Below are 221,591 nucleotides of genomic sequence, written 5' to 3'. Positions count from 1 at the left end.
CCGGCTGCGGCAAGACGACGATCGCCCGGCTGCTGGCCGAGCAGAGCGACCTGGTCTTCGAACCGCTCTCGGCCACGTTCTCCGGCGTCGCCGACCTGCGCAAGGTCTTCGACGCGGCCAGGAAGCGGCGGACGATCGGCCAGGGCACGCTGCTGTTCGTCGACGAGATCCACCGCTTCAACCGCGCCCAGCAGGACAGCTTCCTGCCTTACGTGGAAGACGGCACGGTGATCCTGGTCGGGGCGACGACCGAGAACCCGAGCTTCGAACTGAACGGCGCGCTGCTCTCCCGCTGTCAGGTCTTCGTGCTCAAACGCTTGAATGACGACGCCCTGGAAACGCTCGTGGAGCGGGCCGGCCCGGTGAACCTCACCCCCGACGCCCGGCACGCCCTCGTCGCGCTGGCCGACGGTGACGGCCGCTACCTGCTCAACATGATCGAAGCCCTCCCCCCGGGCCCGCCGCTCGACGTCGCCGGCCTCGCCGCCCAGGTGCAGAAACGCGCGCCGCTCTACGACAAGAAGCAGGAGGGGCACTACAACCTGATCTCGGCGCTGCACAAGTCGATGCGCGGCTCCGACCCCGACGCCACGCTCTACTGGCTGGCCCGGATGCTCGAGGGCGGCGAGGACCCGCTCTACATCGCCCGCCGGCTGGTCCGGTTCGCCACCGAGGACGTCGGGATGGCCGACCCGCGGGCCGTGGAGCAGACGCTGGCCGCCTGGGACGTCTACGAGCGGCTCGGCTCCCCCGAGGGCGAGCTCGCGATCGCCCAGGCGGCCGTGTACCTGGCGACCGCACCCAAGTCCATCGCGGTGTACCGGGGGTTCGGCGAGGCCCGGGTCCGGGCGAAGAAGACCGGCAGCCTGATGCCGCCCGCGCACATCCTCAACGCCCCGACCCGGCTGATGCGGAAAATCGGCTACGGCGAGGGCTACCAGTACGACCCCGACACCGAGGACGGCTTCTCCGGCGCCGACTACTTCCCGGACGGGATGGAACGCGAGCAGTACTACCGGCCCACGACCAACGGCAACGAGGCCGAGGTCAGCGACCGCCTGGCTCGCTGGGAGGCTCTCCGCCGGCGAGGTCGTTCCGCAGGCGGTGCTTGAGGATCTTTCCCGACGCGGTCCGCGGGATCTCGTCGACGATCACCACCCGGCGGGGCGTCTTGTACCCGGCCAGCCGGGCCCGGGCGAACGTCCGGACGCTGTCCAGGTCGGGCGCCTCGCCGGTGGTCGCGATGACCGCGGTGACGGCCTCGCCCCAGTCGGCGTCGGGCAGGCCGATGACCGCGACGTCGTCGATCGCCGGGTGCTCGGCCAGCACGGCCTCGACCTCGGCCGGGTAGACGTTCTCGCCGCCGGTGATGATCATGTGGCTCTTCCGGTCGACCAGGTAGAGGTGACCGTCCTCGTCCAGGCGGCCGAGGTCGCCGAGCGTGAGCCAGTCGACGCCGTCGAGCGTGCGCGTCGCGTCCGCGGTGGCCTGCGGCCGGCCGTGGTACCCGGCCATCATGATCGGGCTGACGTAGATCAGCCCCACCTCGCCCGGCGCCACCGGCTGGTCGGTCTCGTCGAGCAGGACGACGTCGAACCCGGGCACCGCCGTGCCGACGCTCGACCCGAAGGCCCGCCCGGCCCGGTGCTCGATGTTCGTGATGATGCCGATCTCGGTGCCGCCGTAGAACTCGTGCAGCGCCGCGGTCGGGAACGCCCGCAGCGTGCCCTCCCGGGTCTCCGGGTGCAGCGGCGCGCCCGCGGTGACGATGCTGCGCAGCGACGACGTGTCGTGCTCCCGAGCCGCCGGGATCATCCGGTCGAGCATCGTCGGCACCGCGAAGCCGATCGTCGTCGCCCGGTGGGTCCCGATCTCGGTCAGCGCGGTGGCCGCGTCGAACCGGGACAGCAGCAGCACGGTGCCGCCGTAGTACAGCTGGGCCAGGCTGAACAGCGCCGGCGCCTCGTGGAACAGCGGGCCGGGCATCAGCATGACGTCGTCGGCGTCGTGCCGGTAGAGCCCGAACGACCGCCGGAAATGCTCGACGAACGCGCCCAGCGTCTGGACGCAGCCCTTCGGCCGTCCGGTCGTCCCGGACGTGTAGCCCTGGAAGAACACGGCGTCCGGGCCGGGTACCACAGCCTCGAGCGCCGATCCGCCGTCGATCAGCGCCGCGAGGTCGCGGATCACCGGGAGCCCCTCGGGGACGTCCAGCCCGTCCGCCGCGATCACCAGCGCCGCCCCCGAGTCCTCGAGGATGTAGGCGATCTCCGGGCCGGTCAGCGCGGCGTTGATCGGCACCAGCGGAAGGCCGCTGCGGGCCGCGGCCAGGTACAGCTCGAGGTACTCGATGCAGTTGGGCAGCAGGATCGCCACCCGGTCGCCGGGTTTCAGCCCGGTGGCGAGAAGCCCGGCGGCCAGCCGCCCGCTGCGGTCGTACAGCTCGGAGTAGCTGCGCCGGGCGTCCCCGCAGATCACCGCCGACGCATCGGCGCGGTGCCGGGCGTGCCAGCGCACCATTCCGTCCAACGACTCGTCCATCGCGTCAGTCCGGGACCGCGACGCGGAACGTGCCGACGGCGACGACGTCGCCGGTCGAGTCCGTGGCCCGCACGGCGACGACGACCGCGTTGCGGCCCGGCCCCAGCGGGTGCAGCTCGGTGATCGAGCCGGTGGCCCGGGTCGTCTCGCCGACCCGCACCGGCTTCGTGAACTTCGTCTGCATGGTGCGGATCTGCGCGCCCTCGGCGCGCCAGTGCCGGTCGACGACCGACGCCATCATCGACATCGTGAACATGCCGTGGGCCGCGGTGTCGGGCATGTGGAAGACCTGGGCCCGCTCGTTCCAGGGGATGTTCGTGTGCACCGGGTTGAAGTCCAGGTGGGCCACCGCGGCCAGGTCGATGATGTCCTGGGTGACCTGGTGTTCGACGGCCGGGAACTCGTAGCCCAGGGTCAGGTCGGCGAAGTGCATGGCGCTTCCTCTCACAGGCTCGCGTAACGGACCAGCTCGGCGCGGTTCGGCGGGATGATCAGCCGGGTGAACCAGACGGCCTTGAGCACGCCGTCCTGGTTGTGCAGCGCGACCTCGTCTTCGACGTAGGTCTTGTCGCGCCGGATCCACTTGTCCTGGTGGGTGATCGTCGCGGTGATCGTCTCGCCGACGACGAACGGCTCGAACAGCTCGATGTGCTGGCCCGGGTTGCGCGCGCCCGGGGACCGCAGCCAGCTGCCGATGCCGGTGTCGATGCACCAGAAGACGACCTGAACGACGAACAGCGGGTGCTGGCGCAGACCGCCGTGGGCGGCCGCGTACTCCGGGTCGACCAGCATCGGGTCGGTCTCCAGACAGGACCGGTTGAACGACAGGATGTCGTCCTCGGTCACCTCGAAGACGCGCATGCCCGGCCCGCTCGCGCCGATCTCGATCTCGTCCCAGGTCTCGTAGGACTCCACGCCCTTCGTGAAGTCCCACTCGAAGTCCTTCTGCTTGGCCGTCGTCGCGAACGCGGCCAGCCTCTCCACCATCGCCATGAGGCACCCCTAAATTAATAGATCGATCGTTAGGCTAATTCAACGGAGCTGGTCAGGGAAGGGTCTAGGGTGAACGCATGAGCGAAGCCGTGAAGCGCCCGGTGGGCCGGCCGCGACGCGACGACAACAGCGCCCAGGTCGTGCTGGCCGCGGCGGCCGACCTGTTCGCGACCCGCGGGTTCGACGCGACCTCGATGCGCGACATCTCCACCGCGGCCGGCGTGCAGCCCGCGTCGGTCTACTACCACTTCCGCTCGAAGGAGGCGCTGCTGGTCGCGATCGTCGACCGGGCCGCGACCGAGGTGGCCGACCGCGTCCGGCGGGCGGTGACCGCGGACGACCCGTGGGCCCGGCTGGAGCAGGCCTGCGCCGCCCACCTGACCGCGCTCCTGCACGGCGAGGGCGCGATGCGCGTCCTGGCCACCGAGATCCCGAGCCGGCGCAGCGGCGAGGTCCATCAGGCGATGCTGGCGATCCGGGACTCGTACGAGCAGGTGTTCCGCGACCTCGTCGCCGCGCTTCCGCTGCGCCCGAAGGTCGACCGCCGCTACGTGCGGCTGACGCTGCTCGGCGCGGTCAACTGGTCGCTGATCTGGTACCGCCCGGACGGCGACTCCCCGACCGTGATCGCCCGCCGGATCGTCGGTGTCATCCGCGACGGCGCGGCGAATTCAGGCTCGGGACAATAGGAACGGCAAGAACGCCCGCACCTGGGCGACGAGGTTCTCCAGCGCACTCGCGCGGCCGGTCAGGTACCCGAGAAGCGCCTGCTGGAAGACGCCGTCGAGCAGGCCGTACGCGGCCGGCGGGGTCGTCGTGGGCGAGCATCCGCTGAGCGTCGCGTACCGCTCGACGACCCGCCAGATCATGTCTTCGAGCGTCTGGTCGATCATCAGGACCGCTTCGCGCAGCCCCTCCTCGAACATGCTCTGGGTCCGCAGGTCGTACCAGAGGCGGTGCATCGGGGCCTCGTCGACGATCGTCTCGACGAGCTTGGCCGCGAACGCCTCGACCAGCGCGTCGGGCGTCTCGGAGGACGCGATCACCTCGTCGTAGCGCGTCACGCACTGGGCCTTGTAGTACCGGACACAGTAGATGATCAGCTCGAGCTTGTCGGCGAAGTAGTAGTGCACGACGCCGTGGCTGAACTCGGAGTTCGTGGCGATCTCGCGCAGGCTGCTGCGGGCGTAGCCGAGTTCTCCCAGCGTGCGCAGCGCGGACTCGGCCAGCTGCTTCCGCCGCTCCTCGTACTTGTCGGCCGGAGCCGTACGCGCCGTACGCGCCGTACGCATCGCCGCCATGCCACCCCCCTGACCCGAACCCCCGAGACCTGATCCTAAGAGCGGCCCCCACCCGATGTCTTGACAATTGACCAGCCGGATTTGGACGTCTGCCCAAACGAATCTTGACAAGCGTCAAGCGCCGGGCCGTAAGTTGTGATGGCCGCCACAGAGCCGTTCATGACGCAATGGAGCGCCCCATGAGTGTTTTCGACCTGACCGGACGCAAGGCCCTAGTCACCGGAGCAGCCCAGGGTCTCGGCGAGGGCATGGCCCAGGCACTCGCGGCCGCCGGCGCGCAGGTGATCGTCGCCGACGTGCAGGACGAACTCGGCACCAAGGTCGCCGAGTCCCTCGGCACGGGCCACGGATTCGTGCACCTCGACGTCACCGACGACGCCAACTGGGAAGCCGCGATCACCGCGGCCACCGAGCAACTCCACGGCCTCGACGTCGTCGTCAACAACGCCGGCGTCGAGATCACCAGCCTGCTGGTCGACGTCGAACCGGAGCAGATCCGCAGGCAGCTCGACATCAACCTGATGGGCACCACCCTCGGCCTCAAGCACGCGTTCCGGGCGATGCGCCCGGGCGGCGTCGCCGGCAACGGCGGCGCGGTCATCAACGTCGCGTCGGTCGCGGCGACGATCGCGTTCCCGGGCATCGCGGTCTACTCGGCGACGAAGTCCGGAGTGGACCGGCTGACCCGGGTGGCCGCGGCCGAATCCGGACGGCTCGGGTACGGCGTGCGGGTCAACGCGATCTACCCCGGGCTGGTGCCGACCGCGATGGGCGCCGGGCTGGCCAACGACTGCGCCCGGCTCGGCCTGTTCGGCTCGCCCGAGGAGGCCGTCGGCGCGGTCGTCGCGCTCACCCCGTCGGGCCGGCTGGGCGAGGTCTCCGACATGGCCGACGCGGTCGTGTTCCTGGCCTCCGACGCGTCCCGGTTCGTCAACGGGGCCGGTCTGCCGGTCGACGGCGGAATGGGCATGTGACGTGCGCCTGGTCGACTACCTCGACAAGGGGGCGTCGCTGGGCCCGGACGCCCCCTGCCTGACGACCGACGGCCGCACCAGCACCTATGCGGAGGTCGTCGCGCTCAGCGGACGCGTCGCCGCGGCTCTGGCCCGGCGGGGCGTCGAGCCCGGCGACAAGGTCGCGATCCTCTCGGCCAACGACCCGATCGCGTTCACCTGCGTGTTCGGGATCAGCCGGGCCGGTGCGGTGTGGTGCCCGATCAACCCGCGCAACGAGGTCGCCGAGAACCGCGAACTGCTCGACCTGTTCGAGTGCGGCACGCTGATCTTCCAGGAACACTTCGCGCCCCTGGTCGCCCAGCTGCGGTTGGAAAAACTCACGACGCTCGTCTGCCTCGACGGATACGTCGACGGCGCCCTCACCTGGGACGAGTTCCTCACCGAGGGTGACGTCAACCGCCCGGCCGACGACGACCTGGCGATGATCGTCGGCACCGGCGGAACCACCGGACGGCCGAAGGGCGTCATGCTCACCGGGGCGAACCTCGAGGCGATGACCGCGCTGACGCTGATGAGCTACCCGTTCGAGGGACGCCCGACCTACCTCGCGCTGGCGCCGCTCACCCACGCGGCCGGCGTGCTGTGCTTCCCGGTGCTGTCGCTGGGCGGCGAGATCGTCGTGATGCGCGATCCGGATGTCGGCGAGTTCCTGGCGAACATCGAGAAGCACCAGGTCACGCATACCTTCCTGCCACCGACGCTGATCTACATGATCCTGGACCATCCGGCGCTGGTCACCGCGGATCTGAGAAGCCTCCAGTGCTTCTGGTACGGCGCGGCGCCGATGTCGGCCACCCGCCTCGCCGAGGCGCTGGAGCGGATCGGACCCATGGGCCAGCTGTTCGGCCAGACCGAGGCGCCGATGATGATCTCGACGCTGGCTCCCCGCGACCACTTCCGCCCGGACGGATCGGTCGCGACCGAAAGGCTCTCCTCGGCCGGACGGCCGTCACCCTTGGTGACGGTCGGGATCATGGCCGAGGACGGCGCCCTGCTCCGGAGGGGTGAGCGGGGCGAGATCGTGGTGCGCGGCTCGCTGGTGATGCGTGGCTACTACCGGAATCCCCAGGCCACCGCAGCAGCGAGCGCGCACGGCTGGCACCACACCGGTGACATCGGCTACCTCGACGAGGACAACGTCCTGTTCATCGTCGACCGGGCCAAGGACATGGTGATCACCGGTGGCTTCAACGTGTACTCCACCGAGGTCGAGCAGGCCGTTCTCGCGCACCCCGCCGTTCAGGACTGCGCGGTGATCGGCCTGCCCGACGAGAAGTGGGGTGAACGGGTCACCGCGGTGGTCCAGCTCAAGCGCGGCCAGACCCTGGACCCGAGCGAACTGCGGGCCTTCGTCAAGCAGCGCATCGGCAGCGTCAAGACACCGAAGCAGGTCGAGATCTGGCCCGACCTGCCCCGCTCCAAGGTCGGGAAGATCCTGAAGAACGAGATCAAATCAACGTTCGCGACGGGGTAGCCGCGACCCCGCGCACGAAGATGTCCCAGAACTGGAACGCGATCTCGCGCGGCTGCAATGGCCCGCCGGCCCGGTACCACTGGTAGGCCCAGTTGCACATGCCGAACAGCCCGAGCGCGGTCAGCCGCGGCTCGAGGTCACGGAACACCCCGCTGGTGACGCCGGCCTTGATCGTGCGCGTCACGGCTTCCTCGTACCGGTCGCGCTTGGCCCGCATGTCGGGCTGGGCGGCGTCCGGGAGCTCGCGGTGGTGTTCGAAGAACACCCGCAGGTGACCGCGGTGGGTCTCCATCAGCTCGAGGATGTCGACCATCACCTCGAGCAGCATCTGCTCGGGCGGTAGCCCGGCGCGCTGGCGCCGCTCCTCCTTCTCCAGCAGCAGGTCGATGAACTCCTCGTGGATCGAGCTGAGGATCTCTTCCTTGCTGCGGAAGTAGTGGTAGAGCGTCGGCTTGGCGATGCCGATCGTCTTCGCGATGTCGTCCATCGTGGTCTGGCTGTAGCCGCTGCGGTCGAAGAGCTCGGCGGCCGCGGTGATGATCTCCTGCCGCCGGTCGTCGAGGCTCATCTGTCGTCGCGCCGACCGCGCGGTCTTCGGGTTCGCCATCGCGGCTCTCCCCCTCATCGAAGTCGTGACGAGCACAGTAGCACCGGGTAGCCGCTGGCGACCGACCAGTCGTTCGAGTGGGCCCGAGTACTTCCCTCGTCTCGGCATTTAGGCCCGTTCTGGGTGCTCTTCGTGATGACTACACAACTGCCAGGTGCGAAATCGGCCCAGCGGTGACCCTTGACACACCCGTAAACGGGGTACGAGACTCCCCCCAACCGACCCGTCGGTCGGGAGCTCGCTCGGACCCCAGACATCGGTGTTCTGGAGGATTTTCATGACGGAGAAGATGAGGGCCGCCGTCTACGAGGCCCCCGAGAAGATCGTCGTGCACGACCTGCCGGTGCCGAACTGCGGATCGCACGACGTGTTAGTCCGGGTTCGTGCCTGCGGAGTGTGCGGATCGGACGTGCACACCTACAAGAAGGGCATGTACGTCCAGCCCGGCCAGGTGGTCGGGCACGAGTTCATCGGTGAGGCCGTCGTCGTCGGCGACCAGATCGAGGGCATCGCGGTGGGCGACCGGGTCACCGGCTTCACGATGGGCTTCTGCGGGAAGTGCTTCTGGTGCCAGCGCGGCCAGTACGGCCTCTGCCCGGAGATCTTCGCCAACTCGATGGGGTACGGACGCCCCGGCGCGTTCGCCGACTACGTGCTGATCGAGCGGGCCGTGCTCGGCGCCAGCGTCCACCGCGTCCCCGACTCGGTCCCGGTCACCGCGGCTGCCACCGTCGAGCCGGTCTCGGTCGCGGTCGGCACGGTCACGATGGCCGAGGTCCAGCCGGGTGACTCGGTCGTCGTCCTCGGCGGCGGCCTGATCGGCAACGCCTGCCTGCAGGTCGCGAAGGCGTCGGGCGCCGGGAAGGTCGTCCTCGTCGAGGTCAGCCCGAGCCGGCTGGCGGCGGCCGAGGCCGCCGGAGCCGACGCGGTGTTCGACGCGCGGACCGGTGACCCTCTCGAATGGGTCAAGCAGGAGATCGGCGTCGGACGCTATCACTTCGGTGAAGGCGGCATGGCGGACGTCGTGATCGAAGCCGCCGGGGCGCCCCAGACGATCGTCCAGTCGTTCGAGATGGTCCGGTCGGGCGGCACGATCGCGTTCGTCGGACTGCCCGAGAACCCGGCGCCGATCGACACGACGAAGATCGTCCACAAGGCACCGCGCATCGTCGGCTGCCTGGGTGGCGACTTCGGCCGCTCGATCGAGCTGCTCGCCACCGAGCAGGTGAAGACCGAGCCGCTGGTCACCCACACGTTCGACCTCGACGACGTCGACGAGGCGTTCCGCACCCAGCTCCGGGCCGACGACGTGATGAAGGTCGTCGTCACGATGGACGCCTCGTGACCGGGCTCCAGGGTGCCGTCGTCATCGTCACCGGTGGCGCGAGCGGCCAGGGACTGGCCGCCACCCGGCTGTTCGCCGAGCGGGGCAGCACGGTGGTGATCGCGGACTGGAACCGGACCGGCGCCGAGGAGGCCGCGGCCAAGCTGACCGCCGACGGCACGCCGGCCCTCGGGATCCAGGTCGACGTCTCCGACGAGGCCGCGGTCGCGGCCATGGTCGACGCGACGATGGACCGCTTCGGCCGGATCGACGTCCTGTTCAACAACGCCGGGGTCGGCTTCAGCGCCCGCTCCCGCTACGCGATGGCGAGCGTCGTCGACACCCCGGCCGAGGACTGGGACGCGATTCTCGCGATCAACCTCAAGGGCCCGGCCCTCTGCTGCAAGCACGTGCTACCGATCATGGCGACGCAGGGCCGCGGCGCCGTCGTCAACAACGCGTCGATCAACGGCCTGGTCGCGATGCCCGGTGCGGACGCCTACACCGCGGCGAAGGGCGGGCTGGTCGCCCTGACCAGGGTGCTGGCCGCCGACTGGGGCCCCCGTGGCGTCCGCGTGAACTGCATCTGCCCTGGTGGCGTGGACACGCCGATGATCTCGGAGATCCTGCACGCCGACGGGGGCCGGGAGGCCGCCGCGGCCGGAAACCCGCTCGGACGGGTGGCCCGGCCGGACGAGATCGCGTCGGTCGCGGTCTTCCTGGCCTCGGACGCCGCGTCGTACGTCAACGGGGTCATCCTCCCCGTCGACGGAGGCCACACCGCTCTCTGAGCCCCCGACAGGCCGGCGCCGACCGCGCGCCGGTCAGTACCGCTCCTTCCCGCTCGCAACGCCGCCCGCAAACCGGCGCGCCTCGTCGCGCCCGTCAGAGTCGGAGCCCCCCATGTCACTCGCCGCCCCCGTCGCCAGAACGGAGCGCCTCTTCGCTGGTAAGCGAGGCCTCCTGCTCGGCACCGTCCTGTTCGTCAACTTCGTGGTCTGGCTCGACAGCGCGAAGTTCAGCCTGCTCAACCCATACTGGTCGGCCGACCTGCACCTGACGCCGGCGCAGATCTCCAGCGTCGTCGCGTCGTACCTGCTCGGGTACTTCCCGCTGCTGCTGCTGGCCGGCATCCTCTCCGACCGGCTCGGCGCCAAGCTGATGCTGATCATCTGCGTGCTCGGCGTCACGGTGCTCTCGGCGAGCATGGCGTTCGTCCACACGTACACCGAGATGTGGTGGCGGAACTTCGTCTTCGGCATCTTCTTCGGGTTCCTGTGGGCGCCGTCGCAACGATTGCTGGCGCTGTGGTTCCCCGGTGCCCTGGGTGCCCGGGCCACCGCGACCTGGATGAGCTCGACGCTGATCGCCGGTGTGCTCTCCCCCGCGATCGCGCTGCCGCTGGCCAACCACCTGTCGTGGCGGGACGCGTTCTGGATCGTCGCCGCGCTCGGCATCCCGGCACTGCTCGGGCTGATCTTCCTGGTCGCCGACAAGCCGGAGAAGATGCGCGGGATCTCGCGCGAGGAGGTCGACCACATCCAGGCCGGGTTCTCGGCGCAGACCGAGGCCAAGCTGCCGTTCCGCGAGGTGCTGAAGGCGCTGCGCAAGCCGAGCATCGTGACGATGGCCATCGCCACCGCGCTGGCCACGACGCCGACCTGGCTGGCCGGGCCGTGGATGCCGTACGGCCTGCTGACGCTGGAGAAGGTCGACCCCGACCTGATCGCCTGGGTCAGCCCGCTGGTCGCGGTCGTCCCGGTGGCGGTCGGCCTGTTCAGCGGCACGCTCGTCACCAGGTTCTTCGGCGGCCGGCTCAAGCCGTGGCTGATCCTCGGCCCGCTCTGCGGGGCGATCGGCTTCGCGCTGGCCGCGCTGTTCCCGGGCACGCCGTGGCTGCTGTGGGGTCTGGCCATCGGTGCGCTGGCGTTCCTGTGCGACCCGCTGTTCTGGGGCAACGTCAACAGCTACTGGGCCGGGATCGCCCGTCCGGAGGTCACCGGCACGCTGAACGGTCTCGCCGCCTGCCTGCAGGTCGCGGTCGGCTGGTACATCACGAACGAGAGCGGCAAGTGGCTCGACGCGTCGGCGACCGGGCGCGGGCAGCTGTCGCCGATCCTCTGGGTCGGTGCGGCGATCTTCGCGGTCGCGATCATCCCGGTGGCGCTCTCCCGGGAGATCCGGGTGTCGAAGCGGGTGGTCGACCACGGGCCCGGCCCGCGCGAGGTGCTCGCTCAGCAGGCGGTGCCGGAGATGCCGGCCATGCTCACCGAGCCGGCCGAGGTCATCGCCCCCGAGAAGCGGTCCTGAAGGAGTTTCCGATGTCTGACAGTCTCGCGCTCTACGAGATGATGGTCCGCTGCAACGTCTGGGAGCAGAAGCTCCTGTGGATGATCGACGAGGGCCTGGTCTCCGGCTTCTTCCACGCCGGACGCGGCCAGGAGGCGATCCCGGTCGGCGCGTGCTCGGTGCTCCGGGAGGACGACTACCTGCTCTACGCCCACCGGGGCATCGGGTACCTGATCGCCAAGGGCCTGGGCATGGAGAAGCTGTTCGGCGACTTCCTGGCCAACAGCGCGGGCACGACCGGCGGCCTGGGCGCGGGGATCGTCCACATCGCCTGGCCGGAGCTGGGGATCCTCGGGCAGTCGGGGACCCTCGGCGGGTCGTTCCCGATCGCGACCGGCGCCGGCCTCTCGGCCCAGTACCGCGGCACCGACCAGGTCGTGCTGACGTTCTTCGGTGACGGCACGTCGGCCCGGGGGACGCTGCACGAATCGCTGAACGCGTCGAAGCTGTGGAACCTGCCGGTGATCTGGCTCTGCGAGAACAACGGCGTCGGCGCGACCGTCGCGAACGAGCGGATGCTGGCCAACCAGGACGTCGCCGATCTGGCCCTGGGGTACAAGATCCCGGCGGTGACCGTCGACGGGCAGGACGTCGAGGCGGTGCAATCGGCGGTGCAGACGGCCGTCGACCGGGCCCGCAACGGCGGCGGGCCGACGTTCATCGAAGCCAAGACCCACCGCTTCCGCGGTCACTACGAGGGTGACCCGCAGCTCTGGCGGGACCGCGACGAACTGCGTCGCCTCCGCAAGGAGAAGGACCCGATCGTGCTGTTCGCGGACCGTCTCGTTGCCGACGGCCGGGCTTCGGCCGATCAGCTCGCCTCGATCACCACTTCTGTCCGAGCCGAGGTGGACGCGGCGGCAGAGCTGGCTCTGGCCGCACCGCCGCCTGCTGACGACCGTATCTACCAGGGCGTTTACGCGTGATTCGGGGGTTTGCGTCATGACGCGGGAAATTTCGATGGGACAGGCGATCCACGAGGCGTTGTTCGAGGAGATGGAGCGGGACGACACCGTCTTCTTCTTCGGCGAGGACGTCGGCGAGGCCGGCGGTGTGTTCGGCGAGACCCAGGGCATGCAGCAGAAGTTCGGTGCCAAGCGGGTGTTCGACACCCCGATCGCCGAGTCGATGATCGTCGGGGCCGCGGTCGGGGCGGCGATCACCGGGCTGCGGCCGATCGTCGAGCTGCAGTTCGCGGACTTCGTCTCGGTGGCGATGGACGAGATCTACAACAAGGCCGCGAAGTGGCGGTACATGCACGGTGGGCTGTTCACGGTGCCGCTGGTGATCTTCGCGGCCGAGGGTGCGGCCGGTGGGGCCGGACCGGAGCACTCGCAGTGCCCGGAGGCGCTGTTCTACTCGGCGTTCGGGCTGCAGGTGGTGACGCCGTCGACGCCGGCCGACGCGAAGGGGCTGCTGAAGTCGGCGATCCGGAGCGACAACCCGGTGCTGTTCCTGGAGCACAAGGCGCTGGCGAACACGTCGGGTGAGGTGCCGTCCGGGGAGCATCTGGTGCCGCTCGGGGTCGCGGACGTGAAGCGTTCGGGGTCGGACGTCACGATCGTGGCCTGGTCGAACATGGTGCTGCGGGCTCTGGAGGCGGCCTCCGAGCTGGCGGCCGACGGGATCTCGGTCGAGGTCGTGGACCCGCGGGGGATCAACCCGCTCGACATGGACACGATCTTGGCGTCGGTGCGCAAGACCGGGCGGGTCGTGCTGGCGCACGAGGCCGCGGTGACCGGTGGGCCGGCGTCCGAGGTGCTGGCGCGGATCACCGAGCAGGCCTGGGACTGGCTGCAGTCGCCGGTGAAGCGGGTCGGGGCGCCGGACATCCCGATGCCGCAGAGCATCGCGCTGGAGCAGCGGGTCGTGCCCGGGACCAGTGACATCGTCGCCGCGGTGAAGGAAATCATCTGATGCATATTCTGCATTTGCCGCGGTTGGGGCAGACGATGCAGGTCGGTGTGATCACGAACTGGGTCGTCGAGGTCGGGAAGCCGTTCGAGGTCGGGGACGTGCTGTACGAGCTCGAGACCGAGAAGAACCGGGTCGAGATCGAGGCGAAGGTGCCGGGGACGTTGCGGCGGATCCTGGTGGCCGACAATGAGCCGCTGGACATCGGGACGTCGATCGCGGCGGTGGCGGATCCGGGCGAAGAGGTGGACGATCCCGCGATCGACGCCGCCCTCGCCGCGGAGGCGACCGGCGCGCCGGCGCCGACCGACGCCCCGGCGGTCGCGGCCCCGCCCAGCGCGGGCGCGGTCGCGGTCGCGGGTACGGGTGCGAGCGCGCCTGGCGCGGACGCGGGGGCGCCGAGCGCGGGCGCGCCTGGCGCGGGTGCGGGTGCGGGTGCGCAGAGCGCGGGAGCTGGTGTGATCGGCGGGGGGACGCCGGGGGCGGGTGCGGAGGTGCCGGCGGTGCTGGCCGGCGCCTCGCCGACCGCAGTGGGTTCCGGGGCGGCGGCGGCCGGTGCCGGGTCGGTGGGGGTCGACCTGCGGCCGGGTGGAGCATCGGCGAACGGGACTGGATCGGACGGTGGGGGGCCGGGGCGGCGGCGGGTCGTGCCTCGGGCTCGGCGGGTCGCTCGGGATCTCGGGGTGGACCTCGACGGGGTCGCCGGATCCGGCCCGGAGGGCCAGGTCACGATCGCCGATGTCGAAGCCTTCGCCGTGGCCCGCGCCACCGCGGCGCAATCCGCCGCGCCCGCGGCGCTCGCCGACCCAACGGCCGGCAGGACCGCGGCCGCCGGCACCGTGGCCGCCGGCAGCGCGGCCGACAGCGTCCCGGCCGGGGCGCGCGGTGGGTGGTCCGTGGGGGCCGACGGGGGGCGGTTCGAGCAGTTGGCCGGGGTACCCCGGGCGATGGCGGACAGCGTCTCGCGCGCCTGGCGCGACATCCCCCAGTTCGTCCAGCAGATCACGGTCGACGCCACTGGCCTGCTTGCCCGGCGCGAGACCCCGAACGGCCGGGCGACCCTCACCGACCTCGTCATCTCCGCGGTGGCCGCCGCCCTCGGCGAGGTCCCCCAGGTCAACGCCCGCTACCACGACGGCGGCCTCGAGCACTACGACCTCACCAACGTCGGAGTAGCCGTGGCCACCGACCGCGGCCTGATCGTCCCGACGATCGCCGGCGTCAACCCGGTCGACGTGACCGGCATCGGCCGCCGCCTGCGCGAACTGACCGACCGGGCGCAACACGGCACGCTCCGCGCCGACGACCAGGCCCCGGCCGCGGTCACGGTCTCGAACCTCGGCCGCTACGGCGTCGAGACCGGAGTACCCCTGGTCACCGAGGGCCAGACCGCGCTCGTCTTCGTCGGAGCAGTCGTCGAACGCGTGGCGGTCGTGAACGGCGGGATCGTGGTGCAGCCCCAGATGGGCATCGCGATCGCCTACGACCACCGGGTCCTCGACGGTCTCACCGCGGCGAAGTTCACCGGCGCGCTCAAGGCGCGCCTGGAGGCGCGATGATGCGCCAGGTGGTCCAGCGCCGGACCGGGGTCCCGTGGGAGGTCGCCGAGGTCGACCACGTGCCGGTGCCCCAGCCCGGCCCGGGCGAGGTGCTGATCAAGCTGGTCGCGGCCCCGATCAACCCGGCCGAGCTGCTGATGTTCGAGGGTCGCTACGGCTACGGCGAGACCGTGCCGCCGCTCCCCCGCAAGGCCGGCATCGAGGGCGTGGGCGAGGTCGCCGGTGGGGCCACCGACGTGCTGCCGCTCGGGACCCCGGTGGCGCTGCTGGGGGTCGACGGGCTGTGGTCGGACTACTGCGTGCTCCCGGCCGCGGCGGCACTGACCCTGCCCGCGGACGTCGACCGGTACCAGCTCGCGATGGGTCTGGTGAACCCGCAGGCCGTGCTGCTCCTGCTCGAAGACCACGTCCCGCTCGGACCGGGCGACTGGATCGTCCAGAACGCGGCCAACTCCGCGTTCGGCCGGATCCTCGACGCGATCGCTTACCGCCGCGGGCACCGCGTCGTCAACGTCGTCCGTTCGGAAAAGGCAGCGGCCTCGCTGCGCGAGGCGCGCGGTCCGGTGGTCGTGGACGGGCCGGACCTGACCGAGAGGGTTCTGGACGCGACCGGGGGCGCGCGCCCCCGGCTGGCGGTGGACGCGGTGGGCGGGGCCGCCACCGGGCGGCTGGGACACACGCTCGAGCCGGGCGGGGTGATCTCGAACTACGGGCTACTGTCCGGGGAGCCGTGCCAGGTCGACGCCGAGCTGATCGTGTTCCACGGCGTCCGCTTGGAGGGGTACTGGACGCCCCGGTCGATGGCCGCGCGCTCCGACGAGCAGCGGGCCGCGGTGTTCAAGGACGCGTTCGAGCTGCTGGCGACCGGCGCGTTCGACGTTCCGGTCGAGGCGACGTACTCGCTGGACGACGTCGCCGAGGCGCTGCGTCACTCGGCCCGGGGCGGGCGCGCGGGAAAGATCCTGGTGACCCCGTGACCGCGGTCGTGCCGGAGGGGCGCAAGCTCCTCCGGCTGGAGGTCCGGAACGCGGAGACGCCGATCGAGCGGAAGCCGCCCTGGCTGACCGTCCGGGCCCGGACCGGGCCGTCCTACACGGCGATCAGCGCGCTGGTGGAGCGGGAGAACCTGCACACGGTGTGCCAGGAGGCCGGGTGCCCGAACATCTACGAGTGCTGGGAGGACCGGGAGGCGACGTTCCTCATCGGCGGCGACCGCTGCACCCGGCGCTGCGATTTCTGCCAGATCGACACGGGGAAGCCGGTCGCGTTCGACCGGGATGAGCCGCGCCGGGTGGCGGAATCGGTCGCCGCGATGGGGTTGCGGTATGCGACGGTCACCGGCGTCGCCCGGGACGATCTGCCTGACGGCGGAGCATGGCTGTACGCGGAGACGGTCCGGCAGATCCGGGTGGTGAGCCCGGGCACGCGGGTCGAGCTGCTGGTGCCGGACCTGCTCGGCGAGGTGCTGGAGGCCGCGCCGGACGTGCTGGCGCACAACCTGGAGACGGTGCCGAGGATCTTCAAGCGGATCCGTCCGGGGTTCCGGTACTCGCGGTCGCTGGACGTGCTCCGGCAGGCCCGGGCGGCCGGGCTGGTGACGAAGTCGAACCTGATCCTGGGCCTGGGTGAGACGGATTCCGAGGTGCGGTCGGCGTTGGCGGATCTGCGGGAGGCGGGCTGCGACATCGTGACGATCACGCAGTATCTGCGCCCGACACCGCGCCATCATCCGGTGGAGCGGTGGGTGCGGCCGGAGGAGTTCGTTTCGTTGGCCGCCGAGGCTACGGCGATGGGGTTCGCGGGGGTGCTGGCCGGGCCGCTGGTGCGGTCGTCCTACCGGGCCGGGCGGTTGTTCGCCCAGGCGGCCGGCCGTCGTCAGTGAGAAACGGCGGCCCGTCCGCGCGAGGGGCGCAGACGGACCGCCGTGGATCGGGAGGTCTTACTTCGTGCCGTACATCGACTTGAGGCCGCTGTAGTCGCCGAGGCCGAGCGTGCGCTTGCCGATCGTGCAGGCGCTCAGGGCCGGGGTCATGACGGCGCTGGCGTGGGCGGTCTGGTCGACGTGGTTCAGGCCCAGCGAGTGGCCACGCTCGTGCAGGACCACCGACTGCAGGTCGTACGCGCCGCTGCAGTTCGCGGTCGAGGTGAAGAACTTGTACTGGGTGTTGAGCGCGGTGTCGGTGCCGGTCGCGGTCTTCACGCCGTTGACCGTCTTGAAGTACGTGCAGGTCATCCCCAGCCAGCGACCCGAGCCGGCGACCCAGCCGATGACGTTCCGGCCGTCGTTGCCGGTGCAGTTGCCGGCCGCGCCGACCTGCGGGGTGGCGGCGGTCTGGCCGACGTAGGCCGGGGTCAGGCCGAGCGACTTCTGGCCACAGGCCGAGGTCAGCGCAGTGGTGCCGGCGCTGATCGCGGTCGCCGCGGTCGTCGAGATCGCGGCCGGCGCGCCGGCCGGGTTGTAGTACCACTTGAAGTCGTTGAGCTTCCAGCCGGACAGCGAGTAGGCCGCGTCGGTGCAGGTCTTGGCCGAGTCGGTCCGGGTCGTGCTGGGGGCGGCGGCCTGGGCGACGGAACGGTCCGCGGCCGGCTTCGACGCGTGACGGTGCGCGTCGGTCTTGACGACGACCGCACCGTCGGCCGCGCGGGTGACGGTCAGCGAGATCTCGCCCGAGGTGCTCTCGGCGGCGGCCTGGACGCCCTCGCCCGCGGCCGGGATGCGGACTGAGATGCCCTGGTAGGAGACGGTCTGGGCGGTGCGGACGATAGCGTCGTCGTGGGCGTCGGCGGGGCCTTCGGTGACGGGAGCAGCGATGCCTGCGGTGACCGCGACGGCGGCGGCGAGGGCAGCGAGCGCGGCGACCGGGGTGGTCGGGGCGGAGGCGGTCCGGAGGTTCAGCAGGTTACGCATGCCCTCCATGTCGGGAGGGCCGAGTGCGCCGGACGGTGCCGAAAAGTTTCCCCTCGGGAGCCGCGCTCCGGCTCGTCGGCGAGACGATGATGAGCGCGTGGACCTGATCGAGGCGCGCGGGGCGGCCGCGCAGTTGTGCGTGATCCACGACGGCCGGGTCGTGATCGACGAGGCCTACGGCTGCGAGCCGGACGCGCTGTTCTGGCTCTTCTCGGCGAGCAAGCCGTACCTGGCCGTGCTGATCTACCAGCTGGCCGAGGCGGGGGCGCTCGACCTCGACGACCCGGTCGTCCGGCACTGGCCGGGGTTCGGGAAGCCGGAGATCACGATCCGGCACGTGTTACGGCACCGCTCCGGGCTGTACGGCACGCTCACCGGAGCCCTGACGATGACCGACTGGGACCGCTCGGTCCGCGCGATCGCCCGGGCCCGGCCGCGCTGGCCGGCCGGCGAGGTGTCGGCGTACAGCCCGATCGCGTTCGGGTTCATCCTCGGCGAGGTGGTTCAGCGGGTGACCGGCCGGGCCGTGCGTGACGTAATGGCCGAGCGTGTGCCCGGTGCCTACCTCGGTATCCCCGACGATCAGTGGCATCTTCAGGTACCGATCACCGTGCGTCACCCTCTGGGGCTGCTAGTCGAGGGGGTCGTCAACCGCCGGGCCACCCGGCAGGCGGTGATCCCGGCCGCCGGGATCTCCACGACCGCCCGCGGCCTGGCGGGGTTCTACGACGCGCTGCTGCGCGGCGAGTTGCTGAGGCCGGAGTCGCTGGCCGCGGCGGTCACGCCGAGCAACGACGGAGGGATGGACCCGGTCGCGCGGGCGCCGATCCGCTGGGCGCAGGGGTTTCAGTTGGGTGGGGGTGGGGGTGGGCCGCTGGGTGCTTCGAGTACGGCGCGGACTTTCGGTCACAACGGCAGCAATTGCTGCATCGGCTGGGCCGACCCGGAGCGTCGCCTGGCGTACGCGTACGTCACCAACCGGATCGAGGGGCGCCGGCTGGATGTCCGCCACCATGCGGCGGTGGCGGACGGTGTACGGATCCTGGTCCAGCGCGAGGGCGATCGTCTGGCGTAGCCCCGTTGTCAACGCGCCCGCCACAGCGCCGCCGCAGCGGGGGTGCGGACTGCGGGCCGCGCCGCCGGACCACGGCGGAGGGTGCACAGCAGAGGCAACGGCTCGGCGGGGCGGAACAGCGCGGCGCCGCCGGCTCGGAGGTGAGACGGCGGCGCCGGACTGCGGCCGCGAAAAGACGGCGACTAATGCTCGCCCAGCCCCCGCTCACTCCCCTTCTTGAGCTTACGGTCATCCCGGAGCTCCAGGAACGGCTCGTCCGTCGGGTCGTGCCCCGCCGCCGCCGCCCGGCCACGTTCGAGCTCGGCATCCAACTCCGCCCCGAGCAGAATCGCCAGATTCGAGACCCACATCCAGACCAGGAACGCGATCACCCCGCCCAGCGTCCCGTACGTCTTGTTGTAATTCGCAAAATTACCCAGGTAGATCGCGAAAGCGATCGACGCGACGATCCACAGGACCACCGCGAACAGACCGCCCGGGCTGACCCACCGGAACCCGCCGGTCTTCGCATTCGGGGAGGCCCAGTACAAAATCGCGAACATCAAGCTGATCAGCACCAGCAGCACCGGCCACTTCGCGATGCTCCACGTCGTCACCGCGGCCGAGCCGAGCCCGATCTTGTCCCCCACCACCTGCGCCAGATCCCCGGTGAAGATCACGATCGCAGCCGACACGATCAGCATCACGCCGACCACCGCGGTCACACCGACCCGGATCGGCAGCGTCTTCCAGATCGGCCGGCCCTCCGGGACGTCGTACACCGCGTTGGAGGCGCGCATGAACGCGGCGACGTACCCCGACGCCGACCAGAACGCGGCGAGAATACCGACGACCGCGGCCAGGCCGGCCGCGCCCGGGTCCTGGACCTGGTTCAGCACCGTGCCGACGAGGTCGCGCAACTGCTGGTTCGGCGCCAGCTCGTTGACCGCGTCCTGGACGGTCTGCTGACCGTTGTCGCTGAGCATGCCCAGGATCGACACGATCACCAGCAGGCCGGGGAAGATCGACAGCACGCCGTAGTAGGTCAGCGCCGCGGCCCAGTCGGACAGGTTGTCGCTGGAGTACTCCTTGAACGTGCGTCTGAGCGCGGCCCACAGGCCCTTGCCCTTCAGCGCGGTCGGGCTGTCCGGCCCGGCATGGGGCGGGACGGTGGAGAGGTCGTCGGGTACGTCGTCGCCGGTGCGGGTCGTGGCGGCGGCATCGATGTCGTTCTCCTCGTGCTCGTCATGGTCGTGCTTGCGGTTCCCCAGCAGCCTCATCGGCGTCTCCTCCCCAGCAGTAGCGCCTCCGCTGAGGCCGCCAGGGTCGGACATACCCAATGACGAAGACGCAATACGCGCGTCCCTGCTCCTACTTCGGACGCAAGTCCGTCCGGGCCGCGCCGGTCGTGGCGTCGGTCGGCCAGGAGACGTGCTGGTGCACCATCTGCCACGACCCCTCGACGCGTCGGAAGACCCGCGTTCCGCGGGACCACGTCTCCGGGACCGACCCGTCCGGCTGCTCGGCCGTCATCCGGTTGAGTCCCCAAGCGACCGCGAGGTCGTTCCGGACGACAATCCGCAGGTCGGGGACGGTCCAGGTCACGGTCCCGGTGCTCGCGTCGAGGCCTTCCGCGCACACTTTCCGGACGGCGTCCCGCCCGACGTGTTCGAGCGGCGCTTCGTGCTCATAGGAGACGACGTCGGTGGCGATCGCGGCTACGATCGCGTCCAGATCCTTGGCGGCGGTGCCGTCGTACCAGCGCTGGTGGATCGCCCGGATCGGTTCGTCCGACTCGTCCGGAGTGGTGAACGAGTGGTGTTCGTGGGCGATCAGCCAGTGGCCGTCGGCCTTGCGCAGGCCGAGGGTCAGACGGAGACGGCGGTCCGGCTCGGCCGTGAGCTCGGCGGCGCTGCCGCAGCGCAGCAGTGCGAAGGCGAAGGCGACGTCGTCGCCGGCAGTGATCTCGAGCTCGGTGAACTCGAAGACGGCGCCCGATGCCTGCCAGGCGAAGAACGGCGGCCAGGTGTCGCGGTAGGCGTCGAGTCCGCGGACGCCGTTCTCCGGCGGAGGGACGTCGAACATGACGATGTCGGGGGCGTGGTGCGCGAGCACGCCGGCCAGGTCGCCGGTGTGCACGGCCAGCGCCCAGCGCTCGATCAGCTCTCGGATCTGTTCCATACCTCTGTAACCCGGTGGGCCGGCCGGACTCATCGCCGACGCTCCGGAATTTGGTCGGAGGGGTAGGAGAGGATGGGGCCGAGCGAAAGGGGCTGGTGTGGACGACGATCTTCGGGTGGGGCCGCCGTTGGCCGGGGGCGAGCGCGAGACGTTGCGGGCGTACCTGGAGTACCACCGGGCGACGCTCGCGATGAAGTGCGCCGATCTGACCGACGAGCAGTTGCGGGAGCAGTCGATGCCGCCGTCGACGCTGTCGTTGCTGGGGTTGGTGCGGCATCTGGCCGAGGTCGAGCGGACGTGGTTCCGGCGGGTGTTCGAGGAGCCCGACATTCCGTTGGTGTGGTCGGACTCGCTGGATTTTCAGGCCGCTTATGACGCGAGTGGGTCGGGTCGGAGTGAGGCGTTCGCGGCCTGGATCAGTGAGATCGAGCATTCGCGGAGGATCGAGCGGGCGGCGGCGTCGCTGGAGGTGGTGGGGCATCAGCCGCGGTGGGGGGAGGATGTTTCGCTGCGGATGGTGATGGTTCATGTGTTGCTGGAGTACGGGCGCCACAATGGGCACGCGGATTTGATTCGGGAGGGGGTTGACGGGGTGGTTGGCGCTTAGCGATGTGAGGCTCGGGCCGGCGAACCTTGCGACGCCGCGGATTCGACCGCGCCTGTCCATCGCCGGCCGCCGCGGCCTCACAGGCGATGCGCCGAGCCGGTGCGGAATGCTCGCCACCTCTGCCGAGGAGGGCAGTGTCGATGCCCCGACGCGGCAGCTGACCGTATTTGCCGTTGCGCCGGCCCGAGGCAAGAGTTGACGACTCTCGCCACCGCCGCAGAGCACTCCTCGCGGCGACAGAATGCGCACACCATTACGGCCGCTGCCATCGGGGAGCTCTCGCGAGCGTCGCGGAATATGCATCGGCCGGCGAGGTGCGCGGCCGTGGACGAACGTTCATCGCCGCCCTCGCGAAGCCCGGCCATCACGTGAAGCCCGGCCATTGCAGGGAGCGCGGCGACTACGGGGAGCGCGGCGACGCCGCCTCTCGCTGGTGGGGCGGCGGTGCAGGACGCGGCGGTGCGGCGGCGGGCGACTGGCGTTCGGCATTCGTGTAGACCTCAGTTGCTGCGTCTCGAGATGGGCGATCGCCGCGCGGCTCTTGGATGGGCCGGTCGGCGAGTGGCTTACGAGCGGCCGCTAGCCCTGCGTTCGGGTTGGGCCTCCAATTCGGCGCCCGGACTTCCTCCTATCACCACTGCGCGCCGCCATCGCCACTCGCTCGCCGCTGCCCTGGCCGCCGCCGCGAAGGCCGCCGACTGCGATGTCCGCCCACCGCGAGGCCTCGCCCCTTGATCGCGCCGCCACTTCCTCCGCCCGCCTTCTTAAGCGCCGCTACCCATAGCCCGCCCGCCGCTGCCCCGGCCTCCGCCCTGCACTAGCCCAGCCTCCGCACCACGACTGCCCGCGCCCTCCGCCCTGCCACTGCCCCGGCCTCCGCTCTGCCACTGCCCCTGCCACTGCCCCGGCCTCGTGCCGCCACTGCCCCGGCTTCCGCAGCGACCCCGCCCGCGGCCTCCGCCCGCTAATGCCCGCGGCCTTCGCCCGACGCTGGCGCTGCCTCCGCGTCTGACGCTGCCGCTGACCCCCGCCCGCCGCTGGCGCCGCTCCCGACCGCCGCTGCCGCTGCTACTTCCCTCCGTTGCGGCTGCCCGCCGCCCGTGACCGCCGCCGTCGCCGCTGCTCGCGCACCGGCGCTGCCGCTGCCCGCCGCCCGTCCGGCCCACCGCCTCGTGATGCCGACCGGCCACGGTGCCAGCTCCCTCGCCCCATTCGCTGCATGCAGGCTCTCGGCGACGGTCGCCAGGCCTCACCATCGCCTCTTCGGCGACCCACTGCCCCATAAACCCTTCTCGGGCTTGAGCACGATTCCGACTGCAGGCTTCAGGTTGCGTCCGCTAAGCGGTCAAGCCGAACAGCATGGGCGGAGGAACAACGGGCGACCACGGCGCAATCCGATTCAAAATCGGTTACTCGCTGCTTCGGGCGCTCGGCTGGCCTTCTCGGTTGCTCCGCCCACCAATCCCTACAGCCCCGCCGGCAAGCCGAAAATCTCGAAATCCGCCGTCAGGAACGAGACGACCTCGGTGACTTGACCCCCGCGCATCGTCAGTACGTCCAGTCCCCCCGGCCGCCAACCGTCCTCCCACAGATACGTCCCAAAAGCCGGCTGCCCATTCGCCACCGTCGCCCGGAACCGCCACCGATACTCCAGCGGCCCCTCCACCAAGAACCCGCGGATCGCGTCCACCCCCGAGAACACCGCCGGCTCCGGCGGCATCGAATACCGTGCATCGTCGGCGAACAACGCGACGATCGCGTCCACATCCCCCGACTCCCAGGCCGCCGCATAGCGCCGCGCCAACTCCCACACCCCCGGATCGACCGGATCCGCCGCCACCGGCAGCGGAACCGAACGCCGGGCGCGCTGCAGCGCGCTGTTCACGGCCGGAACACTGGTCGACAACAGCTCCGCCACCTCGGCCGCCGAGAACCCCTGAGCCTCCCGCAGCAACAGCACCGCCCGCTGCAGCCCGGGCAGACCCTGGATCGCGGTCACGAACGCCAGCTCCAAATGCTCCCGCCCCACGACCAGCGCCTCCGGCCCCGGCGCCTCCGCCCCCAGCGCCCCCGGCCCCAGCGACTCTGCCCCCAACGACTCCGCCCCCAGCTCCTCCGGCCCCGGATAAGGCTCGACGAACTCCGAAACACCGCGCCCACCAAGCACCGTCAAACACCGGTTCGTCGCGATCCGATAGAGCCACGGCCGAACCCCGCTCCCCCGATCCTCGAACCGCTCGATCGCCTTCCACGCCCGGACCAACGTCTCCTGCACCACATCGTCGGCATCGTGCACGGACCCCAGCATCCGATAGCAGTGCGCGTGCAGTTCGCCGCGCAGCGGCGCGACCAGCTGCGAGAAGTCCTCCGGTGTCAAAGCGAGCGCCGCATCCGCACCCGGGTGAGCGTCTCGCCATCGATCGCCACGCTCTCGACGGCCTCACGCACGTACCCGCACCGGACGAACACCGGCGCCGCCCGCCACGACGCGTGCGTCACCAGCGTGTCGATCCCCGCCTCCGACGCCACCTCGTCGACCGCGGCGAGCAGCCCGGCTCCCACGCCCCGCCCACCGAACGCCGGATCCACGAACAACTGGTCGACCTCACCCCGCTCGAGCGCCCCCCACGGCTCCAACGCCACCGACACGAACCCGGCGAGGCCCCCGCCTGCGGCGGCGAAGCCCCCGCCACCCCCGCAGCCCCCGCCCGCGGCGGCGAATCCCCCGCCTGCGGCGGCGAAGCCCCCGCCACCCCCGCAGCCCCCGCCCGCGGCGGCGAAGCCCCCGCCACCCCCGCAGCCCCCGCCAACCCCCACCAACGTCACCGTGTGCAGAACCAGCAACCGATGCTGAGAAACCGACCTGCGCCCGGCCCAAGCCTCCAGCTCCCCCGCCGAATAGAACCCGGCCGCCGACTCCCGAATAGCCCGCACACTCAGCGCATACAGCGCCTCGGCATCCTCAGGCTCTCCCCGCCGTACGTCCACCCGCCGACCGTACCTGCCGGGCATGCACCGCCCTCACCACCGACGTCACCAGCTCCCCGGGCCGCGGCACCCGCGCGGCCAGCCGGGTCAGCGCGCTGTGCTGCAGCACCCGCCCCGGGTACGTCCCGCGCACCGCGCCGGGCTCGCTCAGCGGACCGTCGAGGTTGTCCACTCCGTTGTCCGGCCGCTCGTACTCCTGCGACGTCCGGGCGAGCCGGCGCACGGCCATGAACCCGTCGGCGAGCGCCGGCGACACCCGCTGGGCGACGTAGAACCCGAGCGCCGAGTCGCCGACCGGAACCTCGCGCCGGGGCCGTTCGCAGGCCGCGACGATCGCGTCGGCCACGATCTCGGGCGCGTACACCGGCGGCGGCGGCTTCGGCCAGGCCCCGAGCTTGCTCCGGCCGTGGTCGTAGAGCGGGGTGTCGATCGCGGCCGGCAGCACGGTCGTCACCGAGATCGGCTCGCCGTCCTGGGCCAACTCGACCCGCAACGCGTCGTAGAACGCCAGCAGCGCGAACTTGCTCGCGCTGTACGGCGCCTGCAGCGGCACCGTGCGGATGCTCTCCACCGACGCGACGCCGATGATCCCGCCGCCACCGGCCCGGCGCAGCGCGGGCAGCGCCGCGTGCACTCCGTGCACCGAGCCCAGGTAGTTCACCCGCATCACGCGGTCGAACTCCTCGCCGGTGATGTCCTCGATCCGCCCCCAGATCGCGACCCCGGCGTTGTTCACCCAGGTGTCGATCCGTCCGAATTCGCGTTCGGCGGTGTCGGCCAGCGCACGCACGGCGTCCGCGTCCGCCACGTCGGTCGGTACGGCGACGGCCCGGCCTCCGGCGCTCCGGATATCGTCCACCAAGGTGGAGAGCCGGTCCGCGCCGCGGGCCGCCACCACCACCCGGGCGCCGCGCGCGGCCAGGGCCGCGGCCGCGGCGCGGCCGATTCCGGTCGACGCGCCGGTCACGACGACGACCTGTTCGTTCAACGGTCTCACCATGCCGACGCTCTACCCGAGACCGACGCAGCTACGCAGGCCTGCGTCGATTCGCGGAGATGCGAAGCTGAACAACTGTGACCGAAGCGCACGTTCCCGCCCCCGAACCGGCCCCGGGCGACCCGCAGACGCCCGGCGGCACCGACCGGAGCGTCACGAAGGCGATCCCACCGAAGTGCCCGACGCGCACCCGCCTGTACCGGGACGGCGAGGTCGTCGCGGAAGGCTTCCCGGCCGAGGAGATCGCCGCGCGCCTGGCGTCGGCCGACGACGGGTTCGTGTGGCTGGACCTGCACGAACCGGACGAGGCCGACCTCGGCATCGTCGTGCGGGAATTCGGCCTGCACCCGCTCGCGGTCGAGGACGCGCTCCAACAGGATCAGCGGCCGAAGCTCGACCGCTACCGCACCCACCTGTTCGCGAACATGTACGCGGTCGCGTTCGACGACGAGTCGGCGGAGCTGACGAGCAGCGAGGTCAGCGCGTTCATCACCCCGCGGGCGCTGATCACCGTGCGGAAGGCCGCGTTCGACGTCGACGCGCTGATGGCGCGCTGGGACGCGACCCCGGAGCTGGCCTCGGCCGGCATCGGCTTCCTCGTGCACGGGCTGCTCGACGCGGTCGTCGACGGGCAGTACGACGCGACCGAGCGGCTCGACAACTCCCTCGACGCGCTGGAGGACCGGCTCTTCGAGCCGCGCCGCGACCCCGGCGTCGACATCCGGCGGCGGGCGTTCGAGCTCCGGCGGGCCGCGCTGCAACTGCGCCGGGTCGTCGCGCCGATGCGCGAGGTCATCGAGCGCATCCTGCGCAACGCCGGCGAGCACCACCTCGCGCACGATTTCCTGACGCCCTACTACGAGGACGTCCACGATCACGTCCTTCGGGCCGCGGAGACCACCGAGAACGCGCGGGACCGGATCGCCAGCATCCTCGAGAGCGAGCAGAACATCCAGGGCCAGCAGCTCAACGAGGTGACGAAGAAGCTGGCCGCGTGGGCCGCGATCATCGCGGTGCCGACCGCGGTGACCGGCTACTACGGCCAGAACGTGCCGTATCCCGGCTTCGAGCACCACGCCGGCTGGATCGTCAGCACGACCGTGATCATCGTGCTGTCCGGCGCCCTGTGGCTGCTGCTCCGCCGCCGAGGCTGGCTATAGAGGCTGGCTCTAAGGCTGATACGGCGGGGCCACACCCCAGCCCCAGTGCGGCATCGGCGCCTCCTGCACCACGTCGGCTCCGGGGGCCGAGTTCGCCAGCGCGATCCGCGTCCCCCACTCGACGTAGCCGACGAACGCGGCGCGGAACTCCGGGTCGGCCGGCAGGCCGGCGTCGTCGGCGGCCAGGCTCATCAGCGAGGCGAACCGGAACCGCTGATCCGTGGTGATCCCCAGGCCGACGTGCTTGTTCACCATGTGGTGGTAGCCGCCGTACCGCTCCGAGTAGGCGGCCGGCCCGCCGAACACCTCGCTCCACCAGGCGATCACGTGGACGCGGTGCTCCTCCGACACCCCGCCCGGGAACAGCGGCGAGAGCAGCGGATCCTGCTCCACCCGGTCGTAGAACGCGTTGATCAGGCGCTCGAACGCAGCGCCGCCGCCGGCCCAGTCGTACAGCGAAGGAGTCACTGCAACACTGTAATCAAATTCTGAAGCGAGAAACCAGCGCCTGCAGATCCGACGACATCCGGGCCAGCTCCTCGGCCGACCGCTGGGTGTCCGCGACCGTCGAGGTCGTCGTCTGGGCCGCCGAGGCCACGCTCGCGATGTTGTCGGCGATGCTGGTCGACCCGGTCGAGGCCTCCATGATCGAGCGGCTCATCTCGTTCGTGGTGGCGGTCTGCTCCTCGACGGCCGAGGCGATCGTCATCTGGTAGTCGTTGATCTGGGCGATGATCCCGGAGATCTCCGAGATAGCCGACACGGCCGACTCGGTGTCGGCCTGGATCGCCTCGACCCGCTTCGAGATGTCCTCGGTCGCCTTCGCGGTCTCCTGGGCCAGGTCCTTGACCTCGTTCGCGACGACCGCGAAGCCCTTGCCCGCCTCGCCGGCCCGGGCGGCCTCGATCGTCGCGTTCAGCGCCAGCAGGTTCGTCTGCTCGGCGATGCTCGTGATCACCTTCACCACGTTGCCGATCTCCACCGACGACTCGCCCAGCTTCGCGACCGTCGCGTTGGTCGCCGCGGCCGCGTCCACGGCCTGCGAGGCGACGCCGGCGGCGTCGTTGGCCGACTGCGAGATCTCCCGGATCGCCGACCCCATCTCCTCGGTACCGGCCGCGACCGTCTGCACGCTCCGGGAGACGTCTTCCGACGCCGACGCGAGCACGCTGGTCTGGGCGGACGTGTCCATCGCGGTCCCGGAGATCGACTCGGCGGACGCGGTGAGCTGGCGCGAGGAGTCCGACAGCGTGCGGGCCGAGCTGGCCAGTGCCGACACGGTCTGCCGGATCGACTCGATCGCCCGGTTCACCGCGGTCGCCATCCGGCCCACCTCGTCGCCCGAGTCGACCGGCGCGTGCTGGGTGAGGTCACCGTCGGCGACCCGGTTGAGCGCGTCCTCGACCCGGCTCAGGCGACGGCTGATGCCCCGCCCGATCGTCACCGCGATCGCGATCGCCGCGATCAGGCCGACGACCAGCACGATCGCGATCAGCGTCCGGGCGCCGGCGGCCGAGGAGTGGGCGCTGCTGGCCGCGGCCGCCGACTCCTCGCTCTCCAGGTTGTTCAGCGCGCTCATCGTCGTCGTGAACGCCTTCTCGGTCCGGGCGAACTCGGCGTTCATCGCCGCCGTGTTGGCCGGCGCGCTGACCCCGGCCGGCATCGGGTCCTTGAACAGGATGTTGTTGGCCAGCGCCACGTAGGTCGTGAACGCCTCGTCGAAGTCCCCGACCTGCTTCTTCCACTCGGCCGAGTCGTTCGGGTGCGACTTGAACTCGGTGAACGCCTTGGTGACCGCGGCCTGGCCGTTCTTCACCTGCTGCTCGGTGGTCGTGTCGGTCGGCGCGACGTAGATGTTCAGGATCCCCCGGTACATCTGGGCGAGGCCGGCCTCGATGTCGACCAGCGCGTTCAGCCGGGTGATGTTGTCGTTCTTGACGCCCTGGATCTTGTTGTCCAGGCTCCCCAGGCGCTGCCAGGCGAGCCCACCGGTCACCAGCGCGACGATCGCGACGACGGCGACCGAGAGCAGGATCTTCTGCCCGACCCCGAGGCCGCCGAGCCGGCCCCCCGCACTTGTGTTCGACTCCACCGAGCTGGTCATGCGTGCTCCGACCTCGCGCCGACCGGCTCGCGCCGATCGTCCGACAGTTGTGAGTTCCGATCGGCCGGAAGGCGACCTCGCTGAGGGTTTTGCACCGCGGGCGCGACTCGGCTGCACCCCGGAGGCATTTGGGAGGATGGAGGCCATGCGCCTGATCCTGATCCGCCACGGCCAGACCTCGTCGAACCTCGCCCACCTCCTCGACACGGGGACCCCGGGCCCAGGTCTGACGGAGCTCGGCTCCGAACAGGCAGCTGCGCTGCCGGGCGAGCTGTCCGGCGAACCCATCGAGGCCATCTACGTCTCCAGCCTCATTCGGACGCATCTGACGGCGGCGCCGCTGGCCGAGGCGTTCGGTCTAGAGCCGCGGATCCGGCCGGGCATCCGCGAGGTGGAGGCGGGCGCGCTGGAGATGGCCAGCGACGACGACTCGGTGCGCACCTACCTGACGACGGTGTTCGGCTGGAGCCGCGGTGCCGTCGAGGAGCGCATGCCCGGCGGCGAGTCCGGCGTCGAGGCGCTCGGCCGCTTCGACGCGGTCGTCGCCGAGGCCGCCGCCGACGGCGCCGAGACCGTGGCGATGGTCAGCCACGGCGCGGCGATCCGCATGTGGGTGGCGGCCCGGGCGACGAACCTGGACGTCGATTTCGCGGCCGAGAACCCGCTGAACAACACCGGGATCGTCGTCCTGGAGGGCTCGCCGTCGGACGGCTGGAAGGCGCTGACCTGGGAGGGCAAGGCGGTCGAGCTCCCCGACGACCTCGGCGACGACGAAGACAGCGGCCCGGCCGGCCGGCCCGTGGACGAATGACCGGCCCGAGGTGAGGCCGGGCCCCTAAGATCGCACAGGTGTCCATCGATTACGCCGCGCCGGGGCCGTTGACGACGCTGACCGACGCTCCGGCGCTGGCGTCGGTGGCGGCCGACCCGGTGGCGGTGTGCGCGCCGGTGCACGGGCTGATCGTGCAGCCGACCGACCCCGGCGCCCCGCCCGATCGGCTCGACGAGAAGCAGCTCCGGCCGGCCTCGGCGATCGTCGCCCGGCTGCTCGACCTCGACCCCGCTCCGCTGTCGTCGGTGCGCCCACCGGCCGCGCGGGTCGTCGGAACCTGCCGGCACTACGCGGTGCTGAGCTGCGCGCTGCTCCGCTATCGCGGGATCCCCGCCCGGGCCCGCTGCGGGTTCGCGACCTACTTCCAGCCCGGCCGCGGCCTCGACCACTGGATCACCGAGTACCACGACGGCTCCCGGTGGGTCCGGATCGACACCGAGGCGATGGGCCTGACCGTGCTGTCGCACCCCGACGACCTGCGCCCGGGCGAGTTCCTCACCGGCGGCGAGGCCTGGGCCGCCCACCGGCGCGGTGAGCTCGACGCGTCGACGTTCGGGGTCTTCGGCACCGAGAACTGGGGGCCGGCCGAGATCAGCGGCAACGCCGTCCGCGACCTGGCCGCGCTGAACAAGGTCGAGATGCTCCCCTGGGACGAGTGGGGCCGGATGACCGACGCCTACGACGGCAAGACCGGCCCCGACTACGACGCGCTGATCGACCGGGTCGCCGAGGCCTGCGCGTCCGAGGATGTCGCCGGGCTCTACCGGCACGACGACCTACGCGTTCCCGGTGCCCTGATCGGTTAGCGGGAGGGGCGCGGCGCCCTCGTGGGCGATCAGGCCGGTGAGGCAGTGCCGGCTGACCGCGACGACCAGACAGTTCGGGTCGCCGGGCAGGACGTCCCGGACCTGCTGGCTACCGGCCGCGTCGTCGAGCACGAACAGCAGGCGGCGGCCGCGGACCGCGTCCCGGAACGCGGCGGCGACGCCGTCGGCGTCCGCCTCGGGAGCGGGAGGCGGCGCGCCGAGCGCGTCGAGGAGACCGCGGAGGACCCGCGTCGGGCTCAGCCCGGCCCGGTCCTCCCCGCGCAGGCCCGCGTAGAACTGACCGTCGGGGAACTGGTCGGCGATCTGGTGCGCCCAGTAGAGCGCGAAGTCGGTCTTGCCGACGCCCGGCTCGCCGGTGACCGCCAGGATGCGATGCCCGGCCGTGGGCGGCCGCGTGAGCGCGGCCTTCGCCGCGGTGAGCTCCCGCTCCCGCCCGATCAGCCGGCCGGGCCCGTCCGGCAACCCCGCCCGCGCGACGACGTCCGCCGGGTGCCTGCCTCCATGCGGACGCTGAGCCGTCTCCCCGACGCGCCGGTGGGCGTCGAGGAGCGCCGGGCTCGGAGCTACGCCCAGATCGGCGGCGAGCCGGTCCCGGATCCCCGCGAACACCGCGAGCGCCTCGGCCCGCTGACCGGCGCCGGCCAACGCCTCGATCAAACGGGCGTGCAACGGTTCGTCCAGCGGATGCCGGGCGGCGATCGCGACCAGGTGCGGCACCACCGGCCGTTCCCGCCCGGCGCGCCGAGCCGCGTCGGCCGCGGCCACGGCCGCGTTCACCCGCTCCCGCTCCAGCGCCTGGAACGGCGCGGCCTGGGCCAGCGGGAACGGCAACCCCGCCCCCGGCTCGCCGGCCGCGAGCTCCAGCGCCCGCAGCCACAGGTCGGCCGCCGTCCCGGCGTCCGTCTGGTCCTGCGCCCGGAGGACGAACTGCCGGAACCGGCGGACGTCGCACGACGTGGCGTCGACCCGCACCAGATAACCGGAGCCCGACCGGACGAGCCACCGCCCGGCGGTCCGGGCCGGAAGGCCGGGCTCGAAGAGCCGGCGGAGCGCGCCCACGTGCCGGTGCAGCAGGTTGACCGCGCTCGCGCTGGGCCGCTCGGCCCAGATCAGGTCGACGAGGTCGGAGACGCTGACCGTCCGGCCGTCGGCGGCCAGCAGGATCGCGAGCAGCGCCCGCCGCTGCGGCGGCCCCAGCTCCAGCCGCTGCTGGGTGCGCCAGGCCCGTACCCCGCCGAACAGGCCGAAGTAGACCTTCGGCCCGGGGAGCAGCTCCTCCTCGGTCACCCCTCGACCGTAACGGTCACTCGATGGTCACCGCACCTTTCTAACCTGCGCGCATGAGCACTCCCGTCCTCTTCGTCCACGGCCTCTGGCTGCACTCGTCCTCGTGGGAGCCCTGGGTCGCCCGGTTCCGGGACGCGGGCTACGCCCCGCTCGCCCCCGGCTGGCCCGGGGAGGCCGCGACGGTCGCCGAGGCCCGCGCGGACGCCGACGCGCTCGCCGCCGACGGCATCGACGAGGTCGTCGCGCACTACGCCAAGCTCATCGACGGGCTGGGCAGCAAGCCGATCCTGGTCGGGCACTCGTTCGGCGGCATGTTCGCTCAGAAGCTGCTCGGGCAGGACCTCGCGCTCGCGGCCGTCGCGATCGACGCGGCCCAGATCAAGGGCGTGCTGCCGCTCCCGCTGTCGGCGCTGCGCTCGACGCTGCCGGTGTTCCGGAACCCGGCCAACCGGCACCGCACCGTGTCGCTGACCGCCGAGCAGTTCCGGTACGCGTTCGGCAACGCGATCCCGCCGTCGGAGTCCGACGAGCTCTTCGACCGGTGGACGATCCCGGCGCCCGGCCGTCCGCTGTTCGAGGCCGCGACCGCGAACTTCGACCCGCACTCGCCGGCCGCGGTCGACACCGCCAACCGGTCGCGCGGGCCGCTCCTGCTGATCACCGGCGGTCAGGACCACACGGTGCCGAACGCGGTGACGCGGGCGACGCTCAAGCAGTACCGCCACTCCGACACGGTCACCGACCTGATCGACTTCCCCGACCGCGGTCACTCGCTGACGATCGACCACGGCTGGGGCGAGATCGCCGACACGGTCCTGAACTGGCTCCGCCAGCAGGAGCTCTGACCCGAGGCCGCCCGCCCGCCCACTCAGTGGTTGAGCTGCGCCTTCCGGTATTCGTGTCGCGGTTGGTGGTGGAGAGCTGACCGATCGGGCGCGGGCGGCGATCGAGCCGTTGTTTCCAACGTCCGGCCGGGGCCAGCAGTGGCGTGATCACCGACAGGTCATCAACGCCATCCGGTGACAGCGGCAAACCGACGCTCGGTGGCGTGACCTGCCCGAACGCTACGGTCCGTTGAAGACCGCACCGCGAGCCACCCCGCCGCCGACGGAGCCGATGCGTATCTGCTCACCGGCGGTCAGGCTGGCGACAACCCCCGACGACATCCGGGTCGCCCGGATCGGCCCGGGCGACCCCGCACCCGACCTGACCGGGTCATTGCGAACGAGGCCGACCCGCGCGAGCGGCGGATCCCGTTCACCTGTCCGGAACGCTCCGACCAGACCGCCCGGCGAGCCGCGAAGGGCCCGGCCGGAGGCGACTCCGCCGACAAGGGCTTCAGTCGCGGCGCTGCCAGGGGCGGCCGGCTATCGGGGTGTCGTTGCGGACGGCGTGGGCGATCGAGGACTCTAGCTTGGTGAGCAGCCGGGCGAGCTCGCGTACGTCGTCGTCGTCCCACTCGGCGGTGAACAGCGCGAAGCGCTGGAGGCCTCGCTCGGTGAGCGCGTCGTACTGGGCCCGGCCGGCCTCGGTGAGCGAGACGAAGAACGACCGGCGGTCGTTCTCGTCGACGGTCAGCTCGACCAGGCCGTCGGCCGAGAGCTCCTGCAGTTGCTTGGTGACCGACGCCCGGGAGAGCGCCAGGTGGGTGGCGAGGTCGGACGGGCGCGGTTCGGACCCCTCGGCGACCGCGCGCAGGATCGCCAGCCGGGCCGCGCCGGTCCGGGCGCGGCTGGCGCGGGCCACGTTGCCGCTCACCCGCACCAGCACGGCCGACATCTCGGCGACGGACTCACGGCTCGGCGGCATGCGTCGACCGTAAGCCAACCGGGCCCGTCACCTCACACCTCCTCGGCCGGCGTCCGCCGGAAGGCGAGCACCACGAGCCGCAGCACGAGCGCGTCGAGCAGCAGGTTGCCGACCAGGAACACCGCACCCTCGAGGCTCAGCCCGACGTGCTGGTACCCCCGCCAGACGTAGACCCCCAGCACCGCGGCGGCCACCGCCAGCACGTGCCGGGCGCTCCACCCGGGCCGACGGCTCCAGACGAGCAGCAAGCCGGTGGCCACCGCCACCACGAGCACCTGCATCGCGACCGTGCCCCACGGGGTCAGTGCGTCCACCACCCACGGCGCGCTGAGGTACACCGAAGCGAGCACGAACACCACGACGCCGACCACCACGTACCCGGGGGCGGCGGCCGCCCCGGCCGGGCCCGGGCGCCCCGGCACCAGCAGCGCGCACGCGACCAGCACCACCACCACGACCAACGCCTCGGCGAACCGGTACCACGGCGCCACGAAGTCCTGCGTGCTCAGCGTGAACACGAAATTGAGCACGCACCCGACCACGAACACCACCGCCGTCACGATCAGACCCCGCCGCCCGAGCCACGGCTCGTACCGCCGCTCCGGAGTCAACGCTTCGACCAGCGCGATCGGCGCCCCGATGCTCCCCAGCACGTGCAGGCTCACCACGAAGAACGCCCACACGAGCCCGGTCCCCAGCCACGCCACGTGCGCCGGCCGCAGCAGATGCTCCCCGACGTAATCGGGGTCGAACAACGACTGCGTGACGACCCCCTCCTCGAAGACGCCGTACGCCAGCGCCAGCAGCAGGATCCCCGGCCAGCGCAGCCCCCGCCGCCGCGCGACCTCGCGGATCAGCAGCGCACCCCCGCCGTACATCGGCGCCAGCAGCACGATCGCCGGCAGCAGCACGATCGGCAGGTCCCCGAGCAGGTACTCGCCCACCAGCGGCGCCAGCACGAACAGCCCCACCACGGGCGTCCGTAAGCGGGCGAACCGGTGCCTCGGCGTGGTCTCGATCATCGAACGCCTCCCCGTCCAGAGATGACCCCGACCGTAAACTAGTTAATTCATTGAATCAACTAGTTGCCGATGGCTACTCTGGCGCCGTGATCGAGATCGGGTCCCGAGCCCGCAGCCAGCCACCCCCGCCCTGGGTGGTCTTCGAAGCGCTCACGCACCCCGACCGCGACCCGGCCCGCCCCTGGCTCGCCCTTCTCGACGACGAGACCCGGCCCCGGATCCTCGACACGGACGAACCGACGCTCGTCGTCTGGTCCTCGCTCTGGGCGAAGCTGCCGAAAGTCCGGATCCGCTTCGATCTGGCTCCACGTGTCGACGGGGGCACGACCCTCCGCTGGACCGCCCTCTCCCCCGCCCTGGTCGACGATCAGGCCCTGGTCGGCCACGTCCGCAAACGGCTGAACCGCCTGATCAACGCCGACCTGCGCTTCACGTTCGGCCAGTGACCCCGACGTACGCCGTCGTCAGCCCGTTGCCCGGCACCACGCTGCGGATCCTCCCGTCAGCCGACTATCTGGCTCGACGCCGGGGCTCTCGCCGTCGGACCGGTGACCGCGCTGCGCGCGGTCGCGTCCCGGCTGCCGTTCCCGCTGCTCTGCGCCGATGCCGACGTCGGCCTGCCCGGCTCCGTACTACTCACTACGGACGCCGGGCCGGTCGGCGTGATCGGGCTGACCCATCCGGCGGTACACCGCTTCGCTCCGGCGACGGAGCCGGCGGCCGATCGGGCCGCGCGGGTGCGGCGGCTCGCGGGCGCGCTCCGCGCCGAGGGCGCCGGTCTCGTCGTCGCTCCTGCACGACGGCGTCGACTGGTGGCCCACCGAGCCCGGGCCGATCGCCTCCCGGTCGGAGCGCCCGGCCCGCAGTACGGCGCCGTGGGCCCGCGACGGCGATCTCGTCCTCGGCGGCCACACGCCCGGCGCCTGGACCGGGACGCTCCCCGGGGTCCCGGCCGGTGACCCGCACATCTTCGCCGCGATCACGCTGGTCGTCGACGTCACGATCGGGCCCGTCGTCCGCGGGCCGTTTCGCGTGCCGGCCGGACGTCCGCAGGAAACGACGCCGGCGGACGAGGCGCTGACCGAAGCGGTCGCGGAGTAGGGGTCAGTCGATCGGCTGGCCGTGGACCCGGCGGGTGAGGAGCGTCCCCCCGGCGATCGCGGCCGGGATCACGACGATGTTCGCGAACGGGATCAGCGACAGCGCGGCGACCGGGATCCCGAACCCGAGCGCCAGCGCCCGGTTCCGGCGCAGCACCCGGCGCCGCTCGGTCAGGAAGATCCCCCGCCGGTTGAACGGGATGCCGGTCAGGTCGGTGGTGAGCAGCCAGCCGCCGATGATCAGCCCCAGGATCGGCGCCAGCACCTGGCCGACGAACGGGATCAGCCCGACCAGCAGCACCGGGATCACCAGCACGACGAGCTGCGTCCCGATCACCCGGATCGAGTCCATCGCGTTCCGCGGCAGCGTGCGATACCAGGGCAGCTCGGGGAAGTCGTACGGCCCGAGGCGCCGCTCGATCTCCTCGGAGATCTTCTCGTAGAACGGGTCCCCGATGATCAGCGTCAGCGCGGTGTAGGTGACGACCGAGAGCCAGAGTGCCCCGATCACGATCGCCGCCTCGATCAGGAACCGCACCGCGCTCCGGGCGTCGTTCGACCACCCGTCGGCGAACCACCCGACGATGCCCTTGCCGATGTCGTCCAGAAACACCAACAGCACGACGAACGCGGCCAGCAGCACGACGAACGCGATCACCGCCGGGATCAGGCCGAGCAGCAGCAGCCCGGGGTACTTCCCGTACATCCCGAACCCGCGCCCGAGCAGGCGCAGCCCCCAGACGAACTCGGACCCGGCGCTCGGCCGAGTGGCGGGTGAGGAGGGTGGCATCCCGGCGGTCACGCGCCGCAGCCTAGTCGGCCGGAGGTTCGGGCTCGTTCAGCGCCCCTGACCGTCCATATTGCCACTACGTATCAGTAGCGTTACATTGAGTCGCCGGGCGGTCGGTTGGCCCCCTCTGCGACGGCTGAGCCGGGCCGGCAGGAGGTGATCGATGTGGTCGCCACGGATCAAGCGGAACACGTGGACTCCTCCGACCGCTCGATCGTCACCGCCGCCGCCCGCTCGCTGCTGATCGCGGTGCCGGAGCTGACCGACCGCCTCGTCAGCGAGTTCGCCCGGCGCGAGGGCGTGATCCTGGCCGCCGAGGTGCGCCGGACGCTCTCCGGGCTCTGCCGCTCCGGCCTCGAGGCCGCGATCGCCACGCTCGAGCGCCCCGACGGCGACCGGCCCGACCTGCGCGTCGCCCGCGACATCGGGTCGCTGTGGGCCGCGCGCGGCCTCCCGCTCGACTCGCTGCTCCGCCTCTACCGGCTCGCCGGCCAGGTCCTCTGGGAGAGCCTCCTGCAGGCGGTCGGCCCGGCCGGCGCGGGCACGCTCGCCTATCAGGTCGGCGGCGTCCTCCGCGGCATCGACCAGGAGTCGACCGCGGCCGCGTCCGCCTACCGGCAGACCGAGGGCCGGTTGCTGCCCCGCGGCCGGGCCCACGTCGCGTCGGCCATCGACGTGCTCCTGAGCGGACGTCCGGCGGACGCCGCCGCGGTCGAGGCGGCGGCCGATCTCCTCGACCTGCCGGGAGCCGGACGGTACGTCGTCGCGGTGCAGCGGCCCGGGGCTCCGCGGGCGCTGGCCGCCGCCTACGGACGCACCACCCACGGCGGGATGCGCTTCTCCTGGCGCCGGGGCCGGGACACCGATCGGGTCCTCGTCCTGCTCGGCGACGCGACCCTCGACGCGTTCGAGACCGTGCTGCGCCCGCTGGCCCAGCACGCGGTCGGGATCGGGCCGTGCGTCGGCCGGCTGACCGAGGTCGGCAAGAGCCTGCGCGGCGCCGAACTGGCCCTCCGCACGTGCACGGACCGGACGACGCCGGAGATCGCGCGGTTCGACCGGCGGTTGCCGCACGCGCTGGTGCTGGCCGAGCCCGATCTGGCCGACGACCTGGTCCGGGAGGTGCTCGGCGCGGTGCTGGCCCTCCCGACCCGTCACCGGGAGCCGCTGCTCGACACGCTCGAGGCCTGGCTGCGCTGCGAGGGCTCCGCGGTCGCGACCGCCCGGGCGCTGTACTGCCACCGCAACACCGTGCTGTACCGGCTGCGCCGTCTCCAGGAACTGACCGCGAGGTCGCTGGGCAGACCCAGCGACCTCGTCGATCTCGCTCTGGCGCTCTATGCGGTCCGGTCGGCTGTGGTCGGCGCGGCTGACGCGGCTCAGCCGATGATCGAGCGGACGAGCGGCGCGTAGCCGTTCGCGTAGCCGGCCCGGGTCGGGTGATAGCTGTCGGTCGCCGGGATCACGACCCAGCCGTTCGTGTACGGCGTCGCCGCGCAGATGTCGTGCCCCGACCAGTACGAGCCGGGGTCACCGTACGTGAAGCCGGCCGCCTGGGCGCGCGTCCGGATGACGCCGTCGAGGTTGTCGACGAGGCCGTTGAGGCCGGTCTCCTCGGCGAGCGTCACGCCGGGCGTGGCCGCGCAGGTGCGACCGGCGAACGGCTTCGGGTAGCCGAGCACGACGACCGTCGCGTTCGGAGCGTGGCTGCGGATCGCCGCGTAGGCGGCGTCGAGTTTCGCCGGCAGCTGGTTGGCGATCTGGGCGTTCGTCGAGGTGATCGTCGAGGCGCAGTTCCCCAGCGTGCAGCCCACGACCAGGTTGACGAACCCGATGTCGTTCCCGCCGATCGTGATCGTGACGTAGGTGGTGGCTGCGCTGAGGCTGTCGACCTGGGAGTTGATGACGTCCGTCGTCACCGCGCCCTGGCAGGCGGCGAACGTCAGAGCGGTATTCGGACGCTGCGCCGCGACCAGATAGGGGTAGGCGTAGGTGTTCCGGCCGCAGCCGAGGTTGAGGTTGCTGCTCGCGGCGCCGTTGCCGGCCGAGTACGAGTCGCCGAGAGCGACGTACCGGTCGGTTGCGGCCTGGGCGGGCGCGGCGCCGACCGCGATCAACGCGAGCACGGCGGCGATCAGTAGAGGAAGACGACGAAGCATGGCGGGACCTCCGATTCGAGAAGGCCGCCACGTCGACGCGATCGCGCGATTCGGTCTCCGAGGGGCGAAATCGACTCTCGGGGGGCGGGCTGGGTGCGTCAACGAGATCGGGGAAACGCTGTATCGAGCGCACGACCTGGATGGGTTCCGTCTCGTACCGGGCGAACAACTCCGGAGCGGCCGCGGCCCGCGCCGTGCGCGCGGGGCCGCCGCCGACCGGCGGTCGGTCAGGTTCGGGCCAGGGGCAACGGAAGGTGACTCAGCCGGCGGGAGTCGGCACCGCGGTGATGGGCGCCCGGCAACGAGCGCGAGCCACGCTGAGCACCTCCGGCGGCGGCGAGCCGTCCCCGGAAACCCTCACAGCCGGGTAGCGGCTCGCACCAGGGCGGCCACGGCCTGGGAGCGGCTGTGCGGCGGCCACGCGATCACGGTCGTGACCGGCGGAGCGTCCACCACCGGCACCGCCGCCAGGCCGTCGCGCAGGTGCAGGCGGGCCGACTCCGGGATCACCGCCGAGGCCCGGCCGAGCTCGATCAGCTGCACCATCTGCAGGTGCTCGTGCACCTCGGGGCCGGGGCCGGCCGGGTAGGTCCCGTCGCGCAGCGGCCAGCGGGCCGACGGCAGGCCGGGCAGCGCGCCGGCCTCGGCCAGGGTCATCGACGGCCGGGTCGCGGCCGGGTGACCCGACGGGACCAGCACGACCTGCCCCTCGGTCCGCAGCTCCTCGTAGTCGAACCCGGCCGTGTTGTCGAACGGACGGTGCAGCAGCGCGACGTCGGCCCGGCCGTCGCGCAGGTACGCCTCCTGCTCGCCGATCCCGCACAACTGCACGTCGACGGTCACCGCGCCGGGCTCGGCGGCGTACGCGTCGAGGAGTTTGGCCAGCAGCTCGCTGGACGCCCCGGCCTTCGACGCGAGCACGACGGCGGGCGAGCCGGGGGCGGCCCGGCGGGTCCGGCGCTCGGCCGCGGCCACCGCGTCGAGGGCGGCCAGCCCCTCGCGCAGCAGCACGGCCCCGGCCTCGGTCAGCGCCACGGCCCGGCTGGTGCGCTCGAACAGCGGCACCCCGAGACGCCGCTCGAGCTGCTGGATCGTCCGCGACAGCGGCGGCTGGGCGATCCCGAGTCGTTCCGCCGCCCGCCCGAAGTGCAGTTCCTCGGCCACCGCGACGAAATACCGCAGCTCGCGCGTCTCCATGCCGACCACGCTACCCGCGCATCGATACTCCAGAGGTATCGATCGCCACCCACACGGTGTTGGCCCCGCGCCGCCGGCCGGGGCCACGATCGGGACATGAACACCACGGCGCTGGTCACCGGCGCGAACAAGGGCATCGGGTACGAGATCGCGGCCGGGCTGGGCGCGCTCGGCTGGAGCGTCGGCGTCGGCGCCCGGGACGACGCGCGTCGCGAGGCCGCGGTCGAGAAGCTGCGGGCAGCCGGCGTCGACGCGTTCGGCGTCCCGCTCGACGTCACCGACGACGCGAGCGTCGCGGCGGCGGCCGCGCTGCTGGAGGAGCGCGGCGGACTGGACGTGCTGGTCAACAACGCGGGGATCACCGGTGGCTTCGGCCAGGAGCCGACGAAGGCCGACCCGGCGGTGATCCGGACCGTCGTGGAGACCAACATCATCGGCGTCGTGCGGGTCACCGACGCGCTGCTGCCGCTGCTGCGCCGCTCGGCGAAGCCGAGGATCGTGAACATGTCGAGCAGCGTCGGGTCGCTGACCCGGCAGACCGCCGACCAGGGCGACACCGGCCCGCTGAGCATGGCCTACGCGCCGTCGAAGACGTTCCTCAACGGGATCACGGTCCAGTACGCGAAGGCGCTGAAGGACACGAACATCCTGATCAATCTCGGCTGCCCGGGCTTCGTCGCGACCGACCTCAACGGTTTCCGCGGTGTCCGGACGCCCGAGCAGGGCGCGGCGATCGCGATCCGGCTCGCGACGCTCCCGGACGACGGCCCGACCGGCGGCTACTTCGAGGACGCCGGCCCGATTCCCTGGTGACCCCGGCCCGCGGACGCGCAGGTGGGCGGCGAGAGCGGCCGGGGGGATCGTTCGGCCCTGGGCGAACCGTCCGCGGGCTAGCGTCGCCGGATGCAGCAGCTTCCGGCCGAGGCCGTGCTCACCTCCCCCACGTTCGCGGTGCCGGGCGTGCCGCCCGGCGACCGCGGGGTGGGGTGGCTGCGGGCCTCGGTGGCCCGGTTCAGCTCCGGCGAGCCCCATCGCCGACGCCGGGCCCTGGTCGTCGACCTCCTGGCGACGGTTCCCCCGGACGCCCTCCGGTCAACCGAGTCCGACGACCATCCGGTCGCCACGCTGGCGCGGGCGCTCGGGCTGGACGTGCCGGTGGCGCTCGTCGCGGACGTAGCCCAGGCCTACCAGCCCGGCACCGGCGACGAGCCCCGAGCCGACGCGGCCGTCGACCGCCTGGTCGACATCCTGGGCGGCGACCACGACGAGGCCACCGCGGCCCGGATCGGCCTCCTGGTCCAGGCCTGCCAGGCCACGACGACGCTCATCGAGCGCGCCCGGACCAGGCCGATCGACGACGTCCTCCGCGACGACCCACCGGCCCCGACCACGAAGCGGGTCGCGCTGACCCCGACCCGGCTCGGCGACCTCACCGTCGACGCCGGCGAGGTCGTCCTCGTGGCCCTGGCCGACGGCCTGGCCTTCGGCGCCGGCGAACACCGCTGCCCCGGCCGAGCCCACGCCCTCGCCCTCGCGCACCGGGCCGCTACCTCAGGGCGACCCGAGTCGTGAAGACCGTGACCGAAGCGGCCGGCCTGGGCAGCCGCAGCGGCTCGCCTTTCTGCTTGTCGACCTGAGCGCGCAGAGCCAAATCCCGCCGCATCACGATCACGACGAGCGCCGCCGCCCGCCGCACCCCGGGAGCGCCCCAGCTCGGATCGACCCGCCCGGCCGTCCACCGCCGGGTGACGCCGTCGGACGCGCAGTCGCCCAGGATCCCGTCGCTGAGCAGCCAGTAGCCCGACCCGTCGGTGGCCCGGTACCCGATCACCGCGCTGTACTCCGGCGGCACCGTGCACGTACCGGTCGCGACGAACCCGTCGGTGTACTCACCGCCCTTCCGCTCCACGAGCGCGAAGGACTGTCCCGGCCGCGGCGTCGTGAACGTCGCCCGGCCGGCCGCCTCCGGCAACTGCCCCACCGCCGCCTCCGGCTCGCTGAGCGCGGCCGGCACCAGCGCGGCCACGATCGAGACGCCCAACACCCCCACCAGCAGCACCGACCGCCGCCGGAACCAGCGCGGCAACAGGTCGTACGTCGTCGCCGCGAGCAACGTCACGACGGCCAGGGCGAAGACGAGCCGGACCGGCCAGGGCCGATCCCAGATCCGCGTCAGCGGGGCCAGCGCGAACAACCCGATCATGACGCTGACCCGCTGGAGCACGGTGTAGACGGACGGTTCTCGCGGTAACGGCGCGGTGGACGGTCTCCGCGGCGACTGCTTACGTCTGAGCAACTGTCGGCCCCCCAGCGACGCGAGTAGTCGCGGATTGTAGTCGGCCGAGCGCTCTCCGCGCTGCCCCTCGAGGGACGAAGGGTCAGACGACCGACGTGGCCAGCCAGGCGGCCACCGCGGCCAAGGCCAGCAGCACCACGTTCAGCCCGATCACCTTCACCTCGCCGCGCAGTAAGTGCGTGACGATCCCCCCGGCCTGCACCAGCACCAGGCCGATCGCCGCCGCCACCGCGAGCCAGGCGGCGATCCCGGTCAGCGGCGGCAGGATCAGCCCGATCGCGCCGAGCACCTCCAGCACACCGATCGTCCGCGTCAGCGGCATCCCGACCTGGTCGACCCACCCCATCATCGGCCGCAGCTGATCCTGGCTCCGGAGCACCTTCTGCCCGCCCGCGTACAGGTAGAAGACCGCGAGCAGGCCGGCGACGATCCAGTAGGCGATTTCCATGGTGACCTCGTTAGTTACGATCAGTAAGTAGGCACATGATGCGTCACCACGAACCGGCCTGTAAAAGGCACACGCGTGTGCGCGAGGAGCACCGATGTCGGAGTACCAGCACACCTGCATGATCCGCGGCGACAACGGCCAGACGCTGCGCGCGATCCTCGACCAGATCTGCAACAAATGGACGCTGCTGATCGTCGTCACGCTCGACCAGGGCGCGGTGCGCTTCACCGACCTGCACCAGCAGATCCCGGGCATCTCCCAGCGCATGCTCACGCTGACGCTCCGGAACCTCGAACGCGACGGGCTGGTCTCGCGCACCGCCTACCCGGAAGCCCCACCCCGGGTCGAATACGCCCTCACTCCCACCGGCCAGAGCCTCATCCCTCCCGCCCTCGCGCTGGCCGGTTGGGCGATCGAGCACGTCCCCGGCATCGAGGCCAGCCGCGAGGCCTACCGGGCCCGAATCCCGAGGTAGACGCAACCCGCGCACTTCACGTGGTGGAATGCCGCCGTTCTACGGGTAGTCCTGCAATGGGGTTACGTTCCGGGCGTAGGTCCCGCGCCACTACCTACTGCGTAAGGGACGGCCGTGTCCACTGCTGTTGACGAAGAATCCGGCACGCCGCAGCGCGGGCCGAAGAGCCTGCTCGAGGGCCGACGACCGATTCCCGCCCACTTCACCGTGTACCTGTTCGTCATCCTGCCGTTCCTGGCCCTGCTGGCCGCCGTCCCGTTCGCCTGGGGCTGGGGCCTGAGCTGGGTCGACGTCGGGCTGGCGGTGTTCTTCTACGTCGTGACCTGTCTGGGGACGACGGTGGGCTACCACCGCTATTTCACCCACGGGTCGTTCAAAGCGAAACGACCGCTGCGGGTGGCGCTCGCGGTGGCCGGAAGCATGGCCGTGCAGGGGCCGGTCCGGCACTGGGTGGCCGACCACCGCAGGCACCACGCCTTTGCCGACAAGGAGGGCGACCCGCACTCGCCCTGGCTGTTCGGCACCTCACCGGTCGCGCTGGCCCGGGGCTTCTGGCACGCCCACCTGGGCTGGATCCTCGACCGGTCGCTGACCAACCAGCGGCGCTTCGCGCCCGACCTGATCGAGGACAAGGACATCCGGATCGTGCACCGGCTGTTCGGCCCGCTGACGATCGTGACGCTGGTGCTGCCGGCCGTGCTGGGCGGGCTGATCACCTGGTCGTGGTTCGGGGCGCTGACCGCGTTCTTCTGGGCCGGGCTGGTCCGGATCACGTTGCTGCACCACGTCACCTGGTCGGTGAACTCGGTCTGCCACATGATCGGCGAGCGGCCGTTCGCGGCCCGCGACAAGGCGACGAACTTCTGGCCACTGGCCATCCTGAGCATGGGTGAGGCCTGGCACAACCTGCACCACGCCGACCCGACCCAGGCCCGGCACGGCGTCCGCCGCGGCGAGATCGACATCTCGGCCCGGACGATCTGGCTCTTCGAGCGCTTCGGCTGGGCTTACGACGTCCGCTGGCCGACCGAGGCCCGGCTCGCGAAGATCCGGGCTTGAGTCTCCACCCACTGGAGGCGGCACGCTGGTCCGCGTGAAAGACCTGTACTCCATCGGTGAGCTGTCCGTGCGGACCGGTCTGCCGGTCCGCACGATCCGCTTCTATGCGGACGTCGGGGTGGTCCCGGAATCGGGCCGCACCCCGGCCGGGTACCGCCGTTACGACGACGGAGCGCTGGCCCGGCTCGAACTGGTCTGCGCGCTGCGTGAGCTGGGCCTCGACCTGGCGACGATCCGGCAGGTCGTGGAGCGACAGGTCGATCTCGCCGGCGTCGCGGCCGCCCACGCGGCCGCGGCGACAGCACAGATCCGGTTACTCCAGGCCCGTCGCGCGGTGCTCTCCCTGATCGCCGCGCGGGGCACCCAGCCCGCGGAGGTGTCCCTCTTGAACCGCCTCGCCCGTCTCTCCGCCGCCGAGCGGGAGCGCCTGCTGACCACGTTCATCGACGAGACGTTCGGCAACGTCGACGCCAACCCCGACTTCGTCGCGCTGATGCGGGCGTCGCTGCCGGAGTTGCCGGCCGAGCCGACCCCGCAGCAGCTCGACGACTGGGTCACGCTCGCCGAGCTGATCAACGACCCGGAGTTCCGGGCCAGCGCCCGGCGGGCCGCCGAGCACCAGGCGGCGAACCGCGAGGAGGGCCTGCACGGCGCGCTCACCGAGACCGTCCGCGCGACGGTCGAACGAGCCCTGGCCGACGGCGTCGACCCGGCCGCGGCCGACGCCGGGCCGATCGTCGACGAGATCGTCGCCGCATACACGGCCGAGTTCGGCGCGGTCGACTCGCCGGCCTACCGGGCCGCGCTGCGCACCCGGGTCGAGATCGGCGGCGACCCGCACGCCGAGCGGTATTTCCAGCTGGTCGCGCGGATCTCCGGGACACCGGAGATGCCGACCCTCCAACCGGTGGTCCGCTGGCTCACCACCGCGCTGGACGCCCACCCGCTCACGGCCTGACGCCCAGGCGGGCCTGCCCCGCCGCTCGAAGGAACGCCGGTCGGCAGGCCAGGCCACCAATGCCCGCCAAGGTGACCCCGACCGAGATCGCGATCGCCGGTCCGACGCGGTCGAGCGGCCCACCGGCGCAGCTCATCGAGCGCACCCAGCTCGTGACCGGCGGCGAGCGCGCGGGATGCCGCTACCGCCTGGCGGCGAGGACGCTGCCCAGCGACCGTCCTATCGGTGACCGATCGCTTGCAGGGCCCAGGAGTTGCCATCGGGATCGCGGAAGTAGACGAAGTTGCCCCAGGGCTGCGGGTCGACGTCGCTCGCCTCCACGCCGGCCGCGATCAACTGGGCCCGCGCCTCCTCGGCGTCGCCGACGACGACCTGGATCTCCTGGCTGCCGGGCGTCTTCTCGGTGATGCCCTCGCCGAGGACGATCGAGCACGCCGACCCCGGCGGGGTGAACTGCACGAACCGCAGCCCGGGACGCACGGCGTGATCGTGATCGGCGTGGAAACCGATCTTCTCGTAGAAGGCCTTGGCCCGGTCGACGTCGGTGACCGGCACGGGGATGAGTTCGATCTTCCAGTCCATGGCGCCGACGCTAGCGGCGAAGGAGGTCAGCTTCGTTCCCTCTTGAACGTATAGCAGAGGGGGGATCTTGCGGCAAGGCCCCGGTCAGCGCGCACACTCACTCATCGTGAGTTCTCCTTTCGCCCTTCCCGCGGCCCTCGCCGCCAAAGCCGACCCGGGCCTGATCGCCGACGACGAGAAGCATTTCGCGGCGATCGCGGAGAGCCTCGAGGCGACGATCGCCGACCTCGAAGCGCGTCTGGACGCCGAACGCCGGGCGCCCGGCGGCATCGGACAGACCGCCCTGGACCGCGACCTGGAGGTGCACCGGCTCACCGCCCGCCTCCGCACGATCCGTCGCTACGGCCTCGACCTGACGCTCGGCCGCATCGTCGACGAGTCCGGGCCGACCTACATCGGGCGCCTCGGCCTGACCGACCCGAACGGCCACCGGCTTCTCGTCGACTGGCGCACGGCCGCCGCCGAACCGTTCTTCGGCGCGACCCACGCCAACCCGATGGGCCTGGTCAGCCGCCGTCGCTACCGCTGGACCCGGGGCCGGATCAGCGACTACTGGGACGAGGTCTTCACGCCCGACGGGCTCGAGGGGCACGCCGCCCTCGACGACCAGTCGGCGTTCATCGCCAGCCTCGGCACGAACCGGTCGGCCCAGATGCGTGACGTGCTCGGCACGATCCAGGCCGACCAGGACGCGATCATCCGGGCCGGCTCCCGCGGCGCGCTGGTCGTCGACGGCGGGCCCGGCACCGGCAAGACCGTCGTCGCGCTGCACCGCACCGCGTACCTGCTCTACTCCGATCCGCGGCTCGGCTCCCGGCGGGGCGGCGTCCTCTTCGTCGGACCGCACCACCCCTACCTCGCCTACGTCGCCGACGTCCTCCCGAGCCTCGGCGAGGAGGACGTCCAGACCTGCACGCTGCGTGACCTCCTGCCCGAGGGCGCGTCCGCCGCACCTGAAGCCGACGCCGGAACGGCGCGCCTCAAGGCGTCCGCCAAATGGGTGAAGGCCGTGGACGCGGCCGTGCGGTTCTACGAGGAACCACCTACGGCGGTGACGCGGATCGCGGGCCTGTCGCTGACCGCCGACGACTGGCGGGAAGCGTTCGACGCGCCGGGACACGGCACTCCGCACAACGAGGCCCGGGAGGCGATCTGGGAGGAACTCGTCGAGATCCTGGTGGCCAAGCTCGACGACGAGGAGAAGGAGGACGACCTCCGGAAGACGCTGGCCCACCACCGGGACCTGCGGTCGACGCTCAACCGGGCCTGGCCGCTGCTGGACGCGGCCGATCTCGTCAGTGATCTGTGGTCGGTGCCCGCGTACCTGCGGCGCTGCGCACCCTGGCTGAGCCCGGACGAGGTCCGCACCCTGCAGCGGACGGACGCGAAAGCCTGGACGGTGGAGGACCTGCCGATCCTGGACGCAGCCCGGCAGCGGCTCGGGGACGCGTCCGCGGGCCGGCGTGACCGGCAGCGGCGGGCCGCGCTGGCCGCCCAGCGCGAGCGCATGGACCAGGTCGTCGACGACCTGGCTCGGTCCGACGACGAGTACGGGATGGGCCTGGTCTCGATGCTGCGGGTCGAGGACTTCGACGACGTGCTGGTCGACGACAGCGGGCTGCCGGTCGCCGATCCGGACGCGCTGGCCGGCCCGTTCGCGCACATCGTCGTCGACGAGGCCCAGGAACTGACCGACGCGGAGTGGCAGATGCTGCTGCTGCGGTGCCCGTCGCGGAGCTTCACGATCGTCGGCGACCGGGCCCAGGCCCGGCACGGGTTCGCCGAGTCGTGGGAGGAGCGGCTGCGCCGGATCGGGCTCGACCGCATCGAGCTGGCGTCGCTGACGATCAACTACCGGACGCCGGCCGAGGTCATGGCCGAGGCCGAGCCGGTGATCCGGGCCGCGCTGCCCGACGCGAACGTGCCGACGTCGATCCGCAGCAACGGGTTGCCGGTGGTGCACGGAATTCTGTCGGACCGGGATGCGATCGTCGAGGCGTGGTTGAGCTCGCATACCGAGGGGGTCGCGTGTGTGATCGGGGATCCGACATTCGAGGAGCGGCCGCGGGTCCGTTCGCTGACGCCGGAGCTGGCCAAGGGGCTGGAGTTCGACCTGGTCGTGCTGGTCGAGCCGGAGAAATTCGAGACCGCGGTCGACCGGTACGTGGCCATGACCCGGGCGACGCAGCAGCTCGTGATCCTTGTCGGGCGTTCGTACGATGTGGAGCATGACCACGGTTGAGACCCCAGTGAAGTCCCGGCGCGGATGGTTCGTCGCGGCTGCGCTCGTCGCGCTGCTGATCGTCGTGCTGGTCGTGCGCTGGGTGTCGTCCAACCTGACGGTCGGGAACTCCGTCGAGGCGCGGTCGTGTCACGGCGGCTACTGCCTCGAGGTCGTGCACCGGCCCGACTCGGGGCTGCTCGTCGCGCGCGACGAGATCCGGATCAACCACGACGGGTCGCCGCGGTACCTGTACGCGGCCAACCCGTTCCCCGGCGACGAGGTCTCGATCCGCTGGGCCGACGGCGGGGTGAGCGTCCGCGTCGCCGACGCCGGCCCGGTGCTCACCTGGGACTCCGCGACGCTGGCGTCGCTGGACGACTGACGATGGCAACCGTCGACGACGTCCACGAGCTCGCGCTCGCGATGCCGCACGTCACGGTCGACGGCGGCTCCGGGGACAACCCGGTCTACCAGGTCGGCGGGAAGTCGTTCGTGTTCTTCCGCAACCCGCGCCCGGACGCGGTCGACCCGGACTTCACCACCAAGCACTTCGACGGCCACCCGTCGGTGCTGGTCCGGGCCTCGCGCCTGGGTGAGCTGAGCCGGGAGGAACTCGTCGAGATCGTGCAGGACGCGTGGCTGTCCCGGGCGTCGGCCCGCCGGGCCGCGGCCTGGTTGAACCGGTAGGCAACCGAATCGCGGGCCGGGCGCCTCTGTCGAAAGGAGGGACGTCCGGCAGCGAAGGGGATGGCGTGGTCGACCCACGGGAACAGGCCTACCGCGAGTTCGCGCAGGGGCACCTGCCGGGCCTGCACCGGCTGGCGTACGTGCTGTGCCAGGACTGGCACCGCGCCGACGACCTGGTGCAGGGCGCGCTGCTCCAGCTCTACGTCCACTGGGACAAGGCGTCCGCCGCGACCGACCGGGCCGCCTACGCGCGGACCGTCCTCGTCCGGGTGTTCCTGAACGAGCGCCGGACCTCGTGGTCGCGAAGGGTCGTGCTCGTCGACTCGCCGCCGGAACTGGCCGGGGCTTCCCCGGAGGTCGAGGACTCGGTCACGCTGCGGACCGCGCTCGCCGCGCTGCCGCCGCGCCAGCGCGCGGTACTCGTCCTGCGGTTCTACACCGACCTGTCTGTCGACCAGACCGCCGACGCGCTGAGCTGCTCCCCCGGCACCGTGAAGAGCCAGACGTCCAAGGCCCTGGCGACCCTGCGCCGGGCCCTCCCGGAGAGCGAACACACGAATGGGCGGTGGAGCTGACCATGGACGAGACCCGCACCCGCGCTCTGCTGGCCGAGATCTCCGCCGATCCGGCGCCTCCGACCGGCGTCGACCTCGACCGCGTCGTCGCGCTCGGCCGCCGCCGGCGGCACCGGCCCCGGCAGTGGGTCGCGGCCGCGGCCGCAGCCGCCGTGGTGATCGTGACGGCGGTCGTGTTCTTCCGCCCGACCCCGGCCGACCGGCCGGCTCCGGTCGTGACCGCCCCGGTCGCTGCTCCCACTACCTTCAATCCCTTGCGGACGCTCATCGAGCCCGGTTGGTTGCCCCACGAGCTGACGCAGCGGATTCGGAACGTCACCCTTCAGCACGAGAACTACCTGGCGACGGGGCAGGGGTCCGAGGAGATCACGATCGACCTCGCCGTTCCCGGGGCGACGTCGCCGCTCTACGGGGGCGCGATCGCGTCGCCGGTCGCGGGGCCCGACGTCAACGGGGCGCCGTCGACCTGGACCGCCGGCTCGTCGCGGGGTGGGCCGGACAGCGGGTGGCTGACCTGGGATTGGGCGCCCGGCGCCACCGCCATCGTCCGGGTCCTGGGTTTCGACGACCCGCGCGCGATCGCCGTGCGGGTGGCGTCGTCGTTGCGGGTAGGCGGCGGGAAGCCGATGGCGATGCCGTTCACGGTGGCCCGTCCGGACGGGTTGGCGCTGATACAGAGCCGGATCGAGCACCTGGTGGGCGCCCCGCACGTGGGGATCGCGTTCAACGGCGAGCGGGGCGTCGCGCACGCGGTGTCGGTCGGCCTGGAGCCGGGCACACCCGCGGGTGACCTGCAGGAGAACGCCACCGTCGCCGGCCGGTCGGCGCGGGTCGACGCCGGCTCACTCGAGGTGAGGATCTCCCAGCACTCCGGATCGGAGGTGCTCACGGTCAGCTGTCAGGTCCGGAAGGGCAGCACGGTCGCGGCCGTGCGCGCGGAGTGTGAACGGGTGATCGGCTCGGTGCAGCGCGTCGGGACTTTCAACACCGAGTCGACGTGGAGCACGTCCCCGGTGCGGTGACGCGGTCGTCATAGGGTGGGCGGGTGTTCCGCGACGACGATCTGGCCCTGCTCACCCGTCCGCTCTACGCGTTCCTGACCGTGGCCCCGAAGGCGGACCGCTGGCCCGCGCCGCGTCCGGTGTGGTTCGAGGTCACCGACGGCGGCGACCTGCAGATGTTCTCGGTCCAGGGCGCGCCGAAGCTCGCCCGCCTCCGAGAGCAGCCCCGGGCGTCGGTCGTCGTCGCGTCGCCGACCGGGGAGCCGGAGCGCTGGGTCGCGGCCGAGGGCCCGGTCACGCTCCACGATGACGGCGGCCTCGAGCTGGCGACGCGCCTGGCCGGGCGCTACTACGGCCCGCTCGACGCCGACCAGCAGAAGCTCCTCGACGACTGGCGCGAGACCGGCGTCGTCCGGATCGTCCTGCGCCCGGAGAAGGTCAGCCGCTTCGCGATCTGAGCGGGTTTTGTCGGGGGTGGGTGGTAGCAAGTCGGCATGGCTATCGCACGCTTTCCGAGCCTGGTGCTCGACTGCGCCGATCCGGGCGCGCTCGCGACGTTCTACGGCACGATGCTCGACTGGAAGGTCGAGACGTCTCCCGGCTGGGCCGAGATTCGCGCCGAGTACGGGCAGGTCATCTCGTTCCAGCAGGTCGAGAACTACCGGCCGCCGCAGTGGCCGGGGCAGGACGTTCCTCAGCAGATGCACCTGGATGTGATCGTCGACGATCTCGACGGGGGCGAGGCGGCGGTAGTGGCGCTGGGTGCGACCAAACACGACCATCAGCCCGGCGAGACGTTCCGCGTCTTCCTCGACCCAGCCGGCCACCCGTTCTGCCTCTGCGTCAGCTGACGCGGGGGCCGGAGTCGCGCCGGGGCCGGGCCGGGGGCCGGGCTGCGGGGCCCGGGGGCCGGGCCGCGGGGGCCGGGGGTGAGGCCGGGGGCCGGGCCGCAGGGCCGGGCCGCGGGGCCGGGGTCGGGCCGCGGGGCCGGCGGTAAGGCCGGGGCCGGGGCGGCCGGCCAAGGATGGAAGCCGGGCCGAGGCCAAGGGCCGGGGCCGGGCGGGGGCCAGGGCCAGGGATGGAAGCCGGCCCAGGCAGAATGCCGAGGGCTGATGGCCGGGCCACGCGGAGGCCAGGGCCATACGGAGGCCGAGGCCGCGTGGAGGCCGAGGCCGCGCGGAGGCCGAGGCCGCGCGGAGGCCGAGGCCGCGCGGAGGCCGAGGCCGCGCGGAGGCCGAGGGCTGGCCGCGATGCTGCCGGACGGTCGGCTCTACGCGCGCAACGCGTCGACCAGTGGCTTCAGCCCGACCGCGTTCTCCGCGACGGCGCCCGAGGTGCTCCCCGCAGCGCTGCGCACCGCGTTGCGGTCGCTGGCCGATGCCCAATGGCCGAGCGGACAACGTGAAGCCGGATGGCCTGCCCGCCGCCCCAGCGGCCCCGCCGACCCGCTGCCCCACCGACCCCGCTGCCCTACGCCCCACCGGCCTCAGCGCCCCCACCCAACCCCACTGTCTCAACAGCCTCGCCGACCCCGATCGCCTCAGCTGTTCCACGAGCTGTCCCGGCCTCAGCAGTCCCGCTGAGCCCTCGGACCCCAGTGGACCGGTCTGTCCCAACGGCTTCAGCCGCCCCCGGCTGCCTCGCTGGCCTCAGCGCCCTCTACCCCGCCGGCCTCAGCGCACTCCTGCCCCGCTGGCCTCGGGCACCCCGGTCCCACCGGCCTCAGACGCCCGCCGACCTCGCTGGTCTCAGGCACCCCCGGCCCTGCCGGCCTCGGGATCCCCTGCCGCCCTGGCCTCAGGGGCCACGCCGACCTCGCTGGCCTCATCCGCCCCCGGCCCCGCCGACCTCAAGCACCTCCTGCCCCGTCGGCCTCGGGCACACCGCCGACCTCGCTGGCCTCAGCGGCCCCACCGGCCCCACCGGCGCCGAGGGCGCTCGCCGGCAAAGCCGGCACCCGCACCCGCACCCGCCCCCGCCCCCGCACCGAACATCCCGCGCCTCAGTCCACCGTCCCAGGCACATCGAACAACGCACTAACCGACTCCCCATCATGAATCCGCCGCATCGCCTCGGCCAGCGCCGGCGCGATCGACAGCACCCTCAACTTCTCGATCCGATCCGACACCGGAATCGGCACCGTATCGGTGCAAACGATCTCCACGACATCAGGCTGATCACCGAGCCGCTTCAGCGCACCGGCCGCGAACAACCCGTGCGTACACGCGAGCCGCACCGAACGCGCACCCAACTCACGCAACCGGTCGAGCAGCTCGAGCACCGTGCTGCCCTTCGCGATCTCGTCGTCCAGCACGATGATGTCCCGCCCGGCGACGTCGCCGATCACCGAGCTGATCGACACCCGATCGTCGGCGAACCGCTGCTTGGCGCCGGCCGCTACCGGGACGCCTAGCCGGCGGGCGAACCGGGCCGCCTCCTTGGCGTTGCCGAGGTCGGGCGACACGACGGTGGTGTTCGAGAGGTCGTACTGGGCGAAATACCCGGCCAGCTCGCGCAGCGCATGGAGGTGATCGACCGGCACGCTGAAGAACCCGTGCACCTGGGGCGAGTGGAGCGTCATCGTGAGGATCCGGCTCGCACCCGCGGCGACCAGCAGGTCCGCGACCAGCCGGCCGCCGATCGAGATCCGCGGGGTGTCCTTCTTGTCGGACCGCGCGTAGGCGTAGTGCGGCAGGACGACCGTGGTGCGGGCCGCCGACGCGCCGCGCGCGGCGTCGATCATCATCAGTAGTTCGACGAGGTGCTCCTGCACCGGCCGCACCAGCGGTTGGACGAGGAACACGTCGCGTTCCCGGCAGTTGCCCTGCAACTGCACTTCGAGACAGTCGTTGGCGAACCGGTCGACGCGGACCGGCAGCAGTGGGGTGTCGAGGTACTCGCAGATGGCGGCCGCGAGGCCGGGGTGGGCACTACCGCTGAAGACAGCGATCTCCCGCACGAAACGCTCCAGGTCAGAGGCAACGTCAGCACCCGAAGACTAGCGGTTGCGCACAGTGAATAGCGTCCGTAGACATGGGACCCCGCCTCCGCGTTCTCGCCGCCGCGGCGGCGCTGCTCGCCGCGGTCACCGCCTGCACCTCCTCGCACTCCACCACCCGCCGCACGGTTCGCCGCCACGCGGAGGCCGAGCACGCCTACCCGGTCCCGTCGGTCACCACTCCGGTCCCGTCGGACTCCCCGTCCGGACCGCCGCCGTCGAAGCTGCCCGACCCCGAGTGCGCGGCCGGAAACGTCGACGTGCAGATGCCCGAACCCGAGGGCGCCAGCGGCAACGCGGTCGCCACGCTCGTGATCACCGCCGAGTCCCACACCTGCACGCTGACCGGCTACCCGACCCTGACCCTGGTCAACGGCAACGACAAGTGGAAGACGACCACGGCGAGGCAGCCCGGCACCGAACCGCCGGCGACCATCCGGCTCGCCCCGCACCAGAAGGCGTTCGCCTACCTGGAGTGGGCCCGGATCGGCGGTAACGGCGACGAATGCGTCGTGCGCCCGACCCGCCTGCTGGTCGGGCTCCCGAACCACGGCGGCGACGTCCCGGTCTGGTGGCCCACCGGCACGACCGGCTCGATCTGCGGGAACCGCGTGTTCACGTCCCCGTTCGAGCGCGGTTGACCTTGACACGCAACCTCCCGGTTCCCTAACTTAGGCAACCGGGAGGTTACCCATGGACGATCCGGTCTTCAAAGCGCTCGCCGACCCGTCCCGCCGGCTGCTCCTCGACCGGCTGAACGAGCGCAACGGCCAGAGCCTGCGCGAGCTCTGCGCCGATCTCGACCTGACCCGTCAGGCGGTCAGCAAGCACCTCGCGGTGCTCGAGGCGGCCGGCCTCATCCGCGTCGCGCGGCACGGCCGCGAAAAACTGCACTATCTGGACGCCGGCCCGATCACCGCGATCGCCGACCGCTGGATCACCCGCTACCACCGCCCGCACGCGCGCGCCCTCGCCGACCTCGAAAACGCATTGGAGAACCCGATGGGCAGCACCGAATTCGTGTACACGACCTACATCCGGACGACGCCCGAGCGGCTGTGGAAAGCGCTGCAGGATCCCGGGTTCACCCGGGCCTACTGGGGCGTGGAGTTCCGCACCGACTGGACGCCGGACGCGCCCATGACCTGGGCAGAGAAGGGCACCGTCACCGAGCACCCCGACCAGCGCGTCCTCGTCGCCGAGCCGTACCGGCGCCTCTCGTACACCTGGCACACGTTCACGCCCGAGTGGGCGCAGGCGATGGGCGTCGACGAGCAGACCCGCGCGACGATCGCCGCCGAACCCCGCTCGACGGTCACGTTCGACCTCGAGCCGGCCGAGGACGGCGTCGTGAAGCTGACCGTGGTCCACGGCGACCTCGACGCCGACGGCCTGCTGCCCGACATGCTCCGCGGTGGCTGGTCCCGTCTGCTCTCCGACCTCAAGACTCTGCTGGAGACCGGCCGGGTACTGGCCGAGGCGAAGTAGGGCCGGCGGCCCCGGTGAGCCGCCGGCCGGGCCGCTCTAGTAGTAGCTCGAGTTACGGAGCCAGGGCCAGGTGTTCTTGCCGACCTTGCCGTCCTCGGTCAGGCCGGCGTGGTGGTCCCGGTTCATCTTCTTCTGGAATGCCAGGGCCGCGGCCCGCGAGTTCGAGCCGAACACCCCGTCGATCGTGCCGGGGTTGAAGCCCTTGTAGCGCAGGATGCACTGGGCCTCGATCCCGGCATCGGACACCCCGGTGCTCGACGGCTGGATCGTGTTGCCGGTGTAGTAACCGGCGTACACGGTGCCGTTCGCCGACTCGACCATGTCGCACTGGTATGCGGCCGACGCCGTGGTCGCCGGGGCCAGGGCCAGGCCGGCACCGAGCGCCAACGCGGACACTGCCAGGGCAATAGGCTTGCGTAACGTCATACGGGCTCCTCTTCTGTTCGGAACGGTCGCGAGCCCGCAACGCCTCCGCTCGGCGGGCGCGCCACCGTTCTCAAGTGGACAATGGAGACCTTAGTGACGCGGGAGACCCGCCGGGCGATCGCCCAGGAAACCGTCGAGATCATCGAGCGAGGCGGATACGGCGACGTACGGCTCACCGAGGCGGTCGAGCGGGCGGTGGCCGGTACGCGTCTCCACCTCCCCGACGATCCGCTGCCCGCGCCGGACGGCGGCGGTGACCCCGAGATCCAGGTGACGAACGAGACCTCGCTCGCCGCCGCCCGCCGGGGCGGCGTCCCCATGGCCTGTCTGAACTTCGCCTCGGCGCGGAGCCCGGGCGGGGGCTTTCTCAACGGCGCGGAAGCGCAGGAGGAGAGCCTGGCGCGCGCGTCCGCGCTCTACCCCTGCCTGCGCGCGGCGGACGCGTACTACGAGTACCACCGCGCGCACCGCGACCCGATGTACACCGACCGCGTGATCTACTCCCCCGCGGTCCCGGTCTTCCGCGACGACGAGGGCAACCTGCTTCCCGAGCCGTACCCGGTGTCGTTCCTGACCGCCGCCGCACCCAACCGGACGGCGCTGGACCCCGACCGGTGGCCCGAGGTCCCCGCCGTGCTGGCCCGCCGCGCGGACCGCGTCCTCGCGGTCGCGGCCGCGCACGGCCATCGCCACCTCGTGCTCGGCGCCTGGGGGTGCGGCGTGTTCGGCAACGACCCCGCCGTCGTGGCGCAGGTCTTCGCGGCCGCGCTGCGCCGCGGTCCGCGCTTCGACCAGGTCGTGTTCGCGGTCCTCGACCGCGCTCCCGGCACCCCTACGTACACGGCTTTCGCGGACGTCTTCCCGCGCGCATAAATCGATGGCCGGACGGACCGACCCGCCCTACATTCCCGGGCATGGGCGAGATCCGAGGCTCCTTCGACCCGCGATTCCGCGCGGTCCACGACGCGCTCGGCGCGCTGCTCGACGGCGGTGACGTCGGCGTGGCCGCGGCCGTGTACGTGGGTGGCGAACCGGTCGCCGACCTCTGGGGGGGACACACCGACGCCGCCCGCACGACGCCCTGGCAGCGCGACACGATCGTCAACACCTGGTCGACGACGAAGACGATGACCGCGCTGTGCGCGCTGGTCCTCGCCGACCGCGGCGAGTTGGACCTGGACGACCCGGTCGCCGCCCACTGGCCCGAGTTCGCGGCCGCGGGCAAGGAGAAGGTGCTGGTCCGGCACCTGCTCGGACACACCGCCGGCCTGCCGACGTTCGCCGAGCCGCTCACCGTCGAGGACCTGTACGACTGGGGCCTCGTCACCGACCGGCTGGCCGCGCAGGCCCCGGCCTGGGAGCCCGGCACGCTGGGCGGGTACCACGCGGTGACGTACGGGTACCTGATCGGCGAGGTCGTCCGCCGGCTGACCGGACGGACCCTCGGGACGTTCTTCGCCGAGGAGATCGCCGGGCCGCTCGGCGCGGACTTCTTCATCGGATCACCGGCGTCGGAGGACGTCCGGGTCGCGCAGGTGATCCCGCCGGACGGGCCGCCGCCGTCTCCGGACGACCCGGACCCGCGCAACCGCCCGGGCAATCCGACGATCGATCCGGCCGTCGCGAACACGACCGCCTGGCGACGGGCCGAGATCCCGGCGGCGAACGGGCAGGGGAACGCCCGCTCGGTGGCCGCGGTGCAGTCGGTGGTGGCCGGGGGCGGGACGGCACGCGGGGTCCGGCTGCTGTCGGCGGCCACCTGCGAGCGGGTGTTCGAGGAGCAGTACCAGGGGCCGGATCAGGTGCTCGGGATCCCGATGCGGTGGGGCATCGGGTACGCGCTCGATTCCGGGATGCTGCCGAACCCGCGGACGTGTTTCTGGGGAGGGTGGGGCGGATCGCTCGTCCTGGCCGACCTGGACGCGGACCTGACCGTGGCCGTCGTGGTGAACCGGATGATGGCGCCGTCGGAGGGGGGCGACACGCGGGCGCTGACCGTCCTGATGGCCGCGTACGAGGGCCTCGCGGCCGGCTGACCGGCCGTTCGGGGCGTGCAGCGCCCGGGACGTCGTCGAGCGGTGGTGCCGCCGCGGTCGCACCAGCGTCCTCTTCGGCCACGCCATCGAGTCGATCGCCGACCGGCCCGCCGCACGACGCGGATCGCGGCGGGCCGATCGTGTCGGGGGCGGCCGCGGGTCGTGGATGAGCGCGCCGGCCGGCGGTGTAGCGACCGCCGGCCGGCGCTGTCAGCGCGGCGACAGCACGGCCCGGATCGATGAGGTCCGGAAGCCCGGCGTCAGCTCAAGCGCTGGTGAGAGACGTTCTGCTCCTCGGTTGTTCTGCCTTCAACGATACGGACGCCACCAACGCATTTTCCGCGCCAACCGCCTGCGTCCATCCAGCGATACTCCCCGGCGATCCGCCGGTCGAAGGTGGACTGCCGGCCTTCGTGCGAGCCGCGGGCGCGGGCCGATCCGGGTGACTCGAATGGCGCCAAGCAGCGGCAGCAGCTGGGGGTTGTCGTCGGCCTGGCCCGGGGTGACCAGGATCCACATCGGCAGCCCCGCCCGTCGGCGGCCAGGTGGAGCTCGGTGCTCGACCCGCCGCGGGACCGACCGAGACCTTCGCCTCCGACCGCGAAAGCTTCGACGTCGATCCCGCGGCCCGAACCTGTTCCGCAGCCGGCTCCGGCCGCGTGCCGATGTGCCGCACCACGCTGGAATCGACGCTGATGACCCACTCGACGTTCGCCCACCGCGTCGTCTTCGACGATCACGTGATCGAGGATCCCCGGCTGGATGGCTTCCACGAGATCGCATCGGTGACCTGTCGGTGATCACGCCGCCGGCGCCCCGGCCGAAGTCGGCAAACACGGCTAGATCGCCGCCCGAGCCCGCAGGAAGACTCGCTCGTCGGGATTGTCGGTAGGCCGGTCCCGAATCGGCCGGACCGGCGCCGGTGGCGGCTGGTCCTCTGAGGTGCCGATCGGCAACGCCGGCGAGGTGGCGGACGGCGCGCGGACAGCGTGCAGCACGCACGCTCCAGCCGACCGGACCGCGTGCGGCGCGTCCGCTCGAGCCGGCCGGCCCGGCGACCACGCGCGGCACGCCCGCTCGAGCCGGCCAGCCCGGAGACCGCGCGCGGCACGCCCGCTCGAGCCGACCAGCCCGGCGACCACGCGCGGCACGCCCGCTCGAGCCGACCAGCCCGGCGACCACGCGCGGCACGCCCACCCCAGCCCACCGACCCAGACACCACCCGCAACACGCCCACCCCAGCCCACCGGCGCCGGGCACCAGATCGGCGCGAGCCGGACCCGCCCCATCGAGGGCGCGCTCCGCGCTCGCGGTGGCCCGCACTCGGGCGCCGGCAGGTACGCCAACCTGGCCCGGCCCCCGGCCCGGCCCCCGGCCCGGCAGCAGGCCCGGCAGCAGGCCCGGCAGCAGGCCCGGCAGCAGGCCCGGCAGCAGGCCCGGCAGCAGGCCCGGCCCCCGGCCCGGCCCCGGGCCCAGCCCCCGGCCCCCGGCGCGGCAGCAGGTCTTCAGCGTGTCTTCAGGTCGACTGCGGTGATCTCCTCCCATGAGACTTTCCCGGGCCGCAGCCGCACGCTGGGCCGCTCGTCTGACGTTCGCCACCGGCGTCGTCATGCTGATCTCGGCGCTGCTGCCCGCGCTCCCCCGGCGCGCGCACCTGCTGGCCGAGTTCCTCCCGGTGGAGCTGACGGCGACCGCCAACGCGGCCGTCGCGGCGGTCGGGGTGCTGATCGTGCTGCTGGCCGGGGGGCTGCGCCGACGTCAGCGGGCGGCCTGGCGGGCGGTGCTGGCGCTGTGCGCGGCGGCGGTCGTGCTCAACGTCGTCAAGGGTCTCGACATCGAGGAGTCGCTGCTGGCCGGCGCGCTGGCCCTCCTGCTGGTCCTGCTGCGCGACCAGTTCCGGGCCGCGCCGCCGCAGACGCGGTGGTGGGTGCCGCTGTTCGCGGCCGGCGCGCCGGTGCTCGGCGTCATCTACGGGGTGGCGTTCCTGACGCTCCGCCGCGACCACCTGGCCGGGCCGACGAACCCGGCCGAGCTGGCCGCGCAGGCGTTCGCCGGGCTGGGCGGCCAGTCCACGCTGCACTTCACCGACACCGCGACCCGCTGGCAGTTCGGGACGATCACCGGCGCGTTCGGCCTGCTCACGATCGTCCTGCTGGGCTGGACCGTGCTCCGGACCGGACGCCGCGAACCGGGGCTGTGCCCGGCCGACGAGACCGCGCTGCGCCACCTGCTCGACCGCTACGGCGGCAACGACTCGCTCGGCTACTTCACGCTCCGCCAGGACAAGTCGGTGATCTTCTCGGCCAGCGGCAAGGCGGCGATCGGCTACCGGGTGCTCGGCGGCGTCAGCCTGGCCGCCGGCGATCCGATCGGCGACCCCGAGGCCTGGCCGGGCGCGATCGACGCCTGGCTGACCGAGGCCCGGGCCCACGGCTGGGCGCCCGCCGTGCTCGGCTGCGGCGAGCGCGCCGGGGAGTGCTACGCGCGGTTCGGCGGCCTCAACGCGCTCGAACTCGGCGACGAAGCGATCCTCGACGTGAACGACTTCACGCTCGACGGGCGGACGATGCGGGTCGTGCGCCAGGCCGTCAACCGGGTCGAGCGCTCCGGCGTCACCGCGACCGTGCACCGGGTCAGCGACCTCGACCCGGCCGAGATCGCCGAGCTCATCACGGCCGCCGACGCGTTCCGCGACGGGCCGGTCGAGCGGGGCTTCTCGATGGCGCTGTCCCGCCTCGGCGACCCCTCCGACCCCGATTGCGTCGTGGTCGTCGCCCGCCAGGACAACCAGATCAAGGGCCTGCTGCACTTCGTCCCCTGGGGCCCGGACGGCCTGTCGCTCGACCTGATGCGACGCGAGCGCGACAGCGTCAACGGGATGGTCGAGTTCCTCGTCGTCGCGGCCGCCCGCGAGGCCGCCGCGCTCGGCGTCGACCGGATCTCGCTGAACTTCGCGGTGTTCCGCTCGGTGTTCGCCCGCGGTGAGCGGATCGGCGCCGGCCCGGTGCTGCGGTTCTGGCGCGCCCTGCTGCTGTTCGCGTCCCGGTTCTGGCAGCTGGAATCCCTGTACCGGGCGAACGCGAAGTTCCGGCCGCGCTGGGAGCCGCGGTTCCTGTGCTTCGCGTCCGCCCGGGACGTCCCCCGGATCGCGATGGCCGCGCTGCGGGCCGAGGCGTTCCTGGTCGCGCCGCAGGTGCTGCTGCGCGGCCGCTCCTAAGATCGACGCCAGGGGGTGCCGACATGCGTGTGCTGCTGGTCGAGGACGAAGCCGGGCTCGCGGCCACGCTGAAGATCGGCCTGACCCGCGAGGGCTGGGCCGTCGACGTCGCCGACAACGGCATCGACGGCGTCTGGGCCGCCACCGAACGCCACTACGACGTGATCGTGCTGGACCTCATGCTGCCCGGCCTCAACGGCTACCAGGTGTGCGAGCAGCTGCGCGCCGACAAGGTGTGGACGCCGATCCTGATCCTCACGGCCAAGGACGGCGAGTACGACCAGGCCGAGGCGTTCGACACCGGAGCCGACGACTACCTGGTGAAGCCGTTCAGCCTGGTCGTGCTCACCGCGCGGCTACGCGCGCTGGTCCGGCGCGGTGCCCCGGAGCGGCCCGCCGTGCTCAAGGCCGGCGACCTCACGCTCGACCCGGCCCGGCGCCAGGTGGCCCGGGCCGGCACCGAGATCACCGTCACTCCGCGTGAGTTCAGCGTGCTCGAACACCTGATGCGTCACGCCGGGAACGTCGTCACCAAGACCGAGGTGCTGGAGAGCGTCTGGGACGAGAACTACGACGGCGACTCCAACATCGTCGAGGTGTACGTCGGCTACCTGCGTCGGAAGATCGACCTGCCGTTCGGGCGCGCAGCGCTACGGACCGTCCGTGGGGCCGGCTACCTCCTGGCGGCCGACGGCGGGTAGCCGGATCCGGAAGCAGGCACCGTCACCGACGGTCACCGTCCCGCCGTGGGCCACCACGATCTCCCACACGATCGCGAGCCCGAGCCCGCTTCCCCCCGACCCCCGCTCCCGGCTGCCGTCCAGCCGCACGAAGCGGTCGAAGATCCGCGCGCGGTCGGCCGGCGCGACCCCCGCGCCGTCGTCGGCCACCTCGATGACGGCCTCCCCGCCGTCGCGGTAGACCGACAGGGAGACCTTGGTGGACGCGTGCCGCGCCGCGTTGTCGGCCAGGTTGCGGATCGCCCGGGCCAGCTGGAACCGGTCTCCGCGCACGCGCACGGCCTCGACCGCCGACGTGACCTTCACCGTGCCCGCGGTGGTCAGCCGCCCCCGCTCGGCGACCACCAGGTCGTCCAGATCGACGTCGTCGTCGCGCCGTCGCAGGGCCTGCTCGTCGGCCCGGGCCAGCAGCAGCAGATCGTCGATGATCAGCCCCAGCCGCTCGGACTCCTGGCGGGCCAGGCGCAGCGTCGGCCGGGAACCGGCCGGCAGCGCGTCGTCGTCGAGCAGGTCGAGCGCGGTGAGCACGGTGGCCAGCGGACTACGGAGCTCGTGGCTCGCGTCGGCGACGAACCGGCGCTGGGCGGTGACCGCGCCCTCCAGGCGGTCGAGCATGCGGTTCATCGTCCCGGCGAGCTGACCGATCTCGTCCCGGGTGCCGGGAACCGGCACCCGGGCCCCGAGGTCCTCGGCGGTGATGCCGGCGACCTTCGCCCGGATCCGCTCGACCGGCTGCAGCGACCGGCCGGTGAACCACCAGGTCGCGGTCGCGACGATGGCCAGCAGCACGGTGTTGACCAGCAGCAGGAGACCGGCCGCGTCGCGGACGCTGTCGCCCACCGGCCCGAGGGGCCGGAAGGCCACCACACGGTAGGTCCCGCGCGCGGTCGAGACGCCGACCGCGACCAGGTGGATCCGCTGGTCCTCGCCCTGCACGACGTTCATGCGGACGAGTTGCCCGGCGCGAACCCGGGTGACCGCCGCCGGCCAGCGCTCGTCGGCTCGGCTCCCCGGCCCCAGCACGACGACGCCGGCCGTCTCCCCGGCGTGCCGGCGGGGTTGGGCCGGCGCGCCGCCCGACTCGCGGACGTCGGCCGCGACGGTCGTGGCCCGCTCGGTCACCGCGTCGTCGACCCGCTGGAGCAGGGCTTCCCGGTAGAGGGCGAGGAACGCACCGGTCGCCACCGTGAGCGCGACCGCGACGACGAGGGCCGCGGCCACGGCCGACTGGGTGCGGATCCCGGTACCGCGCCACCGGGCCAGCAACGGGCTCATGGGGGCAGGCTAACTCGGGCTCTCGACCACAGCCGGGGAGGTGGGGCCGGGGATCCGCTGGCCGAGCCAGTCCAGCGCGGGCGGAAGCGCGGCCTTCCAGACGCCGATGTTGTGGCCGCCCGAGGGGACCGTCACCGTGGTCAGGTCGGCGTTGTGCACCACGGCCCGGAAGGCCCGGGCCGCGCGCATCGCGCTGCGGTCCCCCCCGCTGGCGAACACGTACAGCGCGGGCTGCACCGGGTGGTGCCGCACCCACCACTGCGGCGAGTTGGCCCGCCGGACGGCCGCGTTCCCCCGGTAGAGGTTGCCGGTCGTGGGGTCGGTGATCGCGGTGAAGTAGCCGCTCAGCGACACCGCGGCCCGGTAGCGCCTCGGGTAGTGCAGCGCCATGTTCACCGCGCAGAACCCGCCGGTGGAGAAGCCGAGCGTGGCCCAGGAGCCGGGCGCGGTCGCGGTCCGGAACGCGCCGCTGATGTCGGCCGGGACGTCGACGGCCAGGTAGGTCTCGTTGCGCTGGCCCCGGACCGCGTCCACGCACTCGCCGTCGTGGGTGTCGTAGAGCTTCGGGGCGACGGCGATGACCGGCGGGATGCGCCCGGCCGCGATCTCGGTGTCGAGGAAGCTCGCGATGTGCAGCGCGTGGGCCCAGTTCCCGGGGCTGCCGGAGTAGCCGTGCAGCAGCTCGATGACCGGAAAGCGTTGCTGCGGCCGGGCCCGGTCGAAGTAGGCGGCCGGCAGGTAGACCAGCCCGTTCCGGGTGATGCCGGACTTGGGGCCGGGGATCGTCCACGGCACGATCGACCCGTGCCCACGCGCGGCCAGCTCGGCCGCCCGGTGCAGGTCGGCGGTGGGCAGCTGCTGGTGACGCAGCTGCGCGGCGGCGGCCAGCCGGGCGTCCCCGGGAGAGTTCAACAGGTCGGACCAGGAGCTGTAGAAGCCCAGGCTGCGGTTGACGACGTCGGCGGTCAGGCCGATCGGCAGCACGATGACCAGCGCCAGGCAGGCGATCCGCAACGGCCAGGCCAGGACCGGACCAGGCGGCCGGATCCACAGGGCGACGGTCCCGGCGAGCGCCAGTACCAGGCCGACCACGAAGAGCACGAGGAGGGGAACGCCGGTCAGAGTCACGCTCGCAGTGTGGTCGGCCGAACCTGAAAACTCGCTGTACACAGGTTCGCGGGTTACGGTCCGCCGTGATGGCAACGATCCGGCTGGTGGTGGCGCTGGTCGCCGTGCTGTTCGTGCTGGACTACGCCCCGACGCCGGTCGCGTCGGCGACGCGTCCGGCCGGGCCGTGGACGATCACCGCGCTGGGCGACTCGGTGACGGCCGGGAGCGCGTGCGACTGTGCGCCGTTCGTGGCGCTGTACGCCGGCCTGACCGAGGCCGGCGCCGGCGTGCGGACGACCGCCCGCAACCTCGGCGTCCCCGGCCAGACGAGCGACGAGCTGCTGGCCGCGCTGGCCGGCGGCACGTCCGCGTCGTGGGACGTCGCCGACAGCGACATCGTCGTCGTGACGATCGGGGCGAACGATCTCGCCGGTGACCTGGCCGCGTGGCAGGACGGCGACTGCGACGTCGGGTGCTTCCAGTCCGACATCCCGGCGATCCGGGCGAACGTCGCCGCCACCGTCCGGCGGATCCGCGAGCTGCGCGACGGCCAGCCGACCGAGGTGCTGGTGACCGACTACTGGAACGTCTTCCGCGACGGCGACCAGGCCGCGTCGCTCGGTGCGGCCTACCGCACGGTCAGCCGTCAGGTGACCGCGCTGGCCGACACGGCGATCTGCGCCGGGGCGAGATCGGAGGCCGCGACCTGCGTCGACCTGGCCGGCCCGTTCGGCCCGGATCCGACGGCGCTACTGGCCGACGACGGCGATCACCCGGACGCCGAGGGGCACGCCCAGATCGCGGCGGCGCTGGCCCGCCACGGCTGGGACGAACTGACCACCCGCTAGCTGCCCGTTCTCGGGCGCGGGGCGGGTGGCTGGCCGACCGGCCCGGCCGTCGCCGGGACGATCGCCGGGCTCGGAGCGGGTGGGCTCGGTAGTAGGACGGTCGCGCGGCGGCCGGCCGAGGCGGCGATCTCCGCGCGCTGGGCGTCGAGCAGGTGGCGCTGCGCCGCCCGGCTCGCGTCGAGCGTCGCGTCCACCAACCGGTCCTTGACGCTGGATTCGAGGTCAAACCGCTGCGCGAGCCACTCTGCATGCAACAGATAACAGTGCACCAGCGGCTGGCCGTAGTAATAGCTCATCTGCCGGGTCGCCATCTGGTACGTCCGCAGGAACGTCACGCTCACGAACCCCGACAACATCGACCCGACCGCCGACAGCACCGCCGTACTGATCCCGGTCGCCGCGCTGTCCGACAGCAGCACCCCGGTCGTGCCGCCCAGCAGCACCAATAACGCCGCCGCGCCGGCCACCACGCTCGCGAGGAACGAGAACTGAGCCTGGGTGAGCGCGATCGTGACGAACCGGTCCATCTCTTGGAAGTTGAACGCGACCAACCGGCGGACGGTCTCGTCGACCCCGCCCTCGAACATCGCGAGCAACTGCTTACAGCTCCGCTGTCTCTCCTTGAGCCGCTCGGCCCGGGTACGTTCCCGGACCGTCAGCAGGTTCCAGACCACGACCGCGGCAGCCAGGAAGGCGGCCGCCCCGGCCCAGGCCGGCAGCGCCGGCGCGATCCCGTCCCGCCCGGGCGCGAGAACCACCGCCCCGCCCACCCCCAAGGCCACGCCCACGAGCGCGAGCCCCAGGCCCCAGCTCCGAGCCGAGACCCTCGTCGAGTGCTCGTCGTCGGAGATCCGGTCGTCCAGCTCCCGGTCGGTGAGGAAGCCCGGAATCTCCGTAGTCGCCTCAGCCATGGCATCCCCCGGATCGATCGGTGACGGTGGCGCTGATCTCACCACTACCGAGTGAGCGGGGCATCACTAACGGTGTTTCCCTCCGTAGGATTTTCGGGTCCGCTTCGGTCCGGAGGTGATGCCTGGCATGGACGACGCGGTCACTGCCGTGCACCGAACCCGCATCTCGACCCAGGACGAGGCCGAGACCGAGGAATTCATCCGGCAGATGTACGTGGGCACCCGTCTGCGGTTCATCGGCACCCCCGACGGCGCCCGCTTCACCGCGACGATCGCCGACCTCACCAGCATCGCGGCCGGCGAGGTCCGCTCGGCCGTCGACTACCACGCGGTGACCGACCCGTTCGACCACTACCTGTTCCTGTCGATCCGCTACGGCCGCCTCAGGGTCACGAACGGCCACGACGAGGCGCTCCTGCAGGCCGGCGACAACTACTTCTACCCACTGGGGGCCCCGCTCGGCGTCGATCTGTTCGACATGAAGCTCCGGACGCTGCAGCTGCCCGCGGGCCGGATCGCGGAGACCGCGGAGCAGCTCGCCGGCGTCCGCCCCCAGGACCTGCGCTTCGACTCGACGCAGCCGCTCTCGGCCGCGCTCAGCCGGCAATGGTCGGCGTTGGTCGCGATGGCCGGCTCGATCCTTTTGCCCGACGACGCCCCGGGGCCGGACCAGCTGCTCGCCGAGGAGATCACCCGCACGGCCGCGGTCACCGCACTGCACACCTTCCCGAACAGCGCGCTGACCGTCGCCTACCAGCCCGGCCCGGGCTGGGTCGCGGCGGCCGCGGTCCGCCGGGCGGCCGCGTTCATCCAGGCCCACGCCGACGAGCCGATCACGCTCGACCAGATCGCGACGGCCGCGGGCGTCGGCGGGCGGGCGCTGCAGTACGCGTTCCGGCGGCACATCGACGCCACCCCGATCGGCTACCTGCGCCGGATCCGCCTGGAACGGGCCGACCAGGAGCTGCGCGCCGCCGACCCGGCCGGCCCGCTCACCGTGGCCGAGGTCGCGCGCCGCTGGGGGTGGGCCAGCTCGCGCCAGTTCGCGGTCGCCTACCGGCAGCGCTTCGGGATCCTGCCCAGCCACACGCTGCGGAGGAGCACCGTTTGAGAGAAGCCACCGCGCCGCGGACGACCGATCTCGAGTTCACCACCGCGGACGCGATCGAGCAGTTCCTGGTCGACTCCTACGACACCCCCATCCGCATCCGGAGCACCGGCGACTTCCCGACGTTCCGGCACCGGCGCACCGACGTCGGCACGTTCGCCGTGGAGACCGGCCGGCACTCGGCCGATCTCCAGTTCGACGTGGAGCCGCTCAACGTCTTCGTCGTGTGCCGGACCTCGACCGCGCGGCTGGCCCGCACCACCGACGGCGCCGACGACCGCTACGACGCCGGCGCGCTGTTCCTGATGAACGACCCCGACCGGCCGCATACCAGCCGCTGGTTCCCCGGCGAGCTGCAGACCTGCGTCCTCGATCCGGCCCTGCTGGGCCTGGTCGCGGCGAGCGCGCCGGACCGGCGCGCCGCGCCGATCCGCTTCACCGCCCTGGAGCCGCTCAGCCCCGGCGCCGCCTCCCACTGGCAGGCCACCCGCTCGTACGTCGCCGGTCTGCTCGAGAATCCGGACGCGGCGAGCGCGCCGCTCGTCGTCGGCAGCGCGGCGCGGCTGCTCGCCGCGGCCACGCTGGCCACGTTCCCGAACACCGCGTTCACCGATCCCGACGCGGTCGACCGCCACGACGCCCATCCGGACGCCCTGCGGCGCGCCGTCGCGTTCATCGAGGACCATCCCCAGGACGACGTGGCGATCGCCGACATCGCGGCCGCCGCGCACGTGAGCGTCCGCGCGGTGCAGCTGGCGTTCCGGCGGCACCTGGCCATGACCCCGACCGAGTACCTGCGACGCGTCCGCCTGAGCCGGGCGCACGAGGCGCTGCGCGCGGCCGACCCGACGACGACCACGGTGGCGGCGGTCGCGTGCCGGTGGGGGTTCCCGAGCCCGGGCCGGTTCGCCGCGCTCTACCGCCGGACGTACCGGGTCACGCCGGGTCAGACTCTTCGCGGGGGCTGACCTCACGCACGAGCCGCTGCGCCTCGCGGATGATCCGGCCGGAGCGGGCCCGGGTGCGCTCCGCGGCCGCGACCAGGTGCACCGCCTCCGCGCACGGCCCGGCGCCGACGACCCGCCGCGGGAGCTCGGCGGGTCCCGGCCGCTCGGCCCGCTCGGCCCGCTCGGCCCGCTCCGCCCACGGACGACGACGGGCCCGCTCGTGCCGGGGCGGCGGCAGGGCGTCCGGGCCGCAGAGCAGCGTCCACGCGCCGGTGATGTCGAGGATCGTGGCCGGCAGCCCGGCCGGGTTCAGCAGCCGGAACCCGCACCCGCGGGCGGCCGCGAGCCGGGCGGCCCGCTCGAACTCGTTGACCGTCGAGGCCGCGAGGAACGTGACCGCGCTGATGTCCACCAGCACCTCGGCGTAGCCGCTGTACACCGCGGCCCGTAGCGCCGTGCCAAGCTCCGCGTCGACCGCTGCGTCGAGGGCGCCGCCCACGGACAGCCGCAGCACCCTGTCGTCCGGCATGGCAGACCTTCCCGCTGGTGTACTTATTCTGACAAGCCTGCCTGCCAGGGCCGGGCGCGGACAGCCGTGAAACGAATAAAGGCGACCGATTCTGTGCGATATGCGAACGTCACGGCTCGTAGCAGTTACCGACGTCGCCGCGGTAGAGCTGGTGGTCGGGGGACGCGGTCGCGTCCAGGTGGATGTCGCTGGAGTCCTCCCCGCCGGGCCGGACCACCCGCAGCGACGAAGGCCCGGCCCAGACCACGTGGTCGAGGCCGGCGTGCCCGTCGTCGCTGTCCAGGCAGCCGACCACGTGTTCCCGGCTGTTCAGCCCGTCGTTCGTCCGCACGGTGATCAGCCAGGCCTCGCCCCGCAGCTTCCGCCAGCGCACGACGGTGGCGGTGTACCGCCCGTCCGGCGACGCGTGGTCGACGCTGGTCCGGCCGCCGGTGCGCGGACCGGGCCCGGTCGTGAGCGGCACCGCGAACCCGGCCGTGACCAGCGCGAGCACCACGGCCACCCCCACCGCCCCGAACCGCACGAACCGCGCCCGCACCCCGGCCGCCAGCGCCAGCAGCGCGACGACGAACGCGGCGATCAGCAGCAGCAGCGGGTGCTCGAAGACCCGGTTCGCGACCGCGTAGTCGCCGCCGTTGAGCACGTACCGGCCGTTCCAGAACGCGCCCGGCACGGCCAGCACCGCGACGCCCACCAGAGCGACGCCGAGAACGGACAGCAGCACGGCAACCAGACGCATGGCGGTATCCAATCGCCCCGACGCAATACGCTCGGACCGTGTTCTCGTCCCAGGGCCCGTCGCTGCGTGAGCTCATCGTCCAAGCGCTCTCGTCGGTGGAGCACGGGTACGACCTGCTCGCGCCGAAGTTCGACCGGACGCCGTTCCGCACGCCGGACGTCGTCCTCGACGCGACGATCGCCGCGCTCGCCGGCGAGGGGCCGTTCGACGACGGTCTCGACGTCTGCACCGGCACCGGCGCGGGCGTCGGCGTGCTCGAGGCGCTGTGCCGGGGCCGGATCACCGGGGTCGACTTCAGCGCCGGGATGCTCGCCGAGGCCCGGGCCGCGCACCCGCGGGCGACCTGGGTCCGGGCCGACGCCCGGGCGCTCCCGCTGGCCGACGGGAGCATCGACCTCGCGGTGACGTTCGGAGCCCTCGGGCACTTCCTCCCGGCCGAGCGGCCGGCGGTGTTCGCCGGGGTCCATCGGGCGCTGCGTCCGGGCGGGCTGTTCACGTTCGCGATGGAGGCCCGACCGCCCCGCAACGACGCCTGGTACTGGGCCACGCTCGGGTTCGATTCGGTGATGCGCGTCCGGAACACGGTGTGGCGTCCGCCGTTCGTCATGTACTACCGCGACAGCCGGTTGCCGGCGGTCCGCGCCGATCTGACCGCGGCCGGGTTCGACGTCACCGCGGCCGAACTGACCGGCGCCGGCCACTACCGGGACGGGAGCACCCGCATCCTGCTGGTCCTCGCGCGTAAACCGGGCGCCTCCGGGTCATAGCGCATACGACGCCACGATCTCCCGGAGGACTTCCATGGTCGACCCTCACGTCAGCCTCGACGAGGACACGCTCAGCCCGGCCGCCCAGCGGCTGCGCGGCCCGCTGGAGGACCAGCTGACGTCGGCCCTCAAGGCCGCGGCCGACAAGGTCGGCGAGTCCTACGCCGGCGAGGACGTCGAGCAGGTGATGGACGAGCTGGTCACCGCGGCCAAGAAGGGCTTGCACCCGGACATCGCCGCCGGCTTCGACCCCGACCCCACCCAACTCCGGGCCCTGGCCGAAGCCATCGTCCACGAGCACCGCTGATGCGAACGGCGGGCGAACGGCCGGATATCCGGATGCGCCCGCCGTTCGTCTCGCCGACGCTGGAACGATGCCCCAGCCGACCGCCCGCCTGACCGACCGCCTCCGTCTGGAGCCGATCGACGCCCGGCACACCGACCACCTCCTCGCGCTCTACCAGGACCCGGCGGTCGCACGCTGGTACGGGCCACGCACCCGCGCGGACGTCGAGCGCGAGGTAGCCCGGTTCGCCGAGAAATGGCGGCTGGACGGCGTCCACAAATGGATGGCCTACCACCGGGTGACCGGCGTGCCGGTAGGGCGGGGTGGTCTGTCGGTGAAGGAGGTCGAGGGGCGGAAGCGCCTCGAGCTCGGGTGGGCGCTGCACCGGAGGTACTGGGGCGAGGGGTACGCGACCGAGATCGGCCGGGAGGGCCTGGCGTTCGCGTTCGGCGACCTCGGTGCCGACGAGGTGATCGCGTTCACCGAGGCGCACAACCATCGGTCGCGCGCGGTGATGGGCCGGCTGGGGTTCCGGTTCACCCGCGAGATCGCGATCGAGGGCGAGCCGTTCGTGCTGTACGTCCTCGACCGTGCTACCTACTGCTCCAGAGGTCGGCGCGGGGAGGTCGCGGTGCAGTACGGGTACATCGGCTCGATGAAGACCACGCCGGGTCACCGGGACGAGGTCATCGCGATCCTGCTGAGCGGCCTCGACGGCCTGCGCCGGGCCGGCTGCTCCCGCTACCTGGTGGCGGCCGCGGCCGACGACGACGTCACGATCTGGGTGAGCGAGGTCTGGCGCAGCAAGGAGGCGCACGACGCGTCGCTGCGACTGCCCGAGACCCGGGCCGCGATCGCGGCCGCGATGCCGATGCTCACCGGCGAGTTCACCAGCCAGGAGACGACGGTCGTCGGCGGTCTGGGGGTGTGACCCTCCATTAGGGTGGGTCCGTGCCGGAGATCGTGCAGAGCCCGGAAGTGTCCCGTCTGCTGGACGAGCTGACCCGGATGGAGGGTCGGCAGGACCCGTATCCTCGGTACGCCCGGCTCCGGGAGATCTCGCCGATCGTCCGGGCCGACGACGGCGCGCTGGTCGTGACCGGCTACCCGGAGTGCACCACGGTGGTCCGCGACGGCCGGTTCGTGCACCCGCCGTCGGAGGTGCTGTCGCTGCTCGGCTTCCCCGACTGGGAGGACCATCCCGCGCTGCAGCAGATGTTCACCAGCATGCTGCTGCTCAACCCGCCCGACCACACCCGGCTCCGCCGGTTGGTCAGCTCCGCGTTCACCGCCCGCCGGGTCCAGGCCCTCCGTCCGGCGATCGAGTCCATGGTGGACGATTTGCTGGACGCGATGAGCGGCGACGTGGATTTCGTCGAGTCGTTCGCGTTTCCGCTGCCGGTGGGGGTGATCGGCGAGCTGCTCGGCGTGCCGGAGAACGATCGGGCGCAGTTCCGGACGCTGGTCCGGGACTGGACGCAGGTGCTCGAGGTGATCACGCCGTCGGTGCTGGAGACGGCCGATCCGGCCGCCGAGACGATCCGGGACTACCTGGCCGAGCTGGCCGACGAGCGCCGCCGGTTCCCGGCCGACGACCTGCTGTCGGCGCTCGTCCAGGCCCAGACCGACGACGAGCGCCTCACCGACGACGAGATCCTGGCCAACGCGGCGCTGCTGTTCGCGGCCGGCTTCGAGACGACGACCGGCCTGCTGGCCAACGGTCTGACCGCGTTGCTGACGCATCCCGAGCAGGCCGAGGCGCTGGCGTCGCGGCCCGAGGAGCTGGCCCGGCCGGCGGTCGAGGAGCTGCTGCGGTTCGACAGCCCGGTGCAGATCAGTGCCCGGCTCACGGCCGAGCCGGTGGAGCTGGCCGGGGTTGCGGTCGGGGCGGGTGAGCGGGTGGTCGCGTATCTGGGTGCGGGCAACCACGACCCGCGCCGGTTCGCAGCGCCGTCGGAGCTGCGGCTGGATCGGGCCGACAACGCGCCGCTGTCGTTCGGCGGCGGGATCCACTACTGCCTGGGGGCGCCGCTGGCCCGGCTCGAGGCGCAGGTCGCGTTCCCGGCGCTGCTGCGCAGGTTCCCGGAGCTGCGGCTCACCGGGGAGGCGCAGCGCCGCGACAGCCTGAGCCTGAAGGGCTTCCTCACCCGCCCGGTCCACACCGGCTAGCGCCGTAAGCGCCCGGCTAGCTAGGCCCGGCTGGCGCCGCAGGCGCCCGGCTAGCTCTCGTGGTGAGGGAGGCCCCGCTCCCAGCGGGCCCGGCGCTCCTCGAGGGTCTGCTCCCACCAGGGGGTTCCGCGCTCCCCCAGCGCGACCTTGGCCGCCTGCACCCGCGCCCGGGCCGGCGCCGGGTCTTCCCCCGCCCGCAGCGCCACTCCGACGGCCCGCCGGGCCGCCATCAGCACCTTCCGCAGTTCGGCCGCGACGTCGTCGGGAATGGCCGGGTCGGTGGCCCGCCACCGCCGTCCTTCGATGACGACGAAGTGCCCGTCTTCGGTCCGTTCTGGTTCCCCCACCGCCCGAACGTTACTGTCGACCCTCGTGTCCACCGCGCAGATCGACTACGGCGACGTGCCGACCTGGATCTCCTCCGTCGGTGGGCTGCTCTCGCTGGTGGCGGCCGGCACCGCGGCGTGGATCGCGTGGAAGCTGCTCGTCACCGAGCGGACGCGCGACCGCCAGGCCGCCGACGACGCCCGGCGCGCTCAGGCCGGGCTGATCGCCGCCTGGATACCCGACGCCACTGACCGCGAAGGCCTCGACCAGGCGACGATCCGCGTCCTGGTCCGCAACAACAGCACGCTTCCCGTCTATCGGGTCCTGGTCGCGATCGTGGTTCGCAGCGACGACGGGTTCACCGAGGTCGCCTCGTCCGGCGGTCCGCAGGGACGATTCCGCGAATTCGCGGCGCCCGGCGACAACGAGATCCGGGTGATGGTCCCGGCGACGACCAACCGGCGCCGGGTCGTCCTGACGTTCCGGGACGCAGCCGGCGTCGAGTGGAGACGAGACCACGACGGCGCGCTCACCGAACTACCCGCCTAGCCTGCGCCCCCAGTCCAGCTGCGCCGCGATGTCGGTCTCGACCCCCGGGCCAGGAGCAGAACCGGCGGTCGACCGCGCCGACGCCTCGGTGTTCGCCTCCACCCGCGGTCGCCGCACCCGCTCGTACAGCGCCAACGCCGCGTCCACATCGTCGGAATCGCGCAGCGCCTTGGCCAGGATCACCGCGTCCTCCATCGCCATCGAGGCGCCCTGTCCGGTCGCCGGGGCGGCCGCGTGCGCGGCGTCCCCCAGAAGCAGTAGGCGACCGGCGCGCCACCGCCGGACGCCCGGCAGGTCGTAGGCGTCGGTGACGCGGATGCGGCCGCCGGACGCGGCGGCGAGCCCGGCGGCCGGGGTGGCGTCGGGCCGCAGACGGTCGAGCAGGTAGCCGGGCGACTCGTCGGATCCGAGGGCGTCGGTCACCCGCGCGAACCAGTAGGCGACCCCCGACGGGGAGACCGTGTACCCGAACACCGAGGCCGAGCCGCGAATAATGGTGAACCGGCCCGGCGCGGCCGAGACTCCGGCGACCGACACCGCACCGGGCGTGTAGCCGAAGAACACCCGCTGGCCGGTGTAGCGGGGGCGGGCCGGATCGATCGCCCGGCGCAGCGTCGACCACAGCCCGTCGGCGCCGACCACGACATCGGCCTCCCGGCCGGACACCGACTCCACCCGCCGGTCGTGCAGCACCGGAATACCCCGCTGCCGCACCTCCCGGTGTAACGCGGCCACCAACTCGATCCACAGCAGGCACCGGAACTCCCCCATCGGCCGCACCGCGACCTCGAATCCGGAGGCGTCGAGCAGCGCCAGGGTCGACAGTTCGAACCCGACCGATCGCGCGACCGAGGCGGCGCCCACCTGCTCCAGCGCGAGCAACCCGTTCGGCGCCAGCGTCAGGAACGCGCCGGGGCCGCTTCCGGCCAGCTTCGGGTGCGCCTCGTGCACGGTGACGTCCCAGCCGGCCGCGGACAGCGCCAGCGCGGCCGTCGATCCGCCGATGCCGGCCCCGACGACCAGCGCCCTCATCGGACGCGCAGGCCCGTGATCAACAGCCCGACCAGCTGGCGGGCGTCGTACCGGGGATCCATGCCCTCGCCCGCGCACAGGTTCCCGACCCCGAACATGAACGCGAACGGGTCGACGTCCCCCCGGACCTCCCCGGCCGACACCGCGGCCTCGAACAGTCCCGTCAGCACCGGCACCAGCCGGTCCAGGAAGTACGTGTGCAGCGCCTCGAACTGGGCGTCGTCCGAGCGTAGCGCGGCGGCCAGCCCGTGCTTGGTGACCAGGAAGTCGACGAACAGCCCGACCCAACGTTCGAGCGCCACGAACGGCGACGACTCGCTCGCGAGCAGCGCCGGGCCGGCCGCCACGCACTCCTCGACCTGGTGCCGGTAGACCGCGACGATCAGGTCGGCGCGCGTCGGGAAGTGCCGGTAGAACGTGCCCACTCCGACGCCGGCCCGCGCGGCGATGTCGCGCACCGGCGCCTCGACGCCCGAGCGGACGAACTCGGCCGCGGCCGCGTCGAGCAGCGCCTTCGCGTTGCGCTGGGCGTCGGCCCGCCTCGTCGGTGCTGCCATGCCCGCCATTCTGCCCTACCCCTGGCAACCGGAACAATGTTCCGCTACGTTAGGCGGAACAAGGTTCCACTTAAGGAGTACGGCATGCAGTACCGCACGCTGGGACGGACCGGGACGCAGGTCAGCACGCTCGTGCTGGGCACGATGAACTTCGGCGCGATCGGACGCACCACCCAGGAGGACGCCACCGCGATCGTCGACGCCGCCCTCGACGCCGGCATCAACCTCATCGACACCGCGGACATGTACAGCCAGGGCCAGTCGGAGGAGATGGTCGGCCGGGCCATCAAGGGCCGCCGCGACGACATCGTGCTGGCCACCAAGGCCAACGAGCCGATGGGCGACGAGCGCAACCACCGCGGCAGCTCCCGCCGCTGGCTCTACACCGCCCTCGACGACAGCCTGAAACGGCTCGGCACCGACCACGTCGACCTCTACCAGATCCACCGCTGGGACCCCACGACCAGCGACGAGGAGACCCTCTCGGCGCTCACCGACCTGCAGCGCGCGGGCAAGATCCGCTACTTCGGGTCCTCGACGTTCCCGGCCTACCGCATCGTCCAGGCCCACCACGCGGCCACGGAGAACGGCCTCCGGAAGTACGCCACCGAACAGCCCAGCTACTCGATCCTGCAGCGCGGAATCGAGGCCGACGTACTCCCCGTGACGAGCGAGTACGGAATGGGCGTGCTGGTCTGGAGCCCGCTCGCCTCCGGCTGGCTCTCCGGCGCGATCCGCGCCGGCCAGAACGCCGACACGTACCGCGCCTCCGTGATGCCCCAGCGGTTCGACACGAGCATCCCGGCCAACCAGCGCCGCCTCGACGCCGTCGAGCAGCTCGCCAAGGTCGCCGAGCAGGCCGGCCTCACGATGGTCCAGCTCGCGCTCGGGTTCGTCACCGCGCACCCCGGCGTCACCTCGGCGATCGTCGGCCCGCGCACGCTCGAGCACCTGCGCGGTCAGCTGGAGGCCGCCGACACGGTGCTCGGCCCGGACGTCCTCGACGCGATCGACGCGATCGTCGCCCCCGGCCTCGACCTGGCCCCGGACGAGAAGTTCGCGACCCCGCCCGCGCTCCTCGACCCGGCCCTGCGGCGGCGCCCGTGAACCCCAGCATCGGTCTCATGACCGCACCCATGCAGGTCGGCTACGCCGACATCCTCCGCGTCTGGGAGGAGGCGGACGCGCTGCCGGCGATCGAGCACGCCTGGCTGTTCGACCACTTCATGCCGATCGGCGGCCCTCCGGACGGCCCGATCCTCGAGGGCTGGACGCTGCTCTCGGCGCTCGCCGCCCGCACCGAGCGGCTCCGGCTCGGCCTGCTCGTCACGAGCAACCGGTTCCGGCCCCCGGCGGTGCTGGCCAAGATCGCCACGACCGTCGACGTCGTCTCGAACGGGCGGCTGGACTTCGGGATCGGCGTCGGATCCCGTCCGAGCATGCCGATCGCGCGCCGGGAGTACGACGGCCTCGGCCTGCCGTACGACGACGCGGCCACCGCGACCGCGAACCTCGCGGAGGCGCTGACCGCGATCAAGCGGATCTGGACCTCGGCCGAGCCGTTCGACTCCGGCGACCTGAAGGGTGCGTTCCAGCGGCCGCAGCCGGTCCAGCGTCCCCACCCGCCGATCGTGATCGGCGGCCGGGCGAAGGCGACGCTGCGCGTCGTCGCCGAGCACGCCGACGTGTGGAACATCCCCGGTGGTGACCTCGCCGACGTCGTCGAACGCAGCGCGATGCTCGACGCCTACTGCGCCGAGATCGGCCGCGACCCCGCGTCGATCGTCCGGTCGATCCACCTCGGCGTCTCCTACGACCAGGCGGACGCGACGCGACGCGCGATCGGTGCGGCGCTGGACGCCGGTTTCCGGCACGTGGTGCTGAGCGTGTCCCCGCCCTACCCCGAGGGCGTCGCCCGCTGGGTGGCCGACGAGATCATCACGCCGTCAGCCGGCTGACGCGCCCTCGCCGAACGGGGACGCGTTCGCGAACCGGTGCCAGAGGGCGAACGCGCCCAGCGTGACCGGCCCGTGCTTGGTCACGACGGCCGTCGGGGCGCCGGAGTCGACGACGGGCCCGGGCCGCTCCGGCCGCTCAGCCGCGGCCGTCGGGCGGGGCAGCTGGGCCTCGACCAGGCCGCGCAGCACGTAGGCGAACGGCTTGTCGGCGAGCGACGCCAACGGCGCCGCTACCGCCTGCGGCGCCGCCGCCGTCGTGATGCTGGATACCTGGGTCATGCCCCACTAGTCGGTTGCGCCGGGGTCGTCTGCAGCGACCCCGGCCCCGCGCTCCCGTCCCGCACCGGGCCCGGTTGTCGTCAGCTGGTCAGGACGCTGACCGCGATGCCGATCGTCGCGGTGTTGTAGAGGAACGACAGGATGCTGTGCGACAAGACCTGCAGCCGGATCTCGCTGGTCCGGGTCTCGACGTCCGACACCGAGAACGTCGTGCCGAGCGTGAACGAGAAGTACGCGAACTCGACGTACGTCGGCTTGTCGATGTTCGGGAACGCCAGTGGCGGGTCGTCCGGATCGGCGGCGTAGAAGGTCTTGGCGTAGCGCTCGGCGTAGCCGAAGTGCAGGATCCCCCAGGCCAGCAGCACGCAGGGCAACCCGACGACCTCGGCCAGCAGTTTCGAGTCGGCGTTGGTGCTCAGCACGATCTGGAACCCGGCCCCAATGCCGACGATGCTGGTGAAGATCGTGAAGGCCAGGCCGGTGCGGCCGCCGAGGCCGCGGCTGAGCCAGATCGTGTGGTCGTCGCCGTCTCGATCGTGCGCGAGAGGAAGAACGTCGCCTTGCTGGTCATGGGTCCCTCGGGGTCGGTGACAAACCCCGCAGGAGCATACGGAGGCCCTCGGTGAACTCCTCGTCCGCGGTGACGCCCTGTGCGTAGCGGGCGTTGGCCGTGGTGTGCGGGAACTCGTCCGGCGGCAGACCGGCCAGCTCACGGGTGCCGGCGCCGGCGAGCGGCCCGAGGTGTTCGAGCTGCAGCGCGCCGACCAGGTAGCTGAACAGCGCCCGCAGCGCGATCAGCCGCTCCCGGTCGGTGAATCCGGCGTCGCTCAGGACCGCCAGCAGCGTCTCGGCCCAGCGCAGCGCGCCCGGGGAGCGGTGCCGGTGGACCAGCGTCAGCGCGACCACCGCCGGATGTTCGGCGAACGCGTTCCGCACCCGCCCGACCAGGTCTTCGACCTGGCGCTCCCACGGTCCCTCGGCCGGAGGTCGGACGTCGACCGCGTCGAACACGCGGTCGACGACGAGCCGCTCGAGCTCGTCCCGGTCGGCGACGTACCGGTACAGCCCCATCGTGCTCATCCCGAGCTCGCCCCCGACCGTGCGCATCGACAGCCCCGCCAGCCCGCTCCGATCGACGACCGCGAGCGCGGCGGCAGCGAGCTGGTCGGTGGTGAGCGACAGTTCCGCCGGTTCGCCGGCTGCCCCGTCTGCAATCTCCATTTGCGGACGGTCGTCCAGCGGCACGGCGAGCTGGTCGCCGGAGGCGTCGAAGAAGTCGTGGTCTTCCACTCGCCGGCCGACGAGCTGCGCGAGCACGCCGCGGACCTGCCGTTCGCGGTCGTGGCCGACCCGGGCAAGCGGCTGTACCGGGAGTTCGGGGTCGAATCCGGCCGGGGCGCGCTGCTGAACTCGCGGGTGTGGCCGGTGATCGCGCTCGCGGTGTTCCGCAGCGCGATCGCGGTGGCGCGGGATCGCGAACGCCCGCCGAGCCGCTCACAGCCCGGCGGGCGTCTGGGTCTACCCGCGGATTTCCTCATCGCGCCCGACGGCACGGTCGTCGCCGAGAAGCACGGCGAGCACGCCTACGACCAGTGGAGCGTCGACGAGATCCTGGCCCAGGCTAGGACTGGAGCCACTCCAGCAGGTCCGCGTTGATCGTCTCGGCCTGGGTGGTCGGCATGCCGTGCGGGAAGCCCGCGTAGGTCTTGAGCGTGCCGTTCTGCAGGAGCTCGGCCGAGAGCGGGCCCGAGTCGGCGTACGGCACGACCTGGTCGTCGTCGCCGTGCATGACCAGCGCGGGCACCGTGATCTTCTTCAGGTCCTCGGTGAAGTCGGTCTGCGAGAACGCGACGACGCCGTCGTAGTGGGCCTTCGCGCCGCCCATCATGCCCTGGCGCCACCAGTTCTGGATGACGGCCTCGATCGGCTCCACGCCCTCACGGTTGAAGCCGTAGAACGCGGTCGACGGGAGGTCGCGGTAGAACTGCGAGCGCCGGGTGGCGACCTGGGTCTGGATGTCGTCGAACACGCTCTTGGGCAGGCCGCCCGGGTTCGACTCGGTCTGCACCATGATCGGCGGTACCGCGCTGATCAGCACCGCCCGCGCGACCCGCTCCTCACCGTGCCGGGCGATGTAGTGGACGACCTCGCCGCCGCCGGTCGAGTGCCCGACGTGGATCGCGTCGCGCAGCTCGAGGTGCGCGGTCAGCGCGGCCAGGTCGTCGGCGTAGTGGTCCATGTCGTGGCCGTCGCTGGTCTGCGTCGAGCGTCCGTGGCCGCGCCGGTCGTGGGCGATGACCCGGTAGCCGTGCGACAGGAAGAACATGAGCTGGGCGTCCCAGTCGTCGGACGACAGCGGCCAGCCGTGGCTGAAGACGATCGGCTGCCCGGTGCCCCAGTCCTTGAAGAAGATCTCGGTACCGTCGTCGGTGGTGATTGTGCCCATTGGTGCCTCCTGGATCGTTAAAGCCTCCGTGACCGTAACCTGGGTTTACGGGCGGTGGGCGCCAGGGGGCTGTGAATTTTGGGAGAACCGGGCCAGCTGTTCACAGAGGGACAGCCCGGACAGGTGCGCGGCCAGGGTCGGGCCGAACCGGCCCTCGGTGTCCCGGTGCGCCCAGGTCTGTTCCGCGGAACGTCGCAACAGAGGCAGTTCGCGCGGGGCGAGGTAGCGGGCCAGGATTCCGCGGAACATCGCCCCGTCGCCGTCCCCCTCGTCGGGGAGGATCCCGTCCGGGGCCAGGTGCGTCTCGACCGCGCGGACGGTGGCCGCGGCCCGCTCGGCGTGGTGGGCGTCGCCGGTGAGCGCGAACAGCTCGTCGTGGGCGCCGATCACCACGCCGTGGGTGTAGGTGAACAGCCAGTCGGCGTCGATATGGTCGTCGCCCCGGCGGCCGATGCCGTCGGCGACCAGGCCGGTGCGGTGGTCGACCAGCGTGTCGTCGATCCAGGCGACGATCCGGCGGGCCCAGTCGAGGTCGGCCGGGTCGCCGTCGTGGCGGTACAGCCGGGCGGCCAGGATCGCGCACGGGCCGTTGGCCGGCACGTTCTTGTAGTCCGGCTGCCCGCGTGACCAGCAGATACCGCCGCCGTGGACGTCGCTCCAGCCGGACTGCAGGTGCCGCCACAGCCGACGGGCCGTGCGGGGGTGGCCGGCGCGTAACAGCGCGAGCGCCATCCAGGCCACGTCGTCGTAGTAGTCGTTGACCAGACGGCCGCCGCGCACCGCGTACAGGGCGGCCACGAACGCCCGGATCCGATGCGTCCCGGCCGCGGACGGCGCGCGCTGCTGGGCGTCCACCAGAGCGTCCAGAGCCTGGGCCTGCCACCAGTAGCCGAGGCGCCACCGGTCGCCGGGCAACGGCGGGTCGGAGAGCCGGAAGAGGCCGCCGCGGCGGCCGAAGCGGTGCAGCAGCACCGCGTGCGCGGCGGCCGCGCGCTCGGGCCAGGTCATACCGCGACCGTGGCCAGGTGGGCGAGCGCCTCGGCGGACCGGGAGCGCGCCCGGGCCATCGGGTTGGCCGCGAGCGCGTCGAGGTGGCGCCCGTGGACGTACGCGGGGTGCAGGTGGGTGGTGGTGCTGTTCGCGGCCACGATCTTCGACGATAGCCGGGGCGAGAGTGGCCCTGACCGCCTCACCGCGCTGCGCGCCCAGCAAGGCCTAGCCGCGTCGACCGACTTCTAGCAGCTTCCGGAGTTTGCGCTGGTACTTGGGGTCGGGCTCGCACTCGACGAGGGCCCGGGCGGTGGCCTCGACGTCCGGGTCGGCGGTGGCGTCGAACAGGCGGCGGAGGCTCTCGACGAGGTCGCTGCGGATCAGCGTGCCGTTCTTCTCCCCGGCGCTCTCCCGGAAGCGACCGTCGATCCGCTCGAGGATCAGCCGGCGTTGCCCGGCGCCGCCGAGGCCGATCTTCCAGAGCGACTGCAGGGCGTGCCGGGCGGTGACGAATCTCGGATCCCGGGTGACCGCCATCAGCGCGTCGAGATCGGTTTCGATCCGGCCGCTCGCGTCCTGCGAGGCCAGATTGCACAGCCACTGGGCGGCGAGCGAGCGGTTGTGGTGGTCGGGGTCGTCGAGGTGGGCGACGACCTCGTCCCACGCGTCCGGGTCCCAGGACGTCGGCTCCATCAGCGCCAGGTAGGCGTCGTACCGCGCCGGTCCGGTGAGCGTCCAAATCTCCGCGGTCATGGGGGCCACCCTAGGTGGCGGGCGTAGCGTCGGCCGCGTGGCGGACGCGGTGGTGATCCCGGGGCGGTTGTTCGGGCCCGGCGCGCCGACGTTGATGTACGCGGGCGACGTCGCGGCGCGGCGGGGGGCGACCGTGCACCGGCACTCGTGGGCCGGATCGCCGCCGGTCTCGCTCGGGGCCGAGCGGGTCGAATGGGTGCGCGGCGAGGTCGCCGGGCTGCTGGACTCCGTCGACGGGACGCCGCTGCTGATCGGGAAGTCGCTCGGGTCGCTGGCCGCGCCGCTGGCGGCCGAGCGGGGGCTGCCGGCGGTGTGGCTGACGCCGTTGCTGACCGAGCCCTGGGCGGTGTCGGCCCTGGCCGCCGCGACCGCGCCGTTCCTGCTGATCGGGGGCACCGGCGACCGCGTCTGGGACGGTCCGGCGGCCCGGCGGCTGACGCCGCACGTCCTGGAGATCCCGGACGCCGATCACGGGCTCTACGTCCCGGGCCCGCTGACCGCGTCCGTGGAGGTGCTGGCCCGGATCGTGGTGGCGGTCGAGACCTTTCTGGACGCGATCCGCTGGCCCGGGTGACTCGTCCGAACGGTCCGGCCAGCCCGACGACTTCTTCGAGCTGGCCGGGTTCGACCCGGCCGCGTCGTACGGGTCGTGCCTGGTCCTGACGTCCGATCTCGAAGGGATGCACCGGGCGTTCGCGGACGGGATGCGGGCCGCGTACGGCAAAGTGCTGGTGTCGGGCACTCCGAGGATGACCCGTCCGCGGGCGCGGGCGAACGCCGACGGCGTGAGCGGCTTCAGCGTGATCGACCCCGGCGGCAACTGGATCCGGATCACCCGTAAGCCGCTAGGGAGCCCGCCCGAGCCCGAGCCGCGTGGGCGGCTGTCCACCGCGTTGGCCAACGCGGTCGTGCAGGGCGACTCCCGGGGCGATACCGCGCAGGCCGCGCGGATCCTCGACACGGCACTGCGCCGGCCGACCGCCGAGGACCATCCGGTCGCGCTCGTCGAGGTGCTGGTCTACCGCGCGGAGCTCGCGTTGACGCTCGAGGACCACGCCACCGCCACGGCGGCCCTGGCCCGGGCCCGGGCCGTCCCCCTCGACCCGGACCAGGCCACCCGAGCCGCCGACGCCCTCCAGCACGCGACCGACCTCGCCGCCGCTGCGGAGGCCGCCGCCGTAGCAGCAGACGGGGCAGAGTAGGAGCATGTCGCGCATCTTCATCACCGGATCGTCGGACGGGCTAGGGCTGCTGGCCGGCCGGCTCCTCGTCGACCAGGGCCACCGGGTCACGCTGCACGCCCGCACCGACGACCGGGCCGACGACGCCCGCAAGGCCCTCCCGGACGCCGACGCGGTCGTCGTCGGCGACGTGTCGTCCGTCGCCGCCACCCGATCGGTCGCCGCGCAGGTCAACGCGCTGGGCCGGCACGACGCCGTGATCCACAACGTCGCGGTCGGGTACCAGGAACCCCGCCGGATCGAGACCACCGACGCGCTCGCGCACGTCTTCGCGGTCAACGTCCTGGCGCCGTACCTGCTCACCGCGCTGATCACCCGCCCCGACCGGCTGGTCTACCTCAGCTCGGGGATGCACCGGGGCGGCCGCGCCGACCTCGTCGATCCGCAGTGGACCGACCGGCACTGGAACGGCTCCCGGGCCTACTCCGAGAGCAAGCTCTACGACCTGATGCTGGCCCGCGCGGTCGCGCGCCACTGGCCGGACGTCCCGGCGAACGCCGTCGACCCGGGCTGGGTCCCGACCCGGATGGGCGGCCGCGGCGCGCCGGACGACCTCGCCCAGGGCGCGGAGACCCAGGCCTGGCTGGCGGTGGCCGGGCCGTCGGTCACCGGCCGGTACTTCTACCATCGCGAGCCGCACAGCGCCACGCCCACGGGGCCGACCGACGAGGACGCGCTGCTCGCCTACTGCGCCGACCTCACCGGCACCCCGCTGCCCGCCTGATCCTGGAACACCGAGGCGGCACCCCGGCCCGCCGCCCGCGGGCCGGGCCGGGCCGGCCCTGCGCAGACGCCGGGGTCAGGCTCGACCGCGAATCAACGCGGCGGCTTCCGGCAGGCGGGCGCGTTCGGCCGGAGTGATCCCGCGGTCGTCGTGGCGGCGCGCGAGCGCGTCGTCCAGGCCCGCGAGCAGCGCGCCGGGCGCGCACCGGAGGAACGCGGTGAGCGTGGCCGCCGCCGCTCCGGCCAGCGGGTGCCCGGGCTCGATCGCGACCTGCGCGAGGATGACCGCGGTCAGCGCGGTGTCCAGATCGGGCGGCCCGGTACGGGCGTTCCGCCAGTCGATCAGCACCGGGCCGTCCGCTCCGAGCAGCACGTTCTCCGGATGCAGGTCCAGGTGGACGACGCCGAGCGGGAGCGCGTGCAGGCGCTCGTGCAGGTCGGCGAGAACCTGGGCGGCCGCGTCCGGAGCCAGCGTGCCCTCGGCCGTCGCGCGGAACATCGTCGGGCCGTCGACGCGTCGCAGGATCAGGTCCGGGCCCGCGGCCGCGAAGACCTCGGGCACCGGGAACCCGGCCGCGTGCAGGGACCGCATCAGCGCCGCCTCGGCGGCGACGTCACCACCCCGGCGGTACCGGCGCAGCACCCGCCGATCGTCCAGCGCGTACACGTCGGCGTCCCGGCCGGACGCGAGGATCGGCCGCTCGGTCATGGCTCGCGGCGGGCGGCCCGCACGGCCGGAACCGTCGCGGCGATCACCCACCCGACCAGCCCCGCGGTCCCGACCCAGAACAGCCCCTGAGCAACGGTGCCGGCACCGACGGCCCCCGCGACCACCCCACCGAGGCCGCCCAGGATCGCCGCCGCGGCCCCGATCCGGAGCATCGGCGCGGCGGCGACGTGCGCCGCGGCCCAGGCGTCGTCGGACTTCATCGTCACCGGGAGCCGGATCCCGACGAAGCCCTGCCGGCGAAGTCTCCGGCGAGCCCCGAGCCCGGCGACGATCCAGACCAACGCTCCGGCCGCCGCCAGAACCAACCCCGCCGCCACCGCGCTCGTCGTGCTCATCCCGACCTCCCGGCCGCCCGCCGGCCGCCACGACCAGACTACGACTGAGCTTCGTCCTCCCACGTCCATCGGGGAACTTCCCTCAGCGGGTGCAGCTCGTCGTCGGTGCGGGCGTTCGAGTTCTGCATCGCCACCCGGGACCCGAACTCCACATGCGACTCGAGCGACGCCCGGAACCGGTCGTCGGCGGGGAGCTCGGCGGCGTCGGCCGCGGCCAGGTACAGCTCGACGAACCGCTGCCGCTGCGGCTCGGTGATGTGCAGGTTGCGGTGCGCGTCGATGAGACCGGGGAACCCGCCGAGATCACGGGTGAACCGGTCGGGCCCACCGAAGGTCTCGGCGTCGAACGCGGTCAGCGCGTCGACGTGCTCGGGCTTGCCCCGGCCGAACAGCGGCTGGAGGACCGGGTCGGCCAGCACGCTGCCGTAGAAGATCTCGACGAATCGTCGTAGGGCCGGCTCGCCGCCCGCGTGCTCGAAGAGCGTCGCCATGATTACACCGTTGCAGCGGTCGCCGTAGGCGTCAAGCGAGCTTCCACAGGTGGACCGTGCCGTCGGTGAGGCCGAGGGCCAGCGCGGTGCACCGGCTGTTGAACGCGACCGACTTCACGGCCGCGGCGGTGTGCAGGTCCAGGGTCCGGCCGAGCTGCTTCGCGTCGTCGATACCCCACCAGCGGACGGTGTTCGCGGCGTAGGTCACGAGCGCGGTGGAGTCGGCGTCGAAGCCGAGCGCGAGCGCGTCGCCGTCCGAGCCGGGGTCGATCGTCGCGCCGAGCCGCTTACCGGTCGTCGGGTCGTACAGCCGGACTCCGTGGGCGACCGAACCGGCGGCGAGGCGGGTGCCGTCCGCGCTGAACGCGACGTCGGTGACGAGCTCGCGCCCCTTCCAGTTGGGGATCGACTTCGCCAGCGTGTGGGCCCGGACGTCCCAGATCTGCACCCCGAAGTCGCCGGCGGTGGCGACCAGGTTCCCGTTGGGCGAGATCGCGACCGCCGACGGCGTCGAGTTCTCCGGGGCGCGCATCGACCCGCCGTCGGGGATGCCGGTGACCGAGCTGTAGACCCAGAGCTCGCCGTCGTCGTCCGCGCCGGCCATCGTGGCGCCGTCGCCGGAGAACGCGACCGCGAACACCTCGCCGCTGCCTCGGCTCGCGGTCTCCGACGCCTCGGCCTCGCGGCCGGTCTTCGGATCCCACTGCTCGAGGTCGCCGAAGGATCCGCCGGTCAGCAGCGGATCCGTGTCGCCGTAGAGCGGCTGGTCCGGGTTCGCGACGAAGGCGACGTCGTAGAAGAGCGAATCCGCGCCGCCGAGCGGGCCGACCGGCTTCGCGTCGGGCTTCGTGGAGCGGACGTAGGTCTGGCCGGCGACCTGGATGTACGCGACCTCGGTGGCGGCCGCGTTGACCGCGAGGTGACCGGCGACGTCGCCGGTGCGGAACGTGAGGACGTCGGTGGCGCGCTGGGTTCCCGGAGCGGCTGCGGCGGGTGCGGCCGGGGCGGAGGCGCTCGGGGGTTTCGACGTGGCCACGGCCGGGTCGCCGGAGTTCAGGCGGTGGCTGACCAGTACCGCGACCGCGGTGACGACCAGCACCCCGAGCGCGGCCAGCGCCACGATCAGCGCGGGCCGCCGCCGGCCGCGGGGCGCGTTCCACGACCGCAGCGAGTCGCTGTCCCCGCCGTCGGACCGTCCCGCCGAACCACCCGGCCCACCATGCCCGCTGGGCGCACCGTGCGCGCCGTGCCCGCTGTGCCCGCTATGCCCGCCTTGCCCGCCGGCCGCGCCGTCCGGGCCATGCACGCCTTGCGCGCCGGGGGCGCCTTGGCCACCTTGCGCGCCGGGGGCGCCTTGCGCGCCGAAGGCGGCGGGGGCACCGGGCGGACCGCCGGCGGCGGGGGCGCCGGGCGGGCCTCCTGCCGCGGCCGGCGGGGTCCATCGGGGCGCGGACGGCTCCCGGTGCAGCAGCGCGCCGTCGATCCGGAGCGGCACCCCGGAGCGGGCGATCCAGTCGTGACCGAGATCCCGGTCGGCCGCAGCGACCAGCGCCTCGGCGAACTCGCGCGCACTCTGTGGCCGATCGGCCGGATCCTTCGCCAACAACCCGAGCACCAGCGCGGCCAGCGACGGCGGCACCCCGTCCAGCGGCCTCGGCGCCACCGACAGGTGATGATGCAGCAGCCCGGGCATGTTCAGGTCCGGCGGGAACGGCGGGTGGCCGGCCAGCAGCTCGTAGAACGTCATGCCCAGCGCGTACAGGTCGGTAGGCGGCCCGATCCGGCCGCCCGCGATCTGCTCCGGCGCGATGTACCGCGGGGTTCCGACGATGTCCGCGCTCGCCGACGCGTCCGAGCCCGCGAACAGCTTCGCGATCCCGAAGTCCCCGACCTTCAGCACGCCATCGGTCGTGAACAGCAGGTTCGCCGGTTTGATGTCCCGGTGCACCACCCCCTGCCGGTGCGCCACGGCGAGCGCCTCGGCGACCGCGAGCATCCACGCCGACGCGACCTCCGGCGCCACCGGCCCGCCCATCCGGGCGTTCAGCGTCCCCCCGCCGAGGTGCTCCATCACCAGCAGCAACGTCGATCCGTGCTCGGCGTACTCGTTCACGCGGACGATGTGGGGATGGTCGAGCGCCGTCATCACGCGCGCCTCGGTGAGGAACCGGCGCGACGCCGACGGTGCGTCGGTCTCGGCGATCATCACGGTCTTCACCGCGTGGGAAGACCCGAGCCGCCGGTGCCGAGCCGTGAACACGAACCCGTGGGCACCGCGCCCGAGCGGCTCCCCCACGTCGTACTGCGGTAACGCGGCTACCAGCTGAGTCCGATCGATGATCACGACGAATGCCCGCTCTGTCCGCTGCCAAGTAGGACAGATTCTGCCGAATCATCGCCACTTCATCCACTAGCGACTCAACGACCCCGCCGATTCAGGTCAGGAACTGGCCGGAAGGTCCGGCAGCATGGGCTCCATGGACATCCTGCTTCCTCCCGGCCAGGTCCCCTCCGGAGGCGCCGTCGTCAACCCGTTCGTCATCGTCGACGACGCGGCCGGGTTCGTGCGCTTCGTCGCCGACGTGTTCGGCGTCGAGGAGACGGCCGAAGCCCGCACCCCGATGCCCGACGGGAAACTCATCCACGCCCAGCTGCGCCTCGGCACCGTCGACGTCATGGTCGCCGACCGCCTCGACGGCTGGCCGGCCCGCCCGGCGCTCCTCCAGGTCTGGGTCACCGACGTGGCCGAGGTGCAGCGCCGGGCCGAGGCCCACGGAGCCACCACGATCACCCCGCCCACGCCGTTCTACGGGCAGACCACGCTCGGCCGCCTGCTCGACCCCTGGAACACGCTCTGGTGGCTCTACTCCCCCGCGCCCGGCCGGCCCGACCCCACCCCGGCCTGGGAAGGCGGCGACACCACCGTGTTCTCCACCCTCGACCACGCCCTCCGCGCGCTCTAGAGTGCGGCCATGCCGGAACCCGGCGGCCACCCGCCCCAGCACGCGATCGACTACGCCATGGCGCTCGTCGAGCAGGACCGGCTGTTCGCCGATCAGCTCGCCGGGCACGACTGGTCGGCCCCGGTCCCGACCTGCCCGGGCTGGACGCTCAACCAACTCCTGCGCCACCTCGGCCGCGGCCACCGCTGGGCGGCCCAGATCGTCCGCGAACGGCGCGACGAGGCCCTCGACCCCCGCCAGGTCGAGGGCGGCAAGCCCCCGGCCGACGAGCCCGGCGCCCTCGGCTGGCTCCGCGACAGCGGTAGGGCCCTGCTCGCCGCCGTCGAGGCCACCGGCCCCCGAACCCCGGTCTGGACGTTCCTCGGCCCGAAGCCCGCCGGCTGGTGGATCCGCCGCCGCCTGCACGAGACCACCGTCCACCGCGCCGACGTCGCGATCGCGCTGGACACCCCGTACGAGCTCGCGCCCGGCCTCGCCGCCGACGCCATCTCCGAGTGGATCGACCTCATCGTCGCCGAGACCGGCCCCGGCCAGCGCGGCTCCGACTCGATCGAGCCCGGCGTCAGCCTGCACCTGCACGCCACCGACACCGACGCCGAGTGGACGCTGCGCGGCGGACCGGACGGCGTCACCTGCGTCCCCGAGCACGTCAAGAGCACGACGGCGCTGCGCGGCCCGGCGTCCGAATTGTTGTTGGCGATCACCGGACGACGGCCGGCCACCGAAATTCACGGAGACGAATCCGTCTGGCATCAGTTCCTCGAACGCACCCCGCTGTAACCGCTCTCAATCGATACTTCATCGGTGCAGACCGCGTCGAGCGGTCGCAAACACCGGCGAGAGAGGTCGTCATGGCGGGAACCCCGGTCATCTTCATCCACGGACTCTGGTTGCACGCGACGAGCTGGGCCCCCTGGGTCGAGCTGTTCCGGGAGAACGGCTACGACCCGATCGCCCCCGGCTGGCCCGGCGAGCCCGACACGGTCGCCGAGGCCAACGCGAACCCGGACGCGGTCGCCAACCACGGCATCGAGGACGTCGCCAACCACTACGCGGCGATCGCCGAGGCGCTGCCGGTGCAGCCGGTCCTGGTCGGACACTCCTTCGGCGGCCTGCTCGTCCAGAACCTGCTGGGCCGCAACCTGGCCAACGCCGCCGTCGCGATCGACGCGGCCCCGATCAAGGGCGTCCTCAACCTGCCGTTCTCGGCGCTGCGGGTCGCGTCGGTCGCGCTGAAGAACCCGGCCAACAACCACCGGGCGGTCGCGCTCACCCCGGAGGAGTTCCACTACGGGTTCGGCAACGCGATCCCGGAGGAGGAGTCGGCCGAGCTGTACAAGCAGTGGGCGATCCCGTCGCCGGGCAAGCCGCTGTTCGAGGCCGCGACCGCGAACTTCGTGCCGCACTCGCCGGCCGCCGTCGACACGAAGAACGAGGACCGCGGCCCGCTGCTGCTCATCGCCGGCGGCAAGGACCACACGGTGCCGGAGTCGGTGGTCAAGGCCGAGGCGAAGCTCTACCGGAAGTCCAACGCGGTCACCGACTACATCCAGTTCGACGACCGCGGTCACTCGCTGACCCTCGACCACGGCTGGCGCCAGGTCGCCGAGTCGGCTCTCGCCTGGTTGCGCGCCCAGGGCCTGTAGGCCGGCCTAGGCCGGCTGGAACCTGACCCGTCGCGTCGTCGGCTCCGCTTCGATCAGTCGGACGCGGAGCCGCTCGCCGGCGTGGAGCCCGGGACCGGCGCAGCGGGCCCGCACCGGCGGGTCGTCGAGCGCGACCGTGCCGCCCTTGCCCTCGCCCGCGACGTCCACGACCGCCGCGTCGAACTCCTCGCCGACCCGGTCGGCGAGGAGGACGGCCTCGGTCAGGTCGACGACGGCCCGGTCGAACTCGTTGGCCCGACGGGTGGCCGACGCCATCGTGGCCGGCAACTCGGGCAGCGCGGCGAGCACCCAGGGCGGCACCGGCGCGCCGGTGAACACGGCCAGGCAGACCTCGGTCGCGTACCGGTCGGCCAGCCGGCGCAGCGGGGCCGTGACGTGCGCGTACGGGGCCCCGACCCCGGCGTGGAACGCCTGCGCGGGCGGTCCGTCGGTGAACGCGGTGTAGCCGGCCCCGCGCAGCAGCGTCGCCGCGACGTCGAGGAACGCGGCCGCCCGCGGGTCGGTCGGGTCGAGCGTCGCGACGACCTGCCCCGGCGTCGCCCCGTCGGGCCAGTCGACGCCGAGCCCGGGCGCCACCGCACGGAGCCGGTCGACGTCCTCCGGGGCGGCCGGCGGGAGCGTCCGCAGCAGGCCGACGCCCGCGCCGAGCATCAGCGTGGCCGCGCACTCGCCGGTCAGCAGCGAGACCTGGGCGTTCGCCTTCTCGGCGACGGTCTGGGCCCGGAGCACGAGATTCCAGCCGCCGTCCTCGGTGCGCTCGACCTCCTGCTCGGGGACGTCGAGGTCGATGCCACCGCGCTCGATCTGCTTCGCCCCCCGCACCGCGCCGAACGCGGCCAGCCCGGACAGCGCCTCCGGGCAGGTGCCCGCGTCCACCTCCGGATAGGACAGCTGCGCGATGCTCCGGACGGTGGCGCGCTCGACCCGGACGTCCAGCGGGGTGGCGTCCGCGTCGAGATGGACGGTCCAGACGACGGCGGGCCGGGTCTCGCCCGGCAGGAGGCTGGCCGCACCCTCCGACAGGACGGTCGGGTGCAGGGGGATGCGGCCGTCGGGCAGGTAGAGCGTGACGCCGCGGGCGAGGGTCTCGCGCTCCAGCGCGCCGCCCGGCCGGACGAACGCGGCGACGTCGGCGATCGCGTAGCGCAGCAGGAAGCCGTCGCCGTCGCGGACCAGGTGCAGGGCCTGGTCGAGGTCCTTGGAGCCGGGCGGGTCGACGGTGACGAACGGGACGCTCGTCAGGTCGATCCGGTCGTGGGCCGCCGGCGGGGCGGCCGCCTCGGCCAGTGCCTCGGGCGTGAAGTCGGGTGGGGTGCCGAGCTCGGCCCGGATCGCGCCGAAGTCGATCTGCTGCGCGCGGAGCGGGCGCACCGGCCCGGTGACCGGGCGTCGGGCCGGGCCGCCCGGGGCGAAGGTCGCACTCACGGCCCTGACACTACGGCCCGCCCCCGCTCACGGCGCGCCGACGGTCCCGCCCCCGAACATCGACGCCGCAGCGCGGCCGGCCGCCTGGTTCTGGGCGACGAAGGGCCGTAACTGCCGCTCGTACGCCGTGAACGCGTCCTCGTAGCCGGATCCGGCCAGCGCGCGGGCCAGGGTCCGGGCCCCGATCAGGGCCTGCGAGGTGCCCGAACCGCTGGTCGGGGCGGCGCAGTACCCGGCGTCGCCGACCAGGACGACGCGGCCGCGGTGCCACTGGTCGACCTCGACCTGGCCGGTCGACGCGAAGTAGTAGTCGTCGGCCCGTGACATAGCGTCGAGCAGCCGGGGGATCTCCCAGCCGCGTCCGGCGAACGCGGACCGGACCGCGTCCTCCTGCGCGCGCCGGTCACGCCGGTCGAGCTCGGGCGACTCGGTGGCGAACGAGAGGCTGACCGTGAGCCGGTCGTCCGGGTCACCGCCGAACAGGTAGACCGCCGTGGTCCCGGACGGCTGGAGCAGTCCGGTGTGGTCGAGGCCGAGGAAGTTCGCGGTGCTGAAGCCGGCGCCGGACATGCCGAGGTGGCGGAGGAACCGCTCGTGCGGACCGAACGCCAGCGCCCGGACCGCGGAGTACATCCCGTCGGCGCCGACGACCAGGTCGAACTTGCTCGGCGGGCGGTGCGCGAACTCGACCGCGACGCCCGATTCCTGCTGCCGCAGCGCGGTGATCGTGTCGCCGAAGATGTAGGTGACAGTGTCGGCGGTGAGCCGGTGCAGGATCGCGGTCAGGGCTCGTTTCGGTACCTCGAGGTCGCCGCCGAAGACGTCCGGGCCCCACTGGTCCACCGCGACGCCGTCGTCGTCGACGAGGGTGGTGCCGCGCATCCCGGTCCGGTGCCCGCGGACCTCGTCGAGGATGCCGAGCTCGGCGAGCACGGACACCGCGTCGCCGCGGAAGTCGACCGCGTAGCCGCTGTCGCGCAGCGCGGCCGCGCGCTCGACCACCGTCACGGAGTAACCGGCCCGGGACAAGTAGCAGGCGAGCGCCGGACCGGCGGCCTGATCGAGCGCGGCTGGGCCCGCACGACGGTCCGGGACATCGCGGCGGCGGCCGGAGTCAACCACGCGGCGATCGGTTACCACTTCGGCTCCAAGGACGCACTGCTCACGATCGCGCTCGTGGACGCGGTCGAGGAGCTGTCGGCGGAGCTGGCCGCCCGGACGCCGGACGGCACCGCCGAGGAGCGGTGGCAGGCCCTGATCGCGACGTTCACCACGCACCGGCAGCTGTGGGTCGCGCAGCTCGAGGCCGCGGTGCAGGCCGAGCGATCGGCCGAGGTCCGCGCACACCTGGCCCGCGGTCAGCGGGAGGGCCGCGCCGGCCTGGGGGGCTCGGTGCCGCTCGCGCTGTTGAGCGGGCTCATGCTGCAGTGGCTGGTCGACCCGGAGCAGGCGCCGACCGGCCCCGAGGCCCTGGCCGAGCTCCGGACGTTCGCCGCCGGGATCTGACGCGTCGGATCGGCGATCAGCACGGGAGGCAGAATAGAGCCGAACCGAAGGAGAAGCGCGTGCCAAACCCCACCGAACCGCTCCGTAAGCTCGGCTTTCTGACGATCGGCCTGTTCGACGGGGCGAACCCACGACCCGGGCACGAGTCCACGCTCGAGATCATCCAGCTCGGCGAGGAGCTCGGGTTCGACAGCGCCTGGGTGCGCCACCGGCACCTGCAGTACGGCATCTCGTCGCCGGTCGCGGTGCTGGCCGCCGCGTCCCAGCGCACCAGCCGGATCGCGCTCGGCACCGCGGTGATCCCGCTGGGCTGGGAGAACCCGCTGCGGCTGGCCGAGGACCTGGCGACCGTCGACATCCTGTCCGGCGGCCGGCTCAACCCCGGGCTGAGCGTCGGGCCGCCGATGCGGTGGGAGAACGTCAAGGACGCGCTGTACCCCGACACGGCCGACGTCGAGGACTTCAGCTACACGCGGGTGTCGCGGCTGCTGTCCGCGATCCGCGGCGAGCAGGTCAGCGACTTCGAGGGCACCCAGGGCTTCGAGGTGTTCTCCAAGCGGGTCGAGCCGCACTCCCCCGGGCTGTCCGGCCGGATGTGGTACGGCGGCGGCAGCACCCGCTCGGCCGAATGGGCGGCCGCACACGACATGAACTTCCTGACCAGCAACGTGGTCCGGGCCGAGGATTCCGAAGACTTCGCCGAGGTCCAGGCGTCCCACGTCCGGGCCTACCGGAAGGCCCGGCCCGACGGACGGGTCTCGCAGGGCCTCGTCGTCATCCCCACCGACGGAGCCTCGGCCGAGCAGCGGACGAAGTACGAGGCGTACGTGGCCGCCCGGACCCCGCGCACCTCCACCCCGCAGGGCCCGGCCCGGATGATGTTCGCCCGCGACCTGATCGGGTCCTCCGACGAGATCGCCGCCCAGCTCTACGCCGACCCGGCGTTCCAGCAGGTCGACGAGGTCGCGTTCGCGCTGCCGTTCAGCTTCGAGCACGAGGACTACGTCCAGATCCTCACCGACGTCGCGACGAAGCTCGGCCCGGCCCTCGGCTGGACGCCGACGATCTGACATGTCCGAGTCCCTCGATCTCGCCGCCGAGGCCTTCACCGCGCTGCGGCCGCGTCTGTTCGGCGTCGCCTACCGGATGCTCGGCAGCGTCAGCGAGGCCGAGGACGTCGTGCAGGACGCGTGGGTCCGCTGGCAGCAGTACGACCGGTCGACGGTCGAGAACCCGGAGGCATTCCTGGTCACGGTCGTCACCCGGCTGGCGATCAACGCGCTGCAGTCCGCGCGGGTCAAGCGGGAGAGCTACGTCGGGCCGTGGCTGCCCGAGCCGGTCGACACCAGCGCCGACCCGGCGCTCGGCGCCGAGCGCGCGGAGGCGCTCGAGCTCGCCGTGCTGTTGCTGCTCGAACGCCTGACGCCCACCGAGCGGGCGTCCTACGTGCTGCGCGAGGCGTTCGACCACCCGTACCGGCGGATCGCCGAGGTGCTGGAGATCTCCGAGGTCAGCGCCCGGCAGTTGGTGAGCCGGGCGCGCAAGCACGTCGAGTCGGGGCGGCGCACCACGGTCGCCCCGGACGAGCACCACCGGCTCCTCGACGCCTTCCTGGCCGCCGCCCGGGCCGGGAACATCGGCGGGCTCGAAGCGCTGTTCGCCGACGACGTCGTCCGCTACTCCGACGGCGGTGGCGCGGCCCGGGCCGCCCGTTTCCCGGTGCGTGGCCGGGAGCGCGTGGCGCAGTTCCAGAACGCGCTCCAGCGGTTCTTCGCCGAGGGCAACGTACGCCCGGCCCAGGTCAACGGCCAGGACGCGCTGGTGCTGACCCAGGACGGCGCGCTGTTCGGCGTCGCCTCGATCGTCGGCTCGCCCGAGGGCATCACCGACATCTTCGTCGTGCTCAACCCGGCCAAGCTCAGCGCATTCCGCTGAGGCCCAGCTCCCAGAGCCGCTCCGCGGCCTCGGGGTCGCGGGCGAAGTCCTCCACCGGAGCCTCCTTCTCGTCCTCGAAGTACCGGCCGGTGACGCCTTCCACCGATGGCGACGCGGCGAGCAGCACCGACGTCGCCGCGCCCTCCTCGGGCGTCTTGTAGTAGCTCGGGGTGATCAGGTTCCCGTCCGTGTCCATCGCGCCGAACGCCCGCATCGTGTCGTCGTCCAGGTGGCGCTGCAGCGCGGTGTGGATGTAGCCGGGGCTGAGCGCGTTCACCGCGACGTCGTCCCACTGCCGGGTGGCCTCGGTCACGAACAGCATCTCGGCGGTCTTCGACTGCGCGTACGCGAGCATCGGGTCGTACGGCCGACGCGCGAACTGCGGGTCGTCGAAGTCGAACGGTCCGTTGCGGTACGCCCCGGAGCTCACGACCACGAGTCGGGCCCCGTCGGTCAGGTGCGGACGCAGCCCCAGCGCCAGCGCGAAGTGCCCGAGGTAGTTCGTGGCCAGTTGCAGCTCCCAGCCCTGGGCGCTCAGCTGCCGGGTCGGGATCGCCATCACGCCGGCGTTGGCCACCAGGATGTCGAGCGGCCCTTCCCAGGCGTCCGCGAACGCCCGGACCGAGTCGAGGTCGGCGAGGTCGAGCGGGCGCGCGTTCGGGCTCCGCGGGGTGCGGACCGCGATCGTCACGTCGGCGCCCGCGTCCTCGAGCGCGCGGGCCGTCGCCGCTCCCAGGCCGGAGGCGCCACCGGTGACGATGGCCCGGCGGCCGGTCAGATCGAAGTTGTTCACGACACCACCGTAGGGCGCCGATGTCGGACGTACCATGATCCAGTGCCCGAAGAACATTCGCCATCGTCCAGGGATCCGCTCGAACAGATCCTCGCGCTCCTCGACGCCCGAGGCCACGTGTCGACCGGGCTGATCGCCGGCGGGCACTGGGCGGTCGCCTTTCCCGCGCCCGACGACGTCAAGTTCAACGTCGTCCGGAAAGGTCGTTGTGTGCTGAGGGTGGACGGCGGAGAACCGGTCCCGCTCGCGCCCGGCGACTGCTACCTGTTGACCCACCCGCGGCCGTTCACCCTCTCCAGCGACCTGGAGACCGCCGCCGTTCCGGCGGGCCCGCTGTTCGCGGCGGCGACCGGCGGGATGGCGCACGCCGGCGACGGCGAGGACGTGGCGCTCATCGGTGGCCGGTTCTCCTTCGGAGAACGCGCCCGGACCGTGTTGCTGGACGCCCTGCCGCCGGTGATCCACGTGCCGGCCGAGACGATCGAGGCGGACGCTCTGCGCTGGGCGCTCGACCAGATCGATCTCGAGCTGCGAGCGGGCGGCCTGGGCTCGACGCTGGTCGCCGAACATCTGGCGATCGTGATGCTGGTGCACGTGCTGCGCCGGGTGCCGTCGGCCGGGTCGGGGTTGCTCGCCGGGCTGGCCGATCCGGTGGTCGGTCCGGCGTTGCGCTCTTTGCACGGCGCACCGTCCCACGCCTGGACCGTCGCCGAGCTGGCCGGTGAGGCCGCGGTCTCCCGGTCGACGCTGGCCGCGCGGTTCTCCGACGTCGTCGGGCAGGGGCCGCTGGACTACCTGACCGGGTGGCGGATGGAGCTGGCCTCGGCGCGGCTGCGGTCCTCCGGCGACACGCTGGCCGTGGTCGCGCGAGCGGTCGGCTACGGCTCGGAGAGCGCGTTCAGCACCGCGTTCAAGCGGGTCGTCGGTGTCTCACCCCGGGAGTACCGTCGCCGCGAGCCCGAGGTGGTCGGAAGCCCAGCCGACTGACGGCAGCCGTTCGGCGAACAGCACCTCGGCCGCGGTGGCGTCGCCGCGGGTCAGCACGTAGTCGATGCGGTGGCCGCGCGCGCCGGCCGGCAGGAACTCGGGGTGGTACGTGATCGGGTCCGACTCCGCGAACGGGTCGTGCCAGTCCCCCACCAGCCTCGGGTACAGCGGCGAGTCGGCGGCGATGTTGAAGTCGCCGGTGACGACCGACGCGCCCTGGATCACCGAGTGCAGCCGGTCGAGCTGGTCACAGTGGAATTGGTAGTAGCGGCTCTCGGTGGTCCAGTCCCCGTCGCGGTTGGACGTCAGGTGCGTGTTGACGACGTGCGCGCCGTCCAGCGGGACGCTGAGGATCCCCTGGCGGCGGGCATTGAGGGCGCGCCGGGCCCGGAACAGCGCCGTGCTGGTCCGGGGTGCGGTGCCGCGGAACGAGTGGAACGCCGGGCGGCCCGTCGGCGTGCGGGAGAACGTCACCAGGCCCCCGGACGGCCCGCCGCCGGACGTCGGAACGAACGCGACGTGCGGGAACGACGGCAGGGCCCGTCGGAGCGCGCCCAGCGCCCGCCGTCCCCAGACCTCCTGGACGTTGAAGACGTCCACATCGGAGTCTTCGACGACGCGGCCGAAGGCCGCCGCGCGCCGGTCCAGCGGCGGCAACCGGGACAGCAGCGGCGGCAGGCCGCAGACGTTCAGCGTGGCGACTCGGAGCACGATCCACAGACTGCCGTTCGGGGGTCAGCCACCGCGCACCGGGGGCCGTATCATGCGGCGGGGTGAGGGCAGTGCTACCGGTCCCCGGGCACACCGGACGCGCGGGGCTGGCCGGTCTCGGTGCCGGCGCGCTGACGTTCGTCTGCGGCGCGCCCTATTGGCGCGACCACCTCTACGCGGCCGCGATCTCCGTGCTGGCGATGGCGATCTTCGCCGCCGCCGGCGGTCTGCTGCTCGGCACCGGCGACTCCCGCCAGCGCAGCGGTGTGCTCCTCCTGCTCGGCGGGGTGTTCGGCTCGTTCGCCTGGCTCGCGGCCTGGCACACCGGCGTCTGGCCGCTGGTCGCGTTCTACAGCGAGGGCATCGGGCTGATCCTGGCCGGCGCGGCCGTGCTGTCGTATCCGGCCGGCCGCGTGTCGGGCGTCGACCGCTACTGGGTCTATTTCGCCGTGCTCGTGCTCGTCGTCGGGGAGCTGCTGGCCGAGCTGGTCTCGCGTCCGGAGTGGAACGGGCTGCCGTCGTCGGTCACCTGGCCCGGCGTGGCGCCGCACCGGGGTCTGTTCGACGCCGTCGTGACCGTGGTCGTCGGCGGTCAGCTGGTGCTGGCCGCCTGGTACCTCGCGCTGCTGGTGCGCCGCGGGCTCCGGCTGCCGCCGACCGAGCGTCCGGCGGCGATCCCGGTGCTGATCGCCACCGGGGTCACGGCGATCGCGGTCGCGTCCACCGCGTCCTCGGAGGCCTTCCGGGACGTCGACGCGCTGCTCTCGCTCTACGTCGTGCAGAACACGATCTCGGTCGTGCTGCCGCTGGCCGTGCTCTCCGGCGCGCTGCGCGAGCGCTGGCGCGAGGTCGACGCGCCGCACCGCGTCGTCCGCATGACGTCGGCGACCACGTCGGTCGCGACGGTCCGCGACGCGCTCGCCTCGGCGCTGCGCGACCCGTCGTTGCGGTTGCTGTTCTGGGTCCCCGCCTCCGAGGGCTACGTCGACCGGTCCGGACGCCTGGTCGGCGACCGGCCGTCGGTCCCCGGCCGCTGGTGGACCGAGGCGCGCACCGACGAGCGTCGCCCGCTCGCCCTCGTCGAGCTGGACGACGGTCTGCGGCTGCGCCGCCCGATGGTGGACGCCGTCCTGCGGGCCGGGAGCCAGGCGCTGCTGACGGCCCAGCTGGAGGCGGTGGCGACCGCGCACCTCGACCAGGTGATGGCCGCCCAGGCGCGGGTCGAGGAGCGCGAGACCGCCGAGCGCCGGCGGCTCGAGCGCGACCTGCGGTCGGGCGCGCAGCGGCAGCTGGCCGCGCTGGCCGACCGGCTGGCCCGGATCGAGGGGTTGCCGGAGCCGGTCCGGGGCGTGTGCCACGACGAGGTGCTGGCGACGATGTCGGACCTGGAGGACCTGGCCCGCGGCCTGCACCCGCCGGTGCTGCGTACCGACGGCATCGGCCCGGCCCTGGCCGAGGTCGCCGACCGGCTCGGCCTCGCCGTCGATTTCTCGGTCGACGTCGGACGAGCCCCGCCGCCGGTCGAGGCGACCGCGTACTTCGGGCTCTGCGAGGGCCTGACCAACGTGGCCAAGTACGCGCCGGACGCGCGCGTCCGCGTGCGGGTCACCGAGGCCGCCGGCTGGCTGCACGGCGAGGTGGCCGACGACGGCCCGGGCGGCGCGACGGTCGTGCCGGGCGGTGGGCTGGCCGGAATCGACGACCGGGTGCGCGCGCTGCGCGGGCGGACGGCGCTGGAGAGCGTGCGCGGCGAGGGAACCCGCCTGACCGTCAGCCTCCCCTACCGCTGAGCGGGGTCGAGGCGGGTCTTGAAGTCGGGGCAGGCCACCAGCGGCGCGTGGTCGCACGTCGCCGCGTGGCGGAGGCCGTCTCGCATCCGGGTCAGCCGATCGATCTCGACGTCCAGTTCGCCGGCCTTCACGGCCAGATGCCGGCGCAGCTCCTCGTCGTCCGGGCCGGCGACCAGGAACCGGCCGATCTGGCCCAGCGTGAACCCCGCCGCCTGGGCGCAGGCGATCAGCTGCAGCCGGTCGACGACGTCGGGATCGAACGTGCGGCGCAGACCGTTGCGACCGCTCGACCGGATCAGCCCGCGCCGCTCGTAGAACCGCAGCGCCGACGCGGTCAGGCCGGCCTGCTCGGCCACTTCGGCGATATCCAAGGGAACCCACCTCCTTGACTTGAAGCGTAGTTCAAGTCAGAAAGTCGAATGCATGCCTCTCCACCCGCAAGTCCAGGCCCACCTCGACCGGCTCGCCGCGCTCAACTTCGCCGGCCTGCACACCGTCTCCCCCGAACAGGCCCGGGCCGGGGCGCGGCTGTTGTCGCCCGGAAGCGGCGAGCCGGTCGCCGACGTTCGCGACCTCCGCACCTCGGGCGGCACGCCGGTCCGCGTCTACCGGCCGACGCCCGACCGCAACCTGCCCGTCGTCGTCTTCTTCCACGGCGGCGGGTACGTCCTCGGGGACCTCGACTCACACGACGCGCTGGCTCGCGCGCTGGCCAACCGATCGGGCAGCGTCGTCGTGTCGGTCGACTACCCCCTCGCGCCCGAGCACAGGTTCCCGGCCGCCACCGACGCGGGTTTCGCGGCCACCGAGTGGGTGGCCGCGCACGCCGGGGAGCTCGGCGTCGACCCGGGGCGGCTGGCCGTGGCCGGCGACAGCGCGGGCGGGAACCTCGCCGCCGTGGTCACGCTGGCCGCCCGGGCCGCGGGCGCACCGCCCATCCGGTTCCAGCTGCTGATCTACCCGGACCTGGACTTCCGCCGCACCAACCGCTCGATCACCGAGCTCGCCGGCCGGTACGGCAACGTCACCCGCGAGGCCCAGCACTGGTTCATGGACCACTACCTCGCCGACCCGGCCGACAAGCTCAACCCGCGGGTGTCCCCGCTGCTGGAACCCGACCTCGCCGGGCTTCCGCCCGCGTTCGTCCTCACCGCCGAGTACGACGCCCTGCGCGACGAGGGAGAGCAGTACGCGCAGCGCCTGGCCGACGCCGGCGTGCCGGTCACCCTGCGCCGCTACGACGGGATGATCCACGAGTTCCTGCGCCACCCGTTCGACGACGCCGAACGGGCCGTCGCCGAGGCGGGCGCCGCCCTGGCCGCCGCTCTCTAGGTTTTCCGTCCCGTGAGGTTGGTGACGCGGGTTGCGGGTGGCAGGCCGCCGGGGACCATGGCCGGGTGGGACCCGGGCGAGCGGCGATCCGCGCGGACCCCAGGCGTGTGGTGACCCAGATCGTGACGATCCGCCGCTCGAGAGCGGTCAGCGATTGGCAGGGACGTGTGTGCTCGGCAGCTACACACCTGCCCGGAGGTCCCCCTCACATCAGCTCGTTGTCACCAACGTCCATGGACAGAACGGCCTAGCGGCGCAGGAAGTCCTCGAGCACCTCGGTGAACCGGGCCGGCTGCTCCTCGGCCGGGTAATGGCCGCAGTCGTCGAGGACGACCTCGGTGACGTCGTCGGCGGCCAGCCGCATCGTCTGGGCGGCGGCCGGGCCGCTCCAGAGCGCGCCGCCGACGGCGAGCACCGGCTGCGTCAGCCGGGTTCGGCTGCGCTTCTGGTTCTGGGCGATCGTCGTGTCCAGCGCCCGGTAGTACTCGAAGCTCGCCCACAGGGCGCGCGGGTCGGCGGTGAGCGCGTCGAGGTAGACGTCGACGGCGTACGACGGGATCGCGGTCGGGGTGGCCGCCTTGGTGGCGAACTGCCAGCCGAAGAACACCCGCTCCCGGCCCCGGACCAGCTCCACGTTGAGCCCGTCGAGCCGGTTGAAGCCGAACTGCCAGAGCTTCTGGTTGGCGGCCGCGGACCCGAAGAACGGCGGGGACGGGCTGAGCCCGGGGATCACCGCTTCGAGGACGGCGACCCGGCGCACCCGCTCGGGATGGTCGGCGGCCAGGGCGTAGCTGGTCCAGGTGCCGATGTCGTGGCCGACCACGTCGAACCGGTCGTGCCCGAGGGCGGTCATCAGCGCGACCAGGTCGGCGGCCAGGGTCCCAGCGTCGTAGCCGTCGTCGGGCTTGTCGGACAGCCCGGCGCCGCGGGAGTCGACGGCGACGACCGTGTGCTCGCGGGCCAGCGCGGGCATCACCTCGCGCCAGGCGTACCAGGTCTGCGGCCATCCGCCGACCAGCAGCAGCGCCGGGCCGTGGCCGCCGGTCACGGCGTGCAGCCGTAATCCGTCGAGCTCCACGAAGTGGCTGGTGAAGACATCGGTGAATCCGTCGGGCAGCGGGAGCGTCATGGTGTTCCTTTCTTTGAACGATCGGTCCAACTTCGGCCACCCTAGCGAACTTGGAACGATCAGTACAAGACGAGTACGCTCGGCGCATGGCCGGCCGTAAGCAGTTCGACGTGGACGAGGCGCTCCGGCGCGCGATGCTCGTGTTCTGGCGCTGGGGCTACTCGGAGGCGTCGATCGACCGCCTGACCGAGGGGACCGGCCTCGGCCGGGGCTCCCTCTACGGCACGTTCGGCGACAAGGGCGCGCTGTTCCGGAAGAGCCTCCTGCGCTACGCGCAGATCTATCAACCGCAGTACGAGCGGGCGATGGCCGGCCCGCACGCCGGCCCGAGCGCCGTGGTGGCCGCGTACCTGCAGGTCAGCCTGGCCCGGATCGCCGATCCGGAGGTTCCCGACGGCTGTCTGCTGACGATGTCGGCCGCGCAGCTCCCGGCTCTCGACGTCGAGAGCCAGGCCTTGGTCCGAACCTCGATCGACGGCCTGCGGACGAGGCTGGAGCAGGCGTTCCGGGCCGCCGGGGTCGCCGGGGAAGAGGCGGCCGGGCTGGCGCTGAGCACGCTGGCGACGAACAAGTCGCTGGCGATCCTGAGCCGGGCCGGCTTCTCGAACGACGACCTGGCCACCGTCGCCGCCCGGGCCTCCAGCGCATGAGGGACGCTGAGCTCCCGTTGAACGGTCGCGTCACCCAGGGCGTCGTCCGCGTCGGGAACACCGTGCGCCGACCGGCCGGCCCCTGGACCGACGCCGTCGACGCGCTGCTCCTCCACCTGGAGTCGGTCGGCTTCCGGGGCGCCCCCCGGGCCCTGGGCCGCGACGAGCAGAGCATGGCCGGGCTGCGGCCGGATCGTCCTCCGGTCGTCGCGGCCGAGCGGCTGGCCGCGCTGGTCGACGGCTACGGGCTGGGCACCGCCGACCGCGGGCTGCTCGTCCCGATGCTCGCCCGGCGGACCCGCGCGATGGTCGACCTGCTGCTGGACGGCGCGGAACGCGACATCCGTCCGTGGGCGCAGATCTGGACGGAAGACTCGCCGTACTGGACCGCCACCACCGACTACCTGGACGAGCACACCGACGTCTGGGCCCGCGCCCTACTCTGAGCGGCGGTACTCCGACGGGGACACCCCGTACCGGGCCCGGAACGACGCGGCGAACCGGCTCGGGCTCCGGTAGCCGCACGACGCCGCCACCTGCTGGACGCTCAGCCCGCTGGTCCGCAGCAGCTCGGCCGCGCGCCGCAGCCGGATCTCGACCAGGTACCGGTGCGGGGTGAGCCCGGTCGCCCGGGTGAACGTGCGCAGGAAGTGGTACCTGCTCACGCTGACCAGCCCGGCCAGCGTGTCCAGCCCGACGTCCTCACCCAGGTGCGCGTCCAGGTAGTCGAGCACGCGCTGCAGGCCCCGGCGGCCGAGCACCCCGGGATCCCTCGCGATGTTGCTCCGGCGCGGAGGACCGGCCAACCGGCGGTAGGCCAGATGGACCAGCGCGGCCTCGGCCACCGAGTCCGCGTACAGCCCGGGCGCCCCGGCGTCGAGAGCCTCGCCCAGGGCCGACATCGCCCCCGCGACATACGCGTCGCCGAGCGACAAGACGTCGAGCCCGGCCACGTCGTCGTGGGGCAGGCCGAGCCCGTCGAGCGTCTCGTGCACCAGGGCCGGCGCCACCCGCAGGTGGAGGGACTCCAGCCGGTCCTGCCCGGCCGACCGCCACCGCAGCTCGTTGCGCCGTCCCGGAACGGTGATCCCGACCGAGCCCGGCGCGTACCCGACCCGGCGCAACGCCCCTCCGTCGCGGCTCTCGATCGTGTAGTGCCCGGCGGTCACCAGCACCATCGTCAGCTGCGGCGCGGGCGGACCGACGTACTCGTCGAGCTGCGCCGGGTCCCGGAACCGGCCGACGGCGACGCGTCCCCACCCGAGGGCCGAGCTGTCGGTCAACGGCCGGCCGATCCCCGCGAATGTCACCCCTTCAACGTAGGCGCCTCAGTTGATCGGCGAGATCATCCCTCCGTTCACGAACACCGTCTGCGCGGTGACCCACCGCGTCTCCGGCGCGGCCAGGAACCGCATGACCGGGACGACGTCGACGGGGTCGCCGAGCTCGCCCGAGATCGTCTGGCCGGCGAGCCAGGCGAGCGTCTCGTCGTTCTCGGCGCCGTAGAGGAAGCTCGTCTTCTGCGGTCCGGGCGCGATGCAGTTGACCGTGATGCCGCGGTGGCCGATCTCCTTGGCGAACGCCTTGGTGAAGTGCTCGACCGGGCTCTTGCTGCCCGCGTAGGCCGAGTACGTCGGTGCGGTGACCGCCACCTGGGTGGTGACCAGGTTGATGATGCGCCCGTCGTCGGCCATCCGGCCGGCCGCCTCCTTCATCAGGAAGAACGGGATCTTGGCGTTGATCGCGAACGAGGCGTCGAACTCCTCCTCGGTGGTCTCGGCCAGCGGTTTCCGGACGATGATGCCGGACGTGTTGACCAGGATGTCCCAGCGTCCGAAGCGCTCCAGGGTCGCGTCGACGAGCGCCGTGATCGCGTCCGGGCCGGTCAGGTCGCCCTGCACCGCGACCGCTTCGACGCCGCGGCCCTTGACGTCGTTGACCGCGTCGGCGGCCTCCTGCTCGCGGCCGGGGCTGTTGTAGTGCAGGACCAATCGGGCGCCGTCGTCGGCGAGCGACTGGGCGAACAGCTTGCCGAGGTTGGCGGTGCCGCCGGTGACGATCGCTACCTTGTCGGCGAGTTTGCCGGTCATCGGGGGGTTTCTCCCATCCAGAGGTCGTGGCTGCCACCTCAGGAATTGCCCTCTCGCCGGATCCACCGTGATCGGTTCTTGCGCCCTACGCGCCCTCGATTGCCCAATACCGCCGGCGCGGCCCGGCCGGCCGCCGGAGGTCGGTCAGCTCCGGATCCGGAGGTCGATCACCATCTGGGCGGCCTCCTTCGTGCCGACGCTCGGCGGCTCGGCTCCGGCCGGTTCGATCCGCCGGTGCGTCCGGGCGATGGCCGTGACCTCCTGATCCGTCACCGGCAGAGCCCGGCGCGCCCGGAGCGCCAGCGCGGCCGGCTGCCAGGCCGCGACCCACCGCCCGCGCTCGTCCTCGTCCATCGGCTCCCAGTCCCGGCCGGCCTCGACGGCCGACGCCCGGGCCAGCCGCCCGGCCAGCGCGTTGATCTCCCCGCCACGCCGTCGACTCACCGCACCCGCACCAACTCCCGCGAACAGCTAGCCCAGCGCTACCAGCCCATGATCCCCGTCCCGCCGGACGTGCAGCACCGCGCCCCGGCCGGTCGTCACGTCCACGAAGAACACGTACGGCCGCTCCCCGGCCGCGAGCCGGGCCGCGGCCTCCTCCACGGTGAGCGACGGCGCCGGGGTGCAGTCGATCGACACCGCGGTCTCCGGGCAGACGTACAGCGGCGCCCGCCGGGCCTGCACCAGCCGGTACCCGGTCGGACCGGCCCGGTGCACGAGCGTGTCCTCACCGGTCCCGGCGTCCCGGAACAGCTGGAAGTCCCGGTCGAGCAGCTCGAGCACCCCGATCGCCTGGTCGATCGAACACTCCCCGCTCACCACTCCCGGCGTCCGCAGCCTCCCGGCCGACGGCACGCCGGCCAGGGCCCACGAAGACCCGCTGCGCCAGCGCAGATCCTGCTCCAGCCGATCGAGCGCCGCCCGCAGCACCCGCGCCAGCTCCCGGATCGCCTCGTCGGGCGTCCGTTCGGTCGTGTGGACGCGCACCGGGTTCCCGTTCAGGCTCACGGTCGCGTACGCGGCCACCGGGCGCGTCAGCTCCGGATCGGCGTACCGCACGACCCGGACGTCGGCCCGCAGCACCGGCCCGCGCCGCGTCCCGATCGCCGCCCGGACCGCGTCCCGCGCGGTCATCGTCACCTCGGGCGCGAGCGGCCCGTTCAACTGCACGGAGACCGCGTACCCCCGTTCCCGAACACCCGTGATCGTCATCGGCCCCCCGCATCGTTGCGTCTGGGCCGAATCCTTCCGGTTCACCCGATCTGCCGGAAACCGCCGCGCCGGGTGAACCGCGTGATCAGTCGCTGCGACTTGGCCGGCCCGTGGACGTCCCACAACGTCCGCATGCGCCGACCGTCCTGATCGACGTCGACCAGGCCGTCGTAGGTATCGGCGCCGCACGGGTGCACGACCGGGACCCCGGGCCGCCAGGGGTGGAACGGCCGGCCGTCCTCGAACAGCATCCACCACTCGCCGTCGACCGACCGCAGACGGGACACCCGGCTGACCGGCAGCCGGTGACCCTCCCAGAGCAGCACCCCGCTCTCGGCGAACACCAGACCCTCGGTCTCGGCGCTCACCCGCAGGTCGCCGGAGACCCGCCCATGGACGCCGGTCGCCTGATCGACCACCCGGCGGGCCAACTCCCACTCACCCACGAGGTCATAGGGGTTCACCCGGCCACCGTACTGTCGGCAAGCGCTGACCTGCGAAACTCGACGGTAGACGTACATCGGACGAGGGGACAGTCGATGCGAGCGGTGGCGGCGATGGTCGCGCATTCGGCCCACGTGAAGGCCGGACTGCTGTACGTGGAGGGCGCGGGCTGGGAGTGGGCCAAACTGCCGTCCCTACCGGCGACCGCCGACGTCACGTTCGCGATCATCCTCGGCGTCGAGCCGGACGAGGTCGACCGCACCGCGGTCCTGCGGGTCGAGATCGAGGGCCCGGCGAAGTCGCTCGGACACGTCGACCACGACTTCGTCGTGAACACCATTCACCAGATCCCCGGCACACCCATCCACGAGCCGCGGGTGATCGAGCTGGAGGACCTCACGTTCGTCGAGTGGGGCCTGCACCGGCTCACCGCGGTCCTCCTCGAGGGCGACGCCCGGCAGGAACTCGCCGTCGTGGAGTTCTCCGTCGTAGAGGGCTGAGCTGGGGAGTTATGGTGCGCCGGTGGATCCCTTCGCCGCCGCCGGAACGCTGGCCGACGCCTACCGGCGCGTCGACTGGGCCACGACCCCGCTCGGCCCGGTCGACGCCTGGAGCCCGACGCTGCGCAGCACGCTCGACCTGGCGCTGAACAGCCGCTTCCCGGTCACGCTGATCTGGGGCCCGGAGTACGTGCTGGTCTACAACGAGGCCTACGTCCAGATGATCGGCGACAAGCACCCGGCCGCGCTCGGGGAGCGGGCCGAGGTCGTGTTCGCCGAGATCTGGGACACGATCGGCGCGATGCTCCGGCGGGTGTCGTCCGGCGCGGGCACCGAGTGGGTGGAGAACCTCGAGCTGCCGATGAACCGCCACGGCTTCCTCGAGGAGACCTACTTCACGTTCTCCTATTCCGCGGTCACCGGCCCGTCCGGGGAGATCGAGGGCGTCATCGACATCGCGTCGGAGACCACCGCCGAGATCCTCGGCCGCCGCCGGCTCGAGCTGCTCAGCCGGCTCAACGACCGGCTGAGCGACCTGGACCACCCGCGTGAGCTGATCGACCGCGTCCTGCCGGTCCTGCGGACCGTTCCGAACGACCTGGCGGACGTGACGATCGAGCTGCCCGGCGGGTTGGCGCCGGGCCAGGACTTCGCGCTGGCGGATCGCCAAGACGGCCCGGTGGTGTCGATCCGGCTCGCGCCCGACGCCACGTTCGTCGCCCAGCTCAGCCCGCGGCTGGCGCCCGACGATCGCTATCTGGGATTCGTCCGCCTGATCGGGACGGCGCTGTCGCAGGCGCTGAGCCGGTCCCGGCAGCGGGAGGCCGAACGGCGGGCGGCCGAGCTCGAGCGGCAGATGTCGGAGAGCCTGCAGCGCAGCCTGCTGACGCCGCCGCCGAAGCCCGACGGGCTGGACTTCGCGGTCCGGTACCGGTCCGCGGTCGAGCAGGCCCAGGTCGGCGGGGACTGGTACGACGCGTTCGAGCTCCCCGACGGCCGGCTGACGATGGTGGTCGGGGACGTCACCGGGCACGACCGGGAGGCGGCCGCGGCGATGGCCCAGCTGCGCAACCTGCTGCGCGGGATCTCGTACACGCTGCGTCACCAGCCGTCCCGGGTGCTGGCCGGTCTGGACGACGCGCTGCACGGGCTGGGCGTCGCCGCGTTCGCGACCGTGCTGCTCGCGCACGTCGGCCGGGAGGGCCGGGACGGCAGCCGGTCACTGCAGTGGTCGAACGCCGGGCACCTGCCGCCGGCGCTGATCGAGCCGGACGGGACCGTCCGGCTGCTCTCCACCCGGCCCGAGCTGCTGATCGGGGTGCACGCCAACCCTCCGCGGACCGACCACACGACAATGCTCGCGCCCGGATCCAGCCTGGTGTTCTACAGCGACGGCCTGGTCGAACGGCGGGGGCAGCCGCTCGACGAGGGTCTGCAGGCGCTGGTGGACGCGCTCGCCGGGACGGAGCACCGGTCCGCGGACGCGCTCTGTGACCACCTTCTGGGGGCCTTCGGACCCACCTCTGAGGACGATGTCGTCCTCGCCGTGCTCCGGGTGAATACCCTCGACGAGTGGACGAATTCGCGTCTCTGACCGAGGTCGCCGATGAGCTCGGTCTTCCGCACGATCGAATACCGGTGCTCCGGCGCCGGCCGGTGGAGGTCTCACCCGGCTGGATGGTCAGCGTCGTCACCTGGGGCACCGACCCGCCCGAGCTGGTGTTCCTGCACGGTGGCGGCCAGAACGCCCGGACCTGGGATCTGGTCGCGCTGTGCCTCGGCCGCCCGGCGATCGCGATCGACCTGCCCGGGCACGGGCACTCGTACTGGCGGGCCGACCACGACTACGGCCCGGTGCGTAACGCCCAGGCCGTCGCGACGGTCGTCGAGCGGCTCGCGCCGGACGCGGCCGCGGTGGTCGGGATGTCCCTCGGCGGGATGACCACGATCCACCTGGCGGCCACCCGGCCCGACCTCGTCCGCCGCGCGGTGCTGGTCGACGTCACCCCGGGCTCGCCCGGGGTCGCGGCCCGGCTGACCGAGCGTCAGCAGGGAGCGGTGGCCCTGACCCGCGGTCCGCGCACGTTCTCCGATCTGGACGCCATGGTGGCGGCCGCGGTGGCGGCGTCTCCCCGGCGCCCGGCCGCGGCGGTCCGCCGGGGCGTCGTCCACAACACGAAGCAACTGCCGGACGGGCGCTGGACCTGGCGCTACGACGCGCCGAGGCGGGGCGTCAGCGACTCCGGGACGTTGCTGTGGGACGACCTCGGGTCGCTGACCGCGCGGGTGCTGCTGGTGACCGGGGCGGAGTCGGAATTCGTGTCGCCGTCGGACCTGGCCGAGGCCCGGCGGCGCTTACCGTCGATGCGGGTGGAGACCGTCGAGGGCGCGGGGCACGCGGTGCAGAGTGATCGGCCGGTGGAGCTGGCGTCGTTGATCCGTTCGTTCGTGGGTCTCTAGCTGGGTACCGTGCGCGTATGGCGACGAAATGGACGTTGGGGTGTGACGCGGCGGATCCGCAGCGGCTGGCCGCGTTCTGGGCCGAGGCGCTGGGGTACGTGCCCGAGCCCGGGTACGAGGAGCCCGACGGGGCCTCGATCGTCGATCCCGACGGCGTGGGCCCGGCGATCGGCTTCCTCCGGGTTCCGGAGGGGAAGACCGCCAAGAACCGCATGCACATCGACGTCCGCCCGGCCGCGGATCCGGCCGGGCGCGAGGACGCGATCCGGGCGACGGTGGCTCGGCTGACGTCGGCGGGCGCGACCGTCGTCCGGGAGCAGACGTACGGGGATCAGCTCGGAAACGTCGTACTGCTCGACCCGGAGGGCAACGAGTTCTGCGTCGCCTAGCTTGCCTCGGGTGCAGCCGATCCCAGGCTTGTGCGTGAGCGGGTCCGTAAAGACGTGTCGGGGTGTGGGTGCGCACGTCCGGATCGCCCCAGGTGGCGGGGTCACCGAAGACGAACTCACCGCCGTGGCGGCGGGGACGGCCCCAGGTTCCGGGTGGCCGCTCGGGTGTCGGGCGGCGCAGGACCCGGTCTGAGCGCATCCGGGCAGCGATCAGCCGGCAGACCACGCCGCGCAGCTGTCCAGCGGTGACCACGGCGAGGTCGTCGCCGGCATCGAGACGGACCGCGTCCAGCACCGCCGTCCACGAACTGGGGCGTTCTGTCCCGTGAGGCTGGTGGCGTGGGTTGCGGGTGGTTGGCCGCCGAGGGCGGTGCGGGCCGGGGATCGGTGCGGGCGGCCGGACCTGTCGGACAGACGGGCTGCGGTAACGGGACGCCCAGCGCGCGGTGGTGTGCGAGACCTAGACCGCAGACGTGGCGAAGCCGAACAGATCGTCGACTCCCTCGGCGGTACCGATCGCCGGGCGCAGCCGCGGGTTGCTCCGGTACGTGCGCAGGCTGCGGGCCAAGAACTCCGGATCGACGAGAACCGCGCGCAACCGCAGCCGGAACCAGGCCTGACCGGGCGCGGGCGGCCGCCCGCGGACATCGGTCGCCCACTCCCGCCCCAGCCCCCGGGTACCGGCCCGGGCCTGGAGCCAGATCGCGTCCCGCCCCATCTCCGGGCCGGCCGGTCCGCACGGAGCGAACGCGTCCCACGGGATCAGCCGGTTCGGGCGCCCGGTGACGACCAGCCCCTCGGCGGTGAGCCGCAGCAGCGGCGGGGTCCGCAGCACGGCCACGGCCGCGGCCACCAGCAGCACGGCCACGGCTGAGGCCACCAGCAGCGCGGCCACCGGCAGCGCGGCCGCCGCGCCGGGCAGGATCAGGCCGCCGCCTCCGGCCGGCACCAGGAGCCCGGCCGCCTCCAGCAGCACGATCACCAGCGCCCCGCCGATCGACGGGGTCAACGGGGCGGCGAACGCGGGTTGCCCGTCGTAGTGCCCGAACGCGAACCCCGGCCGCCGGCGACGGCGGAAGATCACCGCGTACCCGACCGGGAGAACGATGAGCAGGGCCAGGAAGAGAGCCGGTCGGCCGGACAGCAGCGGTACGAGCACGGCGTACAGGAAACCGACCGCACCCAGGACCGCGGCGACCACGCGGCTGCGCCGGGAGAGACGGGCCAGCACCTCCGGCGCGACGTCGGTCATGGTGTGAACGGTAGAGCCGTTCCGCAACGCTAGGGTGTCGCTCAGTCGTCCTCGGGAGGCCCTGGTGTCTGTTCTGTCCGATTTAGTGGCCGCGCTCGGTTCGGCCGACGTCGAGGTCGTCGACCTGACCGCTCCGCTCGGTCCGTCGACGCCGGTGTTGCAGTTGCCGCCGCCGTTCGCCAACACGATCCCGCTGAGCCTGGAGGCCGTGAGCGCGTTCGACGACGCCGGCCCGGCCTGGAAGTGGAACAACATCCACACCGGCGAGCACACCGGCACGCACCTCGACGCCCCGGCGCACTGGATCTCGGCGAAGGACGGCGAGACCGTCGACGTGATCCCTCCGTCGAAGCTGGTCGGGCCGGTCGTCGTGGTCGACGTCCGGGCGCAGGTCGCCGACGACCCCGATTTCCTGCTCGAGCCCGCGCACCTGGAGGCCTGGGAGGCCGAGCACGGCCGGATCCCGGACGGCGCCTGGCTGCTGGTCCGCACCGGCTGGAGCGCCCGCCAGGAGGACGCGGCCGCGTTCCTCAACGCCGACGAGAACGGCCCGCACACCCCGGGGCCGTCGGCGCAGGCCGCCCGGTGGCTGGCGTCCGAGCGGACGATCGCCGGGTTCGGCGTCGAGACCGTCGGCATCGACGCCGGGGCGGCCGGGGGCTTCGAGCCGCCGTTCCCGGCCCACTACTTCCTGCTCGAGGCCGGCACCTACGGGCTGACCCAGCTGCGCAACCTCGACCGGCTGCCCGCGACCGGCGCGGTGCTCGTCGTCAGCCCGCTGCCGATCGTCGGTGGCACCGGGAGCCCGGCGCGGGTGTTCGCGCTGGTCGAGCGGTGACCACGGTCGCCGACGCGGTCGGGTCGCTGGTGGCCCGGCTGGGTGCGACCTACGCCTTCGGCGTCGTCGGCAGCGGCAACTTCCACGTGACGAACGCGCTGCGGGCGGCCGGCGTCGAGTTCGTCGCGACCCGCCACGAGGGCGGCGCGGCCACGATGGCGGACGCCTACGCGCGCACCAGCGGCGGCGTCGGCGTGCTGTCGCTGCACCAGGGCTGCGGGCTGACGAACGCGATGACCGGGCTCACCGAGGCCGCGAAGTCGCGCACGCCGCTGCTCGTGCTCACCGCCGACACCGCGGCCTCGGCGGTCCGGTCGAACTTCCGCATCGACCAGGACGCGCTGGTGGCGAGCGTCGGCGCGGTTCCGGAGCGGGTGTACGGGGCTTCGACCGTCGCCGACGACGTCGTCCGGGCCTGGCGAACGGCCCGCGACGGCCGGCGGACCGTCGTCCTCAACCTGCCGTTGGACGTGCAGGCGCAGGAGGCCGCACCCGGCGACGTGCGGATCCCGGCAGCGCCGGAGCCGGTGCGGCCGGGGGTGGCCGCGGTGGAGGCGTTGGCCGAGGCGCTCGCCGCCGCGGACCGGCCGGTGTTCCTCGGCGGGCGCGGGGCCCGGGGACGGTCCGCGGTCCTGCGTGCGCTGGCCGACCGGACCGGAGCGCTGCTCGCGACGTCCGCGGTGGCCAAGGGTCTGTTCGCGGGTGACCCGTTCGACCTGGGGATCTCCGGCGGGTTCTCGAACCCGGTCACCGCGGACCTGATCCGCGGCGCGGACCTGCTGGTCGGCTGGGGCTGCTCGTTCACCATGTGGACGCTGCGCCACGGCCGGCTCATCGGGAACGGCACGCGGTTGGTGCAGGTCGATTCCGATCCGGACGCGCTGGGAGCGAACCGTCCGATCGACCTCGGGGTGCACGGGGACGTGGGAGCGACGGCGGCCGACCTGCTAGCGGCCGTGGGCCGGCGGGAGGGGTACCGCACGGCGGCGGTCGCGGCGCGGATCGCGGACGGGCCCGGGTGGGGGCCGTTCGACCTGTCGACGGCCGACCGGATCGACCCGCGCGAGCTGTCGGTCGCGCTCGACCGGATGCTGCCGGTGGAGCGGACCGTGGCTGTGGACTCGGGCAACTTCATGGGTTACCCGGCCGCGTTCCTGTCGGTGCCGGACGAGGCCGGGTTCTGCTTCACCCAGGCGTTCCAGTCGATCGGGCTCGGTCTGGCGACGGCCGTGGGGGCCGCGCTGGCCCGGCCGGACCGGCTGACCGTGCTGGGTACCGGCGACGGTGGGCTGCTGATGGCGGCGGCCGAGCTGGACACGGTGGCCCGGCTCGGGTTGCCGCTGCTGATGGTGGTCTACGACGACGCGGCCTACGGGGCCGAGGTCCACCACTTCGGGGAGTCGGCGGACCTGGGCGCGGTGACGTTCCCGGACACCGACATCGCGGCGATCGCCCGGGGGTACGGGCTGGCCGGCGCGACCGTCCGGACGGTCGCCGACCTGGCCGTGCTGGACTCCTGGGACCGTCGTTCGCCGTTGCTGCTGGACGCGAAGATCGCGAACGACGGTGGGTCGTGGTGGCTGGCCGAGGCGTTCCGGGGACACTGAGCCTCAGCCGAAGTCGGCGCCCGGACGGATGGCCAGCAGGAACCGGGCCAGGCGCGGTGCGGAGAGCCCGAGCTTGGTGTCGGCGGACAGCGCGATCCTCCGGTCCGGGCCGAACGTCGTGGTCAGGACCGTGCGTCCCGGATAGCCCTTGGAGTAGGTGCGGACCTCGTGGCCGTCGACCTGGAGCGTGGTGAACGTGGCCGGGTCCGCGAGCAGGGTCGGCACGACGGATCCGTCGGCGCCGGCCAGCACGACGACGGGCGCGCGCTCGAGATCCCACTGGGCTCCGCCGTAGGGCTCGTTGGTGGAGGCGAGCGGGTCGGACGGGTACCCCAGCTGCAGCGTCGCGGTCCGGTTGGCGGGGGTACCGGGCGAGCCCCGGTCGAGGCTGGCGATCGTCAGCCCGGCCGGGAGCGCCGGGAAGCGGAGCAGGTCGGCCACCGGGGTCGGGCCGTCGGTCAGCCCGGCCGCGATCGCCTGCAGATCGGCCTCGCTGACCTCCGGGTCGACGGTGGTCTCGTCGGCGTTGTAGGCCTCGATCCGCACCCACTGCCCGTTCGTGCGGGCGAATGTCAGCTCGGAGTAGGGGCCCCAGTAGCTCTGGTGGGACAGGTCCGGCCAGCCGGGGTGGCTCGGGACGACGCTCAGCGTGGCCTTGGTGCCCTGGACCTCGACCGTCTCGGTCTTGGCGTACTTCAGCCGGCCGCTGTCGCGCTCGCCCAGTTCCTTCATGCTGACCTGTATCTCGACGACCGCGCTGGGAGCGTCGCGGACGGTGGTGATCGTCCAGCTGTGGACGGAGTCGATCGTGACCGTCGGCCGGTCGAATCCCTTCGGCAGGTAGCCGACGCGCAGCGGCGCGGCCGGCGCGGTGACCGGCGGCAATCCGGAGGGGCTCGCGGTCGGGGACGTGCTCGACGGGCCGGCCGGGACGAGGTGGTCGTCGGGGCGCTGGGCGCCCCAGGCGACCGAGCCGGCCGCGATCAGGACGATCGCCAGGGCCGCGCCGACGACGGCCCGGCGACGGTTGCGGTTCCGCCGGACGATCCGATGGACGCCGTCGACCAGGCCGGGCTGCTCGGGGACGGTGACCGCCCGTTCGGTGAGCATCGTGCGGACGGTGTGCTCGAACTCGTTCATCGGGCCTCCCCTCGGGCGAACTGGACGGAGTTGCGGAGTGCGGCCAGGCCGCGGCTGGCGTGGCTGCGGACGGTGACGACCGAGCAGCCGACGAGGCGCGCTATCTCGTCGTCGTCCAGGTCTTCGTAGAAGCGGAGGACGAGCACGGCGCGCTGCTGCCGCGGGAGCGCGGACAGCGCGTGCCAGAGCTGGGTGCGTTCGGCGAACAGCTCGGCGTGGTCGATCGTCGGGTGCTCGGGCGGCTCGGCGATCGGCGTCTCGGTCGAGGAGCGGCGGCGGCGCCACGACAGGTACTGGTGCAGGATGGCTTTCTGCACGTAGGCGGTGGGGCGCTCGGCGTCGGCCAGGTGCGACCAGCGCCGGTGCACCTTGGCCAGAGCTTCCTGCAGGAGGTCCTCGGCGAGGTGGTAGTCGCCGGTGAGCAGGTACGTGAAGCGCAGCAGCGCCAGGCCGCGCGCTGCGACGTACTCGTCGAAGCCCGCCGCGGTCGGTGTGGTCGGCACGGAATGTAGACGCGCGGTGGACCGTCCCTGTGGAGTCGTCGGCGGACCAGATCCTAGATCGTGCCGACGCGACCGCGACTCCGGCGACCTCCCGCGCACTCAGCGCGTCAGTGCGAGCCCCTCCACCGGGCCCGACAGCGCCGCCTTGAAGACCCGGCTCACCTCGTCCGCCAGTACCTCGGTCTCGCCGGCGGCGACCGCCGCGATGGTGTCCCGCGCCACCTGGCGCGGGTCGTTCTTGGGGACGTCGAGCGCGCGAGTCATGTCGGTGTCGGTGTAGCCCAGGTGGACGCCGACGACCTGGGTGTTCTGCCCGGCGAGCTCGACGCGCAGCGTGTTCGTCACCGACCAGAGCGCGGCCTTGGACGCGCCGTAGACGCCGGCGCCGGCCACCCACGACAGCACCGAGGCGACGTTCACCAGCGCACCACCACCGTTGCCGGCCAGGATCGGCGCGACGGCCTGCGAGACCCCGACGACCCCGAACACGTTGGTCGCGAACACCTCGTCGAGGTCGTCCCGGGAGGCGTCGATCAGCCGTCCGCGGATCGTCGTCCCGGCGTTGTTGAAGACGAGCGTGACGTCGCCGATCCGCTCGGCGAGCGCGGCGATCGAGGCCGGGTCGGTGACGTCGAGGGGGAGTGCGACGACCCGGGGGTCGGTGGGGTCGACCGGCGTGCGGGCGGTCGCGTAGACCTTGGCCGCGCCGGCCGCGAGCAGCTCCTCGACGAACGCCTTGCCCAGTCCTCGCTGCCCGCCGGTGACCAGCGCGACGGCACCTTCGATCGTGGCCATGTCAGTCCTCTTCCCGTTGGTTGGTGACATAACCTTAAGCACTTAGCTTCTGTCAGGCGAGCGTGAGTTGGATCATCCAACCGACCGGGAATAACCCCGAAAGTCGCCAGGCCGTCCTCAGTGGAGTGTGACCGGGGCGGTAGGCTCCGACCGTGACCAACAGCGAGTCCGCTGGAGCGCAGGCCAGCAGCAAGATCGATACGAGCGTGCCGCACTCGGCCCGGGTCTGGAACTACTGGCTGGGCGGCAAGGACAACTACGCGATCGACCGCGCGGTCGGCGACGACTTCGCGCACCTCTACCCGGACATCACGATCGTGGCCCGGACCTCGCGCGCGTTCCTCAAGCGGGCGGTCACGTTCCTGGCCGCCGACGCCGGCGTCCGCCAGTTCCTCGACATCGGCACGGGCATCCCGACCGCCGAGAACACCCACCAGGTCGCCCAGGCCGCGGCGCCCGACGCGCACGTCGTCTACGTCGACAACGACCCGATGGTGCTCGTCCACGCCCGGGCGCTGCTCACCGGCACGCCGGCCGGCTCGACCGAGTACATCGACGCCGACCTGCGGAAACCGGAGTCGATCATCGCGGCCGCGTCCGAGACCACGCTCGACCTGTCCCGGCCGGTCGGGCTGATCCTGATGAACATCCTCGGGCACGTCCCCGACCTCGACGAGGCCGTGTCGATCGTCCGCCGCCTGATGGACGCGCTGCCCTCGGGCAGCTACCTGGTCACGGCCGACGGTACGAACGTCCTCGACGGGCCGGCGTTCGAGGAGGCGATCGGCGTCTGGAACGCGAACGCGCCGCTCTCGTACCACCTGCGCCACCCCGACCAGCTCGCGCTGTTCCTCGAGGGCCTGACCGTGCTCGAGCCCGGCCTGGTGCCGTGCGGCAGCTGGCGTCCGTCGGCCGACGAGGACCCGGCGCTGCAGCGCGAGGTCGACGAGTTCGGCGCGGTCGCGGTCAAGCCGTAGCCCCCGGTGGCTCCCGCCGTGCGGTCACCGGCTTCAATCGGTCGCATGGCGGGACCTGTGCTGGACGTGGTGGTCCAGGGACTGACGGCTCCGGCGACGGCGGCCGAGCGCGAGGCCATGGCCTCGCCTCCGTATCCGGTGCCCGCGGCCTGGGCCGCGCCGCGCGACCGCCTGCTCCGCGAGCTCGGCGACCGCCTGCCGGCCACCGGTGACGGTCCGCCGACCGTCACCCGGACCCTGGGGGCCCCGCGTCCCTTCCGGGACGTGGTGCGGTCGCTGGGCCGGCCCGGACCCTTCCGGTTCGCCGACGCCGCCTGCGCGCTGCTCGCGGCCGGCGCTCTGGACGATTCGGACGTCGACGAGCTGGTCGCGCTGCTGCCCGGGACGTGCGGGATCCGGCGTCAGCAGGTGCTGAATCGTCTCACCGCCGACGACCTGGAAGGGGCGCTGGCCGCCGCCGACCGGATCCCGGGCGACACCGGGTGGGCCGGTCACCGGGACGTCGCCGCCGTCCTCGCCGACCGGGGCGACGCGGCCGGGTTCTTCGCCGGCTGGAAGCGCTACGCCGCCGGGCAGCACCGGGACGGGATGGCTGCTTTGAAGGGGCGGCTAGTCACGGGGGTGGCCCGCGCTCAGGGCTGGCCGGAGGCGCTGGCGGTGACCCAGGACAAGCGGATCGGCCCGGGGTTCGCCTCGGACGCGTTCAGCGCGTTCGGCGCCGACGTCGAGGGGCTGTCGCAGGTCCTGGCCGGTGAGGCCGCCGGCGTTCTCCCGGAGATCGACGAGCTGAGCGTGCTCGTCCCGGCGCTGGTGGCCGCCAGCGGCCGGGATCCCGAGCGTGACCATCCGCTGCTGGCCCCGATCCTCGACCGGATCGTCGCCGTCGACCCGACGACCGACAAGGCGACGATGCGCGCCCGGGATCACCTGCTGTTCTCGCTGTGGCCGGCGATCGGCGAACACCCGACCCTCGACCGGGTCCGTAAAGCCGTGCGCACGCCGTCCCTCCGGCGTGAGCTCACGAGGCTGCCCCGAGAGCCATGCTGACGACGGAGCGCCTGCTGCTCAGGCCGTGGCGGGTGGACGAAGCGGCCATCCAGCGGGAGCTGTGGACCGAACGGGATCCGCGCGTCCCGCCCCACCGCCGGATCGACGCCGCCGGCCACCCCACCGTCGCCGACCTCGAGGACGCGATCCGCCGGAGCCGGCCGTCGTCGACCGGCCTGCTGGCCATCGAGCGGACGGCCACCCACGACGTCGTCGGGTACTGCGGGCTGGTCCGGACCGAACGCTTTCCGGCCGACGAGCCGGAGCTGGCCTACGAGTTGCTGCGCCGCGCCTGGGGCCACGGATACGCCACCGAGGCCTCGTGGGCGGTGCTGGGCTGGGCGCGAGCGTCCGGATACGAACGTCTGTGGGCGACGGTTCGCGACTGGAACACCGCGAGCCGTCGCGTGCTGGCCAAGGTCGGCTTCACCGAGACCGGCCGGACCGAACCCGACCCGGTCCACGGAACCACGCTCTTCTTCGACCGGCCACTGCAGAGTATCCGCAGGTGAAGACCCGATTTGAGGGGTACGAACGCGTCTGTGTGGATGGTCACTATGCTTCCTACAGGCACGACGGTCTCAGCCGAGAGGGGCATGCACATGACCACTGGCCCCAACTCCGACCTGCAGGCCCGCCTCCGTACCGACCAACCGGCCGGCGCCCGCATGTGGGACTACCTGCTCGGCGGGAAAGACAACTTCGCCGCGGACCGGGCCGCCGCCGAGGCGATCACCGCGCAGCTTCCCGAGATGGTGGAGTTCGCCCGGGCCGGCCGCCAGTTCCTGGCCCGCGCCGTCGGGTTCCTGGCCGGTGAGGCCGGCATCCGCCAGTTCCTCGACATCGGCCCGGGCCTGCCGACCGCGAACAACACGCACGAGCTGGCCCAGCGCCTCGCCCCCGAGTCCCGGGTCGTCTACGTCGACAACGACCCGCTGGTGCTCGTACACGCCCGCGCGCTGCTCACCAGCAGCCCGGAGGGCGCCACCGACTACGTGGACGCCGACGCCCGGGACGTGAAGGGCATCCTCCGGGCCGCCGCGGCGACGCTCGACTTCTCCCAGCCGGTCGCGGTGATCCTGGTCGGCATCCTGGGCCACATCCCCGACGAGCACGATCCCGCCGGTGTCGTCCGCGAGATCGTCGACGCGCTGGCGCCGGGCAGCTACCTCGCGATCAACGACAGCATCACGACGCCGCAGAACGACACCGCCGCCCGGACCGCCCACGTCGAGGGCGCGCCCGACTACACGCTGCGTACCGTCGAGCAGATCACCGCGTTCTTCGACGGCCTGGAGCTGGTCGAGCCGGGCGTCGTCTCGAACCCACTGTGGCGCCCCGAACCCGGCACCCACCCGAAGGAACTCGCCGTCTACAGCGGAGTAGCCCGCAAGCTCTAAGGCCTGACTCGTAAGCACGGGCTGTGCTCGTCGTTGGGTGCTGCGCGGTGGTGTTGTCGGCGTCGCGGACCGACGACCCGGACGGCCGTGGTGCCTGCCGCTGGCCGACCGGGTCCTGCTGGTCGCGGTCTACTACCGCACGAATCTGACGATGCGCCAAGTCGCGCCGCTGTTCGGGATCAAACAGGCCGCCGTGCACCGCATCATCGACCGGCTCGCGCCGCTCTCACCGGTGGTCCGCCGGCACTCACCCGAGACGGTCTCATCGTCGACGGCACCCTGATCCCGGTCCGCGACCAGGCCATCACCGCACGGTCGAAGAACTACCGGTACTCAGTGAACGTGCAGGCCGTCATCGACGCCGACACCCAACTCGTCGTCTCCTGCGGTGACCCGGAAGCGGGCAGCCGCAACGACTGCACCGTCTACGAGGACTCCGGCGCCGCCTGGACGACCCGCGACGCGACCGTCATCGCCTACCGCGGACCCCGCTGCACCGGCGTCGTCATCCCGCACCGCCGCAACCGCGACAAGACCCCGATGCCGGACTGAAAAGAAAGACCACAACCGCGCTCACCGCGGCGTCCGTGCCCGCGTCGAACACGTTATGGCCCGGATGAAGAACTGGAAAATCCTCCGCGACTGCCGTCGCTGCGGCACCGGCGCAGCCCACGCCGCCCGCGGAATCGCCTACATGCACAACCTCACCGCGACCGTCTGAGCCCGGACCGAGGCCGGTCACGGCCGCCCGGACCGAATTACGAGGCAGCCCTCAGGTGCGGCGCGCGGTTTGACGGCTTTCCGGGCTTGTAGAGCTCGGCAGAAGGCCGATTTCTCGGCAAATCGTGGAGAGCTAGCGGGCAGGTAGCGGGAATCGGCGCCGATCCGCGCCGGGGGCCAGGCGGCGACGCGGAGGCTTGCCCGGCTGTCGGCAGCTGTCGGCGGCTTTCGGCAGCTTGTTGTAGCCGCACAGGCCACCAACGGTTCTGGCCGATCCGTGGCGTTCTGCGGATTGGTCAACTTTCCTGACTACTTGGTCAGGTAAGTTGACCAATCCCGGAAAGCAGCAGACGAATTTGCGAGCGCGCACCAGCCAGAAAGCGCCGTCGCCGCAGGCCGGGATCCGGGAAGGCCGCCCGTTCGAAGCCGCCCCCAGCCCGCCCGTTCGAAGCCGCCCACAGCAAGGCGTCGCGCATCTGTTCTGCATCGCGGCCGGATTACCGACCACCTGGCGCCGCCGGCGCCACTACCGCCTTCTGCAAGACTCATCTAGCCGACGATCTGGTTCTCCCAGGCCCAGGCCGCGATCTGGACGCGGTTCCCCACGCCGAGTTTGGCCTGGATACCGGCGACATGGCCCTTGACCGTGCTGAGCGAGATGAACAGGTCGGCGGCGATCTCGCGGTTGGTCCGCCCGCGGGCGATCTCGCGGACGACGTCGAGTTCGCGATCGGATAGCGGCCGCTCCGGGCTTGTTATTTTGCGACGCTCGAGCGGGCCGCGGAGCGTCCGGAGCAGACGGACGGTGATCGAGGGCGACACCAGCGCATCGCCGGCGTGAGCGGCTCGGACCGCCTCGACGAGCAGCGCCGGGCCGGCGTCCTTGAGCAGGAACCCGGTGGCGCCGGCGCGCAGGGCGCCGTACACGTACTCGTCCGTGTCGAACGTGGTCACGACGACGACCCGCAGCGGGTCGGTCACGTGCGGCCCGGCTAGCGCACGGGTGACCTCGATCCCGTCGAGCCGGGGCATCCGGATGTCGACGAGGCACACGTCCGGGCGGTGCTGCCGGGCCAGCGCGACGGCCGCGGCCCCGTCGGCCGCCTCGGCGACCACCTCGAAGTCCGGCTGATCCTCGAGGATCAGCCGGAGTCCACTGCGCACCATGGCCTGATCGTCCGCGACGAGCAGCCGGATCCTCACAGCTCACCCCCCGGAGGCCCGCCCACGGGCGACCCGCCCGCGGACGGCCCGGCCCCGGACGGCCCGGCCCCGGACGGCCCGGCCCCGGACGGCCCGGCCCCGGACGGCCCGGCCCCGGACGGCCCGCCCACGGGCGACCCGCCCACGGGCGGCCCACCCGCGGGCGGCCCACCCGCGGATGACCCGGCCGCGGGCGACCCGGACGCCGTTGATCCCGCCACCGACAGTTCGGCGCGGACCGACCATCCGCCTCCCTCGCGGGGGCCCGCTTGCAGCACTCCGCCCAGCGACTCGACCCGCTCGCGCATCCCGATCAGCCCGTAACCGCTGCGTGCGCCCCGCGACGACGCTGGCGGTCCGTCGTCGATCACCTCGACCGTGAGCCGGTCGCCGTCCTCGACGACCGCGACCGACACCGTCGACGCCTGCGTCGCGTGGCGCGACACGTTGGTCAGCGCCTCCTGCACCACCCGGTAGACGGTGGACGTCAGCTCGGGCGGGCGGCCGGCCCCGTCGGGCAGCTGCCGGTGCAGCACCGGACCGCCGCGGGCGGCGAAGGAGTCCAGGAGGTCCGGCAGGTCCTCGGCGGTGCGCGGAGCGGCGTCGGCCGAGTCGCGCAGCACGCCGACGACCCGACGCATCGCGGCCAGCGCCTCCGTACCGGCGGTCTCGATGCCCTCGAGCGGCCCGCTCAGCGGCGCGAGCGACGCGTCGCGCCGGGTGGCGAGCCGGGCCGCCTGGGCCTGGACGACGATCCCGGTGACGTGGTGCGCGACGACGTCGTGCAGGTCGCGCGCGAGCTCGAGCCGCTCCTCCCGCCGGACCGCGTCCCGGGCCGCCCGCCGCCGCTCGTCGACCGCCCGCAGCCCCAGCCCGACCGCCACCCCACCCACCACCAGCACGAGGTCCACGACCGGCACCGGCCCAACCCCACCGCCGCCGGCCAACCCGCCCACCAGGCTCCCGCTCACGACCACGATCCCCCCACCAGCCACCGCCGCCCCGAGACCGCGCCCGGGCCACCCCGCCCCGCCACCCCGGAAAGCCCGCCCCGCCCCGCCACCCCGGAAAGCCCGCCCCGCCCCGCCACCCCGAGAGGCCCGCGCGGCCGAACCGTCCCCGTCCGCCCCGCGCAGACCCGTCGCGACCAGCACGGCGAGGCCGAACGCGGCGACCGGGCTCGGCTCGTCGGGCCACCCGAACACCCCGGCCACCACAGCCGCCACCCCCGCGACCACCACCCCAACGACCGCCGCCCCCACCACCCACCGATGCCGCACCAGCGCACACCCGGTCAGCGCGACCCCACTCACCACCCCCGGCACCCAGTAAGCCCCACCCCAGCTCACCCGGATCGCCACCGCGGTCACCACCACACCGGCCGCACACCCGACGCCCAACACCGCGTTACCGAGAAGTCGCGTCCACACCCGAGCACCCTACGAAAACTGCCCCGCCGCCCGAACCGGTCGAAAGTACTGCCGTAACCCGTCCGACGACCGGCGCGCCCGGGCCGCCCACCGCCCAGGCTCAGCCCCATGGAATCCCTCCACGCCACTCACCTGGGCAAACGTTACGGCCGCCGAGCCGCCCTCACCGACGTCACGCTGACCGTCCCGGCCGGCCGCATCGTCGGGCTCGTCGGACCGAACGGCGCAGGCAAGTCCACGTTCCTCCAACTCGTCTGTGGGCTTCTCTCCCCCACGACCGGCGCGCTGCGCGTGCTCGGCGCCCCGCCCGCGGCCGACGCGAAGCACCTGGCCAGGGTCGGCTTCGTCGCCCAGGACGCGCCGGTCTACCCGACGCTCTCGGTCGCCGACCACCTCCGCCTCGGCGCGCGCCTCAACCCGCGCTGGGACCCGGACCTGGCCGAACGCCGGATCGCCGCGATCGGCGTCGAGCCCGGCCGGAAGGCCGGCCGGCTCTCCGGCGGTCAGCGCGCCCAGCTCGCGCTCGCGCTCGCCGTCGCGAAGCGTCCCGAGCTGCTGATCCTCGACGAGCCCGCGGCCGCCCTCGACCCGCTCGCGCGCGTCGAGTTCCTCGACCACCTCCGCGACTCGGTCACCGAGCTGGCGGCCAGCGCCGTGCTCTCCTCCCACCTGTTGTCCGACGTCGAGCGAGTCTGCGACCACCTGATCGTGCTGGCCGACGGACGCGTACGCCTGGCCGGCGACGTCCGCGACCTGTTGCGCGACGGGCCGCACGCGTCGCTGGAGGAGCTCGTGCTGGGGAGCCTGCGATGATCTGGCTGAGCTGGCGCCAGTTCCGCGCCTCGGCGATCGTCGGCGGCCTCGCGCTGGGCCTGGCCGCCGTCGGTCTGATCGTGCTGGGCCTCACGATCCGTCAGGACCCGTACGTGGACTGCACGGCGAACTGCGCCCCATTGGCCGCCGAGTTCGCCGACAAGTACGTCAACCTGCTGTACTTCGTCGACGCCGGCCTGCTCCTGCTCCCGCCGATCCTGGGCATCTTCTGGGGCGCTCCGCTGATCGCCCGCGAGCTGGAGACCGGCACGCATCGGCTGGTCTGGAACCAGAGCGTCACCCGGTACCGCTGGCTCGCGGTGAAGCTGCTGGTCGTCGGGCTCGCCGCCGTCGTCGCCGCCGGGGTCGTCAGCGGGCTGCTGACCTGGGCCGCGTCCCCGTACGACGCGGTCGCCGGCGACCGGTTCACCGGGCTGATCTTCGGCCTGCGCAACCTCGCTCCGCTCGGCTACGCGCTCTTCGCGTTCCTGCTGGGGACGACGCTGGGCCTCCTGCTGAGGCGGACGCTCCCCGCGATGGCGCTGACCGGCCTGCTGGTGATCGTCGTCCAGATCCTGGTGCCGACGACGATCCGCCCGCACTTCCGGACGCCGGTGGCGAGCGAGGTGCCGATGACCGCCGGGGTCGTCGCGAACCTGAGTTTCCTCGGCGCGGACGCCGACATCAGTGGCCTGAAGATTCCGGGCGCGTTGGTCGTCTCCACCAGCCGGTTGCTCGGCCGGGACGGCCGGGTCGTCGACCTCGACCGGTACCACGAGTGCGTGTCCCGGTCGCCGGAGACCGCCCCGGCCTGTATCGAGAAGCTCGACCTGCACGTGCGGGTCACGTACCAGCCGCCCGGTCGATACTGGACGTTCCAAGTCATCGAGGTGACGCTGTACTGCGCACTCGCCGCGCTCCTGGCCGGACTGGCCTTCCGGCGAATTCGTCCGAGGCGCTAGCGCCGCAACTCCGAGTCTCTATCCTCGGCCCCATGACGCCGGAAGAGATCTCCCAACTCGTCCGGCGCAGCCGCGCAGTCGCACTGTTACTCGGTGCGCTCACCTTCGCACTGATGGTGACGATCCGGTCGAGCGGGGTCGGGTGGCTGACCGCCGGCCCGTGGTATGTCGGGTTGGGACTGTTCACCGGCGCGATCGTGGTCGTGTTCGGTGCGGTCCCGCTCGTCCATCTCGCGGTGTTCTGGCGGCGGTGCCGTCCGCCGCGCCCGGGGTTCGCGCTCGGCCGCTGGCGTGCCGAGCCGGCCTTCGCCGCGCCGGTGACCCCGCTGTTGTCCGGCTGGCTGTTCGCCTCGCAGGCCGGGGTGATCGGGCTGATCCTGCCGGTCGGGACGTCCTGGTCGGGGGCCGGCAGCGATCCGGCGCTGCAGGCGATGCGGCTGGTGCTGGTCGTCCTGGCCGTGCTCGCGCTCGGGGCCCACGTCTGGGCGCTGTTCCGGCCGCCGCACCTGCGCCTCACCGCGTCCGGGCTGGTCGTGAACGCGCCGTTACCGTGGGGCCGGCTGATCCCCTGGGACGCGTTCGCGCCCGGCGGACCCACCGGCCACGAAGCCCGGCGCGGGGTGCTCTGGCTGCAGGCCCGCCCGGGCACGCCGGGCCTCGGCGCTCCCCACCCGACCGACCTCTACGGGCGCCCGCCCCAGCCCGGCTACTTCTGGTACCGGCTGAAACTGAGCGGCACGCTGGTCGACCCGGAGTTCCTGGCCCGCGCGTTACGCACCTACCGGAAGGACCCGTCCCGCCGCGCGGCCATCGGCACCCGGGCCGAACTCCTCCTCCTGGCCGGTCCCTCCGAGCTAGGCGTGGGCGCTGTCGTGGATCTCGCCCACTAGCTCCTCCAACATGTCCTCCAGCGCGACCAGCGACACCCCGTCGTCGAGCAGCGCCAGGTGGGCCCCGCTCGCGCGGAGCGTCGCGATGCCCTCACGGATCGTCGCGTCCGGGGAGACCGTCGGGAGCGGCCGGACGAGGTCCGGCGGGATCGTCGCGTCGTACGGGACCCCCTCGGTCTCGGTGTCGATGACGACGTCCTTGAGGTGCAGGTAGCCGGCCGGCGCCCCGCCCGCGTCGACCACCGGGAACCGGGAGAAGCCGGTGCGGGCGGCGGTGTCCTCGACGAACTCCAGCGTCGCCGAGGCCGGCACGGTCACCAGCGACGACAGCGGCAGCGCGACCCGCCGGACCGTCCGCTCGTCCAGCGACAGCGCGCTGGTCAGCAGCGTGTGCTCGGCCGGCTCGAGCAGCCCGGCCTTGCGCGACTCGGTCACCGCGTCGGCGAACTCGTCGCGGGTGAACGCGCTGGTCACCTCGTCCTTCGGTTCGACCCGCAGCAGCCGCAGGATGCCGTTGGCCAGCGCGTTGAGCGCGACGATCACCGGCTTGAGCGCGACGACGACCATCGCCAGCGGCGGCGCCAGCAGCAGCGCGGCCCGGTCCGGTCCGGCCAGCGCGATGTTCTTCGGCACCATCTCGCCGATCACCACGTGCAGGGCGACGACCAGGAACAGCGCGATCGCGAACGCGACCGGGTGGAGCAGGTCGTCGGGCATGCCCAGCGCCGAGAACGGACGCTCGATCAGGTGCGCGACGGCCGGCTCGCCGACCGCACCGAGCGCCAGCGAGCAGATCGTGATGCCCAGCTGGGCTCCGGCCATCATCAGCGAGACGTTCTCCATCGCCCGCAGCGTCGTGCGCGCGGCCCGTGACCCCGCGGCCGCCCGGGGCTCGATCGACGTCCGCCGGGCCGAGATCAGCGCGAACTCGGCCGCGACGAAGAACGCGTTGGCGAGCAGCAGCCCCACGGTGAGTGCCACACCGGCCCAGTCGCTCATCGGGCACTCCCCGCGGTCGTGGTGACGACCACCCGGTCGACGCGTCGGCCGTCCATCCGGTCGACTTCGAGCCGGAACCGCTCGGGCTCCCCGTCGGCGTCCGGGGACTCGTCCGGAGTGGGAACGGCGAGCTCGACGACGTCGCCCTGGTGGGGAAGGCGGCCGAGGCGGACGGTCAGGTAACCGCCGAGCGTGTCGTACTCCGGTCCCTCCGGGACCGGCAGGCCGGCGCCCTGACGGATCTCGTCCGGGCGCAGCAGGCCGGAGAGCACCCAGGAGCCGTCGGGCCGGCGACGGAGGCCGGCCGGCTGCGACCGGTCGTGCTCGTCGGCGACCTCGCCGACGATCTCCTCGATCAGGTCCTCGAGCGTGACGATGCCCTCGGTGCCGCCGAACTCGTCGACGACGACCGCCACCTGCAGTCCCTCCCGACGGAGCTGGGGCAGCAGGTCGTCGGCCGGGACCGTCGACGGGATGAACACCGGGGTCTGCATCACGACCCGCACCGCGACGTCGGAGCGCCGGTCGCGGGCGACCGCGACCGCGTGCTTCGCGTGGACGACGCCGACGATGTCGTCGATGTCGTCGCCGACCACCGGGAACCGCGAGTGCCCGGTCCGGCCGGTCGCGGTCAGCACCGCGCGCACCGGATCGGAGGCGCCGACGACCGTGAGCCGGCTCCGGGGGGTCATGACGTCGGCGGCGGTCAGGCGGCCGAGGCCGAGCGTGCGGTCGAGCAGCACGGCGGTCTCGCCCGGCAGCGTGCCGAGCTGGGCCGAGCGGCGGACCAGCGAGATCAGCTCCTCCGGGGCCCGGGCCGAGGAGAGCTCCTCCTGCGGCTCGATGCCGAACCGGCGCAGCAGCGCGTTCGCGGCCCCGTTGAGCAGCCGGATCAGCGGCGAGAAGGCCCGGGTGAACGCGCGCTGGAACGGCGCGACCGCGATCGCGGTGCCGAGCGGCTTGGAGATCGCGATGTTCTTCGGCACCAGCTCGCCGAACAGCATCGTGATCAGCGTCGAGAGGATGAGAGCGACCGCGACCGAGATGCCGGTCACCGCGCCCCCGTCCAGACCGGCAGCGCCGAGCGGGCCTTCCAGCAGCCGCGCGATCGACGGCTCGGCCAGGAAGCCGATCGCGAGGTTCGTGACCGTGATGCCGACCTGGGCCCCGGACAGCTGGGTGGAGAGCGTCCGGAGCGCGGACTGGACGCCGGTGGCGCCGGCCCGGTCGACGGCTCCCCGGTCGACGGTGACGAACGCGAACTCGGCCGCGACGAAAATTCCGCATGCCGCAACCAGGAGTAGCGCTGCGAACACCAACAGCCACTCGATCATGCTCGGTATATCTCCATAACGTCGGCGGGTGACACAGAGACCGGTCACCTCGGTGACCGGCCTCTGCTTCTCTCAACGCCGTACGCAGGTCATTCGTCCCCGGAAAGACCCCTCGTCACCAGCTCGACGGTGGTGGCGATCGCCACATCGGCGCCGATCGGCTCGAGCATCCCCCGCGCCAGCATCGCGGCCACGCCGTGCACCTGGGCCGACACGACGATCGCCAGCGTGTAGGGATCGCCGGCCCGGATGTCGCCGTTCGCCTGGCCGTCCTCGACCAGCGCGATCGCCACCCGGAATCCGCGGTCGGCGGCCGCGGCCAGGTCGGCACTGGCCGACGGGTGATGCTTCGAGCCGAGCATCAGCGTCAGCAGTTCCTCGTGGGCGAGCGCGAACCCGACGTAGGCCCGGACCAGCGCGTCGACCCGGTCGCGGAGCGTCCCGGCGCCCGACGCGGCGGCCGACGTCGCGTCGGCGAGGCGGGTGATCCCCTCGACCGCGAGCGCGTCGAGCAGCGCCTGCTTGTCGCGGAAGTGGTGGCTCGGGGCGGCGTGCGACACGCCGAGGTCGCGGGCCAGCCCGCGCAGCGAGATGCCGTCGGCGCCGACGGTCTCCAGCGCCTTCTCGGCCGCCGCCAGCAGGTCGGCCCGCAGGTTGCCGTGGTGGTAAGCGCCCTCCTTCACGGTTCGGATCCTAGCCCTATCTTGTCATTGACAAGAATCCTGGCGCTGCCTAGATTTGCCGCCATGCAGACGTACAGCGGTTCGACCGCACTGATCACCGGGGCCTCGGCCGGCATCGGGGCCGAGTTCGCGCGTCAATTGGCGGCCCGCGGCGCCGACCTCGTCCTCGTCGCCCGCCGGAAGGACCGGCTCGACGAGCTGGCCGACGAGATCCGCGCCGAGCACGGCGTCGCCGTGGACGTCGTCCCGTTCGACCTGGGCCGGCCGGACGCCGGCCGCGCGCTGCGGGAGGCCGTGCCGCAGCACGTCCACCTGCTGGTGAACAACGCCGGGTTCGGGTCGTACGGCCCGTTCCTGGCCGAGGAGCCGGCCCGCATCGACGCGATGATCCAGCTCAACGTGGGGGCACTGACCGAGCTCAGCCGCGCGTTCGTCCCGGCGATGGTCGAGGCCGGTGGCGGGGCGCTGCTCAACGTCGCCAGCGTGGCCGCCTACGGCCCGACCCCGACGATGCCGGTCTACGGCGCGACGAAGGCGTACGTCCTGAACTTCACCGAGGCACTCGCCTACCAGCTGAGGAACACCGGCGTGCGAGTCCTGGCCTTCTCCCCCGGCGCGACCGAGACCGAGTTCTTCGACGTCGTGGGAACGAGGGAGGCCGGTGGTGGGCGCTGGCAGACGCCGGCGCAGGTGGTTTCGGAGGCGCTGAAGGCGCTCGACGGGGGCGCGCCGAGTGCGGTGGCGGGGGTGGGCAACCGGGTACTGACGTCGGTGGCGCGGTTGTTTCCCCGGCGGGTCGCGCTGTCGCTGGCCGGCCGACTCACGAACGCGTAGGCGTTCTGGTGGGGGTGATCCCCCACGGAAAGACGGAGGTCTTCCGCGTTCCGCGCTCCGGGCGGCGTGAATAGCGTCGAGTTCATGATCCGAACAAGCGGACTGACCAAACGCTACGGTGCGACGACGGCCATGGACGGGCTCGGCTTCGACGTCCGGCCGGGCGCGGTCACCGGGTTCCTCGGCCCCAACGGATCCGGAAAGTCCACCACCATGCGCATGGTCATGGGCCTGGACCACCCGGACCACGGCACCGCGACCATCAACGGCAAGCCCTACCGCGAACTGCGCTGGCCGCTGCGGGAGGTGGGCGCGCTGCTCGAAGCGCGCACCTACCATCCCGGCCGGAGCGCGTGGAACCACCTCGCCGCGCTGGCCGCCGCGAGCGACATCCCCCGATCACGCGTCGGTGAGGTGCTGACCACCGTCGGCCTCGGCGCCGTGGCACGCAAGCGGGCCGGCGGATTCTCGCTCGGCATGTCCCAGCGGCTCGGTATCGCCGCGGCCCTGCTCGGTGACCCCGCGGTGCTGCTCTTCGACGAACCGGTGAACGGGCTCGATCCGGAGGGCGTGCGGTGGATCCGCGACCTGATGAGGTCGCTCGCCGCCGAGGGGCGCACCGTGCTGCTCTCCAGCCACCTCATCAGCGAGATGGCGCTCACCGCCGACCACCTGATCGTGATCGGACGGGGCCGGCTGCTCGCCGACAGCACCGTCTCCGAGCTGACCGCCGGGGGGCGGTCGCTGGAGGAAGCGTTCTTCGCCCTGACCAGTGGCAGCGCCGAGTACCGAGGGACCACGCCGTCGTGATGACCCGTCGAACCGCCGGACGTCACGGATTCCGGCAGGCTGTGCGGATGGAGTGGATCAAACTGCGCAGCCTGCGTTCCACCCCGTGGATGCTGCTGGCCACTACGGTCGGCATGATCGTCGTCGGAGTGGCCGCGATGGCCAACACCAAAGCGCCCAGCCCGGCGGCCGCGGCGTCCTTCGACCCGGTGAACAACGCGCTGGCCGGGGTAGTGATCGGTCAGCTCGTCATCGGGCTGATGGGGGTTCTGGCCGTCACCGGCGAGTACTCCTCCGGCTCGATCAGGTCCACGCTCGCGGCAGTGCCGGGCCGGTGGACGATGCTCGGCGCCAAGTCGGCCGTCGTCGGACTGGTCTCGCTCGTGGTCGGTGAGTCCGTCACCTTCGTGACCTTCTTCGCCGGCACGGCGGCCATGGCCCCCGGGGTTCCGCAACCGTCCCTCGGCGACGCCGGGGTGCTGCGCGCGGTCGTGCTGTCCGGTGCGTACCTGGCGCTGGTGGCCCTGATCGGCATCGGCCTGGGTGCGGCGATCCGGCACTCCTCCGCGGCGATCGGCGCGTTCGTCGGCCTGTTCTTCGTGCTGCCGCTGCTGCTCGCCGGGCTGACCGGGCCGACGGTGTCGAAGTTCCTGCCGACGTTGATCTTCAGCAGCTCGCTCGGCGTCTCCCGCGAGGTGTCGGAGGTGCTCACACCGTGGGTCGGCTTTGCCGTGCTCTGGCTGTACGTGGTGGCGGCACTCGGGGTCGGCGGCCGGCTGTTGGCGCGGCGAGACGCGTGAGCCGGCCAGGGGTCGTGCACGCCGTCCTCACGGCACCCTTCACCCGACGCGCCTGGGCTGAGGCCGGGTACTGCCTGCTCAGCTTCCCGGTCGGGCTGGTCGGCTTCGGTTCCGCGCTGATCCTCCTCGCCCTCGGCGTGGCGCTCACCGCGTCGGTGGTCGGCGCCGGTCCGGGGCTGGTCCTGGCGGTCCTGGCCCTCGGCCTCTCCGGCGCCCTGGCGGCACTCCAGCGCGCCCTGGCGGCACGCCTGTTGGCCGATCGGGTCGCCGCCCCGGCGCGGCCTCGCCCCGCCGACGGCTTCTTCGCCCGGCTCGACGCCCGGCTGCGGGACGAGGCGGCCTGGCGCGCGACCGCGTACGGACTGGTGAAGGTGCCGGTCGCGGTCTTCCAGCTGTATGCGGCCGCCTGGTGGCTGATCGGCGTATTCGATTTCCTCACGCCGTTGCGCTGGCTGATCGTCGATCCCGCGGACGGCGAACTCATGCGGACGATCTCGCCGTTTCCGGGCGGCGCCGGGGCTCCGCACTCCGCCGGCTTCGCCGCCACCTTCATCACCGCCGGCATCGGCGTCGTGACGTTGCTGGCCGCCCCCTGGTTCACCCGGGCGGTGGTCGCGGTGGACCGCTGGCTGGTGCGTGTGCTGCTCGGTCCGGGCGAGCTCGCCCAGCGGGTGCGCAATCTGGAGGAGACCCGGGCGCTGGCCGTGGAGGACTCGGCGGCACGGCTGCGTCGGCTGGAGCGCGACCTCCACGACGGGGCCCAGGTCCGGCTGGTCGCGCTGGCGATGAGTCTGAGCATGGCCGCCGAGAGGCTGGGCCCCGCGGGCGGTCCGGTGATCGATCCGGACCGGGCGCGAGAGTTGGTCAGAACCGCTCACCGCAGTGCCGGCGAGGTCCTGTCCGACCTCCGCAACCTCTCGCGTGGCATCCACCCCCCAGTGCTGGACGAAGGACTTGCGGACGCGTTGGCCACCCTCTGCGCGGGCACCCTGGTGCCGGTCGAGCTGTCGGTGGACCTGCCGAGGCGGCCGAGTCCCGCGATCGAGTCCATCGCCTACTTCTGTGTGGCCGAGCTGCTGGCCAACGTGATCAAGCACAGCGGGGCCGGGCACGCGGTGCTGCGTGCCGAACAGCGAAACGACAGGCTGCAACTGCTGGTGTCCGACGACGGCCACGGCGGTGCTGAGATCCGTACCGGCACGGGTCTTCCGGGCCTGGCCCAACGCGTCCGCACCGTAGACGGCAGCCTGCGGATCAGCAGCCCGCCGGGCGGCCCGACCGCGGTGGAGATCGAACTTCCCCTGCACGCCTGAGATGCAGTGAGACGATGCCGGCCATGCGCATCGTGATCGCCGAGGATGCGGCCATCCTGCGCGAGTTGATGGCCCAGATGCTGACCGAACGCGGGCACGAGGTCTGCGCGGCCGTCGGGGACGCCGAAGCGCTGCGATCCGCCGTCGCCGAGCACCGGCCCGACGTCGCTGTCGTCGACATCCGGATGCCACCCACCCACAGCACCGAAGGCCTGCAGGCAGCGATCGACCTCCGCCGAGAACATCCCGGTACCGGCGTGCTGCTGTTCTCCCAATACATCGAGACGAAGTTCGCGACCCGGCTGCTCGCCGCCGGCTCCGCGGGGGTCGGCTATCTGCTCAAGGACCGGGTCGCCGACGTCGCCGAGTTCACCGAGGCGCTGACCCGCGTCGCGACCGGAGGCACCGCCCTCGACCCCGAGGTGGTCACTCAGCTCGCGGGCGGCGGCACACGGGCCGCGGAAATCGAGTCGCTCACCGCACGCGAGCGTGAGGTACTGGCGCTGATGGCGGAGGGCCGGTCCAACTCGGCCATCGCGCGAACCCTGGTGGTGTCGGCGGGCACGGTGGAGAAGCACGTTGCGGCGGTCTTCGGCAAGCTCGGCCTGCCCTCCTCCGAGGACGCCAACCGGCGGGTGCTTGCTGTACTGCGCTATTTGGGTTCGTGACCAGAGCGTCTGCTGACTGCCGCTCAGTCGTGGGCGAGCCAGGAGTCGATCCCGGCGACCGCACGGCGACGGACGGCGTCCGGGGCGCCGCTCGCGTCGACGGACGTGCGGGCGCAGGCCGCCAACTTCTCGTCGTCCAGGCCCAGGGCCTCCCGGCCGACCGTGTACTCGTCCAGCAGGCCGGCGCCGAACAGCGCCGGGTCGTCGGCGTTGATGCTGCACCTGACCCCGGCCGCCAGCAGCGCGGCCAGCGGGTGTTCGCCCAGGCTGGGGACGACCCGCAACAGCTGATTCGACGTCGGGCACACGTCCAGGCACACACCGCGGTCGGCGAGTTCGGCCACCAGGGAGGCGTCCTCGAAGGCGCGGACACCGTGCTGGATCCGGTCGGCCTTCAGGTAGTCGAGGGCCTGCCTGACGGAGATCGGGCCGACCAGCTCGCCGGCGTGCGGGACGGCGAGCAGACCCGCCTCCTTGGCCGCGGCGAACTCGGCGGCGAACCCCGACGCCGGGAACCCGCGCTCCTCGGAGTGGAGCCCCAGGCCGGTCACTCCGCGTCCGGCGTGCTTCACGGCCAGCGCGGCCGTCTCCCGCGCGTGCTCCGGTCCCGCGGTGCGGTCGATCGCGACGATCAGCCCGGCCCAGATCCCGTGCCGCTCGGCGGCTGCCCCGACCGACGCGAGCATCGCGTCCAGCGCGGCCTCGGCGCTGCCGTAGATGCCGGTGTGGTGCTGCACGGTCGACGCCAGCTCGATCGCGACCGCGCCGTCGGCGGCGGCGTCCTCGACCGCCTCGTCGATCAGCCGGTCGACCGCGGCCGGGGTACGCAGCAGCGCGACCAGGCCCTGGTACTCGGCGATGAACTGGGTGAAGTCGTGGAACTGTCCGGCCGGTGGAACCGGTACGCCCAGCTCGGCGGCCAGGTCCGCGGTGGTCTGCGGCCGCATCGTCGCTTCGAGGTGGAGGTGGAGGTGGGCTTTGGGCAGGGCGCGGAGGTCTCGCACCCTTCGGACGCTACGCGCCCAACGTTTCCGCTTCGGCCCCCACACTCCCTCAGCTCACGGGCCGGCACGACGAACTGGGCGGCCCGGGCCGCCGCCGGGCCGGACCGCCTACGCTTCACCCGTCGTTCATCGCGACCGAGGATGCTGCGTACGACCACGTCGACGCTTCTGGAGGTAGCAAATGACGGCCGCTGCGACCCGGCGCCTGCCGTTGCCCGGCACGTACAACGTCCGCGACGCGGGCGGGTACGCGACCGCGGACGGCGGGACCGTGCGAACCGGCCTGCTCATCCGCGCCGACGGCCTGGCCGGCCTGGACGACGAGGGCCGGGCCACGCTCGCCGACCTCGGCGTCCGGACCGTCATCGACCTGCGCGAAGGCGCGGAGGTCGAGATCGCCGCGGACGCGCTCGGCGACCTGCCGGTCACCTACCGGCACCTTCCGGCGTTCGCCGGTCTGGACGCCCGGGAGCGCCCGAAGAGCCTGGCCGACGCCTACAACCTGATGGTCGACCAGTGCGGGGACGCGCTGGCCGGCATCGTCGGCGCGCTGGCCGAGCCGGGCGCCCTGCCCGCGGTCGTGCACTGCACGGCGGGCAAGGACCGCACCGGCACGGTGATCGCGATCGTGCACGCGCTGCTCGGGGTGAGCCCCACCGACATCGAGACCGACTACGCGATGACCGCCGAGAACCTCTCGACCGGGTTCGCCGACAAGATCCGGGCGACGATGCCGGCCGGTGAGCACACCGACGCGATGCTCAAGGACATGCTCGACTGCCCGCCCGAGCTGATCCGGGCGACGCTGGCCCGCATCGGAAACGTCGAGGAGTACCTGGTCGCCCACGGGCTCGACCGGGCCGCCGTCGCCCGGCTCCGCGAAGAGCTGGTGGCGCGTTAGCCCCGCAGGTGGTCGTCCCGGTACTCCGGGACGTCCGCCGCCGCGGTGTCGAAGCGCTTCTGCTCCAGCTCGCGCAGCTCCACCCGGCGGATCTTCCCGGAGATCGTCTTCGGGAGGTCCGCGAACTCGATCCGGCGCACCCGCTGGAACGGCGCCAGGTTCTCCCGGGCGTAGACGAGGATCGCCTCCGCCGTCCCGGCCGACGCCTCCCAGCCCTCGGCCAGCACGACGAACGCCTTCGGCACCGCGAGCCGGATCGGGTCCGGCGCCGGCACGATCGCCGCCTCCACGACCGCCGGGTGCTCGATCAGGACGCTCTCCAGCTCGAACGGGCTGATCTTGTAGTCGCTGGCCTTGAACACGTCGTCGGTACGTCCGATGTACGTGATGTAGCCATTTTTGTCGCGGCTGGCGACGTCGCCGGTGTGGTAGTAACCGCCGGCCATCGCGTCGGCGTTCCGGGAGGGATCGTCGGTGTAACCGACCATGAGGTTGACCGGCCTCTCCCCCAGGTCCAGGCAGATCTCGCCTTCCGAATCGGCCAACGACCCGGTCAGCGGGTCGACCAGCACGACCGGCACCCCGGGCAGCGGCCGGCCCATCGACCCGGGCCGGACCTCCTGGCCCGGCGTGTTCGCGACCTGCACCGACGTCTCGGTCTGGCCGAAACCGTCGCGGATCGTGAGCCCCCAGCGCCGCTGCACCTGCTCGATGACCTCGGGGTTCAGCGGCTCGCCGGCCGCGACCACCTCGCGCAGCGACCCCGGTCCGCCGGACAGGTCGGCCTGGATCAGCATCCGCCAGACGGTCGGGGGCGCGCAGAACGTCGTCACCCCGGCCCGGCGGATCTGTTCCTGCAGCGCCACCGCGTCGAAGCGCGTGTAGTTGTAGAGGAAGATCGTCGCCTCGGCGATCCACGGCGCGAAGACGTTGCTCCAGGCGTGCTTGGCCCAGCCCGGCGAGCTGATGTTGAGGTGGACGTCGCCCGGCTGCAGCCCGATCCAGTACATCGTCGAGAGGTGCCCGACCGGGTAGCTGACCTGGTTGTGCTCGACGAGCTTCGGCCGGCTGGTGGTGCCGGAGGTGAAGTACACGAGCAGGGTGTCGTCCGAGGTGGTGATCGTCTCGCGTCGGGTGCCGGGCATCCCGGCCGCGTCGGAGTGGGCCCGCCAGCCGGGTGCCCCACCGACGGCCAGCCTCCCGTAGGTACCCGGCACCGACTCGAACTTCCCCGCGTCGGCCGCGTTCGCGATCACGTACGACGCCCGGCCCCGGTCGATGCGGTCGATCAGGTCGGCCGGCCCGAGCGCGGTCGTCGTCGGCATGATGACGGCGCCGAGCTTGGTGATCGCCAGCACCGACTCCCACAGCTCGACCTGGTTGCCGAGCATCAGCAGCACCCGGTCGCCCTTCCCGACGCCGTCGGCGGCCAGCAGGTCGGCCAGCCGGTCGGAGCGCGCGACCATCTCGTCGAACGTGTACTTCGCCTCCGAGCCGTCCTCCTCGACGATCCACAGCGCGATCCGGTCGTTGCCCCGCGCGTAGGCGTCGAACCAGTCGATCGCCCAGTTGAACCCGTCCGGGAACGTCGGCCAGGTGAACTCGGCGACGGCGCGGTCGTAGTCGGTGCGGTGCCGCAGGAGCAGGTCGCGGGCCTCGCGGTAGATCTCGGTCGCAGACATCGTCGTCCTCCCTAGTCGAGGGCAGGCTAAAGACCCCCGACAGACGCCACCACCCCCGTTCGGGGGTGGCACCCTGGGGGGATGACCAGCGAACACGCCGCCGTGCGCGGCGCGCTGCTGCGCTTACGCCGGTCGACCGGCCTGCCGGTCGCCTTCGGCGGCCTCCTCGTCCCCGGCGGTCTGCGCCTGACCGAGTTCACCGGGACGACGACCGCCGGCCTGCAGAACCTCCTGGTGACGGACGGCAACGGGCTCGGCGGCCGGGTGCTGGCGACGTCCCGGCCCTCGAGCGTCGCCGATTACGCCGCCGACACCCGGATCACCCACGACTACGACCGCCCAGTCGTCGGCGAGGGCCTGCGGGCGATCGCCGCGGTGCCCGCCGTCGTCGGCGGGAAGGCGCTCGCGGTGCTGTACGGGGGCATCCGCGAGCCGTTCGCGCTCGGGCCACGGGTGGTGGACGCGATGGCCGCCGTCGCGGCCGAGGCCGCGGTCGAGCTCGCCGTGCAGCGGGAGGTCGAGCGTCGGCTGGAGACGCTGGAGACCGCCGCGCTCACGCGCGCCGCCCGGGAGCGCCCGTCCGCGCCGGAATGGGACGACGTCCGCGAGGCGGACGCCGAACTGCGCGCGATCTCCCGCGAGGTCGACGATCCCGAGCTCCGCCGTCGCCTGCTCGACGTCTCCCGACGACTGACGGTCGGCCGGGCGCGGTCCGGGGTGACGCTGTCGGGGCGGGAGGTGGACGTGCTGGCGCTAGTGGCGGTGGGGTGCACGAACGCGGAGGCGGCGCGGCGGCTGGGGCTGGGGGCGGAGACCGTGAAGAGCTATCTGCGCAGCGCGGGACGGAAGCTCGGCACGCACACCCGGACGGCGACGGTCGCCGCCGCCCGTCGCGGTGGTCTGCTTTTGTAGTCACTGTTCGGATCGCCCTCAATGCCTATAGGGTTGATAGGTATGACGATCACTCCCCTCGGCGTGCTCGACCTCATTCCCCGGAGCAGCGGCGAGAGCGTCGGCGCGGCCGTCCGCAACGCGATCGACCTGGCCCGGCAGACCGAGCGCTTCGGCTATACCCGCTACTGGTTCGCCGAGCATCACCTCAACCCGGGCGTGCTCGGGTCGTCGCCGGCCGTGTCGATCGCGCTGGCCGCGGCGGCGACCAGCACGATCCGGATCGGGTCGGCCGGGGTCCAGTTCGGACACCGGCAGCCGCTGGCGACCGTGGAGGAGTTCGGCCTGCTGGACGCGGCCTATCCGGGGCGCATAGACCTCGGCATCGGCCGCTCGTTCGGCCGCCAGAAGCCGCCCGTTCCCGAACCGGCCGCCGCTGAGCCGGCGGAGCCGGCGGAACCGGTGCTGGCGGCGGCGGGGGCCGGGGCGGCGGCGCAGCCGGTGCTGGCGGCGGCGGCCACCGCGTACCTCGCCGACCGGGGTCGCGCGGCCCACACGGCCGAGGAACGCGCCGAGAACGGCCTGCTGCTGCCCAAGCACTTCGATGTGAGCCGCCTCCTGCAGACGGCCGGCCCGAAGATCGCCGCCCAACTCGACCTGTTGCAACAGCCCGGCGCCTACACCCCGAGCTACGACGAGCAGATCGGCGACGTCCTCGCGCTCCTGGCCGGCACCCACCCGGCCGGACACGCGAACCCGGGCGAGGGCGCCGACGTCCAGGTCTGGATCCTCGGCGCGTCCGGCGGCTCCAGCGCGACGGTGGCCGGCCGGAACGGCCTGCGTTTCGTCGCCAGCTACCACCACAGCCCGAGCACCGTCCTCGACGCCGTCCGCGCCTACCGGGCCGCGTTCACGCCCTCGGCCGACCTCGACCGTCCCCACGTCTCGGTCTCGGCCGACGTCGTGGTCGGCGAGACGGACGAGCAGGCCGCCGTACTCGCCTCCGGCTACGCGCCCTGGGTGCACAGCATCCGCTCCGGCGCGGGCGCGATCGCCTACCCGACCCCGGACGAAGCCGCCGCCTACCCGTGGGACCCGGACCTGGTGAAGGACCGCGTGGACACCCAGTTCGTCGGCGCGCCCGGCACCGTCGCCGACCGGCTCGAACAGCTCCGCGACGCGACCGGCGCCGACGAACTGGTGATCACGACGATCACGCACGACCACGCCGACCGGGTCCGCTCCTACCAGCTGCTGGCCGAGGAGTGGAGCCGCCGCTGACCCGTCCGCGGCCCGGGCGGTGACGCCTCCGCGAAATCGAGGTGCAACCGGACGCCCGCGTCAGCGTGTACTCCAGTGAGTGCACTTGACCGGACGGAGCCGCTGGTGGAATCCCAGAGCGAGGCGGAGTTCGCGGCCTTCTACGCCGCCCACTTCCCGTCGCTGTGCAAGCAGCTCTACGCCTACGTCGGCGACCGGGGCGCGGCCCAGGATCTCGTCCAGGAGGCGTTCGCCCGCGGGTGGGCGCGCTGGTCGACCCTCCACGCCTACGACGAGCCGGCGGCCTGGGTGCGCACCGTCGCGTTGCGGCTGGCGGTCAGTCGATGGCGCCGGGCCCGTCGATCCCTCGCGTTCCTGGCCGGGCAGCGGGAGCAACCGGTGGTGCCGCCGCCGGATCCGACGCACGTGGCGCTGGTGGCCGCACTCGCGCTGCTCCCGTCCAAGCAACGGAAGGCGATCGTCCTGCACTACCTGGCCGACGTCCCGATCGCCGAGATCGCCGCCGGCGAGCGGGTGGCCGAGGGAACGGTCAAGTCCTGGCTGCACCGGGGTCGCACGGCGCTGGCCTCCGAATTGGGCGAGCCGACCGTCGACGGGAGGATCCGATGAACCCGGAGGAGGACGTGACGCGGCTGCTCCGCGGGCTGATGACCGCCGCGGACGAGCCCTACCGGGGTCCCGGACCGACGCACGCCCGGCGCATCGCGGCCGCTCGCCGCCGCCGGCACGGCCTGGCCGCCGCGGCGACGGCCCTGGTCCTGATTGCCGCGATCGGCGTGGTGTTCGGCTTCGCCGGCCGCCACGACACCGACCGGCTGCGGCCGGTCACCCCGAAGCCGACCGCTGTCCCGGCCCCGACGCCCGGCTACCCCACCCCCTCCGGCCGGTCGTCGGAGCCGGACGGGTCGAGTTCCGCGCCGCCCTCGGCCACGGCGGCCAGGACGGCACTGCGCCCGATCGACTGGCGCAACTCGGTCATGAACCTGCCGTCGAACGACGTGTGCCCGCTCACTCGCGTCCAGTTCTCCGACGGAGTCGCCTCGCTGCCGCCCTGGCACTACTCGATCGTCCCCAGCGCGCCGCCGGTCTACGGCGACGTCGACCGGGACGGGCTCACCGATGCGGTCGTGGTGATCACCTGCTACGGCAACGCCACCGTCGGCGGTCCGGAGACCAGGTTCATGATCGTCGCGTTCACGGGTAATGCGAAAGGCGGCCCGACGCCGATCGGGTTCGTCGACGGCATGCAGGCCTACGTCGATCCACTGCCGAGTCTGCGCGAGAACGGCCGCACCATCGTCGTCGACTGGCGTCCGGACTCAGGTGGCACCCTGGTCCGTACCTACCGCTGGAACGGCACCAGGTTCGTCTCGGGCGGCTGACCGATCACCGTGGTCCGGCTACGTCGTCATCTGATCGAGGACGCCGCTGACGTAGACCACGTCGCCCATCCGCAGGTCGTCGTCGAGGAACGGCGGAAGGCCGTTGGCGGCGAGCAGGTCTCGGACGGTGATCGCGCTCAGCGTCCAGCCGCAGTCGGCGAGGTACCGAGCAGCTTCGTTGCGCTCCCCGAAATAGCGCAGGCGCGCGTGATCGAGATCGAACCCGTGCGCGCGCCAGCGCTCGGAAATGCGGCGCAGTCCCGCCTTCGTGGTGGCCTCTTCGTCCGGTAGCGGAGCGGGCCGGCTTTCGGTGGCCACCCGGCTGCCCGGCGCACTGAGCTCGGTGACCAGGTCCAGCAGACGATCCTGCGCTGGGGGCGGCAGGTAGCTGAGCAGCCCTTCGGCGCTCCACGCGGTCGGCCGGGCCGGGTCGAATCCGGCGGCACGCAGCGCGGCCGGCCAGTCGTCTCGCAGATCGGCCGCGACGGCCCGCCGGTCGGCGGTCGGTGCGGCGCCCAGTTCGCTCAGGACCCGGGTCTTGAAGTCGATGACCTGCGGCTGGTCGACCTCGAACACGACGGCGTCCGCCGGCCAGGCCAGCCGGTAGGCGCGGGAGTCGAGTCCGGACGCCAGGATGACGGCCTGATCGATGCCCGCCGTCGTCGCGTCGAGGAAGAACTCGTCGTAGAACCGGGTGCGGATCTGGGCTCCGTCGATCGCCGCCGACCCGACCAGCTCGTCGGGGGGAAGTTCGCCGGTCGCCAGCCGCGTGAGCAGATCGATGCCGACCGACCGGACGAGCGGTTCGGCGAACGGATCGTCGATGAGCGAACGATCCGCGCGCGTCGCGATCGCCCGGGCCGCGGCGGCCATCGTCGCGGTCGCTCCGACGCTGGTCGCGAGGTCCCAGGTGTCCGAGTCAGGCCTGGTAGAAGTCATACACCGGACCGTAGCCAGCGTCCCGGGCCGCTTCACTAATGTGAGAGCGGTGACCGCTCGTTTGTCCCGCAGCCCGCGCGACGACGCCCGGGAGAACCACGAGCGCATCATTCATGCGGCCCGCTCGGCACTGGGCGCACAGGGCCTGGACGTACCGATCCGGGAGATCGCTCGACGCGCGGGAACCGGAACGTCGACCGTCTACCGTCATTTCCCGACCAAACAGCTCCTGGTCGCGGAGGTGTTCGCCGACGATTTGCGGGCCTGGCGATCTGCCCTGGACGACGGGCTCGCCGACCCCGATCCCTGGCGCGGCTTCTGCCGGACGGTCGCGCGACTCTGCGACCTGCAAGCACGCGACAACGGCTTCGCCGCGGCGGTCAAGGCCCGGTTCCCGCGCGCACTGGACCTCACGGCGAACCGAGCCTCCTCGCTGGCCTCCGCGGCCGAACTCGTACGCCGGGCGAAGGCGACCGGCCGCCTCCGCACCGACGTCACGGTGAACGACGTGACCCTCATGCTCATGGCCGGCGGCGGCATCCGCGCGAACACCCCAGCAGCCCGCGTCGCCGCATCCCGACGCTTCGCAGCACTCACGATCCGCGCGTTCCGAGCCCCGTCGGCGCCCTAGCGAGTTCCTCAGGCGTGTGCGGCCTCGTACAGCTTCTTCCACTCCGCCCTCGGCCGGATCGTCACGTCCACATCGGTAGCCGTCGCCCGCAGCGCGCCCACCGTCGCGTCCGACGCCGAGATGTGCTTGAACGGGTCCCAGCCGAAGAAGCGGGCACTGTTCTGCCAGGTGATCATGTTGATCTCGTCGTCATTGACGCCCGCGTTGTTCATCTCGTTGAGGACGAACTCCGGAGCGTTCGGGAAGATCGAGTCCGAGTGCGGGTAGTCGCACTCCCAGGCGATCGTCTCGATGCCGATCTCGTGCCGGTTCTTGAGCGCCGCCGGGTCGGTGACGTAGCAGGCCAGCGAGTGGGCCTTGAACACCTCGCTGGGCAGCGACCCACCGAAGTCACGCCGCAGCCAGCGCTGGTTCGTGTAATGCCGGTCGGACCGGTCGAGGTAGAACGGGATCCACCCGATGCCCGCCTCCGACCAGGCGATCTTCAGGTCGGGGTAGGTGCGCATGGCCGGGCCCCAGAGCAGGTCCTGGGCCGCCAGCACCGACACCTGCGTCGCCAGGATGATCATGTTGTCGATCGGCGCGCCCGGGGTGAGGCGTAGCGCGCCGAGACCGGCGCCGATGTGCAGGCACATCACCGTGCCGGTGTCGCTGCACGCCTGGAAGACCGGTCCCCAGTAGTCCAGGTCGTGATAGGACGGCACACCCTGCAGGTGCGGCAGCTCGGGCATCGTCACCGCGCGCACACCCTTGGCCGAGAGCCGATGGATCTCCGAGATCATCTGCTCCGGGTTCCACACCGGCGAGATGCCGATCGGGATCATCCGGCCCGGATAGGCGGCACACCACTCGTCGACGTGCCAGTCGTTGTAGGCCTGGAGCATCGCGAACGCGAGGTCCTTGTCCGGGGCCTTCTGGAAGAAGCCGGCCGAGAACCCGGCGAACGTCGGGAAGCACATCGACGCGAGGACGCCGTTGCGGTCCATGTCACGGACGCGGGCGTGGATGTCGTAGGCGCCCGGACGCATCTCGGCGTAGCCGGCCGGGTCCATGCCCCACTCCTCGGCCGGCCAGCTGACCACCGCGTTCAGGCCCATCGTGCCCATCGACGCGCCCTGGAAGACCCAGTTGTCGTTGCCCTGCTCGTTCTTCTCGACCTTCGGGGCCAGCCCCTTGTACTTCTCCGGGACGTGGCCTTCGAACATGTCGGGCGGCTCGACGACGTGGTCGTCGATGCTGATCAGGGTCATGTCCTCGATGCGCATGATTCGATCTCACCTTCCAGTAAGCCTTTCCGGACGGTAGCAAGAGTGTGGCAGACTCTGCCAGTAGTCGGCAGGAACTGACTCTGAGGAGCGGCGTGGACTTCCGTACGCAGACCGCTCTCGCCCGGCGCGAGGCCGGGCGGGACGTGATCACCGCCCGCGCCGTCGAGCTGTTCGAGAGCCGCGACTACGACGGCATCACGGTGTCGGACCTGGCTGCCGCGGCCGAGATCTCGGAGCGGACGTTCTACCGCTACTTCGCCTCGCGCGACGACGTGCTGATCGAGTTCGGGGTCCGCGGCGGGTCGCGGATCCCCGATCAGCTCGCGGCGCGGCCCGCGGACGAACCGCCGCTACAAGCCCTGATCCAGGCGATCGCCCACCGCAACGCGGCCGCTCAGGAGCACTCCCGGGCCTGGAACGCGATCGTCGCCCGGCTGCCCGCGAAGTACGCGTTCATCGGCGAGGCCGTCGGCCGGAACATCAAGGACAGGATCGTGCCGGTCCTGCGTCAGCGGCTGTCGGCCGAGCAGATCGAGCGCGGCGACGACGTCCTGCTGGTCGGGCTGGCCTGGACGATCGTCGCCAGCGTGGCCAAGGCGAACCACAGCACGACGTACACCGAACCGCTCGTCCTCGAAGCCGCCGCCCGCGCCCGGGCGGCGTTCGTGGCGATGGACGCGAACCTGCCTGGAGGCCCCCGTGACTGACCAGTCCTACAGCCCCGACGACGCCCAGGTCCGCGCGGTCGGCCGGTACGTGCTGGCCTACGCGACGCTGATCGACGCGCTCCGCTGGCGGATCCAGGTCATGGCCTCGCGCCAGGACGTGCCGGTGCCGGACGGCGACCTGCTGAAGGCGTTCAGCACGCTCACCCGGCAGTACAAGGACGACCTGCGCATCGACGCGCTGCTGGAGTCACTGGAGACCGAGCTCACCGCGGCCTTCGCGACCCGGGAGGCCCAGGCGCCCGGCGACTGGTTCACCGGCTACGCCCGAATCGACCCGGATCTCGGCCTCGAGGCCCGGCAGCAGCCCACGCTGAAACACCTGGGCGTGGACGAGCTGAACGCGGCGGCGGACCGGTTCGAGGCGCTGGAGCGCGTGTTCCGGATGTGGATGCACGCGATCAGCCCACTCACCGGCGACCTCGGCGCCTCCCCCTACTTCAAGATCGTCGACGGCCAGGTCCGCTGCTGACTCAGTAACTCAGCGACACGTCCACCCGCCGGTCAGCGGTGCACGCGGTACCAGAGGCTCGTCGCGTGTGGGGTCGTGTGCACGTTCGTGCACTCCAGGCGGGTGGTCGCGCCGCCCAGGTGCCGGTAGAGCGGCACCCCGTCGCCGAGCAGGACCGGGGCGACGAACACCAGCACCTCGTCGACCTCGCCGGCGTCGAGGCACTGGCGGCCGACGTCGGCGCCGATGATGCAGACGTACTGGTCGCCGGCCGCGGCCCTGGCTTGGTGGAGTGCGGTGTTCAGAGTGCTCACGAACGTCACGCCGGGCAGGTCCGGGGCCGGCGTACGGGTCAGGACGATCTGCTCGCCGTGCCAGGCGCCGCCGAACGGGCCCTCCTTCTCGGTGCCCACGTTCGGGTCGTCACCGCGGTACGACCGGCCGCCGACGAGCACCGAGCCGACGTGCGCGACCAGGTCGTCGGCCACCGGGTCCGGGCCGAGGTGGTCCTTCAGCCAGGACATGTCACCGTCCGGGCCGGCGATGAAGCCGTCGAGCGACATCGTGGCACCGTAGAGCACTTTCGCCATGGTTCGTCTCCTCCAGGTGAGTACGTACCCCGGTTGAGACGGGAGACCGGCGCGAAACTCATCGGTCGCGCATCCCGAATATTTCGAACAGCGCCGGATCGTGGAACGCGGTGATCTCGGCGATGAGCCCGTCCTCGATCCGGTAGGCGCCGATCGCGAACGGGCGGAACCGGTCGTCGCCGGGCGCGCGTGCCCAGGTCGCGACCCCGATCCCGCCGTTGACCCCGCGCGGTTCCGAGACGAGCTCGCCCACGTAGCCGGGGAGGTCCGGGTCCCAGCTCGACGCGAGCGCCCGCCGGACGTGGTCGCGCCCTTCGAACCACATCGGCCAGGGCGGCATCGTCGTCCGGACGTCTTCGGCCAGCAGCGCGGCGACCGCGGCCGGATCGGCGCGCCGGACGGCGTCCAGATAGGGGTTGAGCAGTTGCTGTTCGGCCGGGCCCGGCCGGGTGGCGCGCCACTCCGACCGGCGTTCCGGTAGATGCTGCCGGAGGGTGGCGCGGGCGCGCTGCAGCGCGCTGTTGACCGCGGGGACGCTCAGGTCGAGCGCCTCGGCGGTGGCGGACGCGGGCCAGCCGTGGACGTCGCGGAGGACGAGCGCGGCGCGCTGCCGGGCCGGCAGGAACTGGAGTGCGGCCAGGAACGCGAGCGTGATCGTCTCGCGGTCGACGGCGGCGGTCTCCGGGAGCTCCTCGTCGGGGTACGGCTGCAGCCACGGGAGGTCGGTGCGCGGCGGGAGGCCGACCGACGGGTCGGTGGCCCCGGCCAGGTGGTGCGGCAGGACCCGGGACGGACGCGTGGGCAGCGCGTCGAGGCAGGCGTTGGTGGCGATCCGGTAGAGCCAGGCGCGGACCGACGAGCGGCCCTCGAACGTGGCCAGGCCCTTCCAGGCCCGGAGGAACGTCTCCTGGACGAGGTCCTCGGCGTCGGCGTAGGAGCCGAGGAGTCGGTAGCAGTGCAGCCGCAGCTCGCGCCGATGAGTCTCGAAAGCCGCCCCGAACGAGTCTTCGTCGATCACTGGCTGGTCATCGTGAGGAGCTGGTGGGCGTAGGCGTGGCGCAGGTCGGGAAGGATCGCGGTCTGCCAGCCGCGGGCGATCAGGCCCAGCGCCTCGGCCTCGGCCGCTGTGAGCGTCGCTCCGGTGTAGACGATCCCGGTCGCGCGTTTGACGCCGACGAGCTCGCGCAGGATCAGGTACAGGCCGTCGCCGGGCGCGGAGCCGGCGGTGAAGTTGCCGTCGCCGATCCGGACGTCCGGGGTGGCGAGCGTGAGGTCGCAGAGGAGCGGCAGCTCGAGCCGGAAGCCGGGGCCGTTGATCGCGCCGATCGTCGGCACGTCGATGTCGACGATCATCCGCTCCAGCAGCTTCACGCCGTTGGAGTACTGCTCGTCGACCTCGTCGCTGGTCCAGGCGCTCGGTGGGGTGGCGAACGAGGCCGCGTCGACGCCGCCGAGCCAGGCGTCGCCGGTGCCGGTCACGATCAGCACCTCGGTGGTCCGGTCGGCGGCGATCTCGCCGAGCAGGCGCACCCAGGCGGCGAGCAGGTCGCGGGACCAGCGGGCCGGGCCGCCGTCGGTGTGGGTGCGGACGGTGAGGATGCCGTCCTGCCGATCGAGGTCGAAGTGGTCGGTCACCGGGTCACCGCGGCCGCCACGAGCCGCTCCAGCGTGGCCGGATCGAGTACATCGAGACGTTTGACGTAGACGCAGCCCTTGCCGGTCGTGTGCGGGCCGAGGCCGGTGAGCAGGTCGTGCTTGCCCGGGAAGTCCTCGCCGAGATACAGCGTCGTGGACGTCTTGCGGGGCGAGAAGCCGACGACGAACCACTCGACCTCGCGGCCGGTCGCGTAGCGCAGCGTTGCTTCGCCGAACCCGACGATGCTCTCGCCCCACATCGCGCCGGGGTCGCCGGTGACCTTGCGCATCACCTCGCGGACGGCGATCGCGTCGGCGCGGCGGCTTTCGTCGGGCACCGACGCGAGGAAGTCGTCGACGCTGACGTCGGTCCGGGTCGTCTTCATGCCTGAGTATTTCCGGGATCACCCCGACCGGACAAGGCGGTGGCGGCGGTGGGCGGTCATCCGGACCGGGGCGTCGGCCCAGCCGTAGCCGTCGTAGCCGTCGACCCGCTGGGCCAGCGCCAGGAACAGCCTGCCCCCCAGCAGCGGGGTGCTGACGTGCAGATACGCGCCGGTGCCGGTGTCTTCGGTGTGCAGGATGCCGAGGTCGCGGTAGGCGGCCAGCCGGTCCGGCGGGATGTCGAGGCGGGCGTCGAGGTCGTCGTAGTAGTTGTCGGGGATCGCGAGGAGCGGCGCGCCCGCGGCGCGGGCCCGGCGGGCGCTCTCGATGACGTCGTCGACCGCGAACGCGACGTACTGCGGCTCGGCGACGGCCGGGGCCCAGTCGCCGCGCCTCAGGCGCGAGACCGTGAGCGCGATGCGGACGCTGCGGGCCGGGTCGGTGAGGGCGCGGCCCCGGATCAGCCCGAACGGGGCGGCGAACTCGCCGGTGGAGAGTGGGGTGAGGCCGAGGACGGCGCGGTGGAAGAGGGCCGCTTCGTCGAAGCGGTCGAACGGCTCGGAGAGCCCGACGTGGTCGATGCCCGTGACGCCGATCCCGCCCGGCCCGGCGGCCGGCGCGGCCGGGGCGGCCGCCGGGGTGGCCGGGGTGGCCGGCGCGGCCGACGTGGCGGCCGGGGCTGCGGGGGCGCTGGCCGTCGGTTCGAGGGGGTCGAAGTCGACCGACCAGGCTCCGGGGCCGGTCGCGCCGGTGCGGCAGAAGAAGAGGGGCGTGCCGTCTGGGGCGGCTACCGCGGCGAGGTCGGCTTCGGACGGTCCCCGGTCTCGGGGGAGTAGCGGCGCGAGCAGGCGCTGGGCCCGCCGGGCCGCGGCCGGCGGGTCCGCCGACTCGACCGCGAGCGCCCCGACGACCGCTCCCCCGCCGTCGGCTTCGCGGCCGGCGGCTTCACGGCCGACGGCTTCACGGCCGGCGGCAGGGCCGGCGGCTTCGCGGCCGGCGGCTGGGCCGGCAGCCGAGTCGGCCGCGTTCAGCAGGACCCGGGCGCGGCCCTGCTCCCATCGCTCGACCGGCTTCGACCGGTGCCGCCCGGTCCGGGAGAACCCCAGCGCCCCCAGCACCCGCCCGAGTTCCTCCGCCTCCGACGAGGACGACGCCAGCAGCTCCACGAACGCGTGCCCGGCCAACGCCGGCGCCGGGTCGACCGGCCCTGCCGCCGCCGGCCCCGGCCCGGTCGGCGCGGCCGAGACCGCGGCCCGCGAAACCGCGGCCCGCGAAACCGCGGCCGGCGCCGCGGCCGGCGAAACCGCGGCCGGCGAGACCGCGTCCTCCAGCGCGAGCAGCGACCGACGCGCGTCGACCGCCGTCCGGGCCGGGTCGGCCTGCCGGAAGACGTCGTTGAAGACCTCCAGCGACAACGGCCCGGCGTACCCCGCGGCCAGCACCGCCCGCAGGAACCCGGGCAGGTCGAACGCGCCCTGGCCCGGGAACAGCCGGTGGTGCCGGCTCCACTGCAGCACGTCCATCGACAGCACCGGCGCATCCGCGAGCTGCAGGAAGAACAGCTTCTCGGCCGGTATCCGGGCGATCGGCGCCGGGTCCGAACCCCGCGACAGGATGTGGAAACTGTCCAGGCACAGCCCGAGCGCCGGATGATCGGCCCGCCGGACGACGTCCCAGGAGTGCTCGTAGGTATTGACGTACGTGCCCCAGGCGAGCGCCTCGAAGGCGATCCGCAGACCGCGGGCGGCCGCGCGGGAAGCGAGCGCGGCGAGCTGCGCGGCCAGCTCGTCGGGGTCGGTCACCGCGTCCGGGGACACCGACGAGCAGACCAGCACGGTGCCGACCCCGAGCGACTCCATCACGTCGAACTTGCGCTCGGCCCGCCGGAGGTTGGCCGCGAACCGGTCCGGATCGGTGGAGTCGAGATCGCGGAACGGCTGGTAGAGGTCGATCGAGAGGCCGAGGTCGCGGCAGAGGACCCGGAGGTCGCCGGGGCGCAGCGAGGACGCGACCAGGTCCGGCTCGAAGATCTCGACCCCGTCGAAGCCGGCCTCGGCTGCGGCGACGAGCTTGTCTTCGAGCGTCCCGGACAGACACACGGTCGCGAGGTCAGCGCGCACGGCCGGCCTCCGCCGAGATCAGCTCGCGGAGGTGGCGCACCATCCGGTCGGCGTCCGGCTCGACGCCCGCGAACAGGCGCATCGCCGCCGCGGCCTGGTGCACGGCCATTCCGCCGCCGTCCAGCGCCGCGCAGCCGGCGGCCCGGGCGGCCCGCAGTAACTCGGTCTCCAGCGGGCGGTACACGATCTCGGCGACCCACAACCCCGGCCGCAGCAGCTCCGCGGCCAGCGGCAGGCCCGGATGCTCGGCCATCCCGACCGGGGTCGCGTGCACCAGCCCGTCGGCCCCGGCCAGCACGTCCGCGAGCTCGCCGACCGGATGGGCCACGGTGTGCAGCCGGTCGGCCAGCGACCGCGCACGCTCGAGATCGACGTCCACCACGTGCACGGTCCCCACGCCCAACGCACGCAGCGCGTGGGCCGCGGCCGCGCCCGCGCCTCCCGCCCCCAGCAGCACCACCACCCCCATTCGGACGTCCGGCAGCCCGCGAACCAGCCCGTCTCGGAACCCCGACCAGTCCGTGTTGTGCCCCACCGAGCGCCCGTCGGCGGTGAACACCACCGTGTTGACCGCCCCGATCTTGCCCGCCGCCTCCGACAATTCGTCGAGGAACGGAATCACCAGCTGCTTGCAGGGGTGCGTGATGTTCAGCCCCTGGAACCCCGCGCGTCGGGCCTCCGCCACCAGTCCCCCGACGTCCGACGGCGCCCGGCCCAGCTCGTCCAGGTCGAGCCGCCGGTACGTGTAGTCGAGCCCCAGCAGCGACGCCTCCCGCTCGTGCAGCGCGGGCGAGAGCGACGGGCCGATCCCCGACCCGATCAGGCCGACGCGCACCGGCCGGCGCGAGGTGAGCGAGCGGACCGCCACGGGAACCCTCCGAGATAATGAACCGGATAGTTACTTGTACCGCAGGAAAACGCCCAGAGGAAGAGCCAACGCTATGGTCGGATGCGTGACCGCCGCTGATGCGCCCCCGGAACGTCAGCGCGACGCCGAACGCACGCGCGGCGAGATCCTGGAGGCTGCGACCGAGGAGTTCGCCGACCGCGGTTACGCCGGCGGCCGGGTCGACGAGATCGCTGCCCGAACCCGCACCACCAAGCGGATGATCTATTACTACTTCGGTTCCAAGCAGGGCCTCTACGTCGCCGTGCTCGAACGGGCCTACGCCGGCATCCGCCGCCTGGAGCAGGATCTCGACGTCGACCATCTCGACCCGGCCCGGGCCATGCGCGCGCTCGCCGAGCTGACGTTCGACCACCACCAGTCCCACCCGGCGTTCATCCGGCTGGTGAGCATCGAGAACGTCCACCACGCCGAGCACCTGCGCACGTCACCGGTGCTGGCCGGGCTGGCCGCCCCGGCCGTCGACGTGCTGTCCGGCATCCTCGACCGGGGCCGCGCCGCCGGCCTGTTCCGCGCCGACGTCGACGCGCTCGACGTCCACATGGTCATCAGCGCGTTCTGCGTGTTCCGGACCGCGAACCGGTACACGTTCGAGGCGATCTTCGGCCGCGACATGCTCGACCCCGCCCTCACCGAGCACCACCGCCGCATGATCGGCGACCTGGTCCTCGAGTACCTGACGGCCCACGTCGGCCGGGCTTAGGCGTGCTGTTCGGGGAGGTTCGTCGACCGGGTGGGTGGTCGGGCTCCGCCGGCGGAGCGGGGGTCGGGGGTTTGCCTGATGTGGCTTCGCGGTTGCGTTCGGCCTGGGCCCGGCCCCGATAGCGGTGACCGCTGCGGTCAGGGACGGCGGTGTTCGGGTCTGGCCTGCGGGGGGCGCGAGGGCCGATCTCGTGTCCCGGCCGCGCCTAGCGCTTCGCCGACGACCGCATAGGGGTCGGCCCAACGTCGGCCGTGTGCCATGCCACGTGGAAGTAGTCGGAAACCCGCGCGACCGGCCTCCACCAACCGACCGAGGTCAGGCGTGCGCGCAGGGCTAGCACCGCATCAGCGGGGACACGAAGGCCTCTCGGCTTCGCTAGACCGGCTCTAGCTGCTCCATCACCGGTGATCAGGTTGGTCCCGCACTCGACTGCGTGGCGCTGGCGGCGGGCCGCCGTTGCGGGCGCGGCGTTGCGGTGGCCGATCCGGTCGGCCGGCTTGCCGACGCGACCGGCGGCGCTGACGGCGTCCGGCGCGGGCTGGAAACGGGGGTGCGCCCCTTGACACGACGCCGCCGCTAACTCACCCTCTGGTACGTAACCGTACGGTTCATTAGCGCGACCCGCTGCTCAGTGTCTGCACCGCCGCATACACCCAGGGAGCCCCTCGTGACCGCACCTCCCGTTCCGACCGCTCAGCCCCGCAAGGCCGCCCTCGCCGCCTGGATCGGCAGCGCGCTCGAGTACTACGACTTCTTCATCTACGGCACGGCCGCGGCCCTGGTCTTCAACAAGGTGTTCTTCGCCGACTCCGACCCGGCGACCGGCACGCTCCTCGCGCTCGCCACGTTCGGCGTCGGTTACGCCGCCCGCCCGATCGGCGCGTTCGTCCTCGGCCACGTCGGCGACAAGTTCGGCCGCAAACGCGTCCTCGTCCTGACGCTGATCCTGATGGGCGTCTCGACGTTCCTGGTCGGCTGCCTGCCGACGTACGGCCAGGTCGGCGTCCTCGCGCCGATCCTGCTGGTCACGCTGCGGCTGGCCCAGGGCTTCTCAGCAGCCGGCGAACAGGCCAGCGCGAACTCGATGACGCTCGAACACGCCCCCGAGCACCGCCGCGGCTTCTTCACCAGCTTCACGCTCAACGGCACCCAGATGGGCCAGATCCTCGCCACGGCCGTGTTCCTCCCGGTCGCCGCGTTACCCGACGACAGCCTGCTCACCTGGGGCTGGCGCATCCCGTTCCTGCTCAGCGTCGTCGTCATGGCGGTCGGGTACCTGATACGGCGACGGATGGAGGAGACGCCGGAATTCGTCCAGGAAGCGGCCAAGGACCAGGTCCCGAAGGCCCCGCTGGCCGTGCTGTTCCGCGACCACTGGGCCTCGGTGATCCGGGTCGTGCTCGTCGCGATGGTGGCCAGCGTCAGCACGATCTTCGGCGTCTACGCGCTCTCGTTCGGCGCCGACACGGTCGGGCTGGAGAAGTCGACGCTGCTCTGGGTCGGCGTGCTGGCCAACGTCGTCGCGCTGGGCGCGATCCCCCTCTGGGCCACGCTGGCCGACCGGATCGGCCGCAAACCGGTCATGATCGGCGGCACGCTCGGCTCGGCCGCGCTGATGTTCGCGTACCTCTCGGCGATCGGACACGGCAACTGGCCGCTGATCTTCGCGGTCGGCATCCTGCTCTCGGGCGTCGTCTACAGCGCGCCGAACTCGACCTGGCCGGCGTTCTACGGCGAGATGTTCACGACCCGGGTCCGGCTGTCCGGCATGGCGATCGGGACCCAGCTCGGGTTCGCGATCGGCGGGTTCGCCCCGACCGTCGGGGCCGCGCTGGCCGGCGACGGACGCGGCGGCTGGCTGCCGGTCGCGATCTTCCTGGCCGTCCTCTGTGTGGTCTCGGCCGTGGCCGCCGCGTCCGGCCGCGAGACCGCCCACGTCCCGACCGCCGACCTGGGCCGCAAACCCCGGGAGAACAGTGCGCCGCGTCACGTGCCCGCCCCCGCCTGACCAGGTGTAGTGCGTCGATTTCCGGGGGATCACGCCCTACCTGCGAAGGAGGGCACCCAGTGGCGACCACGACGATCCCGTCCGCGGTGGCGGCACCCCCACGCCAGTGGGTGCGCGTCATCGCGACCGAACTCGCCCTGATCGCCCTGGGGATCGGCGCCTACCTGGCGGTCGGCCTCGGCTCGGCCGACCGCACCGAGGCCGCCTACGCGCACGCCAAGACGATCCGATCCCTCGAGTACTTCGGCCTCGAACGCCTGCTCAGCACCTGGTGGGCCGAGGACCCCCTCCGCACCGCGATCGCCAATGCCTACTACGTCACCGGCCACTTCGCGGTCCCGTTCGTCGTCTTCGGGCTGCTCGTGCTGTTCGACCCGGCCGCCTACTACCGCTTCCGCTCCGCGTTCGTCGCGGCCAGCCTGATCGGCGTCGCGATCTCCTGGGCCTGGCCGTCCGCGCCGCCCCGGCTGCTCGAGGGCCTGACGAACGCCCCGGTCATCTCCGGGGCCGAGAACCCGTACGCCGCGTTCCCGAGCATGCACGTCGGCTGGGCGGTCTGGTGCGCGCTGGCGGTCAGCGCGCTCACCGCCCGCTGGTGGGCGCGCGCTCTGGGCTGGCTGCACGCCGCCGTGACCGGCGTCGTCGTGCTGGTGACCGGCCACCACTGGGTCCTCGATGTCGTCGGTGGCGTTCTCGTCGCGTTCGCCGGCCTGGCGATCGCCCGTCTCTGGGAGGTCCGCGCGCGTTTCGCCGTTTCCTGAACACTGGCGGGCGTGCGGCGGCTACTGATCATCACCGGCGTCTCGGCCGCCCTGCTGGCCGGCTTCGGTCTCCTGCTGCAGCCGAGCCCCCGGGCCGACGACGAGGCACACGTCCCCGATCCCACCCCGGCCTCGGCCGCCGCCACCGCCGCCCCGGAGAGCTTCGACCCGCTGCGGTCGCGGCTGACCGTCGGCTGGCTGCCGGAAACGCTCACCGCCCGCGGCTCCTCGACGACGCCGGTACTCGAGGAGCTCTACGCGAGCCACGCGACCAGCGACGTCCTCGTCTCGATCGTCCCGCCGGGCGCGCCGCCGCCGGCGTATTTCACCGACGCCACCGTCCAGCCCGGACCACCGATCGGTGCGAAATCCTCCCGCTGGTACACCGACCGCGCGGTGCACTTCCTGCGCTGGGAGTGGGCTCCCGGCGCCGTGGCCCAGGTCGAGATCTCCGGCCTGTCCGACCCGCTCGGCACCGCCACCCGGATCGCCCGCTCGGTCCGGGTCGGCGACGGCACCCCGGTCGCGCTCCCCCTGACGACGAGCCGCCCGCGCGACCTGGTGACGCTCCGCACCGACGTCGTCCGGGACCGGTTCGGCGACCTCACCGCGGGCGTCACGTTCTCCTCGCCGACCGACCCGGACGCGCAGATCGAGGTCTCGGCGATTCCGGAGCGCGCGGACCCACCCACGACCACGCTGGGTGGCCGCCCGGCCCGCGAGATCCTGATCGGCGACGAACGCACGGTCACGTTCGCGCTCGACCCGAAGACCCAGCTCCGGATCCGCTGCCGGGCCGCCGACGATCGGTCGTCCACGGTCGGCGCGCTGCGGGCCGAGTGCCTCCGGATCGCCGCGAGCGCCCACCCGGCCGGGATGCTCAGCGATCCGCGTAGTTGGACCGCGCACCCAATCAGGTGAGCTGCACCACAGAGTCCACTGCGAAGTCCGCGCCCCGGATACAAGGTTTGGGAGGCATCGCGTGATTTGAGAGGCGGAGAGACTTCGTATGGCGACACCGAGTGACCGGTCCTCGGCCCGACTGATCACCAAGGAGTTCGCCCTCCTCCTCGTCGCCGCGCTCGGCGCGTTTCTCTCCCTCGGCATGACGCTGCCGGTGCTGCCGTACTTCGTGCAGTCGCTGGGAGGCGGCGACCTGGCGATCGGCGTCGTCGTCGGGATCATGGCGGTGTCGGCGGTGATGGTCCGCCCGTTCACCGCCCGGGCCATCCAGAACCTGGGCTTCCAGCCGCTGGTCCTGATCGGCGGCGTCGCCGGTGCGGTCTCGACCGCGGCCTACGCGCTGGCCGGGAACCTGCCGGTCCTGCTGCTCTTCCGGCTGCTGTCGGGAGCGGCGCTGGCGCTGATGTTCGTCGCCTGCATCGCCCGGGTGATGGCGACCGCCCCGCCGGAGCAGCGCTCGAAGGCGTCCAGCTACTTCTCGGTCGCGCCGTACCTCGGCATCGGGCTGGGGCCGGTGATCGGCCAGCCCTGCTACGACACGTTCGGCGTCGGGCCGACGTTCGTCGTCGCCGGCCTGCTGCAACTGCTCGGCACGCTGCCGATGCTGCTGGTCGCCAACCACCGGGCCCGCGGCGAACGCGCTCCGCGCTTCCACTCCGCGGCCCTCTGGCCCGGCGCGGTGCTGGCCCTCGGCATCATCGGCGTCGTCGCGTTCAACGCCTACATCCCGCTCTACGTCGACGAGTTGCGAGGCAGCAATCCGTCGTGGATGTTCCTCGCCTATTCGGTCGTCGTGCTGGCGGCCCGGATCTTCGCCGGCGGGCTGCCCGACCGGATCGGCGCCGTCCGGGCCGGCACGCTGGCCACGATCGGGGTCGTGCTGGGGCTGGTGATCATCGCCGCGGCACCGTCCGAGGTCTGGATCTACGTCGGCATCGTGCCGCTCGGCGCCGGGATCGCGTTCCAGTACCCCGGCCTGATGGCGCTGACGATCAGCCGGGTCAAGGAGTCCGAGCAGGCCGCCGCCGTGTCCACGTTCACGATGTTCTTCGACGTCGCCACCGGCCTCGGTGGGCTGGTCGTCGGTCAGGCCGCCGCCCTCGGCGGCTACCGGGCCGCGTTCGCGGCCGCCGCGTGCTGCTCCGTGCTCGGCCTCGTGCTCCTGCGGACGATCGTCGCGCGCGGTTCGGCACCGATCGCGACGACGCCGACGACGACGCCCGCCCCGGCCCGGTTCGGCGAGACGGCCTGCGACTCGAGCAGCGCCGCCTGAGGACCTACCAGCCGGTACGTTGAGGGCGTGGCGGTACCGGAGCGGCGCATCATCGCCGTGCTGGTCGCGCTCGTGATCGTCGTCGTCGTGGGCTTCGGCGTCGTGCGCCGGACGCCGGAGGGGGCCGAGACCGTCCGCGACGCGGTGCCGCCGATCCCGTCCGTGCACGCGGCCGACCTCGGCCCGCTCACCCAGAACGGGCGGGTCGTCGCCCGGGACGACGGCCAGAGCACCCGCTACGGCGACCGGTCGGCCTGGGTCTTCGCCGACACCGTGCTGCGCGACCCGGAGGGCTTCCTGTCGAACTCGGCCGCGTCCACCCGCGACCTGCGGGCCGCCGACGGGATCACGCTGACCAGCTCCGACGTCTTCGGCACGAGCGGACGCGACCCGGCCGCGCTGTTCGGCCACACCCCGGCCGAAGCGGCGTTCCAGCAGCGGCACGCGACCGGCTGCACGCCCGCCGGCGACGTCTACTGCGGGGCCTCGTTCGCGTTCTGGCCCGGACCGGTGATCGCCGACCCGCACCGGGCCCGGCTGCTCGTCTTCTACACGAAGCTCTGCCGGAGCGGCGCGGAGGGAACGCCGTGCTCGGGCCCGTTCGGGCGCGCGCTCGGCACCGGCATCCTCGCCGTCGACCTGCGGACGCGCGAGATCCGCCGGTTGCCCGCCGAACGCGGCCAGGACGTCCGGAGCATCGAGGGCCCCGACCCGACGATGTTCTTCCCGCCGTCGGCCGCCTACGCCGCCGCCGCGGTCGTCGTCGGGGACGACGTCTACGTGTACGGCGACTGCGACTCCGTCTGCCGGCTGGCCCGGGCCCCGCTCGACCGGATCACCGACCGGCTGCGCTGGCGCTTCTGGACCGGCACCGGCTGGTCGTCCAACCCGGACCGGGCCGTCGGCACGATCCGGGCCGGCTCGGCCGGCAACACCGTGTTCTACGACCCGGCCCTCGAGGGCTGGCTCAACGTCTACCTGCCGGGCGTCGACGACACGATCCGGGCCCAGATCGGCGGCTCCCCCACCGGCCCGTGGTCGGCCGCGTTCCCGATCCTGACGACGAGCGGCCGCCGACCGAACTACGCCGCGTTCGCCCACCCCGAGTACGCCGAACACGACGGCCTCACCCAGTACCTGACCTACTTCCACGCCGACAGCGGTGAACTCCGCCTGACGAAAGTTACGTTCGAGCCATGAGCACACACGCCGTCTGGTTCACCGCCCCGCGCGAGGTGGAGGTCCGTCCGGTTCCGGATCCGGAGCCCGCGGACCTCCTCGTCCGGACGCGCTTCTCCGGCATCAGCGCGGGCACCGAACTGCTCGCCTACCGCGGGGAGCTGAACCCCGACACCGAGCGCGACGAGACGCTGTCCGCGCTGGCCGACGGCGGGTTCAGCTACCCGTTCCAGTACGGCTACAGCTGCGTCGGCGTCGTCGAACAGGGCCCGCTGGCCGGGAAGACCGTCTTCGCGTTCCACCCGCACCAGGACCGGTTCAGCGCCGCGGCCGACGACGTCGTCGTCCTCCCCGATCACCTCGATCCGCGCCTCGGGACGATGTTCCCGCTGGTCGAGACCGCGCTCCAGCTCAGCCTGGACGCCGGCCCGGTCCTCGAGGAACCGGTCGTCGTGCTGGGCCTGGGCGCCATCGGGCTGCTCACGTCGCTGCTGCTCGCCCGGGCCGGCGCGCAGGTCGTCGCGGCCGAGCCGCGCGAGGCCCGCCGGGCGCTCGCCGAGTCGCTCGGCCTGCGCACCGCGCACCCCGACGAGCTTCCGGCGCGGGTCGGGACCGGCGTCTCGCTGCTGGTCGAGACGTCCGGCGCCCCGGCCGCGCTGGCCGGTGGCCTCTCGCTCCTCGCGCACGAGGGCACCGCGCTCGTCGGGTCCTGGTACGGCACGAAGCCGGTTGCGCTCCCCCTCGGTGAGCACTTCCACCGGCGCCGTCTGACGATCCGCAGCAGCCAGGTCTCGACGATCCCCTACGCGGCCCAGGGCCGCTGGACCAACGCCCGCCGCCGGGAGGCCGCCCGCGACCTTCTCGACGTGCTCCCGCTGAAGGCCCTGGCCACCACCGAGTTCGCTTTTCCGGACGCGGCTGAGGCATATGCCACCCTCGATCGCGGCGACGCCGGAGTGCTGCACGCCGCCCTCCGGTATGAATGAACGCATGTACCAAACCGGCACCGAGCGCGAGGTCCGCGCATTCCACACCATGCCCGACATGCCTCCGCCGGAAGGCGAACGGCACTCCCACGACTACCGGCTGACGCTGGTGGTGTCCCGCGAGGAACTCGACGACAAGGGCATGGTCGTCGACCTGGACGTCCTGGTCGGAGCGCTCGAAGAACTCACCGGGCGGCTCCAGGACGCGGATCTGGACGAGATCGTCGCCCCGGAGCTGGGCACCGAGGCGGTCACCGTCGAGTCGTTCGCGTTCTGGGTGCACGGGAAGATCGGCGCCGCGATCAAGACCCCCGGCGCCGACCTCGCGGTCCGCGTCTACGAGAACGCGAGCGAGTTCGGCGGCTACTCGGGCGTGCTCGCCTGAGCCCGCTACAGGTATCGCTGCTGACCCTCGGCGACCCGGCGACGATGACCGGTGGGTACCTCTACCACCGGCGCGTCGCCGACCGGGCGGCCGCGAACGACGCCCGCCTCGACTTCGTCTCGGTCCCGGAGCGGTCGTTCCCGGCGTCGGTCGCCGCCGGCCGCGGTCTGCTCGGCCGGCTGCGCGACGCCGACGCGATCCTGCTCGACAGCATCGCGGCGGCGTTCGTCGGCCCGTGGCTCCCGGCGAAGGGGCTCCCCCCGATCGTCGGCATGCTCCACCAGCCTCCGGGCGGCATCGACCACGCGGGCGTCCGGCAATACGTCCAAAAAGTCCTTGATCGGCGCGCGTACCGCTACGCGTCCAAATTGTTGATCGCCAGCGAGGACCTGGCGGACACCCTCCGCGCGTCGGGAATGCCCGCGGACCGGCTGACGGTCGTGGCACCCGGCCGCGACCCGGCCGACGCGCCGGTCGCGCCGCAGGGCGACCTGCGGCAGGGACGGCGGATCGCGGTGCTCTCGGTCGGCAACTGGGTCGAGCGGAAGGGGTTGCTCGACCTGCTGGAGGCGGTCGCGAAGCTGCCGCCGGAGGCGGTGACCCTGCACCTGGTGGGCGATCCGAACGTCGATCCGGAGTACGCGGCCAAGGTCAGCGCCCGGCTGACCCGGCCGGACCTCGACGGCCGGGTGAAGACGCACGGGCTCGTCAGCCCGGCCGAGGTCGTCGGGTACTACCGGTCGGCCGACGTGTTCGCGCTGGCCAGCCTTCGCGAACCGTACGGGACCGTGTACAGCGAGGCGATGGCCGAGGGGCTGCCGGTCGTCGGCTGGGACGCGGGGAACCTGCCCCACCTGGCCCGGGACGGCGTCGAGGGGTTCGCGGTGCCGCCCGGCGACGTCCGGGGGCTCACCTCCGCACTGCGGACGCTGGCCGAGAACGAGCCGCGTCGCCGGGAGATGGCCGCGGCGGCGAAGACCCGATCGGAATCCTTTCCGAACTGGGACGACACCGCTCGCGTGCTATTCACTGAGATCCGGGCCGTAGTGGAGGAGACGCGGACGTGAGCCAGTTCGAGGCAGTCCTGTTCGACGCGGGTGACACGCTGATCCGGCTGTCCGGCAGCGGCGAGACGCTGCTGCACCGCGCAGCCGACGACCTGGGCGCGGCCCCGCTGGACCCGGGCGAAGTGGCCGACGTGTGGAAGCGGGTCCTCGACCGCAGCAGCACGGCCGAGGAGATGGCCAAGGGCCGGGACCTGTCCACCGAGAAACACCACGACGTGTGGACCGCGCTCTACACCGCGGCCGGGTGCGAGACGCTCGCGCCCGGCCTGAGCGAACGGCTCTACGCGCTGACGATCGACGCCGCCTCCTGGGAGGCGTTCGAGGACACGGTCCCGACGCTGCGCGCGCTGGCCGAACGCGGGACGAAGATCGGGATCGTCAGCGATACCGGCTTCGACCTGCGTCCGGCCCTGGACGCGCTCGGCGTGATGGCCTACGTGGACGGCGTCGTCATGTCGTTCCAGCACGGGATGTGCAAGCCGGCGGTGCCGGTGTTCCTGGCCGCGTCGGAGCAGCTCGACGTGGATCCGGCGCGCTGTCTGATGGTCGGTGACAACCCGCTCACCGACTCCGGGGCGATCGCCGCCGGCATGCACGTGTTCCTGCTGCCCCGGCCGGCGGCGACGGGTCCGCGCGGGCTTTCTCAAGTTCTGTCGCTTGTTTGACGCGAAACCCTGAACCTTCCTGAGCGCAGCCCCGTGTTTCCCGGCGCGCGACACAACGTCGCGCCTGGGCGAAACGGGTGGATCAGTGACGGTCGACGTTCGAGTCAGCACGACGGGTCCGGTTCTCGGGCCCGTCCTCGGAGTGGTCGCGCAGTTCGGCGTTCTCGGCGTTCTGGCCGGCACCGTCGGGCTCGCCCCCACCGGGTGGCTGGCCGGCGTCGCGTTCTCGATCGCCACCTGGGTGTTCCTCACCGGCGCGCTGCACCGGTCGGGCGCGGAGTCGTTCGGTCCGGCCAACGCGGTGACGCTGGCCCGCTGCACGCTGGTCGGCGGGGTCACCGCGCTGGTGGCCGACTCGTTCACGACCTCGGTGCACGTCGGCGCGCTGGTGGGCGTCGCGTTCGTGGCCTGGCTCATGGACGGGATCGACGGCCAGGTGGCCCGCCGGACCGGCACCACGACGGCGCTGGGCGCGCGTTTCGACGGTGAGGTCGACTCGATCCTGGCCCTGGTGCTGACGGTCTACCTGGCGCAGTCGCTGGGCGGCTGGGTGATCGCGATCGGCGCGCTCCGGTACGCGTACGTGGTGGCCGGGTGGGCGCTGCCGTGGCTGCGGGGCGACCTGCCCCGGCGGCAGTCGCGCAGCGCGATCGCCGCGGCGCTGGGGTTCGTGCTGGTGGTGGCCGCGTCCGGGCTGCTGCCGGTGGCGGCCGCGGGGGTGCTGGTGGGGTTGTCGCTGGGGGTCGTCAGCTGGTCGTTCGGCCGGGACATCCGGTTCCTGTACCGGCGGCGCGCGGTTTCGATTCGAACCGCTTCCGCGTCGCGGCCGTTCATCGGGGTAGGCCAGCACTCATGAGCACCGGAGACCCGTTGACCCTCACCGACGCACCGCGCTACGCCTCGTCGTGGCTCGGGCTCCGTGAGCCTGCCGACGCGGCGGCCCGCTCGCAGTCGCTGCTCTCACTGCTGCGGCCCCGGCTGAGCGGCGACCTGTTGATCCGGGACCTCGGGACCGGGACCGGCTCGATGCAGCGGTGGCTGGCGCCGCAGCTGCCCGGCCCGCAGCGCTGGATCCTCCAGGACCACGACGCCGACCTGCTCGCGTTCGCGGCCTCCCAGGCGGCCACGACCGCGTCCGACGGGTCCGCGGTGACGGTCATGACCCGGCACGCCGACCTGACCGAGCTCACCTCCGGCGACCTGCTCTCGACGTCGCTGGTCACCGCCTCGGCTCTGCTCGACCTGCTCAGCCGCGACGAGGTCGACCGCCTGGCGGCGGCCTGCTCGTCGGCCGGCTGCCCGGCGTTGCTCACGCTCTCGGTGACCGGCGCCGTCGAGTTCACTCCGTCCGACGAGTCGGACGCCGAGTTCGCGGACGGATTCGCCGCGCACCTGCGGTCCCACGTCCCGGGCCGGGAACTGCTCGGGCCGGACGCCGGCGAGTACGCGGCCCAGGCCTTCGCGTCCCGCGGAGCCACCGTGCACGTCGCCTCCACACCGTGGCGGCTCGACTCCTCGCACGCGGCGCTGATCGACGAGTGGCTCCGCGGCTGGGTCGCGGCGGCCGCGGCCCAGCGCCCGTCGCTCGACGCGACCGACTACCTGACCCGGCGACTGGACGCCCTCGCCACGGGCGAACTCCGGGTCATCCTCCACCACACCGACCTCCTCGCCCTGCCACGCCGGGCGAACGATTCCACTTCCGGGGCGCAACGATGAAGCAGCGGGTTTTCGGCTGGGCCAAGACGCTCGGCGGAGTCGGCATCCTCGCGGTGCTGCTCTGGCGTCTGGGGTCCAGCGCGTTCCTCGACGGCCTGCGGGTCATCAACGGGTGGACGCTGCTCGCCGCGTTCGGCATCGGCCTGCTCGCCACCGTGGCCAGCGCCTGGCGCTGGTGCCTGGCCGCCCGCGGGCTCGGCATCAAGCTGCCGCTGCGCACCGCGGTCGCCGACTACTACCAGTCGCTGTTCCTCAACGCGACGCTGCCCGGCGGCATGCTCGGCGACGTCCACCGGGCCGTGAGCAACGGCCGCGAGAACGGCGACGTCGGACGCGGTGTGCGGGCGGTCGTGCTGGAGCGGTTCGCGGGCCAGGTCGCGATGTTCGCGATCGGTGGGGCCGTGCTGCTGCTGAACCCGGCACTGTTGCTGTTCGTCTGGCGGCACGTGCCGTCCGGGTTCGTCCCGGTGGCCGGTGGGGTCGTCGTCGTGCTGGCTCTGGTGGTCGTGTCCCGGCCCGGGCTGCGCCGGAAGGCGTCCGCGGTGGGACGGGACGTCCGGCGGGGGCTGCTGGGGCGGCGGAACTGGCTCTGGGTCGGGTTCTCGTCGGCTGTGATCGTGGCCGCGCACCTGGGGACGTTCGTGCTGGCCGCGCGGGCGGCCGGGTCGTCGGCGCCGATCGGGTCGCTGCTGCCGTTGATGGTGCTGGCGCTGGTCGTGATGGCGTTGCCGTTGAGTGTCGGGGGGTGGGGGCCTCGGGAGGGGTTCTGTGCCTGGGCGTTCGGGGCGATGGGGCTCGGTAGTCAGGAGGGTCTGACGATCGCGGTGGTTTATGGGTTGTTCGCGCTGGTGGCGGCGCTTCCCGGCGTGTTCGTGATCGCAACCCGCCTGATCCGGAACCGCCGCCGAGCCGCGGCGGAAGCGGCGGCCGCTCCGGCGGCTGCGGCCGCTCCGGCCGCGGTTGCTGTGGCAGCGCCCGCTGCGATGGCGCCCGCTGCCATGGCTTCGGAATCGGCGGCTTCAGCTGCGCCCGACACGGTGGCGGCCAACGTGGGCGCGGGCGGCGCGGGCGGCACGGGCGCGGCCGGCACGGTGGCGGCCGGCGCGGGCGCGGGCGGCGCGCGTGCGGTGGTGACCAGCGCGGCTGAAGCGAACGTGGCCCGCGTCGGGGCGGGTGCGGCCGGGGCGGTCGCGCCCGGCGAGGGATCGCTCTGGGGCCCGGAGCGGCCGACCGGTTCCGCGCCCGGACTTCGGACCCGTCGCGACCCGCTCGACGAGATCGCCGAGCACCTCGGCTCGCTCGAGCCCGCGACCGCGGCCGCCTAAGTCCGGGTCCCCGCAAGGCCGCGGATCCCCCGCCCCCACCGGCGGCGGCCGGAGAACTCGCCGCGAACACCGCCCCACCCTCGGTGGGTGCCACCGCACCCGGGTGCGTACCCGCTCCGACCGTCCACCGGCCGAACCCCCGGCGACCGGCCACCGGCGACCGGCCGCGCCCCGGCGGCTCGCCCCCGACGGCTCGCCCCCGGCGGCCCGCCCCCGGCGGCTGCGGCCCCGGCGGCTGCGGCCCGCCCCCGGCGGCTGCGGCCCGCCCCCGGCGGCGTATGGCTCGCGCTCCAACGGGATGCCCTCCGCGAAGGCAGCCTCGGCCACCAGCGGAACCACGATCGCCGACGTCACCTACGTCCCGCCCACCGAAGCGGTACGCACCGCGTCTGAGCCGGCCACCGGCCGAGCCCCCCGGGCCCCGGATACTCGCGCACCGCCGAGGTCACGCCGTGCGGTAGCGCCCGCCGGCGCAGCGGGTCCGGCACCCGATCCCCAGCCCCCGAGTTCGTACGCCGCCTCCGCCACTGCAACGCCTACCTCCCCGCGCCGCCTCCGCCCGCTCACCGCTCGCCACCGCGCCGCGCCACACCCGCGCCGCCCGCGCCACGAAAGACACTGCTGGCCGCGCCGCGCCACGCCACATCCGCGCGCTGATTGCCGACTTCCCGGGGTTCTGGGCGGGCTCAGAACCCCGGGAAGCCGTCAAACCGCGAAACCGGATACTTACTCACAAAAGCAGCAACCGTCGCGCAACCGATCTGCACCCGTCCCGCTCCTGGGGCCGGGAACGCTGGGAAGGTCCGCGTCTAGAACGCAGGTCCCGGAGGTTGGATGAGCGCTGAGCTACGGACCGCCCGCCGCCCCCGGCGTCGCCTGCGCCCGTCGGTCATCGCCACCGGCCCGGCCATGGCGTCGACCGCCGCCGCCTGCTACCTGGTCGGTGGCCTCGTCGGGCTGCTCATGCCGCTGCTCGCCGTGCCGTACGAGACCGAGCCCGCGTCAATGGCGCTGGGCGGCGGCTCGATGGCGGCCGGCGTGCTGGTCGGCCTGTTCGGCCGCCGGTTCGGCCAGCGCGTGTTCTACGGGCTCAACCTCGGGACGGTGTTCTTCGTCGGCCTGGGCGTCTGGATGCACCGGGGCGAGTTCGAGGCGACGCTGGCCGGCTGCCTGTACCTCGTCGTCTCGATGTACGTGTTCTTCTTCTTCGACTGGACCGCGGGCTGCGTCATCGAAGGCCTGGTCATCGCCTCGATACTGACGTCCAAATTGGCGTTCGACGCGTACCCCTGGGGAGCCGTCACGACGCTGATCGGCCTCAACCTGCTGATCGCCGGCGTCACCGGATGGCTGGTCCGGGCGGCGGCGGAAGCCGACGTCGACGGGCTGACCGGACTGCCGAACCGCCGCGGGTTCGACCGGACCCTGCACGAGGCCCTGGTGGACGTCGAACGCAGCGGCGGGCCGCTGACCGTCGCGATGATCGACCTCGACGGGTTCGCCGCGGTCAACGAGCAACGCGGACGCGCGGAGGGCGACCGGTGGCTGCAGTCGTTCGCCCGGGACTGGCTCGACCACGCCGGCCCGGACGCGGCGATGGCCCGGCACGGCGCCGACGAGTTCGCGGTGATCGCGTCCGGCCACACGTCGGGCCAGCTCACCAAGGCCCTGGACGCGTTCCGGACGATCCAGCCCGACTTCTCGGCCGGCCTGGCGTCCTGGCAGTCCGGCGACACGCCCTCGATCCTGGCCGGACGGGCCGAGCTCGCGCTCTACGAGGCCAAGAGCAGCGGCGGTGGCCGGACGTTCAGCCGGGACGCCGGAGGCGAGGGCTGGGTGCTGCTCAGTTCGGCGCTGGCCAACAACGAGTTCACGGTCGTCTACCAGCCGATCGTCAATGCGACGACCGGGCTGGTCGCCGGGGCCGAGGCGCTGCTGCGCTGGACCCGCCCGGGCAAGGGGCCGGTCTCCCCGGCCGAGTTCATCCCGATCGCCGAGAGCACCGGGTTCATCACCAAGCTCGACCACTGGGTGCTGGAGACCGCGTGCCGGGAGGCGGCGGCCTGGCCCCGGGCGGTCGCGGCCAAGGTCACGGTCAACGTCTCCGGCCGGGAGCTGCACCAGCCGGACTACTACCAGCAGGTCGTCGACGTGCTGATCCGCACCGGGCTGCCGGCGAACCGGCTGGTCCTGGAGGTCACCGAGAGCACGATGGAGGCCGACTCGCAGGTCGCGCTGGACGTGCTGCGCCGGCTGCGGGCCGACGGCGTCCGGATCGCGATCGACGACTTCGGCACCGGGTACTCGTCGCTGTCCCGGCTGCACCACCTGCCGGCCGACATCCTCAAGATCGACCGCTCGTTCGTGATGACGATCCAGCCGCAGGACACCGGCGCCCCGCTGATCGCCGCGATCACCGGCCTGGCGCACGCCCTCGGACTCACCACCGTGGCCGAAGGCGTCGAGCACGAGTATCAGGCCAGAGTCCTGGCCCACCACGGCTGCGACGAGAACCAGGGCTGGCTGCACGGCCGCCCGGACGCTCCGGAGCTGATCCACGCGGCCCTGGCCCAGCAGGCTCTGAGCCCCGGTGAACCCTTTGTGAAGACCTACGTTGGCAATAGCGCAGGTAAGTCTTCGCCGAGCGGGCACGACTAACGTTGGCCTGAAACGAGCAGATCACTGGGAGGGCACGACCATGTCCCCGAAGACGGTCGATATCGACGCGACGCCCGAGTGGGCGGCCGTCCGCGAGCACGCCGATCGGCTGCGCGACACGCACCTGCGCGACCTGTTCGCCAGCGACGCCGACCGGGCGGACGCGATGACCGTCGAGGCCGCCGGCCTGGTGGCCGACTATTCGAAGCACCGCGTCGACGACCCCGCGCTCTCGGCGCTGTTCGCGCTGGCCCGGGCGGCCGACGTCGAGGGCCACCGGGACGCGATGTTCCGCGGCGAGAAGATCAACACGACCGAGAACCGGGCCGTGCTGCACGTCGCCCTGCGCGCCCCGCGGGACGCGGAGATCGTCGTCGACGGGGAGAACGTCGTCGCCCAGGTGCACGAGGTGCTCGACCGGATGGCCGCGTTCTCCGACCGTGTCCGCAGCGGCGAGTGGGTCGGGTCCACCGGGAAGCGGATCCGCACGGTCGTGAACATCGGCATCGGCGGGTCCGACCTCGGCCCGCGGATGGCCTACGAGGCCCTCAAGCCCTACGCCGACCCGCAGATCACCTGCCGGTTCGTCTCCAACGTCGACGGCGACGACCTCGCGTCCAACGTCGAGGGCCTGGACCCGGCCGAGACGCTGTTCATCGTCGCGTCGAAGACCTTCACGACCCTGGAGACGATGACCAACGCGCGCGCCGCGCGCGACTGGCTGACCTCCAACCTCGACGGCGCCGACGTCGCCAAGCACTTCGTCGCGGTCTCCACGAACCTGGGCGAGGTCGAGAAGTTCGGCATCGACCCGGCGAACACGTTCGGGTTCTGGGACTGGGTCGGCGGCCGCTACTCGTTCGACTCGGCGATCGGCCTGTCGCTGATGGTGGCGATCGGCCCCTCCCGGTTCCGTGAGCTTCTCGACGGCATGCATGAGGTCGACGAGCACTTCCGCACCGCGCCGCTGGAGTCCAACCTGCCGGCGATCATGGGCCTGCTCGGGCTCTGGTACCGGGAGTTCTTCAACGCGCAGAGCCACGCGGTGCTCCCCTACGCGCACTACCTCTCCCGCTTCACCGACTACCTGCAGCAGCTCGACATGGAGTCGAACGGCAAGCGGGTCCGCCGTGACGGCACGCCGGTCGACTACCAGACCGGCCCGATCGTCTGGGGCACCCCGGGCACCAACGGTCAGCACGCGTACTACCAGCTGATCCACCAGGGCACGACGCTGATCCCGGCCGACTTCCTGGCGTTCCTGCACCCCGCGCACGAGCTCGGCAACCAGCACGACCTGCTGATCGCCAACGTGCTCGCCCAGGCCGAGGCGCTGGCCTTCGGCAAGACCGCGGAGCAGGTGGCGGCCGAGGGGGTCGCGCCGGAGCTGGTGCCGCACCGGACCTTCCCTGGCAACCACCCCTCGACCACGCTCGTCGTCGAGAAGCTCACCCCGCGGACGCTCGGTGCGCTGGTCGCGCTGTACGAGCACAAGGTGTTCGTCCAGGGGGCGATCTGGCAGATCAACTCGTTCGACCAGTGGGGTGTGGAGCTCGGCAAGGCGCTCGCGCAGCGGATCGTGCCCGAGCTCTCGTCGGACGACGAGCTCACCCACGACTCGTCGACGAACGCACTGATCCGCCGATACCGGGCGGCCCGCCGAGGCGCCTAGCCTGACGTCGTGGCCGACGTCTGGACCAGCGGGAACGCCTACGACGCCTACGTCGGACGGTGGAGCCGTCGCGTCGCGGAGTCCTTCGTGGCGTGGCTGGCTCTGCCGCCCGGCCGTCGCTGGCTGGACGTCGGCTGTGGCACCGGCGCGCTGACCGCGGCCGTTCTCGAGGCCGCCGCGCCGGCCTCGGTCGTCGGGGTCGACCCCTCGCTGGGGTTTCTCGCGACCGCGCGGGCCCGTCTGGGCCGGGCCACGTTCCGTCAGGGCGACGCCCGTGCCCTGCCGCTTCCTTCGCACTCGGTGGACGTGGTGGTCAGCGGCCTGACGCTGAACTTCGTCCCGGTACCGGCGGTCGCCGCGGCCGAGTGGAGGCGGGTCGTCACGCCGGGCGGCACCGTCGCCGCGTACGTGTGGGACTACGCCGAGGGCATGCAGATGATGCGGGTCTTCTGGGATGCGGCGGCGGCGCTCGACCCGGCCGCGGCCGCCGCCGACGAGGGTCCGCGGTTCGCGATCTGTCACCCGGACGCGCTCTCCGACCTCTGGGTCGCCACCGGCTTCAGCGACGTGCGGACCCGGGCGATCGAGGTCGCGACCGACTTCGCGGACTTCGACGACTTCTGGGGGCCGTTCCTGGGTGGTCAGGGGCCGGCGCCGGCGTACGTGGCGTCGCTGGACGAGCCGGACCGGGCCGCGCTGCGCGACGCGGTCCGGGCCCGGTTACCGCGGGGCCCGATCCACCTGACCGCCCGGGCCTGGGCGGTCAAGGGCGTCCGCTAGGCAGCCACGGCACGCGTCGTCGCGCGGGCCCGGCGTCTGCGGTGGCGCGGCCTCCAGGGTCGCCTTCACCCGACCGATCGCGCGTCCGGGCCGGAGCCGGGCGCGTCGACCGCCCGAGACCGGCCGGGAACCACCCGACGCTGATCGGCGCGGCCGGCGGTGTCTCCCCCGTGCTCTCGGTGACCCGTAGCGTCCGGTCGTCGTCCGATCGCAGCACGGTGGCCGCGGCGACTGCGCCTTCCGTACGTAGGCGCTGGGCTGGTGGTGGTCGCCGGTCAGGACGTACGCGAAGCGCAGCAGCGCAGCGCCGTCGGCGGCCACGTACGAGCCGAACTCGTGTTGCATCAAGAACGCCTCTCCTCCTGTGTGCTCGGTAAGACGCGGGAGGAGAGGCGTTCTGCAGGCCGACTACTCGAAGAGTTTGGCCGCGGTGATCAGCGTCTGGATGACGCCGTAGCCGAGCAGCACGGTGACCAGCAGCCAGGAGATCACCAGCCGGACGGTCTGGGCATTGTCGTTCACGCCGTGGCCTCCTTCGACGCGGTCGTTTCCGCAACCGGCGCGGGCTCCGCGTCCGGCTCCGCTGCCGCGTCCGCGGTCGGCTCGGTCGGAGCCGCCGGCTCGTGGTACTTCTCCGCCACCGGACGGATCAGCAGGTTGGCGACGAAGCCCACCGCCAGTACCCCCACCATCGTGAACAGCGCCGGCCGGTACGCCGACGCGGTCAGCGAACCGGGCTCTCCCTGAGCGTCCAGGAAGCCGTTGATGATCAGCGGCCCGGCGACGCCGGCCGCGGACCACGCGGTCAGCAACCGGCCGTGGATGGCCCCGACCTGGAACGTGCCGAACAGGTCACGCAGGTAGGCCGGAGCGGTGGCGAAGCCGCCGCCGTAGAACGAGATGATGAACCCGGCGAAGATCACGAACAGCCAGGTCGCCGAGCTCCCGGCCGTGGCCAGCAGCACGTAGAGCACGATCCCCACACCGAGGTACAGCATGTAGATCCGCTTCCGCCCGACCAGGTCGGACGTCGACGACCAGACGAACCGGCCGGCCATGTTGAACAGCGACAGCACGCCGACGAACCCGGCCGCCGCCGAGACCGCGACCGACGACGTGTCACCGTCCCGGAAGAAGTCCTGGATCATCGGGCTGGCCTGCTCGAGGATCCCGATGCCCGCGGTGACGTTGCAGAACAGCACCACCCAGAGCAGCCAGAACGACGGCGTCTTGATCGCGTTCGCGGCCGACACGCTGCTGGTCGTGACCAGCGGCTTGGCCGCCACCGACGACGGGTCGAAGCCGTCCGGGCGCCAGCCGTCCCGCGGCACCCGGATGTTGAACACGCCGAACATCATGATCAGGAAGTAGACGATGCCCAGCGTCACGAACAGCAGCACCAGCGCGTGCCCGTCGGCGATCGACTTCGCGTTCGACGAGTCGTAGCCCGAGTCGTAGAGCCCCATCAGCTGACGCGACGCCGGGCTGGCGATCAGCGCGCCACCGCCGAAGCCCATGATCGCGAGGCCGGTGGCCAGGCCGGGCCGGTCGGGGAACCACTTGATCAGCGTCGAGACCGGCGAGATGTACCCGATGCCGAGCCCGATGCCCCCGAGAACGCCGTACCCGAGATACACCAGCCACAGTTGCGACGTGCCGATACCGAGCGCGCCGACCAGGAAGCCCGCGGCCCAGAACGAGGCCGAGACGAACATGGCCTTACGCGGGCCGTTCGTCTCCACCCAGGTCCCGGCGACCGCGGCCGAGAGGCCGAGCATGACGATCGCGATGCTGAAGATGATCCCGATCGCGGTCTGGCTGACGTCGAAGTGCGCGACCAGCGAGTTCTTGTAGACGCTGGTCGCGTAGGCCTGCCCGATGCAGAGGTGGACGGCCAGCGCGGCCGGTGGGATGAGCCAGCGGTTGAACCCGGCGGGCGCGACCGTGCGCTCCCGGTCCAGGAAGGATAAAGCAGACAATGCGCCCTCCCCAGCGAGGCTGAGCGTCTATGAGGTGCCGATGGTATGCCCGATGTGGCCGGGGCCACACCAGATGGTTTCGCTGTGCGACATTCCCTCATTGACGTGTCACCCACCCCGTTCCGTCCGGGTTCGGGCGGCGAAAGGTCGGTTCGAGGCGGTGAACGGTTACCGGCGTTTGCCGCGGAGCGCGGCCCGGAGCCGGTCGCCGAGGTCCGCCGGCGGCCCGGAGCCACTGATCAGCATCGCGTGCACCTCGGTCTGCAACACCTCGCTGAACAGCGCGTAGTGCGGCGAGCGGGGTCGCAGGCGGGCCAGTTCGATGGCCTTGAGCAGTTCGTCGGCGTACGGGTAGACCTGTTTGATCCGGGTGTCCTCGTAGACGACCCGGCGGGTGGCGGCCAGCCCGCCCCGCTCGAACAGCAGCTGCTGGCTCCGGTCGTTGGTGAGGAACTCGATCAGCGCCTCGGCCGCCCGGGGATGGGAGCTCCGCTTCGCCACCGCGAGGTTCTGCCCGCCGAGGACGCTGGGCCAGGGCAGCGGCGAGACCGCGAACTCGACCGGGCGGGTGCCGGGCTCGGCCGGGACGTCGAGCGTCCGGTACGCCAGCGGCCAGTTGCGCATGAACAGCGCCCGGCCGGCCCGGAACGCGCTCGTGCTGGGCTGTTCGCTGAAGTCGAGCGAGGCGGGGAGGATCTGCCGCGGATCGGAATGGACCCCGTCGACGAGCTGACGCAACCCGTCGCGCGCCTGCCGCGAGTCGACGTGCACGTCGCCGTCGTCGTCGACGATCTCGCCGCCGGCGCTCCACACGGCCTCCAGCGCGTTGACGGTCAGCCCCTCGTAGCCCTGGAGCTGGGTGACGAACCCGGCCTCCGGCACCGTGCCCGGCTTCGGACGGCCTTCGAGCACGTTCGCGATCGCGGCCAGCATCGACGTCCACGACGACGGGACCCGCGGCGCCAGGTCGCTGCGCCGGTAGAGCAGCGCGGCGTCGGTGTTGAACGGGAGCGCCCACAGCTTGCCGTCGTACTCGCAGGTCTCGAGCGGACCGTCGAGGAACGCGCCCCGGTCGGCCCGGCTCTCCGGGTACTCCCGCAGCAGGTCGCCCTCGGCGAACTCCGGGATCCAGGCGACGTCCAGGTTGAGGACGTCGACCGGGTCGCCGTCACCGCCGGCGCGCGCGAGCATCTCGCTGTGCTGGGCGTCGGCGATGTTCGTGACCTCCTCGATCCGGGCCGGGTGGTCGGGGTGCAGGTGGTTCCACTCCTCGATCAGCTCCTGGCGCTGGCCGCCGGCGCTCTCGTCCTTGCCGCTGAGCAGCACGAGTTCGCCGTCCTCCCAGGAGGAGTCGCTGAGGAGCGGGCGGAGGAACCCGACGAGGACCACGACGAGCACACCGACGAGCACACCGGCCAGGAAGCTGGTCCATCGCTGGTGGTTGCCGGGGAAGGCCTTCATCGCCCGCCACCAGGCGACGGTCCCCGAGGGCCCGTCGGGCATCGGCCGCCCCGTGTGCTCCGTCCCCATCGCTCCGGCCTCCTCCTAGGTTTCCAGCAGATCGACGAGCGCGCCGCCGAGCGTCCGCGAGTCCGCGTTCTCGCAGTCCCCGCCGGACCCGCCGGTCAGCACCGACAGCGCGGGCCCGGCGCAGCTCGCGTCGCCCAGCGCGACGACCGAGATCCGCACGCCCACCGCGGACGCCCGGTCGGCGAGCACCCGCGGGTCCGGTGGCGTCCCCTGGTCGCTGTCCTCGCCGTCGGTGATCACGATCAGCGTCGTCACCTGTCCCTCGGCCGGGCGCCCGAGCGCGTCCAGGCCGGCCTCGATCGACCGGTAGAGCGGCGTGCCGTCGGCGGGGCGGATCTTCTTCAGCGCCCGGTCGGCGGCCGGCCCGGCGGTGCCGGCTCGCCAGGCCCGGATGCCGAGCAGCGGCCGGGTCGTCCCCGGGTCGGCCGGGAACGTCCAGAGTCCGACCTGGTCACGCGGCCCGACCGTGCCGAACGCGCTCCGCACCCCGGAGCGGGCCGCGTCGAAGCGCGTACCCGGCCCTGCCCGGGTGGCCATCGAGCCGGACGAGTCGAGCAGGACGAGGGTCCGCGCCGGACGGCTCGCGGCCGTGTACGCGTCCAGCGCGGCGTCGACGTCCGCCGAGGGCGGGCTGGCCCGGTCGAACACCGCGTCCGGCCGGACGCCCCAGCGCGGGGTGAGCGGCTCGGTGAGCGGCGTCGTTCCGGCCCCGCCGACCGGCGGCCGTAAGCCGATCGAGACCAGCGCCCGGCGGCCGGCCTCCGAGCCGAGCCAGTCGCTCCAGGCCTGGGTGGCGCCGCGCTGCCGCTCGGTGGTCCGGGGCCAGCGCAGCCGGACCAGCGGATGGTCGAGGCCCGCGGTGTCGCGGGGATAGACCGCCACCAGCTGCCGGTCGGCCTGGACCGGGTCCTCCGACGGGCAGTTCTCCCCGTGCGGGCGGCCCTGGTTGTACCGGACCAGCTGCTGCTCGGTCAGGACGACGGCCGTTCCGGCCTGGCTCGCGTCCCGATGACGGCAGAGCACCGCGTCCGCGTTCCCGAGCGTGTACCGGCCCCGGTCGAGCGCGTCCCCGATCTGCCGCTCGACCGCCCGGGTCGCGGTCGCGTCGTACTCCTCCGCGTCCTCGGAGAGGCTGCGGTAGATCAGCTCGGTGGCCACCTCGCCCGTCGTCGATCTCGTCGGTTGGGGACGGACGACGGGCAGCCGGGCGTCGTCGGCGTCCCGGAGGAGTTGCGCCCAGGTGCGTGGTTCGTCGGCCTGCGGAGCGGCCTGGGCCGGGGCTGCCAGGACGATCGGCGTGGACGCGATCGAGCGGGCGCTCTCGACCGGGGACGCTCCGGCGGTCCTCCCCAGCTCAGCCACCCGGCCGGCGTCCACCGTGGAATCGGGCATCCAGACCTCGGGGCGGGGACCGACCTCCTGCAGGCTCTCGGTGGTCCAGCCGTTGATCAGCGCGTCGCGGGCCGCGGCCGGGTCGGCCGCGTACACGTAGACGTCCGCGCTCGCGCACCCGTGGTGCGCCGCGGCGGACTCGCGCTCGTACTCGGTGGCCAGCGCCGACGTGGTGGCCAGGCTCTCCGGTGTGGTGAGCACCCGGAGCGTCGGCGGCGGCTGGCAGCCCCGGATGAGGTAGTAGCCCCCCTCGCGAGCTTTCGGCACCGCGAGGACGCCGATGACCAGCGCCAGCACGAGGACGACGGCCGGGAGGCCGATCGCCCGCACCGGCCTGGGCAGCCGGAGCCACCAGGGCGGACGGGGGCGCGGGTCGGGGTTGCGGGACATGATCGCGCGGACCAGGCGCACGAGCCGGCGCACCGCCCGGTCCATCGCGTCGGTCGCGGCCAGCGCACCGAGCAGCGACGCGACGACCAGCAGCGTCCACAGCAGACGGGTGTTCGGCGGGTCGGTCGCGGCCGCCGGCCCGCCGATCGCGAACGCGGCCAGGAGGTAGGCCACCATCCACCGCCAAGGCGGCGGACCCCCCGGGCGCCCCGTCGTCACGATCATCCTCCCTGATCACCGTGGGTGGCCAGGATAGGACGACCGGTCAACCGCGGCGGGGGTGGACGAGCCACCCCCACCGCCGGGAGGCTCAGGCCTTCTTCGCCGAGCGGGTGAAGTCGGCCGGGATGATCAGGTCTTCCGGCGTGAGCTGGTGGATCGACGACTTGCCGAGACCATAGAGCGTCTCCGAGATGCCGTCGCGGATGATCACCAGGACGTTGTTGACGCCCTTCTCGCCGTTCGCGCCCATGCCCCACAGGTACGCCCGGCCGATCATCACGGCCCGGGCCCCGAGCGCCAGCGCCTTGACGACGTCGGAACCGCGCCGGATACCGCCGTCGAGCAGCACCTCGATCTGGTCCCCGACCGCGTCGGCGATCGCCGGGAGCAGCCGGATCGTGGCCGGCGTCGAGTCGAGGTTGTTGCCGCCGTGGTTCGAGACCGAGAGTGCGGTGGCGCCGATGTCGACGGCCCGGCGGGCGTCGTCCGGGTGGGTGATGCCCTTGATCATGAACGGACCGCCCCACTGCTCGCGCAGCCAGGCCAGGTCTTCCCAGGTCGGCGCCGGGGTCTGGATCCACTGGCCGTAGGCGCCGAAGAACGTCGGCACCTCCTGGCCGGGCAGCACGAGGTTCGGCACGCCCAGGTCGGGCAGCGACCCGGACTTGACCCACCGGTACAGGTACCCCGGCTTGGACGCGACCGGGAACGCGTACTTCCGGACCGCCTCGAAGTTGATCCGCTCCGGAATGAACGGGCTGCCCCAGTCGCGCCGGGAGTCGAACACCCAGTCCAGCGTCACGATCAGGCCCTTGGCCCCGGCCGCACGGGCGCGCTCGGCCCGGGCCAGCATCGCGTCCCGGTCGCCGACCCAGTACGACTGGAAGAACAGCTTCGGGTTCTCCTTGATGACCTCTTCGATCGGCTTCGAGGCGAACGAGGACAACCCCATCGCGGTACCTAATTGGGCCGCTGCCTTGGCCACACCGACCTCGCCCTGCGGGTCGACGGCCTGGACGCCGGTCGGCGAGATCACGACCGGAAACGGGATCTCCTGACCCATGACCGTGGTCGAGAGCTCACGGGCGGCCGGGAGGTCGGCGATGCGCGGCCGGAAGCCCAGCTCGCGGAACGCGCCGACGTTGTCGTCCATCGTCGCGCCGGCCTCGGCGCCGCCTAACAGCGCGAGGTAGACGGCCTTGGGCAGCCGTTTCTTCGCCCGCCGCTGCGCTTCCGCGACGGTCTCGAACCAATCCCTGGTGCTCGCCATGTCTCTTCGGCTCTCGGTCGTGGACGAGGCATCGCTGACCTCGCCGGGGGTTATGGAGTAACCGTACGACCATTACGGCACTCAGTGCCATAAGTTGAGCCAACAGTTGCCCAAATCTCTTTCGGGAGTGACCCGGGCTCAGGTCGTCTTGAGCTCGGACACCTCCGACGAGAGCGTCTTCGCCACCTCCGACTCTCCCCCGAGCTCGGCCGCCAGCTCGTGGCTGAGCGCCTCGAGCTCCGCCCCGCCGGCCATCATCCCGGTCAGCTCGTCGAGCGACAGCTCGCTCTTCGGGAAGTCGCCCATGCTGCGGCCCCGCCGCAGGATCATGAACCGGTCCCCGACCGGGTACGCGTGGTGCGGGTTGTGGGTGATGAAGACGACGCCCAGCCCCCGGTCGCGGGCCCGCGCGATGTACTTCAGCACGACGCCGGACTGCTTGACGCCGAGCGCGGCCGTCGGCTCGTCGAGAATCAGCACCCTGGCCCCGAAGTACACCGCCCGCGCGATCGCCACGCACTGGCGCTCACCGCCGGACAGCGTGCCGATCGGCTGGTCGACGTCGCGCAGGTCGATGCCCATCGCCGACAGCTCGGACTTCGTCGTCGCCTTCATGAACTTCGCGTCCAGGCGCCCGAACCGCCGGGTCGGCTCGGACCCGAGGAAGAAGTTGCGCCAGACCGGCATCAGCGGCACGACGGCCAGGTCCTGGTACACGGTGGCGATCCCGAGGCTCAACGCTTCCCTCGGTGACGCGAAATGACGCTCCTCGCCGTCGACGACCAGCCGCCCGGAGGAGTGCGGGTGCGCCCCGGCCAGGATCTTGATGAACGTCGACTTGCCGGCGCCGTTGTCGCCGAGCACGCACGTCACCTCGCCGGGAGACACCGACGTGCTGACGTCGGCCAGCGCGACGATGTTGCCGTACCGCTTGCCGATCTCCTCGACCTCGATCAACGAAGTCATGACCGCTCCGCTCGCCGACGTACCGCTTCGTTCAACAAAACCGCACCCAACAGCATCACGCCGAGGAACGCCTTGAGCCAGTTGTTGTCCCAGCCGGCGTAGACGATCCCCTGGTTGGTCATGCCGTAGATCAGCGCGCCCAGCGCCGCCCCGACCGCCGACCCGTACCCGCCGGTGAGCAGACACCCGCCGACGACCGCGCAGATGATGTAGATGAACTCCTGCCCGACGCCGGTGTTCGACTGCACGGTCGACGTCGTGAACAGCAGCAGCATGCCGACCAGCCAGCCGGCCCCGGCGCTGGTCATGAACAGCCCGATCTTCGTGCGGGCGACCGGCACGCCGACCTGCCGGGCCGACGTCTGCGCCCCGCCGACCGCGAAGATCCAGTTCCCGACCCGGGTCTTCAGCAGCACCCAGGTGGCGACGACCGTCACCAGGATCCACCAGAACACCGAGGCGTAGACCAGGCCACCGGCAACATCCAGGGAAGATCCGAACACCCCGTGCGGCTGCGAGTAGAACGGCACGTTGGCCATGCCCTGGATCGCGACCTGGCCGATGATCGCCTTCACCGCGGCCAGGTCGATGCCCTGCAGGACGAAGAACGTCCCCAGCGTCACGATGAAGCTGGGCAGCCCGGTGCGCATGACCAGGAGCCCGTTCAGGAACCCGACCGCCAGGGCCAGGATCAGCGACACGAGCATCGCGGCCCAGATGTTCAGGCCCCACTCCGTCGTCATGACGCCGACGGCCAGGCCGGTGAAACCGGTCATCGCCCCGGCCGAGAGGTCGAACTCCCCGCCGATCATCAGCAGCGCGACGGCGACCGCCATGATGCCGATCGTCGACGCCGACCGCAGCCAGGTCGACGCGCCCGACGCGGTCGCGAACGTGTCGGTGACCAGCGCGAAGAACACGAACACGGCGATCGCGGCGACGAGCGCGCCGACCTCCGGGCGGCGCAGAATCCGGGCGAACGCCCCGCCGGAGGCGAGGCGTTCGTCCGCGACAGCAGTAGTCATCGCGTTCCCTTGGCCGCGAACTTCCCGACCTCGTCGGCGTTCTCCTTGGTGACGAACGCCGGGCCGGAGTAGACCGGCTGGCCGCCGCCCAGGTCGTTGCCGTTGATGCTCTTCAGGTACAGCGCGGTGACCGCGGCGTAGCCCTGGACGAACGGCTGCTGGTCGACCGCGAAGTCGATAGTGCCCGCCTTGATGTCGTTGATGACGTCGGCGGAGAGGTCGAACGTGGCGACCTTGGCCGAGCTGCCCGACTCCTTGACCGCGCTGACCGCGTCGATCGCGTACTGGCCGCCGAGCGTCAGCACGCCGTCGATCGTCTTGTCGGCCTGCAGCTTGGACGTGATCGTGGCCTGCACGGCGTTGTCGTCGGTGCCGTCGACCTGCAGGTTGGTGACCTTGCCGCCCATCGTCGCGGTGACCGCCTTGCAGCGCTCCTCGAGCCCGACGTTGCCCGCCTCCTGGATCACGCAGAGCGCGTTCTTCCAGCCCGCGGTCTTGAGCCGGGCACCGACCGCGTTACCGGCGATCTCCTCGCTCTGCCCGATGTGGGTCATCGCGCCGAACTCTTTCCACTTGTCGATGCCGGAGTTGATCGTGACGACCGGGATGCCGGCGGCGACCGCGTTCTTGACCGACGTCTCCAGGCCGTCCGGGTTCGCCATCGAGACGATGATGCCCTCGACCTTGTCGGCGACTGCCCCGTCGATGAGCTGCGACTGCTTGGCCGGGTCGGGGTCGGAGGAGTAGTTGACCTTGACGCCGTAGTCCTTGCCCGCGCGCTCGGCCCCGGACTTCACCCGGTCCCAGAACGCGTCGCCGGGCGCACCGTGGGTGATGATCGCGTATGTCAGGTCCAAGTCGCCCGCGTCGGACGGCCCTTCCTCCTTGCCGGTGCCGCTGCAGCCCGTCATCGCGAGGAACAACGCGACGATCACTCCGGCTAGGGCGAACTTCTTCATTGAGTTCTCCTGGTGGGGCAGTGCTCTGGGGGTGTCGATCGTGGGGAGGAGTGTGGTAGACACCACTGGCGCTGTCAAGATTTTGTCCGGACATACTGACAACCGGTCGCGAAGGAGCGCCTGATGCAGCCCCCCATCACGCTCGACCGTAGTAGCCCGGTCCCGCTGTACTTCCAGGTGGCCGAGCAACTCGAACAGGCGATCCTGTCGGGCACGCTCGGCGCCGGTGACCGCATCGGCAACGAGGTCGCGATGGCCGCCGACCTGGGGCTGTCCCGGCCGACGATGCGCCAGGCGATCCAGGTGCTCGTCGACAAGGGACTGCTGGTCCGCAAGCGGGGCGTCGGCACCCAGGTGGTGCAGGGCCGGGTGCACCGCCCGCTGGAGCTGACCAGCCTGTTCGACGACCTGACCAAGGCCGGTCAGCAGCCTCGCACGGTCGTGCTCAAGCTCGAACTGGTCGAGCCGGACGACCACGTGCGCGCCGAGCTGCGCCTGTCCGACCACGAACAGGCCTGGTACCTGGAGCGGCTCCGGTCGGTCGGCTCCGACCCGCTCGCCCACATGACGAACTACCTGCCCACCGACGTCGTCGATCTGGCCGCTGTCGACCTCGGGGAGGTCGGCCTCTACCAGGCGATGCGCCGGGCCGGCGTGGTCATGCGGGTCGCCCGGCAGCGGATCAGCGCCCGGCGCGCCGACGCGGCCGAGGCCCGGCTGCTCGGCGAGGTCGAGGGCGCGCCGGTGCTGACCATGGACCGCACGACCTACGACGACGCCGGCCGCGCGGTCGAGTACGGCACGCACGCCTACCGGCCCGACCGCTACGCGTTCGAGTCCACGCTGGTCGACCGATGACGGAGACATGATGAGCGACTGGTTCCGGCCCGCGGGCTCGGCCGCCGCCGACGGGTTCGACGCGGTGATCACCCCGGAGTCCGCCGGCTGGGCTTACTCCTCGCTGAGGATCCTCACCGTGGGCGAGACCCGGGAGATCGCTACCGGCCCTGAGGAGATGCTGGTGGTCCCGCTCTCCGGCGGCCTCTCCGTCTCGGTCGGGAAGACCACGTTCGCCCTGTCCGGGCGCGCGAACGTGTTCGCCGGGCCGAGCGACTTCGCCTATCTCCCGGTCGGCGTCACGGCTGTCCTCCAGGCGGACGCGACGGGGGCGCGCGTCGCGCTCTGCGGGGCGCGGACGGACCGGGAGTTGCCGTTCCGGTACGGCCCGGCGGACGACGTGCCGGTCGAGCAGCGTGGTGCGGGCTCGGCCAGCCGGCTGGTGCGCAACTTCGGCACGATCGGCGCGTTCGAGACCGGCGCGCTGATCGCCTGCGAGGTCGTGACGCCGTCCGGCAACTGGTCGAGCTATCCCGCGCACAAGCACGACGAGGCCGGCCCGGACGAGTCCGAACTGGAGGAGATCTACTACTTCGAGATCGCGCCCGGGCCGTCCGGCGAGCCCGGGTTCGGCTACCACCGCACGAGCTCCTCGGCCCGCGGCCCGATAGACGTGCTGGCCGAGGTGCGCGACCGGGACATCGCACTGGTGCCGTACGGGTGGCACGGCCCGTGCATGGCCCCGCCCGGTTTCGACATGTACTACCTGAACGTCATGGCCGGTCCGGGCGCCGAGCGCGCCTGGCTGATCTCCGACCATCCGGACCACGCCTGGGTGCGTGCCACCTGGGCGTCCCAGCCCCTCGACCCGCGGCTAGAGGAGATGCGATGAGGCTCACCGTTGCCCAGGCCACCGTCAAGTTCCTGGCCGCCCAGTACTCCGAGCGCGACGGCGTCCAGCAGCGCCTGATCGCGGGCTGTCTCGGGATCTTCGGGCACGGCAACGTGGCCGGCCTGGGCCAGGCCCTGCTGCAGGCCGAGCTCGAGGACCCGGCGCAGATCCCCTACGTCCTCGGGCGCAACGAGCAGGCGATGGTGCACACCGCGGTCGCCTACGCCCGGATGAAGGACCGGCTGCAGACGTACGCGGTCTCGACGAGCATCGGCCCGGGCGCGACGAACATGATCACCGGGGCCGCGCTGGCGACCGTCAACCGGCTGCCGGTGCTGCTGCTGCCGGCCGACACGTTCGCCGACCGGTCGGCCGCGCCGCTGCTGCAGGAGCTCGAGGTGCCGTGGTCGGGCGACGTCACGGTCAACGACGCGTTCCGGCCCGTGTCGCGGTACTTCGACCGGGTCCAGCGCCCGGAGCAGCTGCCCTCGGCGCTGCTGGCCGCCATGCGGGTGCTCACCGACCCGGCCGAGACCGGCGCGGTGACGATCTGCCTGCCCCAGGACGTCCAGGCGGCCGCGCACGACTGGCCGGACGAGCTGTTCGAGCGGAGGGTCTGGCGGGTCGCGCGCCCGCTGCCCGAGCGATCCGTGCTGGAGGAGGCGGCCGCGCTGATCCGGAACGCCCAGCGGCCGCTGATCGTCGCCGGGGGCGGTGTCGGCTACTCGGCGGCGTCCGAGGAGCTGGCGCGGTTCGTGGAGGCGACCGGCATCCCGGTCGGCCTGACCCAGGCCGGCAAGGGTGCGCTCCCGTTCGACCACCCCCAGTGCCTGGGCGCGATCGGCTCCACCGGCACCACCGCCGCCAACGCGATCGCCCGCGACGCCGACCTGGTGATCGGCGTCGGGACGCGGTACTCAGACTTCACGACGGCCAGCCGCACGGCGTTCGCCGCCGACGGCGTCCGCTTCGTGAACGTCAACGTGGCCGCGATCGACGCGGTGAAGCACGCGGGCCTGGCCGTCCGCGCGGACGCGCGGGAGACGTTGGCGGCGCTGGCGCCGCTGCTCTCCTCCCACTCGGTGGCCGACGCCTACCGGGAGGAGTACGCGGACCTGGACGCGGCCTGGGCCGCGACCGTGGACCGGGCCTACCACTCCGGGGACGAATTGACCCAGAGCGCGGTGATCGGCGCGGTGAACGACCTCTCCGACCCCCGGGACGTCGTGGTCTGCGCGGCCGGTTCGATGCCCGGTGACCTGCACAAGCTCTGGCAGACCCGGGACCCGAAGGGCTACCACGTCGAGTACGGCTACTCGTGCATGGGCTACGAGATCGCCGGCGGGCTCGGCGTGGCCCTGGCCTGCCCCGACCGGGACGTGTTCGTGCTGGTCGGCGACGGCTCCTACCTGATGATGGCGACCGAGCTGGTCACCGCCCTGCAGGAGGGGCTGAAGGTCATCGTCGTGCTGGTGCAGAACTACGGGTTCGCGTCGATCGGGGCGCTGTCGGAGTCGCTGGGCTCGCAGCGGTTCGGCACCCGCTACCGCTACCGGACGACGTCCGGGCGGCTGGACGGGGACCTGCTCCCGGTGGACCTGGCGGCCAATGCGGCCAGCCTCGGGGTGCCGGTGATCCGGGCCGCCTCCCGCGACGAGCTGGCCGAGGCGATCGGCGTCGCCCGGAAGTCCCCGACCAGCACCGTCATCCACGTCGAGACCGATCCGTTCTCCGGCGGGGCGCCGGACTCGGAGTCGTGGTGGGACGTGCCGGTGAGCGAGGTGTCCGACCTGGAGTCGACCCGGGCGGCCTACGCGACCTACGCGGCGCACAAGGCCGCGCAGCGGCCGTACCTGTGACCGACCTGCGGGTGGCCGTGGTCGGCGTCGGGATCATGGGCGCGTACCACGCGACCGCGCTGGCGTTCCGGACCGCGGGCGCCCGGGTGACGGTGGTAGCCGACCCCTCGGCCGAGCGGGCCGCGGCGGTGGCCGCGACCGTCGGCGCCCGGGTGGCCACCGACGCTCGGGAGGCGATCGCGGCCGACGACGTGGACGCGGTCGTGCTGGCCTCCCCCGGGCCGGCCCACGAGGAACAGGTGTTGGCGTGTCTGGCCCGGGGCGTGCCGGTGCTCTGCGAGAAGCCGCTGACGACCGAGAGCGCGTCGGCGTACCGGCTGGTCCGGGCCCCTCGCTCGGAGCTGGTCCAGGTCGGCTTCATGCGCCGGTTCGACACCGAGTACCGGGCGCTCCGGGAGCTGGCGGTGTCCGGGGAGATCGGCGCGCCGCTGCTGCTGCACTGCGTCCACCGGAACCCGGCCCAGCGGCCGGCGTTCGACTCGACGATGATGCTGCGCGACTCGCTGGTCCACGAGGCCGACGTCACCCGGTTCCTGCTCGGTGAGGAGATCGTCGCGGTGACCGTGGTGCGGCCGCGGGCGTCGTCGGCGGCTCCGGCGGGCGTCAGCGACCCGATGCTCGTGCTGTTCGAGACGGCGTCGGGCCGGCTGGTGGACGTCGAGCTGTTCATGCGGACGGGCGTCGCCTACGAGGTGCGGACCGAGCTGGTCGCCGAACGCGGCAGCGCGGTGATCGGCCTCGACCAGGGTCTGCTGACCCGTCGGGCCGGTGGGGCCTGGGGCGGTGCGCTCTCGGCCGACTTCCTCGAGCGCTTCGGGCCCGCCTACGACGCCGAGCTGCAGGCCTGGGTGGCGGGCGCCGGCGGTCCCGGCGTCTGGGACGGGTACGCGGCGGTGGCGGTGTGCGAGGCGGCGGTGGAGTCAGAGCGCACCGGGGAGCGGACTCTGGTCCGGCTGGAACCGCGCTAGGTCGTCGGCGACCACGACCCGGTTGCGGCCGTCGTTCTTGGCCCGGTAGAGGCACTGGTCGGCCCGGACCGTGAGCTCGTCCGGCGTCCGCGCGTGGGCGGGCAGCAGCGCGACGCCGATCGATGCGGTGACCGGCACCGCGACCCCGTCGCCGACCGGGAACGCGGTGCCGGCGACGGCACGCCGGAGCCGCTCGGCCAGCGCGGACGCCATACCTCGGTCGGTGTTCGGCACCAGCACCGCGAACTCCTCCCCGCCGTACCGGGCCACGACGTCCCCCGACCGGGTGCAGGCGGCCAGACGCGCGGCGACCTCGCGGAGCACGAGGTCACCGGCCTTGTGCCCGTACCGGTCGTTGACGTCCTTGAAGTGGTCGACGTCGGCCAGCAGCACGCCGATCGTGCTGTCGTTCCGGACCGCCCGTCCGTACTCCAGGGCCAGCGCGGCCTCGAAGAACCGCCGGGTGCGCAGTCCGGTCAGCGCGTCGGTGATGGCCAACCGGCGCTGCGCGGTGAGCAGGACGTTCATCCGCAGCGTCACGAGCACGAACAGCGTCGCGCAGACCCCGGTGACCAGCGGCACGTGCAGCGGCTCACCCCGCACGTACTGGGCGAACTCGGCCGCCGGAGCCAGCAGCGAGACTCCGCCGAGCAGCAGCAGCCGCCGCGCCGAGCCCTCCTGCAGCCGGTCCGGCGAGGGCGTGCCGACCGTCCGCATCGACGGGTGCAGCGCCGCGGCGGAGACCAGGATCGCCGCCCCGACCCAGACCAGTTCGAGCAGCCGCAGCGGCCGGTAGGTGCCGTTGAGCGTCGTCAGGTCGAACAGCGTGTCGGCGAACAGCCAGAGCCCGAGGTAGCCGCCGAGCAGCCCCAGCGCCGGGCTCGCCTGCCCGCCGCCGAAGTACATCCGCACCCCGACCGCGACCAGCACCAGGTCGCCGACCGGGTAGGCGGTCACCACGATCAGCGCGTCGAGGCCGGTGGTCCCGCCGGTCAGCGGGGAGATCACGAAGATCCACGACAGCATCGCCGCCGCGACGACCACGATCCCCACGTCGATCACCGCGACGTCGGCCCCGCGGCCGAGCGAGGCCCGGCCCGCGGACGCGCGGCGCGCCCAGAGCAGCACCGCGACGAACATCAGCGGGTAGCGGCCGAGGTAGAACAGGTCCGGCGGGCCGGGGAACGGCCAGGGCGAGCCGTAGCCGCTGGCCAGGTAGTTGACCGCGTCGGCCACCGCCCCGCAGATCTGCGCGGCCGCGATCAGCAGCCAGGGGGCCGGACGCTCCGGCCGGAACCGCCGCACGCCGGCCACGATCGCCACCGCGCCCAGCGCGTCAGCCCCGACGACCAGCCCGAGCCGCACCGGGTAGCCGCCGGCGAGATACGCTCCCGCGGCCACGACCAGGACCGCGAGCAGCACGGCACTGCTCCGCTCGACCGGCAGGCGCCCGGGCCGGGTGCCGGCGGGCGAATCGCGCACACACACCTCCCCACCCGCCGGTTCCATCGGGTCGAGACGTCCTGACCTGAGCAGTTGGTCGGTAGGTTGGAGGGGTGCCGGGCGCGACGGTGTACTCCCTGGAGAGCATCCTCGTCGACCTCGCGATCACGGTGCCCGCGCTCCCCGAGCGCGGCGGCGACGTCCTGGCCACCGCGGCCCGCACGAACCCGGGCGGTGGCTTCAACCTCGCGTCGGCCGTGGTGCGGCAGGGGGTCCGGTGCGTCTACGCGGCGCCGCACGGCACCGGCCGCTACGGCGACGTCATCCGGGCCGCGCTGGCCGAGGAGGGCGTCGCCTGGACGATCGCCCCGCGGCCGGTCGGCGACTCGGGCTACTGCGTCGTGCTGGTCGAGCCGGGCGGCGAGCGCACGTTCGTCACGGTGGCCGGGGTCGAGGCCGGGCTCACGACGGACGACCTCAGCGGCGTCGCGCCCCGGGCCGGTGACGCGGTCGTCGTCTCGGGCTACGACCTGGCCTACCCGGGCAGCGGTCCGGTGCTCGCCGACTGGCTGCCCGGCCTGCCGGACGGCGTCCTCATCGCGTTCGACCCCGGGCCGATGGTGCTCGAGGTTCCTCCGGACCGCCTGGCGCGCACGCTGACCAGCGTCGATCTGCTGACGCTCAACCAGCGTGAGGCCCGGATGCTGACCGGCGCGCCGTCGGTCGTCAGCTCCGACGAGCTGGATGTCGGCCTGCTGGACGCCGTCCGGCGGGCCGGGGTGGCCGACGGGGCGATGATCGTGCTCCGGGCCGGGCGGCACGGGTGCGCGGCGACCGGCGGGTCGCTCGGCCGGCGGGTGCTCGCGGTGCCGGCGCCGGTCGTGCGCGCGGTGGACACGACCGGGGCCGGCGACGTGCACACGGCGGTGCTGCTGGCCCGGCTGGTCACCGGGGTGCCGGTGGAGGACGCGCTGGTCGACGCGGTTCGGGCGGGCGCGTTGGCGGTGCAGCACGCCGGCTCGGCGACCGGACCGACGCTCGCCGAGTTACGGTCTTACGCTGAGGTCGAGGGTCATCCGGACGGATAGCGCGTGGAGAGCCAGCGGGCGACGTCCGGCGCGGCCGCGACCTCCTCGGGCTCGTGGACGAGGTGGAAGCGGTCGTCGCCCTCCGGTGCGTCCCGCCGGACGTCGGCGACCATGACGTCGAGGCGCGCGGTGTAGTGCTGCATCACGAGCGTGTCCCGGCGTGGGCGGCCGACCACGACCGCGTCGTCGATGCTGGTCGTCTCGACGTTGGACGGCGGGCCGATGCCGATGATCATCGGTTTGACGGTAATTGTCCCCATTCACTCAGGTGAACACCGGTCGGGTGCAACGGGGGGCGACACGCCGGGGTCGCTCGTGACTCAGTACACAGCGCAATGATTTGACGCTCGGCAGTCACCGACCGCACTCTTGATCGAGTCAGAAGCCGGACGTGGGGGTCCGGTTCTTCGCTCCGCCACTGGCGTCGAGCTTCTCTTCCGGAAGGGCCGATTCACCGTGACCGCTGTCGTGGGGGCAGCGCGGTCCCGCATGTCCGCGCAGGTGTTGTTCTTTCTCAACGGGGCCGTGTTCGGTACCTGGGCCGCCCGGATTCCCGACGTCTCGGCGCGGGTCGGGGCGTCGCACTCGGCGCTCGGCACCGCGCTGTTCTGCGTGTCGCTGGGGGCGCTGGTCAGCATGGTGCTGGCCGGCCGGTGGTGTGCGCGGTTCGGCGCCGGACGGGTCGCCGCGCTGGCGTCGGCGGGGGCGGCGGGTTCGCTGATCGCGCCGGGGCTGTGCACGTCGGTGACGGGGTTGTGCGTGGCGCTGGTCTTGTTCGGGGCCGCGACCGGGGCGGCCAACGTGGCCGCGAACAGCCTGGGGGTCCACCTCGGACGCCTCCGGTCGAGGCCGGTGATGTCGGCGTTGCACGCGGGCTTCAGTTTCGGGGGCCTGACCGGAGCCGCGATCGGCGGCCTGGCCGGCGCGGTGCCGGTTCCGCTGCACTTCGCCGCGGTCGCCGCGATCGGAGCCGCCGCCCTGGCGACGATCACCCCCGCCCTACGAGCCACCGACCGATCCGCCGCCCCCACGGACGCGCCGGGCCGCGCGGACGGGGGCCGGGTCAGGGGTGCAGAGGGCGGGGGGCGGGGGGCGGTGGCGTTGATCGTGGTGCTCGGGGCGGTGGCCGGGTGTACGGCGTTCGCGGAAGGCGCGCTGTCGGACTGGGGTGCGCTGCACCTGCGGGAGACGCTCGGCGCCGACCCGGCGACGGCCGCCACGGGCTACGCGGCGTTCTGCCTCGCGATGGGGTGCGGTCGCGCGCTCGGCGCCCGCTGGATCGTCCGCTACGGCGACGCCCGCATCCTGATCCTCGGTACGCTCGCCGCCGCGATCGGCGCGACCGCCGCCGCCTACACGCTCTCGGTGCCGATCGCGATCGGCGGCTTCGTCCTCGTCGGACTCGGTCTGGCGAACGTCTTCCCGCTCGTGATCGGACGAGCCGGCCTCCTCGGCGGCCCGCGCGGCGTCGCGCTGGCCTCGACCGTGGGCTACAGCGGTCTGCTCGGCGGCCCGCCCGCGATCGGGTTCCTCGCCGCCCACGCCGGCCTCCCGGCCGCGCTCTCGACGATCACCGCGCTGGCGCTCGTCGCGACCGTGCTGTCCGCGGTCGTCGCGGTCGAGCTCCCGGACTCGACGACGGTCGCCGCCGCCCTCCGCGCCCGGGCCCGCCGCGCCACGACGACCGCCGTCGCCGACCTGGCCCTCCTGACCGACCCCACCGACCACGCCACCACCGACCGCGCGTCCACCGACCACGCGTCCGCAGAGCGCGCGTCCGCAGACGGCGCTCGAGTCGGCCGACCGCTCGCCCGGCCCGTCCCGGCCGGCGCCGCCGCCGCGGCCGCCCTCCGCGGGCCGGCCGACGCGTCGGCGAGCGGCCGCGGCGGCGCGATCCGGCCGCACCCCGGACTCGAATTCCTCGTCCCCGATCCCTACGGAGGGACCGCGTGACCATCCTCGACACACCCGCCCCCACCGAGACCCGCCCTCCGATCCGACGGGCCCTCCTGGTCGGCGTGAGCTACATGATCCCGTTCGTCGCGACCGGCGGCTTCCTCCAGGCCCTGGGCCTGCTGCTCGCCGGCGACGCGGTCACCGGGCCGGCCGACGATCCGGCCGGCAGCCCGGTGCAGCACCTCGGCGTTCTCGCGTTCCACCTCGGAACGCTCGCGTTCGGCCTGCTCGCCCCGGTCCTCGCGGCCGCGGTCGCGTACGCGCTCGCCGGACGCCCCGGCCTGGTGCCCGGCCTCACCACCGGCCTCGCCGCCGCCACCCTCGGCACCGGCTTCCTCGGCGGACTCCTCGGCGGCGTCCTCGCGGGCCTGGCCGCCCGCCTGGTCACCGCGGCCGTCGAGCGGGTCCGCTCCCCCGGGTGGACGCGCGGCCCGCTGGCGATCGTCGGCACCCCGCTGCTCACGACCCTGCTCGCGGGCGGCCTGATGCTCGGCGCGGTCGGTCCGCCGCTGGCCGTGGTCACCACCGCGCTCGGACGCGGGCTCGGCAGCCTCGGCCAGACGTCGGCGATCGGGCTCGGGGCGGTCCTCGGCGCGATGATCGCGAGCGACCTCGGCGGCCCGATCAACAAGATCGCCTACACCTACGCCGCCGGCGCGCTCCTCGGCCCGGCCGCCCTCACGACCCCGATGACGACCGCCGCGCTCAGCACCCCGGCCGCCGCCGCCGGCCCGCACCTCGCCGTAACCACCGGCGCCCTCACTGCCCCGACCACTGCCGCGACCGGCGGCCCCGCCGCAATCGCCGCCGGAGGCACGGCCGGCGGCGCCATGGCCGCGGTCATGGCGGCCGGAATGTGCGCCCCGCTCGCGCTCGCGCTGGCCACCCGCCTCCGCCCGTCCCTGTTCACCCCGGCCGAACGCCGGCACGCCCCGGCCGCCTCGGCGCTCGGCGCGCTGTTCGTCACCGAGGGCGCGATCCCCTACGCGGTCGCCGACCCGGCCCGGGTCCTCCCGGCCGCCGTTCTCGGCTCGGCCACGGCCGGCGCGGTCGCGCTCGGCGGCCACGCGACGCTCGGCGTCACCCACGGCGGCGTGCTCGCGCTCTTCGCCGCCGGCCACCTGCTGGTCTTCGTCACCGCGGTCACGGTCGGCACGCTCGTCACGGCCGCCGCCGTCCTCGTCGCCAAGGGCTCGAAAACTGTGACGCGCGCCAAACGCGTGGCCAATCACACCGGGGCCGCACCCCAGACCCCGGTCTGACCAGCGCACCCTGGTAAAGGATCGATTCAGCTCGAAAGGAACTCCCGTGTCTTACCCGGCGACGGTGCGCAGCGCCTGGATCGTCTGGACCGTCGGACTCGCCACCTACTTCGTCGCCATCTTCCACCGCTCCTCGCTCGCCGTGGCCGGCCTCGTCGCCACCGAGCGCTTCGACATCAGCGCCGCCCAGCTCGCCACGTTCACGATGCTGCAGCTCGCGGTCTACGCGGCCATGCAGATCCCGGTGGGGCTGCTCGTCGACCGGTTCGGCTCCCGGTCGATCCTGCTGACCGGCGCGGCGATCCTGACGCTGGCCCAGGCCGGCTTCGCGGTCGCCGACTCGTACAGCGCCGCGCTCGTCGCCCGGCTGTTCGTCGGCATCGGCGACGCGATGACGTTCATCTGCGTGCTGCGCCTGGTCAACGCCTGGTTCGCGCCCGGACGCGTCCCGCTGATCACCCAGCTCACCGGCGTCGTCGGGCAGCTCGGGTCGATCGTCGCCGCGGTGCCGATGACCTGGGCCCTCGGTCACCTGGGGTGGACCGCGGCCTACGGGATCGCGGCCTCGTTCGGCCTGGTCGCGGCCCTGGTCGCGCTGATCGTCCTGCACGACCAGCCCGGCACCCGGACGCTCCGCGGCCCGCGTCTCTCGCTCACCGCGATCAAGCGGAGCCTCACCACGTCCTGGCAGCAGCCCGGCACCCGGCTCGGCTTCTGGGTGCACTTCACGACGCAGTTCGCGCAGAACGCGTTCGCGCTGCTCTGGGGCTATCCGTTCCTGGTCAAGGGCGAGGGCCTGTCCCCGACCGTCGCGTCGGTGCTGCTGACGCTGATGGTCGTGTCGCTGATCGCGGCCGGCCCGGCGATGGGCTGGTTCACCGGACGCCACCCCTGGCAGCGCTCGACGCTGGCGCTGGCGATCGTCGGCGTGATCGCGACCGCCTGGACGGTCGTCCTCGCCTGGCCGGGCCGGGCGCCGCTCGGCGTGCTGATCGTGCTCGTGATGATCATCGGGCTCGGCGGCCCGGGGTCGATGATCGGCTTCGACCTCGGCCGGACGTCGAACCCGATCGAGCGGCTGGCCAGCGCCACCGGCATCATCAACCAGGCCGGTTTCGTCGCGAGCCTCACCGTGGTCGTCGCGATCGGCGCGATCCTCGACTGGCGCACCCCGGCCGGGGGCACCGACTACACCCCGGACGCGTTCCGCTGGGCGATGTCGTTCCAGTACGTGCTCTGGGCGCTGGGCGCCGTGCAGATCTGGCGCTACCGGGTGCGAGGACGCGCCCACGCCTTGCGACTCGACCCGCTGGCCCGTACCCGCACCGCTCTACAGCCCACTTGACAAGAAATCGGGGTCATCCCGGCTGGAATGACCCCGATTTCTCGTCTCTTTGCGGGTGGCCTCATGCCGCGAGCGCCAGCGTCGCGTAGCGGCCCTCGGCCGCCACCAGGTCCTCGTGCGACCCGGACTCCACGATCCGCCCGTGGTCCACCACCGCGATCCGGTCCGCGTTGCGCACGGTCGAGAGCCGGTGCGCGATCGTCACCGTGGTCCGTCCGACCGACAGCGCGTCGAACGCCTGCTGCACGGCCCGCTCGGTCGTGTTGTCGAGCGCGCTCGTGGCCTCGTCCAGCACCAGGATCCGCGGGTTCCGCAGCAGGGTCCGGGCGATCGCGATCCGCTGCTTCTCACCGCCGGAGAACCGGTAGCCCCGGGACCCCACCATCGTGTCGTACCCGTCCGGCAGCCCGACGATCAGGTCGTGGATCTGCGCCGCCCGGGCCGCGTCCTCGATCTCCGCGTCGGTCGCGTCGGGCTTGGCGTAGCGGAGGTTCTCCCGCACGGTCGTGTGCAGCAGGTAGGTCTCCTGCGAGACGACGCCGACGATCGACGAGAGGTCGGTCAGCCGAAGATCCCGCAGGTCGACGCCGTCGATCGTGATGCGCCCGGCCGACGGGTCGTAGAGCCGGGCGATCAGCGAGGCCAGCGTGCTCTTGCCCGATCCGGTGGCTCCGACCAGCGCCAGCGTCGAGCCGGCGGGCACGTCCAGCGACACCCCGGCCACCGCGGCGACGTCGTTCCCCGGGTAGGTGAACGTCACGTCCTCGAACCGCAGATGCCCGGCAACGTCGGACAGCACCACCGGCGCCTCCGGGTCGGCCACCTCCACCGGCAGATCCAGGTACTCGAAGATCCGGGCGAACAGCGCCAGCGACGCCGCGATCGACACCCCGGTGTTCAGCAGCGCGGTCAGCGGCCGGAACAGCGCGCCCTGCAGGGTCGTGAACGCCACGATCGTTCCGATCGTCATCGACGGAGCCAGCCCGGCGCTCAGGTAGATCACCGCGGGGATCGCGGCGAAGATGATGCTCATCGTGGCCATCCGCCAGCGACCGGCCAGCTCCGACCGGAGCTCCAGGTCGATCAGCCGGGACGACGACTCCGAGAAGCGCCGCACCAGCATCGACCCGGTGCCCATCGTCTTGGCGAGCTGAGCGCCCGAGACCGAGAGGCCCTCCTCGATCGTCACGTTCAGGTCGGCGAGCTCGCGCTGGCGCTGGGCGGTGATCGCCTGACGCATCCGCGCGACCCGCCGGGTCAGGTAGATCGCCGGCGGCAGCACGACGAGCGAGACCAGCGAGAGCCGCCACGACAGCGCGACCATCGCGACGACGGTCGCGACCACGGTCGTCAGGTTCGACGCGATCGAGGTCGCGGTCGACGTGACGACGGTCTGCATACCGCCGATGTCGTTGGTGATCCGGGACTGCACCTCGCCGGTGCGCGTCCGGGTGAAGAAGCCGATCGACTGCCGCTGCAGGTGCGAGAACACGTCGGTGCGCAGCCGGTGCATGACCTGCTGCCCGACCGTCGTCGAGATCCAGGTCTGGACGACGCCGAACGCGGACGTCACGGCGGCGACGGCGACCATGCCGACCACGAGCCAGGACAGCAGGCGGAGGTCCCGCGAGGGAAGCGCGACGTCGATGACCTCGCGCAGCAGGAACGGGGAGGCCAGCGAGACCACCGACGACGCCACGATGATCGCGGTGACGACGGCGAGCTGGCCGCGGTGGGCGGTGAACAGGGAGACGATGCGGCGCAACGAGACGTTGCGGGCCTGGGCCTTCTCGGCCTCGGACAGTTTGCGGAGGCCGCTCCGGCGGCCAGTAGGCGTATCCAAGTGGGTTCCCTTCGGTTCGATTAATGCTGAGGTTACCTCAACATGAGGGAACAACAGAACCCCCTGGTACGGTATTCCCCGTGATCGACGACGCCGCCGAGAGCCTGTCCGAGGCCTTCTGGTCGGTCGCCCGCCAGCTCCGGCACTTCACCAAAGAGGCGCTCGAGCCCTGGGACATCACGCCCGGCCAGTTCCGCGCGCTCGGCGTGCTCGTGCGTCACGGCGCGATCCGGCTGTCCGCGCTCTCCGAGCACCTGCGCATCGCGCCCCGCTCCACCACCGAGGTCGTCGACGGCCTCGAGCAGCGCGGGCTGGTCGAACGGCAGCCCGATCCGAGCGACCGGCGTGCCACGCTGGTCGCGGTCACCGACTCGGGGCGCGAGGTCGCGGCCGCGATCATGCGGGCCCGCCGGGCCGAGGGCGACCGGATGTTCGGCGCGCTCTCCCCCGTCGACCAGGCCGAACTGGCCCGGATCCTCTCGCTCCTGCGCACATGACGCTGCTGTCGAACGTCCGCCTGGTGCCCGTACGCGGACCCGCGCCGGACGGACCGGTGGACGTCCGGATGACCAACGGACGCGTGGCCGAGGTCGGGTCCCTGTCGCCGGACGGCGACGAACTCGTGGTGGAGGCCGGCGGGCGGTGGCTGATCCCCGGCCTCTGGGATCAGCACGTGCACCTGCGCCAGTGGGCGCAGGCGAGGCTGCGCCTCGACCTCAGCGGGGCCACGAACGTCGAGGAGGCCGTCCGCCTCGTGACGGACGCGCCCGGGAGCGCCGTCGTGGTCGGCGCCGGATTCCGGTCCGCGACCTGGCCGGCCCAGCCCACCACGGCCGATCTGGACGTCGTGGGGACGCCGGTGGTGCTGATCAGCGGCGACGTGCACACGGGTTGGCTGAACAGCGCGGCCTGGCAATGGCTGGGGCTGGCCCCGCGCCCCGGGGTGATCGACGAGAGCGAGTGGTTCGCGCTCGTGCCGCGGCTGGAAGCACTGCTCGCGGCCGACCTCGACGCGGCCTACCGGTCGGCCCTGGACGCGGCGGCGGCGCTGGGCGTGGTCGGCATCGGCGACATGGAGTTCGAGCCGGGGTTCCGGGAGTGGCCGCGCCGGGTCGCGGCCGGGCTCGGCGGGACGCGGGTGCGGGTCGCGACCTACGCCGACGGTCTCGAGGACGTGATCGCCGCGGGCCTGCGGACCGGGTCGCCACTCGGCGGCCTCGTGACGATGGGGCCCCTCAAGATCATTTCGGACGGTTCGTTGAACTCGCTGACCGCGCGGTGCTGCGAGCCGTACGCGGACGGCCGGCTCGGGATCCAGAACTTCTCGTACGCCGAGCTGGTGGAGTTGCTCGGGCGCGCGGCCGCGACCGGGCTGGACGTGGCGCTGCACGCGATCGGCGACGCGGCGCTGACGACCGCGCTCGACGCGTTCGAGGCGACCGGGGCGTCCGGTGGGATCGAGCACGTGCAGCTCGCCCGGTTCGACGAGTTCGCCCGGATGGCCCGGCTCGGGCTGCGGGCGTCGGTGCAGCCCGCGCACCTGCTCGACGACCGGGACGTGGCGCTGCGGATCTGGCCGGATCGCGCCGACCGGTGCTACGCGTTCGGGTCGATGCTGGCCGCCGGGGTGCCGCTCGCGCTGGGGTCGGACGCGCCGGTCTCGCCGCTCGACCCGTGGCTGGCGATGGCGGCCGCGGTCCACCGCTCGGCCGACGACCGCGAGCCGTGGCTCCCGTCGGAGGCGTTGACCGTCGCGCAGGCCCTGGCCGCGAGCGTCGACGGCGCACCGACCGTGCAGGTGGGCAGCCGGGCCGACGTCGTCCTGCTGGACGAGAACCCCCTCGCGCCGGTAGCGGGCGGCACCGCGGCCGCCGCCACGCACCTGCGGGCCCTGCGGGTGGCCGCGACCTTTGTGGACGGCCACCCGACGCACCTCGCGCTCTGAAATCCGCCGAACTCCGGGCGCCGCCGGGGCGAAAGTGGTGAGGTGCAGTGAGCGGCGAGGCCAACCCAGGAGTGTCGAAGATGACCACCGAAGCGGAGCGCCCTACAGAACTGCGGCCGGGGCCGATCGTGTCCCGGCCCTGGCCGGTGCGCGAGTCGATCAAGGGCAGCCGGCTGGCCTGGCTCATCCGCCAGACCGACGCCAAGACGATCGGCCTGATGTACCTGGTCACGTCGTTCTTCTTCTTCGCCGCGGCCGGCATCATGGCGCTGCTCATGCGGGCCGAGCTGGCCCGCCCCGGTCTGCAGTTCCTGAGCAACGAGCAGTACAACCAGCTCTTCACCATGCACGGCTCGATCATGCTGCTGCTGTTCGGGACCCCGCTCGGCTTCGCGTTCGCGAACTTCCTGGTGCCGCTCCAGATCGGCGCGCCCGACGTGTCGTTCCCCCGGCTGAACGCGTTCGCCTACTGGGCGTTCGCGCTGGGCGGCCTGATGGTCCTCAGCGGGTTCCTCACGCCGGGCGGCGCGGCCGACTTCGGCTGGTTCGCCTACGCACCCCTGAACTCGGAGATCAACTCCCCTGGCGCCGGCACCGACCTGTGGATCGTCGGCTTTGTCCTCTCCGGACTCGGTACGATCCTCGGCGCGGTCAACATCGTGACGACGATCCTCACGATGCGCGCGCCCGGCATGACGATGTTCCGGATGCCGATCTTCACCTGGAACATGCTGGTCACGAGCCTGCTCGTGCTGATGGTGTTCCCGATCCTGGCCGCCGCGTTCCTCGCGCTGCTGGCCGACCGACATCTCGGCGCCCACGTCTACGACGCGTCCACCGGCGGCCCGATCCTCTGGCAGCATTTGTTCTGGTTCTTCGGCCATCCCGAGGTCTACATCCTCGCGTTACCGTTCTTCGGCATCATCACCGAGATCATTCCGACGTTCAGCCGCAAACCGCTGTTCGGCTACAAGGGCATGGTCGGCGCGACCCTGGGGATCGCGGCGCTGTCGATGACCGTGTGGGCGCACCACATGTTCGTCACCGGTGCGGTGCTGCTGCCGTTCTTCAGTTTCCTGTCGTACCTGATCGCGGTGCCGACCGGGATCAAGTTCTTCAACTGGATCGGCACGATGTGGCGCGGCCAGCTCACGTTCGAGACGCCGATGCTGTGGTCGGTCGGCTTCCTGGTGACGTTCCTGTTCGGCGGTCTCACCGGTGTTCTGCTCGCGAGCCCGCCGGTGGACTTCCACGTCTCCGACACGTACTTCGTCGTCGCGCACTTCCACTACGTGCTGTTCGGCACGATCGTGTTCGCCGCGTTCGGCGGCATCTACTACTGGTTCCCGAAGATGACCGGCCGGATGCTCGACGAGCGCCTCGGCAAGCTGCACTTCTGGCTGACGTTCATCGGCTTCCACACGACGTTCCTGGTGCAGCACTGGCTGGGCAACGAGGGCATGCCCCGGCGGTACGCCGACTACCTGGCCTCCGACGGGTGGACGACGCTGAACACGATCTCCACGATCGGCGCGTTCATCCTCGGCCTCTCGACGCTGCCGATGCTCTGGAACCTGTGGAAGTCGTACAAGCTCGGCGAGGTCGTGACCGTGGACGACCCCTGGGGGTTCGGTGGCTCGCTGGAGTGGGCGACGTCCTGCCCGCCGCCCCGGCACAACTTCGTCAAGCTGCCCCGGATCCGCTCCGAGCGCCCGGCCTTCGACGCCGCCTACCCCCACCTCGCCCCCTGGGGCCACGAAGTGGACCAGCAACAACAACCGACGATCAGCTCCTAGGCGTTGCGGGTGGCCGCCTCGGACTGCAGGCCCAGTTCCTCGACGGCGGTCTCCCGCATCTCCACCTTGCGGATCTTCCCGGTCACGGTCATCGGGAAGCCCTCGACGATCTTCACGTACCGCGGGATCTTGTAGTGGGCCAGCTTGCCCGTGCAGAACGCGCGTAGCGTCTCGGCGGTGAGCGGCGACGCTCCCTCACGCAGGCGCACCCAGGCCATCAGCTCCTCGCCGTACTTGGCGTCCGGCACGCCGATCACCTGGGCGTCGACGATGTCGGGGTGGGTGTAGAGGAACTCCTCGACCTCGCGCGGGTACACGTTCTCGCCACCCCGGATCACCATGTCCTTGATCCGCCCGACGATGTTGAGGTAGCCCTCCTCGTCCATCGTCGCCAGGTCACCCGTGTGCATCCACCGGGCCTCGTCGAGCACCTCGGCGGTCTTCTCCGGCTCGTTCCAGTACCCGCGCATCACCGAGTACCCCCGGGTGCAGAACTCGCCGGTCTCCCCGCGCGGGACGACCCGCCCGGTCGACGGGTCGACGATCTTCACCTCGAGATGCGGGTGCACCCGCCCGACCGTCGACGTCCGGCGGTCCAGCGAGTCGTCGGCGCCGGTCTGCGTCGAGACCGGTGACGTCTCGGTCATGCCGTAGCAGATCGTGACCTCGGCCATCCCCATCTCGGCGACGACCCGCTTCATCACCTCGACCGGGCACGGCGACCCGGCCATGATGCCGGTCCGCAGCGACGACAGGTCGTAGTCGGCGAAGTTCGGCAGCGCGAGCTCGGCGATGAACATCGTCGGCACCCCGTACAGCGACGTGCACCGCTCGGCCTCGACCGCGGCCAGCGTCAGGGCCGGATCGAACCCGGGCGCCGGGATCACCATCGTCGCGCCGTGCGACGTCGCCCCGAGGTTGCCCATGCCCATGCCGAAGCAGTGGTAGTACGGCACCGGGATGCAGACCCGGTCCTCCTCGGTGTAGCCGCAGCCCTCGCCGACGAAGAACCCGTTGTTGAGCAGGTTGTGGTGGGTGAGCGTCGCGCCCTTCGGGAAGCCGGTCGTCCCCGACGTGTACTGGATGTTGATCGGGTCGTCCGGGTCGAGGTCGTCGGGGAACCGCGACCGGTCGGCGGTCCGGCCGGCCGCCATCAGCGCGTCCCACTCCGGGTCGCCCAGGAAGATCGTCCTGGTCAGCGACGGGCACGAGTCCTCGACCTCGGCGACCATCGCCCGGTAGTCGCTGGTCTTGAACGCCGGGGCGGCGATCAGCACCGAGATGCCGGCCTGTTTCAGCACGTACGCGAGCTCGTGCGTCCGGTAGGCCGGGTTGATGTTGACCATGATCGCGCCGATCTTGGCCGTGCCGTACTGCACGAACACCCACTCGGCGCAGTTCGGCGCCCAGATCCCGACGCGGTCCCCACGCGAGACGCCCAGCGCGTCCAGGCCGAGCGCGCAGGCGTCCACCGACTCGACCAGCTCGCGATAGGTGAAACGACGGCCGGTGGCGCACTCGACGAGCGCCTCGCGGTCGCCGACACGCGCGGCCGTGCGGTCGAGGTTCGCGCCGATCGTGTCGCCGAGCAGCGGCACCGTCGACGGGCCGTTGGCGTAGGACGGTAAAACCGGCATCGTTGCCTCCCGCGGTGACCGCCGTCACAGATCTCGGTAGCGACTCTGTCACTGCCGGCGCGCCCGCGCCACCAGATCCGGACTTCTGGGCACGCCCGTGATGGTTCCGGCAATAATAGGTGCTAGCAGAATGGGAATTGCATTCCCATCAATTAATTGCGGTCGTTCAACGACCGAAAAGAATGGTCGGGAAATGCTGCCCCCGAACGGGGGTCAACCACCTTTCGGCACCGGGTGAAATAAACCGTGGCGCGGTAGTGGGGGACACCGCGCCACGGCCGTCGAATACAGTCAGCGACCGAAGAAGACCGTGCGGCCGGGCCGGACCTGGTCGGCCTTGTACGTGACCTGGTCCACGATCGTGCCCTTGGCCGCCATCAGCGTGATCGTGTCGCCGGAGTTGCCCAGTTGCAGCGCACCGCTGAGCGTCACCCGGATCGCGTCGCCGGCGCCGAGCGAACCGGCCAGCTCGTACCGGCCGCCGGCCGCGTCGACCAGCCCCCAGCCGTCGAGCCCCATCGCCGCCGACGAGACGTTCAGCAGCGTCACGGTCTCGTTGCCCCGGTCGGCGCCGAGCGGATCGGGCAGCGCGGCGATGATCACCACGTCGCCGGGCACGCTCTGCTGCGGTCCGGTCGGGACGCCCGGCGGCGCCGGGTCGGGGCTGATCACGAAGTCTTCCGGCCAGACCGTCAGCTGGATCTGCGTCCCCGACGCCTTGATGACGTCGTGCATGTTGCTGCGCTCGGCCGTCGCGAGCAGCAGCAGCTCGTCGTCGCGGTTGACCGGGTCGGCGCGCAGCCAGGCGTCCAGGCCGTCGAAGTCGGTGAAGCCCGCCGCGAAGTACGGCACCAGACGCCGGAACACCTTCGGCCAGATCGCCAGCGTCTCGAGGGTGGCCAGGTCAGGGATGGTGGCCGAGCCGTCCGGGTCGGCGGTGGACTCGGCCCAGATCGGCTTGTTCGCCGCCCGCGCGGCCCGCGACGTCTCGGCCAGGTGCAGCCGCAGCGACGCCGGCAGCGAGGCGTAGAAGGCCGGGTAGACCAGCCCGTCCGCGAGCAGCCGGGCGTTCGCCGACTGGTCGACCTGGGTGTCGTCGAGGAAGATCGCCGCGCCGTCGACCGAGCCGGTGTCACCGGGGAAGACGAACCCGATCAGGCGGCCGTTGGCGTCGATGCCGTTGGAGAGCACGTGCCCGCGGATCGAGTCCTGGTCGGCCGACTGCACCTTGTTCGGCTGGTCGGCGAAGAACGTGACGCCGGTGAAGCCCAGCAGCGCGAGCAGCGCGTCCCGGGCCGACTCGGCGAGGCCCAGCTCCTGGTGCGTGGACGCGAAGTGCGTCTCCAGCGCGTCGATGGCCTCGAGCCGGACCGAGATGCCGCGCGCGTTCAGGTCGGGGCCCTGGCCCGACGTGCGGGGCAGCGTCTCCACCAGAGCGGGCGTGTCGGGGAGGAACTTCACCGTGTCGCCGTCGGGTTCCGGACCCTGGCGGGGCAGGTCCGAATAGCGAATGACAAATGAACCCTTGAGCAGCGTGTAGCTCATCGGGCGACTCCGTTCACGTCGAGTTTCCGTCAGCGACTAGTGCTTTTTACGAAAGAACCGATCGGGTAAGGTGACGACTGGTCGTTCGGCGACCGCTCGCCCCTATGCTGCGCCTCGCGCTGCCCCCGACAAAGGGAATCGACGACAATTCAGTGCTGACACGGAGAGCCCCCGCCCGGAAATCAGTGGTCGATCTCGGGCACTCCCCTCTACTGTCAGCCGTTGTCCCTGGTAACGGCGGTCATCATCGTGGCCGCCCCGACGAATTGAAGGTACGATCTCCACATGGAGACAGCACCTCCGGTTTCCCCCGCCCCCTACGCTCTGCAGCCGATCGCTCTCGTCCCCGCGACGTCCGCGCGTCAGACGCGACGTGAGGCGGACCGCGACCGGTCCCGCATCCTGGAGACGGCCCGCGAGGTCTTCGCGGTCTACGGGCTCGACGTGACGCTGGCCGACATCGCGAGCTTCGCCGGCCTCAGCGTCCAGACCGTGCAGCGGGCGTTCCCGAGCCGGGACGGGCTGATCGAGTCGCTGTTCGACGAGGCCCTCACCGAACTGGCCGACGCGGCCGACACCGCCACCGAGCACCCCGACCCGCTCCTCGGCTTCCTCGACTTCCTGAGCGAGTCGGGCCGCGTGCAGTCGCGCAACTCCGGGCTGCGGATGCTGCTCCAGGGCGAGTCCACCAGCGAGCGCGCCGCCGCCACCGCCGAGGCCCGGCTGCTCCCGGCGCTCAACCGGCTGGTCGAGCGGGCCCGGGCGTCCGAGGTCGTACCGAGCCAGATGAGCCCGGCCGACCTGCCCGCGCTGCAGTTCGTCATGAGCAACCTGAACGAGTACGCCGAGAACGTCGAGCCCGAGCTCTGGCAGCGCTACCTGGCGATCCTGCTCGACGGGCTGCAGTCCGAGCCGCTCGACTGTGATCTCGCTCTCCCCGGCAGTGGTCCCCGCGCGCTCAACTGAGCGTGCGGACGCCTACGACTGTCGCAGTATGGCCACATACGACTGTCGGACCACGCGGATGTGTGGCTCACCCACGTAACGTCTGAGCTGTCACCGGACGACCCGGTAACAGAGACGACGGGGAGCAGCGTGAGCACGGTACTGATCGGCATCGCGCTCGCGCTGCTGTCGTCCGTGGCGTACGCCGCCGCGGCGGTGCTGCAGGAACGGCTGGCCACGCTCCCGGTGCGGCGGCTCGGGGGCAACGTCCTGTGGTGGGCCGCGACCGCGCTCAACGGCGTCGCTGCCGTGCTGCACCTGGCCGCGCTGCGCGCCGGCCCGCTCTCACTGATCCAGGCCCTCGGCATCCTGACGCTGCCGATGGCCGTGCCGCTCGCCGCGGCCACCGCGCGACGCCGGGTGTCGGCGACCGAGTGGAACGGCATCGCGTTCACGCTGGCCGGCCTGCTCGGCTTAGTGTTCCTGATCGGCTCGGCCGGCACCGGCGTCCCGCTCACGCTGTCCCAGTTGATCTTCGTCCTCGTCGCGGTCGCGGCCGTCCTCGTCGCGCTGGAGGGCGTCAGCCGGGTGCTGCACGGGTCGGTCCTCTGGACCGCGGCCGCGGCCGGGATCGCGTTCGGGATCTCCTCCGCGGTCAGTCAGACGGTCACCGTCCGGCTGACCGACGACGGTCTCGCGGCGATCTGGACGCCGCTGGTGCTGATCGCCGGGCTGGCGGTCGTGGTGCTGACGATCGCCGGGCTGCTGCTGACCCAGTACTCGTACCGGAACGGGCTCGGTGCGCCGCTCGCGGTGAGCACGATCGCCAACCCGGTCGTGGCCGCGGTGGTCGGGATCGTGCTGCTCGGCGACCGGGTCACCGGCGGGTATTCGGGCGCGGCCCTCGCGCTGGCCTGTGCGGTCGGGGCCGCGGTCGGCGTCGCGCTGCTGGCCAGCGCCAGCCGCGGCGGCCGCACCCGCCCGGTGCCCGCGGAGGAGTCGGTGGCGGATCAGGTGGCGGCCGAGCCCGACCGCGTCTGACCCCCGACCCGCACGATCGAGCGGTTCTAATCCACCGCCGGGCGGGCGGCCGCGATCACCCGGGTGAGCGACGCGTGCAGTTGCTCCAATTCGGAGATTTCCAGGCCCAGCCGCGAGACGACCGCGGGCGGAATCTTCAGCGCCTCGTCGCGCAGGGCGAGCCCGGCCTCGGTGAGCGTGACCGCGAGCATCCGCTCGTCCCGGATGTCGCGTTCGCGGCGCACGAAGCCGGCCGCCTCCAGCCGCTTGAGCAGCGGCGACAGGGTTCCGGGATCGAGCTGGAGCACGTCCGAGAGTTCGCGGCCGGAGCGCGGCGACTGCTGCCAGAGCGCGAGCAGCACCAGGTACTGGGGGTGCGTGAGGCCCAGCGGCTCGAGCAGCGGCCGGTAGACCGCGATCACGCTGCGGGACGCGACGGCCAGCGCGAAGCACACCTGACGCTCGAGCGCGAGGGGGTCCTCCGTTTCCATGACCGGCATTCTGTCACCTCGGTCGTCTTTGCCACACCAACCCTTGGTGGGCCAACCATTGGCCTACACTCTACTCATGGCGAACGAACGCACGGCCCCGCGCAGCCGCTTCGGCGAGTGGCTCTTCCAGATCTTCGGTCCTCCGACCGTCTCGGGCGCGATCCAGGGCCACAGCCCCGAAGCCCGAGCGGCCTGGAAGCGCCGGGTGGAGCAGGAACGAGCCGCCCGCCGAGCGAAGAACGCCTAGCTAGGCCACGGCCAACACCCGCGAGCGGGCGGCCAGCGGCGCCAGCGCCACGGCCGCCACCAGGCAGAGCACGATGCCGACGGTCAGCGCCTCACCCGGGCTGGCCGGCGCCAGCGACGCGGTCACCGCCACCCCGAGCGACGACCCGACGTACCGGGCCGTGTTGTTCGCCCCCGACCCCATCGCGCTGCGCTCCGGGGGCACCGTCCCCACGGCCAGCCGGGGCAGCGTCGCGTTGATCAGGCCGCCGCCGAGCCCGGCCACGACGAACCCGGGGAACAGCAGGCCCCAGGAGTCCCCGACGAACGCCAGCGACAGCGCGCCGCCCACCGCCGAGAGCACGAACCCGATCCCGATCTCCCAGCCGCCGTGGACGCTGGCCCGCATCCGCCGGGCGGCCAGCCCGACGACGAACATCGTGCCGGCCCAGGCGAACGCCAGCAGCGCGGTCTCCGCGGCCGACCAACCGCTCCCCCGCTGCAGCGCGGTCGGCAGGAACGTCATCGGGCCGATCACCGCGAGCCCGGCCGCCAGCGCGCCCAACGTCGCCAGCAGGAACGGCGCCCGGCGGAAGAGCGTCACGTCGATCATCGGCTCGGCCGCGCGGGCCTCCCGCAGCGCGAACCCGACGAACAGCACCACCGCGACGACGATCGGCAGCACGGTCGGCAGCCGCAGCCACCCGGTCCGGCCGTTCGTGGCCCCGACCAGCAACGACACGAGCCCGGCGCCGAGCAGCACGACTCCGGCGAAGTCCACCTGCCGGGCGCGCGCGGCCCGCGACTCCTCCAGCAGCCGCCATCCGGCCACCGCCAGCCCTACCCCGACCGCCCCGGCGACCCAGTAGAACGACCGCCACCCGGCCGTGTGCTCGGCCGCGATCTGCAGCAACGGGCCGGTCGCGATGCCCAGCCCGATCATCGAGCCCCAGGTCGCGGCGGCCCGGATCCGGTGCGGCCCGGCCGGGAACGCGTTCGCCACCAGCCCGAGGCCGGCGGCCAGGATCGCCGCCCCGGCGATGCCCTGGACGACCCGGGCCCCGACGAACACCCAGGCCGACGGGGCCAGCGCGCCGATGACCATCGCGACCGCGAGCCCGGCCACACCCCCGACGAACACCCGGCGGCGGCCGAAGTCGTCGGCCAGGCTGCCCGCGGTGAGCAGCAGCACGGCCAGCCCGAACGTGATGCCGTTGAGGATCCAGACCTGCGCGGTGGCCGTCGCGTGCAGGTCGGCGGCGAGCGTCGGCACCACGACGGCCGGCGCGGTGTAGTCGGCCAGCGTGAGCAGCGTCGCCGCGCACACCACGGCCAGGATCAGCTGCTCCCGGCGGCCGACGGCCGGCGCGGACGCCTCCAGAGTTGTCGTCATGCCCGGCACGGTACCGCACTCGGTTCAATGATTGAACCGTAGTGAGCAGCACAGTTCAGTGAACGAACCAACCCGCTAGGATGAACGACGTGGCACTCGGAAAGGACTACGCGGGCCAGAACTGCGCGTTCGCCCGCACGCTGGAGATCCTCGGCGAACGCTGGACGCTGCTCGTCGTGCGCGACGCGTTCTACGGCGTCCGCCGGTTCGGCGACTTCCTCGTCCATCTCGACGTCCCCCGGGCCGTGCTCTCCGACCGCCTGGAGACGCTCGTCGCCGCCGGCATCCTGGAGAAGCGCCGGTACCAGGACTCGCCACCCCGCGACGAGTACGTGCTCACCGACGCGGGCGCCGAGCTCTGGCCGCCGCTGTTCCAGCTCACCGCCTGGGGCACCCGCCACCTCGACGTCGGGCCGTCGAACCGGCTGTACCGGCACGTCGGGTGCGGCGGGACGATCTCCGGGCCGACCGTCTGCGAGGCCTGCGAGCGGGTGATCCCCCCGGGCGAGACCCAGATGGAGCCGGGCCCGGGGCTGGAGTACCTCCGCGACGACCGGGTGAGCGTCGCGCTGCGCGAGCCGCACCGGATACTGGAGCCGCTGAGCCCGTCCTGAGCGTGGAGGCACACCGCATGTGGGTTCCACCCGGCCCCGCCTGGCTGTTCTGCCCGGCCGACCGCCCGGACCGTTACGCGAAAGCCGCCGCGGCCGCCGACGTCGTGATCCTCGACCTGGAGGACGCGGTCGCCCCGGCCGACAAGGACGCGGCCCGGCGCGCGCTCCGGGACACGACGCTCGACCCGGAGCGCACGGTGGTCCGGATCAACTCGGGCGATCCGGCCGACGACCTCCGCGCCCTGCACGCCACCCCGTACCGGCGGGTCATGCTGCCCAAGGCGGAGACCACCGCCGAGGTGCTGGCCCTGCGTCCGTACGACGTGATCGTGCTGCTGGAGTCGGCCCGCGGGGTGCTCGCGGCGGACGACCTGGCCGCGGCCGAGAACACGGTCGGCGTGATGTGGGGCCCGGAAGACCTGGTCGCGTCGCTCGGCGGCAACGCGTCCCGGCGCCCGGACGGCACGTTCCGGGACGTCGCCCGGCACGCCCGGGTCACGTCGCTGCTGGTCGCGAAGGCCCACGGCCGGTTCGCGCTCGACACGGTCCACCTCGACATCGCCGACGTCGACGGCCTCCGGGCCGAGGCCGAGGACGCGGTCGCGAGCGGCTTCGACGGAACGGTCGCGATCCACCCGTCGCAGGTGGCGGTGATCCGGGCCGCGTACACGCCGCCGGCCGAGGAGGTCGACTGGGCCCGCCGCGTCCTGGACGCCGCCCGGGGCGAGCGGGGCGTGTTCCGCTTCGAAGGCCGGATGGTCGACTCGCCGGTCCTCCGACACGCCGAAGCCCTGCTCCGCCGAGCAGGAAAGCCTTAGTTACCACCGTTCCCTACCGATTACCCCGTCGGACCTCTCCTTCGGCGGCGGGACGGCGGATGCGTGCACTCCAGACGGGCCGGGCCCAGCAGGCGCTCGGCCGGGAGCAGGCGGTCGCCGCCGGTGCGGCCCGGCTCGCCGCGAGCAGCGACCCCGTCGTCGTCCACCGGGCCGCGATCGAGACCACGCTCGCGCTGATCGGCGGCCCGGGCACGGTGACGCTGGCGCTCGGCCACGATCTCCGGCACCACGTCGTCGCCGGCGGACCTCCCGGCCGGGTCCTCGACTTCGAGCCGCTGCCGGCCGCGCTGACCACGGCGCTCCGGGGCGGCGAACCGGTCTACCTCGAGGGCCTCGACTGCGAGCGGCTCCGGAACATCCTGCCGCTCCCGCCGCGTCGGGGCAGCGCGCTGATCGTCCGGCTGCGGGCCGGCGGCCGGGACGTCGGGGCGCTGGTCGTCACCGCCCACCGTCCGCTCGGTCCCGACGTCCGAGCCGCGGTCACCGCCTGGAGCACGCAGGTCGCCACCGCGCTGGCCGGCCTCGCGCTCACCGAGGAACTCCTGCACCGGGCCCACCACGACCCGGTGACCGGCCTGGCCAACCGGGCGCTGATGCACCAGCGCCTGGCCGCCGTGCTGCCGACCACGCCGACCGCGCTGATCCTGGTCACGGTGGACGGCGACCACCCGGACGCCGACGTGCTGTGCGCGGTCGCCGACCGGCTCACCGCGGCGGCCCGCCCCGGTGACTCGGTGGCCCGGCTGGGCGACGACGAGTTCGGCGTCGTCCTGCCCGGCATCGACGACGCCGACGAGGCGACCGAGATCGCCACCCGCTTGATCGAAGCGCTCCGCGCCCCGATCGAGACCGACGACGACCCGCTCACGATCGGCGGCTCCATCGGCGTCGCACTCCACGCCCCCGGCTCCGGCACCCCCGAGACGTCGATCGCCGCGCTCGTCCGCGAGGCGGAGGCCGCGCTGCGCCGCGCCCGGGCCGCCACGACACCGGCGACGCCGGATCCGGCGTCCCCCCGGCGCCTCTACGCCGTTTCCTAGTCGGACGGCGCACGCGCCGCTAGCCTGCGGCAATGGCGAATCTGGACTTCACCGGGGCGACCGTGCTGGTCACCGGCGGCACCAAGGGCGTCGGCAAGGTCATCGCCGAGACGTTCACCCGTGCCGGCGCCGACGTCGTCGTGTGCGCCCGGAACGAGCCGGCCACCCCGCCGCCGGGCCACTTCGTCCGGACCGACGTCCGCGACCCGGACGCCTGCCGGGCCCTGGTGGACGCCACCGTCGACCGCTTCGGCCGCCTCGACGTGCTGATCAACAACGCCGGCGGCTCCCCCGACGCCGACGCCGCCACGGTCTCGCCCCGCTTCGTCGAGAAGATCGTCGCGCTCAACCTGCTGGCCCCGTTCTATCTCGCCCAGGCCGCCAACGCCGCGATGACCACCGGCTCCATCGTCAACATAGGAAGCGTCTCGGCCTCGGACCCGCAGCCGGGGACGGCGGCGTACGCGGCCGCGAAGGCCGGCCTGCTGACGCTGACGAAGGCCCTCGCGCTCGAGTGGGGACCGTCGGTGCGGGTCAACCACATCACCGCCGGACTCATCCGGACCGAGGCCGACCTCTACACGCAGCAGACGACGAGCCTGATCCCGGCCGGGCGCCTGGCCGACCCGGAGGACATCGCGAACGCCTGCCTGTACCTGAGCTCGGACCTGGCGAACTACGTCAACGGCGCCGACCTGGCCGTGCACGGCGGCGGTGAAATTCCGGCCCGGTTCCTCTTGAATCCCTAGGGCTATGCAAGCGTATAGTCGGCTACACGGATGTATAGCCGACTGGAGACGCTCATGCCCGACCCCGACGACCTGACCGCTCGCGCCCGCATCCGCGACGCGGCGCTGGCCCAGTTCGCCGACGTCGGGTTCCAGAAGGCCACGATCCGCAGCATCGCCGCCGAGGCCGGCGTCTCCCCCGGGCTGCTCCGCCACCACTTCGGCTCCAAAGAGGAACTGCGCGACGCCGTCGACGCGCACGTGCTGGACCAGATCCGCGAGGCGAACGCGAAGGTCGCCGAGGCGGCCGGGCAGCACACGTTCAGCCCGGCGGTGAGCCGGGAGTCCATGCAGCCGTTCCAGCGCTACTTTTCGCGGGCGCTGCTCGACGGCTCTCCCACGATCGCCGCCCTCTTCGACCAGGTCGCCAAGCTCACCGAGGCCTGGATCGAGGAGTCCGACAAGCTCCGCGACGACGAACCGATGATCGACGTCGGCACCCGGGCGGCCGCGTGGACCGCGATGGTGTTCGGCGTCTCGCTGCTGCAGAACCACGTCGGCCGGCTCCTCGGCGTCGACGACATCTACGCGGACCCCGAGCACCGGCTCGAACTCGCGATGCTCGACATCTACTCGCACGCGCTGATCACCCCCGAGCTGGCCCGGCAGGCCCGCGAATCCCTCGATCGCAAGGAGTAGTGCGATGACCGACGCCATCGCCGTGTCCGGTCTCCTCAAGAACTTCGGCACCACCCGGGCGCTCAACGGCCTCGACCTGGCCGTCCGCACCGGCGAGGTGCACGGCTTCCTCGGCCCGAACGGCGCCGGGAAGACCACGACGATCCGCATCCTGCTCGGCCTGGCCCGCGCCGACGGCGGCACCGCGACGCTGCTCGGCGGCGACCCCTGGTCGCAGGCCACCGACCTGCACCGCCGGCTGGCCTACGTCCCCGGCGACGTCACACTGTGGCCGAACCTCTCCGGCGGCGAGATCATCGACCTGCTCGGGCGGCTGCGCGGCGGCATCAACCCCAAGCGCCGCACCGAGCTGCTCGAACGCTTCCAGCTCGACCCGCGCAAGAAGGGCCGCGCCTACTCGAAGGGCAACCGGCAGAAGGTCGCGCTGGTCGCCGCGTTCGCGTCCGACGCCGAGCTGCTGTTGCTCGACGAGCCGACGTCCGGCCTCGACCCGCTGATGGAGGAGGTCTTCCGTTCGGTCGTCGAAGAGTTCGTGGCCGAGGACGGGCGGACCGTGCTGCTCTCCAGCCACATCCTGTCCGAAGTGGAGGCCCTCTGCGACCGCGTGACGATCGTCCGCGAGGGCCGGGCCGTCGAGACCGGCACGCTGACCGAGCTGCGCCACCTGACCCGTACGTCGATCCGGGCCGAGCTCGCCGGTCCGCCGACCGGCCTCGACGGCCTGACCGGCGTCCACGACCTGCAGGTCCGCGACAACCGCGTCACGTTCACGGTCGACGTCGCCCAGCTGGACGAAGCACTCGTGCACCTGACGACGATCGGCGTCCGCTCGCTGGAGTCGCGTCCGCCCACGCTGGAGGAGCTGTTCCTCTCGCACTACACCGCGGCCGCGTGATGTTCGCCGGAACGGGTGCGCTGCTGCGGCTGGCGCTGCGGCTCGACCGGGTGCGTCTGCCGATCTGGGTGCTGGTGCTGGCGGTGCTCCCGGCGAGCACCGCGGCCCAGTACATGCAGCTCTACCCGACCGACGCCGACATCAGGGACGTCAGCGGGATCCTCGCCAACCCGGCGCTGGAGGCGATCAACGGCTCGCTGTTCAGCGTGACGCTGGGCGGGCTGACCGCGTGGAAGATCGGCGCGACCGAATTCGTCCTCGTGGCGTTGATGAGCCTGTTGACCGTCGTCCGCCACACCCGGACGGAGGAGGAGACCGGCCGGCTGGAGCTGGTCGGGTCGGCCGCGACCGGGCGGTACGCGCCGCTGACGGCGGCCGTCCTGACCGCGGCCGTCGCGAACGCGGCCGCGACCCTGCTGGTGTTCGCGTTCCTGGCCGCGACCGGCCTGCCGGTCGCCGGATCGCTCGCGTTCGGTCTGGCGACCGGGTCGGCCGGGCTGGTCTTCGCCGCGGTCGCGGCGGTCGCCGCGCAACTCGTCGGGGCCGGTCGCTCCGCGACCGGGATCGCCTCGGCGGTGCTCGGCGCCGCCTACCTGCTGCGGGCGCTGGGTGACACGGGTCCGACCTGGCTGAGCTGGCTGTCCCCGATCGGTTGGGCGATGCGGACGCGTTCCTACGCGGGCGAACGGTGGTGGGTGCTGGGTCTGTCGCTCGTGGTGGCCGTGTTGTTCGGAGCGGGCGCGTACGCGCTGGTGGCGCGGCGGGATCTGGGCGCCTCGCTGCTGCCGGAGCGGGCGGCCCCGGCGGACGGCGCACTCGGCAGTGTGTTCGGGCTGGCCTGGCGGCTGCAGCGCGGTGTGCTGCTGGGCTGGGTCGTCGCGATGGTGTTCGCCGGTGGGGTGCTCGGCGGGGCCGCCAACGGGCTGTCCGAGTCGCTGGACTCGAATTCGAACATCAGCGACGTGCTGTCGCGGTTGGGCGGCCACCAGGGCGTCACCGACGCGTACCTGGCCGCGGTGTTCGGGATCGTCGGGCTGACGATCGCCGCGTACACGGTGCAGGCCGTGCTGCGGCTGCACACCGAGGAGGCCGCGCAACGGGTCGAGCCGCTGCTGGCGACGCCGGTCGGGCGGCTGCGGTGGGCGCTCGGCCACCTGGCGTTCGCCGTGCTCGGGACGCCGTTGCTGCTGCTGGTGGCCGGGGTCAGCGGCGGGCTGGTCTACGGTCTGGAGACCTCGGACGTCAGCGGGCAGGTGCCCCGGCTGACCGAGGCCGCGCTGGTGCAGACGCCGGCCGCGTGGGTGCTGGCCGGGTTCGGCGCGCTGCTGTTCGGGCTGGCGCCGCGGGCCAGCGCGCTGACCTGGGCCGGGCTGATCGCCTGCTTCGTGCTGCTGGAGCTCGGCGCCCTGCTCGGGCTGAGCCAGTGGCTGATCGACGCGTCGCCGTTCGCGCACGTCCCGAAGCTGCCGGGCGACGCGGTGCGGGCGGCGCCGCTGGTCTGGCTGACCGTGATCGCCGCCGCGCTGGCGGGGGCCGGCCTGGCCGGTTTCCGCCGCCGGGACGTGGGCTGAGATCGGGGCGGCGCGCGTCGTGCGCGCCGCCCCGGCTCTACTTCACGTACAGGTTGTTCAGGCCCGAGTTGCCGTACGGGGCACTGAGATAGATGCCGCCGATCTTCGAGCCGTACATCGTCGTCTGCTTGTCGTAGATGGCCGGGACGATCGGGACGACCCGGGTCATGATGTCCTTGTCCAGGGCTGCCCACTGCTTGTCGGCCTGGGTCTGGTCGGTCAGCGCGAGGATCTCGTCCATCTTCTGGTTGGCCGTGTCGTCGTTCATGTACGTGATGTTCTGGTTGCCGGTCGGCGTGATCGCCCGGCCGTCGAACAGCGGCGGGATCGTCGTGCTGCCGCCCGGCCAGTCCGAGCCCCAGCCCTGCAGATACAGGTCGAACGGGTTGTCCCGACGCCCGAGCACCGTGTAGTACTGGTCTTCGTCGACCGGCTGGATCGTCAGGTCGAACCCGGCGTTCTTCAGGCTGCTGCGCAGGAACGCGGCGATGGCCTGGTTCCGCTCGGTGTTGCGGTAGGCGTAGGTCAGCGGCACCCGCTTGCCGCCGAGCAGCTCCTTGGCCTTCTCGACGTTGCCGTTCTTCCCGCCGTCGTAGAGGTTGAAGTCCTCGTACCCGGACGTCGTCGGCGACAGGATCGTCGTGGCCGGCAGGCCGGAGAACGAGCCCCAGACCTTGAGCATGCCCTCGCGGTCGAGCGCGTAGTTGAGCGCCTTGCGGACGTTGATGTCCTTGACCCGCTGCAGGTTGATGTCGATCATCCAGACGAACTGCGTCGGGCCGGTGAGGATCCGCTTCTTGGCGTCCGGGTTCGCGATCACCTTCGGGTAGACGCTGGCCGGGACCTGCTCGTCCTGGAACGACAGACCCGACTGGGCCTCGCCGGCGTCGGCCAGCAGCGCCTCACTGGCCTGCTCGGCGGTGCGCGTGAACTCGAAGACGTACGAGTCCGGGAAGTTGTGCCGGATCGGGTCCGTGTTCGGGTCCCAGTTCTCGTTACGGACCAGCGTCATCTTCTGGCTGCGGTTGTAGGTCTGGATCTTGTACGGCCCGGACGAGACCGGGTGGTTCTCGTACTGCGCCTTGGTGTCCTTGGCCGCCGGCACCGGGGACGTCGTCGGCATGGTCGCGGCGAACGGGACGTCGGCGTGCGGGGTCTTGAAGTTGAAGATGATCGTCTTGTCGTCCGGCACCTCGACGCCCGGTGGGACCTTCGCGCCGCCGTCGTACGGGCCCTTGTACACCTTGTTGTACTCGGCGCTGCCGGCCAGCCACTGCTGGAACCACTTCGGACCCTCGGTGAGGTCGGGGCTGAACGAGCGGGCCACGCCGTAGGCGACGTCCTTGGACGTGATCGGCGTGCCGTCCTCGAACTTCAGCCCGTCCTTGAGCGTGAATTTCCAGGTCTTGCCGCCGTTGGACTCCTCGCCGGTGTTCGTGGCCAGGTCACCGACGACTTCCAACTTGCCGTCGCCGTTCTCGCGGAACTGGGTGAGCGTCCGCCACATCAGGTTCGTGCCGGCGGTCAGGGCCGGGATCACGTACGCCTGCTGCGGGTCGAGGTGCTCGAAGTCGCCGCTGGTGTAGACCGTGACCGTCCCGCCCTTCTTGGCCCCGGGCACGCCGGGGGCGGGTCCGTCAGAGTTCTCCGCCAGCACCGCGGTCTGGGTCGAGGCCTCCTGCTGGTCACCCTCGTCCTTGTCGCCGGTGTTCTTCGTACACCCGGCGGCGGCGAGCGCGACCGCCAGAACAGCGACCGTCGTGAATCTGATGGGTCGTCGCATGTGCGTGCGTCTCCTCTCCCGCGGCGCCCGGAGGCACCCCCGTGATCGCTACCGAACAGGATCAACCGGATACGGGGAGCGAGCGAGGTTGCGGCAGAGATGATGGCAAATCGCGACCTACCGAACAGGACGGACAGGTCCTAAGAGGCCGGAACGGCGCAGCTCCGGTGCGGGGTGGCGGTGCAGGCGCAGCCCGGGACCGAGTACCGCGTCCGGACGATCTCCTCCCCGGCCAGGCTCACCGCGGCCTCGAACACGTGGAACCCGCAGAACTCGTCGGTGGTGAGGTAGCGCGTGGAGAGTTCGGCCGGCGCCGGCGGGCGGCCGTCGGCGGTGCGGACCTCCACGTCGCTGACCCCGCTCTGGTGCATCGCGGCGAGGGCGGCCGGTAGCTGGTCGTCCTCGACGACCCAGCGCAGGCGGTCCTGCTGGTACAGCGAGTAGACGACGTCTGACATGGCTACCTTCTTCGGCTCGTGCGGCGCCTCTTCTCCGTACACGCAGAGCGACGCTCCGCTGTTCAGCGGAGCGTCGCGTCCATCTGTTCACTCTGGCCCCAGAAGGTGACTCACACCTGCTTGGGGGACTTCAGGACCACGCCCTTGTTGGAGTCGAGGTGGCAGGCGCCGTACGAGCTGTCGTAGCCGCGAGTGAAGGCGGCCAGCCGCTTCTCCATCGTCCCGTGGGCCAGCGGGCCGAACCAGGCACCGTACGCGTTGTCGGTCGGCGCGTCGCCGACCTCCATCAGCGACTTCTTCAGCGAGACGACGTCGGCGTCGGTGAGCCGGATCGAGCCGGCCCGGACCGAGTCGCCCAGGTACGCGCCCGACAGGCAATCGGCCTGCAGTTCGAGCGTGATGCTGAGCAGCATGTTCGCGCCGACCTGGCCCTGCACCGAGTGGCCGTATTCGTGGGAGAAGAGGAAGTAAAGGAATCCGTCGCCGATCTTGTCGCGGTACTGCTGGACCCATTTGGCGTCGTAGATGATCGTGTTGTCGCCGAAGCAGTAGAACGCATTGCCGGCTTCGAGTGGAGTGCCGCTGCAGCTCGCCTCGCCGGCCTTGGTGTACGTGATCACCTTGTCGGCTGGCTTGAACGTGTAGCCGCTGGACTGGAATTGTTCGGTCCAATAGGCGACAACCGAGTCGAGGATGTTCTGCACGACCGCGTCGGAGTCGCCGGCCGGGCTCGCGGACGGGTCGCCGGCGACCGCGGCCGGCTTGCTGGCCTGCGCGGACGTGGGTTTGGAGGCGGTGGAGTCGAGCGGGCCGCAACCGGTCAGGGCGACCAGCGCGGCGACGCCGACCGACGCCACCAGAACGCGGATCGACCTCGATAAAACGTGCATTGTTCCTTCCCCCGTGATGAGAGTGAGTGGGGCGCGCGGTTGCGGCCAGGGATTACTGAACCACGGGAGTGAGATCACGAATGTAATCGCGCCTACAGACCGGCCGGTGATCGGAGGTCTCCGTGAGTACGAAATATCGCATCGGGCTGGTATTGGCGGGAATTCTCGGTGTGCCGGACGTCGTCTCGTCGTTCGTCCCGGCCGATCCCCGACGAGGCCGGGCCGCCGTTCGCCATCGTCGTGCCGGCCGGGCTGTGCGGTGTGGTCACGCTTGGCGCGGTGGTCTGGGGCCGGCGCACGGTGAGACCGGCCGCGACCTGGACGATCGTCGGCAGCCGGGCGGTGTCCGGCTGCTGCCGACCGAGCGGACCGAACCGGCGGTCGCGACGTCGTGATCGGTTCGAGATCGTCGGGGCGGGAGAGAAGCCGAGGTCACGTACGTTAGACGGTCAATGGACGAGAACAGAGCACGGCGAGTCGTCGACGCCCTCCGCGACCGGGGCGTCGACGCATTTCCGGCCAAGGTCGGCGTTTACCAGTTCGGTGTGGGCGTGATGCTGTCGCAGGGACGCCAGGCGATCTGGGACTCGGACGGCACCGCCGGCATCGAGGCCCAGGTGATGCGCAACGGCGTCCTGGTGGGGTTCGTGCCGGTCATCGAGGGTTCCGAGAACTTCGACGAGGAGCAGGTCATCGAGGCGATCGTGCACACCGACTACGACCAGCCGATCGCCCGCCGGATGGCCACGTCGCCACCGCAGGCCGCACCGCTGCCCCGGCCCGGGGGCGTGTTCCGGCGCTTCTTCGACGGGTTCCGTTACCGCTGAGGCTGTTTCGACTCGATCTGTAGCGCTGTTTCACGGAGGCGGGTGGCGGTGGCGGGTGGCGGTGGCGAGTGGCGTTGGCGCGGTGGCGTTGGCGCGCGGGCGGGTGGCGTCGGCGCGGAGGCGGGTGGCGTCGGCGCGGTGGCGGGCGGCGTCGGCCGGGCGGTTCAGGGCGTCGGCGAGAAGGGCCAGGTAGTCGGCGACCGGGCCGAGCGTGAGCAGGCCGCTGCCGGCGCCGGCGAGCTCGCCGGCGGCCGGGAGGAGGTCGGTGTAGAGGCGCTCGATGGTGGGGTGGTCGTTCGCGTCGAGGGCGGCCAGGGCGTGGAGGCAGGTGCGAGCCTCGTAGAGCAGGTCGGGCGGGGACGGGGGAATCTCGCCGGCCGGGGCGCACCACGGCGCAAACGCGCCGAAGTCCGTGCCGCCCGGGACGCCGGCCCGGGGGCCCGGGCCGCTGGGCTCGGTGGGCGCGGACTCGTGGCCGACGGCCGCGAGCTCAGGGCCGGCCGGCGCGGGGCCGACGGACGCGAACTCGCTGTCGGCGGTCGCAGGCTCGGAGCCAGCGGGCTCGGGGCCGACCGACACGAGCCCGGAGCCGGCGGGCGCGGGCTCGGAACCGGCAGGCGCGGGCTCGGAGCCTGCGGGCGCGGGCGCAGGGCCGGCGAGCGCAGGGCCGGCGGACGCGAGCGCGGGGCCGGCGGGCTCGGGGCCGGTGAGCTCGGGGCCGGCGGGCTCGCGGCCGGTGAGCTCGGGGCCGGTGAGCTCGGGGCCGGTGAGCGCGGGGGTGGGGGGCGGGCCGGCCTGGAGGCGTAGGGCTAGTAGGGCGAACGGGAGCAGGCCTCGGTCTAGGCCGGTCATGTCGGTGGCGGCCAGGCGGGCCGCGGCGGCGCGGTAGGCGGCCTCGGCGTCCGAGGGCCGACCGGTCACCGCGGTCCGAAGCGCCCGGTACCAGTCCGTGAACACCGCGACGAGCGGCGAGTCGTAGCGTTCGCCGAGCCGGTCGGCGGCGGCGGCGTGCTCGTCGGCGGCCACGAAATCGGCCAGCGCGGAGCGGGCCTGCATCAGGATCAGGTGGCCGAGGATCTCGAACGTCGGCAGGTCCGCGGTCTGCGCGATCGCGACGATCTCGGTTCCGAGGGCCGCGCGTTCGGGCGCCAGGCCAGCGCGGCCGAACGACTGCATGAATCGGGCATTGAGGGCGAACGCGAGGACGCTCGGGTCGCCGAGATCGCGGGCGATCCGTTCGGCCTCCCGGGCGGCCGCGGCGGCCCGGTCGCCACCGGTGTTCCGGAGCTCGAGCGCGAGCGTCGCGAGCAGCCGGGCCCGCGTGGCCGGGCGGTCGGGCGGGAGCGCGGCCAGCGTCCGTTCGGTGACGTCGGCGATGTGCCGGGCCAGGGCCGGGTCGTCGCTGTCGGTCCAGATCGCCGGGACGTCGAACGCGCCGATGACCTCGGCGGTGAGGACGGGGTCGCCGAGGCTCTCGGCGAGCGCGATCGCGTCGGCTCGCAGGCCCCGGGCCCGCCCGAGCGAGCCACTGACCGCGAGCGCCCGCACCTCCCCCATGATCAGATCCAACCGATCCCGCTGCCCCCCGCCGCCAGCACGATCGCCATCGGCCACGCCCCCACCCCCAGCGCGACCGCCATTGACCACACCCCCGCCGCCCGCGCGACCGCCGTTGGCCGCACCCCCGCCGCCGACGCCATCGCCATTGACCACACCCCCGCCGCCAGCGCAATCGCCGTTGGCCACACCCCCGCCGCCGACGCGATCGCCGTTGGCCACACCCCCGCCCGCAGCGCGATCGCCATCGGCCACACCCCCGCCGCCCGCGCGATCGATGCCGGCGGCGCGGCCGGCGGCGACCCCGTCAAAGCCGGTGACCCCGTCCGAAGCGGCGCCCCCCTCGAACGCGGCGGCTCGGTCGAAGGCGGTGAGGGCGGCTCGCCAGAGGCGGGCGGCCTCGAGCGGGGCGGACCGGCGCTCGGCGCGCTCGGCGGCGGCCCGGGCGTACCGGGCGGCGCGGGCCGCAGTCTCCGGAGTGTCCGCGAGCAGGTAGTGCCGGGCCAGCGCGTCGACGTCGCCCGGCCGGAGCCGTTCGAGCAGCTCGGCCGCTGCCGTGTGCCACCGGGCCCGGCGCGAGCGAGACACATCGGCATCCAGGGCATCCCGCACCAGCGCGTGGGCGAACGCGAACCGGCCCGGGCCCCGCTCGACCAGGAACCCCCGGGCGGTGGCCACCTCGAGCGCGGTCAGGTCGGCGTCCTCGAGCAGGTCCGGGTCGATCTCCGGACCGAGCACCGCGGCCCGCCGCAGTACGTCACGCACCGGCGACGCCAGCCCGGCGATCCGGTACCGGACGACGTCCCGGACGCCCGGCGGCACCGCGTCCAGCTCGCCGCTCTCGACGAGCCGGGCCAGCTCCCGGACGAAGAACGGGTTACCCCCGGTGCGCCGGTGGATGGTCGCGGCGGTCGACGCGTCCACGTCGTGGCCGATCACCCCCCGGACGACGGCCGGGATCGCGTCGGCGGGGAGCCCACCGAGGTAGACGCGGGCCGGCTCGGCCCGGGCGACCCGACCCAGGACGTCGGCCAGCGCCCGCGGCGGGTCGGTGCTGCGGTAGGTCGCGACCAGCAGGATCGGCGCGGCGATCGGCTCGGCGGCCAGGGCCGCGAACAGGGCCAGGGTCTCCGGACCGGCCCAGTGCAGATCGTCGACGACGAGCAGCAGCGGCGCCCGCGTCGCCACGTCGGTGAGGTAGGCCGCCACCGCCCGGTGCCACTGAAAGCGCGAGGCGCCGGGCTCGGGCGGGCTCGGCACGACCCGGGCGAGGCTCCCGAGGATCTGCGTCCACGGCCAGGCCGCCGGGAGCCCCTCGTCGTCGGGGTTGGTGCCGGTCGCGGACGTCCAGCCGTAGCCGTCGACCCGGGCCGCGAGCTCTTCGGCCAGCGCGGTCTTTCCGGCCCCGGCCTCCCCGGCGATCAGCCCGACCCGCAGGCGTCCGCGCGCGATCGCGTCCTCGGCCGCGTCGGCCAGCTGCCGTAGCTCCCGCTCGCGTCCGACCAGCCGATCGACGTCCGAATGCGGCCGTTCGTGGCCGGGAGGCCGGACGTCGTTCGACGGCGGAGTTCCTACGGTCAGCGGACCGGCGGGGGCCGGGTCCAGGGACGGGGACTGGGCGAGGATGTCGGCCTCCAGGCGGCGGAGGTCGGGGCTGGGGTCGAGGCCGTCGGCCTCGGCGAGGGCCCGGCGGGCCCGGCGCAGCGACGCGAGCGCGTCGGCCGGCCGGCCGGTGCGGTAGAGGGCCAGCGCCAGCAGCCGGCGGCCGCTCTCGCGGGCCGGGTGCGTGTCGGTGAACGCCTCGAGGTCCGCGACCGCCTCGGCCGCCCGGCCGGCCGCGAGCAGCGCCTCCGCGCGCCGCTCGATCGCCAGCAACCGCAGCTCGTCCAGCCGGGCGACCTCGGCCCGCGCCCACGGCCGCTCCGCGAACTCCGCGTACGCCGGCCCCCGCCACAACCCGAGCACCGCGCTCAACCGCCCCGCGGCCGCGGCCGCGTCCGCGGCCCCGCCGCCCGACCACCCGGCCGCCGTGACCTCGGCCTCGAACTCCCAGGCATCCACGTCCGACGCGCGCAACGCGTACCCCGGCCCGGCGGTCACCAGCAGCCGAGCCGGTGCTCGCGGCGCCCGATCCGGCTCCAGCGACTTGCGCAGCGCGGCGACGAACGTCTGCACCGCCCCGACCGCGCCCTCCGGCGACGTTCCGTCCCACAGATCGTCGACCAGCACCGACACCGGCACGACCCGCCCTCGCGCCACCAGCAACCGCGCGATCACCGACCGGTGCGCGGGCCCTTTCAGGTCCACCGCGCCCGCCGGTCCGGACGCCGTCAGCGGGCCCAGCACGCCGAATCGCACCGCCGAAGCCTACTCAGTCGCTGCTGATCCACTGCTGATCCGGAACGGCGACGCTGGACCCCATGAAGATCAACGGCTTCGACTACCAGCGCGTCCCGGTCGCCGACGGCGTGTCCCTGCAGACCGCGGTCGCCGGCACCGGCTCGCCGATCGTGCTGCTCCACGGCTTCCCCGAGACCCACCTGATGTGGCGCCACGTCGCCGCCGACCTGGCCGCCGACCACACGGTCCTGGTCCCCGACCTGCGCGGCTACGGCGACTCCGACAAGCCCGCCGAAGCGTCGGCCGACACCTACTCCAAGCGCACGATGGCCGCCGACGTCGTCGCGCTCGCGAAGGCGTTCGGCCACGACCGCTTCGCGCTCGCCGGCCACGACCGCGGTGCGCTGGTCGCGATCCGGGCCGGCCTCGACCATCCCGACACCGTCACCCACCTGGCCTCTCTCGACGTCCTCCCGACGCTGGAGAGCTGGGACGTGCTCCGGGGCGTGCACGGTGCGGTCGGCTGGCACCTGTACCTGATGGCGCAGCCCGCAGGCCTGCCGGAGAAGATGATCGCCGCGGTCGCCGACGAGTTCTACGGCTCGTTCCTCGACCAGTGGGCCGGCAATTCCGACGCGATCCCGGAAGACGTCCGGGCCGAGTACCTGCGGGCGTCGGCCGCAGCCACGCCGTCGATCGTCGCCGACTACCGCGCCACCGCCGGCATCGACGTCGCCCACGACACCGTCGATCGCGACGCCGGCCACCGCCTGGCGATGCCGGTCACCGTCCTCCAACAGGACTGGGGCGCCGCGCTCGGCTTCGACGCGGAGGGGATCTGGAGCCGGTGGGCCGCCGACCTCGACCACCGGACCACCAGCGCCGGCCATTTCATGGCCGAGGAGGCCCCGGCCGAGGTGGTGAAGGCGATCAGGGAGCTGCTAGCCCGTTAGTGACCAGCGCGGCGAGCTCGGCGTAGGCCTCCGCGTCCGACAGTCCGGTCGCGGCGGCCACCTGGCGCTGCTGGATCCGCACCATCGTCGACGCGACGACGTCGGCGACGAAGCCGGTGTGCGTCGCGCGGAACGCGCCCGCGGCCACGCCCTCGTCGATGAACTCGCGGATCCGGCGGGCGGCGGCCCGGGTGTTCCGCTCGTAGATCTCGGCGGCCGGCGGGAACGACGCGACGTCGTCGAGGATCGCCGCCGACGCCGGCCGCAGCGCGACCGCGACCGCCTGGAGGTAGACGGTGATCCGGGCGGCCGGGTCGGGCTCGCGCGCGACCGCGTCCTCCACGGCCGCGGTCGCACCCCGGAAGAAGTGCACGACCGCGGTGCGGACCAGCTGTTCCTTGCTCCCGGCGATCGAGTACAGCGTGCGTTTCGAGCAGTGCAGCCGGGCGGCCAGGTCGTCGAGCGTGAACGACGCGAACCCCTCCGCGAGCAGCAGCGCGACGAGCGCGTCGAGCAGCTCGGTGCGGCGGGCCACGCCACGCCGGACGGGTGCTGAGGTCATGGGGCGCCATTCTGCCACCGCGTCGCATCGGCTATTCATCGTGGTTCTGTAGTACCGTTAGCGGTACCTATAGAAGGAGCCACATGGCCGTCGACCGCCTACTCCCCTCGTCCGAGGCCGCGGATCTGCTCGACCTGACCCGCGCCATCGCCGACAAGGAGCTGGCCCCGAGAGTCGACGCCCACGAGAAGGCCGAGACCTACCCCGAGGGCCTGTTCGACATGCTCGGCGCGGCCGGGCTGCTCGGCCTGCCCTACCCGGAGGAGTTCGGCGGCGGTGGGCAGCCGTACGAGGTGTACCTGCAGGTTCTGGAGGAGCTGGCGGCCCGCTGGGCGGCGGTCGCGGTGGCGACCAGCGTGCACGGCCTGTCGTGCTATCCGGTCGCCATGTTCGGCACGCGTGCGCAGCAGGAGCGCTGGCTGCCGGACATGCTGGCCGGCGAGCTGATCGGCGGCTACAGCCTGTCGGAGCCCCAGGCCGGCTCGGACGCGGCCGCGCTCACCTGCCGCGCCGACCGCGACGGGGACGGCTACCGCATCACCGGCACCAAGGCCTGGATCACCCACGGCGGCAAGGCCTCGTACTACGCGCTGTTCGTGCGCGCGGCCGGCGGCATCTCGTGCTTCCTCGCCCCGGGTTCGGTCGACGGCCTCACGTTCGGGCCGCCCGAGCAGAAGATGGGCCTGAACGCGGTGCCGACCACTGCTGCCTACTGGGACGGAGCCTTCCTCGACGGCGACCGGCTGATCGGCCGCGAGGGCCAGGGTCTGCAGATCGCGTTCAGCGCGCTGGACTCCGGGCGCCTCGGCATCGCCGCGTGCGCGACCGGCCTGGCCCAGGCCGCGCTCGACGCCGCCGTCGGCTACGCCAACGAGCGCACGGCCTTCGGCCGCAAGATCGTCGATCACCAGGGCCTGGGGTTCCTGCTCGCCGACATGGCCGCCGCCGTCGATTCGGCTCGGGCCACCTATGTGGACGCTGCCCGCCGGCGCGATGCGGGCCGGCCGTACAGTCGCCAGGCCAGCGTCGCGAAGTTGATCGCCACGGACGCCGCGATGAAGGTCACGACGGACGCGGTTCAGGTGCTCGGGGGGTACGGGTATACGCGTGATTTTCCGGTCGAGCGGTATATGCGGGAGGCGAAGATCATGCAGATCTTCGAGGGCACGAACCAGATCCAGCGCCTGGTGATCAGCCGCACTTTCGCGACCACGCCGGCCTGAGGCCCGCCTCGTAACTCGGTTGGGGCGGCGGTGGCGAGGCCCGGTCCGAGGTCAAACGGCCGCGGCGAGGTTGTACTGCCCGCTGAGCGCGGGTGGTTGCCGGGCGCGGTGGCCGCCCAGTACGGGCGGCCACCGGGCGTGGGTCGCCAGCCTGGGCGGTGACCCCAGCATCGGCGGTGACCCCAGCCTGGGCGGTGGCCGGTCCGGCGCGGTCGCCTTCTAGGCGTAGCGCACTCGGGCCACACGTGGGCCGCCCCGCGCGGGACCCAGCTCACGCGGAACGATCGCGCCCGGGGCCCGCCGTGCGTGGGGCCTGCCATGTGCCCCACCCATGCGTGGCGACCCGCCGAGCGCAGGGGTGGAGGCCTGAGACGCACTGGTTACCGCAGGTCGGCAGCATCCGCGACCCGCGGAGGAGGTCGAAACGGCGTCTAGGCGCCGCCGAGAGACCCGGGGGCCGGCAACCTCCGCACACGCGGCCCACAGTCCAGCGACCACGGCCCAGCGGCCACGGATCCGATCATGCCGGGCGCCACTTCACGCAGCCTCAGGCCCCAGCGAGTTACCCGCGCGCATCGCGAAGGGCTCACGGCGTGGCCGACGACACGACCGGCCAACGAACAGGGTCAGCCCTCGAACGGGGCCAGGCCCAGGCGAGCCCGCACCTGCGGGCGGCGCAGCGGCGGCACCGTCGTCGGCTCGCCGCGCCGCTCGGGTAGCTCGCCCAGCAGGTCGCGCATGATGTGCGCGATCTGGTGCACGGCGTCGTCGATCTTCGGCGCCACCGACGGGTTCGGCTTCCCGATCCCGGTGACCTTCCGGACGAACTGGGCCGCGGCCGCGGTGATCTCGTCGTCGGTCGCGGGCGGCTGGAGGCCCCGCAGCTCGGTGATGTTTCGGCACATGCTTTCCGAAGCTACAGGCCCCCGCCCGCCCGGCCGAGCCTCCCGCCCACCCGAGCCTCCGCCCACCCGAGCCTCCGCCCGCCCGAGCCTCCGCCCACCCCAAGAAACCGTCAGGCGGCCTCGCCCTCGGCGTCGGCCGACTCCAGGCCGGCCAGCTCCTCCCAGAGCGCCCGCTGCCTACCGGTCAGACGCTGCGGAACGACGATCTTCACCTCGGCGTACAGGTCACCGGCGGCACCCCGCGAATTAGGCAGCCCCCGGCCACGCAGCCGCAGCCGACGTCCCGACGACGAACCGGCCGGTACCTTCACGTCCACATTCCCGGCGAGCGTCTCCACGGTGGCCTTCGCGCCGAGGGTCGCGTCCCAGGGCGTCACCGGGAGTTCGACCGTGAGGTCGCGGCCGTCGACGCGGTAGCGGCGGTGCGGGGCGAGCCGCACGCGGAGGTACAGGTCACCGCGGGGCGCGCCCTCGCCGTAGCCCTCGCCACCCTGACCGGCCAGCCGGATCCGCTGGCCGTCCAGCACACCGGCCGGGATGTTGACGTCGATCGTGCGGAGGCCCTCAGCGGACTGCATCGTCAGGCTGCGACGCCCGCCGGAGTACGCGTCCTCGATCGGGAGCTCGATCTCGGCCTCGATGTCGGAGCCGGGCATCGGACCCCGGCTGAAGAAGCCGGACCCGCCCCCGAACAGCCCGCCGAGCAGGTCCTCGAAGCTCGCCCCGTCCCCCGAAAACCCGTGAGCGCGCGCACCAGCAGAAGGGTCGTAGTCCGACGGCACCTTGCGCCAGTCGTCACCGAACTGCGGCGAGAACTTGTCGTAGCGCTCGCGAGCCTCCGGGTCGCTCAGGACCTCGTTGGCCTCGTTCACGCGCTTGAACGTGTCCTCGGCGTCCGGATCGGAGTTCACATCCGGGTGATACTTCCGGGCCAGCTTGCGGTAGGCGCGCTGGATGTCCTCCTGGCTCGCCGTCCGCTCGACGCCCAGCACGTCGTAGTAGTCGCTGCTCGTAGTGGTGGCCACCTTCCGCTCCCTGCCACAGTGCCGATTGGTCCACCCGCTTCGACGCCGCAGCGCCCCGATTCATTCCCCGGACTTGAGCCCAGGCCACTCAACTTCGAGCGGCGTGTCGACGACCGAGCGGCCGACGTGCAGGGTGAAGCTGCCCTCTTCCCGCGCCCAGCCTCCGGCGTCCCAGTGTTCGAAGGCCCGGGCCGGCAGCGACACCTCGACCGTCACCGTCTCGCCCGGACCGGCGGACGCGACGGCGAAGCCGGCCAGCCAGCGCACCGGCCGGTCCACCGCGCTGCCGGGGCGGGACGCGTACACCTGGACGACCTCCCGGCCGGCCCGCGGGCCGGTGTTCCGGACCTGCACCGACACGCCGTCACCAGCTACCGAGACGGTCTCGTACGACCACGTGGTGTACCCGAGCCCGTGCCCGAACCACCAGGCCGGCGAGGCGCCCGACCGGAGCCACCCGCGGTGCCCGACGTGGATCGACTCCGCGTAGGTCAGCCCGCCGTCGACCGGCCGGGTCGAGTACACCGGCACGTCGGTCTCGGCCGCCGGCCAGGTCGTGGGCAGCCGGCCCCCGGGCTCGGCCACGCCGAGCAGGACGTCGGCCAGCGCGTGGCCGGCCTCCATCCCGGGGAACCAGGTCAGCAGCACAGCCGGCGCCGAAGGCAGCACGACCGGCGCCCCCGAGTTGACCACCACGACCGTCCGCGGGTTGGCCGCCAGCACCCGGCGCACCAGCTCGTCCTGCCGCCCGGGCAACGCCAGGTTCGCGCGGTCGTAGCCCTCGCTCTCGACCTCCTCGTTCGTCCCGACCGCGACGACGACCGCATCAGCGGAGGCCGCCAGCGACTCGGCGTACGACAGCTCGTCGTCTTCGGTCCGGCGGGGCGCGGCGGCGACCAGCCTCAGCATCGCGCCCGGGAACGTGTTGCCCGGCGGCAGCGAGTGGGTGAGCACCACGTCGACGGTCTGGCCGGCGGCCAGTCGCACGGCCGTCACCGCCTGGCCCGGGTTCATCATCGCCTCGACCAGGTCCGGCCCCGGCGGGTCGATGACCTGGTCGAGCACGTCGTGCCCGTCGACGGTCAGCCGGAACGGCCCGACGCCGGCCGCCCCGAGCGCGTGCTCTCCGGCCACCGCCGCGGTGAACCGGGCCGAGAGCTCGATCGCGGTCACCTGGGCCGCGTCGGCCCCCGCGAAGCTGCCCAGGTAGGTCAGGCGGCCGCTCTCCCGGTGCTCCTCGGCCAGCACGGCCCCGGACGCGGACAGGAACCGAACCCGCAGGCCCGGCGTGCCGTCGGCCGGGTCGACGATCTGCTCCAGCGGCACCGGGTCGAGCTTCTCGGACGGGAAGCATCCCTCGGCCGACACGATCTCCACGGAATCGCCGAGCGCGGCCGCCAGCCCGGCCAGCGGCGTCACCGTATACGTCGGACTGACCGAGGCGGAGCCACCGCCCATCGTCCGCGCGTGCAGGGCGTTCGGACCGATGACGGCGAGCCGGCGGACCGGCGGCAGCGGCAGCAGGCCGTCGTTGCGGACCAGCACCATCCCGCGGGCCGCGGCCTCGCGGGAGAGCGCCGCGATCTCGACGGCCGGGGCCGGCGGGATCGCCGAGCCAGCGGACCCGGCGAGCGCTCCGACCCGCGAGGCCAGCCGCAGCAGCCGCTCCACCTTGTCGTCGATGACGGCCTCCGGCACCTCGCCCGCCCGCACGGCCGCGACCAGGGCCGCGCCCCACGGGCTGTCGGGCCCGGGCATGGCCAGGTCGAGGGCCGCGTTCGCGGCCGCCACGGTCGAGCGGGTCGCGAACCAGTCCGACATGACGACGCCGTCGAAGCCCCACTCCTCCTGCAGGATCGACCGCAGCAGCGGGCTCTCGGTCATCGTGACGCCCGCGACCTGGTTGTACGCGGCCATCACGGCCCAGACGCCCTCGCGCACGATCCGCTCGAACGGCGCCAGGTACACCTCGCGCAGCGCGCGGTCGTCGACGGTCACGTCGACCGACATCCGATCGGTCTCGCTGTCGTTCGCGACGAAGTGCTTCACGGTCGCGCCGACGCCACCCGACTGCACGCCACGCACGTAGGCCGCGCCGAGCTCGGCCGAGAGCAGCGGGTCCTCGGAGAACGCC

227 protein-coding genes and 5 pseudogenes (2 of these 232 running past the window's edge) are annotated in these 221,591 nt (G+C 72.5%); 134 read left to right on the top strand and 98 right to left on the bottom strand.

The genetic code is table 11. The annotated features are described in order from the left end of the window. A protein-coding gene (locus FL583_RS06625; protein ID WP_142703556.1) for a replication-associated recombination protein A crosses the window boundary here: on the top strand, positions 1-1,112 show its 3' portion. The gene continues 172 nt to the left of window position 1, outside the view; only the last 1,112 of its 1,284 coding nucleotides appear in the window; its start codon lies beyond the left edge, outside the window; the stop codon is at positions 1,110-1,112. On the opposite strand, the gene FL583_RS06620 is transcribed toward FL583_RS06625, so the two are convergent. The 3 genes from FL583_RS06620 to FL583_RS06610 are packed head-to-tail and all read right to left on the bottom strand — an operon-like array spanning position 1,048 to position 3,534. Beyond that, positions 1,048-2,541: a class I adenylate-forming enzyme family protein gene (locus FL583_RS06620; protein WP_142703555.1), complete on the bottom strand. Its 1,494-nt coding sequence runs from the start codon at positions 2,539-2,541 to the stop codon at positions 1,048-1,050. The two genes, FL583_RS06625 and FL583_RS06620, sit on opposite strands and share 65 nt — an antisense overlap. 4 nt (positions 2,542-2,545) lie before the next feature. After that, positions 2,546-2,974 carry a MaoC family dehydratase gene (locus tag FL583_RS06615; protein ID WP_142703554.1) on the bottom strand — a complete coding sequence of 143 codons (429 nt, stop codon included), beginning with the start codon at positions 2,972-2,974 and terminating at the stop codon, positions 2,546-2,548. An 11-nt stretch (positions 2,975-2,985) separates the two neighbouring features. After that, positions 2,986-3,534: a hypothetical protein gene (locus FL583_RS06610; RefSeq protein ID WP_142703553.1), complete on the bottom strand. Its 549-nt coding sequence runs from the start codon at positions 3,532-3,534 to the stop codon at positions 2,986-2,988. A gap of 77 nt (positions 3,535-3,611) precedes the next feature. On the opposite strand from FL583_RS06610, the gene FL583_RS06605 reads away from it, so the two are divergent. Continuing rightward, a complete protein-coding gene (locus tag FL583_RS06605; protein ID WP_142703552.1) occupies positions 3,612-4,223 on the top strand; it encodes a TetR/AcrR family transcriptional regulator in 612 nt (203 codons plus the stop codon). Here FL583_RS06605 and FL583_RS06600 read toward each other — a convergent pair. After that, positions 4,206-4,835 carry a TetR/AcrR family transcriptional regulator gene (locus tag FL583_RS06600; protein ID WP_142703551.1) on the bottom strand — a complete coding sequence of 210 codons (630 nt, stop codon included), beginning with the start codon at positions 4,833-4,835 and terminating at the stop codon, positions 4,206-4,208. The two genes, FL583_RS06605 and FL583_RS06600, sit on opposite strands and share 18 nt — an antisense overlap. 179 nt (positions 4,836-5,014) lie before the next feature. Here FL583_RS06600 and FL583_RS06595 point away from each other — a divergent pair, with 179 nt between their 5' ends. After that, on the top strand, positions 5,015-5,809 hold the full coding sequence (locus tag FL583_RS06595) for an SDR family NAD(P)-dependent oxidoreductase (protein ID WP_142703550.1): 795 nt from the start codon (positions 5,015-5,017) through the stop codon (positions 5,807-5,809). 1 nt (position 5,810) lies between these two features. After that, positions 5,811-7,325, top strand: a complete 1,515-nt coding sequence (locus FL583_RS06590) for an acyl-CoA synthetase (RefSeq protein ID WP_142703549.1) — start codon at positions 5,811-5,813, stop codon at positions 7,323-7,325. Here FL583_RS06590 and FL583_RS06585 read toward each other — a convergent pair. Further along, positions 7,300-7,932: a TetR/AcrR family transcriptional regulator gene (locus FL583_RS06585; RefSeq protein WP_205751888.1), complete on the bottom strand. Its 633-nt coding sequence runs from the start codon at positions 7,930-7,932 to the stop codon at positions 7,300-7,302. The two genes, FL583_RS06590 and FL583_RS06585, sit on opposite strands and share 26 nt — an antisense overlap. A 277-nt stretch (positions 7,933-8,209) precedes the next feature. On the opposite strand from FL583_RS06585, the gene FL583_RS06580 reads away from it, so the two are divergent. From FL583_RS06580 to lipA, 8 genes are all read left to right on the top strand, one after another. Then, positions 8,210-9,277, top strand: coding sequence for a zinc-dependent alcohol dehydrogenase (locus tag FL583_RS06580; protein WP_142703548.1), 1,068 nt, complete (start codon positions 8,210-8,212; stop codon positions 9,275-9,277). Beyond that, a complete protein-coding gene (locus tag FL583_RS06575; protein ID WP_142703547.1) occupies positions 9,274-10,047 on the top strand; it encodes an SDR family NAD(P)-dependent oxidoreductase in 774 nt (257 codons plus the stop codon). The genes FL583_RS06580 and FL583_RS06575 overlap by 4 nt, the downstream gene beginning before the upstream one ends. Before the next feature lie 112 nt (positions 10,048-10,159). Further along, positions 10,160-11,566 carry an MFS transporter gene (locus FL583_RS06570; protein WP_142703546.1) on the top strand — a complete coding sequence of 469 codons (1,407 nt, stop codon included), beginning with the start codon at positions 10,160-10,162 and terminating at the stop codon, positions 11,564-11,566. Positions 11,567-11,577: 11 nt separating this feature from the next. Next, positions 11,578-12,531, top strand: a complete 954-nt coding sequence (locus FL583_RS06565; protein WP_142703545.1) for a thiamine pyrophosphate-dependent dehydrogenase E1 component subunit alpha — start codon at positions 11,578-11,580, stop codon at positions 12,529-12,531. A gap of 16 nt (positions 12,532-12,547) precedes the next feature. Continuing rightward, positions 12,548-13,522 (top strand): alpha-ketoacid dehydrogenase subunit beta, encoded by a 975-nt coding sequence (locus tag FL583_RS06560; protein WP_142703544.1) that lies wholly within the window; start codon positions 12,548-12,550, stop codon positions 13,520-13,522. Then, a complete protein-coding gene (locus FL583_RS42375) occupies positions 13,522-15,078 on the top strand; it encodes a 2-oxo acid dehydrogenase subunit E2 (protein WP_142703543.1) in 1,557 nt (518 codons plus the stop codon). The genes FL583_RS06560 and FL583_RS42375 overlap by 1 nt, the downstream gene beginning before the upstream one ends. After that, positions 15,075-16,055: a zinc-dependent alcohol dehydrogenase family protein gene (locus tag FL583_RS06550; protein WP_142703542.1), complete on the top strand. Its 981-nt coding sequence runs from the start codon at positions 15,075-15,077 to the stop codon at positions 16,053-16,055. Before FL583_RS42375 ends, FL583_RS06550 begins: the two co-directional genes overlap by 4 nt. Further along, the gene (gene lipA / locus FL583_RS06545; RefSeq protein ID WP_142703541.1) at positions 16,052-16,960 is read left to right on the top strand and encodes a lipoyl synthase; all 909 of its coding nucleotides are present in this window, start codon (positions 16,052-16,054) and stop codon (positions 16,958-16,960) included. Before FL583_RS06550 ends, lipA begins: the two co-directional genes overlap by 4 nt. Positions 16,961-17,017: 57 nt before the next feature. On the opposite strand, the gene FL583_RS06540 is transcribed toward lipA, so the two are convergent. Further along, the gene (locus FL583_RS06540) at positions 17,018-17,986 is read right to left on the bottom strand and encodes a matrixin family metalloprotease (RefSeq protein WP_142703540.1); all 969 of its coding nucleotides are present in this window, start codon (positions 17,984-17,986) and stop codon (positions 17,018-17,020) included. A gap of 97 nt (positions 17,987-18,083) precedes the next feature. Here FL583_RS06540 and FL583_RS06535 point away from each other — a divergent pair, with 97 nt between their 5' ends. Then, positions 18,084-19,061 carry a serine hydrolase domain-containing protein gene (locus FL583_RS06535; RefSeq protein ID WP_170323516.1) on the top strand — a complete coding sequence of 326 codons (978 nt, stop codon included), beginning with the start codon at positions 18,084-18,086 and terminating at the stop codon, positions 19,059-19,061. Between the two features lie 182 nt (positions 19,062-19,243). On the opposite strand, the gene FL583_RS06530 is transcribed toward FL583_RS06535, so the two are convergent. Continuing rightward, on the bottom strand, positions 19,244-20,320 hold the full coding sequence (locus tag FL583_RS06530; protein ID WP_142703538.1) for a YihY/virulence factor BrkB family protein: 1,077 nt from the start codon (positions 20,318-20,320) through the stop codon (positions 19,244-19,246). A gap of 91 nt (positions 20,321-20,411) precedes the next feature. After that, positions 20,412-21,221 (bottom strand): YybH family protein, encoded by an 810-nt coding sequence (locus FL583_RS06525; protein WP_142703537.1) that lies wholly within the window; start codon positions 21,219-21,221, stop codon positions 20,412-20,414. 97 nt (positions 21,222-21,318) lie between these two features. Between FL583_RS06525 and FL583_RS06520 the strand changes: the two genes are divergently transcribed. Further along, positions 21,319-21,828, top strand: a complete 510-nt coding sequence (locus FL583_RS06520; RefSeq protein WP_142703536.1) for a DinB family protein — start codon at positions 21,319-21,321, stop codon at positions 21,826-21,828. Positions 21,829-23,293: 1,465 nt separating this feature from the next. Here FL583_RS06520 and FL583_RS06515 read toward each other — a convergent pair. The 3 genes from FL583_RS06515 to FL583_RS06505 form a co-directional block, all read right to left on the bottom strand. Then, a complete protein-coding gene (locus tag FL583_RS06515; protein WP_142703535.1) occupies positions 23,294-24,205 on the bottom strand; it encodes an RNA polymerase subunit sigma-70 in 912 nt (303 codons plus the stop codon). Then, entirely contained in the window at positions 24,202-24,645 is a 444-nt protein-coding gene (locus tag FL583_RS42370) for a GNAT family N-acetyltransferase (protein WP_170323515.1), read from the bottom strand. Before FL583_RS42370 ends, FL583_RS06515 begins: the two co-directional genes overlap by 4 nt. A 145-nt stretch (positions 24,646-24,790) precedes the next feature. Next, positions 24,791-25,816, bottom strand: coding sequence for an SDR family oxidoreductase (locus tag FL583_RS06505; protein WP_142703533.1), 1,026 nt, complete (start codon positions 25,814-25,816; stop codon positions 24,791-24,793). Between the two features lie 74 nt (positions 25,817-25,890). On the opposite strand from FL583_RS06505, the gene FL583_RS06500 reads away from it, so the two are divergent. Further along, on the top strand, positions 25,891-26,973 hold the full coding sequence (locus FL583_RS06500) for a magnesium transporter CorA family protein (RefSeq protein ID WP_240746595.1): 1,083 nt from the start codon (positions 25,891-25,893) through the stop codon (positions 26,971-26,973). Positions 26,974-26,982: 9 nt separating this feature from the next. On the opposite strand, the gene FL583_RS06495 is transcribed toward FL583_RS06500, so the two are convergent. Further along, positions 26,983-27,441 (bottom strand): group II truncated hemoglobin, encoded by a 459-nt coding sequence (locus tag FL583_RS06495; RefSeq protein ID WP_142703532.1) that lies wholly within the window; start codon positions 27,439-27,441, stop codon positions 26,983-26,985. A 13-nt stretch (positions 27,442-27,454) separates the two neighbouring features. Continuing rightward, complete coding sequence (locus FL583_RS06490; protein WP_142703531.1) at positions 27,455-29,077, bottom strand: methyl-accepting chemotaxis protein; 1,623 nt, start codon at positions 29,075-29,077, stop codon at positions 27,455-27,457. A 145-nt stretch (positions 29,078-29,222) separates the two neighbouring features. Between FL583_RS06490 and FL583_RS06485 the strand changes: the two genes are divergently transcribed. Beyond that, positions 29,223-29,888 carry a histidine phosphatase family protein gene (locus FL583_RS06485; RefSeq protein WP_142703530.1) on the top strand — a complete coding sequence of 222 codons (666 nt, stop codon included), beginning with the start codon at positions 29,223-29,225 and terminating at the stop codon, positions 29,886-29,888. Positions 29,889-29,926: 38 nt separating this feature from the next. Next, positions 29,927-30,715: a transglutaminase-like domain-containing protein gene (locus tag FL583_RS06480; protein WP_142703529.1), complete on the top strand. Its 789-nt coding sequence runs from the start codon at positions 29,927-29,929 to the stop codon at positions 30,713-30,715. Here FL583_RS06480 and FL583_RS06475 read toward each other — a convergent pair. Next, the gene (locus FL583_RS06475; protein ID WP_142703528.1) at positions 30,686-32,023 is read right to left on the bottom strand and encodes an AfsR/SARP family transcriptional regulator; all 1,338 of its coding nucleotides are present in this window, start codon (positions 32,021-32,023) and stop codon (positions 30,686-30,688) included. The two genes, FL583_RS06480 and FL583_RS06475, sit on opposite strands and share 30 nt — an antisense overlap. Before the next feature lie 53 nt (positions 32,024-32,076). Here FL583_RS06475 and FL583_RS06470 point away from each other — a divergent pair, with 53 nt between their 5' ends. Continuing rightward, on the top strand, positions 32,077-32,868 hold the full coding sequence (locus FL583_RS06470) for an alpha/beta hydrolase (protein ID WP_142703527.1): 792 nt from the start codon (positions 32,077-32,079) through the stop codon (positions 32,866-32,868). 49 nt (positions 32,869-32,917) lie between these two features. Beyond that, positions 32,918-33,109, top strand: a pseudogene (locus FL583_RS42820) (transposase); the annotation flags it as partial. A 252-nt stretch (positions 33,110-33,361) separates the two neighbouring features. Here the strand turns inward: FL583_RS42820 and FL583_RS06465 are convergent. Together FL583_RS06465 and FL583_RS39970 are read right to left on the bottom strand one after the other, a co-directional pair. Further along, positions 33,362-33,832, bottom strand: coding sequence for a MarR family winged helix-turn-helix transcriptional regulator (locus tag FL583_RS06465; protein ID WP_142703526.1), 471 nt, complete (start codon positions 33,830-33,832; stop codon positions 33,362-33,364). 32 nt (positions 33,833-33,864) lie between these two features. Beyond that, positions 33,865-34,854 (bottom strand): hypothetical protein, encoded by a 990-nt coding sequence (locus FL583_RS39970; RefSeq protein ID WP_170323514.1) that lies wholly within the window; start codon positions 34,852-34,854, stop codon positions 33,865-33,867. Between the two features lie 86 nt (positions 34,855-34,940). Between FL583_RS39970 and FL583_RS06455 the strand changes: the two genes are divergently transcribed. Next, positions 34,941-35,300, top strand: a complete 360-nt coding sequence (locus FL583_RS06455) for a hypothetical protein (RefSeq protein ID WP_142703525.1) — start codon at positions 34,941-34,943, stop codon at positions 35,298-35,300. Positions 35,301-35,486: 186 nt separating this feature from the next. Here the strand turns inward: FL583_RS06455 and FL583_RS06450 are convergent, their stop codons facing one another. Together FL583_RS06450 and FL583_RS06445 are read right to left on the bottom strand one after the other, a co-directional pair. Then, entirely contained in the window at positions 35,487-35,855 is a 369-nt protein-coding gene (locus tag FL583_RS06450) for a hypothetical protein (RefSeq protein ID WP_142703524.1), read from the bottom strand. Positions 35,856-35,958: 103 nt separating this feature from the next. Next, a complete protein-coding gene (locus FL583_RS06445) occupies positions 35,959-36,756 on the bottom strand; it encodes an EI24 domain-containing protein (protein ID WP_142703523.1) in 798 nt (265 codons plus the stop codon). 153 nt (positions 36,757-36,909) lie between these two features. On the opposite strand from FL583_RS06445, the gene FL583_RS06440 reads away from it, so the two are divergent. Further along, the gene (locus FL583_RS06440) at positions 36,910-38,157 is read left to right on the top strand and encodes a PucR family transcriptional regulator (RefSeq protein ID WP_142703522.1); all 1,248 of its coding nucleotides are present in this window, start codon (positions 36,910-36,912) and stop codon (positions 38,155-38,157) included. Here the strand turns inward: FL583_RS06440 and FL583_RS06435 are convergent. Continuing rightward, positions 38,124-38,903, bottom strand: coding sequence for an SGNH/GDSL hydrolase family protein (locus FL583_RS06435; protein ID WP_142703521.1), 780 nt, complete (start codon positions 38,901-38,903; stop codon positions 38,124-38,126). The genes FL583_RS06440 and FL583_RS06435 overlap by 34 nt on opposite strands. Positions 38,904-39,260: 357 nt before the next feature. Further along, the gene (locus FL583_RS06430; protein ID WP_142703520.1) at positions 39,261-40,100 is read right to left on the bottom strand and encodes a LysR family transcriptional regulator; all 840 of its coding nucleotides are present in this window, start codon (positions 40,098-40,100) and stop codon (positions 39,261-39,263) included. A 96-nt stretch (positions 40,101-40,196) separates the two neighbouring features. Here FL583_RS06430 and FL583_RS06425 point away from each other — a divergent pair, with 96 nt between their 5' ends. Both FL583_RS06425 and FL583_RS06420 read left to right on the top strand, forming a co-directional pair. Beyond that, positions 40,197-40,913, top strand: a complete 717-nt coding sequence (locus FL583_RS06425; protein ID WP_142703519.1) for an SDR family oxidoreductase — start codon at positions 40,197-40,199, stop codon at positions 40,911-40,913. Positions 40,914-41,003: 90 nt separating this feature from the next. Beyond that, positions 41,004-41,672, top strand: coding sequence for a cytochrome P450 family protein (locus tag FL583_RS06420; RefSeq protein WP_205751887.1), 669 nt, complete (start codon positions 41,004-41,006; stop codon positions 41,670-41,672). Here FL583_RS06420 and FL583_RS06415 read toward each other — a convergent pair. Both FL583_RS06415 and FL583_RS06410 read right to left on the bottom strand, forming a co-directional pair. After that, positions 41,647-42,324 (bottom strand): hypothetical protein, encoded by a 678-nt coding sequence (locus tag FL583_RS06415; RefSeq protein ID WP_142703518.1) that lies wholly within the window; start codon positions 42,322-42,324, stop codon positions 41,647-41,649. The two genes, FL583_RS06420 and FL583_RS06415, sit on opposite strands and share 26 nt — an antisense overlap. 154 nt (positions 42,325-42,478) lie before the next feature. Further along, entirely contained in the window at positions 42,479-42,844 is a 366-nt protein-coding gene (locus FL583_RS06410) for a DoxX family protein (RefSeq protein WP_142703517.1), read from the bottom strand. A gap of 94 nt (positions 42,845-42,938) precedes the next feature. On the opposite strand from FL583_RS06410, the gene FL583_RS06405 reads away from it, so the two are divergent. From FL583_RS06405 to FL583_RS06395, 3 genes are all read left to right on the top strand, one after another. After that, positions 42,939-43,319 (top strand): winged helix-turn-helix transcriptional regulator, encoded by a 381-nt coding sequence (locus tag FL583_RS06405; RefSeq protein WP_142703516.1) that lies wholly within the window; start codon positions 42,939-42,941, stop codon positions 43,317-43,319. Positions 43,320-43,433: 114 nt separating this feature from the next. Continuing rightward, positions 43,434-44,378, top strand: coding sequence for an acyl-CoA desaturase (locus FL583_RS06400; protein ID WP_142703515.1), 945 nt, complete (start codon positions 43,434-43,436; stop codon positions 44,376-44,378). A gap of 34 nt (positions 44,379-44,412) precedes the next feature. Continuing rightward, complete coding sequence (locus FL583_RS06395) at positions 44,413-45,336, top strand: MerR family transcriptional regulator (RefSeq protein ID WP_205751886.1); 924 nt, start codon at positions 44,413-44,415, stop codon at positions 45,334-45,336. Positions 45,337-45,555: 219 nt separating this feature from the next. On the opposite strand, the gene FL583_RS06390 is transcribed toward FL583_RS06395, so the two are convergent. Then, positions 45,556-45,918 carry a VOC family protein gene (locus FL583_RS06390; RefSeq protein WP_142703514.1) on the bottom strand — a complete coding sequence of 121 codons (363 nt, stop codon included), beginning with the start codon at positions 45,916-45,918 and terminating at the stop codon, positions 45,556-45,558. Between the two features lie 103 nt (positions 45,919-46,021). Here FL583_RS06390 and helR point away from each other — a divergent pair, with 103 nt between their 5' ends. The 7 genes from helR (at position 46,022) to FL583_RS06355 (ending at position 51,256) form a co-directional block, all read left to right on the top strand. Beyond that, positions 46,022-48,160 (top strand): RNA polymerase recycling motor ATPase HelR, encoded by a 2,139-nt coding sequence (gene helR, locus FL583_RS06385; RefSeq protein WP_420843120.1) that lies wholly within the window; start codon positions 46,022-46,024, stop codon positions 48,158-48,160. Further along, on the top strand, positions 48,147-48,524 hold the full coding sequence (locus FL583_RS06380; RefSeq protein WP_142703512.1) for a hypothetical protein: 378 nt from the start codon (positions 48,147-48,149) through the stop codon (positions 48,522-48,524). The genes helR and FL583_RS06380 overlap by 14 nt, the downstream gene beginning before the upstream one ends. A 2-nt stretch (positions 48,525-48,526) precedes the next feature. Then, positions 48,527-48,829, top strand: a complete 303-nt coding sequence (locus FL583_RS06375) for a hypothetical protein (RefSeq protein ID WP_142703511.1) — start codon at positions 48,527-48,529, stop codon at positions 48,827-48,829. Between the two features lie 65 nt (positions 48,830-48,894). Beyond that, positions 48,895-49,404: a SigE family RNA polymerase sigma factor gene (locus FL583_RS06370; protein ID WP_142703510.1), complete on the top strand. Its 510-nt coding sequence runs from the start codon at positions 48,895-48,897 to the stop codon at positions 49,402-49,404. Positions 49,405-49,406: 2 nt separating this feature from the next. After that, the gene (locus FL583_RS06365) at positions 49,407-50,426 is read left to right on the top strand and encodes a hypothetical protein (protein WP_142703509.1); all 1,020 of its coding nucleotides are present in this window, start codon (positions 49,407-49,409) and stop codon (positions 50,424-50,426) included. A 23-nt stretch (positions 50,427-50,449) separates the two neighbouring features. Continuing rightward, the gene (locus tag FL583_RS06360) at positions 50,450-50,863 is read left to right on the top strand and encodes a pyridoxamine 5'-phosphate oxidase family protein (RefSeq protein WP_142703508.1); all 414 of its coding nucleotides are present in this window, start codon (positions 50,450-50,452) and stop codon (positions 50,861-50,863) included. Between the two features lie 36 nt (positions 50,864-50,899). After that, on the top strand, positions 50,900-51,256 hold the full coding sequence (locus tag FL583_RS06355; RefSeq protein ID WP_142703507.1) for a VOC family protein: 357 nt from the start codon (positions 50,900-50,902) through the stop codon (positions 51,254-51,256). A gap of 1,151 nt (positions 51,257-52,407) precedes the next feature. Here FL583_RS06355 and FL583_RS06350 read toward each other — a convergent pair. Next, positions 52,408-53,364 carry a ribose-phosphate diphosphokinase gene (locus FL583_RS06350; protein ID WP_142703506.1) on the bottom strand — a complete coding sequence of 319 codons (957 nt, stop codon included), beginning with the start codon at positions 53,362-53,364 and terminating at the stop codon, positions 52,408-52,410. A 74-nt stretch (positions 53,365-53,438) separates the two neighbouring features. Between FL583_RS06350 and FL583_RS06345 the strand changes: the two genes are divergently transcribed. Both FL583_RS06345 and FL583_RS06340 read left to right on the top strand, forming a co-directional pair. Beyond that, positions 53,439-54,044: a DUF4232 domain-containing protein gene (locus FL583_RS06345; protein WP_142703505.1), complete on the top strand. Its 606-nt coding sequence runs from the start codon at positions 53,439-53,441 to the stop codon at positions 54,042-54,044. Positions 54,045-54,096: 52 nt separating this feature from the next. Continuing rightward, entirely contained in the window at positions 54,097-54,891 is a 795-nt protein-coding gene (locus tag FL583_RS06340; RefSeq protein WP_142703504.1) for an ArsR/SmtB family transcription factor, read from the top strand. 36 nt (positions 54,892-54,927) lie between these two features. On the opposite strand, the gene FL583_RS06335 is transcribed toward FL583_RS06340, so the two are convergent. Then, entirely contained in the window at positions 54,928-55,317 is a 390-nt protein-coding gene (locus tag FL583_RS06335) for a peptidoglycan-binding domain-containing protein (protein WP_142703503.1), read from the bottom strand. A 93-nt stretch (positions 55,318-55,410) separates the two neighbouring features. On the opposite strand from FL583_RS06335, the gene FL583_RS06330 reads away from it, so the two are divergent. The 5 genes from FL583_RS06330 to FL583_RS06305 all read left to right on the top strand — a co-directional run bounded on the left by FL583_RS06330 (position 55,411) and on the right by FL583_RS06305 (position 61,271). Further along, the gene (locus tag FL583_RS06330) at positions 55,411-56,190 is read left to right on the top strand and encodes a TIGR02452 family protein (protein WP_240746594.1); all 780 of its coding nucleotides are present in this window, start codon (positions 55,411-55,413) and stop codon (positions 56,188-56,190) included. A gap of 41 nt (positions 56,191-56,231) precedes the next feature. Beyond that, entirely contained in the window at positions 56,232-57,353 is a 1,122-nt protein-coding gene (locus tag FL583_RS06325; RefSeq protein WP_142703501.1) for a serine hydrolase domain-containing protein, read from the top strand. 545 nt (positions 57,354-57,898) lie between these two features. Continuing rightward, positions 57,899-58,153, top strand: a complete 255-nt coding sequence (locus FL583_RS06320) for a hypothetical protein (protein WP_142703500.1) — start codon at positions 57,899-57,901, stop codon at positions 58,151-58,153. Between the two features lie 743 nt (positions 58,154-58,896). After that, entirely contained in the window at positions 58,897-60,570 is a 1,674-nt protein-coding gene (locus tag FL583_RS06310) for a phosphatidylglycerol lysyltransferase domain-containing protein (protein ID WP_142703498.1), read from the top strand. A 23-nt stretch (positions 60,571-60,593) separates the two neighbouring features. Beyond that, on the top strand, positions 60,594-61,271 hold the full coding sequence (locus FL583_RS06305; RefSeq protein ID WP_142703497.1) for a response regulator transcription factor: 678 nt from the start codon (positions 60,594-60,596) through the stop codon (positions 61,269-61,271). Here FL583_RS06305 and FL583_RS06300 read toward each other — a convergent pair. Further along, positions 61,221-62,585 (bottom strand): sensor histidine kinase, encoded by a 1,365-nt coding sequence (locus tag FL583_RS06300; RefSeq protein WP_142703496.1) that lies wholly within the window; start codon positions 62,583-62,585, stop codon positions 61,221-61,223. The genes FL583_RS06305 and FL583_RS06300 overlap by 51 nt on opposite strands. A gap of 9 nt (positions 62,586-62,594) precedes the next feature. Further along, positions 62,595-63,713 (bottom strand): alpha/beta hydrolase, encoded by a 1,119-nt coding sequence (locus FL583_RS06295; protein WP_142703495.1) that lies wholly within the window; start codon positions 63,711-63,713, stop codon positions 62,595-62,597. Positions 63,714-63,781: 68 nt separating this feature from the next. Here FL583_RS06295 and FL583_RS06290 point away from each other — a divergent pair, with 68 nt between their 5' ends. After that, complete coding sequence (locus FL583_RS06290) at positions 63,782-64,543, top strand: SGNH/GDSL hydrolase family protein (protein ID WP_142703494.1); 762 nt, start codon at positions 63,782-63,784, stop codon at positions 64,541-64,543. On the opposite strand, the gene FL583_RS06285 is transcribed toward FL583_RS06290, so the two are convergent. After that, the gene (locus tag FL583_RS06285) at positions 64,540-65,454 is read right to left on the bottom strand and encodes a TRADD-N-associated membrane domain-containing protein (RefSeq protein WP_142703493.1); all 915 of its coding nucleotides are present in this window, start codon (positions 65,452-65,454) and stop codon (positions 64,540-64,542) included. The genes FL583_RS06290 and FL583_RS06285 overlap by 4 nt on opposite strands. Positions 65,455-65,581: 127 nt before the next feature. On the opposite strand from FL583_RS06285, the gene FL583_RS06280 reads away from it, so the two are divergent. Then, a complete protein-coding gene (locus FL583_RS06280) occupies positions 65,582-66,565 on the top strand; it encodes an AraC family transcriptional regulator (protein ID WP_170323512.1) in 984 nt (327 codons plus the stop codon). After that, positions 66,562-67,530, top strand: coding sequence for a helix-turn-helix transcriptional regulator (locus FL583_RS06275; protein ID WP_142703491.1), 969 nt, complete (start codon positions 66,562-66,564; stop codon positions 67,528-67,530). The genes FL583_RS06280 and FL583_RS06275 overlap by 4 nt, the downstream gene beginning before the upstream one ends. Here FL583_RS06275 and FL583_RS06270 read toward each other — a convergent pair. Continuing rightward, positions 67,499-68,038, bottom strand: coding sequence for an STAS domain-containing protein (locus FL583_RS06270; protein ID WP_142703490.1), 540 nt, complete (start codon positions 68,036-68,038; stop codon positions 67,499-67,501). The genes FL583_RS06275 and FL583_RS06270 overlap by 32 nt on opposite strands. Positions 68,039-68,147: 109 nt before the next feature. Then, complete coding sequence (locus FL583_RS06265) at positions 68,148-68,777, bottom strand: hypothetical protein (RefSeq protein WP_142703489.1); 630 nt, start codon at positions 68,775-68,777, stop codon at positions 68,148-68,150. A gap of 38 nt (positions 68,778-68,815) precedes the next feature. Here FL583_RS06265 and FL583_RS06260 point away from each other — a divergent pair, with 38 nt between their 5' ends. From FL583_RS06260 to FL583_RS06240, 4 genes are all read left to right on the top strand, one after another. Beyond that, the gene (locus tag FL583_RS06260; protein ID WP_142703488.1) at positions 68,816-69,544 is read left to right on the top strand and encodes a class I SAM-dependent methyltransferase; all 729 of its coding nucleotides are present in this window, start codon (positions 68,816-68,818) and stop codon (positions 69,542-69,544) included. A gap of 34 nt (positions 69,545-69,578) precedes the next feature. Beyond that, entirely contained in the window at positions 69,579-69,851 is a 273-nt protein-coding gene (locus FL583_RS06255) for a hypothetical protein (RefSeq protein WP_142703487.1), read from the top strand. A gap of 67 nt (positions 69,852-69,918) precedes the next feature. After that, complete coding sequence (locus FL583_RS40770) at positions 69,919-70,761, top strand: GNAT family N-acetyltransferase (protein WP_205751884.1); 843 nt, start codon at positions 69,919-69,921, stop codon at positions 70,759-70,761. 77 nt (positions 70,762-70,838) lie between these two features. After that, on the top strand, positions 70,839-71,999 hold the full coding sequence (locus FL583_RS06240; protein WP_420843119.1) for a cytochrome P450: 1,161 nt from the start codon (positions 70,839-70,841) through the stop codon (positions 71,997-71,999). A 50-nt stretch (positions 72,000-72,049) separates the two neighbouring features. On the opposite strand, the gene FL583_RS06235 is transcribed toward FL583_RS06240, so the two are convergent. After that, on the bottom strand, positions 72,050-72,346 hold the full coding sequence (locus FL583_RS06235; protein WP_142703485.1) for a hypothetical protein: 297 nt from the start codon (positions 72,344-72,346) through the stop codon (positions 72,050-72,052). Between the two features lie 25 nt (positions 72,347-72,371). On the opposite strand from FL583_RS06235, the gene FL583_RS06230 reads away from it, so the two are divergent. Next, positions 72,372-72,875: a DUF1416 domain-containing protein gene (locus FL583_RS06230; RefSeq protein WP_170323511.1), complete on the top strand. Its 504-nt coding sequence runs from the start codon at positions 72,372-72,374 to the stop codon at positions 72,873-72,875. Here the strand turns inward: FL583_RS06230 and FL583_RS06225 are convergent. Next, entirely contained in the window at positions 72,864-73,907 is a 1,044-nt protein-coding gene (locus FL583_RS06225; protein WP_142703483.1) for an FAD-dependent oxidoreductase, read from the bottom strand. The genes FL583_RS06230 and FL583_RS06225 overlap by 12 nt on opposite strands. After that, the gene (locus FL583_RS06220) at positions 73,904-74,464 is read right to left on the bottom strand and encodes a TetR/AcrR family transcriptional regulator (protein WP_142703482.1); all 561 of its coding nucleotides are present in this window, start codon (positions 74,462-74,464) and stop codon (positions 73,904-73,906) included. Before FL583_RS06220 ends, FL583_RS06225 begins: the two co-directional genes overlap by 4 nt. 84 nt (positions 74,465-74,548) lie before the next feature. Here FL583_RS06220 and FL583_RS06215 point away from each other — a divergent pair, with 84 nt between their 5' ends. Then, a complete protein-coding gene (locus tag FL583_RS06215) occupies positions 74,549-75,571 on the top strand; it encodes an aldo/keto reductase (protein ID WP_142703481.1) in 1,023 nt (340 codons plus the stop codon). Positions 75,572-75,588: 17 nt separating this feature from the next. Next, the gene (locus FL583_RS06210; RefSeq protein WP_142703480.1) at positions 75,589-76,422 is read left to right on the top strand and encodes an LLM class flavin-dependent oxidoreductase; all 834 of its coding nucleotides are present in this window, start codon (positions 75,589-75,591) and stop codon (positions 76,420-76,422) included. Here the strand turns inward: FL583_RS06210 and FL583_RS06205 are convergent. The 3 genes from FL583_RS06205 to FL583_RS06195 form a co-directional block, all read right to left on the bottom strand. Further along, positions 76,411-76,701: a hypothetical protein gene (locus FL583_RS06205; RefSeq protein WP_142703479.1), complete on the bottom strand. Its 291-nt coding sequence runs from the start codon at positions 76,699-76,701 to the stop codon at positions 76,411-76,413. The two genes, FL583_RS06210 and FL583_RS06205, sit on opposite strands and share 12 nt — an antisense overlap. 80 nt (positions 76,702-76,781) lie before the next feature. Beyond that, positions 76,782-77,165 (bottom strand): DUF1345 domain-containing protein, encoded by a 384-nt coding sequence (locus FL583_RS06200; protein WP_276611570.1) that lies wholly within the window; start codon positions 77,163-77,165, stop codon positions 76,782-76,784. 103 nt (positions 77,166-77,268) lie between these two features. After that, entirely contained in the window at positions 77,269-77,922 is a 654-nt protein-coding gene (locus FL583_RS06195) for a TetR/AcrR family transcriptional regulator (RefSeq protein WP_142703645.1), read from the bottom strand. Between FL583_RS06195 and FL583_RS06190 the strand changes: the two genes are divergently transcribed. Beyond that, positions 77,833-78,357, top strand: coding sequence for an AhpC/TSA family protein (locus tag FL583_RS06190; protein WP_142703644.1), 525 nt, complete (start codon positions 77,833-77,835; stop codon positions 78,355-78,357). The genes FL583_RS06195 and FL583_RS06190 overlap by 90 nt on opposite strands. Here FL583_RS06190 and FL583_RS06185 read toward each other — a convergent pair. From FL583_RS06185 to FL583_RS06175, 4 genes are all read right to left on the bottom strand, one after another. After that, complete coding sequence (locus FL583_RS06185; protein ID WP_142703478.1) at positions 78,323-79,147, bottom strand: alpha/beta fold hydrolase; 825 nt, start codon at positions 79,145-79,147, stop codon at positions 78,323-78,325. The genes FL583_RS06190 and FL583_RS06185 overlap by 35 nt on opposite strands. 45 nt (positions 79,148-79,192) lie before the next feature. After that, a complete protein-coding gene (locus FL583_RS06180; protein ID WP_142703477.1) occupies positions 79,193-80,155 on the bottom strand; it encodes a glycoside hydrolase family 76 protein in 963 nt (320 codons plus the stop codon). Beyond that, complete coding sequence (locus tag FL583_RS39965) at positions 80,152-80,295, bottom strand: hypothetical protein (protein ID WP_170323510.1); 144 nt, start codon at positions 80,293-80,295, stop codon at positions 80,152-80,154. Before FL583_RS39965 ends, FL583_RS06180 begins: the two co-directional genes overlap by 4 nt. A 67-nt stretch (positions 80,296-80,362) precedes the next feature. Next, complete coding sequence (locus FL583_RS06175; protein ID WP_142703476.1) at positions 80,363-80,890, bottom strand: hypothetical protein; 528 nt, start codon at positions 80,888-80,890, stop codon at positions 80,363-80,365. Between the two features lie 37 nt (positions 80,891-80,927). Between FL583_RS06175 and FL583_RS06170 the strand changes: the two genes are divergently transcribed. The 3 genes from FL583_RS06170 (at position 80,928) to FL583_RS06160 (ending at position 82,855) form a co-directional block, all read left to right on the top strand. Further along, positions 80,928-81,464 carry an alpha/beta hydrolase gene (locus tag FL583_RS06170; protein ID WP_142703475.1) on the top strand — a complete coding sequence of 179 codons (537 nt, stop codon included), beginning with the start codon at positions 80,928-80,930 and terminating at the stop codon, positions 81,462-81,464. A 106-nt stretch (positions 81,465-81,570) separates the two neighbouring features. Further along, positions 81,571-82,092, top strand: a complete 522-nt coding sequence (locus FL583_RS06165) for a hypothetical protein (RefSeq protein WP_142703474.1) — start codon at positions 81,571-81,573, stop codon at positions 82,090-82,092. A 4-nt stretch (positions 82,093-82,096) separates the two neighbouring features. Continuing rightward, complete coding sequence (locus FL583_RS06160) at positions 82,097-82,855, top strand: SDR family NAD(P)-dependent oxidoreductase (protein ID WP_142703473.1); 759 nt, start codon at positions 82,097-82,099, stop codon at positions 82,853-82,855. 75 nt (positions 82,856-82,930) lie between these two features. Here FL583_RS06160 and FL583_RS06155 read toward each other — a convergent pair whose 3' ends face one another. From FL583_RS06155 to FL583_RS42365, 4 genes are read right to left on the bottom strand one after another with little or no spacing between them, the layout of a single operon-like run. After that, entirely contained in the window at positions 82,931-83,563 is a 633-nt protein-coding gene (locus tag FL583_RS06155) for a phosphotransferase (RefSeq protein WP_142703472.1), read from the bottom strand. Beyond that, the gene (locus tag FL583_RS06150; protein ID WP_170323509.1) at positions 83,560-83,919 is read right to left on the bottom strand and encodes an SdpI family protein; all 360 of its coding nucleotides are present in this window, start codon (positions 83,917-83,919) and stop codon (positions 83,560-83,562) included. Before FL583_RS06150 ends, FL583_RS06155 begins: the two co-directional genes overlap by 4 nt. Before the next feature lie 38 nt (positions 83,920-83,957). Beyond that, positions 83,958-84,410, bottom strand: a complete 453-nt coding sequence (locus FL583_RS06145) for a group II truncated hemoglobin (RefSeq protein ID WP_142703470.1) — start codon at positions 84,408-84,410, stop codon at positions 83,958-83,960. A 31-nt stretch (positions 84,411-84,441) separates the two neighbouring features. Further along, a complete protein-coding gene (locus FL583_RS42365) occupies positions 84,442-86,754 on the bottom strand; it encodes a WD40 repeat domain-containing serine/threonine protein kinase (RefSeq protein ID WP_142703469.1) in 2,313 nt (770 codons plus the stop codon). Between the two features lie 133 nt (positions 86,755-86,887). Here FL583_RS42365 and FL583_RS06135 point away from each other — a divergent pair, with 133 nt between their 5' ends. The 3 genes from FL583_RS06135 to FL583_RS06125 all read left to right on the top strand — a co-directional run bounded on the left by FL583_RS06135 (position 86,888) and on the right by FL583_RS06125 (position 89,019). Continuing rightward, positions 86,888-87,373 (top strand): VOC family protein, encoded by a 486-nt coding sequence (locus FL583_RS06135; RefSeq protein ID WP_170323508.1) that lies wholly within the window; start codon positions 86,888-86,890, stop codon positions 87,371-87,373. Positions 87,374-87,418: 45 nt separating this feature from the next. Further along, positions 87,419-88,153, top strand: a complete 735-nt coding sequence (locus FL583_RS06130) for a maleylpyruvate isomerase family mycothiol-dependent enzyme (RefSeq protein ID WP_142703643.1) — start codon at positions 87,419-87,421, stop codon at positions 88,151-88,153. Between the two features lie 71 nt (positions 88,154-88,224). After that, entirely contained in the window at positions 88,225-89,019 is a 795-nt protein-coding gene (locus FL583_RS06125) for an alpha/beta hydrolase (protein WP_142703467.1), read from the top strand. Positions 89,020-89,025: 6 nt separating this feature from the next. On the opposite strand, the gene FL583_RS06120 is transcribed toward FL583_RS06125, so the two are convergent. Together FL583_RS06120 and FL583_RS06115 are read right to left on the bottom strand one after the other, a co-directional pair. Then, on the bottom strand, positions 89,026-90,465 hold the full coding sequence (locus tag FL583_RS06120; protein ID WP_205751880.1) for an RNB domain-containing ribonuclease: 1,440 nt from the start codon (positions 90,463-90,465) through the stop codon (positions 89,026-89,028). A 27-nt stretch (positions 90,466-90,492) separates the two neighbouring features. Further along, entirely contained in the window at positions 90,493-91,473 is a 981-nt protein-coding gene (locus FL583_RS06115) for an FAD-dependent monooxygenase (RefSeq protein WP_240746592.1), read from the bottom strand. Between FL583_RS06115 and FL583_RS42705 the strand changes: the two are divergent. The 4 genes and pseudogenes from FL583_RS42705 to FL583_RS06100 all read left to right on the top strand — a co-directional run. Continuing rightward, positions 91,357-91,617, top strand: a pseudogene (locus FL583_RS42705) (TetR family transcriptional regulator); the annotation flags it as partial. The gene FL583_RS06115 and the pseudogene FL583_RS42705 overlap by 117 nt on opposite strands. A 24-nt stretch (positions 91,618-91,641) precedes the next feature. Beyond that, the gene (locus FL583_RS06110; protein ID WP_240746591.1) at positions 91,642-91,971 is read left to right on the top strand and encodes a hypothetical protein; all 330 of its coding nucleotides are present in this window, start codon (positions 91,642-91,644) and stop codon (positions 91,969-91,971) included. A 59-nt stretch (positions 91,972-92,030) separates the two neighbouring features. Then, positions 92,031-93,041 carry an LLM class flavin-dependent oxidoreductase gene (locus tag FL583_RS06105; RefSeq protein WP_142703465.1) on the top strand — a complete coding sequence of 337 codons (1,011 nt, stop codon included), beginning with the start codon at positions 92,031-92,033 and terminating at the stop codon, positions 93,039-93,041. 1 nt (position 93,042) lies between these two features. After that, positions 93,043-93,906: an RNA polymerase sigma-70 factor gene (locus tag FL583_RS06100; protein ID WP_142703464.1), complete on the top strand. Its 864-nt coding sequence runs from the start codon at positions 93,043-93,045 to the stop codon at positions 93,904-93,906. Here FL583_RS06100 and FL583_RS06095 read toward each other — a convergent pair. Beyond that, positions 93,890-94,735 carry an SDR family NAD(P)-dependent oxidoreductase gene (locus FL583_RS06095; RefSeq protein ID WP_170323507.1) on the bottom strand — a complete coding sequence of 282 codons (846 nt, stop codon included), beginning with the start codon at positions 94,733-94,735 and terminating at the stop codon, positions 93,890-93,892. The genes FL583_RS06100 and FL583_RS06095 overlap by 17 nt on opposite strands. Before the next feature lie 6 nt (positions 94,736-94,741). Between FL583_RS06095 and FL583_RS06090 the strand changes: the two genes are divergently transcribed. Then, positions 94,742-95,686, top strand: a complete 945-nt coding sequence (locus tag FL583_RS06090) for an AraC family transcriptional regulator (protein WP_142703462.1) — start codon at positions 94,742-94,744, stop codon at positions 95,684-95,686. Here the strand turns inward: FL583_RS06090 and FL583_RS06085 are convergent. Continuing rightward, positions 95,630-96,397, bottom strand: coding sequence for an endonuclease/exonuclease/phosphatase family protein (locus FL583_RS06085; RefSeq protein ID WP_170323506.1), 768 nt, complete (start codon positions 96,395-96,397; stop codon positions 95,630-95,632). The two genes, FL583_RS06090 and FL583_RS06085, sit on opposite strands and share 57 nt — an antisense overlap. Before the next feature lie 62 nt (positions 96,398-96,459). Here FL583_RS06085 and FL583_RS06080 point away from each other — a divergent pair, with 62 nt between their 5' ends. Then, a complete protein-coding gene (locus FL583_RS06080) occupies positions 96,460-98,187 on the top strand; it encodes a sensor histidine kinase (RefSeq protein ID WP_142703460.1) in 1,728 nt (575 codons plus the stop codon). On the opposite strand, the gene FL583_RS06075 is transcribed toward FL583_RS06080, so the two are convergent. Continuing rightward, a complete protein-coding gene (locus FL583_RS06075; RefSeq protein WP_142703459.1) occupies positions 98,178-98,558 on the bottom strand; it encodes a MerR family transcriptional regulator in 381 nt (126 codons plus the stop codon). The two genes, FL583_RS06080 and FL583_RS06075, sit on opposite strands and share 10 nt — an antisense overlap. Positions 98,559-98,610: 52 nt before the next feature. On the opposite strand from FL583_RS06075, the gene FL583_RS06070 reads away from it, so the two are divergent. After that, complete coding sequence (locus tag FL583_RS06070) at positions 98,611-99,519, top strand: alpha/beta hydrolase (protein WP_142703458.1); 909 nt, start codon at positions 98,611-98,613, stop codon at positions 99,517-99,519. A gap of 247 nt (positions 99,520-99,766) precedes the next feature. Here the strand turns inward: FL583_RS06070 and FL583_RS06065 are convergent, their stop codons facing one another. Next, positions 99,767-100,648 (bottom strand): alpha/beta fold hydrolase, encoded by an 882-nt coding sequence (locus tag FL583_RS06065; protein ID WP_142703457.1) that lies wholly within the window; start codon positions 100,646-100,648, stop codon positions 99,767-99,769. A gap of 86 nt (positions 100,649-100,734) precedes the next feature. Here FL583_RS06065 and FL583_RS06060 point away from each other — a divergent pair, with 86 nt between their 5' ends. Both FL583_RS06060 and FL583_RS43330 read left to right on the top strand, forming a co-directional pair. Continuing rightward, positions 100,735-101,298, top strand: a complete 564-nt coding sequence (locus tag FL583_RS06060; RefSeq protein WP_170323505.1) for a TetR/AcrR family transcriptional regulator — start codon at positions 100,735-100,737, stop codon at positions 101,296-101,298. After that, positions 101,295-101,471 (top strand): annotated as a pseudogene (locus FL583_RS43330) (kinase); the annotation flags it as partial. The gene FL583_RS06060 and the pseudogene FL583_RS43330, both read left to right, overlap by 4 nt. Positions 101,472-101,735: 264 nt before the next feature. Here the strand turns inward: FL583_RS43330 and FL583_RS06050 are convergent. The 5 genes from FL583_RS06050 to FL583_RS06030 all read right to left on the bottom strand — a co-directional run bounded on the left by FL583_RS06050 (position 101,736) and on the right by FL583_RS06030 (position 105,064). Continuing rightward, the gene (locus FL583_RS06050) at positions 101,736-102,608 is read right to left on the bottom strand and encodes a helix-turn-helix domain-containing protein (protein ID WP_142703455.1); all 873 of its coding nucleotides are present in this window, start codon (positions 102,606-102,608) and stop codon (positions 101,736-101,738) included. 18 nt (positions 102,609-102,626) lie between these two features. Beyond that, positions 102,627-103,388: an SDR family oxidoreductase gene (locus FL583_RS06045; protein ID WP_142703454.1), complete on the bottom strand. Its 762-nt coding sequence runs from the start codon at positions 103,386-103,388 to the stop codon at positions 102,627-102,629. Positions 103,389-103,532: 144 nt separating this feature from the next. Further along, a complete protein-coding gene (locus tag FL583_RS06040; RefSeq protein WP_142703453.1) occupies positions 103,533-103,832 on the bottom strand; it encodes a hypothetical protein in 300 nt (99 codons plus the stop codon). 27 nt (positions 103,833-103,859) lie between these two features. Continuing rightward, a complete protein-coding gene (locus FL583_RS06035; protein ID WP_142703452.1) occupies positions 103,860-104,600 on the bottom strand; it encodes a sigma 54 modulation/S30EA ribosomal C-terminal domain-containing protein in 741 nt (246 codons plus the stop codon). Positions 104,601-104,641: 41 nt separating this feature from the next. Further along, positions 104,642-105,064, bottom strand: a complete 423-nt coding sequence (locus tag FL583_RS06030) for a DUF6314 family protein (RefSeq protein WP_142703451.1) — start codon at positions 105,062-105,064, stop codon at positions 104,642-104,644. A 75-nt stretch (positions 105,065-105,139) separates the two neighbouring features. Between FL583_RS06030 and FL583_RS06025 the strand changes: the two genes are divergently transcribed. The 4 genes from FL583_RS06025 to FL583_RS06010 are packed head-to-tail and all read left to right on the top strand — an operon-like array spanning position 105,140 to position 108,393. After that, the gene (locus FL583_RS06025) at positions 105,140-105,544 is read left to right on the top strand and encodes a hypothetical protein (protein ID WP_142703450.1); all 405 of its coding nucleotides are present in this window, start codon (positions 105,140-105,142) and stop codon (positions 105,542-105,544) included. Positions 105,545-105,566: 22 nt separating this feature from the next. After that, the gene (locus FL583_RS06020; RefSeq protein ID WP_142703449.1) at positions 105,567-107,138 is read left to right on the top strand and encodes a PP2C family protein-serine/threonine phosphatase; all 1,572 of its coding nucleotides are present in this window, start codon (positions 105,567-105,569) and stop codon (positions 107,136-107,138) included. Then, positions 107,117-108,004 carry an alpha/beta fold hydrolase gene (locus FL583_RS06015; RefSeq protein ID WP_142703448.1) on the top strand — a complete coding sequence of 296 codons (888 nt, stop codon included), beginning with the start codon at positions 107,117-107,119 and terminating at the stop codon, positions 108,002-108,004. Before FL583_RS06020 ends, FL583_RS06015 begins: the two co-directional genes overlap by 22 nt. 17 nt (positions 108,005-108,021) lie before the next feature. After that, positions 108,022-108,393, top strand: coding sequence for a VOC family protein (locus FL583_RS06010; protein ID WP_142703447.1), 372 nt, complete (start codon positions 108,022-108,024; stop codon positions 108,391-108,393). Here the strand turns inward: FL583_RS06010 and FL583_RS42815 are convergent. Then, positions 108,386-108,703, bottom strand: a pseudogene (locus FL583_RS42815) (transposase); the annotation flags it as partial. The gene FL583_RS06010 and the pseudogene FL583_RS42815 overlap by 8 nt on opposite strands. A gap of 150 nt (positions 108,704-108,853) precedes the next feature. Next, a complete protein-coding gene (locus FL583_RS06000) occupies positions 108,854-109,645 on the bottom strand; it encodes a hypothetical protein (RefSeq protein ID WP_142703446.1) in 792 nt (263 codons plus the stop codon). A 64-nt stretch (positions 109,646-109,709) separates the two neighbouring features. On the opposite strand from FL583_RS06000, the gene FL583_RS05995 reads away from it, so the two are divergent. Then, positions 109,710-110,483, top strand: a complete 774-nt coding sequence (locus tag FL583_RS05995) for a cyclase family protein (protein WP_142703445.1) — start codon at positions 109,710-109,712, stop codon at positions 110,481-110,483. Then, positions 110,480-112,090 (top strand): thiamine pyrophosphate-binding protein, encoded by a 1,611-nt coding sequence (locus tag FL583_RS05990; RefSeq protein WP_142703444.1) that lies wholly within the window; start codon positions 110,480-110,482, stop codon positions 112,088-112,090. Before FL583_RS05995 ends, FL583_RS05990 begins: the two co-directional genes overlap by 4 nt. 3 nt (positions 112,091-112,093) lie before the next feature. Here the strand turns inward: FL583_RS05990 and FL583_RS05985 are convergent, their stop codons facing one another. From FL583_RS05985 to FL583_RS05975, 3 genes are all read right to left on the bottom strand, one after another. Further along, on the bottom strand, positions 112,094-113,230 hold the full coding sequence (locus FL583_RS05985; protein WP_142703443.1) for a hypothetical protein: 1,137 nt from the start codon (positions 113,228-113,230) through the stop codon (positions 112,094-112,096). Then, a complete protein-coding gene (locus FL583_RS05980) occupies positions 113,227-113,733 on the bottom strand; it encodes a SigE family RNA polymerase sigma factor (protein ID WP_142703442.1) in 507 nt (168 codons plus the stop codon). Before FL583_RS05980 ends, FL583_RS05985 begins: the two co-directional genes overlap by 4 nt. Positions 113,734-113,832: 99 nt before the next feature. Further along, positions 113,833-114,528, bottom strand: a complete 696-nt coding sequence (locus FL583_RS05975; protein WP_142703441.1) for an SDR family oxidoreductase — start codon at positions 114,526-114,528, stop codon at positions 113,833-113,835. A gap of 152 nt (positions 114,529-114,680) precedes the next feature. Here FL583_RS05975 and FL583_RS05970 point away from each other — a divergent pair, with 152 nt between their 5' ends. The 5 genes and pseudogenes from FL583_RS05970 to FL583_RS05950 form a co-directional block, all read left to right on the top strand. Beyond that, on the top strand, positions 114,681-115,505 hold the full coding sequence (locus tag FL583_RS05970; RefSeq protein WP_142703440.1) for an SAM-dependent methyltransferase: 825 nt from the start codon (positions 114,681-114,683) through the stop codon (positions 115,503-115,505). 45 nt (positions 115,506-115,550) lie between these two features. Next, entirely contained in the window at positions 115,551-116,552 is a 1,002-nt protein-coding gene (locus tag FL583_RS05965) for a hypothetical protein (protein ID WP_142703439.1), read from the top strand. Then, on the top strand, positions 116,546-117,064 hold the full coding sequence (locus FL583_RS05960) for a GNAT family N-acetyltransferase (RefSeq protein WP_142703438.1): 519 nt from the start codon (positions 116,546-116,548) through the stop codon (positions 117,062-117,064). The genes FL583_RS05965 and FL583_RS05960 overlap by 7 nt, the downstream gene beginning before the upstream one ends. Before the next feature lie 90 nt (positions 117,065-117,154). Further along, complete coding sequence (locus FL583_RS05955) at positions 117,155-117,952, top strand: SAM-dependent methyltransferase (protein WP_205751877.1); 798 nt, start codon at positions 117,155-117,157, stop codon at positions 117,950-117,952. Between the two features lie 73 nt (positions 117,953-118,025). Continuing rightward, a pseudogene (locus FL583_RS05950) lies at positions 118,026-118,673 on the top strand (transposase family protein); the annotation flags it as partial. 548 nt (positions 118,674-119,221) lie between these two features. Here FL583_RS05950 and FL583_RS05945 read toward each other — a convergent pair. Next, positions 119,222-119,875, bottom strand: coding sequence for a response regulator (locus FL583_RS05945; protein ID WP_142703435.1), 654 nt, complete (start codon positions 119,873-119,875; stop codon positions 119,222-119,224). Next, positions 119,872-121,305: a sensor histidine kinase gene (locus FL583_RS42360; protein ID WP_205751876.1), complete on the bottom strand. Its 1,434-nt coding sequence runs from the start codon at positions 121,303-121,305 to the stop codon at positions 119,872-119,874. The genes FL583_RS05945 and FL583_RS42360 overlap by 4 nt, the downstream gene beginning before the upstream one ends. Before the next feature lie 108 nt (positions 121,306-121,413). Between FL583_RS42360 and FL583_RS05930 the strand changes: the two genes are divergently transcribed. From FL583_RS05930 to FL583_RS05920, 3 genes are read left to right on the top strand one after another with little or no spacing between them, the layout of a single operon-like run. Further along, positions 121,414-122,118 carry an ABC transporter ATP-binding protein gene (locus tag FL583_RS05930; RefSeq protein WP_142703434.1) on the top strand — a complete coding sequence of 235 codons (705 nt, stop codon included), beginning with the start codon at positions 121,414-121,416 and terminating at the stop codon, positions 122,116-122,118. Further along, positions 122,115-123,080: an ABC transporter permease subunit gene (locus FL583_RS05925; protein WP_142703433.1), complete on the top strand. Its 966-nt coding sequence runs from the start codon at positions 122,115-122,117 to the stop codon at positions 123,078-123,080. The genes FL583_RS05930 and FL583_RS05925 overlap by 4 nt, the downstream gene beginning before the upstream one ends. Positions 123,081-123,112: 32 nt before the next feature. Continuing rightward, on the top strand, positions 123,113-123,970 hold the full coding sequence (locus FL583_RS05920; RefSeq protein WP_142703432.1) for a hypothetical protein: 858 nt from the start codon (positions 123,113-123,115) through the stop codon (positions 123,968-123,970). Here the strand turns inward: FL583_RS05920 and FL583_RS05915 are convergent. From FL583_RS05915 to FL583_RS05905, 3 genes are all read right to left on the bottom strand, one after another. Then, complete coding sequence (locus FL583_RS05915; protein WP_142703431.1) at positions 123,935-124,969, bottom strand: hemolysin family protein; 1,035 nt, start codon at positions 124,967-124,969, stop codon at positions 123,935-123,937. The genes FL583_RS05920 and FL583_RS05915 overlap by 36 nt on opposite strands. Continuing rightward, a complete protein-coding gene (locus FL583_RS05910) occupies positions 124,966-126,303 on the bottom strand; it encodes a hemolysin family protein (RefSeq protein ID WP_142703430.1) in 1,338 nt (445 codons plus the stop codon). Before FL583_RS05910 ends, FL583_RS05915 begins: the two co-directional genes overlap by 4 nt. Positions 126,304-126,392: 89 nt before the next feature. Further along, the gene (locus FL583_RS05905) at positions 126,393-126,986 is read right to left on the bottom strand and encodes a TetR/AcrR family transcriptional regulator (RefSeq protein ID WP_142703429.1); all 594 of its coding nucleotides are present in this window, start codon (positions 126,984-126,986) and stop codon (positions 126,393-126,395) included. A 63-nt stretch (positions 126,987-127,049) separates the two neighbouring features. On the opposite strand from FL583_RS05905, the gene FL583_RS05900 reads away from it, so the two are divergent. The 5 genes from FL583_RS05900 to FL583_RS05880 all read left to right on the top strand — a co-directional run bounded on the left by FL583_RS05900 (position 127,050) and on the right by FL583_RS05880 (position 131,390). Beyond that, positions 127,050-127,820: an SDR family NAD(P)-dependent oxidoreductase gene (locus FL583_RS05900; RefSeq protein WP_142703428.1), complete on the top strand. Its 771-nt coding sequence runs from the start codon at positions 127,050-127,052 to the stop codon at positions 127,818-127,820. An 84-nt stretch (positions 127,821-127,904) separates the two neighbouring features. Then, the gene (locus FL583_RS05895) at positions 127,905-128,630 is read left to right on the top strand and encodes an ABC transporter ATP-binding protein (protein WP_142703427.1); all 726 of its coding nucleotides are present in this window, start codon (positions 127,905-127,907) and stop codon (positions 128,628-128,630) included. Positions 128,631-128,677: 47 nt separating this feature from the next. Next, positions 128,678-129,409 (top strand): ABC-2 transporter permease, encoded by a 732-nt coding sequence (locus FL583_RS05890; protein WP_205751875.1) that lies wholly within the window; start codon positions 128,678-128,680, stop codon positions 129,407-129,409. Next, entirely contained in the window at positions 129,406-130,722 is a 1,317-nt protein-coding gene (locus FL583_RS05885) for a sensor histidine kinase (RefSeq protein ID WP_205751874.1), read from the top strand. Before FL583_RS05890 ends, FL583_RS05885 begins: the two co-directional genes overlap by 4 nt. 23 nt (positions 130,723-130,745) lie before the next feature. Then, positions 130,746-131,390: a response regulator transcription factor gene (locus FL583_RS05880; protein WP_142703425.1), complete on the top strand. Its 645-nt coding sequence runs from the start codon at positions 130,746-130,748 to the stop codon at positions 131,388-131,390. A 23-nt stretch (positions 131,391-131,413) separates the two neighbouring features. Here the strand turns inward: FL583_RS05880 and add are convergent, their stop codons facing one another. Beyond that, positions 131,414-132,394 (bottom strand): adenosine deaminase, encoded by a 981-nt coding sequence (gene add, locus FL583_RS05875; protein ID WP_142703424.1) that lies wholly within the window; start codon positions 132,392-132,394, stop codon positions 131,414-131,416. Positions 132,395-132,575: 181 nt separating this feature from the next. Between add and FL583_RS05870 the strand changes: the two genes are divergently transcribed. Further along, entirely contained in the window at positions 132,576-133,295 is a 720-nt protein-coding gene (locus tag FL583_RS05870; protein WP_142703423.1) for a tyrosine-protein phosphatase, read from the top strand. On the opposite strand, the gene FL583_RS05865 is transcribed toward FL583_RS05870, so the two are convergent. Beyond that, the gene (locus FL583_RS05865; RefSeq protein ID WP_142703422.1) at positions 133,292-134,977 is read right to left on the bottom strand and encodes an AMP-binding protein; all 1,686 of its coding nucleotides are present in this window, start codon (positions 134,975-134,977) and stop codon (positions 133,292-133,294) included. The two genes, FL583_RS05870 and FL583_RS05865, sit on opposite strands and share 4 nt — an antisense overlap. Positions 134,978-135,058: 81 nt before the next feature. On the opposite strand from FL583_RS05865, the gene FL583_RS05860 reads away from it, so the two are divergent. The 4 genes from FL583_RS05860 (at position 135,059) to FL583_RS05845 (ending at position 138,531) form a co-directional block, all read left to right on the top strand. Next, positions 135,059-135,889 (top strand): helix-turn-helix transcriptional regulator, encoded by an 831-nt coding sequence (locus FL583_RS05860; protein WP_142703421.1) that lies wholly within the window; start codon positions 135,059-135,061, stop codon positions 135,887-135,889. 42 nt (positions 135,890-135,931) lie between these two features. Further along, positions 135,932-137,149, top strand: a complete 1,218-nt coding sequence (locus FL583_RS05855) for an LLM class flavin-dependent oxidoreductase (RefSeq protein WP_142703420.1) — start codon at positions 135,932-135,934, stop codon at positions 137,147-137,149. A gap of 105 nt (positions 137,150-137,254) precedes the next feature. Further along, positions 137,255-137,758 carry a SigE family RNA polymerase sigma factor gene (locus FL583_RS05850; RefSeq protein ID WP_205751873.1) on the top strand — a complete coding sequence of 168 codons (504 nt, stop codon included), beginning with the start codon at positions 137,255-137,257 and terminating at the stop codon, positions 137,756-137,758. After that, the gene (locus FL583_RS05845) at positions 137,755-138,531 is read left to right on the top strand and encodes a hypothetical protein (protein ID WP_142703418.1); all 777 of its coding nucleotides are present in this window, start codon (positions 137,755-137,757) and stop codon (positions 138,529-138,531) included. Before FL583_RS05850 ends, FL583_RS05845 begins: the two co-directional genes overlap by 4 nt. Positions 138,532-138,549: 18 nt before the next feature. Here the strand turns inward: FL583_RS05845 and FL583_RS05840 are convergent, their stop codons facing one another. Further along, positions 138,550-139,470: an SAM-dependent methyltransferase gene (locus FL583_RS05840; protein ID WP_142703417.1), complete on the bottom strand. Its 921-nt coding sequence runs from the start codon at positions 139,468-139,470 to the stop codon at positions 138,550-138,552. Positions 139,471-139,519: 49 nt separating this feature from the next. Between FL583_RS05840 and FL583_RS05835 the strand changes: the two genes are divergently transcribed. Further along, on the top strand, positions 139,520-140,101 hold the full coding sequence (locus FL583_RS05835) for a TetR/AcrR family transcriptional regulator (protein WP_205751872.1): 582 nt from the start codon (positions 139,520-139,522) through the stop codon (positions 140,099-140,101). A gap of 8 nt (positions 140,102-140,109) precedes the next feature. Here the strand turns inward: FL583_RS05835 and FL583_RS05830 are convergent, their stop codons facing one another. Next, positions 140,110-141,366: an amidohydrolase family protein gene (locus tag FL583_RS05830; RefSeq protein WP_142703415.1), complete on the bottom strand. Its 1,257-nt coding sequence runs from the start codon at positions 141,364-141,366 to the stop codon at positions 140,110-140,112. Between the two features lie 95 nt (positions 141,367-141,461). On the opposite strand from FL583_RS05830, the gene FL583_RS05825 reads away from it, so the two are divergent. Both FL583_RS05825 and FL583_RS05820 read left to right on the top strand, forming a co-directional pair. Continuing rightward, positions 141,462-142,076 (top strand): TetR/AcrR family transcriptional regulator, encoded by a 615-nt coding sequence (locus FL583_RS05825; protein ID WP_170323503.1) that lies wholly within the window; start codon positions 141,462-141,464, stop codon positions 142,074-142,076. After that, entirely contained in the window at positions 142,069-142,566 is a 498-nt protein-coding gene (locus tag FL583_RS05820) for a hypothetical protein (protein WP_142703413.1), read from the top strand. The genes FL583_RS05825 and FL583_RS05820 overlap by 8 nt, the downstream gene beginning before the upstream one ends. Before the next feature lie 32 nt (positions 142,567-142,598). Here FL583_RS05820 and FL583_RS05815 read toward each other — a convergent pair whose 3' ends face one another. The 6 genes from FL583_RS05815 to FL583_RS05790 are packed head-to-tail and all read right to left on the bottom strand — an operon-like array spanning position 142,599 to position 148,142. Beyond that, positions 142,599-143,135, bottom strand: coding sequence for a dihydrofolate reductase family protein (locus tag FL583_RS05815; protein ID WP_142703412.1), 537 nt, complete (start codon positions 143,133-143,135; stop codon positions 142,599-142,601). Between the two features lie 58 nt (positions 143,136-143,193). Beyond that, positions 143,194-144,153 (bottom strand): RNA polymerase subunit sigma-70, encoded by a 960-nt coding sequence (locus FL583_RS05810; protein ID WP_205751871.1) that lies wholly within the window; start codon positions 144,151-144,153, stop codon positions 143,194-143,196. After that, positions 144,150-144,770, bottom strand: a complete 621-nt coding sequence (locus FL583_RS05805) for an enoyl-CoA hydratase/isomerase family protein (protein WP_170323502.1) — start codon at positions 144,768-144,770, stop codon at positions 144,150-144,152. Before FL583_RS05805 ends, FL583_RS05810 begins: the two co-directional genes overlap by 4 nt. Next, a complete protein-coding gene (locus tag FL583_RS05800; RefSeq protein ID WP_142703410.1) occupies positions 144,767-145,156 on the bottom strand; it encodes a DUF1801 domain-containing protein in 390 nt (129 codons plus the stop codon). The genes FL583_RS05805 and FL583_RS05800 overlap by 4 nt, the downstream gene beginning before the upstream one ends. Positions 145,157-145,174: 18 nt before the next feature. After that, positions 145,175-147,274: a sugar phosphate isomerase/epimerase and 4-hydroxyphenylpyruvate domain-containing protein gene (locus tag FL583_RS05795; RefSeq protein ID WP_142703409.1), complete on the bottom strand. Its 2,100-nt coding sequence runs from the start codon at positions 147,272-147,274 to the stop codon at positions 145,175-145,177. Further along, positions 147,264-148,142, bottom strand: a complete 879-nt coding sequence (locus tag FL583_RS05790; protein ID WP_240746589.1) for a shikimate dehydrogenase — start codon at positions 148,140-148,142, stop codon at positions 147,264-147,266. The genes FL583_RS05795 and FL583_RS05790 overlap by 11 nt, the downstream gene beginning before the upstream one ends. A gap of 73 nt (positions 148,143-148,215) precedes the next feature. Between FL583_RS05790 and FL583_RS05785 the strand changes: the two genes are divergently transcribed. From FL583_RS05785 to FL583_RS05710, 16 genes are all read left to right on the top strand, one after another. Further along, complete coding sequence (locus tag FL583_RS05785) at positions 148,216-148,884, top strand: TetR/AcrR family transcriptional regulator (RefSeq protein ID WP_142703408.1); 669 nt, start codon at positions 148,216-148,218, stop codon at positions 148,882-148,884. Positions 148,885-149,551: 667 nt separating this feature from the next. Then, the gene (locus FL583_RS05780; RefSeq protein ID WP_142703407.1) at positions 149,552-150,892 is read left to right on the top strand and encodes an MFS transporter; all 1,341 of its coding nucleotides are present in this window, start codon (positions 149,552-149,554) and stop codon (positions 150,890-150,892) included. Positions 150,893-150,951: 59 nt separating this feature from the next. Continuing rightward, complete coding sequence (locus FL583_RS05775; protein ID WP_170323501.1) at positions 150,952-151,653, top strand: phosphatase PAP2 family protein; 702 nt, start codon at positions 150,952-150,954, stop codon at positions 151,651-151,653. A gap of 12 nt (positions 151,654-151,665) precedes the next feature. Continuing rightward, positions 151,666-152,574, top strand: a complete 909-nt coding sequence (locus FL583_RS05770; RefSeq protein ID WP_142703405.1) for a hypothetical protein — start codon at positions 151,666-151,668, stop codon at positions 152,572-152,574. A gap of 88 nt (positions 152,575-152,662) precedes the next feature. Beyond that, the gene (locus tag FL583_RS05765; RefSeq protein WP_142703404.1) at positions 152,663-153,889 is read left to right on the top strand and encodes an MFS transporter; all 1,227 of its coding nucleotides are present in this window, start codon (positions 152,663-152,665) and stop codon (positions 153,887-153,889) included. Positions 153,890-153,916: 27 nt separating this feature from the next. Beyond that, complete coding sequence (locus tag FL583_RS05760) at positions 153,917-155,089, top strand: DUF4185 domain-containing protein (RefSeq protein ID WP_142703403.1); 1,173 nt, start codon at positions 153,917-153,919, stop codon at positions 155,087-155,089. After that, on the top strand, positions 155,086-156,054 hold the full coding sequence (locus tag FL583_RS05755; RefSeq protein WP_142703402.1) for a zinc-dependent alcohol dehydrogenase: 969 nt from the start codon (positions 155,086-155,088) through the stop codon (positions 156,052-156,054). The genes FL583_RS05760 and FL583_RS05755 overlap by 4 nt, the downstream gene beginning before the upstream one ends. After that, positions 155,996-156,439, top strand: coding sequence for a 6-pyruvoyl trahydropterin synthase family protein (locus tag FL583_RS05750; protein WP_142703401.1), 444 nt, complete (start codon positions 155,996-155,998; stop codon positions 156,437-156,439). The genes FL583_RS05755 and FL583_RS05750 overlap by 59 nt, the downstream gene beginning before the upstream one ends. After that, positions 156,328-157,506 carry a glycosyltransferase gene (locus FL583_RS05745; RefSeq protein WP_338081116.1) on the top strand — a complete coding sequence of 393 codons (1,179 nt, stop codon included), beginning with the start codon at positions 156,328-156,330 and terminating at the stop codon, positions 157,504-157,506. The genes FL583_RS05750 and FL583_RS05745 overlap by 112 nt, the downstream gene beginning before the upstream one ends. After that, positions 157,503-158,171, top strand: coding sequence for an HAD family hydrolase (locus tag FL583_RS05740; RefSeq protein ID WP_142703399.1), 669 nt, complete (start codon positions 157,503-157,505; stop codon positions 158,169-158,171). Before FL583_RS05745 ends, FL583_RS05740 begins: the two co-directional genes overlap by 4 nt. Positions 158,172-158,256: 85 nt before the next feature. Next, on the top strand, positions 158,257-159,027 hold the full coding sequence (locus FL583_RS05735) for a CDP-alcohol phosphatidyltransferase family protein (RefSeq protein ID WP_170323499.1): 771 nt from the start codon (positions 158,257-158,259) through the stop codon (positions 159,025-159,027). Beyond that, the gene (locus FL583_RS05730; protein WP_142703398.1) at positions 159,024-159,890 is read left to right on the top strand and encodes an SAM-dependent methyltransferase; all 867 of its coding nucleotides are present in this window, start codon (positions 159,024-159,026) and stop codon (positions 159,888-159,890) included. The genes FL583_RS05735 and FL583_RS05730 overlap by 4 nt, the downstream gene beginning before the upstream one ends. Next, positions 159,887-161,215 (top strand): lysylphosphatidylglycerol synthase transmembrane domain-containing protein, encoded by a 1,329-nt coding sequence (locus FL583_RS05725; protein WP_205751870.1) that lies wholly within the window; start codon positions 159,887-159,889, stop codon positions 161,213-161,215. The genes FL583_RS05730 and FL583_RS05725 overlap by 4 nt, the downstream gene beginning before the upstream one ends. A gap of 834 nt (positions 161,216-162,049) precedes the next feature. Beyond that, positions 162,050-163,873: a putative bifunctional diguanylate cyclase/phosphodiesterase gene (locus FL583_RS05720; RefSeq protein ID WP_142703397.1), complete on the top strand. Its 1,824-nt coding sequence runs from the start codon at positions 162,050-162,052 to the stop codon at positions 163,871-163,873. A gap of 40 nt (positions 163,874-163,913) precedes the next feature. Beyond that, a complete protein-coding gene (pgi, locus tag FL583_RS05715) occupies positions 163,914-165,545 on the top strand; it encodes a glucose-6-phosphate isomerase (protein WP_142703396.1) in 1,632 nt (543 codons plus the stop codon). A gap of 9 nt (positions 165,546-165,554) precedes the next feature. Then, positions 165,555-166,325, top strand: a complete 771-nt coding sequence (locus FL583_RS05710; RefSeq protein WP_142703395.1) for a class I SAM-dependent methyltransferase — start codon at positions 165,555-165,557, stop codon at positions 166,323-166,325. A gap of 408 nt (positions 166,326-166,733) precedes the next feature. On the opposite strand, the gene FL583_RS42810 is transcribed toward FL583_RS05710, so the two are convergent. The 8 genes from FL583_RS42810 to FL583_RS05675 form a co-directional block, all read right to left on the bottom strand. Continuing rightward, a complete protein-coding gene (locus FL583_RS42810; RefSeq protein WP_420843117.1) occupies positions 166,734-166,847 on the bottom strand; it encodes an MFS transporter small subunit in 114 nt (37 codons plus the stop codon). Further along, positions 166,844-168,304, bottom strand: coding sequence for an OFA family MFS transporter (locus FL583_RS05705; RefSeq protein ID WP_170323498.1), 1,461 nt, complete (start codon positions 168,302-168,304; stop codon positions 166,844-166,846). Before FL583_RS05705 ends, FL583_RS42810 begins: the two co-directional genes overlap by 4 nt. A gap of 168 nt (positions 168,305-168,472) precedes the next feature. Then, complete coding sequence (locus FL583_RS05700; RefSeq protein ID WP_170323497.1) at positions 168,473-169,807, bottom strand: extracellular solute-binding protein; 1,335 nt, start codon at positions 169,805-169,807, stop codon at positions 168,473-168,475. Positions 169,808-169,849: 42 nt separating this feature from the next. Beyond that, positions 169,850-171,835, bottom strand: a complete 1,986-nt coding sequence (locus FL583_RS42355) for a vWA domain-containing protein (protein ID WP_142703393.1) — start codon at positions 171,833-171,835, stop codon at positions 169,850-169,852. Positions 171,836-171,926: 91 nt separating this feature from the next. Beyond that, positions 171,927-173,108: a pre-mycofactocin synthase MftD gene (gene mftD / locus FL583_RS05690; RefSeq protein WP_142703392.1), complete on the bottom strand. Its 1,182-nt coding sequence runs from the start codon at positions 173,106-173,108 to the stop codon at positions 171,927-171,929. Positions 173,109-173,246: 138 nt separating this feature from the next. Beyond that, on the bottom strand, positions 173,247-174,074 hold the full coding sequence (locus tag FL583_RS05685; protein WP_142703391.1) for an ATP-binding cassette domain-containing protein: 828 nt from the start codon (positions 174,072-174,074) through the stop codon (positions 173,247-173,249). Beyond that, a complete protein-coding gene (locus FL583_RS05680; RefSeq protein ID WP_142703390.1) occupies positions 174,071-175,099 on the bottom strand; it encodes an ABC transporter permease in 1,029 nt (342 codons plus the stop codon). The genes FL583_RS05685 and FL583_RS05680 overlap by 4 nt, the downstream gene beginning before the upstream one ends. Then, complete coding sequence (locus FL583_RS05675; RefSeq protein WP_142703389.1) at positions 175,096-176,058, bottom strand: sugar ABC transporter substrate-binding protein; 963 nt, start codon at positions 176,056-176,058, stop codon at positions 175,096-175,098. The genes FL583_RS05680 and FL583_RS05675 overlap by 4 nt, the downstream gene beginning before the upstream one ends. A gap of 123 nt (positions 176,059-176,181) precedes the next feature. On the opposite strand from FL583_RS05675, the gene FL583_RS05670 reads away from it, so the two are divergent. The 4 genes from FL583_RS05670 to FL583_RS05655 are packed head-to-tail and all read left to right on the top strand — an operon-like array spanning position 176,182 to position 180,614. Next, positions 176,182-176,916 (top strand): GntR family transcriptional regulator, encoded by a 735-nt coding sequence (locus tag FL583_RS05670; RefSeq protein ID WP_142703388.1) that lies wholly within the window; start codon positions 176,182-176,184, stop codon positions 176,914-176,916. Positions 176,917-176,923: 7 nt separating this feature from the next. Further along, positions 176,924-177,787, top strand: a complete 864-nt coding sequence (iolB, locus tag FL583_RS05665) for a 5-deoxy-glucuronate isomerase (RefSeq protein WP_142703387.1) — start codon at positions 176,924-176,926, stop codon at positions 177,785-177,787. After that, positions 177,784-179,646 (top strand): 3D-(3,5/4)-trihydroxycyclohexane-1,2-dione acylhydrolase (decyclizing), encoded by a 1,863-nt coding sequence (gene iolD / locus FL583_RS05660; protein WP_142703386.1) that lies wholly within the window; start codon positions 177,784-177,786, stop codon positions 179,644-179,646. Before iolB ends, iolD begins: the two co-directional genes overlap by 4 nt. Next, entirely contained in the window at positions 179,643-180,614 is a 972-nt protein-coding gene (locus FL583_RS05655; RefSeq protein ID WP_142703385.1) for a Gfo/Idh/MocA family protein, read from the top strand. The genes iolD and FL583_RS05655 overlap by 4 nt, the downstream gene beginning before the upstream one ends. Here the strand turns inward: FL583_RS05655 and FL583_RS05650 are convergent. Then, on the bottom strand, positions 180,567-182,096 hold the full coding sequence (locus FL583_RS05650; protein ID WP_142703384.1) for a GGDEF domain-containing protein: 1,530 nt from the start codon (positions 182,094-182,096) through the stop codon (positions 180,567-180,569). The genes FL583_RS05655 and FL583_RS05650 overlap by 48 nt on opposite strands. Before the next feature lie 74 nt (positions 182,097-182,170). Here FL583_RS05650 and FL583_RS05645 point away from each other — a divergent pair, with 74 nt between their 5' ends. Next, the gene (locus FL583_RS05645; protein WP_142703383.1) at positions 182,171-183,145 is read left to right on the top strand and encodes a PfkB family carbohydrate kinase; all 975 of its coding nucleotides are present in this window, start codon (positions 182,171-182,173) and stop codon (positions 183,143-183,145) included. On the opposite strand, the gene FL583_RS05640 is transcribed toward FL583_RS05645, so the two are convergent. Continuing rightward, positions 183,130-183,381, bottom strand: a complete 252-nt coding sequence (locus FL583_RS05640; protein WP_142703382.1) for a hypothetical protein — start codon at positions 183,379-183,381, stop codon at positions 183,130-183,132. The two genes, FL583_RS05645 and FL583_RS05640, sit on opposite strands and share 16 nt — an antisense overlap. A gap of 253 nt (positions 183,382-183,634) precedes the next feature. Here FL583_RS05640 and FL583_RS05635 point away from each other — a divergent pair, with 253 nt between their 5' ends. From FL583_RS05635 to FL583_RS05625, 3 genes are read left to right on the top strand one after another with little or no spacing between them, the layout of a single operon-like run. Then, complete coding sequence (locus FL583_RS05635) at positions 183,635-185,098, top strand: MFS transporter (RefSeq protein WP_142703381.1); 1,464 nt, start codon at positions 183,635-183,637, stop codon at positions 185,096-185,098. Next, positions 185,095-186,363, top strand: coding sequence for a hypothetical protein (locus tag FL583_RS05630; RefSeq protein WP_142703380.1), 1,269 nt, complete (start codon positions 185,095-185,097; stop codon positions 186,361-186,363). Before FL583_RS05635 ends, FL583_RS05630 begins: the two co-directional genes overlap by 4 nt. 46 nt (positions 186,364-186,409) lie before the next feature. Beyond that, positions 186,410-187,708 carry an MFS transporter gene (locus FL583_RS05625; protein WP_142703379.1) on the top strand — a complete coding sequence of 433 codons (1,299 nt, stop codon included), beginning with the start codon at positions 186,410-186,412 and terminating at the stop codon, positions 187,706-187,708. Between the two features lie 61 nt (positions 187,709-187,769). On the opposite strand, the gene FL583_RS05620 is transcribed toward FL583_RS05625, so the two are convergent. After that, complete coding sequence (locus FL583_RS05620; RefSeq protein WP_142703378.1) at positions 187,770-189,551, bottom strand: ABC transporter ATP-binding protein; 1,782 nt, start codon at positions 189,549-189,551, stop codon at positions 187,770-187,772. A gap of 80 nt (positions 189,552-189,631) precedes the next feature. Between FL583_RS05620 and FL583_RS05615 the strand changes: the two genes are divergently transcribed. The 3 genes from FL583_RS05615 to ctaD all read left to right on the top strand — a co-directional run bounded on the left by FL583_RS05615 (position 189,632) and on the right by ctaD (position 193,292). Continuing rightward, positions 189,632-190,048 (top strand): MarR family winged helix-turn-helix transcriptional regulator, encoded by a 417-nt coding sequence (locus FL583_RS05615; RefSeq protein WP_276611563.1) that lies wholly within the window; start codon positions 189,632-189,634, stop codon positions 190,046-190,048. After that, complete coding sequence (locus tag FL583_RS05610) at positions 190,045-191,496, top strand: amidohydrolase (protein ID WP_142703377.1); 1,452 nt, start codon at positions 190,045-190,047, stop codon at positions 191,494-191,496. Before FL583_RS05615 ends, FL583_RS05610 begins: the two co-directional genes overlap by 4 nt. An 80-nt stretch (positions 191,497-191,576) precedes the next feature. Continuing rightward, entirely contained in the window at positions 191,577-193,292 is a 1,716-nt protein-coding gene (gene ctaD, locus FL583_RS05605) for an aa3-type cytochrome oxidase subunit I (protein WP_142703376.1), read from the top strand. Here ctaD and FL583_RS05600 read toward each other — a convergent pair. Both FL583_RS05600 and FL583_RS05595 read right to left on the bottom strand, forming a co-directional pair. Next, positions 193,289-194,929: an AMP-binding protein gene (locus FL583_RS05600; protein ID WP_142703375.1), complete on the bottom strand. Its 1,641-nt coding sequence runs from the start codon at positions 194,927-194,929 to the stop codon at positions 193,289-193,291. The two genes, ctaD and FL583_RS05600, sit on opposite strands and share 4 nt — an antisense overlap. Before the next feature lie 291 nt (positions 194,930-195,220). Further along, positions 195,221-196,474 carry a lamin tail domain-containing protein gene (locus tag FL583_RS05595; RefSeq protein WP_142703374.1) on the bottom strand — a complete coding sequence of 418 codons (1,254 nt, stop codon included), beginning with the start codon at positions 196,472-196,474 and terminating at the stop codon, positions 195,221-195,223. Between the two features lie 285 nt (positions 196,475-196,759). On the opposite strand from FL583_RS05595, the gene FL583_RS05590 reads away from it, so the two are divergent. Both FL583_RS05590 and FL583_RS05585 read left to right on the top strand, forming a co-directional pair. Next, a complete protein-coding gene (locus FL583_RS05590) occupies positions 196,760-197,440 on the top strand; it encodes a TetR/AcrR family transcriptional regulator (RefSeq protein ID WP_142703373.1) in 681 nt (226 codons plus the stop codon). Between the two features lie 129 nt (positions 197,441-197,569). Further along, positions 197,570-198,460, top strand: coding sequence for a DMT family transporter (locus tag FL583_RS05585; RefSeq protein WP_142703372.1), 891 nt, complete (start codon positions 197,570-197,572; stop codon positions 198,458-198,460). Between the two features lie 26 nt (positions 198,461-198,486). Here the strand turns inward: FL583_RS05585 and FL583_RS05580 are convergent, their stop codons facing one another. Continuing rightward, a complete protein-coding gene (locus FL583_RS05580; protein WP_240746586.1) occupies positions 198,487-198,930 on the bottom strand; it encodes a MarR family winged helix-turn-helix transcriptional regulator in 444 nt (147 codons plus the stop codon). 76 nt (positions 198,931-199,006) lie between these two features. On the opposite strand from FL583_RS05580, the gene FL583_RS39960 reads away from it, so the two are divergent. Beyond that, on the top strand, positions 199,007-199,177 hold the full coding sequence (locus FL583_RS39960; protein ID WP_170323495.1) for a hypothetical protein: 171 nt from the start codon (positions 199,007-199,009) through the stop codon (positions 199,175-199,177). Here FL583_RS39960 and FL583_RS05575 read toward each other — a convergent pair whose 3' ends face one another. Next, positions 199,178-200,548 carry an MFS transporter gene (locus FL583_RS05575; protein WP_142703370.1) on the bottom strand — a complete coding sequence of 457 codons (1,371 nt, stop codon included), beginning with the start codon at positions 200,546-200,548 and terminating at the stop codon, positions 199,178-199,180. Between the two features lie 80 nt (positions 200,549-200,628). Between FL583_RS05575 and FL583_RS05570 the strand changes: the two genes are divergently transcribed. The 7 genes from FL583_RS05570 to FL583_RS05540 are packed head-to-tail and all read left to right on the top strand — an operon-like array spanning position 200,629 to position 206,934. Continuing rightward, positions 200,629-201,162 (top strand): winged helix-turn-helix transcriptional regulator, encoded by a 534-nt coding sequence (locus FL583_RS05570; protein WP_142703369.1) that lies wholly within the window; start codon positions 200,629-200,631, stop codon positions 201,160-201,162. Positions 201,163-201,179: 17 nt separating this feature from the next. After that, on the top strand, positions 201,180-201,980 hold the full coding sequence (locus FL583_RS05565) for an HpcH/HpaI aldolase/citrate lyase family protein (protein ID WP_142703368.1): 801 nt from the start codon (positions 201,180-201,182) through the stop codon (positions 201,978-201,980). Positions 201,981-202,039: 59 nt separating this feature from the next. Further along, positions 202,040-203,041, top strand: a complete 1,002-nt coding sequence (locus tag FL583_RS05560) for a diguanylate cyclase domain-containing protein (protein ID WP_142703367.1) — start codon at positions 202,040-202,042, stop codon at positions 203,039-203,041. A 32-nt stretch (positions 203,042-203,073) separates the two neighbouring features. Next, complete coding sequence (locus FL583_RS05555; protein ID WP_142703366.1) at positions 203,074-203,790, top strand: SDR family oxidoreductase; 717 nt, start codon at positions 203,074-203,076, stop codon at positions 203,788-203,790. Between the two features lie 30 nt (positions 203,791-203,820). Then, on the top strand, positions 203,821-204,468 hold the full coding sequence (locus FL583_RS05550) for a TetR/AcrR family transcriptional regulator (protein WP_142703365.1): 648 nt from the start codon (positions 203,821-203,823) through the stop codon (positions 204,466-204,468). Between the two features lie 4 nt (positions 204,469-204,472). After that, positions 204,473-205,363, top strand: a complete 891-nt coding sequence (locus tag FL583_RS05545) for an ABC transporter ATP-binding protein (protein WP_142703364.1) — start codon at positions 204,473-204,475, stop codon at positions 205,361-205,363. Then, positions 205,363-206,934: an ABC transporter permease gene (locus tag FL583_RS05540; RefSeq protein ID WP_142703634.1), complete on the top strand. Its 1,572-nt coding sequence runs from the start codon at positions 205,363-205,365 to the stop codon at positions 206,932-206,934. The genes FL583_RS05545 and FL583_RS05540 overlap by 1 nt, the downstream gene beginning before the upstream one ends. 37 nt (positions 206,935-206,971) lie before the next feature. Here FL583_RS05540 and FL583_RS05535 read toward each other — a convergent pair whose 3' ends face one another. From FL583_RS05535 to FL583_RS05525, 3 genes are all read right to left on the bottom strand, one after another. Then, positions 206,972-208,717: an ABC transporter substrate-binding protein gene (locus FL583_RS05535; protein ID WP_142703363.1), complete on the bottom strand. Its 1,746-nt coding sequence runs from the start codon at positions 208,715-208,717 to the stop codon at positions 206,972-206,974. Positions 208,718-208,857: 140 nt separating this feature from the next. Continuing rightward, entirely contained in the window at positions 208,858-209,175 is a 318-nt protein-coding gene (locus FL583_RS05530) for a hypothetical protein (protein ID WP_142703362.1), read from the bottom strand. Between the two features lie 110 nt (positions 209,176-209,285). Next, complete coding sequence (locus FL583_RS05525) at positions 209,286-210,065, bottom strand: neutral zinc metallopeptidase (protein ID WP_142703361.1); 780 nt, start codon at positions 210,063-210,065, stop codon at positions 209,286-209,288. A 122-nt stretch (positions 210,066-210,187) separates the two neighbouring features. Between FL583_RS05525 and FL583_RS05520 the strand changes: the two genes are divergently transcribed. Together FL583_RS05520 and FL583_RS05515 are read left to right on the top strand one after the other, a co-directional pair. Further along, complete coding sequence (locus tag FL583_RS05520; protein ID WP_142703360.1) at positions 210,188-210,460, top strand: hypothetical protein; 273 nt, start codon at positions 210,188-210,190, stop codon at positions 210,458-210,460. A 57-nt stretch (positions 210,461-210,517) separates the two neighbouring features. Next, on the top strand, positions 210,518-210,892 hold the full coding sequence (locus FL583_RS05515) for a hypothetical protein (RefSeq protein ID WP_142703359.1): 375 nt from the start codon (positions 210,518-210,520) through the stop codon (positions 210,890-210,892). A gap of 30 nt (positions 210,893-210,922) precedes the next feature. Here the strand turns inward: FL583_RS05515 and FL583_RS42350 are convergent, their stop codons facing one another. Then, a complete protein-coding gene (locus FL583_RS42350; protein ID WP_205751867.1) occupies positions 210,923-214,807 on the bottom strand; it encodes a BTAD domain-containing putative transcriptional regulator in 3,885 nt (1,294 codons plus the stop codon). Between the two features lie 62 nt (positions 214,808-214,869). Between FL583_RS42350 and FL583_RS05505 the strand changes: the two genes are divergently transcribed. Beyond that, on the top strand, positions 214,870-215,742 hold the full coding sequence (locus FL583_RS05505) for an alpha/beta fold hydrolase (protein ID WP_170323494.1): 873 nt from the start codon (positions 214,870-214,872) through the stop codon (positions 215,740-215,742). On the opposite strand, the gene FL583_RS05500 is transcribed toward FL583_RS05505, so the two are convergent. Beyond that, positions 215,720-216,304 carry a TetR/AcrR family transcriptional regulator gene (locus tag FL583_RS05500; protein WP_142703357.1) on the bottom strand — a complete coding sequence of 195 codons (585 nt, stop codon included), beginning with the start codon at positions 216,302-216,304 and terminating at the stop codon, positions 215,720-215,722. The genes FL583_RS05505 and FL583_RS05500 overlap by 23 nt on opposite strands. Positions 216,305-216,387: 83 nt before the next feature. Here FL583_RS05500 and FL583_RS05495 point away from each other — a divergent pair, with 83 nt between their 5' ends. Continuing rightward, the gene (locus FL583_RS05495; RefSeq protein ID WP_142703356.1) at positions 216,388-217,527 is read left to right on the top strand and encodes an acyl-CoA dehydrogenase family protein; all 1,140 of its coding nucleotides are present in this window, start codon (positions 216,388-216,390) and stop codon (positions 217,525-217,527) included. A gap of 626 nt (positions 217,528-218,153) precedes the next feature. On the opposite strand, the gene FL583_RS05490 is transcribed toward FL583_RS05495, so the two are convergent. The 3 genes from FL583_RS05490 to FL583_RS05480 all read right to left on the bottom strand — a co-directional run. After that, positions 218,154-218,432: a DUF2277 domain-containing protein gene (locus FL583_RS05490; RefSeq protein WP_142703355.1), complete on the bottom strand. Its 279-nt coding sequence runs from the start codon at positions 218,430-218,432 to the stop codon at positions 218,154-218,156. A 110-nt stretch (positions 218,433-218,542) separates the two neighbouring features. Next, entirely contained in the window at positions 218,543-219,457 is a 915-nt protein-coding gene (locus tag FL583_RS05485; protein WP_142703354.1) for a DnaJ C-terminal domain-containing protein, read from the bottom strand. 60 nt (positions 219,458-219,517) lie between these two features. Beyond that, positions 219,518-221,591, bottom strand: the 3' portion of a protein-coding gene (locus FL583_RS05480; RefSeq protein ID WP_142703353.1) for a beta-glucosidase. 320 nt of this gene lie beyond the right edge of the window; only the last 2,074 of its 2,394 coding nucleotides appear in the window; its start codon lies beyond the right edge, outside the window — the gene reads right to left on this strand; the stop codon is at positions 219,518-219,520.

The organism is Cryptosporangium phraense, assembly GCF_006912135.1.
Classification (GTDB): Bacteria; Actinomycetota; Actinomycetes; order Mycobacteriales; family Cryptosporangiaceae; genus Cryptosporangium; species Cryptosporangium phraense.
This window is presented reverse-complemented; position numbering and strand designations above follow the sequence as displayed.

What these genes read in the sequence shown, in the direction of transcription:
- FL583_RS05555 (WP_142703366.1), top strand. Translation starts at nt 203,074, where the DNA reads ATGGCGAATCTGGACTTCACCGGGGCGACCGTGCTGGTCACCGGCGGC.
- FL583_RS06195 (WP_142703645.1), bottom strand. Translation starts at nt 77,922, where the DNA reads ATGGAGATTGCAGACGGGGCAGCCGGCGAACCGGCGGAACTGTCGCTC.
- FL583_RS06065 (WP_142703457.1), bottom strand. Translation starts at nt 100,648, where the DNA reads ATGACGCTCCCGCTGCCCGACGGATTCACCGATGTCTTCACCAGCCAC.
- FL583_RS06225 (WP_142703483.1), bottom strand. Translation starts at nt 73,907, where the DNA reads ATGAGGGCGCTGGTCGTCGGGGCCGGCATCGGCGGATCGACGGCCGCG.
- FL583_RS05755 (WP_142703402.1), top strand. Translation starts at nt 155,086, where the DNA reads ATGAGCACACACGCCGTCTGGTTCACCGCCCCGCGCGAGGTGGAGGTC.
- FL583_RS06290 (WP_142703494.1), top strand. Translation starts at nt 63,782, where the DNA reads ATGGCAACGATCCGGCTGGTGGTGGCGCTGGTCGCCGTGCTGTTCGTG.
- FL583_RS06620 (WP_142703555.1), bottom strand. Translation starts at nt 2,541, where the DNA reads ATGGACGAGTCGTTGGACGGAATGGTGCGCTGGCACGCCCGGCACCGC.
- FL583_RS06375 (WP_142703511.1), top strand. Translation starts at nt 48,527, where the DNA reads ATGGCAACCGTCGACGACGTCCACGAGCTCGCGCTCGCGATGCCGCAC.
- FL583_RS06285 (WP_142703493.1), bottom strand. Translation starts at nt 65,454, where the DNA reads ATGGCTGAGGCGACTACGGAGATTCCGGGCTTCCTCACCGACCGGGAG.
- FL583_RS05720 (WP_142703397.1), top strand. Translation starts at nt 162,050, where the DNA reads ATGAGCGCTGAGCTACGGACCGCCCGCCGCCCCCGGCGTCGCCTGCGC.
- FL583_RS06305 (WP_142703497.1), top strand. Translation starts at nt 60,594, where the DNA reads ATGCGTGTGCTGCTGGTCGAGGACGAAGCCGGGCTCGCGGCCACGCTG.
- FL583_RS06010 (WP_142703447.1), top strand. Translation starts at nt 108,022, where the DNA reads ATGGCGACGAAATGGACGTTGGGGTGTGACGCGGCGGATCCGCAGCGG.
- FL583_RS05930 (WP_142703434.1), top strand. Translation starts at nt 121,414, where the DNA reads ATGGAATCCCTCCACGCCACTCACCTGGGCAAACGTTACGGCCGCCGA.
- FL583_RS05870 (WP_142703423.1), top strand. Translation starts at nt 132,576, where the DNA reads ATGACGGCCGCTGCGACCCGGCGCCTGCCGTTGCCCGGCACGTACAAC.
- FL583_RS05600 (WP_142703375.1), bottom strand. Translation starts at nt 194,929, where the DNA reads ATGCCGGTTTTACCGTCCTACGCCAACGGCCCGTCGACGGTGCCGCTG.
- FL583_RS06205 (WP_142703479.1), bottom strand. Translation starts at nt 76,701, where the DNA reads ATGACCCAGGTATCCAGCATCACGACGGCGGCGGCGCCGCAGGCGGTA.
- FL583_RS05765 (WP_142703404.1), top strand. Translation starts at nt 152,663, where the DNA reads ATGGCGACACCGAGTGACCGGTCCTCGGCCCGACTGATCACCAAGGAG.
- FL583_RS05515 (WP_142703359.1), top strand. Translation starts at nt 210,518, where the DNA reads ATGGACGAGAACAGAGCACGGCGAGTCGTCGACGCCCTCCGCGACCGG.
- FL583_RS05730 (WP_142703398.1), top strand. Translation starts at nt 159,024, where the DNA reads ATGAGCACCGGAGACCCGTTGACCCTCACCGACGCACCGCGCTACGCC.
- FL583_RS05670 (WP_142703388.1), top strand. Translation starts at nt 176,182, where the DNA reads ATGCAGCCCCCCATCACGCTCGACCGTAGTAGCCCGGTCCCGCTGTAC.
- FL583_RS06540 (WP_142703540.1), bottom strand. Translation starts at nt 17,986, where the DNA reads ATGCGTAACCTGCTGAACCTCCGGACCGCCTCCGCCCCGACCACCCCG.
- FL583_RS05495 (WP_142703356.1), top strand. Translation starts at nt 216,388, where the DNA reads ATGGCCGTCGACCGCCTACTCCCCTCGTCCGAGGCCGCGGATCTGCTC.
- FL583_RS06485 (WP_142703530.1), top strand. Translation starts at nt 29,223, where the DNA reads ATGCGCCTGATCCTGATCCGCCACGGCCAGACCTCGTCGAACCTCGCC.
- FL583_RS05900 (WP_142703428.1), top strand. Translation starts at nt 127,050, where the DNA reads ATGCAGACGTACAGCGGTTCGACCGCACTGATCACCGGGGCCTCGGCC.
- FL583_RS05895 (WP_142703427.1), top strand. Translation starts at nt 127,905, where the DNA reads ATGATCCGAACAAGCGGACTGACCAAACGCTACGGTGCGACGACGGCC.
- FL583_RS06405 (WP_142703516.1), top strand. Translation starts at nt 42,939, where the DNA reads ATGTCGGAGTACCAGCACACCTGCATGATCCGCGGCGACAACGGCCAG.
- FL583_RS06530 (WP_142703538.1), bottom strand. Translation starts at nt 20,320, where the DNA reads ATGAGGCTGCTGGGGAACCGCAAGCACGACCATGACGAGCACGAGGAG.
- FL583_RS05800 (WP_142703410.1), bottom strand. Translation starts at nt 145,156, where the DNA reads ATGAAGACGACCCGGACCGACGTCAGCGTCGACGACTTCCTCGCGTCG.
- FL583_RS06335 (WP_142703503.1), bottom strand. Translation starts at nt 55,317, where the DNA reads ATGACGTTACGCAAGCCTATTGCCCTGGCAGTGTCCGCGTTGGCGCTC.
- FL583_RS05500 (WP_142703357.1), bottom strand. Translation starts at nt 216,304, where the DNA reads ATGACCTCAGCACCCGTCCGGCGTGGCGTGGCCCGCCGCACCGAGCTG.
- FL583_RS06505 (WP_142703533.1), bottom strand. Translation starts at nt 25,816, where the DNA reads ATGGTGAGACCGTTGAACGAACAGGTCGTCGTCGTGACCGGCGCGTCG.
- FL583_RS05540 (WP_142703634.1), top strand. Translation starts at nt 205,363, where the DNA reads ATGTTCGCCGGAACGGGTGCGCTGCTGCGGCTGGCGCTGCGGCTCGAC.
- FL583_RS05570 (WP_142703369.1), top strand. Translation starts at nt 200,629, where the DNA reads ATGAACGACGTGGCACTCGGAAAGGACTACGCGGGCCAGAACTGCGCG.
- FL583_RS05565 (WP_142703368.1), top strand. Translation starts at nt 201,180, where the DNA reads ATGTGGGTTCCACCCGGCCCCGCCTGGCTGTTCTGCCCGGCCGACCGC.
- FL583_RS06100 (WP_142703464.1), top strand. Translation starts at nt 93,043, where the DNA reads ATGTCCGAGTCCCTCGATCTCGCCGCCGAGGCCTTCACCGCGCTGCGG.
- FL583_RS05560 (WP_142703367.1), top strand. Translation starts at nt 202,040, where the DNA reads ATGCGTGCACTCCAGACGGGCCGGGCCCAGCAGGCGCTCGGCCGGGAG.
- FL583_RS05985 (WP_142703443.1), bottom strand. Translation starts at nt 113,230, where the DNA reads ATGAACGAGTTCGAGCACACCGTCCGCACGATGCTCACCGAACGGGCG.
- FL583_RS05785 (WP_142703408.1), top strand. Translation starts at nt 148,216, where the DNA reads ATGGTCGGATGCGTGACCGCCGCTGATGCGCCCCCGGAACGTCAGCGC.
- FL583_RS06035 (WP_142703452.1), bottom strand. Translation starts at nt 104,600, where the DNA reads ATGACGATCACGGGTGTTCGGGAACGGGGGTACGCGGTCTCCGTGCAG.
- FL583_RS06210 (WP_142703480.1), top strand. Translation starts at nt 75,589, where the DNA reads ATGACCGCACCCATGCAGGTCGGCTACGCCGACATCCTCCGCGTCTGG.
- FL583_RS05610 (WP_142703377.1), top strand. Translation starts at nt 190,045, where the DNA reads ATGACGCTGCTGTCGAACGTCCGCCTGGTGCCCGTACGCGGACCCGCG.
- FL583_RS06000 (WP_142703446.1), bottom strand. Translation starts at nt 109,645, where the DNA reads ATGACCGACGTCGCGCCGGAGGTGCTGGCCCGTCTCTCCCGGCGCAGC.
- FL583_RS05840 (WP_142703417.1), bottom strand. Translation starts at nt 139,470, where the DNA reads ATGACTTCTACCAGGCCTGACTCGGACACCTGGGACCTCGCGACCAGC.
- FL583_RS05635 (WP_142703381.1), top strand. Translation starts at nt 183,635, where the DNA reads ATGTCCGCGCAGGTGTTGTTCTTTCTCAACGGGGCCGTGTTCGGTACC.
- FL583_RS06155 (WP_142703472.1), bottom strand. Translation starts at nt 83,563, where the DNA reads ATGACCGAGCGGCCGATCCTCGCGTCCGGCCGGGACGCCGACGTGTAC.
- FL583_RS39970 (WP_170323514.1), bottom strand. Translation starts at nt 34,854, where the DNA reads ATGATCGAGACCACGCCGAGGCACCGGTTCGCCCGCTTACGGACGCCC.
- FL583_RS05865 (WP_142703422.1), bottom strand. Translation starts at nt 134,977, where the DNA reads ATGTCTGCGACCGAGATCTACCGCGAGGCCCGCGACCTGCTCCTGCGG.
- FL583_RS05955 (WP_205751877.1), top strand. Translation starts at nt 117,155, where the DNA reads ATGACCACTGGCCCCAACTCCGACCTGCAGGCCCGCCTCCGTACCGAC.
- FL583_RS06060 (WP_170323505.1), top strand. Translation starts at nt 100,735, where the DNA reads ATGGCCGGCCGTAAGCAGTTCGACGTGGACGAGGCGCTCCGGCGCGCG.
- FL583_RS06585 (WP_205751888.1), bottom strand. Translation starts at nt 7,932, where the DNA reads ATGGCGAACCCGAAGACCGCGCGGTCGGCGCGACGACAGATGAGCCTC.
- FL583_RS06300 (WP_142703496.1), bottom strand. Translation starts at nt 62,585, where the DNA reads ATGAGCCCGTTGCTGGCCCGGTGGCGCGGTACCGGGATCCGCACCCAG.
- FL583_RS06045 (WP_142703454.1), bottom strand. Translation starts at nt 103,388, where the DNA reads ATGACCGGCAAACTCGCCGACAAGGTAGCGATCGTCACCGGCGGCACC.
- FL583_RS05830 (WP_142703415.1), bottom strand. Translation starts at nt 141,366, where the DNA reads ATGCGCATCGAGGACATGACCCTGATCAGCATCGACGACCACGTCGTC.
- FL583_RS06595 (WP_142703550.1), top strand. Translation starts at nt 5,015, where the DNA reads ATGAGTGTTTTCGACCTGACCGGACGCAAGGCCCTAGTCACCGGAGCA.
- iolB (WP_142703387.1), top strand. Translation starts at nt 176,924, where the DNA reads ATGATGAGCGACTGGTTCCGGCCCGCGGGCTCGGCCGCCGCCGACGGG.
- FL583_RS05815 (WP_142703412.1), bottom strand. Translation starts at nt 143,135, where the DNA reads ATGGCGAAAGTGCTCTACGGTGCCACGATGTCGCTCGACGGCTTCATC.
- FL583_RS06430 (WP_142703520.1), bottom strand. Translation starts at nt 40,100, where the DNA reads ATGGAGACGCGCGAGCTGCGGTATTTCGTCGCGGTGGCCGAGGAACTG.
- FL583_RS05580 (WP_240746586.1), bottom strand. Translation starts at nt 198,930, where the DNA reads ATGGAAACGGAGGACCCCCTCGCGCTCGAGCGTCAGGTGTGCTTCGCG.
- FL583_RS06525 (WP_142703537.1), bottom strand. Translation starts at nt 21,221, where the DNA reads ATGGAACAGATCCGAGAGCTGATCGAGCGCTGGGCGCTGGCCGTGCAC.
- FL583_RS06180 (WP_142703477.1), bottom strand. Translation starts at nt 80,155, where the DNA reads ATGACCTGGCCCGAGCGCGCGGCCGCCGCGCACGCGGTGCTGCTGCAC.
- FL583_RS06095 (WP_170323507.1), bottom strand. Translation starts at nt 94,735, where the DNA reads ATGGTACGTCCGACATCGGCGCCCTACGGTGGTGTCGTGAACAACTTC.
- FL583_RS06070 (WP_142703458.1), top strand. Translation starts at nt 98,611, where the DNA reads ATGCCTCTCCACCCGCAAGTCCAGGCCCACCTCGACCGGCTCGCCGCG.
- FL583_RS05700 (WP_170323497.1), bottom strand. Translation starts at nt 169,807, where the DNA reads ATGCCCGACGGGCCCTCGGGGACCGTCGCCTGGTGGCGGGCGATGAAG.
- FL583_RS05975 (WP_142703441.1), bottom strand. Translation starts at nt 114,528, where the DNA reads ATGGCCACGATCGAAGGTGCCGTCGCGCTGGTCACCGGCGGGCAGCGA.
- FL583_RS06165 (WP_142703474.1), top strand. Translation starts at nt 81,571, where the DNA reads ATGCACCGGGCGTTCGCGGACGGGATGCGGGCCGCGTACGGCAAAGTG.
- ctaD (WP_142703376.1), top strand. Translation starts at nt 191,577, where the DNA reads ATGACCACCGAAGCGGAGCGCCCTACAGAACTGCGGCCGGGGCCGATC.
- FL583_RS06580 (WP_142703548.1), top strand. Translation starts at nt 8,210, where the DNA reads ATGACGGAGAAGATGAGGGCCGCCGTCTACGAGGCCCCCGAGAAGATC.
- FL583_RS05575 (WP_142703370.1), bottom strand. Translation starts at nt 200,548, where the DNA reads ATGACGACAACTCTGGAGGCGTCCGCGCCGGCCGTCGGCCGCCGGGAG.
- FL583_RS06605 (WP_142703552.1), top strand. Translation starts at nt 3,612, where the DNA reads ATGAGCGAAGCCGTGAAGCGCCCGGTGGGCCGGCCGCGACGCGACGAC.
- FL583_RS06215 (WP_142703481.1), top strand. Translation starts at nt 74,549, where the DNA reads ATGCAGTACCGCACGCTGGGACGGACCGGGACGCAGGTCAGCACGCTC.
- FL583_RS42375 (WP_142703543.1), top strand. Translation starts at nt 13,522, where the DNA reads ATGCATATTCTGCATTTGCCGCGGTTGGGGCAGACGATGCAGGTCGGT.
- FL583_RS05530 (WP_142703362.1), bottom strand. Translation starts at nt 209,175, where the DNA reads ATGTCAGACGTCGTCTACTCGCTGTACCAGCAGGACCGCCTGCGCTGG.
- FL583_RS05925 (WP_142703433.1), top strand. Translation starts at nt 122,115, where the DNA reads ATGATCTGGCTGAGCTGGCGCCAGTTCCGCGCCTCGGCGATCGTCGGC.
- FL583_RS05675 (WP_142703389.1), bottom strand. Translation starts at nt 176,058, where the DNA reads ATGAAGAAGTTCGCCCTAGCCGGAGTGATCGTCGCGTTGTTCCTCGCG.
- FL583_RS05590 (WP_142703373.1), top strand. Translation starts at nt 196,760, where the DNA reads ATGGAGACAGCACCTCCGGTTTCCCCCGCCCCCTACGCTCTGCAGCCG.
- FL583_RS06255 (WP_142703487.1), top strand. Translation starts at nt 69,579, where the DNA reads ATGGTCGACCCTCACGTCAGCCTCGACGAGGACACGCTCAGCCCGGCC.
- FL583_RS06470 (WP_142703527.1), top strand. Translation starts at nt 32,077, where the DNA reads ATGAGCACTCCCGTCCTCTTCGTCCACGGCCTCTGGCTGCACTCGTCC.
- FL583_RS05725 (WP_205751870.1), top strand. Translation starts at nt 159,887, where the DNA reads ATGAAGCAGCGGGTTTTCGGCTGGGCCAAGACGCTCGGCGGAGTCGGC.
- FL583_RS06135 (WP_170323508.1), top strand. Translation starts at nt 86,888, where the DNA reads ATGGACATCCTGCTTCCTCCCGGCCAGGTCCCCTCCGGAGGCGCCGTC.
- FL583_RS05890 (WP_205751875.1), top strand. Translation starts at nt 128,678, where the DNA reads ATGGAGTGGATCAAACTGCGCAGCCTGCGTTCCACCCCGTGGATGCTG.
- FL583_RS05960 (WP_142703438.1), top strand. Translation starts at nt 116,546, where the DNA reads ATGCTGACGACGGAGCGCCTGCTGCTCAGGCCGTGGCGGGTGGACGAA.
- pgi (WP_142703396.1), top strand. Translation starts at nt 163,914, where the DNA reads ATGTCCCCGAAGACGGTCGATATCGACGCGACGCCCGAGTGGGCGGCC.
- iolD (WP_142703386.1), top strand. Translation starts at nt 177,784, where the DNA reads ATGAGGCTCACCGTTGCCCAGGCCACCGTCAAGTTCCTGGCCGCCCAG.
- FL583_RS05685 (WP_142703391.1), bottom strand. Translation starts at nt 174,074, where the DNA reads ATGACTTCGTTGATCGAGGTCGAGGAGATCGGCAAGCGGTACGGCAAC.
- FL583_RS05855 (WP_142703420.1), top strand. Translation starts at nt 135,932, where the DNA reads ATGACGATCACTCCCCTCGGCGTGCTCGACCTCATTCCCCGGAGCAGC.
- FL583_RS05490 (WP_142703355.1), bottom strand. Translation starts at nt 218,432, where the DNA reads ATGTGCCGAAACATCACCGAGCTGCGGGGCCTCCAGCCGCCCGCGACC.
- FL583_RS05920 (WP_142703432.1), top strand. Translation starts at nt 123,113, where the DNA reads ATGACGCCGGAAGAGATCTCCCAACTCGTCCGGCGCAGCCGCGCAGTC.
- FL583_RS05880 (WP_142703425.1), top strand. Translation starts at nt 130,746, where the DNA reads ATGCGCATCGTGATCGCCGAGGATGCGGCCATCCTGCGCGAGTTGATG.
- FL583_RS06175 (WP_142703476.1), bottom strand. Translation starts at nt 80,890, where the DNA reads ATGACCGCGGAGATTTGGACGCTCACCGGACCGGCGCGGTACGACGCC.
- FL583_RS05535 (WP_142703363.1), bottom strand. Translation starts at nt 208,717, where the DNA reads ATGCGACGACCCATCAGATTCACGACGGTCGCTGTTCTGGCGGTCGCG.
- FL583_RS39960 (WP_170323495.1), top strand. Translation starts at nt 199,007, where the DNA reads ATGGCGAACGAACGCACGGCCCCGCGCAGCCGCTTCGGCGAGTGGCTC.
- FL583_RS06345 (WP_142703505.1), top strand. Translation starts at nt 53,439, where the DNA reads ATGGGACCCCGCCTCCGCGTTCTCGCCGCCGCGGCGGCGCTGCTCGCC.
- FL583_RS05525 (WP_142703361.1), bottom strand. Translation starts at nt 210,065, where the DNA reads ATGCACGTTTTATCGAGGTCGATCCGCGTTCTGGTGGCGTCGGTCGGC.
- FL583_RS06150 (WP_170323509.1), bottom strand. Translation starts at nt 83,919, where the DNA reads ATGAGCACGACGAGCGCGGTGGCGGCGGGGTTGGTTCTGGCGGCGGCC.
- FL583_RS06160 (WP_142703473.1), top strand. Translation starts at nt 82,097, where the DNA reads ATGTCGCGCATCTTCATCACCGGATCGTCGGACGGGCTAGGGCTGCTG.
- FL583_RS05505 (WP_170323494.1), top strand. Translation starts at nt 214,870, where the DNA reads ATGAAGATCAACGGCTTCGACTACCAGCGCGTCCCGGTCGCCGACGGC.
- FL583_RS06380 (WP_142703512.1), top strand. Translation starts at nt 48,147, where the DNA reads ATGACCACGGTTGAGACCCCAGTGAAGTCCCGGCGCGGATGGTTCGTC.
- FL583_RS05845 (WP_142703418.1), top strand. Translation starts at nt 137,755, where the DNA reads ATGAACCCGGAGGAGGACGTGACGCGGCTGCTCCGCGGGCTGATGACC.
- FL583_RS06310 (WP_142703498.1), top strand. Translation starts at nt 58,897, where the DNA reads ATGAGACTTTCCCGGGCCGCAGCCGCACGCTGGGCCGCTCGTCTGACG.
- FL583_RS06610 (WP_142703553.1), bottom strand. Translation starts at nt 3,534, where the DNA reads ATGGCGATGGTGGAGAGGCTGGCCGCGTTCGCGACGACGGCCAAGCAG.
- FL583_RS06280 (WP_170323512.1), top strand. Translation starts at nt 65,582, where the DNA reads ATGGACGACGCGGTCACTGCCGTGCACCGAACCCGCATCTCGACCCAG.
- FL583_RS05750 (WP_142703401.1), top strand. Translation starts at nt 155,996, where the DNA reads ATGCCACCCTCGATCGCGGCGACGCCGGAGTGCTGCACGCCGCCCTCC.
- FL583_RS05550 (WP_142703365.1), top strand. Translation starts at nt 203,821, where the DNA reads ATGTATAGCCGACTGGAGACGCTCATGCCCGACCCCGACGACCTGACC.
- FL583_RS06145 (WP_142703470.1), bottom strand. Translation starts at nt 84,410, where the DNA reads ATGGCGACGCTCTTCGAGCACGCGGGCGGCGAGCCGGCCCTACGACGA.
- FL583_RS05595 (WP_142703374.1), bottom strand. Translation starts at nt 196,474, where the DNA reads ATGAGCTACACGCTGCTCAAGGGTTCATTTGTCATTCGCTATTCGGAC.
- mftD (WP_142703392.1), bottom strand. Translation starts at nt 173,108, where the DNA reads ATGGCGAGCACCAGGGATTGGTTCGAGACCGTCGCGGAAGCGCAGCGG.
- FL583_RS06410 (WP_142703517.1), bottom strand. Translation starts at nt 42,844, where the DNA reads ATGGAAATCGCCTACTGGATCGTCGCCGGCCTGCTCGCGGTCTTCTAC.
- FL583_RS06265 (WP_142703489.1), bottom strand. Translation starts at nt 68,777, where the DNA reads ATGCGTCTGGTTGCCGTGCTGCTGTCCGTTCTCGGCGTCGCTCTGGTG.
- FL583_RS06220 (WP_142703482.1), bottom strand. Translation starts at nt 74,464, where the DNA reads ATGGCAGCACCGACGAGGCGGGCCGACGCCCAGCGCAACGCGAAGGCG.
- FL583_RS06420 (WP_205751887.1), top strand. Translation starts at nt 41,004, where the DNA reads ATGCAGCAGCTTCCGGCCGAGGCCGTGCTCACCTCCCCCACGTTCGCG.
- FL583_RS06390 (WP_142703514.1), bottom strand. Translation starts at nt 45,918, where the DNA reads ATGGACTGGAAGATCGAACTCATCCCCGTGCCGGTCACCGACGTCGAC.
- FL583_RS06185 (WP_142703478.1), bottom strand. Translation starts at nt 79,147, where the DNA reads ATGGGCACAATCACCACCGACGACGGTACCGAGATCTTCTTCAAGGAC.
- FL583_RS05965 (WP_142703439.1), top strand. Translation starts at nt 115,551, where the DNA reads ATGGCGGGACCTGTGCTGGACGTGGTGGTCCAGGGACTGACGGCTCCG.
- FL583_RS06365 (WP_142703509.1), top strand. Translation starts at nt 49,407, where the DNA reads ATGGACGAGACCCGCACCCGCGCTCTGCTGGCCGAGATCTCCGCCGAT.
- FL583_RS05545 (WP_142703364.1), top strand. Translation starts at nt 204,473, where the DNA reads ATGACCGACGCCATCGCCGTGTCCGGTCTCCTCAAGAACTTCGGCACC.
- FL583_RS06425 (WP_142703519.1), top strand. Translation starts at nt 40,197, where the DNA reads ATGAACACCACGGCGCTGGTCACCGGCGCGAACAAGGGCATCGGGTAC.
- FL583_RS05860 (WP_142703421.1), top strand. Translation starts at nt 135,059, where the DNA reads ATGACCAGCGAACACGCCGCCGTGCGCGGCGCGCTGCTGCGCTTACGC.
- FL583_RS06270 (WP_142703490.1), bottom strand. Translation starts at nt 68,038, where the DNA reads ATGCCGGACGACAGGGTGCTGCGGCTGTCCGTGGGCGGCGCCCTCGAC.
- FL583_RS06565 (WP_142703545.1), top strand. Translation starts at nt 11,578, where the DNA reads ATGTCTGACAGTCTCGCGCTCTACGAGATGATGGTCCGCTGCAACGTC.
- FL583_RS06340 (WP_142703504.1), top strand. Translation starts at nt 54,097, where the DNA reads ATGGACGATCCGGTCTTCAAAGCGCTCGCCGACCCGTCCCGCCGGCTG.
- FL583_RS05915 (WP_142703431.1), bottom strand. Translation starts at nt 124,969, where the DNA reads ATGAGCGACTGGGCCGGTGTGGCACTCACCGTGGGGCTGCTGCTCGCC.
- FL583_RS06550 (WP_142703542.1), top strand. Translation starts at nt 15,075, where the DNA reads ATGATGCGCCAGGTGGTCCAGCGCCGGACCGGGGTCCCGTGGGAGGTC.
- FL583_RS06125 (WP_142703467.1), top strand. Translation starts at nt 88,225, where the DNA reads ATGGCGGGAACCCCGGTCATCTTCATCCACGGACTCTGGTTGCACGCG.
- FL583_RS05680 (WP_142703390.1), bottom strand. Translation starts at nt 175,099, where the DNA reads ATGACTACTGCTGTCGCGGACGAACGCCTCGCCTCCGGCGGGGCGTTC.
- FL583_RS06435 (WP_142703521.1), bottom strand. Translation starts at nt 38,903, where the DNA reads ATGCTTCGTCGTCTTCCTCTACTGATCGCCGCCGTGCTCGCGTTGATC.
- FL583_RS05910 (WP_142703430.1), bottom strand. Translation starts at nt 126,303, where the DNA reads ATGATCGAGTGGCTGTTGGTGTTCGCAGCGCTACTCCTGGTTGCGGCA.
- FL583_RS06355 (WP_142703507.1), top strand. Translation starts at nt 50,900, where the DNA reads ATGGCTATCGCACGCTTTCCGAGCCTGGTGCTCGACTGCGCCGATCCG.
- FL583_RS06560 (WP_142703544.1), top strand. Translation starts at nt 12,548, where the DNA reads ATGACGCGGGAAATTTCGATGGGACAGGCGATCCACGAGGCGTTGTTC.
- FL583_RS06600 (WP_142703551.1), bottom strand. Translation starts at nt 4,835, where the DNA reads ATGGCGGCGATGCGTACGGCGCGTACGGCGCGTACGGCTCCGGCCGAC.
- FL583_RS40770 (WP_205751884.1), top strand. Translation starts at nt 69,919, where the DNA reads ATGCCCCAGCCGACCGCCCGCCTGACCGACCGCCTCCGTCTGGAGCCG.
- FL583_RS06325 (WP_142703501.1), top strand. Translation starts at nt 56,232, where the DNA reads ATGGGCGAGATCCGAGGCTCCTTCGACCCGCGATTCCGCGCGGTCCAC.
- FL583_RS06615 (WP_142703554.1), bottom strand. Translation starts at nt 2,974, where the DNA reads ATGCACTTCGCCGACCTGACCCTGGGCTACGAGTTCCCGGCCGTCGAA.
- FL583_RS06465 (WP_142703526.1), bottom strand. Translation starts at nt 33,832, where the DNA reads ATGCCGCCGAGCCGTGAGTCCGTCGCCGAGATGTCGGCCGTGCTGGTG.
- FL583_RS06490 (WP_142703531.1), bottom strand. Translation starts at nt 29,077, where the DNA reads ATGACCAGCTCGGTGGAGTCGAACACAAGTGCGGGGGGCCGGCTCGGC.
- FL583_RS06570 (WP_142703546.1), top strand. Translation starts at nt 10,160, where the DNA reads ATGTCACTCGCCGCCCCCGTCGCCAGAACGGAGCGCCTCTTCGCTGGT.
- FL583_RS05640 (WP_142703382.1), bottom strand. Translation starts at nt 183,381, where the DNA reads ATGATCATCGGCATCGGCCCGCCGTCCAACGTCGAGACGACCAGCATC.
- FL583_RS06025 (WP_142703450.1), top strand. Translation starts at nt 105,140, where the DNA reads ATGCGAGCGGTGGCGGCGATGGTCGCGCATTCGGCCCACGTGAAGGCC.
- FL583_RS06240 (WP_420843119.1), top strand. Translation starts at nt 70,839, where the DNA reads ATGGAGGGTCGGCAGGACCCGTATCCTCGGTACGCCCGGCTCCGGGAG.